General features: G+C 70.3%; 203 protein-coding genes and 4 tRNA genes (1 of these 207 cut by a window edge). 107 read left to right on the forward strand and 100 right to left on the reverse strand.

Features of this window, described 5'->3' with window-relative positions; translation table 11 throughout:
* Nucleotides 1–134 precede the first annotated feature (134 nt).
* Nucleotides 135–1184 (reverse strand): spore photoproduct lyase family protein, encoded by a 1050-nt coding sequence (locus QSK18_RS29780; protein ID WP_352396687.1) that lies wholly within the window; start codon nt 1182–1184, stop codon nt 135–137.
* A gap of 150 nt (nt 1185–1334) precedes the next feature.
* Here QSK18_RS29780 and glgX point away from each other — a divergent pair, with 150 nt between their 5' ends.
* On the forward strand, nt 1335–3542 hold the full coding sequence (glgX, locus tag QSK18_RS29785) for a glycogen debranching protein GlgX (RefSeq protein ID WP_232811480.1): 2208 nt from the start codon (nt 1335–1337) through the stop codon (nt 3540–3542).
* On the opposite strand, the gene QSK18_RS29790 is transcribed toward glgX, so the two are convergent.
* Nucleotides 3490–3726, reverse strand: coding sequence for a hypothetical protein (locus QSK18_RS29790; protein ID WP_232811481.1), 237 nt, complete (start codon nt 3724–3726; stop codon nt 3490–3492). The two genes, glgX and QSK18_RS29790, sit on opposite strands and share 53 nt — an antisense overlap.
* A 196-nt stretch (nt 3727–3922) precedes the next feature.
* On the opposite strand from QSK18_RS29790, the gene QSK18_RS29795 reads away from it, so the two are divergent.
* Entirely contained in the window at nt 3923–4243 is a 321-nt protein-coding gene (locus QSK18_RS29795; RefSeq protein ID WP_232811482.1) for a DMT family transporter, read from the forward strand.
* A 5-nt stretch (nt 4244–4248) separates the two neighbouring features.
* Nucleotides 4249–4809, forward strand: a complete 561-nt coding sequence (locus QSK18_RS29800; RefSeq protein WP_285626014.1) for a TetR/AcrR family transcriptional regulator — start codon at nt 4249–4251, stop codon at nt 4807–4809.
* A 28-nt stretch (nt 4810–4837) separates the two neighbouring features.
* On the opposite strand, the gene QSK18_RS29805 is transcribed toward QSK18_RS29800, so the two are convergent.
* Complete coding sequence (locus QSK18_RS29805) at nt 4838–5287, reverse strand: MarR family winged helix-turn-helix transcriptional regulator (protein WP_285626017.1); 450 nt, start codon at nt 5285–5287, stop codon at nt 4838–4840.
* Nucleotides 5288–5341: 54 nt separating this feature from the next.
* Here QSK18_RS29805 and QSK18_RS29810 point away from each other — a divergent pair, with 54 nt between their 5' ends.
* Together QSK18_RS29810 and QSK18_RS29815 are read left to right on the forward strand one after the other, a co-directional pair.
* Entirely contained in the window at nt 5342–5815 is a 474-nt protein-coding gene (locus QSK18_RS29810) for a hypothetical protein (protein WP_232811485.1), read from the forward strand.
* Between the two features lie 2 nt (nt 5816–5817).
* Entirely contained in the window at nt 5818–6078 is a 261-nt protein-coding gene (locus QSK18_RS29815; RefSeq protein ID WP_232811486.1) for a hypothetical protein, read from the forward strand.
* Between the two features lie 38 nt (nt 6079–6116).
* On the opposite strand, the gene QSK18_RS29820 is transcribed toward QSK18_RS29815, so the two are convergent.
* On the reverse strand, nt 6117–6578 hold the full coding sequence (locus QSK18_RS29820) for a response regulator (RefSeq protein ID WP_232811487.1): 462 nt from the start codon (nt 6576–6578) through the stop codon (nt 6117–6119).
* Between the two features lie 337 nt (nt 6579–6915).
* Between QSK18_RS29820 and QSK18_RS29825 the strand changes: the two genes are divergently transcribed.
* From QSK18_RS29825 to QSK18_RS29855, 7 genes are all read left to right on the forward strand, one after another.
* Nucleotides 6916–7029, forward strand: a complete 114-nt coding sequence (locus QSK18_RS29825; RefSeq protein ID WP_232811488.1) for a DLW-39 family protein — start codon at nt 6916–6918, stop codon at nt 7027–7029.
* A 41-nt stretch (nt 7030–7070) separates the two neighbouring features.
* Nucleotides 7071–7146: transfer RNA gene (locus tag QSK18_RS29830), tRNA-Ala, on the forward strand.
* A 247-nt stretch (nt 7147–7393) separates the two neighbouring features.
* The gene (locus QSK18_RS29835) at nt 7394–9319 is read left to right on the forward strand and encodes a SpoIIE family protein phosphatase (protein ID WP_285626036.1); all 1926 of its coding nucleotides are present in this window, start codon (nt 7394–7396) and stop codon (nt 9317–9319) included.
* A gap of 78 nt (nt 9320–9397) precedes the next feature.
* Nucleotides 9398–9967, forward strand: coding sequence for a SigE family RNA polymerase sigma factor (locus tag QSK18_RS29840; protein WP_232811490.1), 570 nt, complete (start codon nt 9398–9400; stop codon nt 9965–9967).
* Complete coding sequence (locus QSK18_RS29845) at nt 9964–10704, forward strand: hypothetical protein (RefSeq protein WP_285626039.1); 741 nt, start codon at nt 9964–9966, stop codon at nt 10702–10704. Before QSK18_RS29840 ends, QSK18_RS29845 begins: the two co-directional genes overlap by 4 nt.
* 167 nt (nt 10705–10871) lie before the next feature.
* The gene (locus tag QSK18_RS29850; RefSeq protein ID WP_232811492.1) at nt 10872–11966 is read left to right on the forward strand and encodes a calcium-binding protein; all 1095 of its coding nucleotides are present in this window, start codon (nt 10872–10874) and stop codon (nt 11964–11966) included.
* Between the two features lie 128 nt (nt 11967–12094).
* Nucleotides 12095–12844, forward strand: coding sequence for a MerR family transcriptional regulator (locus QSK18_RS29855; RefSeq protein WP_285626043.1), 750 nt, complete (start codon nt 12095–12097; stop codon nt 12842–12844).
* On the opposite strand, the gene QSK18_RS29860 is transcribed toward QSK18_RS29855, so the two are convergent.
* The 5 genes from QSK18_RS29860 to QSK18_RS29880 form a co-directional block, all read right to left on the reverse strand.
* Complete coding sequence (locus tag QSK18_RS29860; protein ID WP_285626045.1) at nt 12841–13683, reverse strand: CPBP family intramembrane glutamic endopeptidase; 843 nt, start codon at nt 13681–13683, stop codon at nt 12841–12843. The genes QSK18_RS29855 and QSK18_RS29860 overlap by 4 nt on opposite strands.
* A gap of 184 nt (nt 13684–13867) precedes the next feature.
* Nucleotides 13868–14533, reverse strand: coding sequence for a response regulator (locus tag QSK18_RS29865; RefSeq protein WP_232811495.1), 666 nt, complete (start codon nt 14531–14533; stop codon nt 13868–13870).
* Nucleotides 14534–14567: 34 nt separating this feature from the next.
* Nucleotides 14568–14714, reverse strand: a complete 147-nt coding sequence (locus QSK18_RS29870; protein WP_232811496.1) for a hypothetical protein — start codon at nt 14712–14714, stop codon at nt 14568–14570.
* 1226 nt (nt 14715–15940) lie between these two features.
* Nucleotides 15941–18118: a glycosyltransferase family 39 protein gene (locus QSK18_RS29875; protein ID WP_285626048.1), complete on the reverse strand. Its 2178-nt coding sequence runs from the start codon at nt 18116–18118 to the stop codon at nt 15941–15943.
* A 106-nt stretch (nt 18119–18224) separates the two neighbouring features.
* Nucleotides 18225–19217 carry an FAD:protein FMN transferase gene (locus QSK18_RS29880; protein WP_285626050.1) on the reverse strand — a complete coding sequence of 331 codons (993 nt, stop codon included), beginning with the start codon at nt 19215–19217 and terminating at the stop codon, nt 18225–18227.
* Nucleotides 19218–19518: 301 nt separating this feature from the next.
* On the opposite strand from QSK18_RS29880, the gene QSK18_RS29885 reads away from it, so the two are divergent.
* From QSK18_RS29885 to QSK18_RS29895, 3 genes are all read left to right on the forward strand, one after another.
* Nucleotides 19519–20133 (forward strand): DMT family transporter, encoded by a 615-nt coding sequence (locus QSK18_RS29885; RefSeq protein ID WP_285626053.1) that lies wholly within the window; start codon nt 19519–19521, stop codon nt 20131–20133.
* Between the two features lie 106 nt (nt 20134–20239).
* Nucleotides 20240–21301: a COX15/CtaA family protein gene (locus QSK18_RS29890; RefSeq protein WP_285626056.1), complete on the forward strand. Its 1062-nt coding sequence runs from the start codon at nt 20240–20242 to the stop codon at nt 21299–21301.
* A 58-nt stretch (nt 21302–21359) separates the two neighbouring features.
* Entirely contained in the window at nt 21360–21818 is a 459-nt protein-coding gene (locus QSK18_RS29895) for a winged helix DNA-binding protein (RefSeq protein ID WP_232811500.1), read from the forward strand.
* On the opposite strand, the gene QSK18_RS29900 is transcribed toward QSK18_RS29895, so the two are convergent.
* Nucleotides 21804–22670, reverse strand: a complete 867-nt coding sequence (locus QSK18_RS29900) for an alpha/beta fold hydrolase (RefSeq protein ID WP_285626060.1) — start codon at nt 22668–22670, stop codon at nt 21804–21806. The genes QSK18_RS29895 and QSK18_RS29900 overlap by 15 nt on opposite strands.
* A 153-nt stretch (nt 22671–22823) precedes the next feature.
* On the opposite strand from QSK18_RS29900, the gene QSK18_RS29905 reads away from it, so the two are divergent.
* Nucleotides 22824–24860, forward strand: a complete 2037-nt coding sequence (locus tag QSK18_RS29905) for an AfsR/SARP family transcriptional regulator (RefSeq protein ID WP_285626063.1) — start codon at nt 22824–22826, stop codon at nt 24858–24860.
* Nucleotides 24861–24882: 22 nt separating this feature from the next.
* On the opposite strand, the gene QSK18_RS29910 is transcribed toward QSK18_RS29905, so the two are convergent.
* Nucleotides 24883–25566: a hypothetical protein gene (locus QSK18_RS29910; protein WP_232811503.1), complete on the reverse strand. Its 684-nt coding sequence runs from the start codon at nt 25564–25566 to the stop codon at nt 24883–24885.
* Nucleotides 25567–25874: 308 nt separating this feature from the next.
* Here QSK18_RS29910 and QSK18_RS29915 point away from each other — a divergent pair, with 308 nt between their 5' ends.
* Nucleotides 25875–26369: a peptidylprolyl isomerase gene (locus tag QSK18_RS29915; protein ID WP_232811648.1), complete on the forward strand. Its 495-nt coding sequence runs from the start codon at nt 25875–25877 to the stop codon at nt 26367–26369.
* Complete coding sequence (locus tag QSK18_RS29920) at nt 26366–27259, forward strand: rhomboid family intramembrane serine protease (protein ID WP_232811504.1); 894 nt, start codon at nt 26366–26368, stop codon at nt 27257–27259. Before QSK18_RS29915 ends, QSK18_RS29920 begins: the two co-directional genes overlap by 4 nt.
* Here the strand turns inward: QSK18_RS29920 and QSK18_RS29925 are convergent.
* Nucleotides 27248–27838, reverse strand: a complete 591-nt coding sequence (locus QSK18_RS29925; protein ID WP_232811505.1) for an HAD family hydrolase — start codon at nt 27836–27838, stop codon at nt 27248–27250. The genes QSK18_RS29920 and QSK18_RS29925 overlap by 12 nt on opposite strands.
* A gap of 177 nt (nt 27839–28015) precedes the next feature.
* Nucleotides 28016–28264, reverse strand: coding sequence for a cell division protein CrgA (locus tag QSK18_RS29930; RefSeq protein WP_232811506.1), 249 nt, complete (start codon nt 28262–28264; stop codon nt 28016–28018).
* A gap of 153 nt (nt 28265–28417) precedes the next feature.
* On the opposite strand from QSK18_RS29930, the gene QSK18_RS29935 reads away from it, so the two are divergent.
* Nucleotides 28418–29263 (forward strand): DUF881 domain-containing protein, encoded by an 846-nt coding sequence (locus QSK18_RS29935; RefSeq protein WP_285626071.1) that lies wholly within the window; start codon nt 28418–28420, stop codon nt 29261–29263.
* Entirely contained in the window at nt 29264–29893 is a 630-nt protein-coding gene (locus QSK18_RS29940) for an aminodeoxychorismate/anthranilate synthase component II (RefSeq protein ID WP_232811508.1), read from the forward strand. It abuts the gene before it with no gap.
* A 71-nt stretch (nt 29894–29964) separates the two neighbouring features.
* On the opposite strand, the gene pknB is transcribed toward QSK18_RS29940, so the two are convergent.
* From pknB to QSK18_RS29975, 7 genes are read right to left on the reverse strand one after another with little or no spacing between them, the layout of a single operon-like run.
* Complete coding sequence (gene pknB / locus QSK18_RS29945; protein ID WP_502894290.1) at nt 29965–31974, reverse strand: Stk1 family PASTA domain-containing Ser/Thr kinase; 2010 nt, start codon at nt 31972–31974, stop codon at nt 29965–29967.
* A 25-nt stretch (nt 31975–31999) separates the two neighbouring features.
* On the reverse strand, nt 32000–33619 hold the full coding sequence (locus QSK18_RS29950; RefSeq protein WP_285626078.1) for a protein kinase domain-containing protein: 1620 nt from the start codon (nt 33617–33619) through the stop codon (nt 32000–32002).
* Nucleotides 33616–35070 (reverse strand): peptidoglycan D,D-transpeptidase FtsI family protein, encoded by a 1455-nt coding sequence (locus QSK18_RS29955; RefSeq protein WP_232811511.1) that lies wholly within the window; start codon nt 35068–35070, stop codon nt 33616–33618. The genes QSK18_RS29950 and QSK18_RS29955 overlap by 4 nt, the downstream gene beginning before the upstream one ends.
* Nucleotides 35067–36530 carry an FtsW/RodA/SpoVE family cell cycle protein gene (locus tag QSK18_RS29960; protein ID WP_232811512.1) on the reverse strand — a complete coding sequence of 488 codons (1464 nt, stop codon included), beginning with the start codon at nt 36528–36530 and terminating at the stop codon, nt 35067–35069. The genes QSK18_RS29955 and QSK18_RS29960 overlap by 4 nt, the downstream gene beginning before the upstream one ends.
* Complete coding sequence (locus tag QSK18_RS29965; RefSeq protein ID WP_285626083.1) at nt 36530–38125, reverse strand: PP2C family protein-serine/threonine phosphatase; 1596 nt, start codon at nt 38123–38125, stop codon at nt 36530–36532. Before QSK18_RS29965 ends, QSK18_RS29960 begins: the two co-directional genes overlap by 1 nt.
* A 3-nt stretch (nt 38126–38128) precedes the next feature.
* Nucleotides 38129–38620, reverse strand: a complete 492-nt coding sequence (locus QSK18_RS29970; protein WP_232811514.1) for an FHA domain-containing protein FhaB/FipA — start codon at nt 38618–38620, stop codon at nt 38129–38131.
* A gap of 10 nt (nt 38621–38630) precedes the next feature.
* Complete coding sequence (locus QSK18_RS29975) at nt 38631–39398, reverse strand: FHA domain-containing protein (protein WP_232811649.1); 768 nt, start codon at nt 39396–39398, stop codon at nt 38631–38633.
* A gap of 331 nt (nt 39399–39729) precedes the next feature.
* On the opposite strand from QSK18_RS29975, the gene QSK18_RS29980 reads away from it, so the two are divergent.
* Nucleotides 39730–39813 (forward strand) — tRNA-Leu (locus tag QSK18_RS29980).
* A gap of 126 nt (nt 39814–39939) precedes the next feature.
* On the opposite strand, the gene QSK18_RS29985 is transcribed toward QSK18_RS29980, so the two are convergent.
* Nucleotides 39940–41304: a UDP-N-acetylmuramoyl-tripeptide--D-alanyl-D-alanine ligase gene (locus QSK18_RS29985; RefSeq protein ID WP_285626089.1), complete on the reverse strand. Its 1365-nt coding sequence runs from the start codon at nt 41302–41304 to the stop codon at nt 39940–39942.
* Nucleotides 41305–41432: 128 nt separating this feature from the next.
* Here QSK18_RS29985 and QSK18_RS29990 point away from each other — a divergent pair, with 128 nt between their 5' ends.
* From QSK18_RS29990 to QSK18_RS30010, 5 genes are read left to right on the forward strand one after another with little or no spacing between them, the layout of a single operon-like run.
* Nucleotides 41433–42056 (forward strand): M15 family metallopeptidase, encoded by a 624-nt coding sequence (locus QSK18_RS29990; protein WP_232811516.1) that lies wholly within the window; start codon nt 41433–41435, stop codon nt 42054–42056.
* On the forward strand, nt 42053–43189 hold the full coding sequence (gene alr, locus QSK18_RS29995) for an alanine racemase (protein WP_285626094.1): 1137 nt from the start codon (nt 42053–42055) through the stop codon (nt 43187–43189). Before QSK18_RS29990 ends, alr begins: the two co-directional genes overlap by 4 nt.
* Nucleotides 43186–44133, forward strand: coding sequence for a D-alanine--D-alanine ligase family protein (locus tag QSK18_RS30000; protein ID WP_232811518.1), 948 nt, complete (start codon nt 43186–43188; stop codon nt 44131–44133). The genes alr and QSK18_RS30000 overlap by 4 nt, the downstream gene beginning before the upstream one ends.
* 28 nt (nt 44134–44161) lie before the next feature.
* Nucleotides 44162–45457, forward strand: coding sequence for a sensor histidine kinase (locus QSK18_RS30005; protein WP_285626099.1), 1296 nt, complete (start codon nt 44162–44164; stop codon nt 45455–45457).
* On the forward strand, nt 45454–46125 hold the full coding sequence (locus tag QSK18_RS30010) for a response regulator (protein ID WP_232811520.1): 672 nt from the start codon (nt 45454–45456) through the stop codon (nt 46123–46125). The genes QSK18_RS30005 and QSK18_RS30010 overlap by 4 nt, the downstream gene beginning before the upstream one ends.
* Before the next feature lie 38 nt (nt 46126–46163).
* On the opposite strand, the gene QSK18_RS30015 is transcribed toward QSK18_RS30010, so the two are convergent.
* From QSK18_RS30015 to QSK18_RS30025, 3 genes are all read right to left on the reverse strand, one after another.
* Complete coding sequence (locus QSK18_RS30015; protein ID WP_232811521.1) at nt 46164–46589, reverse strand: OsmC family peroxiredoxin; 426 nt, start codon at nt 46587–46589, stop codon at nt 46164–46166.
* Between the two features lie 91 nt (nt 46590–46680).
* Nucleotides 46681–48324 carry an Eco57I restriction-modification methylase domain-containing protein gene (locus tag QSK18_RS30020; protein ID WP_285626113.1) on the reverse strand — a complete coding sequence of 548 codons (1644 nt, stop codon included), beginning with the start codon at nt 48322–48324 and terminating at the stop codon, nt 46681–46683.
* The gene (locus QSK18_RS30025; protein WP_232811523.1) at nt 48321–49820 is read right to left on the reverse strand and encodes a sulfatase family protein; all 1500 of its coding nucleotides are present in this window, start codon (nt 49818–49820) and stop codon (nt 48321–48323) included. The genes QSK18_RS30020 and QSK18_RS30025 overlap by 4 nt, the downstream gene beginning before the upstream one ends.
* Before the next feature lie 140 nt (nt 49821–49960).
* On the opposite strand from QSK18_RS30025, the gene QSK18_RS30030 reads away from it, so the two are divergent.
* The 4 genes from QSK18_RS30030 (at nt 49961) to QSK18_RS30045 (ending at nt 52911) form a co-directional block, all read left to right on the forward strand.
* On the forward strand, nt 49961–50194 hold the full coding sequence (locus QSK18_RS30030; RefSeq protein WP_232811524.1) for a Flp family type IVb pilin: 234 nt from the start codon (nt 49961–49963) through the stop codon (nt 50192–50194).
* Nucleotides 50195–50280: 86 nt separating this feature from the next.
* A complete protein-coding gene (locus tag QSK18_RS30035) occupies nt 50281–51027 on the forward strand; it encodes a hypothetical protein (RefSeq protein ID WP_232811525.1) in 747 nt (248 codons plus the stop codon).
* Nucleotides 51028–51127: 100 nt separating this feature from the next.
* Nucleotides 51128–52087 carry an ATP-binding cassette domain-containing protein gene (locus QSK18_RS30040; RefSeq protein WP_232811526.1) on the forward strand — a complete coding sequence of 320 codons (960 nt, stop codon included), beginning with the start codon at nt 51128–51130 and terminating at the stop codon, nt 52085–52087.
* Nucleotides 52084–52911 carry an ABC transporter permease gene (locus QSK18_RS30045; protein WP_232811527.1) on the forward strand — a complete coding sequence of 276 codons (828 nt, stop codon included), beginning with the start codon at nt 52084–52086 and terminating at the stop codon, nt 52909–52911. The genes QSK18_RS30040 and QSK18_RS30045 overlap by 4 nt, the downstream gene beginning before the upstream one ends.
* Nucleotides 52912–52915: 4 nt before the next feature.
* On the opposite strand, the gene QSK18_RS30050 is transcribed toward QSK18_RS30045, so the two are convergent.
* The 3 genes from QSK18_RS30050 to QSK18_RS30060 form a co-directional block, all read right to left on the reverse strand.
* On the reverse strand, nt 52916–56134 hold the full coding sequence (locus tag QSK18_RS30050; RefSeq protein ID WP_285626118.1) for an AfsR/SARP family transcriptional regulator: 3219 nt from the start codon (nt 56132–56134) through the stop codon (nt 52916–52918).
* Between the two features lie 21 nt (nt 56135–56155).
* Nucleotides 56156–56899, reverse strand: coding sequence for an NUDIX hydrolase (locus tag QSK18_RS30055; RefSeq protein ID WP_232811529.1), 744 nt, complete (start codon nt 56897–56899; stop codon nt 56156–56158).
* Between the two features lie 97 nt (nt 56900–56996).
* Nucleotides 56997–57251 (reverse strand): helix-turn-helix domain-containing protein, encoded by a 255-nt coding sequence (locus tag QSK18_RS30060; protein WP_232811530.1) that lies wholly within the window; start codon nt 57249–57251, stop codon nt 56997–56999.
* Between the two features lie 229 nt (nt 57252–57480).
* Between QSK18_RS30060 and ligD the strand changes: the two genes are divergently transcribed.
* Nucleotides 57481–58782, forward strand: coding sequence for a non-homologous end-joining DNA ligase (gene ligD, locus QSK18_RS30065; protein WP_285626126.1), 1302 nt, complete (start codon nt 57481–57483; stop codon nt 58780–58782).
* Here the strand turns inward: ligD and QSK18_RS30070 are convergent.
* Nucleotides 58704–63038: a PDDEXK-like endonuclease domain-containing protein gene (locus QSK18_RS30070; protein ID WP_285626129.1), complete on the reverse strand. Its 4335-nt coding sequence runs from the start codon at nt 63036–63038 to the stop codon at nt 58704–58706. The genes ligD and QSK18_RS30070 overlap by 79 nt on opposite strands.
* A gap of 59 nt (nt 63039–63097) precedes the next feature.
* The gene (locus tag QSK18_RS30075; protein ID WP_285626131.1) at nt 63098–63697 is read right to left on the reverse strand and encodes a TetR/AcrR family transcriptional regulator; all 600 of its coding nucleotides are present in this window, start codon (nt 63695–63697) and stop codon (nt 63098–63100) included.
* A gap of 106 nt (nt 63698–63803) precedes the next feature.
* Between QSK18_RS30075 and QSK18_RS30080 the strand changes: the two genes are divergently transcribed.
* Complete coding sequence (locus QSK18_RS30080; protein ID WP_232811534.1) at nt 63804–64235, forward strand: organic hydroperoxide resistance protein; 432 nt, start codon at nt 63804–63806, stop codon at nt 64233–64235.
* 261 nt (nt 64236–64496) lie between these two features.
* The gene (locus QSK18_RS30085) at nt 64497–65507 is read left to right on the forward strand and encodes a CAP domain-containing protein (protein ID WP_285626135.1); all 1011 of its coding nucleotides are present in this window, start codon (nt 64497–64499) and stop codon (nt 65505–65507) included.
* A 55-nt stretch (nt 65508–65562) separates the two neighbouring features.
* Here the strand turns inward: QSK18_RS30085 and QSK18_RS30090 are convergent, their stop codons facing one another.
* The 8 genes from QSK18_RS30090 to QSK18_RS30125 form a co-directional block, all read right to left on the reverse strand.
* Nucleotides 65563–66786: an EAL and HDOD domain-containing protein gene (locus QSK18_RS30090; RefSeq protein ID WP_232811536.1), complete on the reverse strand. Its 1224-nt coding sequence runs from the start codon at nt 66784–66786 to the stop codon at nt 65563–65565.
* A gap of 246 nt (nt 66787–67032) precedes the next feature.
* Nucleotides 67033–68343 carry a class I SAM-dependent methyltransferase gene (locus QSK18_RS30095; protein WP_352396688.1) on the reverse strand — a complete coding sequence of 437 codons (1311 nt, stop codon included), beginning with the start codon at nt 68341–68343 and terminating at the stop codon, nt 67033–67035.
* 126 nt (nt 68344–68469) lie between these two features.
* Nucleotides 68470–69837 (reverse strand): FAD-binding oxidoreductase, encoded by a 1368-nt coding sequence (locus QSK18_RS30100; RefSeq protein WP_408623360.1) that lies wholly within the window; start codon nt 69835–69837, stop codon nt 68470–68472.
* 93 nt (nt 69838–69930) lie between these two features.
* The gene (gene pgm / locus QSK18_RS30105) at nt 69931–71574 is read right to left on the reverse strand and encodes a phosphoglucomutase (alpha-D-glucose-1,6-bisphosphate-dependent) (RefSeq protein WP_232811539.1); all 1644 of its coding nucleotides are present in this window, start codon (nt 71572–71574) and stop codon (nt 69931–69933) included.
* Between the two features lie 98 nt (nt 71575–71672).
* Complete coding sequence (locus QSK18_RS30110; RefSeq protein ID WP_232811540.1) at nt 71673–72887, reverse strand: phosphotransferase; 1215 nt, start codon at nt 72885–72887, stop codon at nt 71673–71675.
* Nucleotides 72888–72889: 2 nt separating this feature from the next.
* Nucleotides 72890–73558, reverse strand: coding sequence for a response regulator transcription factor (locus QSK18_RS30115; protein WP_232811541.1), 669 nt, complete (start codon nt 73556–73558; stop codon nt 72890–72892).
* Nucleotides 73555–75054, reverse strand: coding sequence for a sensor histidine kinase (locus QSK18_RS30120; protein WP_285626145.1), 1500 nt, complete (start codon nt 75052–75054; stop codon nt 73555–73557). Before QSK18_RS30120 ends, QSK18_RS30115 begins: the two co-directional genes overlap by 4 nt.
* Before the next feature lie 2 nt (nt 75055–75056).
* Nucleotides 75057–75431: a hypothetical protein gene (locus QSK18_RS30125; RefSeq protein ID WP_285626147.1), complete on the reverse strand. Its 375-nt coding sequence runs from the start codon at nt 75429–75431 to the stop codon at nt 75057–75059.
* A gap of 129 nt (nt 75432–75560) precedes the next feature.
* On the opposite strand from QSK18_RS30125, the gene QSK18_RS30130 reads away from it, so the two are divergent.
* Nucleotides 75561–76448, forward strand: a complete 888-nt coding sequence (locus QSK18_RS30130; RefSeq protein WP_285626150.1) for an Fpg/Nei family DNA glycosylase — start codon at nt 75561–75563, stop codon at nt 76446–76448.
* A 53-nt stretch (nt 76449–76501) separates the two neighbouring features.
* Here QSK18_RS30130 and QSK18_RS30135 read toward each other — a convergent pair whose 3' ends face one another.
* The 3 genes from QSK18_RS30135 to QSK18_RS30145 form a co-directional block, all read right to left on the reverse strand.
* A complete protein-coding gene (locus tag QSK18_RS30135; RefSeq protein ID WP_232811545.1) occupies nt 76502–78307 on the reverse strand; it encodes a SpoIVB peptidase S55 domain-containing protein in 1806 nt (601 codons plus the stop codon).
* 248 nt (nt 78308–78555) lie between these two features.
* Entirely contained in the window at nt 78556–80289 is a 1734-nt protein-coding gene (locus QSK18_RS30140) for a SpoIVB peptidase S55 domain-containing protein (protein ID WP_285626153.1), read from the reverse strand.
* Between the two features lie 270 nt (nt 80290–80559).
* Nucleotides 80560–81015 (reverse strand): SSI family serine proteinase inhibitor, encoded by a 456-nt coding sequence (locus QSK18_RS30145; protein ID WP_285626158.1) that lies wholly within the window; start codon nt 81013–81015, stop codon nt 80560–80562.
* A gap of 284 nt (nt 81016–81299) precedes the next feature.
* Between QSK18_RS30145 and QSK18_RS30150 the strand changes: the two genes are divergently transcribed.
* Genes QSK18_RS30150 through QSK18_RS30165 form a run of 4 tightly spaced genes read left to right on the forward strand, consistent with a single transcriptional unit; the run spans nt 81300 to nt 85662 of the window.
* Nucleotides 81300–81638 carry a rhodanese-like domain-containing protein gene (locus QSK18_RS30150; protein WP_232811548.1) on the forward strand — a complete coding sequence of 113 codons (339 nt, stop codon included), beginning with the start codon at nt 81300–81302 and terminating at the stop codon, nt 81636–81638.
* A complete protein-coding gene (locus QSK18_RS30155) occupies nt 81616–83979 on the forward strand; it encodes a transketolase C-terminal domain-containing protein (RefSeq protein ID WP_285626161.1) in 2364 nt (787 codons plus the stop codon). The genes QSK18_RS30150 and QSK18_RS30155 overlap by 23 nt, the downstream gene beginning before the upstream one ends.
* Nucleotides 83972–84382 (forward strand): hypothetical protein, encoded by a 411-nt coding sequence (locus QSK18_RS30160; RefSeq protein ID WP_285626165.1) that lies wholly within the window; start codon nt 83972–83974, stop codon nt 84380–84382. Before QSK18_RS30155 ends, QSK18_RS30160 begins: the two co-directional genes overlap by 8 nt.
* A gap of 53 nt (nt 84383–84435) precedes the next feature.
* A complete protein-coding gene (locus tag QSK18_RS30165; RefSeq protein ID WP_232811551.1) occupies nt 84436–85662 on the forward strand; it encodes an ATP-binding protein in 1227 nt (408 codons plus the stop codon).
* A gap of 57 nt (nt 85663–85719) precedes the next feature.
* Here the strand turns inward: QSK18_RS30165 and QSK18_RS30170 are convergent, their stop codons facing one another.
* Entirely contained in the window at nt 85720–87033 is a 1314-nt protein-coding gene (locus tag QSK18_RS30170; protein ID WP_232811552.1) for a DUF445 domain-containing protein, read from the reverse strand.
* A gap of 166 nt (nt 87034–87199) precedes the next feature.
* On the opposite strand from QSK18_RS30170, the gene QSK18_RS30175 reads away from it, so the two are divergent.
* Both QSK18_RS30175 and QSK18_RS30180 read left to right on the forward strand, forming a co-directional pair.
* Nucleotides 87200–87751 (forward strand): YceI family protein, encoded by a 552-nt coding sequence (locus QSK18_RS30175; protein ID WP_232811553.1) that lies wholly within the window; start codon nt 87200–87202, stop codon nt 87749–87751.
* Nucleotides 87752–87895: 144 nt separating this feature from the next.
* Nucleotides 87896–88735: a glycerophosphodiester phosphodiesterase gene (locus QSK18_RS30180; protein ID WP_269810272.1), complete on the forward strand. Its 840-nt coding sequence runs from the start codon at nt 87896–87898 to the stop codon at nt 88733–88735.
* Between the two features lie 12 nt (nt 88736–88747).
* Here the strand turns inward: QSK18_RS30180 and QSK18_RS30185 are convergent, their stop codons facing one another.
* Nucleotides 88748–89389, reverse strand: a complete 642-nt coding sequence (locus tag QSK18_RS30185; protein ID WP_232811555.1) for a 2'-5' RNA ligase family protein — start codon at nt 89387–89389, stop codon at nt 88748–88750.
* A gap of 169 nt (nt 89390–89558) precedes the next feature.
* Here QSK18_RS30185 and QSK18_RS30190 point away from each other — a divergent pair, with 169 nt between their 5' ends.
* The 4 genes from QSK18_RS30190 to QSK18_RS30205 all read left to right on the forward strand — a co-directional run bounded on the left by QSK18_RS30190 (nt 89559) and on the right by QSK18_RS30205 (nt 94366).
* Entirely contained in the window at nt 89559–90518 is a 960-nt protein-coding gene (locus tag QSK18_RS30190) for a DUF5926 family protein (protein WP_232811556.1), read from the forward strand.
* Nucleotides 90519–90653: 135 nt separating this feature from the next.
* Nucleotides 90654–91439, forward strand: coding sequence for a glycosyltransferase family 2 protein (locus QSK18_RS30195; RefSeq protein WP_232811557.1), 786 nt, complete (start codon nt 90654–90656; stop codon nt 91437–91439).
* 116 nt (nt 91440–91555) lie between these two features.
* Complete coding sequence (locus QSK18_RS30200) at nt 91556–93091, forward strand: MptA/MptB family glycosyltransferase (RefSeq protein WP_285626181.1); 1536 nt, start codon at nt 91556–91558, stop codon at nt 93089–93091.
* Between the two features lie 9 nt (nt 93092–93100).
* Nucleotides 93101–94366 carry a methyltransferase domain-containing protein gene (locus QSK18_RS30205; RefSeq protein ID WP_285626184.1) on the forward strand — a complete coding sequence of 422 codons (1266 nt, stop codon included), beginning with the start codon at nt 93101–93103 and terminating at the stop codon, nt 94364–94366.
* Nucleotides 94367–94950: 584 nt separating this feature from the next.
* Here the strand turns inward: QSK18_RS30205 and QSK18_RS30210 are convergent.
* The gene (locus QSK18_RS30210) at nt 94951–97179 is read right to left on the reverse strand and encodes a hypothetical protein (protein ID WP_232811560.1); all 2229 of its coding nucleotides are present in this window, start codon (nt 97177–97179) and stop codon (nt 94951–94953) included.
* A gap of 107 nt (nt 97180–97286) precedes the next feature.
* Here QSK18_RS30210 and QSK18_RS30215 point away from each other — a divergent pair, with 107 nt between their 5' ends.
* Complete coding sequence (locus tag QSK18_RS30215; RefSeq protein WP_285626218.1) at nt 97287–98561, forward strand: glycosyltransferase 87 family protein; 1275 nt, start codon at nt 97287–97289, stop codon at nt 98559–98561.
* A gap of 1282 nt (nt 98562–99843) precedes the next feature.
* Here QSK18_RS30215 and QSK18_RS30220 read toward each other — a convergent pair.
* Nucleotides 99844–100896 carry a diacylglycerol/lipid kinase family protein gene (locus QSK18_RS30220; RefSeq protein WP_232811562.1) on the reverse strand — a complete coding sequence of 351 codons (1053 nt, stop codon included), beginning with the start codon at nt 100894–100896 and terminating at the stop codon, nt 99844–99846.
* Nucleotides 100897–101051: 155 nt separating this feature from the next.
* On the opposite strand from QSK18_RS30220, the gene QSK18_RS30225 reads away from it, so the two are divergent.
* The 7 genes from QSK18_RS30225 (at nt 101052) to QSK18_RS30255 (ending at nt 105960) form a co-directional block, all read left to right on the forward strand.
* Nucleotides 101052–101909 (forward strand): HAD family hydrolase, encoded by an 858-nt coding sequence (locus tag QSK18_RS30225; RefSeq protein ID WP_232811563.1) that lies wholly within the window; start codon nt 101052–101054, stop codon nt 101907–101909.
* A 40-nt stretch (nt 101910–101949) separates the two neighbouring features.
* Nucleotides 101950–102759 carry an SDR family oxidoreductase gene (locus tag QSK18_RS30230; protein WP_232811564.1) on the forward strand — a complete coding sequence of 270 codons (810 nt, stop codon included), beginning with the start codon at nt 101950–101952 and terminating at the stop codon, nt 102757–102759.
* Nucleotides 102760–102844: 85 nt separating this feature from the next.
* Nucleotides 102845–103006 (forward strand): hypothetical protein, encoded by a 162-nt coding sequence (locus QSK18_RS30235; protein ID WP_285626223.1) that lies wholly within the window; start codon nt 102845–102847, stop codon nt 103004–103006.
* Nucleotides 103003–103584 carry a PRC-barrel domain-containing protein gene (locus tag QSK18_RS30240; RefSeq protein ID WP_232811566.1) on the forward strand — a complete coding sequence of 194 codons (582 nt, stop codon included), beginning with the start codon at nt 103003–103005 and terminating at the stop codon, nt 103582–103584. The genes QSK18_RS30235 and QSK18_RS30240 overlap by 4 nt, the downstream gene beginning before the upstream one ends.
* Nucleotides 103581–104015: a PRC-barrel domain-containing protein gene (locus QSK18_RS30245; protein ID WP_285626228.1), complete on the forward strand. Its 435-nt coding sequence runs from the start codon at nt 103581–103583 to the stop codon at nt 104013–104015. Before QSK18_RS30240 ends, QSK18_RS30245 begins: the two co-directional genes overlap by 4 nt.
* 32 nt (nt 104016–104047) lie before the next feature.
* Nucleotides 104048–105001: a sulfite exporter TauE/SafE family protein gene (locus tag QSK18_RS30250; RefSeq protein ID WP_232811568.1), complete on the forward strand. Its 954-nt coding sequence runs from the start codon at nt 104048–104050 to the stop codon at nt 104999–105001.
* On the forward strand, nt 104992–105960 hold the full coding sequence (locus tag QSK18_RS30255; RefSeq protein WP_285626233.1) for a hypothetical protein: 969 nt from the start codon (nt 104992–104994) through the stop codon (nt 105958–105960). Before QSK18_RS30250 ends, QSK18_RS30255 begins: the two co-directional genes overlap by 10 nt.
* Here the strand turns inward: QSK18_RS30255 and QSK18_RS30260 are convergent, their stop codons facing one another.
* Nucleotides 105961–106737 carry a ferredoxin gene (locus QSK18_RS30260; RefSeq protein ID WP_232811570.1) on the reverse strand — a complete coding sequence of 259 codons (777 nt, stop codon included), beginning with the start codon at nt 106735–106737 and terminating at the stop codon, nt 105961–105963. It abuts the gene before it with no gap.
* 9 nt (nt 106738–106746) lie between these two features.
* Nucleotides 106747–107577: an HAD family hydrolase gene (locus tag QSK18_RS30265; RefSeq protein WP_232811571.1), complete on the reverse strand. Its 831-nt coding sequence runs from the start codon at nt 107575–107577 to the stop codon at nt 106747–106749.
* 54 nt (nt 107578–107631) lie between these two features.
* Between QSK18_RS30265 and QSK18_RS30270 the strand changes: the two genes are divergently transcribed.
* Entirely contained in the window at nt 107632–107958 is a 327-nt protein-coding gene (locus tag QSK18_RS30270; protein ID WP_232811572.1) for a hypothetical protein, read from the forward strand.
* Nucleotides 107959–108153: 195 nt separating this feature from the next.
* Here QSK18_RS30270 and QSK18_RS30275 read toward each other — a convergent pair whose 3' ends face one another.
* The 5 genes from QSK18_RS30275 to QSK18_RS30295 form a co-directional block, all read right to left on the reverse strand.
* Nucleotides 108154–108927 (reverse strand): response regulator transcription factor, encoded by a 774-nt coding sequence (locus QSK18_RS30275; protein WP_232811573.1) that lies wholly within the window; start codon nt 108925–108927, stop codon nt 108154–108156.
* 281 nt (nt 108928–109208) lie between these two features.
* Nucleotides 109209–109535, reverse strand: coding sequence for a DUF779 domain-containing protein (locus tag QSK18_RS30280; RefSeq protein WP_352396689.1), 327 nt, complete (start codon nt 109533–109535; stop codon nt 109209–109211).
* Between the two features lie 276 nt (nt 109536–109811).
* Entirely contained in the window at nt 109812–111335 is a 1524-nt protein-coding gene (adh, locus tag QSK18_RS30285; protein WP_269810236.1) for an aldehyde dehydrogenase, read from the reverse strand.
* Nucleotides 111336–111460: 125 nt separating this feature from the next.
* Nucleotides 111461–112723 (reverse strand): helix-turn-helix domain-containing protein, encoded by a 1263-nt coding sequence (locus tag QSK18_RS30290; protein ID WP_232811575.1) that lies wholly within the window; start codon nt 112721–112723, stop codon nt 111461–111463.
* An 84-nt stretch (nt 112724–112807) separates the two neighbouring features.
* Complete coding sequence (locus QSK18_RS30295) at nt 112808–113395, reverse strand: ATP-dependent Clp protease proteolytic subunit (RefSeq protein ID WP_285626253.1); 588 nt, start codon at nt 113393–113395, stop codon at nt 112808–112810.
* A gap of 225 nt (nt 113396–113620) precedes the next feature.
* Between QSK18_RS30295 and QSK18_RS36325 the strand changes: the two genes are divergently transcribed.
* On the forward strand, nt 113621–113980 hold the full coding sequence (locus tag QSK18_RS36325; protein ID WP_232811577.1) for a helix-turn-helix domain-containing protein: 360 nt from the start codon (nt 113621–113623) through the stop codon (nt 113978–113980).
* A 120-nt stretch (nt 113981–114100) separates the two neighbouring features.
* A complete protein-coding gene (locus QSK18_RS30305) occupies nt 114101–114475 on the forward strand; it encodes a hypothetical protein (protein ID WP_232811578.1) in 375 nt (124 codons plus the stop codon).
* A gap of 572 nt (nt 114476–115047) precedes the next feature.
* On the opposite strand, the gene QSK18_RS30310 is transcribed toward QSK18_RS30305, so the two are convergent.
* Both QSK18_RS30310 and QSK18_RS30315 read right to left on the reverse strand, forming a co-directional pair.
* Nucleotides 115048–115578, reverse strand: a complete 531-nt coding sequence (locus QSK18_RS30310; RefSeq protein ID WP_232811579.1) for a VanZ family protein — start codon at nt 115576–115578, stop codon at nt 115048–115050.
* A 50-nt stretch (nt 115579–115628) separates the two neighbouring features.
* Nucleotides 115629–116063: a hypothetical protein gene (locus QSK18_RS30315; protein WP_232811580.1), complete on the reverse strand. Its 435-nt coding sequence runs from the start codon at nt 116061–116063 to the stop codon at nt 115629–115631.
* A 1134-nt stretch (nt 116064–117197) separates the two neighbouring features.
* Between QSK18_RS30315 and QSK18_RS30320 the strand changes: the two genes are divergently transcribed.
* Nucleotides 117198–117599: a hypothetical protein gene (locus QSK18_RS30320; RefSeq protein WP_285626259.1), complete on the forward strand. Its 402-nt coding sequence runs from the start codon at nt 117198–117200 to the stop codon at nt 117597–117599.
* Between the two features lie 27 nt (nt 117600–117626).
* Nucleotides 117627–118172 (forward strand): tyrosine-type recombinase/integrase, encoded by a 546-nt coding sequence (locus QSK18_RS30325; RefSeq protein ID WP_232811582.1) that lies wholly within the window; start codon nt 117627–117629, stop codon nt 118170–118172.
* Nucleotides 118173–118631: 459 nt separating this feature from the next.
* Here the strand turns inward: QSK18_RS30325 and QSK18_RS30330 are convergent.
* The 13 genes from QSK18_RS30330 to QSK18_RS30390 form a co-directional block, all read right to left on the reverse strand.
* Nucleotides 118632–118718 (reverse strand) — tRNA-Ser (locus QSK18_RS30330).
* Nucleotides 118719–118800: 82 nt separating this feature from the next.
* The gene (locus QSK18_RS30335; RefSeq protein ID WP_232811599.1) at nt 118801–121065 is read right to left on the reverse strand and encodes a putative bifunctional diguanylate cyclase/phosphodiesterase; all 2265 of its coding nucleotides are present in this window, start codon (nt 121063–121065) and stop codon (nt 118801–118803) included.
* Nucleotides 121066–121162: 97 nt separating this feature from the next.
* On the reverse strand, nt 121163–121384 hold the full coding sequence (locus QSK18_RS30340) for a hypothetical protein (RefSeq protein WP_232811600.1): 222 nt from the start codon (nt 121382–121384) through the stop codon (nt 121163–121165).
* A gap of 206 nt (nt 121385–121590) precedes the next feature.
* Entirely contained in the window at nt 121591–122151 is a 561-nt protein-coding gene (gene cysE / locus QSK18_RS30345) for a serine O-acetyltransferase (RefSeq protein ID WP_232811601.1), read from the reverse strand.
* A gap of 26 nt (nt 122152–122177) precedes the next feature.
* Nucleotides 122178–123107 carry a cysteine synthase A gene (cysK, locus tag QSK18_RS30350; RefSeq protein ID WP_232811602.1) on the reverse strand — a complete coding sequence of 310 codons (930 nt, stop codon included), beginning with the start codon at nt 123105–123107 and terminating at the stop codon, nt 122178–122180.
* A gap of 97 nt (nt 123108–123204) precedes the next feature.
* The gene (locus tag QSK18_RS30355; protein WP_232811603.1) at nt 123205–123606 is read right to left on the reverse strand and encodes a YjbQ family protein; all 402 of its coding nucleotides are present in this window, start codon (nt 123604–123606) and stop codon (nt 123205–123207) included.
* Between the two features lie 50 nt (nt 123607–123656).
* Nucleotides 123657–125312, reverse strand: coding sequence for a glycoside hydrolase family 13 protein (locus QSK18_RS30360; RefSeq protein ID WP_285626267.1), 1656 nt, complete (start codon nt 125310–125312; stop codon nt 123657–123659).
* An 81-nt stretch (nt 125313–125393) separates the two neighbouring features.
* Entirely contained in the window at nt 125394–126293 is a 900-nt protein-coding gene (locus tag QSK18_RS30365; protein ID WP_232811605.1) for a carbohydrate ABC transporter permease, read from the reverse strand.
* Nucleotides 126290–127300, reverse strand: a complete 1011-nt coding sequence (locus QSK18_RS30370) for a carbohydrate ABC transporter permease (RefSeq protein WP_232811606.1) — start codon at nt 127298–127300, stop codon at nt 126290–126292. The genes QSK18_RS30365 and QSK18_RS30370 overlap by 4 nt, the downstream gene beginning before the upstream one ends.
* 173 nt (nt 127301–127473) lie before the next feature.
* Nucleotides 127474–128769 (reverse strand): ABC transporter substrate-binding protein, encoded by a 1296-nt coding sequence (locus QSK18_RS30375; protein ID WP_269810237.1) that lies wholly within the window; start codon nt 128767–128769, stop codon nt 127474–127476.
* Nucleotides 128770–128915: 146 nt separating this feature from the next.
* A complete protein-coding gene (locus QSK18_RS30380; RefSeq protein WP_232811650.1) occupies nt 128916–129986 on the reverse strand; it encodes a LacI family DNA-binding transcriptional regulator in 1071 nt (356 codons plus the stop codon).
* Nucleotides 129987–130068: 82 nt separating this feature from the next.
* Nucleotides 130069–130542, reverse strand: a complete 474-nt coding sequence (locus tag QSK18_RS30385) for a PH domain-containing protein (protein WP_232811608.1) — start codon at nt 130540–130542, stop codon at nt 130069–130071.
* A gap of 15 nt (nt 130543–130557) precedes the next feature.
* Entirely contained in the window at nt 130558–133284 is a 2727-nt protein-coding gene (locus tag QSK18_RS30390; RefSeq protein WP_285626275.1) for a sensor histidine kinase, read from the reverse strand.
* A gap of 98 nt (nt 133285–133382) precedes the next feature.
* Here QSK18_RS30390 and QSK18_RS30395 point away from each other — a divergent pair, with 98 nt between their 5' ends.
* The 3 genes from QSK18_RS30395 to QSK18_RS30405 all read left to right on the forward strand — a co-directional run bounded on the left by QSK18_RS30395 (nt 133383) and on the right by QSK18_RS30405 (nt 135671).
* The gene (locus QSK18_RS30395) at nt 133383–134363 is read left to right on the forward strand and encodes an NAD(P)H-quinone oxidoreductase (protein ID WP_232811610.1); all 981 of its coding nucleotides are present in this window, start codon (nt 133383–133385) and stop codon (nt 134361–134363) included.
* A 202-nt stretch (nt 134364–134565) separates the two neighbouring features.
* On the forward strand, nt 134566–135180 hold the full coding sequence (locus QSK18_RS30400; RefSeq protein WP_408623343.1) for a bacterial proteasome activator family protein: 615 nt from the start codon (nt 134566–134568) through the stop codon (nt 135178–135180).
* 41 nt (nt 135181–135221) lie between these two features.
* Nucleotides 135222–135671 (forward strand): hypothetical protein, encoded by a 450-nt coding sequence (locus tag QSK18_RS30405; RefSeq protein WP_232811611.1) that lies wholly within the window; start codon nt 135222–135224, stop codon nt 135669–135671.
* A 375-nt stretch (nt 135672–136046) separates the two neighbouring features.
* Here QSK18_RS30405 and QSK18_RS30410 read toward each other — a convergent pair whose 3' ends face one another.
* Nucleotides 136047–138773, reverse strand: a complete 2727-nt coding sequence (locus QSK18_RS30410) for a putative bifunctional diguanylate cyclase/phosphodiesterase (protein WP_285626280.1) — start codon at nt 138771–138773, stop codon at nt 136047–136049.
* Nucleotides 138774–138892: 119 nt separating this feature from the next.
* On the reverse strand, nt 138893–139672 hold the full coding sequence (locus QSK18_RS30415) for a VOC family protein (RefSeq protein ID WP_285626283.1): 780 nt from the start codon (nt 139670–139672) through the stop codon (nt 138893–138895).
* A 103-nt stretch (nt 139673–139775) separates the two neighbouring features.
* Here QSK18_RS30415 and QSK18_RS30420 point away from each other — a divergent pair, with 103 nt between their 5' ends.
* Nucleotides 139776–140483, forward strand: a complete 708-nt coding sequence (locus QSK18_RS30420; protein WP_232811614.1) for a DUF5710 domain-containing protein — start codon at nt 139776–139778, stop codon at nt 140481–140483.
* On the opposite strand, the gene QSK18_RS30425 is transcribed toward QSK18_RS30420, so the two are convergent.
* Entirely contained in the window at nt 140467–142782 is a 2316-nt protein-coding gene (locus tag QSK18_RS30425) for a putative bifunctional diguanylate cyclase/phosphodiesterase (RefSeq protein ID WP_232811615.1), read from the reverse strand. The two genes, QSK18_RS30420 and QSK18_RS30425, sit on opposite strands and share 17 nt — an antisense overlap.
* 117 nt (nt 142783–142899) lie before the next feature.
* Here QSK18_RS30425 and QSK18_RS30430 point away from each other — a divergent pair, with 117 nt between their 5' ends.
* Entirely contained in the window at nt 142900–143580 is a 681-nt protein-coding gene (locus QSK18_RS30430; protein ID WP_232811616.1) for a glycerophosphodiester phosphodiesterase, read from the forward strand.
* Between the two features lie 3 nt (nt 143581–143583).
* Here the strand turns inward: QSK18_RS30430 and QSK18_RS30435 are convergent, their stop codons facing one another.
* Genes QSK18_RS30435 through QSK18_RS30450 form a run of 4 tightly spaced genes read right to left on the reverse strand, consistent with a single transcriptional unit; the run spans nt 143584 to nt 145866 of the window.
* A complete protein-coding gene (locus QSK18_RS30435; protein WP_232811617.1) occupies nt 143584–143829 on the reverse strand; it encodes a hypothetical protein in 246 nt (81 codons plus the stop codon).
* A gap of 48 nt (nt 143830–143877) precedes the next feature.
* The gene (locus tag QSK18_RS30440; protein WP_232811618.1) at nt 143878–144108 is read right to left on the reverse strand and encodes a hypothetical protein; all 231 of its coding nucleotides are present in this window, start codon (nt 144106–144108) and stop codon (nt 143878–143880) included.
* Nucleotides 144109–144117: 9 nt separating this feature from the next.
* Nucleotides 144118–144849 carry a DUF1275 family protein gene (locus QSK18_RS30445; protein WP_285626300.1) on the reverse strand — a complete coding sequence of 244 codons (732 nt, stop codon included), beginning with the start codon at nt 144847–144849 and terminating at the stop codon, nt 144118–144120.
* A 60-nt stretch (nt 144850–144909) separates the two neighbouring features.
* On the reverse strand, nt 144910–145866 hold the full coding sequence (locus QSK18_RS30450) for a glycoside hydrolase family 5 protein (protein ID WP_285626303.1): 957 nt from the start codon (nt 145864–145866) through the stop codon (nt 144910–144912).
* 65 nt (nt 145867–145931) lie between these two features.
* Between QSK18_RS30450 and QSK18_RS30455 the strand changes: the two genes are divergently transcribed.
* Entirely contained in the window at nt 145932–147350 is a 1419-nt protein-coding gene (locus QSK18_RS30455) for a glucose-6-phosphate dehydrogenase (RefSeq protein ID WP_232811621.1), read from the forward strand.
* Here QSK18_RS30455 and QSK18_RS30460 read toward each other — a convergent pair.
* From QSK18_RS30460 to QSK18_RS30470, 3 genes are all read right to left on the reverse strand, one after another.
* Nucleotides 147327–147899 carry a hypothetical protein gene (locus QSK18_RS30460; protein ID WP_285626308.1) on the reverse strand — a complete coding sequence of 191 codons (573 nt, stop codon included), beginning with the start codon at nt 147897–147899 and terminating at the stop codon, nt 147327–147329. The genes QSK18_RS30455 and QSK18_RS30460 overlap by 24 nt on opposite strands.
* Before the next feature lie 80 nt (nt 147900–147979).
* Nucleotides 147980–148780: a GntR family transcriptional regulator gene (locus QSK18_RS30465; protein WP_232811623.1), complete on the reverse strand. Its 801-nt coding sequence runs from the start codon at nt 148778–148780 to the stop codon at nt 147980–147982.
* A 40-nt stretch (nt 148781–148820) separates the two neighbouring features.
* Nucleotides 148821–149339, reverse strand: a complete 519-nt coding sequence (locus QSK18_RS30470; protein WP_232811624.1) for a DUF6328 family protein — start codon at nt 149337–149339, stop codon at nt 148821–148823.
* A gap of 107 nt (nt 149340–149446) precedes the next feature.
* Between QSK18_RS30470 and QSK18_RS30475 the strand changes: the two genes are divergently transcribed.
* The 3 genes from QSK18_RS30475 (at nt 149447) to QSK18_RS30485 (ending at nt 152600) form a co-directional block, all read left to right on the forward strand.
* Nucleotides 149447–150094 (forward strand): ACT domain-containing protein, encoded by a 648-nt coding sequence (locus QSK18_RS30475; protein ID WP_285626314.1) that lies wholly within the window; start codon nt 149447–149449, stop codon nt 150092–150094.
* Nucleotides 150095–150281: 187 nt separating this feature from the next.
* Complete coding sequence (locus QSK18_RS30480) at nt 150282–150851, forward strand: histidine phosphatase family protein (RefSeq protein WP_232811626.1); 570 nt, start codon at nt 150282–150284, stop codon at nt 150849–150851.
* 84 nt (nt 150852–150935) lie between these two features.
* Nucleotides 150936–152600, forward strand: coding sequence for a long-chain fatty acid--CoA ligase (locus tag QSK18_RS30485; RefSeq protein ID WP_232811627.1), 1665 nt, complete (start codon nt 150936–150938; stop codon nt 152598–152600).
* A 7-nt stretch (nt 152601–152607) separates the two neighbouring features.
* Here the strand turns inward: QSK18_RS30485 and QSK18_RS30490 are convergent, their stop codons facing one another.
* Complete coding sequence (locus QSK18_RS30490) at nt 152608–154173, reverse strand: LCP family protein (protein WP_285626317.1); 1566 nt, start codon at nt 154171–154173, stop codon at nt 152608–152610.
* 212 nt (nt 154174–154385) lie between these two features.
* On the reverse strand, nt 154386–156446 hold the full coding sequence (locus tag QSK18_RS30495; protein WP_285626320.1) for an LCP family glycopolymer transferase: 2061 nt from the start codon (nt 156444–156446) through the stop codon (nt 154386–154388).
* A gap of 376 nt (nt 156447–156822) precedes the next feature.
* On the opposite strand from QSK18_RS30495, the gene QSK18_RS30500 reads away from it, so the two are divergent.
* Nucleotides 156823–156913, forward strand: a tRNA-Ser gene (locus QSK18_RS30500).
* Between the two features lie 311 nt (nt 156914–157224).
* On the opposite strand, the gene QSK18_RS30505 is transcribed toward QSK18_RS30500, so the two are convergent.
* Entirely contained in the window at nt 157225–157365 is a 141-nt protein-coding gene (locus QSK18_RS30505) for a hypothetical protein (protein WP_285626323.1), read from the reverse strand.
* Between QSK18_RS30505 and QSK18_RS30510 the strand changes: the two genes are divergently transcribed.
* Nucleotides 157343–158212: a hypothetical protein gene (locus tag QSK18_RS30510; RefSeq protein WP_285626326.1), complete on the forward strand. Its 870-nt coding sequence runs from the start codon at nt 157343–157345 to the stop codon at nt 158210–158212. The genes QSK18_RS30505 and QSK18_RS30510 overlap by 23 nt on opposite strands.
* 37 nt (nt 158213–158249) lie before the next feature.
* Here the strand turns inward: QSK18_RS30510 and QSK18_RS30515 are convergent, their stop codons facing one another.
* The 5 genes from QSK18_RS30515 to QSK18_RS30535 all read right to left on the reverse strand — a co-directional run bounded on the left by QSK18_RS30515 (nt 158250) and on the right by QSK18_RS30535 (nt 164807).
* Entirely contained in the window at nt 158250–160055 is a 1806-nt protein-coding gene (locus tag QSK18_RS30515; protein ID WP_232811631.1) for a phosphoenolpyruvate carboxykinase (GTP), read from the reverse strand.
* A gap of 353 nt (nt 160056–160408) precedes the next feature.
* A complete protein-coding gene (locus QSK18_RS30520) occupies nt 160409–161698 on the reverse strand; it encodes an ABC transporter permease (protein ID WP_232811632.1) in 1290 nt (429 codons plus the stop codon).
* A complete protein-coding gene (locus QSK18_RS30525; RefSeq protein ID WP_285626330.1) occupies nt 161695–162579 on the reverse strand; it encodes an ABC transporter ATP-binding protein in 885 nt (294 codons plus the stop codon). Before QSK18_RS30525 ends, QSK18_RS30520 begins: the two co-directional genes overlap by 4 nt.
* Before the next feature lie 162 nt (nt 162580–162741).
* On the reverse strand, nt 162742–163443 hold the full coding sequence (locus QSK18_RS30530; RefSeq protein WP_232811634.1) for a response regulator: 702 nt from the start codon (nt 163441–163443) through the stop codon (nt 162742–162744).
* The gene (locus tag QSK18_RS30535; RefSeq protein ID WP_285626334.1) at nt 163440–164807 is read right to left on the reverse strand and encodes a sensor histidine kinase; all 1368 of its coding nucleotides are present in this window, start codon (nt 164805–164807) and stop codon (nt 163440–163442) included. The genes QSK18_RS30530 and QSK18_RS30535 overlap by 4 nt, the downstream gene beginning before the upstream one ends.
* A 37-nt stretch (nt 164808–164844) precedes the next feature.
* Between QSK18_RS30535 and QSK18_RS30540 the strand changes: the two genes are divergently transcribed.
* A complete protein-coding gene (locus QSK18_RS30540) occupies nt 164845–165627 on the forward strand; it encodes an IclR family transcriptional regulator domain-containing protein (RefSeq protein ID WP_285626338.1) in 783 nt (260 codons plus the stop codon).
* Here QSK18_RS30540 and QSK18_RS30545 read toward each other — a convergent pair.
* Nucleotides 165593–166804, reverse strand: a complete 1212-nt coding sequence (locus QSK18_RS30545) for a hypothetical protein (protein ID WP_285626341.1) — start codon at nt 166802–166804, stop codon at nt 165593–165595. The genes QSK18_RS30540 and QSK18_RS30545 overlap by 35 nt on opposite strands.
* A gap of 138 nt (nt 166805–166942) precedes the next feature.
* Between QSK18_RS30545 and QSK18_RS30550 the strand changes: the two genes are divergently transcribed.
* From QSK18_RS30550 to QSK18_RS30560, 3 genes are read left to right on the forward strand one after another with little or no spacing between them, the layout of a single operon-like run.
* Complete coding sequence (locus tag QSK18_RS30550) at nt 166943–168118, forward strand: thiolase family protein (RefSeq protein ID WP_232811638.1); 1176 nt, start codon at nt 166943–166945, stop codon at nt 168116–168118.
* On the forward strand, nt 168115–168774 hold the full coding sequence (locus tag QSK18_RS30555; protein WP_285626344.1) for a 3-oxoacid CoA-transferase subunit A: 660 nt from the start codon (nt 168115–168117) through the stop codon (nt 168772–168774). Before QSK18_RS30550 ends, QSK18_RS30555 begins: the two co-directional genes overlap by 4 nt.
* The gene (locus QSK18_RS30560; protein ID WP_285626347.1) at nt 168774–169415 is read left to right on the forward strand and encodes a 3-oxoacid CoA-transferase subunit B; all 642 of its coding nucleotides are present in this window, start codon (nt 168774–168776) and stop codon (nt 169413–169415) included. Before QSK18_RS30555 ends, QSK18_RS30560 begins: the two co-directional genes overlap by 1 nt.
* On the opposite strand, the gene QSK18_RS30565 is transcribed toward QSK18_RS30560, so the two are convergent.
* Together QSK18_RS30565 and QSK18_RS30570 are read right to left on the reverse strand one after the other, a co-directional pair.
* Nucleotides 169412–170368, reverse strand: a complete 957-nt coding sequence (locus QSK18_RS30565; protein WP_285626350.1) for a DUF2510 domain-containing protein — start codon at nt 170366–170368, stop codon at nt 169412–169414. The two genes, QSK18_RS30560 and QSK18_RS30565, sit on opposite strands and share 4 nt — an antisense overlap.
* Before the next feature lie 137 nt (nt 170369–170505).
* The gene (locus QSK18_RS30570; protein ID WP_285626353.1) at nt 170506–171402 is read right to left on the reverse strand and encodes a LysR family transcriptional regulator; all 897 of its coding nucleotides are present in this window, start codon (nt 171400–171402) and stop codon (nt 170506–170508) included.
* A gap of 83 nt (nt 171403–171485) precedes the next feature.
* On the opposite strand from QSK18_RS30570, the gene QSK18_RS30575 reads away from it, so the two are divergent.
* From QSK18_RS30575 to QSK18_RS30610, 8 genes are all read left to right on the forward strand, one after another.
* On the forward strand, nt 171486–172556 hold the full coding sequence (locus QSK18_RS30575) for an EamA family transporter (RefSeq protein WP_285626356.1): 1071 nt from the start codon (nt 171486–171488) through the stop codon (nt 172554–172556).
* A 784-nt stretch (nt 172557–173340) separates the two neighbouring features.
* Entirely contained in the window at nt 173341–173583 is a 243-nt protein-coding gene (locus tag QSK18_RS30580; protein ID WP_232814676.1) for a hypothetical protein, read from the forward strand.
* Entirely contained in the window at nt 173580–173996 is a 417-nt protein-coding gene (locus tag QSK18_RS30585; protein ID WP_232814675.1) for a PIN domain-containing protein, read from the forward strand. The genes QSK18_RS30580 and QSK18_RS30585 overlap by 4 nt, the downstream gene beginning before the upstream one ends.
* 58 nt (nt 173997–174054) lie before the next feature.
* Nucleotides 174055–174885 carry a patatin-like phospholipase family protein gene (locus tag QSK18_RS30590; protein ID WP_232814674.1) on the forward strand — a complete coding sequence of 277 codons (831 nt, stop codon included), beginning with the start codon at nt 174055–174057 and terminating at the stop codon, nt 174883–174885.
* Between the two features lie 47 nt (nt 174886–174932).
* Nucleotides 174933–175940 carry a 1-acyl-sn-glycerol-3-phosphate acyltransferase gene (locus tag QSK18_RS30595; protein ID WP_269811197.1) on the forward strand — a complete coding sequence of 336 codons (1008 nt, stop codon included), beginning with the start codon at nt 174933–174935 and terminating at the stop codon, nt 175938–175940.
* A 1093-nt stretch (nt 175941–177033) separates the two neighbouring features.
* Nucleotides 177034–179379, forward strand: a complete 2346-nt coding sequence (locus QSK18_RS30600) for a HelD family protein (RefSeq protein ID WP_285626358.1) — start codon at nt 177034–177036, stop codon at nt 179377–179379.
* A 156-nt stretch (nt 179380–179535) separates the two neighbouring features.
* Nucleotides 179536–180621 (forward strand): acyltransferase family protein, encoded by a 1086-nt coding sequence (locus tag QSK18_RS30605; RefSeq protein ID WP_285626360.1) that lies wholly within the window; start codon nt 179536–179538, stop codon nt 180619–180621.
* 58 nt (nt 180622–180679) lie between these two features.
* Nucleotides 180680–181255, forward strand: a complete 576-nt coding sequence (locus QSK18_RS30610; RefSeq protein ID WP_232814670.1) for an NADPH-dependent FMN reductase — start codon at nt 180680–180682, stop codon at nt 181253–181255.
* Here the strand turns inward: QSK18_RS30610 and QSK18_RS30615 are convergent.
* The 4 genes from QSK18_RS30615 to QSK18_RS30630 are packed head-to-tail and all read right to left on the reverse strand — an operon-like array spanning nt 181246 to nt 185251.
* The gene (locus QSK18_RS30615; protein WP_332879951.1) at nt 181246–181893 is read right to left on the reverse strand and encodes a response regulator; all 648 of its coding nucleotides are present in this window, start codon (nt 181891–181893) and stop codon (nt 181246–181248) included. The genes QSK18_RS30610 and QSK18_RS30615 overlap by 10 nt on opposite strands.
* Nucleotides 181881–183131, reverse strand: coding sequence for a sensor histidine kinase (locus tag QSK18_RS30620; RefSeq protein ID WP_285626363.1), 1251 nt, complete (start codon nt 183129–183131; stop codon nt 181881–181883). Before QSK18_RS30620 ends, QSK18_RS30615 begins: the two co-directional genes overlap by 13 nt.
* Before the next feature lie 15 nt (nt 183132–183146).
* Nucleotides 183147–184496, reverse strand: a complete 1350-nt coding sequence (locus tag QSK18_RS30625; RefSeq protein ID WP_285626443.1) for an FtsX-like permease family protein — start codon at nt 184494–184496, stop codon at nt 183147–183149.
* Nucleotides 184496–185251 carry an ABC transporter ATP-binding protein gene (locus QSK18_RS30630; RefSeq protein WP_285626365.1) on the reverse strand — a complete coding sequence of 252 codons (756 nt, stop codon included), beginning with the start codon at nt 185249–185251 and terminating at the stop codon, nt 184496–184498. Before QSK18_RS30630 ends, QSK18_RS30625 begins: the two co-directional genes overlap by 1 nt.
* 178 nt (nt 185252–185429) lie before the next feature.
* Between QSK18_RS30630 and ilvA the strand changes: the two genes are divergently transcribed.
* Complete coding sequence (gene ilvA, locus QSK18_RS30635) at nt 185430–186662, forward strand: threonine ammonia-lyase (RefSeq protein ID WP_232814666.1); 1233 nt, start codon at nt 185430–185432, stop codon at nt 186660–186662.
* On the opposite strand, the gene QSK18_RS30640 is transcribed toward ilvA, so the two are convergent.
* Nucleotides 186659–187420 carry a phosphatase PAP2 family protein gene (locus QSK18_RS30640; RefSeq protein ID WP_285626368.1) on the reverse strand — a complete coding sequence of 254 codons (762 nt, stop codon included), beginning with the start codon at nt 187418–187420 and terminating at the stop codon, nt 186659–186661. The two genes, ilvA and QSK18_RS30640, sit on opposite strands and share 4 nt — an antisense overlap.
* A gap of 206 nt (nt 187421–187626) precedes the next feature.
* On the opposite strand from QSK18_RS30640, the gene QSK18_RS30645 reads away from it, so the two are divergent.
* Together QSK18_RS30645 and QSK18_RS30650 are read left to right on the forward strand one after the other, a co-directional pair.
* On the forward strand, nt 187627–189276 hold the full coding sequence (locus QSK18_RS30645) for a serine/threonine-protein kinase (protein ID WP_285626370.1): 1650 nt from the start codon (nt 187627–187629) through the stop codon (nt 189274–189276).
* A 105-nt stretch (nt 189277–189381) separates the two neighbouring features.
* The gene (locus QSK18_RS30650; protein WP_285626372.1) at nt 189382–192039 is read left to right on the forward strand and encodes a serine/threonine protein kinase; all 2658 of its coding nucleotides are present in this window, start codon (nt 189382–189384) and stop codon (nt 192037–192039) included.
* Nucleotides 192040–192051: 12 nt separating this feature from the next.
* Here QSK18_RS30650 and QSK18_RS30655 read toward each other — a convergent pair whose 3' ends face one another.
* Both QSK18_RS30655 and QSK18_RS30660 read right to left on the reverse strand, forming a co-directional pair.
* Nucleotides 192052–192858 carry a hypothetical protein gene (locus QSK18_RS30655; protein WP_285626375.1) on the reverse strand — a complete coding sequence of 269 codons (807 nt, stop codon included), beginning with the start codon at nt 192856–192858 and terminating at the stop codon, nt 192052–192054.
* Nucleotides 192859–192945: 87 nt separating this feature from the next.
* Complete coding sequence (locus tag QSK18_RS30660; protein WP_285626377.1) at nt 192946–194922, reverse strand: serine/threonine-protein kinase; 1977 nt, start codon at nt 194920–194922, stop codon at nt 192946–192948.
* A 17-nt stretch (nt 194923–194939) separates the two neighbouring features.
* Here QSK18_RS30660 and QSK18_RS30665 point away from each other — a divergent pair, with 17 nt between their 5' ends.
* On the forward strand, nt 194940–195530 hold the full coding sequence (locus tag QSK18_RS30665) for an RNA polymerase sigma factor (protein WP_232814660.1): 591 nt from the start codon (nt 194940–194942) through the stop codon (nt 195528–195530).
* 6 nt (nt 195531–195536) lie between these two features.
* Here the strand turns inward: QSK18_RS30665 and QSK18_RS30670 are convergent, their stop codons facing one another.
* On the reverse strand, nt 195537–195896 hold the full coding sequence (locus QSK18_RS30670) for a hypothetical protein (RefSeq protein WP_285626380.1): 360 nt from the start codon (nt 195894–195896) through the stop codon (nt 195537–195539).
* Between the two features lie 239 nt (nt 195897–196135).
* On the opposite strand from QSK18_RS30670, the gene trpB reads away from it, so the two are divergent.
* From trpB to QSK18_RS30710, 8 genes are all read left to right on the forward strand, one after another.
* Nucleotides 196136–197317, forward strand: a complete 1182-nt coding sequence (gene trpB, locus QSK18_RS30675; protein ID WP_285626382.1) for a tryptophan synthase subunit beta — start codon at nt 196136–196138, stop codon at nt 197315–197317.
* Nucleotides 197314–198114: a tryptophan synthase subunit alpha gene (trpA, locus tag QSK18_RS30680; RefSeq protein ID WP_285626384.1), complete on the forward strand. Its 801-nt coding sequence runs from the start codon at nt 197314–197316 to the stop codon at nt 198112–198114. Before trpB ends, trpA begins: the two co-directional genes overlap by 4 nt.
* 48 nt (nt 198115–198162) lie before the next feature.
* Nucleotides 198163–199389, forward strand: a complete 1227-nt coding sequence (locus QSK18_RS30685) for a sensor histidine kinase (RefSeq protein WP_232814657.1) — start codon at nt 198163–198165, stop codon at nt 199387–199389.
* 10 nt (nt 199390–199399) lie between these two features.
* The gene (locus QSK18_RS30690) at nt 199400–200134 is read left to right on the forward strand and encodes a LytR/AlgR family response regulator transcription factor (protein WP_232814656.1); all 735 of its coding nucleotides are present in this window, start codon (nt 199400–199402) and stop codon (nt 200132–200134) included.
* 20 nt (nt 200135–200154) lie between these two features.
* The gene (locus tag QSK18_RS30695; RefSeq protein WP_232814655.1) at nt 200155–200502 is read left to right on the forward strand and encodes a hypothetical protein; all 348 of its coding nucleotides are present in this window, start codon (nt 200155–200157) and stop codon (nt 200500–200502) included.
* Entirely contained in the window at nt 200499–202001 is a 1503-nt protein-coding gene (locus QSK18_RS30700) for a sodium/solute symporter (protein ID WP_285626388.1), read from the forward strand. The genes QSK18_RS30695 and QSK18_RS30700 overlap by 4 nt, the downstream gene beginning before the upstream one ends.
* Before the next feature lie 184 nt (nt 202002–202185).
* Nucleotides 202186–202518 (forward strand): DUF485 domain-containing protein, encoded by a 333-nt coding sequence (locus QSK18_RS30705; RefSeq protein WP_232814653.1) that lies wholly within the window; start codon nt 202186–202188, stop codon nt 202516–202518.
* Nucleotides 202515–204152, forward strand: a complete 1638-nt coding sequence (locus tag QSK18_RS30710; protein WP_232814652.1) for a monocarboxylic acid transporter — start codon at nt 202515–202517, stop codon at nt 204150–204152. The genes QSK18_RS30705 and QSK18_RS30710 overlap by 4 nt, the downstream gene beginning before the upstream one ends.
* 3 nt (nt 204153–204155) lie before the next feature.
* Here the strand turns inward: QSK18_RS30710 and QSK18_RS30715 are convergent, their stop codons facing one another.
* The gene (locus QSK18_RS30715; protein ID WP_285626391.1) at nt 204156–204899 is read right to left on the reverse strand and encodes a GntR family transcriptional regulator; all 744 of its coding nucleotides are present in this window, start codon (nt 204897–204899) and stop codon (nt 204156–204158) included.
* A gap of 845 nt (nt 204900–205744) precedes the next feature.
* Here QSK18_RS30715 and QSK18_RS30720 point away from each other — a divergent pair.
* Both QSK18_RS30720 and QSK18_RS30725 read left to right on the forward strand, forming a co-directional pair.
* The gene (locus tag QSK18_RS30720) at nt 205745–206569 is read left to right on the forward strand and encodes an isocitrate lyase/PEP mutase family protein (RefSeq protein ID WP_285626393.1); all 825 of its coding nucleotides are present in this window, start codon (nt 205745–205747) and stop codon (nt 206567–206569) included.
* 641 nt (nt 206570–207210) lie between these two features.
* Nucleotides 207211–208815, forward strand: a complete 1605-nt coding sequence (locus QSK18_RS30725; protein ID WP_352396693.1) for a DNA-3-methyladenine glycosylase 2 family protein — start codon at nt 207211–207213, stop codon at nt 208813–208815.
* A 281-nt stretch (nt 208816–209096) separates the two neighbouring features.
* Here the strand turns inward: QSK18_RS30725 and QSK18_RS30730 are convergent, their stop codons facing one another.
* Complete coding sequence (locus tag QSK18_RS30730; RefSeq protein ID WP_232814649.1) at nt 209097–211670, reverse strand: hypothetical protein; 2574 nt, start codon at nt 211668–211670, stop codon at nt 209097–209099.
* Between the two features lie 42 nt (nt 211671–211712).
* On the reverse strand, nt 211713–212375 hold the full coding sequence (locus QSK18_RS30735; RefSeq protein WP_232814648.1) for a ribonuclease H family protein: 663 nt from the start codon (nt 212373–212375) through the stop codon (nt 211713–211715).
* Nucleotides 212376–212664: 289 nt separating this feature from the next.
* On the opposite strand from QSK18_RS30735, the gene QSK18_RS30740 reads away from it, so the two are divergent.
* Both QSK18_RS30740 and QSK18_RS30745 read left to right on the forward strand, forming a co-directional pair.
* On the forward strand, nt 212665–214329 hold the full coding sequence (locus QSK18_RS30740; RefSeq protein WP_232814647.1) for a CYTH and CHAD domain-containing protein: 1665 nt from the start codon (nt 212665–212667) through the stop codon (nt 214327–214329).
* Between the two features lie 161 nt (nt 214330–214490).
* A complete protein-coding gene (locus tag QSK18_RS30745) occupies nt 214491–215768 on the forward strand; it encodes an aspartate aminotransferase type Ic (protein WP_285626397.1) in 1278 nt (425 codons plus the stop codon).
* A gap of 81 nt (nt 215769–215849) precedes the next feature.
* Here the strand turns inward: QSK18_RS30745 and QSK18_RS30750 are convergent, their stop codons facing one another.
* Nucleotides 215850–216689, reverse strand: coding sequence for a DUF4230 domain-containing protein (locus tag QSK18_RS30750; protein WP_285626399.1), 840 nt, complete (start codon nt 216687–216689; stop codon nt 215850–215852).
* A 193-nt stretch (nt 216690–216882) separates the two neighbouring features.
* Between QSK18_RS30750 and QSK18_RS30755 the strand changes: the two genes are divergently transcribed.
* From QSK18_RS30755 to QSK18_RS30805, 11 genes are all read left to right on the forward strand, one after another.
* The gene (locus QSK18_RS30755) at nt 216883–217911 is read left to right on the forward strand and encodes a metal ABC transporter solute-binding protein, Zn/Mn family (RefSeq protein ID WP_285626402.1); all 1029 of its coding nucleotides are present in this window, start codon (nt 216883–216885) and stop codon (nt 217909–217911) included.
* Complete coding sequence (locus tag QSK18_RS30760) at nt 217911–218729, forward strand: metal ABC transporter ATP-binding protein (RefSeq protein ID WP_232814643.1); 819 nt, start codon at nt 217911–217913, stop codon at nt 218727–218729. The genes QSK18_RS30755 and QSK18_RS30760 overlap by 1 nt, the downstream gene beginning before the upstream one ends.
* Nucleotides 218726–219568 carry a metal ABC transporter permease gene (locus QSK18_RS30765; protein ID WP_232814642.1) on the forward strand — a complete coding sequence of 281 codons (843 nt, stop codon included), beginning with the start codon at nt 218726–218728 and terminating at the stop codon, nt 219566–219568. Before QSK18_RS30760 ends, QSK18_RS30765 begins: the two co-directional genes overlap by 4 nt.
* A 508-nt stretch (nt 219569–220076) precedes the next feature.
* Entirely contained in the window at nt 220077–222221 is a 2145-nt protein-coding gene (locus tag QSK18_RS30770) for a putative bifunctional diguanylate cyclase/phosphodiesterase (protein WP_232814641.1), read from the forward strand.
* Entirely contained in the window at nt 222218–222757 is a 540-nt protein-coding gene (locus QSK18_RS30775) for a DUF5317 domain-containing protein (protein ID WP_285626407.1), read from the forward strand. The genes QSK18_RS30770 and QSK18_RS30775 overlap by 4 nt, the downstream gene beginning before the upstream one ends.
* 495 nt (nt 222758–223252) lie before the next feature.
* The gene (locus tag QSK18_RS30780) at nt 223253–224260 is read left to right on the forward strand and encodes a LacI family DNA-binding transcriptional regulator (RefSeq protein ID WP_285626410.1); all 1008 of its coding nucleotides are present in this window, start codon (nt 223253–223255) and stop codon (nt 224258–224260) included.
* Nucleotides 224261–224502: 242 nt separating this feature from the next.
* The gene (locus tag QSK18_RS30785; RefSeq protein ID WP_502894289.1) at nt 224503–226149 is read left to right on the forward strand and encodes a glycoside hydrolase family 13 protein; all 1647 of its coding nucleotides are present in this window, start codon (nt 224503–224505) and stop codon (nt 226147–226149) included.
* Nucleotides 226150–226189: 40 nt separating this feature from the next.
* Complete coding sequence (locus QSK18_RS30790; RefSeq protein ID WP_232814637.1) at nt 226190–227557, forward strand: ABC transporter substrate-binding protein; 1368 nt, start codon at nt 226190–226192, stop codon at nt 227555–227557.
* Nucleotides 227558–227559: 2 nt separating this feature from the next.
* Nucleotides 227560–228525, forward strand: a complete 966-nt coding sequence (locus QSK18_RS30795; RefSeq protein WP_285626417.1) for a carbohydrate ABC transporter permease — start codon at nt 227560–227562, stop codon at nt 228523–228525.
* Nucleotides 228522–229445 carry a carbohydrate ABC transporter permease gene (locus QSK18_RS30800; protein WP_232814635.1) on the forward strand — a complete coding sequence of 308 codons (924 nt, stop codon included), beginning with the start codon at nt 228522–228524 and terminating at the stop codon, nt 229443–229445. The genes QSK18_RS30795 and QSK18_RS30800 overlap by 4 nt, the downstream gene beginning before the upstream one ends.
* A gap of 45 nt (nt 229446–229490) precedes the next feature.
* Complete coding sequence (locus QSK18_RS30805) at nt 229491–230324, forward strand: alpha/beta fold hydrolase (protein ID WP_232814634.1); 834 nt, start codon at nt 229491–229493, stop codon at nt 230322–230324.
* Here QSK18_RS30805 and QSK18_RS30810 read toward each other — a convergent pair.
* A protein-coding gene (locus QSK18_RS30810; protein ID WP_285626422.1) for a putative bifunctional diguanylate cyclase/phosphodiesterase crosses the window boundary here: on the reverse strand, nt 230276–230686 show its 3' end. The gene runs 1938 nt beyond the window's last position; 411 of the gene's 2349 nt are visible here — the last part of the coding sequence; its start codon lies beyond the right edge, outside the window; it ends in the stop codon at nt 230276–230278. The genes QSK18_RS30805 and QSK18_RS30810 overlap by 49 nt on opposite strands.

A 230686-nucleotide genomic window follows, 5' to 3' on the forward strand; every position in this document is an offset into this window, starting at 1 on the left:
CCAAAAGCCAGCGGGCAGCTCCCACTCTCTACGCCATCCTCCGCGAACTCCAGTACCTGATCGCGACCTGGCGCGGGATCTGCCCCCAATGCCACCAACTCGTACCAACCTAACAAAGCACTACTAGAACCTGGTCAGAACGCGTAGCGCACGGTCAGCCAGGGTGTGCGCTCGGCGATCAGGTCGAGCAGGCGCTGCTTCCAGACCGCCTTCCAGGCCGCGCGGTAGCGCACGTTGCGCATCCCGTTCTGCGAGACCTTGAACTCCTGGATGTCGGGACGCCACAACAGGTTCTCGGCCTGCGGGTGCCAGCCCAGGTTCACCTCGTGCAGGCCCTGGTTGTGGGTCAGGAAGATGACCTCGGCGGCCGCCTGCGCCTTGGCCGCCGGGGAGAGCACGTCGTTCAGGTGGTCGAGGAGTTCGGCCCAGTCTTCCAGCCACTCCTCGTGCACCACCACCGGCGACAGGTTCAGGTGCACCTCGTAACCCGCGGCGAGAAAATCGTCCACTGCCGCGATCCGCTCGGTGACCGAGGACGTCCTTATGTCCAGCAGTTTCGCTGTCTTCTCGGGCATCACGGAAAACCGGACGCGGGTGCGCCCCTGAGGTTCGTAGGTGAGCAGATCGCGGTTCACCAGTTTGGTGGCGAACGACGCCTTCGCCGTGGGCAGGTCGCGGAAGGCCGCGACCAGGTCGGCCACGTTGTCGCTGACCATCGCGTCGACCGAGGCGTCGCTGTTCTCCCCCAGGTCGTACACCCAGGCCTCGGGGTCGCACTGGTTCGGCTCGGTCTTCGGCCCCTGCCGCACCACGTGCCGGCGCAGGTAGCCGATCATCTGCTCGATGTTGGCGTAGACGGTGATCGGATTGGCATACCCCTTGTGCCGCGGCACATAGCAGTACGCGCAGGCCATCGCGCAACCGTTCGAGGCGGAGGCGGCGATCCAGTCGGCCGAGCGCCCGTTCACCCGAGCCGTGAGCGTCTTGCGCACCCCCAGCGCCAGCACCTCGGACTTCGTCCGCACCCAGCGCTGCACGTTCTCCTCGGCGTTGTGCACCGCGTCGATCCGGTTCGCCGAGGCCACCTCGATCACCTCGGCCTCGGGCCACCTCGCCACGATCTGCCGGCCCCGCTCGAGCTCGAGCGCGGCCGGTTCGGCGTAGATCGTGCGGACGTCCAGCAGCACCTGCCCATGCTCCCCTACGCAGGCACGACGAGCACCTCGGACATCGCCGTCAAGTTGACTCTTCAAGGTGCAAAGACGCCCTTTCCGGGTCATGATCTTGGCTCAGCACTTCGGCTGAGACCCGCCTTGGCATTTCAGGGAGTCAGTGTGACGGATCCAGCCTCCTCGCCGTCCGCCCTCGGCGTGTGGCCTGGTAAGGCCTACCCGCTCGGGGCCAGTTTCGACGGATACGGAACCAATTTCGCGATCTTCAGCGAGGTCGCCGAGAAGGTCGAGCTGTGTCTCTTCGACGAGGCCGGCAACGAGACCAGAGTCGAACTGCCCGAGGTCGACGCGTTCATCTGGCACGTCTTCCTCCCGGGGATCCAGCCCGGTCAGCGCTACGGCTACCGCGTGTACGGCCCGTGGGACCCGGCGCAGGGGCATCGCTGCAACCCGAACAAGCTGCTGCTCGACCCGTACGCGAAGGCGATCGACGGCAAGTTCGACTGGGACGAGTCGATGTTCGGCTACCCCTTCGGCGACCCGGACGCGCGCAACGACCAGGATTCGGCCGTCCACATGCCGAAGTCCGTGGTGATCAACCCGTACTTCGACTGGGGCGTCGACCGGCCCCCGCGCCACGAGTACGCGGACACGGTAATCTACGAGGCGCACGTCAAGGGCCTGACCCAGACCCACCCGGACGTGCCCGAGGCGATGCGCGGCACCTACTCCGGCATCGCTCACCCGGCGATCATCGAGCACCTGACCGCGCTCGGGGTGACGGCGATCGAGCTGATGCCGGTGCATCACTTCGCCAACGACTCCACGCTGATCGACAAGGGCCTGTCGAACTACTGGGGCTACAACACGATCGGGTTCTTCGCCCCGGACACCAAGTACTCCTCGACCACCACGCCCGGCGGGCAGGTGCAGGAGTTCAAGGCCATGGTGCGGGCGCTGCACGAGGCGGGCATCGAGGTCATCCTCGACGTGGTCTACAACCACACCGCCGAGGGCAACCACCTGGGCCCCACGCTCTCCATGCGGGGGATCGACAACCGGGCCTACTACCGGGTCATGGACGACGACCCGCGCTACTACATGGACTACACGGGCACCGGCAACACCCTGAACGTCCGGCACCCGCACTCGCTCCAGCTGATCATGGACTCGCTGCGCTACTGGGTCACCGAGATGCACGTCGACGGCTTCCGCTTCGACCTGGCCTCCACCCTGGCTCGCGAGTTCTACGACGTGGATCGGCTTTCCAGCTTCTTCGAACTGGTGCAGCAGGACCCGACGGTCAGCCAGGTGAAACTGATTGCCGAGCCTTGGGACGTCGGTCCTGGCGGATACCAGGTCGGTAACTTCCCGCCTCAGTGGACTGAGTGGAACGGCAAGTACCGCGACACCGTGCGGGACTTCTGGCGCGGCGAGCCGGCCACCCTGGGTGAGTTCGCCTCACGCATCACCGGTTCGGCCGACCTCTACGAGCACTCCGCCCGGCGCCCGGTGGCCTCGATCAACTTCGTCACCGCGCACGACGGCTTCACGTTGCGCGACCTGGTCTCGTACAACGAGAAGCACAACGAGGCCAACGGCGAGGACAACAACGACGGCGAGAGCCACAACCGGTCGTGGAACAGCGGGGTCGAGGGCCCGACCGACGATGCGTCGGTGCTGGAGATCCGGGCCCGGCAGCAGCGCAACTTCATCGCGACCATGCTGCTCTCGCAGGGTGTCCCGATGATCGCCCATGGTGACGAGCTGGGTCGCACGCAGAACGGCAACAACAATGTCTACTGCCAGGACAACGAGCTGTCCTGGGTGTCCTGGTCCGACGTGGACCAGGACCTGCTGGAGTTCACCCGGGCTGCAGCGACGCTGCGCCGCCACCACCCGGTCTTCCGCCGCCGGCGCTTCTTCAACGGCCTACCGGTGCGGGCCCAGGGCTCGGAGACCCAGCCGGACATCGCCTGGTTCCGGCCCGACGGTTCTGAGATGACCGACCAGGACTGGGGTTCCGGCTTCGGCCGGGCGGTGCTGGTCTACCTGAACGGGCAGGGCATCGACGACCTGAGCGCCCGCGGCGAGCGTGTCGTCGACGACTCGTTCCTGGTCTGCTACAACGCTCATGACCAGCCGATCGACTTCGTCGTCCCGCCGGAGAACTTCGGCGCCAACTGGGAACTCGTGCTGAGCACCGAGCCCGGCCGTCAGCCGATCCACGCTCCGGCGGTTCCGGTGCAGGGTTCGGCGATGTCGGTGCCCATGGTCACGGTCGAGCCCGGTCCGGTGGTCGAGGCCGGCAAGCCGCTCACTGTGGCTGGTCGGGCTCTGGCGGTTCTTCAGTTGCGTCCGGCTTCCTGAGTTCGGCCTGGCGCTTCTCGTAGCGGGCCTGCCAGAAGCACAGGGCCGAAGCGGCCAGGAACACCACGCCGACGGCGAGCCCCATGGGCTTGCCGTCGACGATGCCGCGCAGAACGAGTTCCGGCAGGGCGATACAGAGCAGCACGATCGCTGCGGCCAGCCAGGCCCGGGAGTTCGCCGCCATGCCTACCTCACGCTAGATCCACAGTTGTCCGGATCGGCTATCCAAGCAGGTGTTGGTCCCCGGCGCGACGGGCGCGTATTTCACGCCTGTCGCCCGGGGCTCCTCTGTATCTGAACCTCTTCTTACCCATCAGGAACAAATTCGCCTGCCACTGAACTTGTACAGACGTACTAGTACAGACGTACAGGAGTTGGCGATGGCGTACATCATGCTGGGCGCGGCGATTGCGCTCGAGGTTCTGGGCACCAGTCTTCTGCCCTCCACACAGGGCTTCTCCCGGCTCGGGCCGACGCTGTTGTGTCTCAGCTCCTACGCGGCCGCGTTCATCCTGCTCTCGCGGATCGTCGAGTACCTGCCCGTGGGGGTCGTCTACGCCACCTGGTCAGGCATGGGTATCGCGGCGATCATGCTGATCGGGGCCACCTTCCTGGGCGAGCCGCTGACCCTGGCCAAGCTGGCCGGAGCAGCGATGATCATCGGTGGAGTGGTGATCCTGAACGTGGCTGGGGTTCACTGAGGCGGGTGACGAACTCCCGGGATCCCGAAGGCCGGCGCCGCGCCCTGCTCGCGGCCACCGTCGAGGTCGTTGCGGAGGTGGGCGTCGCGCGCACTACGCACCGGGCGATCGCGGCCCGGGCCGGGGTGCCGCTCGGGGCGACCACCTACTACTTCCCCACCCTGCAGGACCTCGTCGCGGCTGCTCTGGAACAGGCCGCCGAAGCCTGGGACGCGGATCTGCTGCGGTGGGAACCCCAACTGCTGCGCGCTCAAGGTGAGCCGACTGACGGGAGGCCCGCAAACGTCCTTACGCAGTTGGTGTTGGAGTACTTGGCCGACCAGCCCCGCGCCCGGCTGGAGTGCGAGCTCTATCTCGCGGCGGGGCACACGCCCGAGCTACGGCCGTTGGCCACGCACTGGTTGCTGGGGCTGCGCGACATGTTGACGCGGGTAGCCGGCAGACCTGCCGGCTATGCCCTCGCCACCCTCGTCGACGGGGTGTTCTTGCAGGCCACAGTCACCGGCAAGGCTCCCGCGGCGGCGGATCTCCGGCTCGCGATCGAGCGCCTCTGGGATCTCAACTGAAGACGTTTGCCCGCCTGGTTCGCGGGGTTCACTCCGCCGCCTGAGGCCTCGGCCCGGGTCTTCCCGCCATGACCGGCAGAAGGAGAGCGGTCAGCGCACGCCGCTGTTCCTCGTCCAAAGGCTCGAGGACCTTCTCCTCGACCTGCCGGATGGCCTGGAAACCAGCTGCGATGAGCGCACTTCCGGCCTCGGTGACGATCAGGTCGGCAGTGCGCCCGCGGCCCGGCAACGTGCGGCGCTCGACCGCGCCCAGGTCTTGGAGCTGGTGCAGCGTGGCCTGCATGCTCTGCGCCGTGACCCCGGCCCGACGGCCGAGTTCGCTGTAGGACAGGCCCGGTTCACGCGAAAGGTGCCCCAGGGCCGACAGGTGCCGCAGTGACGTGCCCCGTTCCTTCAGCACGGCCTCCACCTCGGTGCGGATCGTCCGGCCGATGTTCATCAGCAGGAAGCCGGGGCTGGGTTCGGGCGGTCGCGTCACCGGCTCATCCTGGCACTTGCGGAGCAGTTTAAGTCTGACTGTAACCTTGCCTGCATGAAGGCCGTCCTGCTCTCCGTCCACGTCGTGCTGGCGATCATCCTGATCGGGCCGCTCACCGCCGCCGCCAGCCTTTTCCCCCGCTACGCACGCGAGGCCGTCGCGGCTGGTGAGGATCGCGCCGGCCCGTTCTCGGTGCTCAGAGCGCTGCACCGGATCAGCACCGGATACGCGGTCGCCGGCCTGGCGGTGCCGGTGTTCGGCATCGGCACCGCCTCGGCCATGGGCGTGCTGGGCGACTACTGGATCTGGATCTCGATGGCCCTGACGGTGGTTGGCGCGGCCCTGCTGGCCTGGGGCGTCGTGCCTGCTCAGCGCCGGGTCATGGAACTGCTGGGCGCACCCGGCGACCCGTCCCCGGTGTCTTCGCTGCTGCCCCGCCTGGGCATGCTGACCGGGCTGTTCGGCCTGATCTGGGCCACCGTGGTGGTCCTGATGATCGTGCGCCCCGGCTCGTCGACGGGGGTGTGAGCGTGTCTGCTGGTGCTCTGCGCGGTCTGCGGGCCGCAGCTGCGGTGGAAGCCCTGTCGCTGGTGATGCTGCTGCTCAACCTGGCCACGGTGCACGTCGCAGCCCTGGCCTCGGCGCTCGGCCCGATCCACGGCTGCGCCTACCTGATAGCTGTTGTGCTGACCTGGACGATCACGAAAGAAAAGACCACCAGGGCATTCTCGATCGTCCCGGGATTCGGTGCACTGCTCGCCCTACGCCGCCTGGAGGCGGCCGATGCATAATCCCCAGGCTGTGAAAAGCCTTGTGGATAAAGGTGGGTCTATTCCTCGTCGCTGGGCCGGTGACCGGGAAGATGCGCGATCTTCGCGTAGAAATGGTCGATTCGCCGCACCACCTCGGTCAGCCCGTCGAGGTTCATCGGCTTCGTGACGTAGGCGTTGGCGTGCAGCGAGTAGCTGCTCAGGATGTCGGTCGGGGCCTGCGAGGTGGTCAGCACGACGATCGGGATGCTGCGCAGCTCCGGGTCGTTCTTGATCTCCGCCAGCACCTGCCGCCCGTCCATCCTGGGCATGTTCAGGTCGAGCAGGATCACGTCGGGGCGCGGCGCGTCCTCGTACTCGCCGGTGCGCCGCAGGAAGGCGACCGCTTCCTCTCCGTCGTTGGCCACGTAGACGTTGCGCGGGGCGCCGATCGACTCCAGCGCCTCCTCGATCATCAGCACATCGCCCGGATCGTCGTCCACCAACAGGACTGCCATCGCGCGGGTGGCGGCAGCGAGCATGAGAAACCCCTCGAAGTTGCACTGGAGCGGCCGAGGAACTACTTCGCCTGCTGTAAAGCTCGCACCTCGGGGGCTGCACTGGATCAGGTCCGATCCTAGCCGCCACCCGGCGCCGGCGGACAGAGATGAGCAGCCTCGGCGAGCCAATAGTTGTTAACCCCCGACTTCCCGTCCTGACCTGCTGCTTCGCCCCTGTGCGGGACCCGCTCCCGTAGCTGCGCGACCAGCCCTTGCCACCGCACCGGCCGCGCGTCCCGGGCGGTGGGCGGCGGTGATAATCTCGTCCTGCTCGAAGGGCGGCAGAGACGTCGCCCTCAAGGACGGGGAGGAAACCCTCATGAAGAAGCTGCTGATGGTCGCGGTCGCGTCCGCAGCCGGCGTCGCTGTCTGGCGTAAGGTCGGAACCAGCAAGCCCACCCAGCCGTGGGCGACGGCGACCGACAAGGTCTGAACCTCCCGTCCCGCGAGTAGCCCTTCTCGCTCGCGGACCTCGGGGACGTGGCGCAATTGGTAGCGCACCTGCTTTGCAAGCAGGGGGTTGTGGGTTCGAGTCCCATCGTCTCCACCACAGGTCAGGGGCCGTTTCCGAAAATCGGGAGCGGCCCCTTCCGTCTGCTGGGACCCCGGACGGGTACCTGAGCGTCCCCGGGCCGTCCGGTGATTCGGTCCCGGGCCCTGCTCGTTCGCAAGAGATTCCGGGTTCTGCGGTCGGCTACTCAAGCTGACCCCGTGCGTCGCCGCTGCGGTAGTACGGTCGAACCGCGCGATCCAGTGAGGTCCAGGGCCTGGCCCTGTCGAGCAGTGACGGGGGCAGCGTGGACGACGGTGACTTCGGCGGTGACGTCGGTGTGGGCTCCGACGGTGTGCGCGCGGCGGTGTTGCACCAGCTCCGGCAGTACGTGATCGCTGCGGTCGGCCCGACGCACCGGGTAGTGACCGTGAATGCGGCGCTGCTGCGGGTTCTGGGCGGTTTCAACCCGGTGGGGCTGGAGTTGGTCGACTTCCTGGAGGGTGCTCAGGGGCAAGGGCTGATCGACATCTACGACCGGGCCTTCGCCGGGCAGCCGACCGACCTGAAGCGGACGCGGTTCGTGGTGTCCACGCCGCAGGGGTACCAGGAAGAAATCATCATCGATTTCGAGGTGAGCCCGCTGCGGAACCGGCAGGGCGAGATCGTCGGCACCGTCGGCACCGGCCGCGACACCACCGCCACCGTCCTGCGGGAAGAGGCCGAGGCTGCCACAACGGCCGAGCTGACCCGGCGATTTCAGCGCGCCACCGACGTCATTGCCGAAGTTCAGCGGGCGCTGCTGCCTTCCCGACTGCCGGTGCTGCCGGGACTGGAGGTGTCTGCGAGCTATTCGATCGGGGGAGCCGAGCAGGCAGCCGGTGGTGACTGGTTCGATGTGCTGCCCTTGCCCGGGAACGTGGTCGCGGCGGTGGTGGGCGACGTCGTCGGTCACGGTGTCGATGCCTCAGCGGTGATGGCGCAGCTGCGGGCCGTCACTCTGGAACGGTTGCACGCCGGCGCCGATCCGGCCCAGGTGGTCGCCGCGCTGGACCGTTTCGTGGAAGTCATGCCCGGCGCCCGTGGCAGCACCATCTGCGTGGTGTCACTCGACGTGGCCGACGGCCGGTTGCAGTACTGCTCGGCCGGGCACCCGCCGCCGCTGATCACCGGGCCGGCCGGCGCCAGCATGTATCTCGACCCCAGCGGCGCAGGTCCGCTGGGTGAGGGCGGGCCCAGGACGATGCTGACCGGGCAGCTCGAGCGAGAACGGGTGCTCCTGCTCTACACCGACGGCATCATCGAGCGGCCAGGAGTGCCGGTGACCCAGGGCACCGTCGAACTGCGCCAGATCGCCGAGGCTGCGTTGCGGGACGAACTGTTCCCAGTGTTCAGCCTGCCGGCCGCGGTGGACCGCTCGACCACGCAGGTGCTCGAACGACTGACCCGCGAGACCGGGGCCAGTGACGACATCACCCTTCTGGCGTTGCAACGTGCCCCCGCTCTGACCGATCTCAGCCTCGAAACGAAAAGTACCGGGGCCGGCGGTGTGCGCCAGGCCCTGAGGGCCTGTTTCCGCCCCGACCAGGTGGACGGGGCCGCTCTGGCCGAACTGGACCAGATCGTCACGGAGTTGTGCGAGAACGCGGCCGAGCATGCCTACGACGGCGCCGGAGGTCCTGTCGGGGTGGATGCCGGCGTTGATCAGCGCGGAATGCTGGTCCTGCAGGTGACTGACCAAGGGAGCTGGCGACCCCGCACACAGGTCGACGACGGCCGGGGAATCGGGCTGGCTCTGATCCAGCAGCTCTCCGAGTCGGTGTCGATCGAGTACGACCGGGGCCCGGACGACGGCACGCAGGTGCGGGTCGAGTACCGGCCCTGGAAACAGTCGAACCATGCCGACCCGCGTCGCCCGGTGGAGCATGCCCTGGTCGCGGACGTCTTCCTCGAGCCCCAGGCCGATCAGAACGTGCTGCGCGTCAGCGGTCCCATCGACGCGGCGACGACCGGGGAGCTGGAGGCGCAACTGGCTCTGTGCATCACGCCGGGATCGCCCACGCTGGTCCTGGACCTCCAGAAAGCGACGATGCTGTCCAGTACGGCCGTCCGTACGGTGCGCCGAAGCCTGGACCGAGCCGGAAGCGCCGGGGTGCACATGCGGGTCAGCGCTCGTCCCGGCAGCGTCGCCCACCAGATCCTGGCCCTGGTGGCGATTCCTACAGACGGCTGAACCGGCGTCCTCTTCGTTCGGTCCGGAGGCAACCTGGGAGAGCACCGGATCCGTACAGGGAGCGAAGGAGGTACCCACATGCCGCGCTCCAATCGTGACGAAGAGTTCGCCACGTTCGTCCGGACAAACCGGACTTCGCTGTTGAAGTTCGCCTGCCTGCTCACGGCGGGCGACGGGCACCAGGCCGAGGACCTGGTGCAGACGGCGCTGACCAAGGTGTATCTGGCCTGGCCGAGGCTGCGACGCAAGGACGGCGAGCTGGCGTACGCCCGGCGCACCCTGCTGAACAGCCACATCGACGAGACCCGGCGTCCCTGGTGGCGGCGGGAACGGTCCACGCCCGAGCTTCCGGAAGTGCCCGCGTTCGAGGGACCGGAAGGGATCGCGGGCCTGGACGAGGGGCGGTTCGGGTCGGACGGGCAGCGGGTGAGGGACGCCTTGGCCGCCCTGCCCAGCCGGATGCGGGCCGTCGTGATCCTGCGCTACTGGCTAGATCTCAGTGTCGAGGAGAGTGCCCGGATCCTCGGGTGCACCCAGGGCACGGTCAAGTCCCAGGCGGCGAAGGGGACGGCAAAACTGCGGGACCTCCTCACGGTGCCGCCGCAGGCCGTGGCACCCGCGTATCAGATGGGAAGGACCAACCGATGAACGAGCTCAAAGACATCCTGGACAAGGCGGTTTCGGTGCAGGACAGGCCGGTGGACCCGGCTGCGGACATCGCTCGCGGCCGCGGTGAGCTGCGCAGGCGGCGGATGACCCGGTTCGGCGCCGGGGCGGCCGGTATGGCTGTGATCGCCGCAGTGAGCGGAGTGCTGGTCACCGGTGGTTCGGACGGCGGTTCCACCCCGCCGGCCCTGGCCGGTACGACGGCCCCCGCCACCACCGCAGCCAAGGGTTCCTTGCCCGGGATCCAGCTCGTCGCCTACACCGGCGAGCAGCTGCCGGGTTACGACGTCGGGTTCGTGCCCAAGGGCTGGGAGATCCAGGGGGGCGACGACTTCACGCTGACGATCGCGCCCAAGGGGTTCAAGGACCAGGACTACAACAGCTTCGTGGGCAAGATCGCGGTCATGCTCGAGTCCAAGGACGCCGCTGGTGCGGAAGAGGACTACGTGCCCACCGACGAGGAGCTCAAGTCCTGGGGGATGGAGCCCGGCAGCCTCGACAGCACCACCACCGAGATCGAGGTGAGCGGTCAGGAAGGCAAGCTGCGCCGCGACAAGGAGACCAATGACTCGCCCATGGTGAAGGTTTCCTTCACCGACGCGAAGGGACACAACGTCGTGGTGCAGGGCCCGCTGTCGTTGGGCTGGACCGACGCCCAGTGGGTCGAGTTCGCCGAGGGGGTCAAGGTTCTGGGTAACGCGGAGGCCGGCGTCGGCTGATCCGGGGTGACCGGAACGTCGCGCTCGTCAGGTACCGGACGAGCGCCCCGTTCCGGTCACACAGCAGGTCTCAAAAAGCGGTACTCTCTGACCGCATTCGTCCTCGATCGTGCCGGATGCCCCCTGAGCTCGTTGCGTATCCAGCTCCTGATCCTGGAGATCCCCTCATGGCTGAGCGCCGCCGTCCCCGTTCGCTGCTGAGTCTCGCGGCGGTCGCCTCGTTGCTAGGGGTCGGCCTGGCGGCCATCAGCTTCGGGGACCGGGCCGACGCGACCGAGGCCGGGGCGAAGGCCAGCGCGCGCGTCGTCACCTACGAGGACGGGGCCGAGGCGGGGATCCAGTACCTCGAGTACCGGGGTGCCTACGGGCAGCAGAGCGACCTGACCATCACCGTCGAGAAGGTCGGCTCCACCCGTAATTTCACCTACACCCTCGACGACAACGCCAACATCTCGGTGTTCCCGGGCTGTGAGTACCCGGTCGCAGGTGACCTCACCCTCGTGACCTGCACGATCGCCAGCGTCGCCCCGAAGAACAGCGAGGGGCCGAGAGCGCACACGATCATCCGGCTGTACGACCTGGACGACACTGTGCGGTTCGAGAACCTCAGTGGCACCGAACTCCGCAACAACTTCACGCTCGGTGAAGGCAATGACACGTTCACCGGCACCGGCTCGAACGCGCGCACCACGGTCTGGGGCGGCGCCGGCAACGACACCATCACTGGCGTAACCGGAATCACCGTCGAGGCCGGCGAGGGCAACGACACCCTGGCCGCGTCCGGTAACGACACCACGCTCAGCGGAGGCGAGGGCAACGACACCATCACCGGTGGATCGGGTGCTCAGACCATTCGTGGTGACGCTGGTGACGACGTGATCCGTGGTGGTGCCGGCGACGACTTCCTCTACGGAGACGAAGGCAAGAACAAGGTGTACGGCGATGCCGGCAACGACGGCATCAGCGGCGGGAGCGGCAGCCTGCTGTACGGCGGTGCGGGCAACGACATCATCAGCGGCGACGGCAAGGTCAAGGCCTACGGTGGGCCGGGCAACGACCAGCTCACGGGCGGTTCGAAGAACGACCTGCTCTACGGCGAGGCAGGGAAGGACCGGCTCGACGGCCGCGAGGGCAACGACCAGCTCTACGGTGGTTCCGGTGCGGACAAGCTGTTCGGGCGGGCCGGCAACGACCAGCTCTACGGCGGTCCCGGCAAGGACCTGATCAACGGTGGCCCCGGCAAGAACAAGCTGAAGAACTGAGCTGCCCGTTCGAAGGCCGCTTCCGCCAGCGCGGGAGCGGCCTTCGGCGTTTGCGGGACGAACAGTTGACATTGACGCAGCGTCAACTCCTACCGTGGATCCCGTAACCGAGTGCGGGAGTGATGGCGATGGAATGGTCCATCCAGGAGATCGCCCGGCTCACCGGGGCGACGAGTCGCACCCTGCGGCACTACGACGACGTGGGACTGCTGGCGCCGAGCCGGACCGGGCCCAACGGTCAGCGCTACTACGACCAGGCCGGGCTGGTCCGGCTGCAGCGAATCCTGTTGCTGCGTCAGTTCGGACTTGGGCTGCCGGCCGTCGCCGAGGTGCTGGACGGGGAGAAGGACGAGGTCGTGGCGTTGCGCCGGCACCTGGAACTGCTTGAGCGAGAACAGGACCGGATCGAGCGGCAGGCCGAATCGATCCGGACGACCATCCGCAGGATCGAGAGAGGGGAGCCACTGATGGCTGAGGAAGCACTGGACGGGTTCGACCACACGCAGTACGAGAAAGAGGTCACCCAGCGCTGGGGCCGCGACGCGTACGAGAAGGGCGATCGCTGGTGGCGGTCACTCACCCCGGAGCAGAAGAACGAGATCAAGCAGCAAGGGCTGGACGTGGCCCAGGATTTTGCCCGGGCGAAGCAGGCCGGGGAGCCGGCGCACGGTGAGACTGCCCAGGAAATCGCGCGCCGACACGTCCATTGGTTGTCGTTGTCCACCGAAGTGAGCCGGGGCTACGTGATCGGCCTCGGGGAAATGTACGTAGCTGACCCGCGTTTCGGTAGCTACTACACTCCGGACGGTGAGGATCCCACGCCGTACGCCGAGTACGTGCGCGACGCCCTCACGGTCTATGCCGAGAACAATCTCTAGCTGACGGCCTCGGTGCGGGACAGGCGCCGCAGCCGCCGCAGGAAGTAGACGGTCAGCACAGAGCACACGAGCACCGAGAACAGGCTGGCCTCCGGGCCGAACTCACCACCGGAAATCAGCAACGGACCGTCGAGCGTGCTCTCGAGGATGCCACCGCCGCTGGAGTCCGACCCGGAGACCGGAGCCCCGAAAATACCGGCCTGAGCATAGTTCCAGCCGAAGTGCAGTCCGATCGGCAGCCACAGCGAACGGCTCACCGCGTAGCAGGCGCCCAGCATGAGACCGCCCTGGATGGCAATGGCCACCGCTCCCCAGAGGGAACCGTTGGGGTTGATCAGGTGCAGGAAGCCGAACACCAGGGCCGAGCCGACCAATGCGCCGACGGTACCGGTGAGCTGTTCGAGCAGCCGGAACAGAATGCCCCGGAACACGATCTCCTCGATGGTGGCGACCGCCGTCATCATCCCTGCTGTCGCAAGTGCGGCCCAGAGCGAACCTCCGCTCAGGGAGTCATATCCGCCAAAGGTGGCGATCAACAGCACCACGACAACGAACAGTCCGACCCCGGCGAGAGCACCGCGCACCAGGCCGGCCCGGGCTGTACCCGGCTCGACCTCGCTGGCCTGGCGATTCTCCAGCTTGCCAATCACCCAGCGGTACAGCCGGATCGACGCTATGGCCGCCAGCACACCCAGCGCCAGCACGACCAGGGCCATGAACCGCGACGTGGTCTCGACCATCGCCGACAACGGACCGGCCACTGCCGCGTTCAGGGCGAGGAACGCCACCATCAGTACGACCAGGCGTGCCGCGGTGTGGTTCTGCAATCGGGCGAGCATCGCGATCTCCTCGTTCTCGGTAAGGTTTTCGGCCGTTCGGCCACACCCAGAACGCTAGAAAACGGACGCCGGTGGGCGCGTCCCGCACGAGAGCGCACTTCGGGTAGCTCACCTGGGGGATACCAGAGCTCAAAACCCAATTATGGACGTCGGTCAGCCACCTTTGCGCAGTGGTGGGCCGTGCCTAGTCGGCCTCGGTGACCAGTCCGTTCCGATGCGCGAACACCACCGCCTGCACCCGGTCCCGCAGATCCAGCTTGGTCAGGATGCGCGAAACGTGGGTCTTCACCGTCTCCCGGCTCACCACCATCGCGTCGGCGATCTCAGGGTTGGACAGGCCCTCGGCAATCAGGCGCAGCACCTCGACCTCGCGTGGGGTGAGGGCCGCCAGAACATCGCCGGCGGTCGAACGAGGACGCACCCGCTCGCCGAACCGCCCGACCAGACGCCGCGTGACGGCCGGGGCGAGAAGCGCCTCACCAGCTGCGATGACCCGGATGCCGTTCAGCAGTTCGGCCGGCGGGGAGTCCTTCAGCAGAAACCCGCTGGCCCCCGCCCGGAGCGCCTCGTAGACGTACTCGTCCAGTTCGAACGTGGTCACGACCAAGACCTTCACCGGGTTCTCGACCCCCGGCCCGGCGATCTCGCGAGTGGCCGAGATGCCGTCGAGCACCGGCATCCGCACATCCATCACCACGACGTCCGGCCGCAGTTCAAGGGCCAGATCCACCGCCGCCCGGCCGTCCCCGACCTCGCCCACCACGTCCATGTCCGGCTGGGCCGACAGAATCGTGGCGTAACCGGTCCGGATCAGCTCCTGGTCGTCCGCCACCAGCACTCGCAGGGTCACGAGCGCCGAGGCTATCGGCAGTTCGGAAGAGAGATCAGCTCTCGCTACGCAGCTTGGCCGCCAGCCAGTCGCGGGGCTCGACGCCGAGCCGGCCGACCAGCTTGTCCATCCCCAGCCAGGCCATCTGCCCGGCCGCGATCGCCCCGCTGACCAGGATGCCGGTGTAGACGATCTCTCCCACGGTTCTCCCTGTTGTTTCAGAGTGCGCGTTCACTGCCTGCGGTGTAAGCGCAAGCGAGGCTACGCGATGAACAACGTCGGACGCCGCGTCTGAACACTGTGAAAAATGCCCGGACCCATCGGGCAGGCCGTGATGATCTTTGCTGCGCGTGGTCGGAATGATGCCGGTCAAGATCAGCTGAGAGAACCGTCGACGGTAATGGATCGCGCAGGTCAGGACCTGATTTGTTGGTGGCGGGAAGCTGCTGTGCGGGCAAGATCATTCAGGTCTCAGGAGGGCCTTTGAATGGCCTGCCGCGGCCTGCGGATCTGATCATTCTGTGTCGACCAGGATATGAATCACTGATTCGGCCGCTGCCCTTTCGTCCGGGCGTTCGGGGCAAAGATTGGTCATGAACGGTTCAGGACCGATCCAGCTTCTTGAGCGGCTTGGCAGTTCGTGCCTTCCCGAAGCCGGACGCGGAAAGCGCCCGCCGCCCCATCCGCTGACCGTCGGTGGCTCTACGTATGAAGAAACAGCCTCATAGCGACAATTTCTTAATGCGTAGAGGCCGGGCCACCCGCGGGCTGCAGCCGCGAGTCGCCCGGCCTCCTGGCTGAAGGACCTCTGCGGCGGAGGTCTGGTCAAGACGCCGCAGGCCTGACGACACAGCACCGCCCCGCCCGATGTGGGCAGGGCGGAGGCGGCTCGATATTGGGCTGGGGGATGGCTCGGCCTCGGTAGCGGGGTGAGCGGGGCGGCTGGAAGGAAGTAGGTCAGTCGGCTGGCGCTGCGTGGGGGTTGCTCAAGGCGGCGAGGTACGGGGTGGCTCAGTAATGGCCGGGATGTGTGGGGATGGGTAGCCGGGTGCGGGGGCTCGGGTGTGGTCAGTGTGGGCGTGGCCGGTGTGAGTGTGGTGCGGCTGGGCGGGTTTGAGGGTGGCGAGGTGACTGGTGGGTTTGGTTGTGGCCGGGTGGGGTGGCCCAGAGGTGGGGGTGGGTGGCTCGGGCGTGGGTATGTCTGGCAGGTACGGGTAGGGGTGGCCCGGGTGCGGGCCCGGGTGCGGGCCCGGGTGCGGGCCCGGGTGCGGGCCCGGGTGCGGGCCCGGGTGCGGGGCCGGGTGGCCGGGGGTGGGTGTAGCCGGGGTGTGGGTGTGGCCGGGTGTGGGTGTAAGGCGCTGTGGCCTGGGGCAATGCGGCTTTGGGGCGCCGCCCCACCTGGGGGAGTGGGGCGGCGCGGATGGGGGGTTAGCCGGCTGTGGTGGTGGAGGTGGTGGGCTGGGTGAGGTCGTAGACGGTGGTGTCTCCGATCGTGGTGGTGGAGTAGTTGGCCTCTACCCAGGCGGTGATCTCGGCGGCGGCGTCGCTGCCGCCCATGCTGTTCTGGCTGATGCTGCCGGCGGAGATGAAGTAGTGGATCTCGCCGTTGGCCACGTACTCCTGGAACTGGGCCAGCGTGGGGGAGGGGTCGGTGCCGTTGAAGCCGCCGATGGCCATGACGGGTTCTTCGGAGGCCAGCTGGTAGCCGGAGGCGTTGTTGGAGCCGACGGTGGCCGCGGCCCAGGTGTAGGAGTCGGCGTCGGCCTGGAGGGCGGCGACCAGTTCGTCGCTGGGGGTGGTGGCGTTGAGCAGGCCGCCCATGCCACCTCCGCCGCCGCCCATGCCGCCGCCACCGCCGGTGCCCCGGCCGAAGGACTGGCCGCCCTGCGACTGGGACGTGCCGCCCTGGGACTGCGAGGTGCTGCCGTCCTGGGACTGGTTGGGCGTGGTGGTGGAGCCGTTGCCGCCGGTTGACCCGCCGGTGCCACCACCCGTGCCGCCACCGCCACCCATACCGCCTGGGCCGCCGCCGTTTCCGCCGCCGCCCATGCCGCCGAAGCCGCTCTGGCTGACGCTGGGGCCGGCGGAGGGGATGGAGCCGGTGTGGGCGGTGGAGGCGGTGTTGAGGGAGTAGCTGAGGGGGCCGAGCAGGGCGGAGAACACGGCGAGGGCGCCGATGCCGAGCATGATGCGCTGGCGGGCGGGGCCGCGGACCTGGCCGGCGAGCCAGCTGGAGGCGGCCAGGCCGACGGCGGCGAGGAGGCCGCTGACCAGTACGGCGTAGCGGATCCAGGGGTGCCAGTCGGAGCTGCGGGCGAGGAGGGTGTAGCTCCACAGGGCGGTGGCCAGCACGGTGCCGGCCAGGACGAAGGTGGCCACGACCGAGCGGGTGCGCCAGAGGGTGGCCACGCCGATGCCCACCAGTGCGGCGATGGCCGGGGCCAGGGCCACCGTGTAGTAGGCGTGGAAGATGCCCTGCATCAGGCTGAAGGTCACGAAGGTGACCACCAGCCAGCCGCCCCAGATGACGAAGGCGGACCGGGAGGTGCTGGTGCGCGGGAGCTTTCGGGTGACGACCAGACCGGCCACGAGCAGGATCAGGGCGGCCGGCAGCAGCCAGGTGATCTGCCCGCCGAACTCGGACGTGAACAGGCGGGTGATGCCGGTCTCGCCCCAGTTGCCGTTGCTGCCGACGCTTCCGGTCTCGTCACCGGTCAGCCGGCCCAGGCCGTTGTAGCCGAGGGTGAGTTCAAGGATCGAGTTGTTCTGCGAACCGCCGATGTAGGGCCGGGCCGAGGCGGGGACCAGTTCGACGATCGCGATCCACCAGCCGGCCGACACGATCATCGCGGCGAAGGCGGCCAGCAGGTGACCGATGCGCTTGGCGAACGTGGTGGGCGCCGCCCACAGGTAGGCCAGGCCGAAGGCCGGCACCACGAGCAGGGCCTGCAGCTGCTTGGTCAGGAAGCCCAGGCCGACCATGACCCCGGCCAGGATCAGCCAGCGCAGCCGGGCGTGCTCGACGGCCCGCAGCACGAAGTAGGCCCCGGCCGTCATCAGCAGGACCAGCAGGGCGTCGGGGTTGTTGAAGCGGAACATCAGGGCCGCCACCGGCGTGGTGGCCAGCACCGCACCGGCCAGAAGGCCTGCCCCGGCGCCGAAATGACGCCGGACCGTGGTGAAGAGCAGGCCGACCGTGGCCACACCCATCACCGCCTGCGGCAGCAGGATGCTCCACGAGCTGAGGCCGAAGATGCGCACCGACAGGGCCATCGGCCACAGAGCGAGGGGCGGCTTGTCGACCGTGATCGAGTTGGCGGCGTCGGAGGAGCCGAAGAAGAACGCCTTCCAGCTCTCGGAACCGGCCTGGACGGCCGCCGAGTAGAAGGAGTTGGCCCAGCCCGACTCGCCGAGCCCCCACATGTAGAGGAAGGCGGTGGACACCAGCAGGCCGGCCAGCGCCGGGCGCACCCAGGCCGGATCTTCTTCGCGGCCGCGGACCAGCCGGTTCAGCCGGGAGCGGGGCGGTGAGAGATCGGGCGGGGCCGCATGTCTTCCGGACTCCGAGGACCCGGCGCCGGCCGAGGTGTCGAGAGTGGTCGTCATCAGAGGTGGTCCTTGTCGTGGGGATCGGAAACAGCCGGAAGACAGCTGCCTTCATCAGGTAGACGTTCCGCAGGCACCGGAACGTGAGGTGCAGGCGTCATAAATCTCAATGGACGGCGTGGGTGGGCTCGAGAGGACGGGTGTGACCGGCCCAGTTGCCGGACAGCACCTCGTCCTCACCAACTGTGATCAGGCGGGCGGGCACCCAGAGCTGGGTGAGCCAGTCGCGGGCCCGCGCCCCCCGGACCAGTGAGGCCGTGGCGTAGGTGGTGGCCTCCAGGCAGGTGAAGCCGATGGCACTGACCATCCGCCAGACCGGGAGCGGAAGGTCACCGGTGTGCGGATCGATCAGGTAGCTGACCGGGACGTCGCGCCGCCGGGAAGAACGGGTGGGCCGGGCCCCGGCCCGGGAGGTGGCCATCGCGGAGCCCGCAGACAGATAGACCTCGCTGGGCAGCGAACCGTCCCGGTCCAGCACCGGCACGCGCCAGCCCTCGTCCGGTGCCGGTCCGGCCGAGGCGACGTTCCCACCCAGCTGCACCAGCACCCCCGCGTCCACCCGCTCGCGCACCCGGGCGGCCGCCAGGTCGCAGATGGCGGCCTTGGCCGTGGCGCTGAGATCGAGCGTGGTGCCGGGCGGCACCTGCAGACGGCGGCCCTCGAGCCGGACCTGCTCCCAGCCCGGCGCGGGCCGCACGCCGGTGGCCCGCGACCCGCACACCGGCAGACCGGAACGGTCCTGACCTGCGTAATGCAGTGCGGTCAGGGCCGCGCCGACCGTGGGGTCGACATCGCCGGCCGTGCGCTCGGCCACCGCCAGGGCGGCCGCGACCAGCTCGGCCAGCAGTGGGCTGAGGGTCACCGGACGCCCGGCGGCTCCGTAGAGCCGGTGCAGCTCGGCGTCGGGCCGGGACCGCGCCGCGGCCTTCTCGGCGGCGGCGAACTGCCGGGCCACGATCCGGCGGGCCAGGTTCAGCGCGGCCGGGTCGTCGACGGTGACGGACGCGGTGGTGCCCCAGGCGTTCCAGGCTGTGCTGGACCCGGCCGGGGACGGCTGGGGACGGCGCCGCCGGGGTACGACGATGTCGGTGATGGCCACGGCTTCCTCCTGAAGTTCTGAGGTGATCACCTTCTTCCGGGCAGCTGAGCCGTTCGACAGAGCAGTCTGAATGTGAGCTGTGGGAAATTCTTGTGGGACGTCTGTGAATCTGTGGTGACCCTGTGCCGGAAGAGTGGAATTCGAATCGGGTCATCGAATGACCGATTTGCAGGGGGCACCCCCGAAATGAGCCTCGGCTTGGTGGAAATTCGCGCCCTCTGCCCCGTCTACACCTACTCCGCAGTCAGTTTCGGGTTAGGCTTCGACAGAAGTTGATCAGCGTCCGGATCAGGGGGATTTCGTGGCTTGGCTGGCCTTGGCAGGGGCTATCGCACTGGAGGTCATTGCGACGCTCAGTCTCAAGACGGCTGACGGATTCACCCGTTTCTGGCCCAGCGTGATCGTGGTGGTGGGCTACGTCGGGTGTTTCACACTCCTGGGTTTCGCGTTGAAAACCTTCGACGTGGGCCTGGTTTACGCGATCTGGTCGGCGATCGGCACGGCCGCGATCACGATCGCCGGGATCATGCTGTTCGGTGAGTCGCTCACCTTGCCGCGGGTCTCCGGGGTGGTGCTGATCGTGCTGGGGGTCATCGTGCTGAATCTCAGCGGGGGCGAGGCGCACGCGTCCGGCAGCAAGAGCCCGGAGAAGATCACCTACCGCATCGGCCAGGACTCGACGATCTCCTCTTCGGCCTATGACGGGGCGATCTCGCTGGACCGGGTGAAACTGGCCCGGGCGAACGCTTCCGTGCCGGTTCCGCGAAAGGCTGAGCCGGAATCCGGGGAAGTGCCCATGCTCACCCCCCGCACCGGCCTCATTCCGAGGCAGGCGCGGCCCCGGCACGACATGAAGACTTCCCCGGATTCCGACCTGGGACCGATCTTTCCCGACCTGCGCCGCCGGGAAACCTGACCTTCGTCCCGCAAACCAGCGCCCAATCGTCCTCAATTCGACGCAACGGACACCAGAAAGCCCGCCCGGCCACCGATCATCGGTGAGCGCATGACAGACTCGAGGCATGCGTACGCCGTTCGGCCTGCTGGAGCCCTACGTCAGCTTGACCCCCCGAGCGGTGCGGTGGGCCACCACGTTCGCTCTGCTGTGCAGCATCGGCATCATCCTGACCGGCGGGATCGTCCGGCTGACGGGTTCCGGTCTGGGCTGCCCGACCTGGCCCAAGTGCACCGACGACTCGCTGATCGTGCCCGCCGAGATGGGCATCCACGGCACCATCGAGTTCACCAACCGGATGCTGACCTTCGTGATCTCGGTCGCGGTGGGGCTGGCGATCATCACCGCCCGGCTGCAGAAGGTGCCCAACCGCTGGCTGGTGCGCACCACCTGGTCGCAGTTCTTCATCATCGTGCTGAACGCGGTGCTGGGCGGGATCACGGTCTGGACCGGGCTGAACCCGTACATGGTGGCGATCCACTTCTGCGCGGCCACGCTGCTGCTGACCACCACGACGCTGAGCTACGACTACGCGCACAGCCCGGCCTTCGCGGACTGGAGTCGGCACTCCCTGCCCGAGGGCCCGGGTACTCGTTACGCCCGGGCCAAGGCCCTCTTGCGCAGCCAGGCCACCGAGGGTCCGGTCGTCCTCAATCAGGTTCCGGCCGACCCGACGCGCCCGCGGCGCACCCGACTGGCCTGGGTCCTGGTCGCGGTCGCTGCGCTCCTGGTGGTCGCGGGCACCCTGACCACCGGCGCCGGCCCGCACCCGGGCGACTCCAGCGAGGTGCACCGGATCGACCTGGACTGGGCCGGTCTGGCCTGGGTCCACGGCCTGCTCGGCACGCTCGTGCTGGTCCTCGCCGGTGCGGTCACCTGGGCCGCGCACCAGGCCGCCGACCTGAAGACCCGCCGGCGCGGCCTGATCCTTCTCGGCCTGCTGGTCGGGCAGATGACGATCGGCGTCTACCAGAGCCTGGACGGCCTGCCCTGGGTGGTCGTGGCGGCCCACATGGTCGGCGCGGCGCTGGTCTGGGTCGGTGTGCTGCGGGTTCTGCTGGCCACCATCCACCCCGACCCGGTGGTGCTGACGCCTGAGACCGAGGCTCCGGCGCCGGTCAGCGCTTGACCTGAAGCGCGGTTCACTTCCTACCGTGGCCATCCGTCCCTGAGCAGGAGGTAGCGCCGTGGCGATCGCCGAATACCCCGACGAGCAGGTGTCGGCCCAGCCGATCGGCTACTGGAGCCGGGTGGCCTACCAGGCCACGGTGGGCCGGCTGCGGGCCGAGCTGGCAGTTCAGCAGCTCACCCAGCCGCACTGGTGGACGCTGAACCACGTGGCCGGTGATCCGGGGAAATGGACCCGGACGGAGCTGGCCATGAGGCTCCAGCCCTTCGACGACCTGGGTATCGAACTCGAGGACGTGTTCGACGACCTGATCGAGCGCGACTGGCTGGAGGAGTCCGACGGGTTCCGCCTGACCGCGCTCGGCGAGCAGGAACTGGCCAAGGCCCGCGAGCGGATGTCCGGCGCGCAGCAGGACACCCGCTCGGGGATCTCCACCGAGGACTACGTGACCACGATCAACACGCTGCGGCGGATGATCGGCAACCTCGGCGGCGACAGCGACCTACCGGGCCAGTAGCTCGCGCAACGCCTGAACGATCAGCGCCGGGTCCTCCTCGGCCATGAAGTGCCCGCAGTTCACCGTGCGGTGCACCAGGTTCTCCGGCTGCTGCACCCAGGCCTGCCAGCGGGCGACGGCCTGGCCGGTCATCTGCGGTCCCCAGTCCTGCTGCAGCACCGCGACCGGCATCTGCAGCCGGGTGCCTTCGCGGCGGTCGGCCTCGTCGTGCTCCACGTCGATGCCGATCGAGGCCCGGTAGTCGGCGACGATCGAGGTGACGGCGTCGCGGGACTTCTTCAGGTACACCTCGCGCACGTGCGCCGGCAGCGGGGTCCGGGCCCAGATGTCGAGGAAGTGGCCGAAGAACTCGTCCGGCACGGCGTTGATCATGGCTTCGGGCAGGCCCGGGGGCTGCGCCATCAGGTAGAGGTGCCAGCCCACGGCCGCCGACCGGCCGGCCATCACGTCCCACATGTCCAGGGTGGTGAACACGTCGAGCGAGGCCAGGTGAGTGATCACCCCCGGATGGTCGAGGCCGGCCCGGATCGCCACCAGGGCACCGCGGTCGTGGCCGGCCAGGGCGAACTTCTCGAAGCCGAGGTTCTTGGCCACCGCCACCACGTCGGCCGCCATCGTGCGCTTGGAGTAGGTCTCGCCGGTGTCTTCGGGCTTGTCGCTGTCACCGTATCCGCGCAGGTCAGGGCAGATGACGGTGTTGGTCCGGGCGAGTTCGGAGGCCACCTCGCGCCAGCAGACGTGGGTCTGCGGGAAGCCGTGGAGCAGGACGATCGCCGGGCCGGAGCCGCCTACGGCCACGTTGAGGTGGACGCCGTTCGTGCCTTCGATGCGCTGCTGGGTGAAGTTGTTCATGGGTTCTACGGTGGGGTGGGTCAATCAGTGTTCAATCAGTGCCGGGTGCAGTTTGGGTTCTCAACCTTGCTTCGGGCGTGTCGTGTTTCCCAGGGCGGGTGGGGGGCTGGCGGTGGCTCGTCAGCACGCCGAACAGCTTTAAAGTGAGGCCCGATGCTGAACTTTGCCGTGCTTGGCCCCCTGGAGGTCGAAAGCGACGTACAGCCGGTCAAACTGGGCGGCCCCCGGCATCGTGCTGTCCTGGCCAGACTTCTGATTGCCGCACCGCGCGTGGTGCCGGTGCAGTGGCTTATCGATGACCTTTGGGACGAGCCGCCCGAGGGGGCGCTCGGCTCGCTGCAGACGTTCGTCGGGGCGTTGCGGAAGGCTTTGGAGCCCCGGCGGCCGGCTCGGACCGCTTCCCGGTTGCTGGTCACGCAGGCGCCGGGCTATGCGCTGCGCCCGGAAGAGGTGGATGCCTGGCGGTTCGCGGACGGAGTCCGCGAGGGGGAGCGGCTGCTCTCCGTAGGGCAGCCGCTTGCGGCCCATGACCAGCTAGAACGTGCTTTAGGACGATGGCGAGGGCCTGCGTACGCAGAGTTCGCTGATCAGTCGTGGGCTCGCGGGGAGGTGCAGAGGCTGGACGAGCTCCGGTCGCTGGCCGTAGAGCGTCGGGCCGAGGCCGGGCTTGCGCTCGGGCGTTCGGCGGCGGTCGTTCTCGACCTGGAGGCGCAGGTCGACCGGCAGCCGCTGCGGGAAGACGGGTGGCGGCTGCTGGCTCTCGGGCTGTACCGCAGCGGCCGACAGGGGGATGCACTGGCTGCGCTGCGGCGGGCCCGTGAGGTTCTGGCCGAGCAACTGGGGATCGATCCCGGTGAGCCGCTGCGGCAGCTCGAGAGAGACATCCTCGACCAGGCTGCCCATCTCGAAAAACCCCTTGAGAAGCAGGTTTCCGGCGACGGTCTCTGGCGCGCAGCGATCCGGGCACAGGATCCGAACCCGGTCGGGGCGATCGGGCGGCGGCAGCGGCTGGAGGCGCTGATGGGCCTGGTGCGGGCGCTCGCGGTGACCGGCGAGCTGACCCAGGCGCGGCAGTACCGGGCGGAGGCCGTGCGGGCTGCCGCCGATTTCGCCGATCCGCTGCTCTTCGCCCAGGTGGTCGGCGCTTTCGAGGTGCCCGCGATCTGGACCGCGAACGACGACGAGGAACTGTCGACGTTTCTGGTCGAGTCGGCGGAGCGGGCGTTGGTCGGGATCGAGGCGCTGGGGGAGGAACACCCTTCCGAACGCGCCCGCCTACTGATCACGATCGCCCTGGAGCGGCGGGCGGACAGCGGTCCGCGCGGGATGGAAGCGGCTCGGGAGGCGGAGCAGCTGGCCCGGGGGCTGAACGATCCGCACCTGCTCGCGCTGGCCCTGAACGGCCGATTCCTGCAGACCTTCGGCCGCGCCGGCCTGGCCCGCGAGCGCGCTCTCATCGGCCATCAGATTGTCGAGATCGCCGCAGGTCAGCCCGCCGAACAGGCGCTGCCGACGGTGGCCGTGCTGGGTCACCTGATCCTGGTCCAGTCCTACGCCGCGCTGGCCGACCTGTCGGCCGCCGACCGACACGCCCGGGCTGCGGACGAGCTTGCCGAAGCACACGGCATTCCGCTGATCGGGGTGTTCACGGCCTGGTACCGAGCGTTGCGCGCCGCCCTCACCGGTCCGGCCGAGGCCGCGCAGGCCGCGTACGCCCAGGCCGCGGCCAAGTTGCCGGGCACGGGGATGCCCGGGGTCGAGAACGGCATCCTGCCGTTGGCCCTGCTCGGCCTCGACGTGATGCACGGCGGTACCGGAAAGCACCTGGCTGATATGGACTTCGGCCCCTATCGACCCTGGTTCGACGCGCTCACCGGCGTGAGCCCGCCACCGGCGTCCCCTCGTGATCTGCTCTTCGAGGCCCGCACGGTGCTGCACGCCCTGGCCGCGATCCGCTCCGGTGACCAGTCGGCCATGAGAAAGACCTACGCCCAACTACTTCCAGCAGAGGACGAGGTGGCCGGGGCGGGGAGCGGAATGCTGGCTCTGGGGCCGGTCGCCGGGTATCTGGGCCGACTGGCCCGTGCTCAGGGGGAGAACGACCGCGCCGAGCGGCATTTCGCCAAGGAACGCGCGGTGCTCGCCCAACTGCGGCAGCAGACGGAAGGCCCGGCCACCCACGAGGGGTGACCGGGTCGTCCAGCTGCTCGGATCAGCGGTCCGTCTTGGCGTCCCGGCCGATCACGTCGGCCTCGTCCTCCTCGACCGGGACCACGGGGGTGCCGGGCGTGGCGAGCGGGGTGCCGTTGGCGGCGCCGTTGATCGTGGTGACCCCCGGGTCGGGCGTCCACGGGTCCTGGGCGGCGCTGCGCTGCTTCCAGACCACGGCGGCCGCACCGGCCGCCGCAGTGATCACGGTGAAGATCAGGAAGCGGCGACGACGCTGCTGGCGACGCGCCTTCTTCTGGGCCTTCTTGTTGGCCGGCAGGTTCTGCACCGCCACGGCGGCGCGCTCCTGCGCGTGGTCGACGGCGTTGTCCCGGGCCGCGATGGCTGCGGCGGAGGCCGCGGCGATCGCCTCGGCCAGCTTGGGCAGCAGGTCGTCGACGACCTTGTCGCGGCCCTGGGCGACCACCGGGGCGGCCTTCTCCCGAGCCTGCGCGTAGCCCTTCTCCAGGGCCGGACCGGCGTGGTCGGCGGCGTTACGCACGGCCGGGACCACCTTGTCCTTCGTCACGACGGTCACCTTGTCCTTGGTCGCGTGGGCGACCGGGGTGACCCGCTCGACGACCAGGGTGCCACCGGTGCGGGCGTTGACCGCCGCGGTGTCGAGCGCGGACCGCAGCTGAGCCCGGGTCTCCTTCTGTGCCTTGGCCCTCTTGCTTCGCGCCTTCACGGCATCGTCCTCCTTCTCGTGCGGTCACTCGCCGAAGCTCTGGGTGGTGCCGCGTTGGCGTCCATCGTTCCGCGATCTGAGCAATCTGCCACCCGAGCTCTGTCGTCCGATCCACTATGTGATCTTTAGGCGCGACGGCCAAGTCGGGATGCCATCCCCGGGATCATCCCCGGGCGCCGGTGCGTTGTGCGTACGGACCGCAAAGGTCGCGAGGCACCGTCCGTGACAGACTTCCCGGGCACGCAACCGCCACTGAGAAGGGGTACACCCCGTTGACCGAGCAGCTTCCCTCGAACCTGTACGCCGACATGCTGACCAACCACGGTCTCATCCGGATCCAGTTGTTCCCGAACCACGCGCCCAAGACGGTGCGTAACTTCGTCGAGCTGGCCGAGGGCACCCAGGAGGGCGCCAACAACGGCAAGCACTTCTACGACGGCATCATCTTCCACCGGGTCATCGAGGGCTTCATGATCCAGGGTGGCGACCCGACCGGCACCGGTACCGGTGGCCCGGGTTACAACTTCGACGACGAGATCCACCCGGAACTGTCGTTCACCCAGCCCTACCTGCTGGCCATGGCCAACGCCGGGGTCCGGGGCGGCCGGGGCACCAACGGCTCGCAGTTCTTCATCACCGTGAGCACCCCGACCCACCTGCAGGGCAAGCACACGATCTTCGGCCAGGTCGCCGACCAGTCCAGCCGGGACGTGGTGGACAGCATCGCCAAGACCCCGACCGACCGTCGGGACCGTCCGGAGAAGGACGTGGTGATCGAGCGGGTCACCATCGAGCGCGGGTGAGCTCTCAGCCCTCCACGGGTGGCGCGGCGGCCGAACCGGTCTGTCCGCGCCACCCGGACCGCGTCTCCTACGTCCGGTGCCAGCGCTGCGAGCGGCCGGTCTGCCCGGAGTGCCAGCGGGCCGCGGCCGTAGGGGTGCAGTGCGTGGACTGCGTGCGTGAGCAGAACAAGGGCGTACGCACGGCCCGCACCCCGTTCGGGGCAGCGGTGACGCAGGGCGGCCGGCCCGTCGTCACCCTGACGATCATCGGCCTGTGCGCCGTCGCCTGGCTCCTGCAGCAGGTGAACTCGCAGGTCACGGTCGACTTCTCGTTCTACCCGCCGTACGCGCTGTCCGAGCCCTGGCGGCTGCTCACCGCGGCGTTCCTGCACTCGCAGTCCAGCCCGCTGCACATCCTGTTCAACATGTACGCCCTGTGGGTCACCGGGCCGTACCTGGAGCAGTTGTTCGGCCGGGTCCGTTTCGTGGCGCTGTACCTGATCAGTGCACTCGGCGGCTCGATCGGCTACCTGGTGCTGGCCAGCGCCGACCTCGAGAACGGCTCGGGCTGGCTCACCCCCACCGTGGGTGCCTCCGGCGCGGTGTTCGGCCTCTTCGGCGCGTTCTTCGTGGTGCAGCGCCGGCTGAACCGCGACGCCACGCAGGTCCTGGTGCTGATCGCGATCAACTTCGCGTTCGGCTTCGTAGTGCCCAACATCGCCTGGCAGGCCCACCTGGGTGGGCTGGTGACCGGGGTCGTGGCCGCTGCGGCTCTGGCCTACGCCCCCCGGGCCAACCGCACCGCGGTGCAGGCGGTGGGTCTGGCCGGTCTGGTCCTGGTGCTGGCCGCCGCCTACGCGGTCAAGATCAGTACCGTTCCGGAAGGGCTGCTGGTCCCGCTAGGCGGGTAGCAGTCCCAGTTCGACCAGCACTTCGCGGCAGGCCTCCGGTGTCGTCCACCGGTGGGCCTGCCAGCCCCGCTCCCGGGCCGCGGTCACGTTCGGCGGCCGGTCGTCGAAGAAGACCAGTTCCGGGCCGGGGCGCCCCAGCCGCTCCTCCACCGCCCGGTAGATCCGCGGGTCCGGCTTGACCAGGCCGAGGTCGCAGGAGAACACCCGCTGGTCGAACCCGGCCGACCAGTCGCTGTCCTTCACCACCCGGGCCATCGAGGCCGGCGCGTTCGACAGCAGGGCCGTGCTCACCCCGGCGTCCTGCAGGCCGGTGATCAGCTCCAGCCGGCTGGGGGCCAGGTGCAACCAGCGCCGGGCGTCGAAGAGGTCGAAGCGGGCGATGTCCTCGTCCGACCACTCCAGGCCGAGGTCGGCCGCCACCTTGGCCCAGTACTCCCGGGGCGAGGTGCCGCGGTCGTAGTCGGCCCGGTGCGCCCAGTACGGGCCGGCGAACCGCTCACGCTCGACCCCGATCAGGTCGGACAGTTCGGGCACGCCGCCCTCGGACGTGGTGAGCACCCCACCGATGTCGAAAACCACTGCGGGCACTGTCGGTTTCACCGGCATTTCGGGATTTCGTCCGTCTCGCGGGTTGGGTGACGATTCGGCCCGTCATGCAGGGTTTTTCAGCCCTGCCGACGGGCCGGCCTGCGCTTTTCCACACCTGTGGATAAGTCTGGGGAGAACTTTCACAGGTGTAATTCCACAGGGGGAAGATCAGCGCCAGCGGGTGAGCATGCCGAACCCGACCAGGGCGATGCCGATGCCCACGACCAGGTTCCAGTCGCCCAGGCTGGGCACCGGGTAGTCGCCCTGGGTGAGGTAGTAGGCCACGATGTAGGCCAGGCCCAGCAGCAGGAACGTGACCATGATCGGCGCGAAGAACCGGCCGTTGGGCTTGGGGGCAGCAGCCTTGCCGCGGGGGGCCTCGTACCCACCCTTGTTCCGCTGCTTCGACTCGGGCATGGGAATACTCCTCCGGGGACAGGTGCTGCTCTCAAGGGCGACTGCACGCGCCACGGGGGGCCATGGGCGTGCGGCGACTTCCTCTAGCGTAGTGCCGTGGCCCCCGCATCGGACGATTCAGCTGAGGTACACAGTCACGGCCCAGTTCGCCCGGTGCCGGCCAACCCCCGTCTTCCGCTCGGAGGCACCGCCCGGCCGGTGGTCGGGCCGCCCCGCCGCACCCGGGCCGGGGCCTTCGGCGTCGGTGCGGTGCTGGTGGTGGCCGGCCTGCTGTTCAGCACCAGCGCCTACACCTCGCACGGCACCCAGCTGCGGTCGGAGCGGGCCAGCCTGGCCGACCTGCTGGTCGCCGAGAACCATCGCGTGCAGGAGCAGTCGACCCGCGTCGCGGAGCTGCGCGAGCAGGTCCGGACCGACACCGAGGCCGCGGCCCAGACCGATGCCACGATCCGGGGGCTGGAAGAGGGCTCGGCCGACGTGGAGGCGGTGGCCGGTCTGCTGCCGGTGAGCGGGCCCGGGCTGACCATCACCCTGGACGACGCGCCCCGTGACTCCTCGGTGCCCGACCAGGCCCGGCCGGACGACCTGGTGGTGCACCAGCAGGACGTGCAGGCCGTGGTCAACGCGTTGTGGGCGGGCGGGGCCGAGGCGATGATGCTGATGGACCAGCGGGTGATCTCGACCAGTGCGGTGCGGTGCGTGGGCAACACGCTGATCCTGCAGGGGCGGGTCTACTCCCCTCCCTACGTCATCCGGGCCATCGGCGACGTGGACGGCATGCGCTCGGCGGTCGACGCATCCCCCCAGATCAACATCTACCTGCAGTACGTGGCGTCGCTGCGGCTGGGCTGGGACGTGGAGAGCTCACAGGCTCTGGACTTCCCCGCCTACCAGGGGCCGCTGAGCCTCAGCCACGCCCGGGTCGCGGGGACGCCGGGTGCTTCGCCGACCTCCCCGTCCAAGTCCAAGAAGACCACCGAGAGCCCGCAGGAGTCCTGAGTGAAGTCCGTCAGAGTGCTCGTCGTCGACAACTACGACAGCTTCGTCTACACGATCGCCGGCTACCTGACCCAGCTCGGCGCCGAGTGCGTGGTGCGGCGCAACGACGAGGTGGAACTTGAGGACGCCGATGGGTACGACGGGATTCTCCTGTCACCAGGTCCCGGGGCACCTAAGGATGCGGGCATCTGCCCGGAGATGGTGCTGCACTGCGCCGAGCGCCAGCAGCCGATGCTCGGCGTCTGCCTGGGGCACCAGGCGCTCGGAGAGGCCTTCGGCGCCACCGTCACCCACGCCAGTGAGCTGATGCACGGCAAGACCAGCGACGTGCTGCACAACGACACCGGCGTCCTGCACGGCCTGCCCACGCCGTTCACAGCCACCCGCTACCACTCGCTGGCCGTCGTCGCCGACACCGTGCCGGCGGAGCTGGAGGTCACGGGCCGTACTGAGGGCGGGGTCGTCATGGCCCTGCAGCACCGCGAGCTGCCGCTCTTCGGGGTGCAGTTCCACCCCGAGTCGGTGCTTACCCAGGGCGGGCACCGGATTCTCGCGAACTGGCTGGCCGTGTGCGGCGACGAGGGGGCGGTCGAGCGCTCGGCCGGGATGGCACCGCTGGTGCGCCGTTGATCGTCCTTTGTTCCAAAGCAGGTGGGGCCCGGGCTGAGTAGCCCGGGCCCCACCTGCTTTGCCGACGTGGATCAGGGGATGTCGATGATCCCGTCGGCGTTCTCGTCGTCTTCTTCGCCCTCGTCCCCACCGCTGTCGTCGCTGGACGTGACCGACGGAGCGGGGGTCGTGGTGGTGACCGACGGCTCAGGCTCTTCGCTCTCAGTCGGCTCTTCCGTGGGCTCCGTGGTCTCTTCGACTTCCGGAGCCTTGGCCACCCTTAGGCCGACCGTGCTGCCTCGGGGAACCGACTCCCCGGCCGACACCTCGGGCTCGATGACGGTGTTGGCCTGGTACTGAGAAGTGACCTCGTCGTTGCGGGTGACCTTGAGGCCGACCTGCTCGAGCGCCTTCTTGGCGGCGCCGTACTTCAGACCTTCGACATTGGGCATCTCGACGTTCGCCGAGGTGATGGTCAGCGTCACCGAGGAGCCGGGCTTGACCTTCTCGCCCTCACCCGGCTTGCTGCTGATCACGATGCCCGGGGTGGTGGAACTGCTGCGGGTGGCCTCGACGGGAGTACCGGCCTCAAGCCCTTCTTCGGCCAGGGCGGCCTTGGCCTGGTCGAGCGTCAGGTTGTTCACCGTGGGAACGACCGCACTGTTCGCGTCCTTGCCGACGGTCAGGGTGACTGTGTCGGCAGTGGTGATCGTCGAGCCCTCTTCCGGGTCGACCGCCATGACCTTGCCGACCTTGGAACTGTCGTCGGTGGTCTCGGACTTGGTCTTGATGTTCTCTTTCGGAATCCCGACGTCGACCAGGTTCTGCCGGGCCACCTTCACGGCCGTGTCGATGAGGCCTTTCGGGATCGTGACCTCGACCGAGGAGTCACCGCCCCCGCCGCCTCCGGTGCCCTTGTCGTCCCCGCCGAAGAGGCCCGTCTGGCTCAGGATCACCGCGATCACCACGATGAGCGCCAGCACCCCGGCCGCGATCGCCAGCGGCTTGCGGTTGTTCGGCTCGGCCTCGCGTGAGCGGCGGCCGTACTCTTCCGGCTGCTGACCGTACGGGTCGTAGGGGTTGCCGCCGACCGTGGTGGCCTGGTCGCCGTACATCGCAGCGCCCTGCGCGGCCGCGTTCGGCACCGGCGGCATCGCCCGCGTGCCGTCGGCCGCCGGCATGAACTGCGTGGTGGCGTTGGAGCCGGTCATCGCCGGCATCGGCGCGTAGATCTGCCGACCGCCGCGGGCCGCCTCGACGTCGGCGCGGAAGTCCTGAGCGGTCTGGTAGCGCTCGTCCCGGCCCTTGGCCAGGGAGTGCAGCACGATCCGGTCGACCGCCTCGGGAATCCCGCCGACCACGTGGCTGGGCGGGATCGGCTGCTCACGCACGTGCTGGTAGGCCACCGACACCGGCGAGTCGCCCATGAACGGCGGACGGCCGGTGAGCAGTTCGTAGAGCAGGCAGCCGGCCGAGTACAGGTCGCTGCGGGTGTCGACCTGCTCGCCGCGCGCCTGCTCAGGGGACAGGTACTGGGCGGTGCCGATGACGGCCTGCGTCTGCGTCATCGTGGAGGAGGAGTCGGCCATCGCCCGGGCGATACCGAAGTCCATCACCTTCACGTCGCCGACCGGCGTGAGCATCACGTTGGCCGGCTTGATGTCGCGGTGCACGATGCCGATGCGGTGGCTGTACTCCAGCGCGGCGAGCACGCCGGTGGTGATCTCCAGCGCCGCGTCGACGTCGAGGTGGTGGCCCTCGCCGAGGACCTCACGCAGGGTGCGGCCCTCCACGTACTCCATGACGATGTACGGCAGGTTCACCACCCCGCCGCTGGCCTCGACCATCGACTCCTCGCCGGTGTCGTACACGGCGACGATCGAGGGGTGGTTCAGCGCGGCGGCGGACTGGGCCTCGCGCCGGAACCGGGCCTGAAAGGTGGCATCGCGGGCCAGGTCGGTGCGCAGCAGCTTGACCGCGACGGTGCGGCCCAGGCGCAGGTCGCGGCCCTCGTGGACCTCGGCCATGCCACCCCGGCCGAGCAGGCCGCCGATCTCGTAGCGGTTGCCGAGCACCCGCACGTTGTCGTTCACCGGTTCCATCCTCGCGTCGTCCAAGCCGCGTCCATCATCCTCTGATCCCGACGCTCGTGACCATGTCCGTGTTGCGCTCGACGGACACGGAGGAGGTGACGTGACCTGATCGCAACCCGGCCGCCTCCGACAGAGTCGCCGCGCTCGCCTTGCTCACGCCGTAGACGATCGCCACCAGCACCACGAGAGCGATCAGCGCGATCAATGGGATCGACAGCTTCCGCCGGCCGCCCGAGGAGGCCTCGCCGGGGAAACCGCCGGACTGCGAGGACCGCCCGTGGGTGGCCCGGTTCCGGCTGGGACCCCGGTTGGCGCTGCGCGAGGGGTAGTCGCCCCCGGCACCCAGCGACGAGAACGGGTCGTCGTCCTGACGGCCACGCCCGCCCGAGGGGCCGCCGGCGTAGGCCGACCGCTGATCCCTCTGATCGCGCTGGTCGTACCCGGAGTCCAGGTACTGCTGCTGGTCGTAGCCGCCGTTGTTCTGCGGACGGTAGCCGCTGGGCTGCTGCTGACGCGGATCGCGGCGGTAGCTGTGATCCGGGCCGGGGGCGTAGCCGGTGTCGGCCAGGGGCGCCTGACCGCGGGGGTCACGCGTGTCGCGGGGGTCGCGCTGACCCCGCGGATCACGCTGGTCGTACTGCTCCTGCTCGCGCGGGCCCCGGCCCCGGGACTCCCAGGCCGTCGGACGGCCCGGGCCGGGGTTGCGGTCGGGCGCCGGACCACGACGCGCGGCCGGATCGGCCTGCGGCCAGGCCGGCTCGGCGTTGCCCCGCTGCGGGCTGACCGGGGCGGCCATCTCGTCGGAGTCCGGAGCGGACGTCCGCGGGCCGCCCAGGCCGCGCAGCCGGGCATCTTCCATCAGCGAGGCCAGCGCGTCGGCGCCCTGCGGGCGCTTGGCCGGGTTCTTGGCCATCGCCGACATCACGATGCTGCGGATCTGCGCCGGGATGGTCTCCGGCAGCGGCGGCGGCTCGTCCTGCAGGTGGGCAGTGGCGACGGCGACCTGGTTGTCGCCCTCGAACGGCCGCCACCCGGTGAGGCACTCGTAGGCCACCACACCCAGCGCGTACACGTCGGACAGCGGCGAGGCCGTCTCCCCGCGGGCCAGTTCCGGTGCCAGGTAGTGGGCGGTGCCCATCACCTGGCCGGTGGCGGTCAGCGGCTCGTGGTCGCGGGGCCGGGCGATCCCGAAGTCGGTGACCTTGACCCGCAGCTCGGGCGTGACCATCAGGTTCGCCGGCTTGATGTCCCGGTGGATGACGCCGTGTCGGTGGGCAGCGTGCAGTGCGCGTGCAGCCTGACCCACGATCGACAGCGTCCGGTCCGAGCCCAGCGCCCCCTCGTCGGCGATCATCGCCGACAGCGGATCACCCGGCACGAGCTCCATCACCAGGTACGCCGAGCCCAGGGCCTCGCCGTAGTCGTAGACCGCGGCGATACCGCCGTGGCTCAGAGCGGCCGCGGTGCGCGCCTCGGCGCGGAACCGGGCCTGGAAGTTCGCGTCCGGCGCCAGGTCGGTGCGCAGGACCTTGACCGCGACGGGCCGGTTGAGCACCTCGTCGACCGCGGCCCAGACCTCACCCATGCCACCCACGGCCAGGCGCTCGCGCAGGACGTAACGCTCACCAAGTCGTTGACCAACATTGGTGATCATTCGATCACCGCCTCCATCATGGCCTTGGCGATCGGTGCCGCGACCGTACCGCCGTAAGCCTCGCTGCCTGCGTTTCCACCGTTCTCGACCACCACAGCGACCGCCACCTCCGGGTCATCCGCAGGCGCGAAAGAGGTGAACCAGGCATGCGGTGCGGCGCCTTCCGCATTCTGCGCGGTGCCCGTCTTGCCTGCCACCTCGATACCGCTCATCTGTGCGGCGGTACCGGTTCCTTCGCTCACGGTCGCCACCATCATCTCGGTCAGCTGTTCGGCCACGTCGGGGGTGACCGCCTCGGAAAGTTCTTCCGGGCTGCGCTCGGAGACCGTCTTGCCGTCGGCACTGAGCACCCGCTTGACCAGGTTGGGCCGCATCACGACACCGTCGTTGGCGACGCCGGCCGCGATCATGGCCACCTGGAGCGGGGTGGTGCGGACCTCGAACTGGCCGATGCCGGACTGGGCCAGCTGCGGCGCGTTCAGTTCGGTGTCGGCGAAGACGCTGTCGGCCACCTTCTGCGGGATGGTCAGTGTCTGGCCGAAGCCGAACTTGGTGGCCTGTTCCTGCATCACGTCCTGGCCAAGATCCATGGCCAGCTTGGCGAACGTAGTGTTGCACGAGATCTCGAAGGCCTCGAGAAGCGTGGGGGTGCCGTCCGCACAACCGTGGTTGCCGCTGTTGCTGATCGTGGCCGTGGTCTCCGGCAGATCGAGGGTGACCGGGCCGATGATCCCGTTCTCCGAGTTGGCCGAGTAGTCACCGTTCGACATGGCCGCCGCCGAGGTGACGATCTTGAACGTCGAGCCCGGCGGGTAGAGCTGGCCGATGTTGCGGTTGATCAGCGGTTCCAGCTCGTCGGCGTTCAGCTTCTTGTACGCGTCGAGGGCGGCCTTGGTGTCGTGCGTGGCCAGGTCGTTCGGGTTGTACGAGGGCTTGCTGACCATGGCCAGGATGTCGCCGGTCTTCGGGTTCAGGGCGATCGCCGCCCCGCGCTGGTTGCCCAGCGCGTCCCAGGCCGCCTTCTGCGCCTTGGTGTTGATCGTGGTCTCGACCGAGGCGCCCTTCGGCTGTTCACCGGTGAGCAGGTTGGTCAGGCTGCGCAGGAACAGTTCGTCCGAGGAGCCGGACAGGTACTCGTTCTCCGCGCTCTCCAGCCCGTACGGGGTGTTGACCAGGGAGTAGTAGCCGGTGATCGGCGCATACATCTGGGGGGCCGAGTACTCCCGCAGGAACTGGTAGACGTCGTCGCTCGGCGTCGAGGTGGCCAGCACCTTGGTGCCGGCCAGGATCTGGCCTCGTTCGCGGCTGCGTTCCTTGATCAGGGAGCGGGTGTTACGGGGGTGCTCGTCCAGTTCCTTGGCGGAGACCACCTGGATGTAGGTGACGCTGACGAAGAGCGAGGCGAAAAGCAGGGTAATGACGGCTGCCAGCCTGCGGATCGGGCTGTTCACCGGACCACCACCGTTTCCTGATCACTTTCCGGGCCGGCCAGCCTGCGCCTGTCCTCCTGGAACTCCGGGTCGTTCTTCAGCTCTTCGGGCAGCTCGTCGAACGGCAGGTCGAACAGCGGGCCGTCGGCAGCCACCGGGGGGCGGCGGCCGGAGTCGGAAATACGCAGCAGGATCGCCACGATCGTCCAGTTGGCCAGCAGCGAGGAACCACCGGCGGCCATGAACGGCAGGGTCAGACCGGTCAGCGGGATGACCCGGGTGACGCCGCCGACCACGATGAACACCTGCAGGGCCAGCGTGAAGGCAAGACCGGTGGCCAGCAGCTTGCCGAAGCCGTCGCGGGCGGCGATGGCGGTGCGCAGGCCGCGCTCCACGATCAGCGCGTACGCCACCAGGATCGCGAACAGACCGGCCAGACCCAGCTCCTCGCCCAGCGAAGCGAAGATCATGTCGCTCTCGGCGAAGTACATGGTGTTGCCGTAGGGCCGGCCCTCGCCCAGGCCGGTGCCGATGAGGCCGCCGCTGGCCATGCCGAACAGGCCCTGGACGATCTGCACGCTGTAGTCGATCAGGTCCGGGCTGAACGGGTCGAGCCAGTAGTCGACCCGGCGCTGCACGTGCGAGAACAGCCTCCAGGCCACGAGCGCGCCGCCGACGAACAGCAGCACACCGAGCAGGGCCCAGCTGGCCCGTTCGGTGGCCACGTAGAGCAGGCCGACGAACATGCCGAAGAACAGCAGCGAGGTACCGAGGTCACGCTCGAACACCAGCACCGCGAGGGTGACACCCCAGGCGGTGAGCAACGGGCCCAGGTCCTTGGCGCGCGGCAGCTGCACCCCGAGCACCTTGCGCCCGGCCAGCGAGAGTGAGTCTCGTGCGGTGACCAGGTAGCCGGCGAAGAAGATGGTGAGCGAGATCTTGGCGATCTCGGCGGGCTGGAACGAGAACGGGCCGAGCCCGATCCAGATGCGAGCGCCGTTCAGGTTCTTACCCAGGAACGGGGTCAGCGGCAGCAGCAGCAGCACCAGACCGGCGGCCATAGCCACGTAGGTGTAGCGGCTGAGCATGCGGTGATCGCGCAGCCAGACGATGACCACGGTGGCTGCGACCACCGCCAGCGACGTCCACAGCAGCTGCCGGAACGCCTGCGAGTTGGCGAAGTCCAGACCCCGGCCCAGGTCGATGCGATGGATCATGACCAGGCCGAGGCCGTTGAGCAGCATCGCCAGCGGCAACAGGGTCGGGTCGGCGTAGGGCGCGAACCGGCGCACGGCCAGGTGCAGGACCAGGGCCAGGGCACCCAGACCGGCGCCGTAGCCGAGCATGCCCGGCGGCAACGCGTCGTTGATCGCCAGGCCCACCATCGCGTAGGCCCCGATCGCCAGGCCGATGGCCACGACGATCAGCAGGGCCTCGATGTTCCGGCCGGTGCGGGGCGAGGTGGATCTCGCGGCCGCCATCAGTTCGCCTCCGCGCAGTCGGACGCGGTTCCACCACCCGGCGCCGTTGACGTCGTGGTCGGGGCGGGCTCACTGGTGGTGGTGCCCGGACCCGTGGTCGCTGCAGCGCCGTTGTTCTTGCCCGTGGTGGCGCTGGGCGAGCCGGTCGGCTCGACGGTGGGCGTGACCGTGGGCGTGGGGTTCGCGGCCGCCACTCGGCAGTCGGCCTCGGTGCGAAGCTGGCCGACCTTGCTCTGGGCGTCCGCCTTGTCGTCGGCCGCGATGCCGTCTTCGAGGCGGCGCTGGGTGTCTTCGGACAGGTTGGTGACCTGTACCTCGGGCACCCGGGTGTCGATGCTCTTCAGGTTGATCGGGCCGACCGACTGCGGCAGGCCCTTGAAGATCGCCACCGCTCCGGCCTCGGACCCGACGAAGTACTGCCCCTGCGTCCACCGGTAGGCGCCGAAGGCCCCGGCCGCCAGAACCAGCACCAGGAACAGGCCCAGACCCAGGCGCAGACCGCGGCGGCGCTTGCCGCCACCCTCGCTCTCGCCACGGCCACCGGCCCGGCGACGGCCGGGCGGCGGCTCTTCCTGGCGGGAGGAGTCCTGGTAGCGGTCGTCGTACTGGTCGCGGTAACCGTCGCGGTAGTCGTCCTGGTACGGCTGCTGCTGGTACTGGTCCTCGTAACGGTCGGAGTACCCGTCGCCGTACAGCTGCTCGGCCGGGTGGTCACGCTGGTCGTAGTCGCGCACCACCGGGATCGGGGCAGTGGATGTCAGCTCGGCCGCTCGTTCAGCCGCGGACCCGCCGAACCCGATCCGCGGCTGGGGATGAAGAGAGGCGGCTCCCACGACCACCGGCTCGATGCTGACGGGGGAGCTGACCGAGTCGACCACGTCGGCGACGATGCACGTGACGTTGTCCGGGGCGCCGCTGCGCAGGGCCAGCTGGACCAGCTGGTCGCAGGTGCTGGCCGGGTCCTTGCCGAAGGCCAGCGTCTCTTCGATCGTCTCGAAGCTGACCACGCCGGACAGGCCGTCCGAGCACAGCAGGTACCGGTCGCCGATCCGTGCGTCGATCATGGACAGGTCGGGGTCGACGTCGTCCATCACGTCGCTCAGCACCCGCATCAGCACCGAACGCTGGGGGTGCTGCTCGGCCTCGGCCAGCGTGATCCGGCCGTCGTCGACCAGCCGCTGGACGAACGTGTGGTCGCGGGTGATCTGCTCCAGCCGCCCGTTGTGCAGCACGTAGGCCCGCGAGTCGCCGATGTGGGCCAGCGCCAGCCGGCCGTTGCCGACCCGCAGCAGCGCCGTGACCGTGGTGCCCATGCCCGACAGGGCCGGCTCCTCGGCCACCCGCTGCTCCAGCTCACGCTGGACGTGCCGCAACGACTCCAGCAGCTCGCCCTGCGCCGCGTCGGACCCGTGCTCCATGTCGTTCAGCGGGGCCATCTCCCCGATGGCCAGGGAGGACGCGATGTCACCGCCCGCGTGTCCGCCCATGCCGTCTGCGATGATCAGCAGATCGGGGCCGGCGTAGCCGGAGTCCTGGTTGTTGGACCGGACCAGGCCGACATCGGAGCGCGCCGCATACCGCAACGCGATCGCCATGTCTTACCTCCGCAGCTCTAGGACGGTACGCCCGATCCGGACCTGTGCTCCGGGGGCGATCGGTACCGGGTCCTGAACGCGGTTGCGTCCCAAGAAGGTCCCGTTGGTTGACCCGAGATCTTCGACCATCCAGACACCGTGCCGCAACGACAGCCTGGCATGCCGGCCGGAGGCGTAGTCGTCGTCGAGCACGAGCGTGCTCTCCGGGGCCCGTCCGATCAGGATCGGAGCCTGGCCCAGGGGAATCACGGTGCCTTTCAGTGATCCCGCAGTCACGACAAGTTGTGTCGGAAGTGGCGGTTCGGGTTGCTGGGTCTGGGGCCTGCCACCACCGCCCCCCGGCATCGGGGCCGGGGCTCCGGCCATCGCCGGGCGGCGCCCGGCCCGGGCACTGTTGAACAGGTCGCGGCGCAGGACCGCCACGACCGACAGCACCAGCAGCCAGAGCAGTGCGAGGAAACCCAGCCGCAGCAGGGTCAGCGTGAGCTCGCTCATCGCGGTTTCATCACCATGATCCGAAGCGGACGACGAGGGTGCTACGGCCGATCTTGATCTGGCTCCCGTCGACGACCTCGGCGGTACTGATCCGCTCGCCGTCGACGAAGGTGCCGTTGGTCGACCCCAGGTCGGCGGCGACCAGGCGGTCGCCCTCGACCCGGACCTCGGCGTGCCTCCGGGACACACCGATGTCGTCGACGATCACGTCGGCCTCGGTACCGCGGCCGATCACGGTGACCGCCGCGGTGATGGGGTACACCCGGCCGTCCACGACCAGAGACGGATGATCCGGCTGCTGGTGGACCGGGGGCTGGTGACCGTAGCCCTCGTACCCCGGCTGCTCGTAGCCCTGCGGCTGGGGCGCGCGGGAGAGCGCCTGCTGCTGCGGGTGAGCCTGCTGGGGACGGGTGCCACGGGTGGTGGTGCTGCGAACCCGGAACAGGCCGGTGTCGAGGTCTTGCGCCTCCTCGAAGCGGACCGAGATCGGCCCGACGAAGGAGTACTCCTGGGTGCCGGCGTGCTCGGCGACCACGTCGCGGAGCTCGTCGCCGAGCGTGTCCTGCCATTCGCCGAGGCGTGAGTAGTCGCCCTGGCCGAGTTCCACCACGAAGGTGTTCGGCGCGAGCGTGCGGCCACGGGCGACCACGGTGGCGCGGTCGTCGATCTCGCGGCGCAGAGCGCTGGCGATCTCGACCGGCTGCACCTCACTTCTGAAGGCCTTGGCGAAGGCGCCGTTCACGGCGCGTTCGATGCCCTTCTCCATGCGGTCGAACATTCCCACGGCTACCTCCTCCCGGTCCGGTGAGTGACTGGCGGTCGGGGTAGATCCTGCCGCAGTCACTGCGCAGTGCACGACCAGTCCGTATCTCGGCGGCCGCCGCGTCGTTCCCCTACGCCCAACGGGTGAGGGGTGCGCGACGATCCGCGTCATGGAACCGGTCACCTCCAGCGTATCCGCGAGCCGGTCCAACTCGCGGATGCGACGGGGAACCGGAGATCACCACGATTATCCCCAGATGCCCGGCTCCCCCACGACGGCGGGGGCGGCCGGCTCGTGGGCCGTCCTGAGCGCCCTCCGAACCGTGCTAACGTTCTGCATGCAGCAAGCGCGAGTGGCGGAATAGGCAGACGCGCACGGTTCAGGTCCGTGTGCCCGAAAGGGCATGGGGGTTCAACTCCCCCCTCGCGCACCGCACATCAGAAGGCCCCCGGGAAACCGGGGGCCTTCTGAGTTTTGTCCCGTCACGACGAACGCCGGTGTGAGGCGGCACCATCAACGTTACCCACCTCACACCAGGCAAACTCAGCTCACAGCGTCACCGCGCTGCGCCGACCGGTCGGGGCCTCGACGGCACGAACTCCAGCAGCGACTCGACCAGCTCGTCGAGCGCGCCGGCCCGGGCCCCCTTGACCAGCACCACGTCCTCCGGCTCGAGGTTCGAACGCAGCCACTGCAGAGCCGCTTCCGGGTCGGGCAGGTGCTCCCCGCCGGCCTCGCGGGCGGTGGGTCCGGCGCCCGGGCCGATCGCCACCACCCGGTCGATGTCGAAGATCCGGGCCAAAGCACCGATCTGACGGTGGGATTCGGCCGCGTGGGAGCCGAGCTCGTGCATCTCACCGAGCACCGCGACGGTGCGCCCGGACCGGCCCCGGCCGATCCGCTCCAGACAGGACAGCGCGGCCATCACCGCATCCGGGTTGGAGTTGTACGTGTCGTCGAGCACCAGCAGGCCGTCGGCGCGGGTGCGGGGCTGCAGGCGGTGCGCGGTGGGGCCGACCTGGCTGAGCCGCTCCGCGACGTCCTCCAGCGCCTCGCCCACGGCCAGCGCCATCGCCGCGGCTGCGGCCGCGTTCCGGACCTGGTGCTCGCCGCTGCGCAGCAGCCGCACCGGAGCCCACCGCCCCTGGTACCCGAGTTCGAAGGCCGGCCGGCCCAGATCGTCCATTGTTGTGCGCCTCCAGGTCACCTCGCCCCGTCGCCCGAAGGTGGTCACCGGCGCCACGGTCCGGGGAGCCATGCTCATCAGCCGGGGGTCGTCCCCGTTCAGCACGGCCACCCCGTCTGCTCCGAGCGACTCGATCAGCTCCCCCTTGGCCTGCGCGATCAGCTTCGTCGAGCCGAAGCGGCCCACGTGCGCGCTGCCCACGTTCAGCACACTCGCCACGTCGGGCGGGGCGATCGTGGTCAGCCAGGACAGGTGCCCCACCGCGCGGGCGCCCATCTCCAGCACCAGCTGATCCGTGGTCGCACTCACGCCCAGGCAGGTCAGGGGCACTCCGAGCTCGTTGTTCCGATTGCCCGCGGTGGCCACCGCACCCGGCAGGGCGGCGGCCAGGAAGTCCTTCGTCCCGGTCTTTCCGTGCGAACCGGTCAGAGCGAAAACCCGCGGCCGCACCCGCTGCACCACCCGGCGGGCGAGCAGCGCGAGTGCCACCACCGGATCGGGGACCACCACCGTCGGTGCGTCGGTGGGGCGGGATCCGAGCACGGCGTGCGCGCCGGCGGCGTAGTCGTGCCCATCCGACTCGGCTCCCTGCAGAGCCACGAAAAGACCACCGGGAACCGGGTTACGGCTGTCCAGATAGGCGCCGCCGGTCACTTGGACGGTGCGCCGGCCCAGGTTGCCCTGGACCTCACCGCCACAGGTAAGGGCGATCTCGCCGAGAGTCATCGGGATCATTCCTCGACTCTTTCGCGCGAGGGTGGGTCAGCGCGTCATACCTAGGTCTCACTTGCTGTCCCAATGGGCAGCCCTCTAGTACCTGAGGGGGACGCGATCAATCCGTCCGAACGCCGATGTTGTTCATCGTGACAGTTCTTCTCTCCGACCCCCGGGTGTCCGCCGTCCCGGTGCGTGAGTCCGGCGAACCCATGGTGCGCCTGTCTCCCGCCTATGGACCGGCTCAGGCCCCGGTGCGCGCGAGTCTGGCCAGTCGGCTGGCCTCGGCGCAGACCATGCTGCCCCGGGGGCTGCGGCTTCGGGTGGTGGAGGGGCACCGTCCGGTCGGACAGCAGCAGGCCATCATCGACCGCTACAGCGCCGAGGTGCGGGCCGCTCATCCGGATGCTCCCCCTGAGGCGCTGAAGAGCCTGGTGGCCCGGTTCGTGTCACCGATCGATGTGGCTCCGCATGTCGCCGGCGCTGCAGTGGACCTGACCATCGTGGACAGCGACGGGCAAGAGCTCGATCTGGGCACCGAGATCGACGCGACCCCCGAGACCTCGAACGGGGCCTGCTACTTCGACTCTCCCCTGATCGACGCCGCGGCCCGTTACAACCGCCGCCTCCTTGCCGCCGCGCTCCACTCGGTGGGCCTGGTCAACTACCCCACCGAGTGGTGGCACTGGTCGTTCGGCGACCGTTACTGGGCCCTGGGAGTCAGCGCCCGGTACGCCGTCTACGGACCGGTGCGGGAGACGAGTGCGGCATGACTCTTGTTGATCATGCCCGTTCCCTCCCCCTCGGCGGGGCGGAAACGGGCAAGCCCGAGCTGAGCGTGGACCTGACCGCCGTGGCCGCCAACACCCGGCACTTCCGCCAGCTGATCGACGGTGAACTGATGGCGGTGGTGAAGGCCGACGGCTTCGGCCACGGTGCCACCCAGGTCGCCCGTACCGCCCTGGTCAACGGAGCCACCCGGCTGGGCGTGACGAGCCTGGCCGAGGCCCTGGCGTTGCGCGCGGCCGGCATCCGAGCCCCCGTTCTCAGCTGGCTCAACCCGGTCGCCACGGACTGGCGCCAGGCGGTGGCGGCCGAGGTCGAGGTGGCCGTCCCCAGCCTGCAGCACCTGACTGCGCTGCCTGCGGGCACCGCGGTGCACCTGCACCTGGACTGCGGCCTGGCCCGCGACGGCGCCGAACCGGCGGTCTGGCCCGCGCTGTGTGCCGCCGCAGCTCAGGCCCAGCACCTTCGGGTGGTGGGAGTGATGGGCCATCTGAGCAGCGCCGATGTGCCGGCCGACCCGGTGAACGCGGTGCAGCGCGAGCGCTTCGACTGGGGTGTGCGGGTGGCCCGGGCGGCCGGGCTGCAACCCCAGCACCTCCATCTGGCCGCTACCGCCGGCACTCTGAACGACCCGCTGAGCCATCACACGATGAGCCGGATCGGGGCCGGACTGTTCGGTATCGACCCGCTGAACCGGCTGCGCCCGGCGCTGACCCTGACCGCTCCGCTGGTGAGTGTGCGGCAGGTCGGTGCGGGCACCGGGGTGGGTTACGGCCACGGCTGGGTAGCGCCGGAAGCGACCGTGCTGGGGCTGATCGCCCTGGGCTATGCGGACGGGCTGCCCCGCGCAGCTTCCGGTCAGGCGCAGGTGCTGGTCGGGGGAAGGCGGCGGGCGCTGGTCGGCCGGATCTCGATGGACATGGCGGTGATCGACCTCGGCCCAGGCAGTTCGGCGCGGCCGGGAGATCTGGTCACCGTCTTCGGACCGGGCGAGCAGGGCGAGCCGACGGTGGCCGAATGGGCCTCGTGGGCAGGAACTATCGAGCACGAAGTAGTGACCGGTCTGGGTACCCGGCCGGTTCGTAGGGTGCGGTCCGCCGGCCCGGGGAGGCAGAGATGAACGACAGGATCCGGGTGGCCGTGATCGGCGGCGGGCAGAACTGTGAGCACGAGGTCTCGCTGGCCTCCGCCGCTGCGGTCGAGAAAGCCCTGAGCAGTGAGGGTTACGAGGTGGTCCGGCTGAGTGTCGACCGGACCGGGGTGTGGCGTGACGAGGAGTGGCGTCCGATCGGCCTGGCCGGTGCGGTGCGGGTGATCGGGACCTGCGACGTGGTGCTGCCGATGCTGCACGGGGCGCACGGCGAGGACGGGACGCTGGCCGCACTCTGCGAGCTGGCCCAGGTGCCCTACGTCGGTTCAGGCGTACGGACGGGTGCGGTCGCCATGGACAAATGGGTCACCAAGCTGGTGGCCCAGGCGGTCGGGATCGCGGTTGCCCCGGGCCTGCTGCTTACCCGGAACACGGCCGCTTCATACGTTTTCAGCCATCCGGTGGTGGTCAAGCCGGTGTCGGCCGGGTCGAGTCACGGGGTGGCCCTGATCGAGGACGAGGCGGGGCTGGCGAAGGCGCTCGAGGTGGCCTTCGGTCTCGACGACCGGGTGCTGGTGGAGGACCTGATCGCCGGGCGGGAGGTGGACGTGGCCGTGCTCGGCCGCCCGGACGGCTCCCGGCTGATCGCTCCCGCGCTCGAGATCGTCGTCGGGACCGGGATCTTCGATCTGGAGAGCAAGTACGACGGCAGTGCCGACCTGCGGGTGCCGGCCGACCTGACCGGGGCCGAGCGCAAGGCGCTGGAGACGGCCGCGGTGGCGATGTACGACGCGCTCGGCTGTGCCGGGGTGGCCCGGATCGACTTCTTCCTGACCGCCGACGGGCCGGTGCTCAACGAGGTCAACACCGTGCCCGGCTTCACCGAGCAGTCGCAGGTGCCGAAGATGTTCGCGGCCGGCGGCACCGGCTACCCGGCCCTGGTCGACCTGCTGGTGCGGGACGCTCTGTCATGAGCTCCACCGCATCGAGGAGGCGGACCCGGTGAACCAGAGCAACATCTCCCAGGACGACCTGCTGCGGCTGCTGCGCGCCTGGTGGCCGGACCTGCTGGCCGGGCTCGTGGTGTTCTTCGCCGGCTTCGCCGAGACGGTCTTCGTCAGCTACTGGACCAGTGGGCGGCCGCAGGTCGGGGTGCTGGTCCTGGGCATGGCGGTGGCGGTGGCCCTGGCCCGGCACTACTCCCTGGCGGCGCTGGGAGTGGTCTGGGTGGTGGGCCTGATCCAGCTGACCAGCCAGCTGGACATCATGCTGGTGCAGTTCACGATCGCGTACGTCGCCTTCGCCACCGCGCGCTGGGGCAGCACGGTGACGCTGTGGGCGAGCCTGGCGTCGGTGCCGGGCGGGGTCCTCGGCGGCCTGGGCTTCATGAGCGCCATGGGCCGCGACTCGATGTCGTTGTTCGCCGGTGGGGTGCCGGTGGAGCTGGCCGCGGAGGCACTCGGCCTGTCCTGGCCGGTGATGTCGGCCGCGTTCATCCTCACGCTGCTGCTGGTGCCCTGGCTGATCGGGCTGGCGGTGCGGTTCGGGGTGCGGGCCCACGCCTCCGAGGCCTCGCTGGAGGTGGCCGAGGCCGACACCGCCCGCGCCCAGCGCGAGACCGAGCAGGCCCGGGAGATCGCCGCGCTGCGGGAGGAGCAGGCCCGGCTGGCCTCCGACGTGCACGACGTGGTGGGGCACTCGCTGGCGGTGATCCTCGCCCAGGCCGAGTCGGCCCAGTTCCTCGACGACGACCCGGTGGTGCTGAAGCAGACCATGGCCACCATCGCCACCTCGGCCCGTTCGTCCCTGCAGGACATCCGCCAGGTCCTGGCCGGCGCCCAGCAGGCCGCGGCGGCCGCCTCGCCGGGCTCCTACGAGGAACTGATCCAGGGCGTGCGCTCCAGCGGGCACGAGGTGCAGGCCACCGAGATCGGGCAGTCCCGCCCGCTGCCGCCGGAGCTGGAGGTGGTGGCCCACCGGGTGGTGCAGGAGATGCTGACCAACGCGATCCGGCACGGCCGCCGGGACCGCCCGGTCCAGGTCGAACGCCACTGGCCGGAGGGCGCCTGGGGGCAGGACCTGCGGATCGAGGTGCGCAACTGGTCCGGCGGGCCGCTGGGTGACACCGCCGAGATCCCGATCGACCCGGACGGCTCGGGGCCGCGGCGCGGGCAGGGCCTCGAGGGGATGCGTCGCCGGCTGGAGGCGGTGGGTGGCAAGCTCGACGTCCGTAAGCGTTCCGAGCCGGAAGGACAGGTCTTCACCGTGACCGCGTGGGTGCCCGTGAGCGGAAGATGAGCGAGACCGACATCCGTGTGCTGCTGGTCGACGACCAGGAGCTGTTCCGGGCCGGCGTGCAGGTGATCATCAACGCCCAGCCCGGGATGAGCGTGGTCGGCTCGGCCGGCGACGGCCTGGAGGCCGTCCGGCTGGTCGACGAGCTGGAACCGGACGTGGTCCTGATGGACATCCGGATGCCGGAGATGGACGGGGTGGAGGCCACCCGCCAGATCTTCCAGCCCGACCGGATGAGCCGACGGTCCCGGCCGGTGCGGGTAATCGTGCTCACCACGTTCAACCTGGACGACCGCGCGGCCCGGGCGATCCGTTACGGCGCCAGCGGTTTCCTGCTCAAGGACACCACTCCGCTGATGCTGCGCGACGCCATCCGCACGGTGCACACCGGCAACGCCGTGCTGGCCCCCAGCGACCTGTCCACGTTGCTGGACAACCAGTTCCAGGAGGCGGTCCCGGTGCCGCCGGCCTACGTCTCGCTCACCGAGAAGGAACGTGAGGTGTTCGAGGCGGTGGCCCGGGGCCTGTCGAACACCGAGATCGCCGCCCGGGTGTTCGCCAGCGAGTCCACGGTGAAGACCCACGTGGGCTCGATCCTGCGCAAGCTCGCGCTGCGCGACCGGGTGCAGATCGTGGTGTTCGCCCACCAGCACGGTCTGGTCAGTCTGTAGAGGTCCCGGGCCGCCCGGCCCAGGACCTCCACGGATGCTCAGACCAGGGCGGCGTCCAGGCTGATCTCGGCGCTCGCCAGCGCCTTGCCCACCGGGCAGGTGTCCTTGGCCTTGGTGGCCAGGGCGGCGAACCGGTCGGCGTCCACGCCGGCCAGCTTCACCCGCACGGTCAGGGCGATGGTGATGCGGTTGCCGCCGGCCGGGTCGGCGCCCAGCCGGGCGTCGGCCGAGACGTCGATGTGCTCGGCCTCCAGGCCCTCTGCGGCCAGGACACCGGAGAAGTTCATCGCCAGGCAGGACGAGTAGGCCGCGGCAAGCAGTTCCTCGGGGGTGGTGTGCCCCTTCTGAGCCTGCAGCCGGGTCGGCAGCGAGACCTCGAACGTGCCCAGTTCCGAGGAGTCCAGGGCGACCTGGCCCTTGCCCTTCTGCAGATCGCCGGTCCAATGAGTGCTGGCGCTGACCATTGCTTCGAGCTCCCTGTTGCTTCGGGGGTGGGACAGTCCGGGTGGTGCACCCGGGCCGGAGACAGTTTGAGGCCGGCCGGGTCCGACGTCATCAGCCGGAAGACCTATTGAGGGCGAAGCGGGTGCGGGCCCGGTCCTGCCGGCGGGCCTGCAGGTGCGCGTGGGCGGCCCGCAGGTGGTGCACCGTCTCGGCGGGCAGGCCCAGCGTCCGGACCAGCAGGGCCTCGTCCACCAGTTCAACCGCGTCGGCGAGCCGGGCCTGGGCCAGGGCGGCGGCCACCGCCGGGCGGACGGCGAGCAGGGCCGGGGCTGCGTCGCGCAGCAGCTCAGGGGAGGGCAGGGGCAGTTGCTTGGCCTCGCTCGGCTCCAGTTTGAGCAGTCCTCCGCCGTAGGAGCGGCCAATGGTCTCGCAGCCCAGCAGGGTCACCGAGCACAGGCCGGCCATCGGCAGGAGCCCGGCGGCCCAGGCCGCTCCTTGGCTGAGGTGAAGGCCGTGCACGGAGTTCAAGTGATGCGCTCGGGCGGTGTTCTCGACCAACCGCGGAGCATCGGCGTTCATGTAGGTCAGCAGCAGATCGGGCGGGGGTACCAGGCGTACCTGCCACCACGGAGTACGGATGCGGCACTTGTAGGCCTCGTGCACTCCCAGCTCTTCCCCCGCTCGTACATATGCAGTGGCAGCCGGGGTACGCCGGTCCGGCGGGCGGAAGAGCCAGGTGGCGGCACCGGCCCGGCCGAGTTCGGCCAGGTCTTCGGCGGAGAACTCCAGGTTGCGCAGGTGCGAGGAGCCGGGCGGGGAGAGCGGCAGGAGGTCGGCCGGGCCCAGGCCGAGCCCGGCGGCCTGCTCCGGGCTCAGGGCGAAGAAACCGTTGTTGCCGGTGACGATGCCGAGCGAGACCTTGCCCCAGTCGCCCAGCACGCCGAAGCCCGCACTCGGCAGCAGCTTCTCAAATGCCCTCAGCCCTCCGGCCGGGATCAGCGCCGACGTCCACTTCTGCTCGGGGGCCCGCACCGTGAACGAGGCGAACTCGAGCTCGTCCGAAAGGGCCGCCGCATTACGGACCTGCAGCGTCTGCAGCCGGTGCGGGGCGGGCCCGCCCTGACCGAAGCCCTCGGCCAGCAGCAACACGATCTCGGCCACCACGCCCGGGAAGACGCGCTCGGTGAAGGCCACCAGCCGCACCTGGGCGAAGTTCTCCAGCAGGTAGCGACGCACCGGCGCGGCATAGTTCACGCTGAGCAGTTCGGCCGGCAGCACCAGGCCGAGTCTGCCGCCCGGCCGCAGGAAACCGGCCGCGTGCACGGTGAACGCCGCCCAGCTGGAGGCCATGCCGCTGAGCTTCACCCCGGCCCGCCGGGCCGCCTCCTGGGCCCGCACCCGGTCGCCGCCGGTGAAGTCGTGATAGCGCACGTAGGGCGGGTTCCCGATCACCGCGTCGTAGTCGCCGGTCGGGGTCAGCGTGAAGAAGTCGGCGGTGGTGACGCTGGCCTGCACCCCCGTCGCCTCCAGGACCGAACGCGCAGCCGCCGCTGACGCTGGGTGGAGCTCAATGCCGTCCAAAAGCCATTCGGAACCACCCGACTCGGCGGCCGCGAGCAGAAAGGCGGCCTCCCCCGAAGCCGGCTCCAGCACTCGGCCCCCCGGGCCGCGCAGGGCCCAGCGGGTGACGTGGCGGGCGATCGGTGCCGGCGTGAAGAAAGCCCCCCGCGCCTTGACCGGATCGAGCGTGGTCACCCGCCCGCACCCTGCGCCTTCGTGCAGGCGGCGGTGCCGGCACAGGCCTCTGCCCGGCGCACCGCGGTCTGGAGTTCCTTGAGCCGCTTGGCCGGCATCTTGGCGGCGATGTTGTTCAGCTGGAACGGGTCCTTGGACATGTCGTAGTACTCCTGCTCGCCGCTCTCGTACAGAACGTAGAGCCAGTCCGCGCCCCGGATCGCCTCGTAGTCCGGCGGATTACCGCCTTCCGGCAGCGGGTAGTCCGGATCCTTCTTGTCGGTCACCGGACCGTGGTGCTCGACCAGCACGAAGTCGCGGCCCTCGCCCTGGCCGCCCTCCCGCCAGAGCGGGGCCAGACTGGTGCCGTCCACCGTGTCCGGCACCTCCGCCCCGGCCAGATCGCCGAAGGTGGAACGGATGTCGATGTTGGAGGCCAGTGCGTCGACCGACTTCCCGGCGGGCACGTCCGGCCCGACCACCACGAAGGGCACGTTGATGTCGGTGTCGAAGGCGGTGGTCTTGCCGTTGGTCAGCGAGTGCTCACCCATGTGGTAACCGTTGTCGGAACTGAACACCAGGTAGGTGTTGTCGGCGATGCCCAGCTCGACGAACTGCTTGCGCAGCGCGGTGATCATCTCGTCGATGCTCAGCATGGTCTGGGCCCGCAGCCGGTGGTCGCGGTCCATGTTCTTCTGGTCGGCCTTGGTCAGCTTGTAGCGCTTGAGCCAGGAGGGCGCGTTCTTCGGCCGGGCCCCGTAGGCCTTGGTGCGCGGGGCCTTCACGTCCGGCAGGGCATCGGCGTGGCGCGGCGCCGGGATGTAGGGGGCGTGCGGCATGAACGGTGCGACCTCGAGCATGAACGGCTGGTGCTGCTCGCCGGCGCGCTTGACGAAGTCCTGGGCGCGGCCGGAGAGGACGTCGGTGATGTAGTCCTCCGGGGCGCTGCCGTACTTCACCACCGCACCGTTCTGGTTCAGGCTGTAGTTGAAACCGTTGTAGCCGTACCCGGCCACCGCCCACTCGCTCCAGCCGGCCGGGACCTTGCGCGGCTTGTCCGGGAACCCGGGCTGGTACTGGTTGAGGTACTTGCCCATCATCGCCGTGCGGTAACCGGCCTTCTGCAGGTCCACCGCCATGGTGTCCGACTCCAGGCCGAGCGCCTTGAACGTGACGTACCCGCCGTCGTCGCCGACGTTGCGGTAGATCCCGGTGTTGTGCGGGTAGCGGCCGGTGAAGATGGACGCGCGGGAGGGGCAGCAGAGCGAGTCGGTGACGAAGTAGTTGCTGAAGGTGGTGCCCTCCTGCTGCATCGTGGTCAGCGAAGGCATGTACTGCATCAGGTTCATGGACATGTCGTCGACCAGCACCAGCACCAGGTTGGGCTTGTCGGGGTCCTGCGCCGTGCGGGTCGGAGAAGCCTGCTTGCCACCGTCCGGGCCTCCGGTGCAGGCGGCCAGCAGAGCCACCAGCAGAACCGTCACCAGGCCGGGCCGTACCCGCTTCTTCCCCACCACTGCCCTTCCGTCCGCGGCCCGGCGATCGGACCGTCGCAGTAGTTTCCCGGTTCTTCCTGAGCGCACGCACCCAGGTGCCCGGCCCGGGCGCGCCGTCGATGTCGGACCACGCGTTTGACCGGGCGCGTAGGGTCGGACCCGTGACCGCTCGCCCACTCTCCGACCGCGGATCGTCGGCGGTCGAGTACGGGCTGATCGCCGGGGGCGTGGTGGTGACGTTCCTGGTCGCCTTCATCGGGCTGCAGGCGGCGGTGGGCACCGTGTTCGGGCGTGGGGTGGACTCGGTGGAGCAGGTCGGGCCGGGCGGTCAGAGCCGGGACGCGACCCTGCTGCGCAGCCGGCCGATCACCCCGGCCCCCTCGGGCACCCCATAGGAACCGCTGCTGTCGCGGACTCGTTCTTCGGAGTGCAGTGTCTCGGTGCAAGGCCGTGACACCTATTCGGAGGAGTGTGACCCGTCGTGGGCTTCTTGGACAGGCTGCTGGGACGGGACAAGCACCAGCAGAACCAGGGCTACCAGCAGCAGGGCTACCAGCAGTACGGCGCGGGACAGCAGCCGCCGTCCTGGGGTTCGCCGGCGCCGCAGCAGGGTGGCTACCCTCCGCCGCAGCCGGCCCGCCCGGGTGCCGAGCCGGGCAGTGACGCCAAGGCCGACCAGGCCGCGATCGCCCGCTACCGCTACATGCTGAAGACCGCGCCGCCCGAGCGGATCGAGGAGGCGCACGCCGAGGCGTTCGCCAAGCTCTCGCCCGACCAGCGGCGGATGGTCCTCGCCGGGCTGTCCGAAGAGGTACCGCCGCACGAGCGCGCCACCTCCGACGACCCGCGGTCGCTGGCCCGGATGGCCACCCGCGCCGAGATGCGCCGCCCCGGCACCCTGGAGCGCAGCTTCGGCCGCCCCAGCTACGGCGGAGGCATGGGCGGGATGGGCATGGGCGGCGGCATGGGCATGGGCGGCATGGTCGCCGGTGGTCTGCTGGCCGGGGTGGCCGGTGCCTTCGTCGGCACCGCCATCGCCGACGCCATGTTCGACGGCTTCGACGAGAGCGAGTTTCAGGAGGGCTACGAGGCCGCTGCGGACGACTTCACCCAGCAGGCCGACGCGGGCCAGCAGGAGTTCGAGGACGCCGGGGGCAGTGACTTCGGGGACTTCGGCGGCGGTGATTTCGGGGGCGGCGACTTCGGCGGGGGCGACTTCGACGTGTGAGCTGACAGCGGCTGACAGCCGGGCGTGCGCGGCCTGACAGCGCGCCCGGCCACCTTGGACGAGTCAGAGCACCACCTGAACTCATCCGAGGGAGCCACCCATGGCATTCGCCTTCGAGGCCGAGGGCCTGGTCAAGCGCTTCGGCGCGACCACCGCCCTCGCCGGGGTCGACCTGGCGGCCACCGAGGGCACCGTTCTCGGGGTCCTCGGGCCGAACGGCGCGGGCAAGACCACGGCGGTCCGGATCCTGGCCACGCTGCTGCGGCCCGACGAGGGCCGGGCCCGCGTGGCCGGTCTGGACGTCGTCTCCCAGGCCCCGCAGGTCCGCCGTCAGATCGGGCTCACCGGCCAGTACGCCTCGGTCGACGAGGACCTGACCGGCACCGAGAACCTGGTCCTGATCGGCCGTCTGCTCGATCTCAGCCGTCGCGACGCCCGGGCCCGGGCCCGGCACCTGCTGGGTCAGTTCGACCTGGCCGAGGCCGCCGACCGGCCCGCCAAGAACTACTCCGGCGGTATGCGCCGCCGGCTCGACCTGGCCGCCAGCCTGGTCGGGCGGCCCAGCGTGATCTATCTCGACGAACCCACCACCGGCCTCGACCCAGCCAAGCGCGACGACGTGTGGCGGCTGGTGCGCGGTCTGGTCGCCGACGGCACCACCGTGCTGCTGACCACGCAGTACCTGGAAGAGGCGGACGCGCTCGCCGACGACATCACGGTGATCGACCACGGCCGGGTGATCGCCCACGGCACCCCGGCCGAACTGAAGCACGTGGTCGGTGGGCAGACCCTGCAGGTGCGGCCCACCGACCCGGCCCACCTGGAGAGCGTGCGCACCCTGCTGGGCCAGGTCTCCGGCAAGGCGGTCGACTCACCGGCCCGCGGGGTCCTGAGCACCCCGGTCGACGGGGACGGCGCGCTGACCGCGGTGGTCGCCCGCCTGGCCGAGGCGCAGATCGCGGTCACCGAACTCTCGCTGCACCTGCCCAGCCTGGACGAGGTCTTCTACAGCCTGACCGGCGTCCGTGACCGCGACCGTGAAGAGGAGCGTGCGGCATGACCAGCACCCTGATGACCGAGGCGCCGGACGTACCCACCGCGCCGACCTCCGAGACCCCCGCCAAACCCTTTGCCCTGGTGCGGCATTCGCTGGTCCTGGCGGGCCGCTCGATCACCAAGATCAAGCGCACCCCGGAACAGCTGATCGACGTGACCATCCAGCCGATCATCTTCACCGTGCTGTTCGTGTACCTGTTCGGCGGCGCGATCTCCGGCTCGCAGCAGGCCTACCTGCAGTTCGTGCTGCCGGCCATCCTGGTGCAGTCGATCCTGTTCGCCACCCTGGCGATCGGGGTGAACCTGAACACCGACATGAGCAAGGGCGTGTTCGACCGGTTCCGCAGCCTGCCCATCCCGCGCTCGGCGCCGTTGGTCGGCGCGGTGCTGGGCGACCTGGTCCGCTTCGTCACCACCATCGTGGTGCTCTTCGCGTTCGGCTACGCGATCGGCTTCCGGGTGGAGACCAACCTGCTCCAGGCCCTGGCCGCCTGTCTGCTGGTGCTCTTCTTCGCCTTCTCGCTGACCTGGGTGGCGGTGTTCCTGGGCACCGCGGTGCGCAACTCCGGCACCGTGCAGGGCATCGGCTTCCTGGTGATGTTCCCGCTGACCTTCGGCTCGAACATGTTCGTGCCGGTGGACACCATGCCGGGCTGGCTGCAGGCCTGGGTGAAGATCAACCCGGTCACCCACCTCACCGAGGCCTGCCGGGGCCTGCTCACCGGCGGCGCGATCGCCACCCCGGTGCTGCAGACCCTGGTCGCGGCCGTGGTGATCATGGGGATCTTCGCGCCCCTGGCCGTCCGGACCTACCGCTCCCGCACCTGAGAAGCTACGACGACGCCGCCGGGTCCGAGGGCCCGGCGGCGCTCTGCTGCGCGATCCGGGTGGCCAGTTCCAGCGCCTCCGGCCGCTCCAGCGAGCGGCCCTTCTCGTAGGCCGCGGTGAACACTCCTTCGTCCAGGCCGAGCATGGCGGCCCGGCGGGCAACCGAGACGTCCGGATCGCGCAGACCCTCGTAACCGCGCAGAACGGCTGAGGCGCCGAGCACTTCGGCAGCCAGGGGCCGCTGATCGGTAGCTGCCAGATAGTGGACGAGGGTCAGCGTCACCCGGGCGGCAACGGGCATGTCCCGGCTGCCGATGGCCTGCTCCATCACCTGGGGCAGCCGGTTGCGGGCGGTGCTGAGGTCGCCGGCCTGGATCTCGAAGAGCGTGAGTTCGCTCAGCATCAGCGCGCGCAGCTGCGGCACCCCGCGCGGGGCGTTCAGGCTCAGCTCCAGGCCCTGCTCGGTCAGCCGCCGGGCGGTGGCCAGGTCGCCCTCGGCCGCGGCCACCGAGGCCAGACCGGAGAGGGTGAAGGCCCGGGTCATCCACGAACCGGCCTCGGTCGCGAGGTGCTGGGCGGCCTCGAGGTCGCGCCGGGCCCCGGCCAGGTCGCCCTGGTCCTTGCGCAGCCGGGCGATCCGGATCCGCGCGTAGCCCTCGTCGTCGGCCACCCGCAGCTCGGTCATCATCCGCGCGGCCTGGCTGAGCAGGGTGATCGCCTCGTCGAGTTCGCCCTGGGTGCGCCGGATCTCGCCGAGCTGACTGCTGGCGGTGGCGATGCCCCAGCGGTCGCCCAGCTGCCGGAACATCTCCAGCGCCTGGGGTATCTGCTGCGCCGTGACCTCGAAGTCGCCCTCGTTCTCGGCCAGCACCGACGACATAAGCCTGAGCATCGCCCGGGCCCACGGATCCGGGTGGTCAAGGCTCTGCTGCAGGGCCTTACGGCCTTCGGACATGCCCTCGCGGAAGGCCTTCACGGCCGGTGCGACGACGGCCAGCAGGGGATGCGCGGAGGGCAGGTCGACCTGGGCCGCGAGCTCCTCGATCGCGTCGAGGGCGTCGTCGGAAGGCAGGGAGTCCTGGGTCAGGGAGGAGCTGATCGTGCTCATGATCAGCGCGAAGAGCCTCGGCCCGGGCGGACTCTCACCTGGAACCCGGATCGCCTGGTCGGCCCAGCTGCCGGCCTCCTCGTGCCGGCTGGTCATGGTCCAGTACCAGCCCAGCGCCCCGGCCAGTCGCACGGCCAGGTCGGCGTCCTGGTTCTCCACCGCGAAACGCAGTGTGGCCAGGAGGTTCTCGCGTTCGGTGGTCAGCCGGTCGAGCCAGGTGAGCTGGTCGGGGCCGCGCAGGTACGGATCTGCGGTCTCGGCCAGGGCCAGGAAGTAGCTCGCGTGGGCCCGGCGCACCGTCGCCATCTCGCCCCGGGCCGAGAGCTGCTCCAGGGCGAACTCGCGGATCGTCTCCAGCATGCGGTAGCGCGGCTGGGCCTGATCCACCCCGGTCACCACCAGCAGCGACTTGTCCGCCAGGGACAGCAGCAGGTCGGCGACCACGTCCTGGTCCAGCTCGCCGCCCGAGCACACGGCCGCCGCGGTGTCGGCGGTGACCCCGCCCGGGAACACCGAGATCTGCTCGGCCAGGGCCCGCTCGTCGTCGGTGAGCAGTTCCCAGCTCCAGGCCACCACCGCACGCAACGTCTGGTGCCGCGGCATGGCCGTACGGTTTCCGCCGGTCAGCACCCGGAAGCGATTGTCCAGACGCCCGGCCAGGGCCTCCGGGCCGAGCGTCCGCATCCGGGCGGCGGCCAGCTCGATGGCCAGCGGCAGGCCGTCGAGGCGGCGGCAGATCTCTGAGACTGTGGCGCTGTTGTCGGGGGTAAGCGTGAAGCCGGGCCGCACGAGGGCAGCCCGATCGGTGAACAGCCGCACGGCGGGGGAGTCGAGCGAGTCGGACGCCTGGGTGGACAGCGGGCGCACCGGCCAGATCGACTCTCCGACGATGCCCAGCGGCTCACGACTGGTCGCCAGCACCGTCAGGTCGGGGCACCGCGCCAGCAGGAAACCGGCCAGCTCGGCGCAGGACTCGATCAGGTGCTCGCAGTTGTCCAGCACGACCACCGCGTCCTGGCCGGCCAGGGCCTCGACCAGGCGGGCCCGGGCGTCGCGCAGCGGGGGTTTCTGCTGTACCCAGGTCTCCACCTGGGAGCGCTCGATCGAGCCGATGCTGTCCAGCACCGTGGAGGGCACGTCGTCCGGGTCCATCACCGGGGCGAGCTCGACCATCCAGACGCCGTCGCGGGTGTTCAGGCGCCCGGCCACCTCACCGGCCAGCCGGGTCTTGCCGGCGCCGCCGGTGCCGACCAGGGTGACCAGCCGCGCGCGTCCGAGCTGCTCGGTGATGCCTTCCACCTCGGCCTGCCGCCCCACGAACGAGGTCAGCGGCACCCGCAGATTGGTGCGGCGAGGGCCCAGGTCCTCGGCCACGGACGGGGCGCGCAGCGCAGCATCGTCCCGCAGGACCTGCGCCTGCAGTTGCTGAAGCGCTGCCGGTGGGTCGAGCCCCAGCTCGTCGGCCAGCGCCCGACGCAGCCGCTCGTACACCGCCAGAGCCTCGCCCTGACGCCCATCGGCGGCCAGCGCCCGGATCAGCAGCTCGTGGGTGCGCTCACGCAGCGGGTGCTGGGCCGCCACCTCTTCCAGGTCGGCGATCGGTTCGGTGGTGCGGCCCAGAGTGAGCAGGGCGTCGGCCCGTTCGTCGATCGCGGTCAGCCGCAGCCGTTCCAGCCGCTCCACCCAGGCTTCGGCGTAGGGCGCGTCGGTCACCTCGGCCAGCGGGCTGCCCCGCCACAGCCGCAGCGCCTGGCTCAGCAGTTCGACGGCCTCGGCCGGGGTGGTGGCCCGCCGGCCCTGGCCGACCAGACTCTCGAAGGCCAGGGCGTCCACGTCGTCCCGGTCCACGACCAGGCGGTAGCCGGCCGGGCCGGACTCGATCAGGTCGGGCCGGGGCAGCGCCCGGCGCAACCGGGAGACCAGCGACTGCAGGGCGTTGACCTCGTCGGCGGGCGGGGTGTCGAGCCACAGCGACCCCACCAGCCGGCTCACCGGAACCCACGACCCGGCATCGGCGGCCAGCCTGACCAGCAGGGATCGCAACCGCGCCCCGCCGATGTCGACCGGCGCGCCGTCGGCCTCGAGTGAGAGCGGCCCCAGAACCCTTACCTGCACCGAATCAGTCTCGCAGGGAGTTCAGACCACGGTCGGCGTCGGCCTGAGGATCGGTGGGTTCAGGCTCTGCGTCGGCCCCTGCCGGAACAGCTGGGCCGGCCGCCCGCCACCGCGCGTGGTCATCTCGCCGGTCGGCTCCAGGAACCCGAGGGTGCCGGTGACCTTGCGGTGGAAGTTCCGGGCGTCCAGGTCCACCCCCCAGACGATCTCGTAGACCCGGCGCAGCTCGCCCACGGTGAACTCCTCCGGGCAGAAGGCCGTGGCCAGGCCGGTGTACTCGAGCTTGCCGCGGGCCCGCTCGACCCCGTCCCGCAGGATCCGGCTGTGGTCGAAGGCCAGCAGGGAGGGGGAGTCCGGCAGCGTGCTGTCCAGGAACGTGGCCACCGGCGACCACTCGGCCGAGGCGGCGTCGCTGCCGCCGGCGACCGCCGGCGGGTTCGGGATCAGCGCCAGGTAGGCCACGCTCACCACCCGCATCCGCGGATCACGACCGGGATCGCCGTAGGTGCCGAGCTGCTCCAGGTGCATGCCCTCGGCGCCGGTTTCCTCCTTGAGCTCCCGGGCCGCCGCCGTCGCCAGCGTCTCGTCGGGCTGCACGAAACCGCCGGGCAGCGCGTAGGTGCCCTTGAACGGCTCGGCCCCCCGGCGCACCAGGAGCGCGGCCAGGCTGTCCTCGATGATCGTCAGCAGCACCACGTCCACGGTCACCGCGACCGGCGGATAGCTGGACGGGTCGTAGCGCTCGGTTCTCTCGTTGCCGGACACGGCTCTGGGTCCCTTCGAGTGACGCTCTTTCGTCCGGCTGACGATAACAGCGGGCGTGGAGGACGTCACCCCGAGATCAACAACTCGCGACCAGGGATCAGTGCGGCGGCGTGAGGCCGAGCGCCTCGAGCTCCTCGGGGTCGGTTCCCTCGGCCAGCTTCCACAGCGGCACCCCGAGGGCCCGGCACAGCGGGCCGAGCTCGTCGACCTGCACCCGGCGGGCGCCCGTCTCCAGTTCCGACACCTTGGTGCCGCCCCAGCCGAGCTGCTTGGCCAGATCCTTCTGCAGCCACCCGCGACGAGCGCGCTCGGCCGCCACGTTGCGCGGCAGCACATCCAGAAGAGTGGGCATGTCCGGACGGTAGGAGCTTTCGCCGGTCAGATGCATGGGCCGCCGGAGTGAAAGCGGCATCACCGTGCTCCACTCGGCTTAATCCGGCCTGGTTCGGCTAATCCGAACTCGGATGCCGACAAAACCACAGATAGAGGACGTCGGTGAGCCTCTCGGTCTCTCGGTAGCAGCTACGGGGTCGCGGCCGAATAACCGGGCCGATCCGGCCGCTGCGGCATAGCCTGACCGGGTGGCGAAGGAGAAGGGCACGGTCCTGGAGGTCGCCGGGCGCGAGGTGACGGTGACGCACCCCGACAAGATGGTGTTTCCCGAGGCCGAACGTCCCGGCGGTGGGGGCACCGGCGTGACCAAGCTGGATCTGGTGCAGTACTACCTGGCCGTGGCCGAGGGGGCGCTGCGCGGGGTCTCCGGCCGCCCGATGGTGCTCAAACGCTTCGTCAAGGGCATCGACGAGGAGGCGTTCTTCCAGAAACGGGCGCCTTCCAACCGTCCTTCGTTCGTGGAGGTCGCCGAGCTGAAATACGCCTCGGGCCGCTCCGCCGAGGAGGCGGTGATCCGCGACGCCGCCGGGCTGGCCTGGGTGGTGAACCTGGGCTGCATCGACCTGAACCCGCACCCGGTGCTGGCCGAGGACCTCGACCGGCCCGACGAACTGCGCATCGACCTGGACCCGATGCCCGGGGTGGAGTGGGGGCAGGTGGTGGAGGTGGCCTTCGTCGCCCGCCAGGTGCTCGCCGACCACGGGCTGACCAGTTGGCCCAAGACCTCCGGCTCGCGGGGCTTCCACATCTACGCACGAGTCGAGCCGACCCGTCCGTACAAGGATCTTCGCCTGGCCGCCGAGACGGTGGCCCGGGAGGTGGAGAACCGGGTGCCCGAGCTGGCCACCGCCCGGTGGTGGAAGGAGGAGCGCGGGTCGCAGGTGTTCGTCGACTTCAACCAGAACGCCAAGGACCGGACGATCGCCTCGGCCTGGTCGGTGCGGGCGGTCGCGGATGCCCGGGTGTCCACACCGCTCAGGTGGGACGAGGTCGAGCACTGCCGGATGGAGGAGCTGACCATCGCCACGGTGCTGCCGCGGTACGCCGAGCAGGGTGATCCCTGGGCCGGGATCGAGAACGAGCGCGGCACCCTGGACGCCCTGCTCGCCCTGGCCAAGCAGCTCGGGCCGGCCGAGAAGCCGCCGAAGGGGGTGGGCCGGCGGCAGTCGACCATGCCGCTGATCGAGATCGCCCGGACCAGAACGAAACCCGAGGCGCTGGAGTGGCTCGAGGTCTGGAAGGCGAAGTACCCCGAGGTGGCGGCCCAGCTGGAACCGGTCGACGTGCTGGTCGACGGCATGCGCGGGCGCAGCTCGCTCTGGTACCGAATCCGGATCAACCTGCAGCACGTGCCCGAGGCCCAGAGGCCGCCCCAGGAGGAGCTTCTGGCCGACTACAACCCGTGGGCCGGTCAGGAATGGTCGAGCAGGGGGTCCGGCAACTCCAGCACCACTTCCCCGGATTCGCCGGACTCCTTGGACTCCGAATAGGGCCGTACGCCGTGCTTCTCGAGCCGCTCGAACAGGGTGGCCACCGTCTCGGCCCGCTCGCGGTAGAACTCCGAGGCCCGGATTCGCCAGAACGTCCAGCCCAGCCGCTCCAGCTGCCGCTGGCGGCGCAGGCCGTGCTCCCAGCCCTCGTCGCCGGGGTGCTGCTCGCCGTCGCACTCGATCGCCAGCCGCCGCCCGGACCGCCCGACCACCACCAGGTCGATCCGGTAGCGGCCGACCGCGTGCTGCACCTGCACCTGGTAGCCGGCCTGCTGTAGTTCGCGCAGCACCGCGAGCTCGAACTCCGACTCGCAGCGTTCCTCCAGCCCTTCGGCCGGCGGCACCCGACGGCCCGCGTCCCGCACGTACTCCAGCAGCGCCCGGCGCTGGTCGTCGGCGTGCAGGCGGCCCGGCTCCACGGTGTGGAACACCCACACCTGGTCCTGCGCCCGGGAGGCGGCCACGTTGATCCGCTGCTTGTCCGCGTTCTTGGTGGCGGCCCAGGTGGCGTCGTCGGCCACCACGCTGATGAACACCACGTTGCGCTCGTCGCCCTGGAAGGCCGGCGGACTGCCCACCCGCAGACGACGCTCGGCGAACGCCTCCGGGCCGAGCCGCTCGCGCAGCAGATTCTCGATCAGCGGAGCCTGGGCCGCGCCCTGCAGCGTGACCACACCGAAAGTCATTCCGGCATAGGCGCTGTCGTGATGGCAGGCCAGGACCTGCTCGACCAGGGCCGCCGCCTCGGCCGGGTTGACCTTGTCGCCGCCCGCCGAGCCGGTGGTGGCGCCCTCGGGTACCCGCACCAGCTGCAGGGGAGCGCCGATCGCGGCGCTGGACGGTTCGCGCAGCGGCAGGATGTCGCCGTCGTAGTAGCGGTTGGAGAACTCGATGATCTCCGGCACGCAGCGGAAGTGCTCCCGCAGCAGGATCGTGCTGGAGAAGATCAGCTCGGCCAGCGCGTACAGGCTCTGGTCGGCGGTGAGCAGGCTGCGCACCCCGATCCCGGCCAGGTGCGCGTTCTGCAGCTGGATGATCCGCTCCACGTTCACCCCCACCGCGGCCGGGCTGGTCTGCTGGTCGTCGCCGACCACCACGGCCTTCGCACCCAGCGCCAGCACCCCGACCGAGAGCAGGTCGCACTGGCTCGACTCGTCCACGATCACCACGTCGAACGGCTGGGTGACGAGCGGGTCGAAGTTCTCGATCACCCGGTGCACGGGCATGATCCAGACCGGCACCGCGCCCATCGCGCTGGGCATGAACCGGCGGGCCTCGCTCTCCCAGTGCGGGGCGTACTTGCCGGTGCCCTTGCCGCGCTTGCCCAGCGCCCGCAGCCAGGCGGCCAGCGCCCGGCGGTTCACCTCGCGCAGGTTGTGCTTCAGCCCCAGGGCCGCCCCGCGCCGGGCCCGCTGCCGCACCAGCGCCTGCTCCCGCTGCTGCAGGGTGATCACCTGAGCCTGCCGATGAGCCAGGTCACCGGCTCGGAGCAGGGCGTCCAGCCAGGTCGCGGTGATCCGCCAGTGCCAGGTCAGGGCCGCCCGCGCGGCCGTGCCCACCACCTCCGGATCGGCGCTGCTGCTCACGATCGCGGCCGCCCAGCCCGGGGTCACCGTGGCCAGCCGGGCGGCGAGTCCGGCCTGCTCGGCAGCCACCGGTTCGAGTCCGGCCAGCCGGGCCACCTCGTCGAGGGTCACGCCCCAGGCCACCCAGTCGCGCTCGTCGAGGGCCGTGCGCAGGGCGTTGAACAGCGGCGATGCCGCGGGCTGGTCGGCCCCTCGGCGCAGTTCGTCGCTCAGGGCGGTGAGTTCGGCGGTGGCCGCCCGCTCCTGCGTCCGGGCTCCGGCGGCGGCCAGAAGGCGGGTCAGGGTGGTCAGGTCGGCGGCGGTGAGTTCGGGGCCCAGTTGCGGTACCAATGGACGCAGTCGGGCCAGGAGGGCGGGTCGGCGTTCGGTTTCCCACGAAAGGGCCTGGGTGAGCTGTTCGGCGAAAACCGTCGTTGCGTGGATGGAATCGTCTGCTGGGGATTCGTCGATCGGGAGCCCGGCCAGCATGCGCCGGGTGGCGGCGCGCTCTTCTTCCAACTGCAGCCAGGTGCCGGCCAGATCGGTGTCCTCGGCCGTGCGCAGGGCCCGCCCGTCGATCCGGGCCTGCCCGTGCAGCTGCTTCAGGTCGCTCCCGCCGAAACGTGGAAGTCCCTTGCCCGCAGCGAATCTCTGCCCGAGTTCGGTGAGCAGGCGGCGCTGCTCGTGCGGATCGCCGGGCGGGAGCTGGATCTCGTGCCCGAACAGGTCGGCCTGCAGATCGGCGGCGGCGCTGCTGCGGCGGTGCAGTTGCTCGGCCTGGTGCGCCCAGGAACGGGCACTGGCCTCGGAGTCACGCACCTCGGTACGGATCCGCACCAGCCCGGGCGACTCCAGCCCGGCCAGATGCCCGGCCGCCTCGGCGACCTCGGCCCGCAGTTCGGTCAGCCGCCCGGCGGTCAGTTCGTCGAGCGCCCCCACGTCCACCCCGGAGCGTTCCAGGACGGCCACGTCCTGAAGCAGCTGGTCGAGTCGGCTGACCAGCTCGAACAGCTGTGTGGGAGTGGGTAGATCACCTCGCGGGCGGATGGTCCGCAGGGCGTGGGCGTCGCCCGGGGCGAGCCGCTCGCTCAGCTCGAACAGCCGGGTCAGCTCGTCCGCAGCCAGCGGCGGCACCGCGTCGACCGGCAGCTCGTCCGGGATCCGGCCCAGTTCCGGCTCGTTCTCGCTGAGCCAGCGGGCCACCTGCGGGGCCCGGTGCGGCGTGCGTTCCCGGCCGTTGGGCCCGCTGGGCAGGTCCCACTCGGCGTCCTCGGTGCGCAGCGCCTCGAGCACCGCCCGCTCCACCTCGGCCAGCTGCGCGCGCACCTGGTCGAGCTCGGCCTCCAGCCCGGCCACCGCCCGGGTCTCGGCCTCCACGTCGATCTGGGCGGCGATGTCCTGCACCGCCTGGGCCGAACCGCGCAGCTGCTCGATCGACTCGGCCGACGAACCCAGCACCGCGATCGACAGGTCGCGCAGCTCTTCGGGGATCTTGTCGCGCAGCACGGTCAGCGCCTGCTCGTTCTGCGCGGTGACGAGCACCCGTTTGCCGTGCGCGAGCAGATGACTCACCAGGTTGGCGATGGTGTGGCTCTTGCCGGTGCCGGGCGGGCCCTGCACCGTGACCCCGCGCTCGCGGGCCAGTTGCCGGGCGATCCGCTCCTGCTCGGCATTGGCCGGCAGCGGCATCAGCAGGCGCTCACCGATCGCCTTCCAGGTGGCGTCGTCGGGCCGCTGGCCCAGCTCGTCCTGGGCCACCCGGAGCTCGTCCTCGTCGGCCACCACCGCGGCCATCGCCTGCGGCAGCACCGAGTCCTCCTTGAGGCGCTCGGCCAGCTGCAGGTAGAAGCGCTCGTGCCGGGTGGGCCGACGGCGCAGGAACAGCACCCAGGTGTCGGTGATCACCGGGACCGGGCCGGGGGTGGCGATGTGGGGGCCGGCGACGACGGCGGCGTCCAGGTGCAGAGGAGCCAGCAGACGGTCGTGCAGAGCCCGGCGCGCCGCGTCGTCCCACACGTCGAGGTCGTCGAGATCGGTGAGCCGGTTCAGCTCGCCCAGCACCGGAAGGTCCAGACCCTCGAGCGCAGCCAGTTCCAGCTCGGCCGGCCCGTCCGGCACCACCCGCAGGGCGCCGGTGGCCGCATCCAGCTCGACCCGCACCCCGGTGAGCACCAGGGGATGCCGGATCTGCTCCAGGGCGACGTCCCACGAGAGCACCGAGTTGCCCCAGACCAGTTCGTGCGTGCTCTGCTTGCGCTCGGCCTCCAAATGCAGGGCGAAGAGACGCTCATACAGGTCACGAGCCTGCTGGCCGTTGGCCGCGCTTTCGGCCCAGGGACGCCAGGTCTCCTGCAGCCAGGTCCGGAAGGGCAGTTCCAGTTCGGGCGGTGCCCCCGGGGAGAGAGCCGGTTCACGGACGTGTGTGGCGACGTAGGCGGCCAGGTCACCGGGGACGCGGGGCGGCTCGGGCGGCAGGGGTACCTTGCGCACCTCGAGCCAGTCGGCCGGGGTGCCCAGCCGGACCTTCGGGTGCTTGGGGACGTCGGTGGGCAGCAGAGCGGCCGGCCCACCGGAAAGATCGGGTCTGAGGACGTCGCGGACCGGCCGGACGGTCAGCTCACGGGCGGTGGCGGCCAGGAAGGTGAGCAGACGACGGGTGCGGTCGAGGACCTCCTCGCTCCGCTCGCCCACGGTTCTCCTCAGGTCGCCCTACGGGTGTCTGCACTGGATTGTGGCAAAACCGAGGGACATCACGAACTCGACCGGCCGTCGGTGAGCAGATCGTCCACGCCCTCGCGCAGTGTGGCCCGGGCGGTTTCCGGATCGTTCAGGTAGCCCGAGATCATCGCGCCGTCGCGCAGCAGCATGAACCGGCGCCCGGCCCGGTCGGGCGCGGAGTGCCCGATCCGGCGGAACGCCTCGACCGCGACGCCCAGCATCCAGGTCCGGTGCTCCTCGATCGCCTGGCGCACCGGGCTGCCCTGGTCCGGGTACTCGGCCGCGGCGTTGATGAACGCGCAGCCGCGGAAGCCCGGCTCGCAGATCCGCTCGCTGTGCTCACCGATCAGGGCCTCCAGCAGCGCCCGGGGGTCCGGGTCGAACACCGCCGGCTCCACGTTGGCCCTCACGGTGGAGTCGAGCGAGCGCAGGTAGCTGAGCACCAGATCCTCCTTACCGGGGAAATGCCGGTAGAAGGTCGAGCGGGTGACCTCAGCCTCACCGAGGATGCGGTCGACACCTACCTCGTGGATGCCTTCGGTGTAGAAGAGCGCCGTCGCGGTCCTCAGCAGGCGCTCGCGTGCCTTCGAGGGGCGGGTGGAACCGGTGCTGACGGCCTCGCGCGTTGCCATGACCCCAGTCTATCGGACCGATCGTTCCGTCTTGACAGATCCCGGAGCGGCACGCGAGAGTTGCCCACGACAGAACGATCGGTCCGATTCCTTGGAGGAAGTTGTCATGGCCGCTGTTTACACCGCTGTTGCTACCGCTACCGGTGACGGCCGGGGTGGTCACGCCCAGTCCAGCGACGGCGTCATCGACATCGACCTGGCGGTGCCGAAGGAGATGGGCGGCCCGGGCGGCGAGAAGACCAACCCCGAGCAGCTCTTCGCGGCCGGCTACGCGGCCTGCTTCCACGGTGCCGCCCGTCTGGTGGCCGGCAAGCAGAAGGCCGACGCCACCGGTTCGTCGGTGACGGCCGAGGTCGGCATCGGCTCCAACGGCCAGGGCGGCTTCGCCCTCGAGGTCGTGCTCAAGGTCAACTTCCCGGCGATGGACCAGGCCACGGCCGAGTCCGTGGTCGAGACCGCGCACCAGGTGTGCCCCTACTCCAACGCCACCCGCAACAACATCCCGGTCGAGCTGGTCGTCACCACGAACCCGGCCTGATCGGTACGCCTGGCTGCGGCTCCTCCGCGGCGGGTGATCGATCACGGTCGAACACGTCCGGCCCACCGGTTCACTGCACCGGTGGGCCGGACGTGTTTTGGCGAGACCTTTCGGGGCGCAGTTAACGGGCCACTGGCCCAGGCTTGACCAATCCTCATCGGTGGCCTGCGAAAAGGCGCTCGCCGACCGGGGTTTAGGGGCGATTCGACAGGTAACGATATGACAACGCCTTAACCGGCATTCGTGCTAAACCTGCTGGCCATGTCCCTGACACGTCACCAGAAGTTCCGTCCGCTGCTGATCGGCGCTGTCACCGCAGTCGTCGTCGGAGGCAGCGGCGCCGCCTGGGCCTGCAACGGCCTGCTGAGCAACGACACCGAGGCTCCCCGGGCCCAACTCGCCACTCACGCCATCGAACTCGGCGCCGCCGCCACCGACTCCCGGCCGAAGTCCGAGGCCAAGGCCGAGCGCAAGAAGGCCCAGGAGGAGCGGAAGAAGGAGCGCCGCAAGAAGCACCGCAACCACGGTCACCACCGGCCCGGCCACGGTCACGGTCACGGTCCGATCGCCACCACCGAGCCGGGTGAGACCCCTGAGCCGGGTGAGACCACCGATCCGGGCGAGACGACCAGCCCGGAAGAGCCGACCACCGAGCCGACCACCGAGCCGACCGGCCCGACCGAGACCACCGAGCCGGACGAGACCCAGACCACCGAGCCGACGGAACCGGACGAGACCGCCACCACCGAGCCGTCCGACCCGGGCCCGACCACGCCGGAAGAGCCGACCACCGAGCCGACCACCGACGTCCCCACCACCGAGCCCACCACCGAAGCGCCGACCACCACGCCGGACGAGACCACCACGTCCCCCAGCGGCGACAGCACGCTGGCCACCGCGGTGATCAAGATCGTGAACACCGAGCGGGCGGCGGCGGGCTGCGAGCCGGTCACCCAGGACCAGGCGCTCACCCAGGCGGCGCTGACCCACTCCGAGAAGATGGAGGCGGCCAACCAGATGTCCCACCAGTTGCCTGGTGAGGCCGACCTGGGCACCCGCTTCACCGCGGCCGGCTACACCGGCTGGCGCTCGATCGGCGAGAACGTGGCCTACGGCTACACCTCGGCCGCCAGTGTCATGGACGGCTGGATGAACAGCGCCGGGCACAAGGCGAACATCCTCAACTGCTCCTTCGACGACATCGGGGTCGCCGCGGTGACCGGTGACAACGGCACCATCTGGTGGACGCAGACGTTCGGCACCCAGGGCTGAACCAGCTGACCCACCTGAACCGGCCGCTCGTCCCGGGCCTGCCTGAACTCGGAAGTCAGGCAGGCCGGGTCGAGCGGTTGCTCCGGGCCGTGGCCCGGGTCGTCTCCGTGGTCCAGGCCAGGGCCTGCAGGTAGGCCTCGGCCATGGCCGGCAGCGGCACCGGGCCGCGGCCGGCTTCCTCCAGGTCCTCGTGCTGGTAGGCCCGCACTGCGGTCAGCAACCGGCGCAACGGATGGCTGGGGTCGCCGGTCAGGGCGGCCGAGAGCTCGGGCGTCAGCGTCGGCATCCGGTCCAGAAGCGCCGAGGCGGGCAGGCCGAGACCCTCGGCGATGCCGTCGAGCAGACCAGCCGTGAACGCCGTGTCCGGAGTGACCACCCGGCCCAGCTCGGCCACCCGCTCGCAGGTCCGGGCCCGGGTCAGCGCGCCCACCATCTGGCTCTCGCTGCGTCCGTCGGAGTTCAGCGACAGCAGGATCAGCCAGGCCCGCAGCCGGCTCAGCCCGACCATCACCAGGGCGTCGCGGATCGAGGCGACCTGCCGGCTGGAACCGGTCGAGGCCGAGTTGGCGATCCGCAGCAGCCGGTAGACCATGGCCGGGTCCAGGCGCACCGCCCGCTCGATCTCCTCGGTGGTGGCGTCCGGGTCGCCGAGCCGCCCGATCAGGTGCAGGGCCAGTTGCTGGCCGGGGGAGAGCGTCTCGATCGACATGGTCTCGGGCCGGCCCAGGTAGTACCCCTGGAACAGCTCGAACCCGGCGGCGATGCAGCGCTCGTAGACCTCCTGGGTCTCCACCTTCTCGGCCAGCAGCCGGACCGGGTGCGGCCGGCACTTCTCCACCGTGAACAGGACCTCGTCCCAGGTCATGGCCAACACGTCGATCTTGACGATGTCGGCCACCGCGAGCAGCGGCTCCGACTCGGGGGTCCAGGTGAAGTCGTCCAGGGCCAGGCGGTAGCCCTCGGCGGCCAGCCGCAGCGCCCCGAGGACGACCTCGGGGTCCAGGTCGATGGTCTCGACGATCTCCAGCACCGCCGCGTCCGGGGAGAACGGCAGGGGCAGGTCGCCGACCAGGAACTTGCGGGTCAGGTTGATGAAACCGGGCTTTCCGCCGAGCAGTTCGGCCGCGCCGAACTCGGCGAAGGCGGCCAGGATGGTCTGCGTGGTGGCGCCGTCGGTGTCCAGGTCCGCGCGGGTCGCTCCGGCCGTTCCGCGGAAGAGCAGTTCGTAGCCGTAGAGGTGGCCGTTGGCGTCGTTGATCGCCTGGCGGGCCACATGCACGATCGCTCCGTTTCCGGGGGCCGGACTGCGACGGCCGTCCAGTTGCTCGGTGACCGCGGACTCAGCGGTTCCGTGTTTCGTATCGGCCGCGCCGGGGCAGCAGTTGAGACACCCGTACTCCTTCCGGGCTACCCGCCGGATCACGGAGAGTCTGGCGTTCACCCGGACGGCCGTGGGCGCGACCCGACCGGAGCACCGGGCGGAACAGGGCGTGGTGCCACGCGTTCCGCTCCGCCCGGGACCACCTCAGACCCCGAAGGTGTGCCGCAGCGGGTAGTCGGAACATCCCCGCTCGTCCGGCCGCACCGCCAGCACCTGGTGCAGTTCGATCTGCCGCTTGTCGAAGCCCAGGCTGCTGCCGGCCAGGTACATCCCCCAGATCCGGGCCGTCGCCTCGCCCACCTCGGCGACCGCGGCGTCCCAGTTCGCGGTGAGGTTGGCTCCCCAGGCCGCGCAGGTGCGGGCGTAGTGCTCGCGCAGGTTCTCCTCGTGCCGCATCTCCAGCCCGGCGTTCTGCAGCGCCACGATCATTCCCCCGGCGCCGGTCAGCTCGCCGTCCGGGAAGATGTAGCGGTCGATGAAACCGCCTCGCACCCGCGGCTCGTGGATGTTGTCGGGCCGGGTGATGGAGTGGTTCAGCAGCCGGCCGCCGGGGCGCAGCCGGTCCCGCAGGAACGAGAAGTAGGCCGGGTAGTTGCCCACCCCGATGTGCTCGGTCAGGCCGATCGAGCTGACCGCGTCGAAGTCGCCCTCGGTCACGTCCCGGTAGTCGCCGTGGCGCACCTCGGCCAGGTGCTCCAGGCCCTGGCGCTTGATCTCCTGCTGGGCCCACTCGGCCTGCTCGGCCGAGAGGGTCACGCCCAGGGCCTTCACGCCGTAGTGCTCGGCGGCGTGGCGGACCATCCCGCCCCAGCCGCACCCGACGTCCAGCAACCGCATCCCCGGCTTCAGGCCGAGCTTGCGGGCCACCAGGTCGTACTTGTTGAACTGGGCCTCTTCGAGGGTGGCGCCCTCGTGCGGGTACAGGGCGCAGGTGTAGGTCATCGAGGGGCCGAGCAGCATCTCGTAGAACTCGTTCGAGACGTCGTAGTGGTGATGGATCGCCTCGGCGTCGCGGTGCCGGGAGTGCCGCAGCCCCTCCAGCGTGCGCCGCCAGTCCGGCAGCGCCTCCTGCGGCGGAGGCGGCGGCGGGACGAGTCGCTGCAGGCCGAGGCTGCGGGCGATCCGGACGGTGGTCCGGACGTCGGGTCGCCGCCACTTCAGCTGGTCCATCGCGGCCAGCAGGGCGTAGGGGTTGCCGGGGTGCACACCGGAGACCTGGATGTCCCCGCTCACGTAGGCGCGGGCCAGTCCCAGCGACCCGGGGGCGGTGGCCACGTAGGCCGCGGCCCGCGGGTTGTTCAGGCTGACCGTGATCTCGGCGTCGGCCGGTCCGGTCGAACTGCCGTCGTACGCGGTGAAGCGCACGGGGGAGGGCTCCGCGAGGAGCACGTCGAAGATTTCGGCCAGCAGCAAGGGCCGGAAAGGCTGGGGTCCGGCGTCCGTCCGGCCCAGGATCGCGGTGAGGCTCAACTCGTCTCCTCGAGACAAAATTTTCAGTTGCCTCAGGCACAAGTTGAAAATGTGACGATCAATGCCCGACGTCCACCGAGTGAGATCGGGATTCGCCCGGACGGCCGTACCTCAGTGACGGCCCACGACCTTGGAGTAAAGATCCAGCAGGCGGCCGTCGCCGTCGTACCGGGCCTTCAGAGCGGGGTAGTTCTCGCCGCCGTAGGCGGCCCAGAACGTCTCCTCGTCGTAGTAGGCGTCCGAGTACAGCGACTTGTGCCCGCCGAACTCGGCCACCGCCTGCTCGATCTCGCGGTTCTTGGCGCCGTCGGCCTGGCCCGGCCCGATCGCCACGGTGCCCCAGAACCCGGCGTTGACATACGTCTCGCCGGGCCGCAGCGGGTACAGCGACCAGGTGCCGGAGCCTTCCCTCAGACGCAGCGGGCACAGCCAGACCGGGGTCATCGGCACGTTCTGCAGGTACCAGCCGAGGAACTCGGCGGTGCGGCCGACCGGCAGCTCCACGTCCTGGATCACCCGCTCGCGGGCGGGCCGGCCCCGCCAGGCGTCCAGCCGGGAGACCAGCCCGTACCGGGTCTCCAGGCCGACCAGACGGTGGAAGACGTCGCTGCGCCGCAGCCGGGCCGGCCAGTAGCGGCGCACCGTGGGGTTCTGCGCGCCGAACGCGGCCGAGCACCAGAACCAGTCGGTGTCCCAGCGCCACAGGTAGTCGTGGATCGACAGCCGGTCGGTGGAACGGCGCTGGATCGACCGGTAGTACGGCTCCGCGCCGGTGTAGTCGCTCAGGCCGCCCACCTCGTCGGTCCACGACCCCAGGGTCAGGTACCCCTCGGTCGCCGAGAACACGACCCCGTCGAGGAAGCCGACCTCGGTGCCCTCCCAGCGGTGGTCGGTGCTGATCGTCTCGATCGCCCGGGCCAGGCTGTCCAGGTCGTCGAAGCGCACGTGCCGCAGGTCTACGGCCGCGTGCACCGGCTCCAGTTCGATCCGCAGGCGGGTGGCGTAGCCGAGGGTGCCGTAGGAGTTGGGGAAACCGTGGAACAGGTCGGCGTGCTCACCCTCGGGGTGGGCGGTGACCAGGTCGCCGTCGCCGGTGAGGATGTCCATCTCCAGCACCGACTCGTGCGGAAGGCCGTTGCGGAACGAGGTGGACTCGATGCCGAGCCCGGTCACCGCCCCGCCCAGCGTGATGGTCTTCAGCTGGGGCACGACCAGGGGCATCAGGCCGTACGGCAGCGTGGTCGCGACCAGCGTCTCGTAGGTGCACATCGCCTGGACGTCGGCGGTGCGGGCCTGGACGTCGATCGAGATCACGCCGTCCAGCCCGCTCACGTCCAGCCCGGTGGTGGTGCCCTGGCTGCGGGTGCGGAACAGGTTCGAGGTGCGCTTGGCCAGGCGCACCCGTTGCCCGGCCGGGATCGCCCGGTAGGAGGCGAGCAGCCGGTCCACCGCGGCCCGGTGGCTCTGGGCCCCGCGCACCAGCGCGGTCAGTGGCGGCACGGCCGAGGTGGACAGGACCGGGGTGACGGTGGTGGTGGTCGGCGTCATTTCTCGGTCCTGTCCTTCTCAGCTCTACAGCACGGCGTTCACCAGGTCCTTCGCGGCCTGCTGCACCTGAGCCAGGTGCTCGGGCCCGCGGTAGGACTCGGCGTAGATCTTGTACACGTCCTCCGTCCCGGACGGGCGGGCGGCGAACCAGGCGCTCTCGGTGGTGACCTTGAGCCCGCCGATCGCGGCCGAGTTGCCCGGGGCCTCGGTCAGGGTGGCGGTGATCGGTTCGCCGGCCAGTTCGGTGGCGGTGACCTGCTCGGGCGACAACTTGGCCAGAACCGCCTTCTGTTCCCGGGTGGCCGGGGCATCGATGCGCGCGTACACCGGATCGCCGTGCCGGTTCACCAGATCGGCGTAGTGCTGGCTGGGCGTCTTACCGGTGTTCACGGTGATCTCACTGGCCAGCAGGGCCAGCAGCAGGCCGTCCTTGTCGGTGGTCCAGACCGTCCCGTCCTTGCGCAGGAACGAGGCCCCGGCCGACTCCTCGCCGCCGAAACCGACCGATCCGTCCAGCAGGCCGGGGACGAACCACTTGAACCCGACCGGCACCTCGACGAGCTTGCGGCCCAGGTCGGCGGCCACCCGGTCGATCATCGAGGAGGAGACCAGGGTCTTGCCGATCCCGGCGTCGGGCGACCAGCCGGTCCGCGAGGCGAACAGGTAGCTGATCGCCACCGCGAGGTAGTGGTTGGGGTTCATCAGGCCGCCGTCCGGCGTGACGATGCCGTGCCGGTCGGAGTCGGCGTCGTTACCGGTGGCGATCGCGTACTGGTCCTTCGCCCCGATCAGCGAGGCCATCGCCGAGGGCGAGGAGCAGTCCATCCGGATCTTGCCGTCCCAGTCCAGCGTCATGAACCGGAAGGTGGCGTCGACCAGCGGGTTGACCACCTCGAGGTTGAGCCGGTGGCGCTCGGCGATCTCGCCCCAGTAGGCCACCGCCGCCCCGCCCAGCGGGTCGGCCCCGATCCGCAGCCCGTTCTCGCGGATCGCGTCCAGGTCGAGGATGCTCGGCAGGTCGTCGACGTAGGTGCCGAGGAAGTCGTAGCCCGCGGTGGTCTCCGCAGTGCGGGCCCGGGCGAACGGGATGCGCTGCACCCCGGCCAGTTTCGCGGCCAGCAGCTCGTTCGCCCGGTTGGCGATCCAGCCGGTGGCGTCGGTGTCGGCGGGCCCGCCGTGCGGCGGGTTGTACTTGAAACCGCCGTCGGCGGGCGGGTTGTGGGAGGGGGTGACGACGATGCCGTCGGCCCGGCCGGAGTCGTCACCGGCCCGGCCCCGGTTGTACCGCAGGATGGCGTGCGACACGGCCGGGGTGGGGGTGTAGCCGTCCCGGTCGTCGACCAGGGTGCGCACGCCGTTGGCGGCCAGCACCTCCAGGGCGCTGGCCCAGGCCGGTTCCGACAGGGCGTGGGTGTCCCGGCCGATGAAGAGCGGCCCGGCGATGCCCTGGCCCGCGCGGTAGTCGCAGATCGCCTGGGTGGTGGCGACGATGTGGGCCTCGTTGAACGAGCCGTTGAGACTGCTGCCGCGGTGGCCGGAGGTGCCGAACGAGACCTTCTGGGCGGCCTCGGACGGATCCGGCTGGACGGTGTAGTAGCTGGTCACGACGTGAGCGACGTCGATCAGGTCTTCCGGCTGCGCCGGCTGACCGGCCCGGTCGTGTGGCATGAATCCTCCTGACGGCACGGACAGCGTTCGGTCAGGAGGTTATCCAATGGGTAGGCACCTCTCCGGTGGCCCTACGGCCCGCGGCGCCCACCGGCCGCTCACTCCGGCGCCGGGCGGCCCTGGAGCACTTCCTCGATCCGGTCGAGCATCCGGCTGGTGGCCGCCTCCCAGTCCGGCCGCTGCACCCGGTGCGGGCCGGTGGCCAGGCTCATCAGCACCCCCGCCGTGCGCAACCGCAGCCCGAGAGCGTCCACTTGTTGCTCGAAAACCGGCCGCCAGAGCCGGGACAGGGCGTACGAGCGGGCCGCGTGCCGCTCGGAGCTGAGCGCCAGGGCCTCGCAGTGCGCGAGCGCGCAGGCCAGGTCGTCGGCCCGGGAGCCGGGTCCGACCGTGTCCACGTCCAGCAGACCGACCACCCGGCCCGAGGCGTCCACCGTCAGCTGCGCCTCGTAGAAGTCACCGTGGGTCGGGTCGCTGCCCAGCGGAACCCCTTTCAGCCCGGCCGCGACCACGTCGGCGAGCTGCCGGGCCCGGGCCGCCTCGGTGGGCAGCGAACGGCCGATCATCTCGGCGTACTGCGGGGCACGGCGGCTCCACGGACGGCGGCGGTTCAGTCCCAGCACCCCGGGCGGGAACTTGTCGAGCACCGAGATCAGCTCTTCCGGACGGGGCAGCCCGGCCTCCCCGGAGCCCGCGGCGTTCGAGGACAGCAGCCGCCGGCGCAGCGGGGTGCCGGGCAGGTTCTCCAGCACCAGCAGCCCATCGTCGGTCCAGCCCAGGCTGTGCGGCACCGGAACGCCTGCCTCGTAGAGCATCTCGTGCCGTCGGTGCAGCGCCTCCACGTCTGCGGGCGGCAGCACCTTGGCGTACAGCACGCCCCCGGCCGAGCTGACCCGGATCACCGCCCGGCGCTTGGGCCGGTACGAGACCACCTCGGTGCGCAGCCCCTGCGGGTCCAGGCCGAACGAGCGCAGCAGCCCGGGCAGCGCCTCGGTGCTCAGTGCCGTGCTCAGCCCGGGCAGCCCGGGATCGTCCGGCAGCCGCCAGACACACACCCGGTTCTGCCCGTCCGACAACGTCAGCGTGCCCGGGACCTGGGGCGGTTCGTCGCCCGCGGCCAGCGAGGTGGCTCCCAGCACGTCGTCGGTACGCCCGGTCGGCCACTGCACGGTGGCCTGGTAGGCGACCGTGGTGACCTCCCCGCGATGGTCGACCTGGGTCACCCGCCAGTCCTCCAGGTGCCCACCGGCGGTCGAGACCGCGGCCTCCAGCAGGTCGCCGGCGTCGGGGCCGGTGAGCATCTCCAACGCCATCCTCAGGCCACCTCGACCAGCCGGTAGCCCATCCCGCGCACCGTCTCGAACCACTGCACGCCGAGCTTCTTGCGCAGGTAGCGCACGTACACGTCGACCACGTTGGAGCCGGGGTCGAAGTCGTAGCCCCAGACGTGGCTGAGCAGCTGCTCCCGGCTGAGCACCTGCCCCGGATGCCGGATGAAGGTCTCGGCCAGCGCGAACTCCCGCGCCGACAGCTCCACCGTGCGGCCCTCCACCGCGGCCCGGCGGCTGCGCAGGTCGAGCGCCAGGGCGCCGTGCGTGAGCACCGTCGCCTCCGGCTCCCGCGGATCCTCCCGCAGCCGCAGCCGGATCCGGGCCAGCAGCTCCTCGAACCGGAACGGCTTGGACATGTAGTCGTCCGCCCCGCCCTCCAGCCCGGCCACCGTGTCGGTGATCGACTGCCGGGCGGTCAGGATGATCACCGGCAGCGAACTCCGGCCCGACCGCAGCCGCTTCAGCACCTCGAAGCCGTCCATCCCGGGCAGCCCGATGTCCAGCACCAGCAGGTCGAACTCGCCGGTCGTGGCGTAGTCCAGGGCGCTCACCCCGTCACCCACCACGGTGGGGGTGAAACCGGCGGCCCGCAGGCCCTTCGAGACGAACGAGGCGATCCGGTCCTCGTCCTCGGCCACCAGGATCCGGTTCACGGCACCTCCTGCACCATCGGGACGGTCGTTGCTGAGGCGGGCACGGGGGCCCGCGGAATGGTCAGGGTGAAGATCGCGCCGGACTCGCCCGGCGCCGACGAGAGGGACACCGAGCCCTCGTGCGCGGCGGCGATCGCCCCCACGATCGACAGCCCCAGCCCGGAGCCCTCCACCCGGCGGGCGTCGGCGCCACGTCCGAACCGCTCGAAGATGCGCTCGGCGTCCTCGGCCGAGACCCCCGGACCGGTGTCGCGCACCGACAGGTGCACCACCCCGGCCTCGGCCCGGCTGCCGAAGGCGATCACCTGGCCCGCGGCGGTGTACTTCACCGCGTTGTGGGCCAGCTGGAGCAGGCCCTGGGTGATCCGCTGCGGGTCGGCGTTGATCCAGACCGGCGTCTGCTCGTCCAGCCGCCAGTCCCGGTCGGCCAGGCCGACCGCCTTGTCCAGCACCAGGGCCATCAGGTCGCGCACCGCCACCGGCTCGCGGCGGACGAAGTCCGGGCGCCGGGTCTGGGCCAGCAGGATCAGGTCCTGCACCAGCCGGGCCATCCGGTCCAGCTCGTCCATCACCAGCACCCGGGTCTCCTCCACGTCGGCCTCGTCGCCCGCGGCCATCAGTTCCAGGTGACCACGGATGATCGTGATCGGCGTCTTCAGCTCGTGCCCGGCGTCGTCGAGGAACTCCTGCTGGGCCCGGAAGGCGCTCTCCAGCCGGTCGAGCATCCGGTTGAAGGTGGCGGCCATCTCGCTGACGTCGTCGGAGCCGGAGACCTCGAGCCGTTCGGTCAGGTCGGTGTGGGAGATCCGCTCGGCGGTGGTGCGCAGCTGGCGCAGCGGCGCCAGCAGCCGGCCGGCCACCAGCCAGCCGACCACCCCCACCACGATCAGCGAGACCAGCGACACCAGGGTGAACCGGGTGGCGATCTCACTGATCTGCTTGGCGTTGCGGTCCAGGCTCTGGGCGACGACGTAGCTGCCCACCCCCGGGTCGCCGGGCACCGTGACCTTGATCGCGGCGTAGCGGATCCGCTGGCCGGAGGTGGTGGTGACCTCGCGCAGGCGGGTCGGGGCGTCGGCGCCCAGGGCGGTCACCGCGCCGACCACCGCCTGCTCGTTGTTCAGGTTGATGAACTGCTCGAAGCTGGGCTCCCAGCGCTCGCTGCCGAGCATCGCCAGGAACGCTTCGTCGCGGTCCGGGGCCTGTTTGGCGATGGCCGCCTCGAGCAGGCTGCTCACCGAGGTGAACCGGGTGGCCGGGGTGTCCTTGGGCGGGCTGGCGATCGCCGTGAACTCCTCGACCTCGCCGCGCAGCGAGGTGTTGACCCGTTCGTCCAGGGCGTTGCGCTGCATGATCACGATGCTGCTGCCGGCCAGGAGCATGCCCAGGGCGCTGAGCAGCAGCACCGTGGCCAGGATCCGGGTGCGGACGCCGAACGTGATGCGCCGCATCAGCCCGCTACGGCGTTCGGGCAGGACCGCGGTGTGTCCGGTCATCGTCACTCATCATCATCGTCGTCATCGTCTTCGTCATCCTCATCGTCCCCGTCGTCCCCGTCGTCGTCATCGTCGTCGCCCACCTTCTTGGGCTTGGGCGGGGCCACCTTCTTGACCTCGGACCCGGCCGAGGCGGTGACCGTGGGGGTGGCCGTGGCGGTGGGGGTTGCCGCCGGGGAGGTGGCGGAGGGCTCGGCGGCGTCCTGAGCGGAGGGGGAGGCCGTGCTCCCGGCGGCCTCGGTGCCGGCGACCACGGCCGGGCCGAGATCGGCGTCCAGGTCGCTCGCATCGCCCGAGGCCGCGCTGGCGAACACGAACACGGCAAGCCCGCCGACGCCCAGCAGCGCGGCGGTGATCAGCACGTTCCTTCGTCCCATGGGCATCACCCTGACGGAGGCGGGGACGCTGCTCGATGAGAGTCGGATGAGAGCCCTCTCATCTGAGGTTCCGGAACGAGCCCTCGCGCCCGACTGACAGACCGGGGGGTGCCGGGGCATGCTGGGGGCGTGCCTGAGTTGCCGGAGGTCGAGGCCCTGGCCGGTTTCCTGCGGGAACGGCTGGTCGGCCGGGTGGTGGACAGCGTGGAGATCGGCGCGATCAGCGCGCTGAAGACGTACGACCCGCAGCCCGGGGCCCTGCGCGGGCTGAGCGTGACCGCGCTGCACCGGCACGGCAAGTTCATCGACCTGGACGCCGACGGCCTGCACCTGATCTTCCACCTGGCCCGGGGCGGCTGGCTGCGGTGGAACGACACGGCGGTCAAGACGATGCTCAAGCCGGGCAAGAGCCCGCTGGCCCTGCGGGTGCGGTTCACCCCGCGGCTCGACGACGAGGACGACGAGTCGACGCCCGGGTTCGACCTCACCGAGGCCGGGACCAAGAAGCGGCTGGCGATCTACGTGGTGAAGGCCCCCGGACAGGTGCCCGGCATCGCCACCCTGGGGCCCGACCCGCTGGCCGAGAGCTTCACCCAGGAGGTCTTCGCGGGCATCCTGCGCGGGCAGCGGCAGCAGATCAAGGGTCTGCTGCGCGACCAGAGCGTGATCGCCGGGGTGGGCAACGCCTACAGCGACGAGGTGCTGCACGTGGCCCGCATGTCGCCGTTCGCGATCGCCGCCAAGCTCGACGACGAGCAGGTGGGCACCCTGTACGAGGCGCTGCAGAACACGCTGCGCAGCGCGGTCTCGGCGGCCTCGGGCAAACCGGCCAAGGAGCTGAAGGACGCGAAACGGGCCGGGCTGGCGGTGCACGCGCGCACCGGCCAGGAGTGCCCGGTCTGCGGTGACGTGGTGCGCGAGGTCTCGTTCGCCGACTCGTCCCTGCAGTACTGCGCCACCTGCCAGACCGGCGGCAAGGTGCTGGCCGACCGCCGGATGTCCCGGCTGCTGAAGTAACGGCCGAGGCCCCCGCTCACGATCGAACGAGGGCCCCGGCCGGAGAACGACGACTACTTCACGGTCACCGAGACCGAGTCGTAGTACGAGGCGATCGCACCTTCCACGTCGGCCTCACGGGTGCTGCTGAGCACGTCCGAACCGTCGCCCGGGTCGATGTCGACGCGGCTGACGAGGGTGTTGCTGGACGGCTGGTTGTTCAGTTCCTTGATGAGCTCCTCGAACGAGTCGGCGGGCTCCTCCTCCGGCTCCTCCTCGTCCCACACCAGACCCCCACCGGCGTCGATGCTCAGGCTGCCGGTCGAGCCGCTGGGGCTTTCGTCAGGAACCGAAACCGTGAGGGGGACGGTGATGGTGTCGGTGCTGCGGTAGGCCTTCAGGGTGGCCCGCAGCGGGATGCTGGCCCCCGGCGCGACCTCCACGTCCTTCAGGGCCACCCACTTGTTCTGGTCCTTCAGCTGCACCTTGCTGACCGAGTACTGGCGCACCTGGGTCGAGACCTCACCGGTGATCTCCACCCCGGTGACCTGGATCTCCTCGTACTCCTGCTCGATCAGCGGCCACATCAGCGAGTAGAGCCGGTCGGCGGTGGCGTAGCTGATGTCGTAGGTGTCGGCCACGTAGTCCTTGTGGGTGATCTTGAAGTTCTTGCCGTCGGCGCGGCTGCCCTTGATCACGATCTTGATCTCGGACGAACCGGCCGGCTGGGCCCCGAGAGCCTTCACCACCGCGGCCTGGAGGTGGGTGGCGGCGATGTCGGCGGCCCAGGGCTGGTACACCGCCACCGTCTTACCGGTGGACTTCTTGCCGTGGTCGTTGGTCAGCGACGTGGTCACCGGGATCTGGTGCTCCGGGTTCTGGCCCAGGGTGCTGCGCAGGCCGACCGTGCCGTCCCAGGTGATCGTGCCCACCACGCCACCGGGGTTGCCGACCTTGAACGGGCTGAAGAGGGGGTCGCGCTGCACGAACAGGGCCTGGGCCGGGTGGGCGCTGTAGCTGACCGGGCCGGCCGACAGGAGCGGGTGGCCCCAGGCGACCGCCGTCTTGTCACAGACGTAGGTGGTGGTGCCCAGACCGTAGAACGAGACGTCCCCGTACGAGAGGGCGGCCGCGTAGTTGGAGCCGGCGAAGATCTCGCTGGGCGAGGACTTGACGGTGGCACTGGCCCCCGACCCGGTGCCGACCCGAACGGTGGTGCCGCTGGAGGCCTCGATGTTCTTCAGGAACTTGGCCGTGTTCTTCTTGGCCAGGCCGGTGGCGGTGAGCGGGGTGGAGACCGCCCGGAAACCCTTGGCGGCCAGGGCGGTGCTGACCTCGCCGGTCCGGGCGATCCGGGCGGCCTTGTCGCTGCTGACCGCCACCTTCTGGTTCGCTTCGGTGGTGGCGGCGCGGCCCCGGGCGTTCGACGGATCGTTGCGCAGGGCGAGCATGTCGGCGGCCGGGGTGAGACCCGCGATGCTGGTGTTGCCGCCGGTCAGGGTGTACGAGACCGCCCCGATCAGCTTGCCGTCGGCGGTGTAGACCGGCGAGCCGGACATCCCGCTCCACACCCCGCCGGCCCGGTCCAGGGCGGCCGAGTCGACGTCGGCCATGATCATGTCGATCCCGGGCCCGATGCCGTCGGTGATCCGGCCCAGCACGGTGGCGCTGAACGGGTCGGCCTGGTTGCCCTTCTCGACCGTGTAGCCGGTGCCTTTCAGCCCGTCCACCGCCTTGTCGGTGGGCAGTGCCTCGGGGCACGCGGCCGCCGCCTTGGTGGCCGGGTTCGCGGCCGACGAGTTCATCGCCGGCACCGCCACGAGCAGGCCGCAGACGACTGCTCCGGCGGCGAACCCGGTGGTTGTACGACTTCTGGACATGGAGCCCCCACTTGTCCGGGACACCCGGCACCGCTGTGCCGGGCAGCCTCTGGGCCGGTCCCGCAGGAGCGCGGACACCGGTTCCCCAGGTGGCGAGCATCACCATAGGGCCTCGGAAAGTGTTAGCGGTGAGTAGCTTTCGATGTCGTGCCGGGTGTTTTTGCTGAGCGTGCCGGGTTTTTCGGGTGCCCCGGGAACGACAAGGGCTCCCGTTCCGGACGGAACGGGAGCCCTTGAGGTGGGGGACGCTACTTGACCGTGATGGACACCAGCTTCTGGTAGGGGCTCACGGCCGCGTCGAGGCGGGTCTCGCGGACGCTGCTGCGCACCCCGCCCCGTGGGGCGTCGAGGTCGATCCGGCTGACCACCGAATCGCTCGAGGGGGTGTTGCGGATCTGGGCGAGCAGGCCGTTCAGCGAGTTCGGTTCCTTACCGGTGGTGGCCGCGCCCAGGCCGTCCGAGATGGTCAGCACGCCGGTGTAGCCGCTGCTCCGCTTCGGCACCGCGACCGAGATCGGGACCGTGACCTTCCGGTTGCTGCGGTAGGCGCTCAGCGTGGCGCGCAGCGGGACGGTGGAGCCGGAGGTCACGCTCTGGGTGCTCCTGACCGGCACCCACTTGCCCTTCTTCTTGGTCTGGACCCCGGTGACCCGGTACTGCTCCACGTCGGTGGTGACCTTGCCGGTGACCTTCACACCGGTGATGTTCACCTTCTCGTACGGCTGGTCGATCAGCGGCAGCAGCATGAAGTAGAGACTGTCGGCGGTGGCGTAGCTGATGTCGTACGTGTCGGCGAAGTGGTCGGTGTGGGTCAGCCGGAACTTCTTGCCCTTGGCCCGGGTGCCGGTGACGGTGATCCTGACCTCGGACGATCCGGCGCCCTGGGCGCCGTTGGCCTTGACCACCGCGCTCTGCAGGTGCAGGGCGGCGATGTCGGCGGCGTAGGGCTGGTAGACCCCCACGGTGCGGCCCTTGACCGCCTTGCCGTCCTCGTTCACCAGCGAGGTGGTCACCGGGAACCGGTGTTTCGGGGCGCTGCCCAGGGTGCTGCGCAGGCCGGCCGTGTTGTCGCGGGTGACCGTGCCCACCACACCGCCGGCGTTCCCCACCTTGAACGGCCCGAACACCGGGTCTTCCTGCACGTAGACGGCCGAGGCCGGGTGCACGCCGAACTCGGCCCGCCCGGCCGACAGGAAGGGGTGGCCGAAGGCGACCGCGGTGCCGTCGCAGACATAGGTGGTGGTGCCCAGGCCGACCAGCGAGATGTCGCCGTAGGACAGGGACGCCGCGTAGTTGGAACCGGCGAAGATCTCGCTGGGTGAGGACTCGGCCCCGACGCCGATCGCGGATCCGCCCCGGCGGACCGCCAGACCGCTGCTCTTCTCCAGGCCGGCCAGGTAGCGCCCGGTGTTCTTCTTGGCGATGCCGGAGGCGCTGACCGGCACCGGCAGACGCTCGAACCCCTTGGCCGCCAGCGCTTTCGAGGCCTCGCCGGTCTTGGCGATCCGGGCGGCCTGGGACTTCGGCACCGAGATCTTCCGGGCCCCGGTGGCGCTGCCGCGCAGGGCCAGCAGGTCTTCGGCGGGCGTGATCCCGGCGATCTTCGAGGAGGCCGCCAGACCGTACGACACCGACCCGATCAGCTTGCCGTCGCCGGTGTACACCGGCGAGCCGGACATCCCCGCCCACACCCCGCCCGCCCGTTCCAGGGCGGGGGAGTCCACCTCGGCCATGATCATGTCGATGCCCGGGGCGATCCCGTCGGTGATCCGGCCCAGGACGGTGGCGCTGAACGGCTCGGCGGTGGTGCCGCGCTCGACCGTGTAACCGGTGCCGCCCACCCCGTCGACCGCGTCGGCGGTGGGCAGCGCCGCCGGGCAGTCGGTCGCCGCCGCGGACGCGGTGGCGGCCGGAAGAGCGACGAGCAGACCGGAGACCGCCGCCGTCGCAATGAAACCGCCGGCCGCACGAGATCTGATCATTTCAGCCCCCACTGAATAGAGATCCGGCCGGGCACGAGCGTGCCGGACCGACACCGGACGAGCTGCCCGCTCTGGCACGCTCCGAACAACCCCCGGCTGTGATCGTCACCATAAGCCCTGGGAAGCCGCTGGAAAACACCCCTTTCGGACGGCTTGTGCCCGGTTCCGTCCGATGCGGGGGGTTTTCGTGATCTTCCTCCTGGGACGCCGGAGGTGAGCAGGGGATTCTGGGGCGGGCGGGAGGTCCGGCGCCGGTCGCCGAATCCGGCCTTATTGCGCGCTTGGCTCAGCGATTTTCGGCAGAAGGGGGGTGAGTGCGTCCCAGCGCGAGATCTCGCAGCCGTCCTGCCGGCTGAAGGTCGCGTTCACGGCCTTACCTTGCCACGTGCCGGTGACAACGGCGGTCTGCTCGCCGCCGAAGATCTGGGTGCAGACGCTGTCGGTGGGAGTGGTCGGGACGGCCTTGTCGCCGTTGCTCTCCAGGGCGGCGCAGGCGGCCTCGGCGTCCGGGTGGTCACCGCCGGCCGGGTCGCAGGTGAGCTGCCAGGTGGTCGTCCGCCCGTCGGTGACCTCGATGGACAGGTCGGTCGCCGGACTCTCGGCCGTCGGGGCGTCCTGCGGGGTGACGGAGCCGTCCGAGGAGTCGGAGCCGCAGGCACTCAGGGCGACGACCGCGCAGAGCGAGAGGGGGGCGAGCCAGGGGCGACGTGAAGATCGGTGGTCCACAGGTCTCATCCTTTCGTGCGGGTGCCGGTGCAGGGTTGTTGTCGGGGGTCGTGGAGTGTCGTTGTCCGGGCCATCCGAAGTTGGACGCAGTGGGTGACCGACCGGTTCCCCCGGCCGACCTGCAGGCCGACATCCGGCGGATTTGCCCGGGGCGGCCGGATTTGCCGACCGTTCTGCCGAGACCGGGCTCCTACGCTCCGACGACAGGCCGCCTCCGACGGCCCGGCGGGTGTCCGGGCCTGAGAGGATGACCGGACCCCGACAGCAAGCCCCCGGAGGTTGTCATGTTCCCGCCGCAGGTTCCCTCGGTGGACCCCAGCCAGGTACCCGCCGACGCCGCGATCCTGGATGTTCGTGAGCCCGACGAATGGGAGGCCGGCCACGTCCGCGGCGCCGTCCACATCCCGTTGATGGAGCTCCCCGCCCGTACCGCCGACCTGCCCGAGGGCCCCGACGGACAGGTCTACGTGATCTGCCGGTCCGGAGGCCGTTCCGCCCGCGCGGCGGCCTGGCTCGGGCAGAACGGTTTCGAGGCGATCAACATCGACGGCGGTATGGGTGCCTGGCAGGCGGCCGGCCGCGAGATGGTGAGCGACACCGGTGAAGCACCCACGGTCCGCTGAGAGCGTCGCGGCGCTGACCGTGGCCGACCTCGGCGAGCCCGGCCCCGGCGCCGAGCTCGTCGACCACCTCGGTCCGGTGCTCGAGCGGCTGGCCCGCGGAGAGGTGGCCGAGGTGGCCGCCGCTCCGCCGGCCGCCGCGGCCGACGAGGGCCAGTCGCCCGACGTGGTGGTGCCGGTCGACGGCACCGACGAGGAGGCCCCGCTCGAGGCGCTGCGGGCCGACCTGCTCGACCTGTTCGAGGCCCAGGCGGCCAGCCGCTGGCTGGACGTGGCGGCCCGGCGGATGGCCGCCGCCGGGCTGGGCAGTCACACCGTGGCCTCGGCCGGGCACGAGGGCAACGCCGCCGTGGCGATGGCCCTGCGCAGCAACGACCCGGCGCTCCTGCACCACCGCTCCACCGCGTTCTACCTGGCCCGGCTGGCCTCGGCCGGGCTGGAAGAGGGCATCGCGGCAGTCGCCCGCGGTCTGGCCGGCAGCTCCGACCAGCCGGCCGGCGGCGGTCGTCGGCCCACCCCGGCGCACCCCGAGGTCGCGGTGCTGCCGCCGGCCGGCACGGTCGCCGGTCACCTGCCCCGGGCCCTGGGCCTGGCCTGGGCGATCGGCCGTCAGCCGCGCAACCGCGCCCGCCTGGTCGGCGGCCGGCTGAACTGGCCCTCCGACGCCGTTGCGGTGGCCAGCTTCGGCGACGGCACGGCCGGCACCGGCGCCGCTCTGGGCGCGATCAACGCTGCCCTGTGGGCCTCCCGCCAGGGTGTGCCGCTGCCCCTGCTGCTGGTCTGTGAAGACAACGCGCTGGGCTTCTCCACCTCCAGCCCGCCCGGCTGGATCCGCTCGGTGTTCGGCTCGCGCGAGGGGCTGCGCTACTTCCCGGCCGACTCCGCCGGCGACTCCGCCGCCCTCTTCGCCACCGCCCGACGCGCAGTCGAGACCGCCCGTGCCCACCGACGTCCTGTGTTACTGCACCTCAGCTGTGTCCGCATCGGTGGGCACAGCGGGGCCGACCACGAGCTGAGCTACCGCAAGCCCGGCCGGATCAGCGCCGAACTGGCCCGCGACCCGCTCGTGGCCACGATGAACGCCCTGGTCCGGCACGGCGCGATGGCCGGCGACGAGGTCGGCCGCCGGCTGCTGCACCTGCGCGACCAGGTGGCCTCGGCCCTGGAGGACGCCACCCACCGCCCCCGCCCGCAGAGCTCCGCCGAGGTGATGGCCCCGCTCTCGCCGCGCCGCCCGGCCGTGGTCGGGATGGCCGCGTCCCGCGAGCCCGCGCCCGAGCGTCGCCAGGCGCTGTTCGGCACCCGGCTGCCGGAGAAGGAGGGCCCGCTCACCCTCGCCGAGTCGATCAACCGCACCCTGCTCGACGCCGCCCTCGCCCATCCCGGGGTGGTGGTGATGGGCCGTGACGTGGCCCGCGCCGGGGGTCTGCACGGAGTCACCCGCGACCTGCACAAGAAGCTCGGCCCGGCCCAGGTCACCGACACCACGCCGGACGCCCAGTCGATCCTCGGCCTGGCCATGGGCGGGGCGGTCAGCGGGCTGCTGCCGATCGCCGAGCTGAGCCTGGACGACCTGCACGCGGCCGGTGAGCTGCTGCGTTCCGAAGTGGCCACGCTGGCCTTCAGCTCCGACGGGGCCTACCGCAACCCGATGGTGCTGCGCGTGCCCGGGCTGGGCTACCAGGACGGTTTCGGCGGCGCGGTCGCGGTGGACAACGCGCTCGGTGGCCTGCGCGAGATCCCCGGCCTGGTGATCGCCTGCCCGGCGCATCCGGCCCAGGCCCCGGCCCTGCTGCGTACCTGCCTGGCCGCGGCCGAGGCCGACGGCACGGTGAGCGTGATGCTCGAGCCGGTGGCGCTCTACCACCAGCGTGATCTCGGGGCCGAGGGGGACGACGGCTGGCTCGCGCCCTACGCCCCGCCCGCGGAGTGGGGTTCGCAGCACGCGGCGATCGGCCGGGCCGCGGTGCACGGCAACGGCGAGGATCTGGCGATTGCGGCGTACGGCAACGGGTTACGGATGGCCCTGCGGGCCGCAGCCCGGCTGGAGCACGAGGGCATCGGCTGCCGGGTGGTCGACCTGCGCTGGCTCGCCCCGCTGCCGGTGGAAGACGTGATGAGCGCCGCCATGGCCACCGGGAACCTGTTGATCGTCGACGAGACCCGCCGTACCGGAGGGATTTCCGAGAGCCTGGTCACGGCGGTGCTGGAAGAGGGCTACGACGGCCGGCTGGCCCGGGTCACGGCGAAGGACAGTCCGCTGCCGGCCGGTCCGGCGGCCGCGTTCGTGCAGCTCACCGAGGCGCGGGTGATGTCCACGGCCCGGGCCCTCTGCAATGAGTGAGAACGATTACGGCGTAGTGCTTCTGGTTGATGTCGCGAACGTGATGGGCAGCCGGCCGGACGGCTGGTGGCGTGATCGGCTGGGGGCGGCCACCCGGCTGCTCGGTGGCCTCGCGACGGTCACCAAGATCTCGCTGAGCGGTGAGACCTTTTCTGTGGCAAGGATTCTCGCGGTGGTCGAGGGCAAGGCCAAGGGAGCGGCCGGGCCGGAGGGGGTGGAGGTCATCCGGGCCACCGCCGACGGGGACAGCACGATCGTCGCGGTGGCTCACGAGGTGGTCGCCGCGGGCGGGGTCCCGCTGGTGGTCACGGCCGATCGAGGGCTGCGGGCCCGGCTCCCGGCGGCCGCCCTGGTGGCCGGGCCCCGGGCCCTGCTCGACGTGCTCGGACCGAACCGCCCATAAAACGCTATTCGAGGCTCTAGTACTGGGCGTAGACACGCGGATACGCTCTGATCGTGGACCCGGTGCGCAATCCCTACGCCCCCGGCGCGGGCCAGCGCCCGCCCGAGCTGGCCGGCCGCAACACCGAGCTGGACAGCTTCGACGTGGTGCTGGAACGGATCAGCCGGGGCCGCCCCGAGCGCAGTCTGGTCCTCATCGGCCTGCGCGGTGTGGGCAAGACCGTGCTGCTCAACGCCCTGCGCTCGGCCGCGGTCCGGCGGCACTGGGGCACCGGCAAGCTGGAGGCCCGGCCCGACACGCCGCTGCGCCGTCCGCTGGCGGCCGCCCTGCACCAGGCCGTGCGCGAGCTCGGCCCGGCCAACAAGGACGATGCGAACCACGTCCTCGGCATTCTGAAGTCGTTCGCGATGAAAGAGCCGCCTGCGCCGGTCACCCGGGGTCGCACGGCGCTGCGGGACCGCTGGCAACCGGGCATCGACGTGCCCGCGGTACCCGGCCGGGCCGACTCCGGCGACATCGAGATCGACCTGGTCGAGCTGTTCACCGACATCGCCGGGGTGGCGGGCGGGGCGGGGCGCGGCATCGCCGTGTTCATCGACGAGATGCAGGACCTGCTGCCGGAAGACGTCTCGGCGCTGTGTGCCGCCTGCCACGAGCTCGGCCAGCAGGGTCTGCCCCTGGTGGTGGTCGGGGCCGGCCTGCCGCACCTGCCCGCCGTGCTCTCGGCCAGCAAGTCCTACTCCGAGCGGCTCTTCCGCTACGCCCGCATCGACCGCCTCGATCCGGAGGCGGCCGCCCAGGCCCTGCGCAGCCCCGCCCAGGAAGAGGGGGCCGACTTCACCGAAGAGGCCCTCGACGCCATGTACGAGGTCACGGCCGGCTACCCGTACTTCATCCAGGCCTACGGCAAGGTCGCCTGGGACGTGGCCCCGCGCACGCCGATCACCGCCGACGACGTGCGGGTGGCGGCGCCCGAGGCCGAGGCCGAGCTCGCGGTCGGGTTCTTCGGTTCGCGCTACGAGCGGGCCACGCCGTCCGAGCGGGAGTACCTGCGGGCGATGGCCGAGGTGTCGGCCGATCTGCCGCCCGGGCTGTCGATGGGCGACGCGGGGGTGGCCACCTCCGAGATCGCCGTGCTGCTGGGCCGCAAACCGCAGTCGCTGTCGCCGGCCCGCGACTCGCTGATCAAGAAGGGCCTGATCTACTCCGGGGAACGCGGCCGGATCGCCTTCACCGTTCCGCACTTCGGTCGTTACCTGCGGCGTCAGGCCGGCGACTAGATCCGATTGAAGACGCTAGTTGCGTCTAGTTCTCGGGGTAGACGGCTTTAGAACGCCCTAGCCCACCAGCACGGCCACGGAGTGGATCACCAGCCCGGCCAGGGCACCGACCACCGTGCCGTTGATCCGGATGAACTGCAGGTCGCGCCCGACGTGCAGTTCGATCCGCCGGGAGGCGTCCTCGGCGTCCCAGCGCTGCACCGTCTCGCTGATCACCATGGCCAGCTCACCGGCGTAGTTGCGCACCACGTAACCGATGACGTCCTCGGCGTAGCTGTCCAGCCGGGCCTGCAGGGTCTTGTCCCGGCCGAGCCGGTTGCCCAGGTCGACCAGGGCGGTGACCATCCGCCGGCGCAGCTCGCCCTCCGGGTCGGCCAGGGCCTCGATCAGCATCCGGCGCACCGTCGACCACAGGGCGATCGAGGCCTTGCGCAGTTCCGGGTGCTCGAGCAGCCGGATCTTGATCGCCTCGACCTTGGCCTGGGTCTCCGGGTCGGTGCGCAGGTCGCGGGCCAGCCTGCGGAGCAGGTCGTCCAGGGCCTGACGGGCCGGGTGCTGCTGGTCGCCGGCGATCTCGGTGAGCCAGCGCTGCATCTCGTCGTACACCCGGCGGGCGATCCGGTTGTCCACCCACTGCGGGGTCCACCCCGGGGCCTGCTCGGTGACCAGCAGCATGATCCGGTCCTGATTGATCTCGAGCCACGAACTGCCCTCGTCGATCAGGAGGTCCACCAGCCGTCGGTGCGCACCATCGTCCAAAATCCCGTCCAGCAGCCCACCGGCCAGCGGGCTCACCGGGATGTCGGCCGCCCGGGGCACGACGACCTGCTCGAGCATCGCGGCCACGTCGTCGTCGCGCAGCACGCTCAGGACGCCGTGCCCGGCCGTGGCCAGTTCGGCCCCCACCCGCTCGGCGTGGTCGGCCTCGGCCAGCCAGTTGCCCACCCGCCGGGTGACCTCGGCCTGCCGGATCTTCTCCCGCACGATGTCCTCGGAGAGGAAGTTGTCGGCGACGAACTCCTGCAGGCTCTCGCCGATCTGGTTCTTCCGGGTCGGGATCAGGGCGGTGTGCGGGATCGGCAGGCCCAGCGGGCGGCGGAACAGCGCGGTCACCGCGAACCAGTCGGCCAGCGCGCCCACCATGGCGGCCTCCGCGGCCGCGTTCACGAAGCCGAGCGGCCCCTCCTGGTTGAGCGTGACCAGGTAGATCACCGCGGCCACCACCAGCAGGGCGGTCGCCACCGCCTTCATCCGCCGCAGCCGCACCCGGCGCAGCTCGTCGGCCTCGGCCGATCCGGCCAGACGGGGTGACGCCGGCGCGGTTGAGGACGCCGGTTCTGGTGCCGAGGTACGCGTGGGGGCGACGGACATGGGTAGATCTTCTCCCGTGATCGCCGACTCCGCCCGATCCGGGTGACGTTCACATTGCCGTTCGGCCAAGTGCGGGAATTTCTCCGGCCAGAGGTAGTTAGGTGAACGTTGAATCATCTAGGGTTCAACCAGCACCGCGATCCACCGACGACTAGGGAGCACCGAAATGAGCAACTTCCCCGCCGAACTCACCGGCACCTGGGTGATCGACGCCGGCCACAGCACCGTGGGCTTCGCCGTGAAGCACGCGATGGTCAGCACCACCCGCGGCAAGTTCAACTCCTTCAGCGGCGAGGCCACGATCGACGCCGCCAACCCGGAGGCCTCCTCCGCGTTCATCGAGATCGACGCCACCAGCGTCGACACCGGCAGCGAGCAGCGGGACGGCCACCTGCGCTCCCCCGACTTCTGGGACGCCGAGAACAACCCGAAGATCACCTTCCGCAGCACCTCCGCCAAGCTGGACGGCGACGACCTGATCCTGACCGGTGACCTGACGATCAAGGGCATCACCAAGCCGGTCGACATCAAGTGGGAGTTCACCGGCGTCGGCTCCGACCCGTGGGGCACCACCAAGGCCGGCTTCGAGGGCACCGCGACGATCAACCGCGGCGACTGGGGCGTGTCCTGGAACGCGGCCCTGGAGACCGGTGGCTTCCTGGTCTCCGACAAGGTCAAGTTGGTCCTCGAGATCGAGGCCGACAAGAAGCAGGCCTGAACCTTCCGGTAACACCCCGTCGGTGGTTCCCGGCCGGTCCCCGTGCACTGCGCGCGACCGGCCGGGAACGCCGGTGTTAACGGCCGGCGAGCATTCGCCGGCCTTTCGCATACCGTCTCCCACCTGCGGCGATCATGTGTCACGCTGTTCCGTGTGACTTCGCCACGGCCTCAGGTCGTCGCCCATCGGGGAGCCAGCGACCGCGAACCCGAGCACACCCTCGCGGCCTATCTGCGGGCCGTCGAGACCGGTGCCGACGCACTGGAGTGTGACGTCCGGCTGACCGCCGACGGCCACCTGGTCTGTGTGCACGACCGCACGGTGAACCGCACCTCGAACGGCACCGGCATCGTCTCCACGCTGGAGCTGGCCCAGCTCGAGGGGCTCGACTGGGGTTCCTGGAAGCAGCTGTCCCGGCAGCAGGGCGACCTCGGCACCGAGACGCCCGACACGGTCGACGCCTCCGACCGCTCGCACCTGCTCACCGCGCGCAAGCTGTTCAGCGTGGTCGCCGACCTGAACCGTCCGGTGCAGATCGCGGTCGAGACCAAGCACCCCACCCGCTACGGCGGCCTGGTCGAGCGCAAGCTGCTGCAGTTGCTGCAGGAGTTCGGCTGGGACAAGCACACCCCCGACCGGCCCTCGCCGGTGCGGATGATGAGCTTCTCCGCCCTGGCCGTGCGCCGGATGCGTGCCCTGGCCCCCGAGCTGCCCCTGGTCTACCTGGTGGAACGCCGGATGCCGGTGGCGATGATCGACCAGCAGGTGCCGGCCGGGGTGGCGATCGGGCCGGACGTCGAGCTGCTGGCGCAGAACCCACGGCTGGGCGAGCGCATCCGGGCCCGCGGCCGGGACCTGCACGTCTGGACGGTGGACACTCCCGAGCACGTCCGGGTGTGCCTGGACTCCGGGGCCTCGGTGATCATCACCAACCGGCCCGCGGAGACCCGCCGGACGCTCGAGAACCTGCTGGTCCCGGCCTAGGACTTCAGAACCTCAGGACAGGACCGCGGGTTCGGCGAACGGCAACTGCACTTCGTGTTCCCACGACCAGCTCTTGTCGGCGCGGCGTAGGGCCACCAGCGACAGGTGCCGCACGTCGATCGGCGTCAGGTCCTGCGAGGTCGTCGCCAGACCGGCGGTCAGTTCTTCACCGCTGATCGCACGGTCGGCGTAGGCGATGCTCACGTGGGGCACGAAACCGCCTGCCGAGGGCGGGAACTGGTAGACCTGCTCCGGGCCGAGCAGTTCGGCCGCGGCCAGCTGGATCAGGTCGCGCAGGGCCACGAGCTCCTCGGCCGGATACACCGGCAGCACCACTGCATCGATGTCGTCGGTGGCCGGGCCGGCGTACAGCCGGGGCAGGTTCCGCCGGGCCACCACGGCGCCCACGGCCTCGGCCAGGTGCTCGATCTGAGCGTCCGGCACCAGGTCGCGGAACGTGACGCCCTGAACGGTCAGGTGCAGTCCCGAGCGGGGGATCGGGCCGAGGCCGGGGATGCCGCTCAGCGCGGCCTGGTCGTGCTCGATCCGGGAGTGCAGTGCGCTCGCGTCGGCGAAGGTCAGGTAGAACGCCCAGAGCTCGCGCCCCGGCTGCCATTCCGGCAGGTCTACCCAGTGGTCCAGCAACCCGTTCATCGAAGTCCCGTTGATCGTCGGTGGTCGTCGCGGAGCATCCTTGCGGGCGCCCATGCTCGGGTGACAACCGGGTGTACAGCTGAATTGCCTTGTCTAGACATGTCTAGCTCAATCGCTAGACTTTGTTAGACGTCCTGATCCTCATCGGGGATCGCTAGGCTCGCGGCCCATGGGAAAGAAGCAGCGCCGAACCGGATCCGCCCCCGTCGCCGTCGCCGACGGTGACATCCCGGTCGTCGGTGGACGTGAAGCCTGCCCCTGCGGGTCGGGCAAGCGGTACAAGGCGTGTCACGGGCGGGCGGCCCGGATCGAGGCGATGAAGATGGTCGTGCGCCCCTTCGAGGGCCTGACCGGCGAGTGCGACCTGGTCGCGATGCGCGAGATCGTCCCCGCGGCGACCGCGGTCGTGCCGGTCAAGGAGGAGTTCGGCGGGGGCGAGGTCACGATCGCCACGATCCTGCCGATGGCCTGGTCGGCGCTGCACCGCGCGGACGGCACGGTGCTGGTCGGTCTGCAGACCAACGGCGGTTCCGGCGACGCCAGCCGCGACATCGCCGCCGCCCTGCTGAGCGCGCGTGAGCTGGAGGCCGGCAACCCGGTGGCCGAGGGGGACCTGCCCGGTCCGGGGCCGCGCCTGCAGGACGTGCTCGACCTCTCCGGCGGGTTCGACGTCGCCGTGCACGAGGGCTTCGACTTCTGGTTCGCGCAGGACAACGAGCTCACCCCCGAGGTGCGTGAGTCCCTGGAGCAGGCCAACGGTGCGGCAGTGCCGACCAAGCGCCTGAACTCGGTGGACGCGGCCTACTGGGTGCAGATGGGCGCCCGCCGTCACCTGCGCTGGGTGCTGCCGGACGACGAGACCAAGGTGCTCGACGGCATCGCCCGGCTGCACGCCGCCGGAGAGTCCGCCCTGCTGCCGGAGACCAAGTACGTGGGCTCGTTCCGGGCCTGCGGTCTGATCGTGCCGGTCTGGGACCTGGCCGACGACACCGAGCCCGAAGAGCTGGAGAAGCCCATCGTGGCGTTCGCCGAGCGGCTGCGCGAGGCAATGGGCCGGACCGAGCCGCTTACCCCCGACGAGCGTCGCGCCCGGGCGGGTGTGGTCTCCCGCCAGGTCACCTTGCGCTGACCCCAAGGCAACCAGAACAAACTATGGACGTTTGTGAGCGCCTGGCTCACAGACGTCCATAGTTCGTTCGGGCACCGGTTGGTTCGGAACACCCGCACTACCCCGTGGTCCGCGCTACCCCCTAGCCTCTGTGGCGTGGCAGACGAGACACATCCGGGTTTGCCTGGCGGGCTCGCCGTCGTCATCCCGGCCAAGGACGAGGCCGAGCGGATCGCCGCAACCGTCACCGCGGCGCTGGCTCTGCCCGGCGCCGACCTGGTGATCGTGGTGGACGACGGCTCCGGCGACGACACCGCCGAGATCGCCCGCAAGGCCGGTGCCCAGGTGGTGAGCCACGAGGTGAACCGGGGCAAGGCGGCCGCGATGGAGACCGGGGCGGCCCGCGCAGCTGTGCTCGACGGCACCTCCGCCCCCCGGGCCCTGCTCTTCATCGACGCCGATCTCGAGGCCAGCGCGGCGGCCACGGCCACCATCGTGGAACCGGTGCTCGCCGGCGAGGCCGACATGACCATCGCGCTGATCCCGCCCCAGGCCACCGCGGGCGGGGGCAGCGGCCGGGTGGTGCGGCTGTCACGCAAGGGCATTCGCCAGGCCAGTGGCTGGACGGCGACGCAGCCGTTGTCCGGAACGCGGTGCATCAGCCGCCCGGCCTTCGACGCCGCCCTGCCCCTGGCCATCGGCTGGGGCGTGGAGACCGGGCTGACCATCGACGTGCTGGGCGCCGGGTACCGGGTGATCGAGGTGCCGTGCGAGCTGCACCACCGGGTCACCGGCTCGGACCTGCGAGGTCAGCTGCACCGCGCCGGCCAGTACCGGGACGTGTGGCTGGCGCTGCTGGAACGCCGCACCCGCACCGTCCCGGTGGCCAACCGGGTGTTCCGGCCCGCCTCCAAGGTGGTTCGCAAGGTTCTCGGCGGGTAACAGTGGCCGTGGTCTGGGCCACACCGACCTGAACTTCCGGGCAAATCGGCGTGCTGTTTCCAAGCCGAGTCCGGCCGGCGGCCCTTTGGGGCCGGCGATGCTGGTTCGATGGGCTCGTGTCGTCCGCGCGGGTCTTCAGCTGGTCGGGTGCGATTTCCGTCCTGCTGCTGGCCGGGGTGGCACTCGCCGGTGACTCGGCCGCCGTACCCGGCCTCGGCCCGGCCACCTGGTACCCGTCGTGGGACCTCGGTCTCGGGCTGAACTCCGGCACGGTCAGTGCCGTCCTGGCCGTGGCGGCCGTCCTCGGAGCGGTTGCCGTGGTGGCGGGGCTGCGCGCCGTCGGCGGTTCCTTCCTGGCGCCCCGGCAGGTGCTGATCGCAGTGGTGGCCGCGGTTGCCGTGCTCACCCTGCTACCGCCGCTGGGCTCGGCCGACCACCTCTCCTACCTGGCCTACGGCCGGATCGCCGCGGCCGGCGACGACCCCTACGTGGAAGACCCGGCCGCCTGGCGCGACGGCACCGACCCGGTGGCCGGCGCCGTGCAGCCGCCCTGGCAGCACACCACCAGCGTGTACGGCCCGGTGGCGACCGCGGCCCAGGCGCTCGCGGCCTGGGCCGGAGACGGATCGCTGCGGCTCACGGTCTGGATCTGGCAGATCTTCTGCGGCCTCGCCTTCCTCGCGGTGGCCCTCACCCTCGACCGCCTGACCCGCGGGGATCCGGCGGCCCGGGCGCGCACCTGGGTGCTGTGGACGCTGAACCCGCTGCTGCTGGGGCAGATCGTGCTCGGCGGCCACCTGGACGTGATCTCGGTGGCCTTCGCGATCGGGGCGATCGCGCTCGCATCGCGGCGTCCGGCACTGGCCGGTGTGCTGATCGGTGCTGCGGTGGGCAGCAAGATCACCTTCGGCCTCTTCGCCCTGGCCATCCTCTGGGGCCTGCGGCACCGGCCGTGGCCCGAACTGGCCCGGCACCTGGGCGTGATGGCGTCGGCCGGACTGGCCGTGCTGGTCCCGGTGCATCTGTGGACGGGGTGGCACACCTACGACCGCCTCAGTGCCGCCAGCAGTCAGGTCTCGCTGGCCACCCCCTGGCGGCTGGTCACCAACCAGCTCGACCCCGTCTTCGGCAGCGTGGTGCGCGACGTCGTCGGCCCGCTCTCGATGGCCCTGGGCGCGGTTCTGGTGGTTCTGCTGCTGCGCCGGCTGCGTGCGCACCCCACCGGGATCTCCGGCGACACCGAGACCGCCGCAATGGCCCGGGCGGCGTTCGCGCTGGCTGCGGGCTGGTTGCTGATGACGCCGTACTCGCTTCCGTGGTACGACAGCATGGTGTGGGCACCACTGGCGCTGCTCGCCCCGACACTGCTGGACGGGGCTCTGCTGGCCCGGTTGTTCGTGCTCGTGCTGGCCTACGTCCCCGGCCGGGTTGTCGGGATGTCCGTACAGGTCGAGGAAATCACGCTGGGTTTCCGTAAATCCGTAGCGCCCTGGCTGGAACTCGCCGTGATCGTCACGGTCGTGGTCTGGACCTGTCTGCGCTGGAAGGATTTTCGGGCCTCAGCAACACCGGACGACGAAGAGCAGCGCCGCTCCTCGGCCTCCCTGGCCCCGGGATCGACTGATTCGACGCCGGCCAGGCCGACTGAATAGGTTGCGGGAATGACCGTGTGGCAATGGGATCCGTCGCTCTACTCGGGTAGCGCCGACTACTACGCAACCGGGCGCATGCCCTATCCGCCGAGCGCGGTGCAGGCGATCGTGCACACGCTCGGGCTGGACGGCACCGGCCGGCTGCTCGACGTCGGCTCCGGGCCCGGTTCGCTGACCCTGCCGCTGGCCGCGCACTTCGCCGAAACCGTGGCGGTGGACGCGGATCCGGAGATGGTCGAGGTCGGGCGGGCCGAGGCGGAGGCCCGGGGGGTGCGGTCGATCTCCTGGCAGGCGGTGCGGGCTGAGGACCTGGACGCCGGGCTGGGCCGGTTCCGGCTGATCGCCTTCGCCCAGTCCTTCCACTGGATGGAGCAGGCCAAGGTGGCCGGGATCGCGGCCGGGCTGCTGGGAGAGGGCGGCTCGGTGGTGCACGTGGCGGCGACCACCGACAAGGGCACCGGCGAGACCCCGCGCACGCCACTGGCTTTCCCGCAGCCACCGTGGGAGGAGATCCGCGACCTGGTGGCCCGCTACCTGGGTGAGGAGCGGCGCGCCGGGCGAGGTGTGCGCCCGAGTGAGATGTTCGGCACCGAGCGTGAGGCCTTCGCCGCGGCCGGTTTCGGTGAGCCGCAGACCGTCGAGGTGCCGCACAACGTGGCCCGGGTGCGCACGGTCAAAGAGGTCGTGGCCGCGGTGTACTCGCTGTCGTACTCCGCGCCGCACCTGTTCGGTGAGCGCAAAGACGAGTTCGAGGCCGAGCTGATCGAGCTGCTCACGGCGCGGGCGGCCTCGGGCGTGCTGTTCGCCGAGCAGGTCGGCTCGGTCCGGCTCACGTTCTGGGCCGCTCCGAAGGTTTCTTCTGACGAGGCGGCGCCTGCGCCTTCGACGCCCAAGGCCTCAGCCCGTAAGGCCTCGGCCCGTAAGGCCTCGGCGGGGCGTAAGGCGTCCGCGCCCGCTCCGCGTAAGGCCGCCGCGAACACGGCCTCGGCCTCGGCCGGTAAGTCGGCTGCCCGGAAGTCAACAGCTCCCGCCACGGTCGGGCGTAAGACGGTCAAGGCGGAAATCACGGCTCCGAAGACGGCGACTCCGAAGGCGACGGCTCCAAAGACTGCGACTCCAAAGACTGCGACTCCGAAGACGGCGACTTCGAAGACTGCGGGCCGGAAGCCGGCTTCGCGGAAGTCCGGATCCGAGGTGGCGCCGGTTTCTACTGAGGTGGCGGTTCCCGCGCCTCGCCCGAAGGTGCGGCGCGCCGTCAAGAAGGCCAGTTCCTAGGTCTGGTAGCATCTGAGGTTGCGCCGGTTCCTGCCGAGGTGGCGGTTCCCGCGCCTCGCCCGAAGGTGCGGCGCGCCGTCAAGAAGGCCAGTTCCTGGGTCTGGTCGCATCTGAGGTGGCGCCGGTTTCTACTGAGGTGGCGGTTCCTGGGCCTCGTCCGAAGGTGCGGCGCGTCGCTAAGAAGGCCAGTTCCTGGGCCTGGTCGCATCTGAGGTGGCGCCGGTTTCTGCCGAGGTGGCGGTTCCTGCGCCCCGTCCGAAGGTGCGGCGCGCCGTCAAGAAGGCCAGTTCCTAGGCCTGGCTGCCTACTGCTGGCGCCTGCATCGAGTCCCTACGAGGGGTGTCCGCCGGGCCCGGCCAGTGCGTCATGGGTGCGCCTGCCTCCTGCACCCCGCACCCCCGAGGCAGAGCTGGGCTGAACCGGGCGCATCCTCGTCACGATGCGTATCCGCGGCCTAGCCCCCAGGTGCCGTCGTGTACATCGAGTACCAGGTGTACACGATGTACACCGCCGCGACGGGCGCGTCGGCGGCTACCGACTCGCACGATGGCGAGCCGGTAGCCGAGGTAGACCGGAGGTCGTGCCTAGCCCTCGGCGGCCGCGGCCTCTTCCGTTTCCGTGGCCGCCGGCGGGTCGGTGTCGCTCAGCTCCAGGGCCCGCACGCTGACCGCGATCAGCAGCGGTACCGCCACGGTGGCGGCCACCGCCGGGATGGCGATGCCGGAGTCGTTCATCACGAACCCGATCAGCATCAGCACGCCGAACGCGATCATGCCCGACTTCAGCACCGGCGAGCGGTTGTAGGCCAGCTGCAGGGGCCGGACCCCCCAGGAGACCGGGCGGGCCAGCACCAGCACCACGAAGGCGATCCCGACCGGCACCAGGATGCTGAGGTTGGTCGTGAACAGGATGCCGAGGTTGGCCAGGGCCTTGCGCTGGATCACGGTGAAGGCGCCGCCGTCGATCACCGTCTGCACGAACCGGCCGAGGTGGGTCCGGTCGTCCGCGCCCCGGGCCCAGTCCAGCACGCTGATCAGGACGATCACGGCCACGGTGACGGCGGTGATCAGGGCCGCCCGACGCAGCGTGATCCTGACCCCCAGGGCCAGCAGGGCGAGCACGGCGAAGGCCGGAATGATCGCCGGGGGGCCGCCGAAGTCGCTGCCCCAGCCGGGGGTGCCGTCGATCACCGTGGCGAAGATGCCGACCGCGACCACAGCGGCTGCGGCGAGCATCCGGCGGTTGCTCCGCACGAACGTGTCGGCCAGCGCGACGCCCAGCAGGATCGCCCCGGTGACGAACACCGAGAACGCCACGTTCCCGAAGCCGTAGAAGCGGCCCGCCACCACCGCGCGCAGACCCATCATGCTCGACATCTGCAGGTGCGAACCGGTGACCACGTCGGCGGCCAGGACCAGCACCGTCATTCCGCCGACCGCCCCCATCGGGCCGAGCAGGCCGTGTTTCCAGGGCCCCAGGTTGGCGATCAGGGCCATCGGCACCACGAAGAGAATGACCGCTCCGGTCACCGCCAGGGCCGGGTTCTCGTACCGCCACCAGGGCAGCAGGTTGGCCAGGAAGGTGGCTGCCGGGACGCAGGAGAACAGCACGGCCACGCGGCGCAGCCAGCGCAGCAGCGTGAGCCGCCGCTCGGGCAGCGAACGACGGCGCAGGATCAGGGTGGCGGCCAGGTAGAGCAGGACCTGGGCCACGATCAGGCCGGCGAAGAACACCGGCACGATCGGGTTCACCGCGATCTCGGCCTCGTCCAGGTCGAGCAGCTTGCGCTTGCGGTCCGCGTCGGCCATGTCGGTCGCCACCGGCTGCACCACCGAGCCCACCGCAGCGGCCGGCCGGTCCACGCCGATGGCGGCCAGGACCGTCGGGAACAGGTCGGTGGTCTGGACCAGGCCGTCCTGCCGGGTGGAGGAACTGCCCAGCAGGGAGTTGCCGTAGGAGCCGCCGTCCGGTGCCGGGCCGGTGGCCGCCAGGAGCCGCAGTTGCGACTTCGACCCGGAGTCGGCCAGCGAGGCCAGGTAGACCGTGGCGTCGTTGGGGATCTCGGCCAGCACTGCTTCGAGGCGCTGCTCGAGCGCGGTGACCTGCTCGGCCCGGGGCTGGGCGTAGGAGCCGGTCAGCGGCGGGATGTTTTTGGGAACCTTGTACTTCTGCTCGGCCGGATCGATGACCGCGCCCAGATCGACGGCGAGAACCTGCGGTCCAGTGGCCAGAGCCGCGTCCACGTCGGCCGCCAGATCCTGCGGATCAGCGCTGCCGGCCCAGACGTTAGGCGCCTGGCCGTCCTTGTCGGCCAGGGCGATCGCGCCGCCCGCACCGACCGCCGCACTGCTCACGTTGTTGGCGGCCAGTGTGGTGCCGAGCAGACCCGGCTGGGCATCGAAGTCCGCGTCCGAGGCCGAGGCCAGGTAGCGGTCCCACCCGCCCACGGTGCCGCTCTGCCCCGGATCGGTCACGGTGACCTGCGGGTCTTGGCAGACCGCGGCGCCGTTCGCGGGCTTGATGTCGCCGGCGCGAGCCCCGGCCGAGACCCCCAGCCAGCCGTCGGCCGGGCAGGTGGTCTGGCGGATGCTGCGCACCGACAGCCAGCCGGAGGAGGCGTCCTCCTGCAGGCTGGTCAGGGCCGGGTGCTCCTCGGTCACATCCGTCCAGCGCAGCCCTCCGGTGCCGAGCAGGATCACCGGGCCGGGCACCGACGAGTCGGTGGCCGCGCCTGCCGCCGGGACCGTGGCACCGGTGATCAGCGTGGTCAGGACGCCGAGCGCAGCCAGGCGGGGGCGCAGTCCAAGTCTCACCCGGGCCACTGTATTGGGCCTCGCCGACCGGCCCGTCCGTCAGTCGGTTCCGCCCGTCTGACCAGGCACTTGCGGAGATTGTCGGTGGGACACGCAAGAATCTGTCCGTGGACAACCCGGCAACGCTCAGGCAGCGCGCCCCCTGGCTGGTGCTGGGGGTACTGGTGCTGGCCGCGTCCGCGTTCCCGCTGGCCTGGCACTACCTGGTCACCTACCCGCGCGAGAACTGGCAGGTCGACCTCGAGGTCTACCGCGAGGGCGCCCGGGCCGTGGTCACCGGTTTCCCGCTCTACGAGTTGCGCACCGTCCAGCCCCAGTTCCTCCCGTTCACCTACCCGCCGTTCGCCGCCTTCACCGCGTTCCCCCTGCTCATCGCCCCCTTCTCGGTCATTGGCTGGGTGTGGACGGTGCTGCAGTGCGCGCTGCTGTGGTGGATGGTGGGCGTCGCCTTCCGCCCGCGGCTGCGCCGCTTCGGTCACCGGGCCGGCCTGGCCCAGGGCGTGCTCGCCGCCGGTGGCGTCTGGCTGCTGCCGGTCTCCGACGGCATCCGCTTCGGCCAGGTCAACGCGGTCATCGTGGCCCTCTGCCTGTGGGACGTGACCCGCCGCTCCCGAGACACCGGCACGTGGGCCGGCGGCAGCGGGGTGGGCGTCGCCCTGGCCACCGCGGTCAAGCTCACCCCCGGCGTCTTCTGGCTGCACTGGGCCTTCACCCGGCGCTGGAAGGTGCTCGCCACCTCGATCGGCACCGCTGCCCTGGTCACCGTGGTGGCCTGGTTCCTGCTGCCCTCCGCCTCAGCCACCTACTGGACAGACGCCCTGCTCGACCCCGGGCGCCTCGGCCCCAACGGCGGCACCTCCAACCAGTCCCTGCGCGGCGTGCTCCTGCGCCTGGGCCCCGGAGAAGGCAGCCTGGCCTTCACCGCAGTCAACGGCCTCATGGTCATCGCTGTACTCGCCGCCGCCCTCCCCCTCGCCCGCCGCTTCGACCGCCTGGGCGAGCCGGTAGCCGTGGTCGCCGTACTCGGCATGACCGCCTACCTCATCTCCCCGGTCTCCTGGGTGCACCACATGCACTGGGGCGTCGTGGTGATCGGTGCCGTCCTGGGCGACGGCCGAGACCGCCGCCGCGTCGCCGTGGCCCTGGCCGGCGCCGTGCTGCTCTGGATCCGAATGCCCTGGTGGGGCGCCAACCTCCTGGCCGGCAACGACGTGCCCAACCTCGTGGCCCGCGTCGTCCAGAACTCGTACAGCTGGTGGGCCGCCCTGGCCCTGCTCGCCCTCTGGCTCTTGGTCGCCCGAAAACAGCAGGCGCCCCCAGCACCCGACCAGAACGACCCCGACAACCCCGCCCAGGACGACCTCACCCCCGCCCGAGCCTGACACCTTCCTAGTCCTCGGGCCCTGGGCTCAGACCCCCTGCCCGGGCCGCAACCTTCTGCCTGGGGCGGTGACCTTCTGCCCGGGGCCGCAACCCTCAGTCGGTCGTGGCCCTGGCCGGGCTGTGAGTCTCGCCGGGCCGAGAGCCTGGTTGAGAGTGGGCCTTGGCTTGGCGAGGCGGGTGGGCCTTGGCCTGGCGGTGGTCTTCGTCGGGCCGTGACCTTGTCGGGCCGTGACCTTGTCGGGCCGTGACCTTGTCGGGCGGTGGGCTCGTTGGGCGGTGGCCTTCGTTGGGCGGTGGCCTTGTCAGGTCGTGGACTCGCCGGGCCGAGAGAGCCTGGTTGAGAGTGAGCCTTGGCTTGGCGAGGCGGGTGGGCCTTGTCGGGCGGTGGTCTTCGTCGCGCCGGGAGCTTGTCGGGTGTTGGCCTTATCGGGTCGTGGCCTTGTTGGGCTGTGACTCGCCAGGCGGTGACCTTGTCTGGCCGCGGACTCGCCGGGCGGTGCCTAGTCGGGCGGTGGCCTTGTCGGGGCGTGGCCTTGTTGGGCGGTGGTCTTGTCGGGTCGTGGACTCGCCAGGCCGTGACCTTGTTAGGCCACGGACTCGCAGGGGGTGGCCTTGTTGGGCCACGGACTCGCCAGGCGGTGGCCTTGTCGGGCGGTGCCTAGTCGGGTGGTGGTCTCGTTGGGTGGTGGTCTTGTCGGGTCGTGGTCTTGTCGGGCTGTGGACTCGCCAGGCGGTGGCCTTGTCGGGACGTGGCCTGGTCAGGGACGTGGCCTTGTCGGGCCGCGAGCTTGTTGGGCGTAAGCCTGGGCACGTGTGAGCTCGGCCGGGCCGTGAGCGGTGTCGGCTGGGCTCTGTGCTCGGCACGCGCCTTGGCCGGCGTGTTCTTGACCGGGCATGAGACCAGCCCGGGGTCTTGGCCTGCCCAGCGATGGTTCGCTCGGCCGGAATCTCTTGCAAGCCAAGAACGGATGCCAAAAGTGGGCTATACGGCCCAAAAAGACATCCGATCTCGGGTTGGCGCGAAAAAGACATCCGATCTGGCGGCCAAGGCAGCACCTGGGACCGTCAGACGGTGGTGATCACCCACCTGGCCATCGGCGGTGGCGGGCGGGTGGCTCCCATTCGTCCCAGGAGCTGTCGGAGTTCGGGGCGGGCCGGGGGCTGTGAAGGGCCGGGCCGAACGTTGACCATGGCGCTGGTCCGGCCCGGCGTGTGACGAGGTGGTGAGTTCGAGGTGTTGTGGTGAGCCCGGGCGCTGAAGACAACTCCCAGCGTCATGGGTCAGCCGGGCACCCGGACTATCAGCGCTAGCGGGTCGACGCTGGCCTTGAGTGTCTGGGCCTTTCCGGCCGGGTCGCCGTCCAGCTGGGCGAACATCGGGCGGTCGGCCTGGATCTCCACCGTCTGGCAGCGGAAGTGCTCGACCGTGGCGTGGTTGCGTCGCGTCAGCACCGCCCCGACCACCGGCAGCCAGCCCGTCATGCCCCTGGGGGAGACCACCACCACGTCGAGCCAGCCGTCGTCCGGCAGCGCTCCCGGCATCAGCTGGATTCCGCCCTGCAGCATGCCCACGTTGCCCACCACCACGGCCCGGATCTTGCGCTGTTGCACCGGTCCGTCGTCCACCCGCATGGTCACCGGCGTCCGTCGGCCCCGCAGGCGGCTCGCGCCGGCCACCACGTAGGCCACCCAGCCGATCTTCTTCTTCAGCTCCGGTGCCGTCGTCGCCATCACCTCGGCGTCGAAGCCCAGGCCGGACATCACCAGGAAGGTCTCCCGGCGGGGCGGGCTGCCCAGGGTGTCCGACATCTCCACGTGTCCCACGTCGATGGTGCGATTGCGCCCGGTCAGGGCGATGTGCAGCGAGGACTCCAGGCGGTTGGGCGGGATGCCCAGGTTGCGGGCCAGGAGGTTGCCGGTGCCGGCCGGCAGCAGGCCCATCGGTACACCCGTCTGGGCCAGTGACCCGGCCACGGCCCGGGTGGTTCCGTCACCCCCGAAGGCGACCACCACCGACGCCCCGTCCTGGACCGCCTTCTTCGTCTGTCCGCGTCCCGGATCCTCGGCCGTCGTCTCCAGCCACACCGGGGCGCGCCAGCCCAGGCGCCCGGACAGCACCTCGATCTGGCGGCGCCGGGCGTCGTGGTCGTCCACCTTCTTGCTGTGCACGACCACCGCGGCCTGCGGGGCCCCCGCCCCGTCCAGCGAGTCCTCGCGGCGGCGGGCGAAGAGCAGGCGGCGGCGGGTGAGCACGAGCGAGACCAGGACGGCCACGGCCAGCAGGAGAACGACGACCAGAACGACGTCCCTGACGACATCGCTACTGATCGACATGAAGTGCACGTTAGCCCGGGTTCGGGGCCCGGCCCTCCCAGACGCGGGGTGACGAGACTTGCGGTTTGAGATCCGCAGGCCCTGTCACCTCGACTTGGCCTTCGTCGTCATCAAACGACCCCGTTCCGTAACCTCCGGCCGATTAAACTCGGCGAATGACAGACCACGTGATCGAGAACCGTCCCCGTACCGACCCCGCCGCCGACCACTGGGCCCCCAAACTCGTCGCCCTGGACATCGACGGCACGATCCTCGACCACGACCAGCGGCTGACCGACCGGGTGCGCGAGGCGGTGCGGTCGGTGGCCGACCTCGGCGTGCACGTGGTGATCGCCACCGGCCGCTCGCTGAACGAGACGCTGCCCGTGCTGGACCGGCTCGGCCTGGTCAGCGGCTGGGCGGTGTGCAGCAACGGCTCGGTCACCCTGCGCCTGGACCCGCTGGCCCCGAAGGGCTACGAGGTGGCCGAGACGGTCACGTTCGACCCGGCCGACGTGCTCACCGTGCTGCGCGAGCACCTGCCCACCGCGCTCTACGCGCTGGAGACCGGGGCAGGCAACTTCCTGCTCACCGCGCCCTTCCCGGCCGGCGAACTGGAGGGCCCGCACGTGCGGGTGGTGGACACCTTCGAGGAACTCATCGTCGAGCAGGCCTGCCGGGTGGTGGTGCGCAGCCCCGATCACACCTCGGACGACTTCATGGCGCTGACCCGGTCGCTGGGCATGCACGGGGTCAACTACTCGGTCGGCTGGACGGCCTGGCTCGACCTGGCCCCGGAGGGGATCAGCAAGGCCAGCGCGCTCGAGGTGATCCGGGGCCGCCTGGCCGTGGACGCGGGGGCCACGCTGGCGGTCGGCGACGGCCGCAACGACATCGAGATGTTCGGCTGGGCCGGCCGGTCGGTCGCGATGGGCAACGCCACCGAGGACGTGAAGGTGCACGCCGACCTGGTCACCGGCCCGGTGGCGGAGGACGGCCTGGCCGAGGTGCTGGAAGGTCTGCTGGGGCGGTAAATCACTTCCGGTCCCCGGCCCGGCTCGGCATGATCGCCGGATGGGGACGACAGACAACGCTGGTGCAGGGACGAGCGCGGCCGGGAACCGGCCCGTCGTCCTGGTCACCGGCGCCGGAAGGCTCGTGGGGATCGCGGCCGGCATCGCGACCAGGCTGGCTCAGGACGGCTGGGACGTCGCGACCACGCACTGGACGCCCTACGACTCGCGGATGCCCTGGGGCGAGCAACCCGAGGACGTCGCCGAGCTGGGTTCTCGCCTGAAGGCGACCGGAGCGAGAACGGTTGCGGTGAACGCCGACCTCACCGACGTCCGTACGCCCGAGACCGTCTTCGACGCCGTGAACGAACAGCTCGGGCCGGTGAGCGCCCTGGTGATGAGCCACGCCGAGTCGGTGGACTCGGATCTGCTGAGCACCACGGTGGAGAGCTTCGACCGGCACTTCGCGGTGAACGCCCGGGCCACCTGGCTGCTGGTGCGCGAGTTCGCCCGCCGGCTGGCCGAGCCCGGCGACCGGGCCGTCGACCCCGCCCGGATCGTGGCCCTGACCAGCGACCACACCACCTTCAACCTGCCCTATGGGGCGAGCAAGGGTGCCCTGGACCGGATCGTGCTGGCCGCCGCCCGGGAGCTCGCCCACCTGAGGGTGACCGCGAACGTGATCAATCCCGGCCCGGTCGACACCGGCTGGATGGACACCGAGTTGCGCGAAGAGCTCCGACTGAAGACGCCTTTGGGCCGCCTTGGGAGCCCGAAGGACACGGCCGCGCTGGTCTCTTTCCTGCTGTCGCCGGACGGCGGCTGGATCAACGGCCAGCACCTCTTCTCCGACGGCGGCATCCAGAGCTGATCCGCCGTCCTCGGGATGCCGCGAAGATCGGAACGCGCCACGATGGTCAGGGCGCGCCTTTGCGCCGGTCAGAGGGGAGTTCGCCGTGGATCTGTGGCAGTGGGTCGTACTGGTCGTGGGGGTGCTGATCCTGTTGACTGCGGTGGTCTACGGCATCCAGGCCCGGCGGCGTAGAGGCAGCGTGGTGGCGCAGCGCTCGCGTGGCGGCAACGTTCCGCCCGGCGGGGTTCCGGGAGGCCGGTCGTGAGCGTCCTGCTGCGGGCCGCCGAGCTTCTCAAGCGGCCGGTGGTCACCCTCGCCGGCGAGGACGTCGCGCAGATCAAGGACGTGATCTACTCCTCCGGCTCCGGGGAGCTGGCCGGTTTCACCCTGAACGGCCGGGGCATCTTCGCCGGGCCGCTGAAGCAGACGCTGCCCTGGGCGAACGTGCACGGCCTGGGCCCGGCCGCGGTGATGATCCGCAGCGCCGAGAGCCTGGCCGACCGGCACGCCTTCGACGGTGAGCTGGAGGGCGCCGGCGGTGTGGTGATCGGCTCGATCGTGCTCACCGAGGGCGGCCGTAACCTCGGCGTGGTCACCGACGTGATCCTTTCGGTGCACGAGAAGAGCACCGACGCGGTCGGTTACGAGATCGAGCCGACCGACAAGTCGGCCCCCCGGCGGCAGTTCGTGCCGCTGCCCGACACGCTCTCGGTCTCCGGCGAGGCGCTGATCCTGCCCGAGTCCGCTCTCGACTTCATCCGTGACGACCTGGCCGGCTTCGGCGCCGCGGTCGAGGAGTTCCGCGCCCGCCTGGGCCGCAGCGCCGGGGAGGCACCGCAGTGATCAGGTTCAGCGACATCTCCGGCAACCCGGTGATGGACACCTCGACCGCCACCACGGTGGGACGGGTGGAGGCCCCGATCATCGATCCGGCCACCCAGCGGGTGGTCGGGTTCCGGGTGAAGAAGAGCAAGGGCCCGGGCGACGTGCTGCTCTGGAGCGCGCTGGCCGGTCTCGGCCCGGACGCGATCACGGTGGCCTCGACCGACAAGGTCGCCGAGCCGCCCCAGGAGCTGAAGGAGCGCTCGGGCCGCAAGCTCGACGTGCTCAAGCGGCCGGTGCTCACCGAGCACGGGCACCCCCTGGGCAAGATCCGGGACGTGGAGTTCGACCCGGCCGACGGCCGGGTGACCAGCCTGCTGCTGAAGGACACGTTCGTCGACGGTGGCCGGCTTCTGGGAATCGGCCGGTACGCCGTGGTCGTCGCTGGCTGACTTTGCCCCGCGCTGTGGTTACCGTCGGTGTCATGGGGGTTGACCCGGAGGAACAGGTCGCGATTCTGCAGGCGCGCATCCACGAGCGCCTGGCTGAGTTGCGGGCGGTTGCCCGGGGTGTGCCCGGCCAGGCTGCCGGGCGCGAAAGCCTCGATCCGGACAGTGATCTGGAAGCCGGGTCCGAGGTCCGCGAGATCGACCTCACCGACGGCATCGACCTGAGGGACGCACGGCCGGGCTGGGACGAGGACGGCGACGTGCTCGACCTGGACGACAGCGACGAACCCGAGCGCGACGAGTTGGACGACGACCAGAACGAGGACGACTGGGGCGGCGACCAGATCGACCGGACCGAGCGGGCGGACCGGATCGACCGGAACGACCGGGCCGGGCGGAGCGCCTGGGGGGAGCGGGCCGAGTGGGGTGAGACCGACGAACCCGGCCCGAAACTGCTGGGTGATCTGAGCCTGTCCACCGACCTCGACGAGCCGCGCCACCCAGCCCGCCGCGAACGTCCTTCATTGCAGGAGGCCACCGACGCGGTCATCGCCGCAACCCGCGAACTGATCAACTACGAACGCCGGCTGCCGATGCTGATGGACGCGCAACCGCGCCGGCTGAGCCTGCTCATCGTGCGCTGGTCCGGAGTGCTGACCGCCGCAGTGGCTGGATCGGTGCTGCTCGCGGCCCTGGCCGGCTGGCTGCCCCGGTGGTGGGCGCTGCCCGCCCTGATCTGCGGCGGCGCGGCCTACCTGCTGCTGCGGCTGCCGGTGCACCCACCCGGAGACCGGCACGAGTCGCTGCGGCCGGGCTCGGTCGTGGTGGCGTTCGGCGCACTGGTCACGGCGATCTGCGCGGCCTCGGGCCTGCCGGCCACGGTGCTGCTGCTGGGCGTGGTGGCGATCGGCGCGGGGATCTGGCACGTGCAGCAGACCCCGCTGCGGATCGCGGCGCTGCCGAGAAGGGTGCGCGACTCATGGCACTGATCAGACCGCGCCCGGCCCCGGACACCGAGCTGCACCACGCCGTCCTGCAGCTGCGCAACGACGTCGAGGACCTGGGCGGGGCGATCGCCGACCTGCCCGACCGCTTCGACACCCTGAACTCCTCGCTGGCCGACGTGCGCAACGCCCTGCACCTGGTCGAAAGACGTTCCGAGGAGGCCGAGCTCACCGCCCAGGACCTGGCCGCGCTGGTGAAGCGGCTGAACGCCCGGGTGGAGTGGCTGGAGCGCAACATCCGGCTGCAGTCCGACGTCCCCGAGGCCGAGCTGGACGCCCTGGACCGCCGCGAGCTGGAACTGGCGCAGGTGGCCGAGGAAGGGCACCTGGCCAAGGCCGGTCTGCTGCAGGCGGCCAACCGTTCGTCGCTGGAGGCGGCGGTGTCGGCCCACGCGGCGGCGGTGCGCCAGCACTCGCATCATCGGGAAGCCGCGATCGGCGCCAGCGAGGTGCTCGCCGACACCCATCGTGACGATCCGCGTCACTCCGCCGCGGTGGAGGAGTTCGAGCTGGCGGTGAGCGGGCTCGACGAGACCCGTAAGCGCCTGCGCGGGCTGGCCGCGCCGGCCCTGGAGGCCGCCGAGCTGCTCGCTGCCGACGAGGAGAACCAGGTGGCGGTGGCCGACGTGATCGCCGAGGGGGAGCGGGCCTGGGCCGCGCTGCAGGTGCGCCTGCGAGCGCGGGTGGCGGACGCGGTGGGCGGCGGGGCGCTGCTGCCGAGCTGGTTCACCTCGGTGCTCGGCCCGATGCCGGCCGCGCAGGACACCCGGGCCTGGATGGACGTGGCCACCAGCCTGCTCGCCTACCGCGCGACCTACGCGGTGACCGACCCGGTGATCGCTCTGGGCCTGCCTCCGGTCGACGGGGAGAACCCGCGCCGCCGGGCCTGGTACCACCAGCTGCGCCGCCAGTTCGACGACCTCGACCGGGCTGCGCTCAGCTAGCTACTTGCGCCGGGCCCGGGCCTCACGCCGGGTGCGGGGCTGGTCGGGGGCGTAGGGCCGGCGCGGCTCGTAGCCCTCGAAGAAGCTGTCTCCCGGCTCGTACGGCTCGGCCTCGGGCACCAGGGCGGGCTGGCCGTAGGCCGGGGTGGCGTGGCGGGCCATCCCGGTCGGCGGGGTACGGCGCTGGGTGGCGTTGGGCCCGGTGACGGCCTGGATCGCGCCGGTGATCGGATCGTCGGCGGGAACCGGGCGACGACGGGGTTGCGCCTGACGCGGCGGCTCAGCAGCGGCGGCCGCGGCCGAACGGCGAGGGGATTCCGAAGCAGCCGCTGCGGCCCGGGCCCGCCGCCGGGGGGAGTCGGCGGCCGCAGGCCGACGCGGTGCTGCCTCGCCTGCCTGGGCTGCTGGCTGGGCCGCGACCGGAACCGGCGGCGAGGCGACCGGAATCACCGGCGACGTGACCGGGGTGACGGGGGGAGTCCGGCGCTGGACCGGATGAGACCCGGTGACCGCCTTGATCGCGCCGGTGATCGGATCGTCGGCGCCGTTGCCCGACGGCGCGTTCTTGATCGTCTTCTCGACCAGCAGCAGGGCGAGCGTCGGGCAGGAGGCGACCGCGCGCTGGGCATGCGCCTGCACGCCCCGGGTGACCGCCCGGTCGGCCAGGATCGGATAACCCCACTCGTCCAGCGTGATCAGCTCGGGAACGAGCTCGGCGCACAGCCCGTGCCCCTTGCAGGCCGGCCAGTCCACACTCAGCCGTCGCTCCGCCGCCATGAGCGGAATCTACCTTCCGACCCTGGGTCCGCGTTCACTGAGCAGGGCCTCGATCACCTGAGCGACCCCGTCCTGGTCACAGGGCGGAGCCTGACGACTCGCCGCCGCAATCGCGTCGGGGTGCCCGCCGGACATCGCATAGCCGGTTCCGGCCCAGGTCAGCATGGGGATGTCGTTGGGCATGTCGCCGAACGCGATCACGTCGCCGGCCTCCACCCCGAGCTCGCCGGCCAGCCAGGCCAGGGCCGTTGCCTTGGTCACGCCCGAGGCCGAGATCTCCAGCATGTGGCCGTTCGGGTCGGAGTGGACGGCCTCGGCCAGATCTCCCAGCGCCTCCCGGGCCAGCACCAGCAACTCGTCCGAGCTCAGCTCGCCGTAGTGGTCGGCGGACTGCTTGCACAGCACCTTCACCACCGTCGGGGCATCGTGCAGCAGTTTCGGGACCGGGCCGGTCAGGGCCTCCGGGTCGGCGGTGTGCACCGGCATGTAGTCGGCCTCCCGCCGGTAGCCGTCCAGCGTCTCCAGCGCGAAGGCGGCGCCGGGGATGCGCTCCCGCAGCCGCTCGGTGACCGCCAGCACCGCGGCGGCGGACAGCGCCCGGCTGCTCACCACGTCGCCGGTGGCCAGATTCAGCACCACCGCGCCGTTGCCGCACAGGGCCAGCCCTTGGTGACCGGTCATCTCCACGATCGGGTTCATCCAGCGCGGCGGCCGGCCGGTGACGAACACGACGTGGATGCCCAGCCGCTCGCAGGCGGTCAGCGCGGCCAGGGTGCGCGGTGAGATCCGGCCGTCCGTGCGCACGATCGTTCCGTCCAGGTCGCACGCAACCATTCGCATCCGTACATCCTGCCCTGCCAGGGGCATTCCCGCTCACGCCCTAGAGTGACCAGCATGGACGAGGAGGACGACCGCGGGGTCCGGCTCTGGTCGGGCAACGGCCTGACCGTGTGGGCGGCCCTCGACGACGGCGAGCTGACCATCACCGGCGAGGACCTGAACGCGCAGGAACTGTTCGGCGAAGAGGTCTCGGAGTACGCCTACGGCCTGACCGTGGCCCCCGAGGACGTGCCCCGGGTGCTGGACGCCCTCGACGTGGCCGAGGGCGTGGGCATCATCGACGCGCTCGTGCTGCGGGGGGCCGACCTGGTGAAGATCGGCGAGGCCGCCTGGCTGGAGAGCATCGGGGTGGAGGCCGAGTTCTGGTCGCGGATCAGCTGATCGGAACATCGGAAGAAGACGCCGGGCGGGCGCGACATCCTTCGCGGCGCCGCCCGGCGCCGAGGCGATGAGATCGAGCCGGATCCGCAGGGCCCGGTCCTCGCCTCGCCGGACACCCCCCGCGGCGTCCCGGCCACTCATCACGCTAGGGGCCTACCCCCGAGTGGGCATGCCCCGATTTCGGGGGACCGCTGGTCAGTCGTCGTGCCTGCTCTGGGCCTCGTGCAGCAGCCCGTCCTCGACCGCGCGCCGGTGCAGGGCGATCTTGGTGCGCGCCTCGCGGCCGGCGTGCGCGTACTTCTCCCGAACCCGGGTGAGATACGTCTTGGCCGTCTCTACCGAGATGTCCAGCTGCCGGGCAACGGTTTTCAGGGGCAGCCCGGAGGCGTAGAGCACCAGGGCCCGGCGTTCCTGCGGGCTCAGGGCGGGCCCTGGCTCGCCGTGCTCGTCGGCCACCAGCATCGCCGCCAGCGCCGGCGTCACGTGCCCCTCGCCACGGGCTGCGGCCCTTACGGCCTGGGCCATTTCGTCGGCATTCTCGCTCTTCGGCACGTAGCCCAGAGCACCGGCCGAGACGCACTCGCGCACCCGGCGGGGGTCGGAGAACGTGCTGACCACCACCACCGCCACCCCGGCGGCCGACAGCTCAACGATCTTCGCACCCGCCGGGACGTCGTCGCCCAGGTCGATGTCGAGCAGCACCACGTCCGGTGGGAACTCGCTGTGCCGCACCAGCTCCCGGAACTCAGTGACCGCGATGACCACGTCCAGGTCGTCGGCCCGGGTGGTCAGCCAGGTGCTCAGCCCGTCGAGCATCAGCCGGTGGTCGTCCACGATGCCGACCCGGACTCGGGAGACAGGATGCTGCCGGGGGATGAGCTCGAGCCGGTCCTGGTGCTGCAGGTGCACTTCGCCGGGCTTTCTGGAGTGGGTCTCCCTCAGCCGGCTCACCTTGTCGCGCTCGTCCACCCCGCCCTCACATCCTCCCCTTGACTCGGCCCGGCGAACTTCGCGCGGACCGTCCCGCCCGCTCGCCATCATGCCCAGTCGACAGCACTGTTCCCGCAGGTCAGATCGGGAGAGTCTGTGCAGGTCGTGAGCGCGCCCGAACCGTTACCGGAGCGGATCGGGACTCCCCGGACGATTGGGCCCACCCTCGTCCGCAGGTTCTGACCAGAACCCGACCAGACCAAATGGGGGACGTCCGTGGGCACCAGGCCCACGGACGTCCCCAATTCGGTGGTGTCGGTTCAGTTCAGGGCGCTCTGCTCCTCGTCGGTCAGCAACCGCGAACGGATCAGGAACCGCACCCCGTGCGGGGCCTCGAGTGAAAAGCCCGCTCCCCGGCCGGGAACCACGTCGATCGTCAGGTGGGTGTGCTTCCAGTACTCGAACTGGTTGCGGGACATCCACACCGGCACCCGCTCCTGGTCGAGGGGCAACTCGGCCAGCAGTACGTCGGCGTCTCCGGTCAGGAAGTCGCCCAAGGGGTAACACATCGGCGAACTGCCGTCGCAGCAGCCGCCGGACTGGTGGAACATCAGCGGGCCGTGCTGCTCGCGCAGTGTGCGCAGCATCTCGACCGCGGCCGGGGTGAAGGCCACCCGGGTGTAGGGGTCGTCCTTCACCACGTCGGCCAGTTCGGCCGCCACGACTGTGTTCTCGGCGTTCTCGGGCATCCTCGACCACCTCCTTCACTGAGTCTCACCGAGGAAGGGGCCACCGGCCATCCCATCTGCCCGTGCTCGTTACCGAACGGGATGGCCGGCGGTCCTTTCCCGCGTCGGACGTGACCTGGAGAAGGGCCACGCCCAGCACCCCCGCCCAGCCGGGAGTGCGCGTCAGGGGTCGGATCAGAAGAATCCGAGCTTGTTCGGCGAATAGCTGACCAGCATGTTCTTGGTCTGCTGGTAGTGGTCGAGCATCATCTTGTGGTTCTCCCGGCCGATGCCCGAGCCCTTGTAGCCACCGAACGCCGCCGCCGCCGGGTAGGCGTGGTAGTTGTTCGTCCACACCCGGCCGGCCTGGATGCCCCGGCCGAACCGGTAGGCGGTGTTGATGTCCCGCGACCAGACCCCGGCGCCGAGGCCGTACAGCGTGTCGTTGGCGATCTTCATCGCCTCGTCCTGGCTGTCGAACCGGGTCACCGAGACCACCGGGCCGAAGATCTCCTCCTGGAAGATCCGCATCGCGTTGTCGCCCTCGAAGATCGTCGGCTTCACGTAGTAGCCCTCGGCCAGGTCGCCGCCCAGGTCGGCGCGCTCGCCGCCGGTGACCAGACGCGCGCCCTCGGCCTTGCCGATGTCGAAGTAGGACAGGATCTTCTCGAGCTGGTCGTTGCTGGCCTGGGCGCCGATCATGGTGTCGGTGTCCAGCGGGTTGCCGGCCACGATCGCCTCGGTACGGGCCACCGCGTCGGACAGGAACGAGTCGTAGATCGACGACTGGATCAGCCCGCGCGAGGGGCAGGTGCAGACCTCGCCGTTGTTCAGGGCGAACATGGTGAAGCCCTCGAGCGCCTTGTCGTAGAAGGCGTCCTTCTGGGCGGCCACGTCCTCGAAGAAGATGTTCGGGCTCTTGCCGCCCAGCTCCAGCGTCACCGGGATGATGTTCTGGCTGGCGTACTGCATGATCAGCCGGCCGGTGGTGGTCTCCCCGGTGAAGGCGATCTTGCTGATCCGCGGGCTGCTCGCCAGCGGCTTGCCGGCCTCCACGCCGAAGCCGTTGACGATGTTGACCACACCGTCCGGCAGCAGGTCACCGACCAGGTCGATCCAGTGCATGATCGAGGCCGGGGTCTGCTCGGCCGGCTTGAGCACCACGGCGTTGCCGGCGGCCAGCGCCGGGGCGAGCTTCCACACGCCCATCAGCAGCGGGAAGTTCCAGGGGATGATCTGGCCGACCACGCCCAGCGGCTCGTGGAAGTGGTAGGCCACGGTGTCGTCGTCGAGCTGGCTGATCGAGCCCTCCTGGGCCCGGATCGCACCGGCGAAGTAGCGGAAGTGGTCGATCGCCAGGGGCAGGTCGGCGGCCAGCGACTCGCGCACCGGCTTGCCGTTGTCCCAGGACTCGGCGACGGCGAGCGACTCGAGGTTCTGCTCCATCCGGTCGGCGATCTTGTTCAGGATCACGGCGCGCTCCGCCGGGGAGGTCTTTCCCCAGGCAGGCGCGGCGGCGTGGGCGGCGTCGAGGGCGAGCTCGATGTCCTCGGCGGTGCCCCGGGCGACCTCGCAGAACGGCTTGCCGGTGACCGGGCTGGGGTTTTCGAAGTACTGACCCTTGACCGGGGCGACCCGGCGGCCACCGATCCAGTGGTCGTAACGAGAGGCGAAAGTGGTGGGGCTGCCCGGCTGGCCGGGCGCTGGGAAGACAGCCATGGAAAACCTCCGACTCCCTCCGGCCCGACGGTGGACCGGAGCTGACCCGACGCTAGGACGGTGAAGGTTGCAGCTACGTTGCGGCCCGACGTTGTCACCGACCGTTCGGCGTACTTGCGGGCATATCAGTGCCCTAGGCGGGCCAGACGGGCGCGGGCCAGGGCCTGCCGGGGCGAGCCGTCGGGCAGGGCCTCGACCAGGGCCTGCCAGGCCGCCGCATCCTCACTGCCCTCGGCCAGGCCGACCCAGCGTTCGAGCACCGCCACATCGCCCGAGCCGAGCACCGCCTCGCGAACCTCGCAGACGAACTCGTCGGTGAGGGAACGGATTCCGGGGGCGTCGGAGCCCGGTAGCGGGCTCCCGGTGAACTGGTCCATCGCCTGCAGCAGCCGCCCCTCGGCGAGGTGGCGGCGCACCTGGGAGACGTCGGTGCGCACCGGCAGGTTCAGCCGGTACGGCCGGGAGGAGAGCAGGGTGGGACCGAGAACCCGGCGCAGCCGGTTGATCTCGGCCCGCACGGTGATCAGGTGCTCGCCCTCGTCGTGCAGGGCCACGTCCAGGGCCTGGGCCGAGAGCCCGTTCGGGGCGCTGGCCAGCAGCCAGACCAGCTCGGTGTGCCGCCGCGACAGGCTGACCGTGCGGCCTTCCAGCTCCAGGCTGCCCGCCTCGGCGCCGAGCAGCCGCAACCGGGCGCCCGGAGGCGTGCGCGGTGCCGGCATCGGGCTCGGGGCCCCGAACTGCTTGCTGGGCCAGCTCTGCAGCTGCAGGCCGGACTCCACCGCGGCCGCGCAGGCCCGCACCAGGGCCAGGGTGCGCGGCCCGGCCACGTCCGGCCCGCCGGTCAGGTCGATGACGCCGAGCAGGTCACCGGTCAGCGGGTGGTGCACCGGGGCCGCCACACAGCTCCAGGTGCGCGCCCCCAGGCCGAAGTGCTCGCCCGCGCTGATCTGGACCGCCTTGCCCAGGGCGAGCGCGGTGCCGGGGGCGTTGGTGCCGGTGGCCCGCTCGCTCCACAGCGAGCCCTCGACGAACTGCATCTGCTCGGCCCGGCTGCGCAGCCGGTGGTGCCCCTCCACCCAGAGCAGCCGGCCGAGCGCGTCGCCCACCGCCACGATGTGCCCGGCCTCGTCCGCGTCCTCGGTGAGCAGCCGGCGGATCAGCGGCATCATCGCGGCCAGCGGATGGTTGGCCCGGTAGTCGGCCAGCTGCCCCTCGCTCATGTCCAGCGGGGCGGCCTCGGCCTGCGGGTCCACGCCGAGCGCCAGCGAACGCTTCCAGCTCTCGGCCACCACCGGGCGGACGATGTCGTCCGGCAGCGGCGTGCCGGGAGCGGCCAGGAAATGCTCCTGAACGGCCGCCAGCGCTCCGATCCGCTTCAGCGAGGACATGCCGCCGATAGTAAGTGAGGCAGGTCACCGACGCACCGGGCCACCGGGGACTATTTGCGCCCCCGGCGCTGGCCGGTGCCTGCCTCAGGCCGGAACCACGCCGAGCGGGGCCGGCGGGCGGGTCAGCACCGCATCGACGAGGCCGTACTCGGCGGCCTCGGTGGCGGTGAACCAGCGGTCCCGGTCGGCGTCCGCCTCGATCCTCTCGAGCGGCTGGCCGGAGTGCTCGGCGGTGAGCCGGGCCAGTTGCTGCTTCATCCGCAGCATCTGCTCGGCCTGGATCCGGATGTCGGTCTCCGAGCCCCCGATGCCGCCGTGCGGCTGGTGCATCATGACCCGGGCCCGGGGCAGGGCGAACCGCTTGCCCTTGGCTCCCGCGGTGAGCAGGAACTGCCCCATCGAGGCGGCCATGCCCATCACCACGGTGGAGACGTCGCAGCTGATGTACTGCATGGTGTCGTAGATGGCCATGCCGGCGTCGACGGATCCGCCGGGCGAGTTGATGTAGAGCGAGATGTCCTTGTCCGGATCCTGCGCCGCGAGCAGCAGCAGGGCCGAGCAGAGCTGGTTGGCGTTGTCGTCGCGCACCTCGGAGCCGAGCAGCAGGATGCGCTCGCCGAGCAGCCGGGTGAGGACCTGGTCGGAACCGGGCACGTGCAGGGTTTCGGTCATGCCTCAACCCTCGGCCGCGCACCGGGCCCGGTTCCAGCGATTCGCCTGTGCGGAGATCTGCTGCGGGCAGACGATTTTCGATTGAGGACGAGTTTCCGCCGGCTTCCCGGGGTGGCTGCGGTCCGATCTGCTGTGAGCAGAGCTGCTGCTTTCGGGTTGCCCGCGGCCCGATCCTGACGGTGGTGCGCCGTAGGCTTGGGGACATTCGCCGAGGGAGGGGTTGCCATGCTGCTGCGAGGCCTGATCGGGACCGTTCTGCGCCGGATCCGCCTCGGCCAGGGACGCACCCTGAAAGACGTGGCCGAGACCGCCCGGGTCTCGGTGCCCTACCTCTCCGAGGTGGAGCGCGGCCGCAAGGAGGCCTCGTCCGAGCTGCTGGCCTCGATCTGCGAGGCCCTCGGGCTGGACATGATGGACCTGCTGTCCGAGGTCCGCTTCGAGCTGGAGACCGAGCGCCTGGCCGAGCTGGCCACCCAGCCCCGCACCATCGGCTTCACCGCCCTCGCCCAGACCGAGCTGGCCCCACGCCCGTCCCTGTCCTCCAACGCCGTGGGGCTGCACTCGGTGTCCATGGCCGCCGCCTGAGCCCTCGCCGTCGGCGACAGGGAGGCCTGCCACACTTACCCCCTTATGCGTATCCGGGTCGCGGTCGTCAGCAGCGTCGTGCTTCTTTCGAGCGGATGCACCCACGCCACCTCCGGCCAGGTGCTCGACGCCTCGGCCGGCCCTGCCACACCGCAGACCTCGAGCAGCCCTTCGCCTTCGGCACGCGCTGAACCGGTCGAACTGCCAGCGAGGGAGCCGGACACGCAGACGCTTCTGCAAGCTTCGGGTGCAGGCAGTTCCGCGCAGACGTGGCCGATCGAAGTGCAGGCAGGCGCGGTCTGGGTGGCGGTCAACTGCCTGGGCAAGGGGCAGGTCCAGGTATCCGCACAGCCTGCCGTCGACATCACGATCCCCTGCGACGCAGCTTCGATCACCCCGTCGCTGAACGAGATCAACGTGGGCAAGGCCCAGAGCTGGACCGTGAAGTTCACCGCCTCAGCCCCGGTCGTCTGGGCCGCCCGGGTCTCTCAATAGGGCCTCTGAACCCACGAACAACTTGCTGCTGCAAGCCAGGCCGCAATGACGAACGGCCCGTGACCAGCGGTGCTGGTCCCAGGCCGTTCGCACTGCTCACCAGGCGGAGAGCGAGGGATTCGAACCCCCGGAGGCTTTGACACCTCAGTGGTTTTCAAGAGGACCGTTTATTCGCTCTTGACCAGGGCAATCACCTTCGTGAGCAGCAGTCCTGCCTCGGCCCTGCCCCGGAGCAGCGTTACGCGGACTGTCAGCTTGGGAACTGTCGCCCGCTCGGATTGACCAGCAGCCACCTGCTCGGACGAGTGGCCGCGAGCGGCCTCACCTGCCCCCCGCGTGTCCCGGGCTATTAGCCCGTAGATGGCCCAGAAATGTGCTGCGTCGTCGTTACTTAGTCGCGCTCAATTCATTGGTACGAGGTGGCTAGCCGGACTGTTCGCTCCGCCTGAGGGACGGAGCTTCATAGATATCTGTTTACGCTGACGCTCCAGTGGTCTCATTGGCCGGCGTATCGCCTCACTGCCAAAATGCGAAAGCGCGCGTAGCCGACGCTACGCGCGCTTTCGTTCAGCCTAGTTGGCGCGCTTACCGCGAGAGGACGAACCGAAGTCCTCACTCTCCCCTTGGCTGTGCGAGTATTCTTCGCCAGACCAACGCCTCACCCAAGCTGCGCACAGGAGATATCCAAGCGCTACACCGGCGCTATTTAGGATGACATCGGTGATGTCAGCCGCGCGACCGGACATTGCAAGACATTGGTAAACCTCGATGGCGAGCGAGAGAACCGCACCCATGGCAACCGCAATCCGCCAGTTCATCAGCCACCCCCACCCCAGCGAAAGCACTGCCCCTCCGGGGATGAACATCAGGAAGTTTCCGACGGTTTCCGTATAGGTGCGATATCCTCCACCGAATGGGATGACATTGAACCTGCGGGTCGCTCCCACTACCTCAATACCAGGCAGCGTGAGAAAAAACACTCCCAGCAACCAAGCCACCAACAGGCCTGCGCAGAGTCGTCGTGCAAGGAGGTCGTTACCCTGCAACCAGACCCGCCGGATAGCCCTCATGATCAGCACGAAGCCGACGAGTCCAATGGCCATGAAGGTGGGAGCGTCCGCTAGCGTGGGTCTCATGGCGAAACACTAGCCTGTCACGTATAGGTGACCTTGCCGTCTCCCGCGAGCAACTGATTTTGCACGTGCACGGTCTTTGTTATGTGGAGGTACACCTTTTTATTCTTGGGGACGCCGGTGTAGCACTGTTTCCCCGCTGAACCAACCGTGAAGTTGAATGTGCCGACTCGGGAGTCACTGCCGGTCTTGTTTTGCCAAAGCTGAATTTTATACCTAAAGTCACCCCCGCCCTCCTCGAACGCCGGACGCGACTGGAAAAGATCAGGCCTGACGCAAATCTTTCCGCTTGCATTGCTGGAGAAGTTTGGCGTCTTAACGCCATTATCAGCACCGGAAATGAAATCGATCTTGAAGGTGTAAGGAAGTCCGACGTCAGCCAGAGCGGGCTGGGCCAGCAGGCCCACGCTCATTACAGCCGCGCCGAGGGCGATACCAAAGGATCTTTTTCGCACTGCGTCTCCTTGTGTCGGTTGTGCCCTTTGAACCTATTAACTTGGGCTTCCAGCCGTCAAGTGACGAAGAGCACCCCCCGGAAGCGCGACATTAGGCTGTCGGTTGGACGCTGCATCTGTTAAGCGCACGCGATTCGATATTGGGTAAGTGGCCCAAGCAACGTCGGCTGCTGTACTCGAAAGGGTTAGAACTGTGATAGTCCACGCAATGTTAAGTAGTTTCTCAGATCAGCGCCGAGGCAGAATTGTTAAGAGAGTCTCCGGCTCAGCCGTTGAAGGAGGGCCATTCAGAACGGCCTGACCGGCACGTTCGTTGGATCCAGGGACGGGCCGTGCCCTAGCCCTGGTCTCCGGGACCCGGAACTCAAACCCATCGGGCGTAGCTCGGCCGGCGAATGGTTCCGTGATTGTTCTGCTCGATGCTTCCAAAGTGCGGGATGCCGAAAAACCCCTGTTCGCAAGGCAATTCCCAAGGCGAACAAGCAGGTCAGAAGCAAGTTTTGCCGTGAGGGCGAGTCCAGGACAGTCCTGAGTAGTCGCCGCCGTCCCGGAGCGTTGTCACTCAGCCCAAGTGTAGGCGATTGCCGCTGCAGGGCTCCCGAGCCGTGTTCTGCAACTGCACAGCGGCCACTGCGGACTGCTTGAATTACTCAGCGAGAATAGTCGCGACAAGATATCGGCCAGAAGTCTCCGGTTCGCTTTATGATCTAATGACGTTTTTTGCGCTTCCGCTCAATGTGTCGTCACGGAGGGTCATCCGTTGTGTTTAATTCTCGCTCGCTGGTGCCTAAAGGTTAGGCATCCACTCCCCCTGGCTGTACTTGTGGTAGACGATTCTAGTCCGGGGGGGGGGGGGATCCTTGTCGACGCTTTTAAACAGCCGCTCCTGGCTAGCCCACGCCATGGACTTCGCGGACATGAAATGGCCGCACGCGGCGGCGAAACACTGTGCCAGCATTGCCGATGCACTGGCCTCTCTCACACCTGCTCTGGTGACCACCGATCGAGGACGCCCTTCTCCGAAGGAACTGCGGTCCGCCCTCTATGGATGGGCTTTCAATAAAGGTCGTCGAGAATCCCAAGCTATGCCGGACGACATTGCGCGAATCATTAGGTGGGGCGAACGAGAATACGGTGCACGTCACCGCTTTGTCGGATGGCGCCTTGGTTCGGAAGGCTCTGGACCAGGCTGCCGTCAAGCTCGAGGGTACGGGTGCGGTGGCCGCAAACACGATCAACCGGCGCCGCGGAATCTTCTATGGGGCAATGAAGTACGCGGTCGAGTTTAACCTTCTCACCGCACACCCGTTCGATCGTATTTCCTGGAAGGCGCCCAAGTCAGACGGCGCGATCGACACGCGAACCGTTGTCGGCCCGGCCGCAGCGGCCATGCTCATCGACGCGGCAGGAGAGATGGCACCCCATCTCAAAGCGTTCTACGCCGTGATGTACTACTCGGCGCTTCGGCCTGAAGAAGCCCTGCATCTCAGGCCGGAGAACTACATCCGACCCAACGACGAAACAGGTTGGGGTTGACCAAACCTCACCGGATCTACGGTCGGCATGAATGCTGCTTGGAACGATGGCAAGGACTACTACGAGGATCGGACGCTCAAGCACCGCGGCAAGCAGACCGCCCGCCGCGTGCCTGCGCCGCCAGAACTGGTGGCCCTGCTGGACGAGCACATCACGACCTACAAGGTGCCGCAGGCCGGCCGATTGTTCATCACCCGGACTGGACACAGTCCAGGGCGGCCGGTCTCAACCACCACTTACACCCGGATTTGGCGTCAGGCGCGCGAGAAGGTCCTGACAGAGGCTCAGCAATCTTCACCGTTGGCCCGGGTGCCGTACCAACTCAGGCACGCCTGTGTGAGCCTCTGGCTCAACGCTGGAGTACCCCCGACCCAGGTAGCCGAATGGGCAGGCCACAGCTTGCATGTGTTACTGAAGGTTTATGCCAAGTGCATCGACGGCGAGGAGGAGCAGGCTCGCCGCCGAGTTGCCGACGCTCTGAGGGGCAGGGTCGAGGCACGGCCGAATGCTGCGTCCCCGTCCACTAAGCAGGATGCCGCGCTACTGACTCAGGACGGCGATCACGATGATTAAGAGAAACAGACCGATGACCGCGAACGAGACGTAGGGGTGAATCATCGTTGGCCCTCGTTCCCGGTTCCCGGAGAGAGCGTTCGAAGCGGCGGTCTGCGGCTGGCCGCACTTTGGGCAGGCTGGAGCGGCCTTGGCGACCGTGTGGCCGCATGCAATACATGTGCTGAGGAACTGATTATTCGTGGTCTCAGACATGGGGCTCCTCATTCCGGGCCGGGATCACCTCATGTGCTGCATCGGCAGCACTTCGCCCCCCTGTAGAGGGGGGTCCTTCTCCTGGCGTAGTCAGGGTGGGACCTCTTGTGGCCTGCGGAACTGCGAGATCTTGCCCCACCCTTGCCCCAACCAGTGAGATTCAGCGGCTCCAACTGAGACCGGGCGAGACTCGGACCACTCACACAAGAACGGCCCCTGACCCAGATAGTGCCAGGTCAGGGGCCGTTTTCACTGCTCACCGTGCGGAGAGCGAGGGATTCGAACCCCCGGAGGCTTTGACACCTCAGTGGTTTTCAAGACCACCGCCATCGGCCACTCGGCCAGCTCTCCTCCACAGCCCCAGGGCCCGTCAGCCCCAAGGATGCGCACACCAGTCTGGCACAACGATCGGCGCCTTCCCCTATGAAAGGGCTCAACTCACCGCGCGTACCTGGCGGGGGGTCAGGAGGGCGGTCATCGCCGGGGGTTCGACCGGGCGGGAGAAGTACCAGCCCTGGGCGGCGGGGCAGCCGGCCTTGTCCAAGGCCTCGGCGTCTTCCAGCTCTTCCACGCCCTCGGCGATCACCGTCATGCTCATCGCCCGGGCCAGCCAGAGCACCGCGGTGATGATCGCGGTCTTGTCCTGGTCGTGGGACAGGCCCACGACGAAGCTGCGGTCGAGCTTGACGATGTCGGCGGGCACGCTCTGCAGCCAGGTCAGGGACGAGTAGCCGGTGCCGAAGTCGTCCAGGGCCAGCCGTACGCCCAGGGCCTTGATCGCGGCCAGGCGCTCGCTCAGGTCGATGCCGCGTTCCAGCATCGAGGTCTCGGTGATCTCCAGGACCAGGCGGGAGGGGTCCTGCAGGCCGGAGCGGGTGAGCTCGTCGGTGAGCATGGGCACGAAGCCGGGCTCGGCCAGTTGCTTGGGGCTGACGTTGACCGAGACGTAGGGCATCGCCTCGCCCCATGCGTCCAGCTGCTCCAGGGCCGTGCGGAGCACGTGCTCGCCGAGCGGGACCACCAGCCCGGTCTCCTCGGCCAGGGGGATGAAGAGGCCCGGGGGGATCAGTTCGCCCTCGGGGGTGCGCAGCCGGACCAGGGCCTCGGCGCCGACCACCGTGCGGGTCTGCAGCGAGTAGATCGGCTGGAACCAGACCGGCAGGGAGGACTTCAGGTCGCCCTCCAGGGCCGCGCGCAGGGTGCGCTCGGCCCAGACCCGCTGCTGGGTGGCCTCGCGCATGCTGTCGTCGAACAGCTGCACCCGGGCCCGGCCGCCCTGCTTGGCCGCGTACATGGCCAGGTCGGCGTTCTCCAGGGTGGCCTCCGGCCCGGTCGCTCCGGCCAGGCTGAGCCCGACGCTGGCGGTCACCGTCAGCTTCCGGCCGGTGGGCAGCGGGAAGGGCGCCTCGAAGCAGCCGGCCACGCTGATCGCCAGGTTCTCCACCGCAGTGGTCGGGCCGACCAGGGCCACGGCGAACTCGTCACCGCCCAGCCGGGCCAGCACCGCAGTGTCCGGGACGACCGCGCGTAACCGGGCCCCGATCGTCCTTAAGACCTCGTCTCCGGCGCTGTGGCCGTAGCTGTCGTTCACGCTCTTGAAGCGGTCCACGTCGATGTAGATCACCGACACCTCGCCGGCGTACTCCGAGACCAGCATGTTCAGGTCGGCCTCAAAAGCGCGGCGGCCCAGCAGCCCGGTGAGGGCGTCCTCCCGGGCCTGCTTGCGCAGCGCCTCCTGGTGCTGGTGCTTCTCGGTCACGTCCAGGTAGTGCGAGACGATCACCTGCAGCCGGCCGGCGCTGTCGCGCAGGGCACTGGCGTGCATCTCCACCTGGTGCACGCGGCCGTCCACGTTGTGGAAGGTGCGCTCCTCACGCAGCACGTCGGCCTCACCCTGCAGGATCCGCCGGTGCAGCCGGGTGTCGCGGGCTCCCTCGATCTGGATCGGCAGGTCGCTGAGCTGGGCGCGCGGGGGCAGCGGGCCGGCCATCCCGGTCCAGCTCTTGAAGGCCGGGTTGACCCGCAGCACGGTGCCGTCGGCCGCGAGCATGGTCATCGCGATCGGGGCCTCCTCGAAGGCCGCGGTGAACTGGGCCTCGGCCTGGCTCAGGTCTTCCAGGGCCCGGCGTTCCTCGGCCTCGGTGAGCCGCCAGGCGGTGACCTGGGTGGCGGCCGCGAGCAGCACCGCGACGCCGTGGATGGCAGCCCAGAACCAGGGGTGCCCGATGCCGGAGTCGTGCTGGAAGGTCATGTGCGGCATCCACGACCCGAACAGGGCGTGGTGCAGCGTGGTGGCGACCAGGAAGGTCAGGAACGGCACCCAGTCGCGGTAGAGGGCCAGGGCGCCGACCGCGACGAAGAACGAGAAGTGCGCCTCGGTGCGGCCGTCGAACAGCATGACCAGTTCGGCGCAGACGACGGTGAGCCCGACGGCCACGGCGGACGCGGCCAGGCGCTGCGAGCGCAGTTCCACCGCGCCGGCGATCATCGCGGCGATGAGCAGGGAGGCGACGCCCCATTCGACGTCGAGCCGGTCGCGCAGGGCGGCCACCGGCGCCAGGGCCAGGCCGCAGACGATGGTGAGCCAGGTCAGCAGCCGGTGCCGGTTCTGCCAGTCGGCGTGACTGAGTCCCGTCCCGGCCGGGAGAACGGCCCGTAGCCGGTGCACGTACTGGGTCAGTCGCAGCTTTACCGGCACCGATCCCCCCTCCGCCTCGGCTCAGAATGCCTCGCGGACTATCTTCGACCGTCAGGGGGCCCGGCTGAGGTGGATTCACCCGGACAGGCTCGGTGGATCAGTCCTCGTAGCGCCACCAGAACCAGCGCGAGGGTCTGCCCTCGGTCAGCAGCGGCCGCCCGAGAGCGGCCGAGGCCAGGACGTCGGAGCAGCGGGGGCACAGCGGGGCCCCGTCGTCGTGCCGGGGCAGGGTGTCGCGCGCGCAGCCGACGCAGCGGATCGGGCGGACCCCCTTCCCCGGTGTGACCAGGTGGGCGTCGTTCGCGAACATCTGGCTCATGACAGTTTGTCTCCGTCACACGTCCCCTGAGAGCCCGCAGACCGGAGAGAGGGCGCGGGCCGACGAACCAATGCGCTGAGTAATCGTATCGCTACAATAAGCGAGGCCGATACATAGCGCACCGGAGTGAGCTCTGTATCGGCCGACCGCCTGAACGGCTTGACCCGTTAGATCATCCGGATCATCGGATGGGTTGTTCGGGGGACTCAGATGTAGATCGCCGGGTCTTCCGCCCACTGGTTGTTCACGTCGACCTGCGGGTGCCGGATCACACCCGGCACGCCGACCACCACGGCACCGTCGGGCACGTCGCGCACCACCACGGCGTTGGCCCCGACCTGCACGTCCCGGCCCAGGGTGATCGGCCCCAGCACGCGCGCGCCGGCCCCGACCACCACCCCGTCGAGCAGGGTGGGGTGCCGCTTGCCGGTGTTCAGGCTGCGCCCACCCAGCGTGACGTCCTGGTAGAGCATCACGTCGTTGCCGATCTCGGCGGTCTCCCCGATCACCACACCGGTGGCGTGGTCGATGAAGAAGCGCCGCCCGATGGTGGCCCCGGGGTGGATCTCCACCCCGGTGACCACCCGCGTCCACAGCGAGATCAGTCGCGCCGGGACGCGCCATCCACGCAGCCACATCCGGTGGGTGATGCGGTGGCTCCAGATCGCCTGCAGCCCGGGGTAGCCCAGGATCAGCTCGGTGTTGCTCCCGGCCGCGGGGTCGCGCAGCTTCGCCGCCTGCAGGTCTTCCCGGAGTACCGACAGCATCGACTTGAGGATGATGGCCAACGTGATCAGTCCAGGAGGTCCTTGAAGAGGATCGTGGACAGGTAGCGCTCACCGAACGACGGGATGATCACGACCACGATCTTGCCCGCGAACTCGGGCCGGCGGGCGACCTCGTTGGCCGCCCACAGTGCGGCCCCGGAGGAGATGCCGACCAGCAGGCCCTCTTCCTTGGCGGCCCGGCGGGCCCACTCCACGGCGTCGTCGACCTCGGCGTCGAGCACCTCGTCGTAGACCTTGGTGTCGAGGATCTCCGGCACGAAGTTGGCGCCGATGCCCTGGATCGGGTGCGGGCCGGGGGCGCCGCCGTTCAGGATCGGCGAGGCCTTCGGCTCCACCGCGAAGATCTTGATGTCCGGGTTCTTCTCCTTGAGCACCTGGCCCACGCCGGTGATGGTGCCACCGGTGCCGATGCCGGCCACCACCGCGGCGACCTGGCCGTCGGTGTCGGCCCAGATCTCCTCGGCCGTGGTCTTGCGGTGGATCTCCGGGTTGGCCTCGTTGGCGAACTGCTTGACCTGCACGGCGCCCTGCTCCTGGCCGATCTGCTCGGCCTTGGCCACGGCACCCTTCATGCCCTCGCTGCCCGGCGTGAGCACCAGCTCGGCGCCGTAGGCGCGCAGCAGCGCCCGGCGCTCCTTGCTCATCGTCTCGGGCATGGTGAGGATGACCTTGTAGCCGCGGGCGGCACCCACGAACGCCAGCGCGATGCCGGTGTTGCCGCTGGTCGCCTCGACGATCGTGCCGCCCGGCTTGAGCTGGCCGGAGGCCTCGGCGGCGTCGATCATCGCCACCCCGATCCGGTCCTTGACGCTGTTGGCCGGGTTGTAGAACTCGAGCTTGGCCGCGACGGTGGCGCCGGCGCCCTCGGTGAGTCGGTTGATCCGGACGAGCGGAGTACGCCCGACGAGCTGGGTCGCGTCATCGTAGATCGGCATTGCTGCAGGTCACCCCTCTGAGAGACATTCCTTGGCGATATGGTCGAGAAACAGATTGTTCACGGCCGGGTACCCGCGGGACAACCCTTCGGAGTGCTTATCCCTCCAGGAAGGACAGCCGCACCCTCCGGTTCGGGTTGTCCCCGTTGCTGTCCACCAGGACAACGCTCTGCCAGGTGCCCAGGGTCGGCTCCCCGGCCAGGACGGGGATGCTCACCGACGGGCTGACGAACGCGGGCAGGACGTGGTCGCGGCCGTGACCGAGGCTGCCGTGCCGGTGCCGGTAGATGTCCTCGGCCGGCAGCAACCGGTCGATCGCTCCGGCCAGGTCGGGCTCGCTGCCCGACCCGGTCTCCATCAGGGCCACCCCGGCGGTGGCGTGCGGGACGAACACGTTGACCAGGCCGTCGCCCCGGCCGGCGCAGAATCGCGCCAGTTCCCCGGTGAGGTCGGTGACCAGACGGTCCCCGGAGCGAACGGTGATCTCGGTGCTTTCCATAGGGTGAACCCTAAGCCCGTCTTGCAGGCCCCCCAAGGGGGGCCTTCATCTCACTCCCGGATCCAGGCCGTGGTCTCCCCGGGCAACTGGCCGTCGGCCAGCGGTCCGCTGGCCACCAGAACTTCGCCGGAAGGCAGGGGAACGGGGGTGGTGCCGAAGTTGGTGATCACCAGCCAGCCACCCGGTCGCCGGAAACTGAGGACGTCGGTGGGCACGGACGTCTCAAATTCGAGCGTTTCGGTGGTTTGCAGTTCCCGGCGCAGACGCAGCGCCGTGCGATAGAGCGCCAGCACGGAGTCGGGGTCGACCTCCTCGGCCTCGACCGAGAACTGACCGAACCAGTCGGGCTGGGGCAGATGCGCCCCACCGCTGCCGAAACCGAACGAGCTACCGCCGGCCGCGTCGCGGGCAACGGTCCAGGGCAGGGGGACCCGGCAGCCGTCGCGGCCTTTCAGTTGGTGGCCGGTGCGCAGCCAGATCGGGTCGGCGAGCTGGTCGCGGGGGATGTCCGGCACCTCGCGCAGGCCCAGTTCCTCACCCTGGTAGAGGTACATCGAGCCGGGAAGAGCCAGAAGCAGAAGTGTGGACGCGGTTGCGCGCCTGAGTCCGGCCGCGTGGTCGGGCAGTGGGTCGAGTCCGTCGGACAGCAGCCATTCGTCCAGCCCCTCACGGCCGAGGCCGGTGGGCAGGGCGTAGCGGCTGGGGTGGCGGATGACGTCGTGGTTGGACAGCACCCAGGTGGAGGACGCACCGCTGGCCGCCGACTCGGCCAGGTTCTCGGTGATGCTCTTGCGGAAGCCCTCGGCGTCCCAGTCCTCGCGCAGCAGGTCGAAGTTGAACGCCTGCCCGAGCTCGGTGGGGCGGGCGTAGAGGGCGCGGCGGGTGGTGGGCACCCAGGCCTCGGCCACCGCCGCGCGCGGCGGGCTGTACTCGTTGAAGACCTCGCGCCACTCCTCGAAGATGGTGTGCACGTCGTCCCGGTCGAACAGCGGGTTGGTGCCGTCCACCTGGATGTCCAGCTCCGGGATCACCGGCATGCTGCGCAGCGGCTCGGCCAGGTCCTTGGCCAGGCCGTGGGCCACGTCCACGCGGAAGCCGTCCACCCCGCGGTCGGACCAGAAGCGCAGGGTCTTGCGGAAGTCGTCGCGGACCTCGGGATTGCTCCAGTCGAAGTCGGGCTGCTCGGGGGCGAACAGGTGCAGGTACCACTGCCCGTCCGGCACCCGCGTCCAGGCGCTGCCGCCGAAGTGCGAGACCCAGTCCGACGGCGGCTGGTCGCCGTTCGGCCCGAGGCCGTTGCGGAAGATGTAGCGGTCGCGCGCCGGGGAGCCCGGGGCGGCGGCCAGCGCCTCCTGGAACCAGACGTGCCGGTCGGAGGAGTGGTTGGGCACGATGTCGACGATCAGCCGGATCCCGGCCTCGTGCAGCTTCGCGCTCATCTCGTCGAAATCGGCCAGGGTGCCCAGTTTCGGGTCCACGTCGCGGTAGTCGTCCACGTCGTAGCCGCCGTCGGCCAGGGCCGAGGGGTAGAACGGGCTCAGCCACACCGCGTCCACGCCGAGCGCCTTCAGGTAGGGCACCTTCGCGGTCACCCCGGCGATGTTCCCGATGCCGTCGCCGTCACTGTCGGCGAAGCTGCGCGGGTAGATCTGATAGACGACGGCCTGACGCCACCAGTCGGCTTCCGGGTGCGGGGTCTGAGCCACGGCATTGATCCTTTCGGCGCTGTCCTTGCCTCACCCTCGCACGCTGGGCCGGGCGCTGCTCACCCGGCCCAGCGTGCGAGTTCAGCCCTTCACACCGCCGGCGGTGAGACCGCTGACGATGCGGCGCTGGAAGAGCAGCACCACGATCACCAGCGGCACGGTGACCACCACGCCGGCGGCCATCGTCTGGGTGTAGGGAACGATGTGCGGCCCGGCGGTGAAGTTGGCGATCGCCACGGTGGACGGCTCGACACTCTTCACCCCGTTCGAGAGCACGCTGGAGAGCAGGAACTCGTTCCAGGAGGCCAGGAACACCAGGATCGCGGTGGTGAACATGGCCGGGGCGGCCAGCGGGATGATGACCTTACGGAACGCCTGCAGCGGGGTGCAGCCGTCGACCCGGGCGGCCTCCTCCAGTTCCCACGGCATGTCCGCGAAGAAGCTGGTGAGGGTGTACACCGCCAGAGGCACCGAGAACGAGACCTGCGGCAGGATCAGCGCCTGGTAGGTGCCGAGCCAGCCCCAGTCGCTGAACAGCTGGAACAGCGGCGTCAGGATGGCCACGCCGGGGAACATCGAGGCACCCAGGATGCAGGCCAGCACGATCGACTTGCCCCGGAAGACCAGACGGGACAACGCGTACCCGGCGAACACCCCGACGATCATCGCCAGCGCGGTCACCGCGAAACCGATGATCAGGCTGTTGACCAGCGACCGCCCGAAGGTGTTGATCCCGGTGTCGAACGCGTACCGGAAGTTCTCCAGGGTGAAGTCGGTGAACCACGGGGTGTTGTCGAAGGTGTTCTGGTTGTCCCGCACCGACAGCACGAGCATCCAGTAGAACGGCGCCAGGCACCAGAACACGATCAGCGTGATCGCCGCGGCCGTGCCCAGCTGGTTCCAGTTGAACCCCGGCTTGTAGGCGGTGACCGGCCGGTCCGCCGCCTGGCCGACCGGGGCACCGACAGAGGTCGTGGTCATCGCGTTCCCCTCTCCACGATGTTGGCGTTGAAGAGGCGGACCAGGAGCAGGGCTATCGCGAAGATCAGGATGAAGGTGATCGTGGACAGGGCCGAGGCCGAGTTGATCCCGCTTCTCAGTTCCTGCACCACCAGGATCGAGATGGTCTGGGTACCGTTGGCCCCGCCGGTGAGGATGTACGGCAGGTCGTACATCCGCAGCACGTCGAGGGCCCGGAAGATGACGGCCACCGCCAGCGCCGGCTTCACCAGCGGCAGGGTGATCCGCCAGAACCGTTGCCAGGCACTGGCTCCGTCGACCTTGGCCGACTCGTAGATCTCGTTGCTGATGCCCTGCAGCCCGGCCAGGATCAGCAGGGCGATGAACGGCGTGGTCTTCCAGACGTCGGCGATGACGATGGCCATCCGCGCCGCGCCGACCTCGGAGGTCCAGGCGAAATTGGTTCCCAGCACGTTGTTCAGCACGCCCTGGGGGTCGAAGATGACCACCCACAGCTTGGCGATGACGGCCGTGGGGATCGCCCACGGGATCAGCACGGCCACCCGGACCAGCGAACGGCCCCGGAAGGCGCGGTGCATCATCAGCGCGAAGCACATGCCGATGATGACCTCGAGAATCACCGTCACCACGGTGAATCCGAGGGTGATGCCGACCGAACTCCAGAACTGCGCCCCGGTGGTGCCCTCGGGACAGGAGGTGGTGCCGCCGGCCGCGGTCGGGCACTGCTGCAGGAGCCAGTGCTTGTAGTGGTCGATACCGTTCCAGGCGCCACCTTCGTCGAACAGGCCGGTGGTGGCGTTGAGTCCCTGGTCGGTCTGGAACGAGGACCAGATGGCGCTGAGGATCGGGTACCCGACGATCAGCGCCAGCATGATCATGGTGGGGGCGAGAAGAATCAGGGCGAGCTTGCTGTCGCCGGAGCGAAGGCCCCGGTTCCGCCCGCCGCGACGCCGTTTTCCGCTTGTGTCGGCCGCATTTTCCGCGATCGGCTCGGAGGTGATGCTCATGGCTGCTCCTGAGCTACTGGTGTCCTAGGGCTGGTGCGGGCGGACCGGGCGACCTGGTCGAGGTCGCCCGGTCCACTGGGGATCACCGCTTTCGGTGGGCGTCACGAGCCCCGGAGCGTGGGCACCCGCCGGTCTCCGCCGGAGACCACGCGACGATCCTCCCGAACACGCACTCAGCCGCCGGCGGCCGCCGAGTCGATCGCTTCAGCCATGTTCTTCAGCGCATCGGCGGTGGACGTCTCACCCTGCAACGCCGCGTAGGCGTTGGTCTGGATGGCCTGGGTGACCGCGGGGTAGAACGGCGTCACCGGGCGCGGGACCGCCGACTCGATGCTCTTGAGCAGGTCCGGGAGGTAGGTGAACTCCTTCACCAGCTCCGGGTCGGTGTACAGCTCGGCCAGCACCGGCGCCAGCGTGCCGACCGTGAGGTCGTTGCGCTGAACCTCTTCGGACTGCATGAACTTGATGAAGTCGAGGGCGCTGGCCTGGGTGTCGGAGTAGGTGCTGATCGCCACGCTGTGCCCGCCCAGGCTGGAGGCGCCGTGGCCGTCCGGGCCGGGAAGCGGTGCGATGCCGTACTTGTCGGCCACCTTCGAGCTGTCACCGCTCAGGATGGCCGCGGCGTAGGGCCAGTTACGCAGGTACATCAGCTGGCCGGCGGAGAAGGCGTTCAGGCTCTCGGTCTCCTTGAAACCCAGGGCCTCCTTCGGGATGTAGCCCTCCTTGAAGCCGTTGACCAGGAAGTCGAGACCGGTGGTGGCCTCGGGCGAGTTCACCGTCGCGCTCTTGCCGTCCTCGCTGACCACGGTGCCGCCGGTGGCGTTGATCGCCTCGGCCGCGTTCACCGTCAGGCCCTCGTACTTGGCCAGCTGACCGGCGTAGCACGCGGGCTTGTCGCCCTTGATCGTGCCGCTGGTGGTCTTGCCCTCGCAGGAGGAGATCAGCTCTTCCCAGGTGGTGGGCGCCTTTTCGACCAGATCCTTGCGGTAGTAGAGCAGACCACCGTCGGAGGCGTAGGGCGCTGCGTACTGGGTGCCGTTGTAGGTGGCCGCCTCGACCGTGGCCGGGAGCAGTGCGGCCTGGTCGAGTGCGAAGTCGTCCTTCAGGGGGACGAGCCAGCCCTTGGCCGCGAACTCGGCCGTCCACACCACGTCGACCGTGACGACGTCGTAGTTCGCGTCTTTCGACTGGAAGTGCTGCTGAAGATCGGCGAGCTGCTGGTCGGCCGAGTCCGACTGCTGCTTGATGGTGACCTTCTCGTCGGGGTGGAGCTTGTTCCACTCCTCCTCGATGTACGGCATGGTGCCGCTGTTGTCCTTACCGGTGACGAATGTGAAAGGGCCCCGGGCCTCCCGGGCGGCAGAATCAGAACCGCTTCCCCCGTCGTCGTCACCGCCCCCACATGCGGTGGTCAACACCAGAACCGTGCCTAAAAGACCTGCTAGGGCCGCGGCGCCTTTGCCTCGCATGACCTGTGTCCTTTCCGTTGGGACCGGACTCGTCGATTCGTTTCGACTATTTCAGGGAAGCTAGGTCTTCCCTGACCGGCTGTCAACGGCGGTAAACCTACTGCGATCGACCTGTTATTGATGAGAGTTCAGATAACTTGTGGTGATCACCGCAGGTACCGACGTTGTCGAGACCCGGATCGGGCCTCGGAATTACCCATGAGTTGATCGGCGACCGGGGCTGGTGCACATGAGCCCCGAAGATTCAGTTCCCCCCTGAAGAGCAATTGCCGGGCAGGCCCCTTCTCACCGTCCAGACGCCGCAGCAACAAGTCCACGGCCGCCTGACCGATCTGCGCGGCGAACGGTCCGACCGTGCTCATCGGTGGCGTTGTCAGTTCTGCGACCGGGGGCGCCATGTCGATGCACATCATGGACAGATCATCGGGAATTCGCCTCCCGAAATCCGCGGCGGCCCGCATCAGGCCGGGCACGGCGTGCTCACCGGAAACAATGACGGCAGAGACCCGGGCCTCGGTACCGACGAGTTCCTCGAATGCGGCCCGGCCTTCGGCCTCCGACCGCCCGGCGCGCACCGAGACCAGTTCCACCCCCGCCCGCCGGGCCGCCGCAGCGAGCGCCCGGCCCAGTTCCGGCACCTCGTCGCCGGGCGGATGGTCGACGAATCCCAGGATGTGGTGCCCCAGTTCGGCCAGGTGCCCGACGGCCAGCTGGGCCGAGGAGTCGAAATCCGTTGTGATCCGGTCAGGGCCGTCCGAACCGTCGGAGCCGTCCGGGCCGGCGTGGTGACCGATCGTCGTGAACGGCACCCCCGCGTCGGCGAGCACCGGGATCCGCGGGTCCTGGGCCCGCACGTCCATCACCAGCACCCCGTCGACCAGCCCCTGGCCGGCGAAGTTGGCCAGGTCGTCGACGGCCTCGATGCCGGTGGTCCAGAGCATCAGGTGATAACCGCGCTCCTGGGCGTGATCCGAGGCGCCCAGGACGTATTCGAGGGTGCTGAGGCGCAGGTTGCCGGTGTGGGCCGGGAGCAGGAACGCGATGATGCGGCTGCGTTTGCTCTTCAGCCCGCGGGCGAACGCGTTGGGGGTGTAGCCCAGGTCGAGCATGGCCTGCTCGATGCGCTCGCGGGTGGAGACGGAGATCGGGCGGGTACCCGAAAGGGCGTACGAAACGGTGCTGACCGACACACCGGCCAGCCGCGCGACGTCCGCCATCGTAGCCACAGCGCACCTCATCCTCCGAAAGGCGTCGACACTGACAGGACCTCTCGTCTGGCCAGATGTTACGGCGATCGGCTCACCGCCGGAAGGCGTCGGGCCGTCTCGCCTCGATCTCGCGCAGCGTGCCGCGCAGCCGGGCCAGCGCCCGAGGGCGGCTGGTCGGGGCCGTGGGCTGCACCAGGGGCGGCGGCACGTTGATCAGCGAGCCGTCTTTCAGGGTCACCCGGACGGACTCGGAACCCTTGATGCCGGAGGCGATCTCGATCCGCTCGATCTGCTCCCAGGTGGCCCAGCGCTCCCGCAGGAGGTACCGCACGGCCACGCCCTCCTCGTCCGCCTCCAGGTACATCCGCAGGCAGCCCAGGGCGACGGCGAAGAGCCCGGCGGCGATCACGCCGAGGATGCCGCGCGCGGTGGGCGGGACGTCGAGGTAGATGGCCACGAACGAGCAGGCGCAGACCGCGAGCATCACCAGGGCCACCACCGGCACCGGGATCCGCAGGATCAGCGGCGGCAGGGGCGAGTGACGGTCATCGGCAGCGTCGACCACGCCCTCACCATACGTTCAGCGCTCGGGGTTGTCTCCCGGCCGCGGCTGCGGCACCCCCGGCTCGCCCGTGGACTCCCGGCCCTTCTCCGACCCCGAACGCAGCCCGGCGAGCATCGCCCGGACGTGGGCGGCCCGCTGACGGGTGGCCTCCGCAGGAGCAGCGGCCTGGCCGGCCAGGGACGACCGGCTGGCGCTGACCATCGGCACCGGGCCGGTGGCTGCGTGCCGAGGGGCGGGGCGGGCCGGCTCCTCGTCCATCGGCTCGCGCGGTCCGGGCGGCTCCGGCGACGTGAGGGCCGTCGGCTGGGCGGTCGCCTCTTCGAAGCCGGGCTCGTCCTCGGCCGCGGCCGCCTGGGCCGGGATCGGGGGAGCCTCGGTGGGCTCGGCGGGCTGCCGGTCCTCCGGGCTCTCCGGCCAGTCCGCGACCGGCGGCTGGCTGAACTGTTCCGGCGGGGTGAGGTCGTCGTCGGCCGGGACCTGGAAGTTCGGGTCGTCGAGCGGGGTGACCTGGGCCGGGACCGCCTCCGCCGCCGCTGTCTCTGCCTCCGCCTCTGCCGCGGCCTCGCGAGCCTGCCGGTTCAGCACCTCTTCGAGCAGCGACACGGAGTCCTGGGACACCGGCTGTACCGGCTGTACCGGCTGTACCGGCTGCAGGGGCTGCATCGGCTGCATCGGCACGGCGCGAAGGGGCTCGGCGGTGGCCCGGGGCAGGCCGGGCTGAGTCGGCAGCGGACCCCGGACGGTCAGTCCGGCGGCCTGCGCGGCCTGGGCGGCTGCCTGCGCGCCGGCCTGCATTGCGGCCTCGGCCCCCTCCTCGAGCTCACGACGCTGACGGCGCAGCTCGGCCCGGCTGGGGTAGCGCCGAGGGGCCACCGGCTCGGGCTGGGCCGCAGGCTCGGCCTCGTGGGGGTGGGACACGTGCGGCGGGTGGCTCAGCGGGTCGGCCGGCGAATCGGGCTCGGACACCGTGAAGGTGGCCGGGGGTTCCGTCGTCACTGGTTCGATGGGGGCGAAGAACGTCTGGGGGACGGCGGCCCGCCGGCCATGTCGGCGGGGCACTGTCTCGTCGACTGCGGGCGACTCGTCCAGGTTGTGAACATCGTCCGGCGACCCGAGATCGTCCGCAATCGGGTTCGGTTCAGCGGTCAGGGGTTCGTCGTACACCTCGGTCGGCTCGAAAGACTCCTGTTCAAGGGGGTCATGAAGCTCGGACGAGGTCTGCGGCTGCTCGTACGAGACCTCCGGCTCGCTGAACGCCGGGTCCTCGTCCGTTGCCGAAATAGCTGCCAGAGCGGGTGTCTCGGCAAAGGTTGGCGCCTCGCCCGGGGTTGTCGCCTCGTCGAAGGGCTGCGTCTCTTCCGGCAGCAGCGGAGCATTCGCCCCGAACGGCTGGTCGAGCGAGAGCGGCCCGGCCACGGCCACCGGATCGGCCAGAACGGCCGGTGGTTCCGGCATTCCCGGGTATTCGGGCCGGGGCCCGGTGGAACCGAAATCGTCTGCGGCGGGCATGACCTCGGGCTCGGGCACCGGAAGGTCGGTGTAACCCTGCATCTCGGCGTACTCGGAAAGGTCGGTGTGATCGTCGTAGTGCGTGTAGTCGGCCACCGGCGCCTCCGCAAAGGTGGGCTGAGCGCCGTCCTTGAGTTCGATCTTCTCGGCGGGCCGGGCCCCGGCTCCGGTGACGAAGGTGCCCCCGGGCAGGTCCACGCTCACGCACACCCCGCCCGACTCGGCCCGGGACATCTCCACCGTGCACGGCACCTGCCGGGCGAGCCGGCTGACCACGAACAGCCCCAGGTCGAGCGCGCCGATCTCCTCGGTGATCACGGCTTCCGGGTTGCGCAGGCGCTGGTTGGCCCGTTCCAGATCGGCGTCGGAGAAGCCCGGACCGGAGTCCTCGATCCGCACCCGCACCGCGTTCGTCCCCCGCACCGGATCCGCCTGGACCCGGACCCCGCCGGCCGGAAAGGCGTAACCGACCGCGTTCTCGAGCAGTTCGGCCAGCAGGTGCCCGAGCGGGACCACGTGCTCGGCCCGCACCGCCCGGTCGAGCGAGTTCGTGGTGACCACGCGGGAGCCGTTCTCGATCTCGGCGGTGGCGGCCGAGATCACCTCGGACAGCGGCATCGGCTCACTCGCCCGGCGTTCGGTCTCGGCACCGGCGACCACCAGCAGCGATTCGCCGTTGCGGCGCAGCCGGGTGGCCAGCTCCCCCACCCGCCACAGCCCCGACTGAGTCTCCAGCGAGCCGTTGCCGTCCGCCGACAGCTGGTCCAGGCAGGACAGCTGACGGGACACCAGTACCTCGTTGCGCCGCGCCGCCACCACCACCAGTTCGGCCGGATACTGCCGGTGTTCCCGCGGTTCCCGCTGGGCCGGACGGTCCGGTTCGGCCGGTGGCTGGATCACGATCGGCAGCGGGCCTCGCTGCACCGGGACCGCGGGCATCATGGACGAGTGGTGGCGGGTGGCCGCGGCGGTACGGGTCTGTTCGTCGTGCCCCAGGCCGTTGCGCAGCAGGCTCGGCCCGATCGCCAGGGTGAACAGGGTCAGGAGCAGACAGAGGCCGAGCAGCGCGAGCAGGACCGTGCGTGCACCGCCCTCGTTGGCCGCGGCCACGCCGACGGCGCAGACCACGTCGAGCACGAGGGCCGGTACGACGAGCAGGCCGAGCAGCCGGCGTTCACCTGAGGGGGGCACCGTGAGGGTCTCGGCGGCCTGACGGCGCAGATTGAGTGACATCCGATCACGGATTGCAGCCGCCCGGTCACCGCCACGCCGGTGACGTCGAAGCCTCGGCTCCCCGATCCCGGGGCTTCTCGGCCGTATCGTCCTGTTCCATGAAGGCCGTGGTCATCAGTGAGTTCGGCGACCCCGACGTGCTCCGGACGCAGGACGTGCCGGATCCCACCGTCCGCGCCGGCGAGGTCCTCATCGACGTCGCCGCCGCCGGGGTGAACCGCGCCGACCTGCTGCAGCGCGCCGGCCACTACCCGCCCCCGCCCGGCGCCCCGGAATGGCCCGGCATGGAGGTCAGCGGCACGGTCAGCGCGGTCGGCGCCGAGGTCGACCACTGGACCCCGGGCGATCAGGTCTGCGCCCTGCTGACCGGTGGCGGTTATGCCGAGCGGGTAGCCGTGCCCCAGGGCCAGGTGCTGCCCGTGCCCAAGGGGATCGACCTGGTCGACGCGGCGGCCCTGCCCGAGGTCACGGCCACGGTGTGGAGCAACGTCTTCATGGCGGCGGGCCTGCGGCCCAACGAGGTGCTGCTGGTGCACGGCGGTTCCAGCGGTATCGGCACGATGGCGATCCAGCTGGCCCGGCAGGTCGGCGCCCGGGTCGCGGTGACCTGCGGATCGGCCGACAAGCTGGAGCGGTGCCGCGAGCTGGGGGCCGAGATCCTGGTCAACTACCGGGAGCAGGACTTCGTCGAGGTGCTGCAGGAAGCCACCGACGGCCACGGCGCCGACGTGGTGCTGGACAACATGGGCGCCTCCTACCTGGCCCGGAACCTGGCCAGCCTGGCCTACGGCGGCCGGATCGTGATGATCGGCATGCAGGGCGGGGCGAAGACCGAGATCAACCTGAACCACCTGATGCGCCGCCGCGCCGCCCTGATCGCCACCACGCTGCGGGCCCGGCCGGCGGCGGAGAAGGAGGCGATCGTCTCCAGCGTGGGGCAGCACGTCTGGCCGCTGCTCAGCTCGGGCCTGGTGAAGCCGGTGATCCACGCCCGGATGCCGCTGTCGGAGGCGGCCGAGGCGCACCGGGTGATGGCCGCGTCGCAGCACATCGGCAAGATCCTGCTGACGACCCACTGACCACACCAAGCACAGCCAGAATCACGTTCCGTAGTTCAAGTTGAGTCTTGAAGCACCGGCTCTTGCGGGCGTGATGCAGAACACTTCACTCCCAGTCATGTTTCTTCATCGGCTGACCGGCTGATCCGGAGCATCGCCGAGCGGCGGAGATCCGTCTACGCGGAGGGCGAACGCCTCGCGCGGCGCCGAACGGCAGGGCACGATGGGAGCCATGACCAGCCAGCCGCACCCGTCTGCCACCACGGGGGACGTAACCGACATTTCCGATTCCAGCCAGGAGGCCGGCGCCGACGGTGTGGCGGAACGAGTGGTCGTGGTCACCCCCGAGGGCATGGCGGTCACCGGCCCGTCCGACAGCGAGACCAACCCGGCCAACCAGATCGAGCAGCCGGCCAAGGTGATGCGGATCGGCAGCATGATCAAGCAGCTGCTGGAAGAGGTGCGCAACGCCCCGCTCGACGAGGCCGGCCGGGCCCGCCTGGCGGCGATCCACGAGCGCTCGCTGAAGGAACTGGAAGACGGCCTGGCCCCCGAGCTGGTCGAGGAACTGCACTCGATCGTCCTGCCGTTCAGCAGCGACACCGTGCCCACCGACGCCGAGCTGCGGATCGCCCAGGCCCAGCTCGTCGGCTGGCTGGAGGGCCTGTTCCACGGCATCCAGACCGTGCTGTTCGCCCAGCAGATGGCGGCCCGCACCCAGCTCGAGCAGATGCGCCGCGCCCTGCCCGGCAGCCCCGGCGGCGGCCTGCCCCAGGGTGCCGAGGGGCTCGCGGGTCAGCCGCAGGCCCGCCCGGGCGGCACCGGCCAGTACCTGTAGGTCAAGGGCGTCAGGCAGAGAGACGAAGGTCAACCGTGGGGATGCTCGACTGGATCCGGACGCCGGTCATCGGCCCGGGCCCCCTCGGTAACGGCGTGTGGCGCCGCGTGCACGATCGGTTCGCGCGGTCCGTCCGTCGCTACCGGACGGTCATCGAGGTCGTGCCCTCCCGGCCGGTCCGGGCCGAGCTGGCCGAGATCGCCGAGGACCTCGACGAGATCCTCGAACTGGTGCGCGAGGCCTGTGAACACGCCCAGGCGGTGGCCCCCAGCGAGGGCCCGGACGTACCGATCGGCCCCGGCGACGTGTACCTGGACGTGCACCGCCGCCTGGCCCGCGCCGCCACCCTCTGCAGCCGCGCTTCGGAGTCGGCGATGATGACGCGGGTAGCTGTGCGGATGAAGGATGCGGACGGGGTACGCGACCACATCGACGCGGCCCGGCGCACGGTGAAGCAGGTGCGGGAAATGGTCGAGGGCGCCGTCATCTGAGGCGACCGGGTTCACCGGCCTTGGTCGCGAAAGGTGCCACGCAGAAGTTGAATCCGCGCGGTTATCAAGCCTTTGCCCGTGCCTTGAGTCAGCCTCATGCCGTGATGGTCGGTGCCCGGACATGACCTCAAGGGGGAGTTTGTCGAGAGAACACTTGGACGTCCAAGCGTTCTCTCGGGAAACTCCCTCCCCTCCCTGAGGGTGCTCAGCGTGAACACTGGGACCGGAAGCGGATGTCATCATCGCCGCATGGCCAAGACCTTCTGCCGCCGTTGCGGGGTCGAGCTGCGCCGGCGGTTCGGGCGCTGGGTTCATGTGGCGCAGATAGGGCCGGTCGCCTGCCCACAGCCGGAGCCGGAGCCGGAGCGGTAGCGGTCAGGAGCGGGGGGTGCTGGGCAGGGCGAGGGGCTCGGTCGAGGCGGCGACCAGCTTGGACACCACCTCGGCGGGGCCGGGGCGGCCGAAGTGGTAGCCCTGGGCCATGGTGCAGCCGAGTCGGCGCAGGGCCATCAGCTGGCCGTGCTCCTCGATGCCCTCGGCGATCGTCTCCAGTTTCAGGGTGTGGCCCAGCTGCACGATGCTCTGCACCAGGTTGTCCTCGGCGTCCGCCCCGGACAGGCGCTCCACGAACGAGCGGTCGATCTTCAGGATGTCGACCGGGAAGCGGTGCAGGTAGCTCAGTGACGAGTAGCCGGTGCCGAAGTCGTCGATGGCGATCCGGACGCCCAGGTCCTTCAGGGCCTGGAGGGTGCGCACCGTGCTCTCGGTGTCGTTCATCAGCACGCTCTCGGTCATCTCGAGCACCAGGTGCTCGGCCGCCAGCCCGCTCTCGAGCAGCGCCCGATTCACCTCGTCGGCGAAGTCGCGGCGCTGCAGCTGCTTGCCCGACACGTTCACACCGATGCTCAGCGGCATCGACGGTGACAGCTGGGACCACTCCTGGCCCTGGAAACAGGCCTGGCGCAGCACGAACCGGCCCAGGTCGTGGATCAGGCCGGTCTGCTCGGCCAGCGGGATGAAGACGTCGGGCGGGACCATGCCGCGCTCGGGGTGCGGCCAGCGCACCAGGGCCTCCACCCCGACCAGGTCGCCGGAGTCGAGGATGTAGGTGGGCTGGTAGTGCACCTGCAGCTGCTCGTCGGCGATGGCCTTGCGCAGCTCGGCCTCCAGGGCCAGCCGCTCGACCAGGGTGCTGTGCATGCTCGGGTCGTACAGGGCCGGCTCGCCGTCCTGGCGCTCCTTGGCCCGGTACATCGCCAGGTCGGCGTTGCGGATCAGCTGGTCGGCGCCGACCGTGCCGACCGGGGCGCTGGCGATCCCGATGCTGGCCCGGATGAACAGGTCCCGGCCGTCGATCACGATCGCCGCCTCCATCGCCTCGCGGATCCGGCTCGCCACCGTCACGAACTCGTCGCCGGAGGTGGCGCCCTCGACCAGGATGGCGAACTCGTCGCCGCCGAGCCGGGCGATCGTGTCGCCGGGGCGCAGGCAGCCGGTGAGCCGGCGGGCCACGTCGACCAGCAGGGCGTCGCCGGTGGCGTGGCCCAGGCTGTCGTTGACCTCCTTGAACCCGTCCAGGTCGAGGAACAGGACGCCGACGCTCTCGGTGCCGTTGGTGCGCCGGCGCATCGCGTGCCGCACCCGGTCCAGGAACAGCGAGCGGTTGGCCAGGCCGGTCAGGGAGTCGTGGAAGGCCTGGTGGACCAGTTCGTCCTCGAGCTGGCGGCGCTCGCTGATGTCCCGGGAGTTCAGCACGATGGCCTGCACCGACGGGTCGTCGAGGAGGTTGGTCATGGTGTTCTCGATGGTCACCCGGCGCCCGTCGGGGAAGATCGCCCCGATCTCCAACGTGGCGGTGGCCAGCGGCTCGGCGGCGATGCCGGTGAGGGTCTCGGTCATGCTGCGCCGGGACGGCTCGTCCAGGTACTCCTGGATGTCCCGGCCGATCATGATCTGGGGCGGGACGCCGAAGACCCGGGCCACCGAGTCGCTCAGGTAGATGATCCGACCGTGGCGGTCGACCATCGAGACCACGTCGGAGCTGTTCTCGACCAGTGCCTGGAACCGCTTGTGAGAGGTGTTCAGTTCCTGGGTACGGGTGCTCACCCGCTGTTCGAGTTCGCGAGTCAGGGCCGCGTTCTCCTGCAGGCTGAGTAGCTGCCGCACCACCATCAGCAGGATCAGGGCCGAGCGGATCCAGCGGGTGGTGTCGTCGTCGACGCCGGTGATCTCGGGGATCACCAGAGAGGCCGCGGTGGCCGCCACGATGAAGAAGTAGGGCAGCAGCTGGCCGATCTGGCGGGGAATCCGCTCGTTCTCGGTCTCGCTGGGACGCTGCGGCATCAGGGCGGCGACGAACAGCAGGGTGAGCCCGGCCAGCCAGCCGGCGTCGCTCGGGTGGCCGTTGTAGTACTCGCCGGACAGCGAGAGGTAGGTGTAGGCGCTGTCTCCGAGGCAGAACGCGATCACGGCGGCGGAGATCTGCTCCACCGGCAGGGTGGTGCGCACGCCGTCGCCCCGCACGCGCAGCACCAGGTAGGTGGCCAGGGTGATCAGGGCGACGTCGCTCACCGGGTAGTAGAACAGGACGACCTTGCCGAGCACCCCGGTCGAACTGGCCTGGACCACCGGGCCGATCACGCTGACCCAGCCCACCAGCAGCACGGCGGCGCCGATCAGCAGGCCGTCGAGCAGGGCCCGCAGCCGGGCGGCCAGGTTGGGTTCCGGCACCGCCATCTGCAGCAGGCCGACCGCGAACAGCGGGGCGATCAACAGGAAGGGCAGGTCCGCGAGGGACGGGGTGGGCGGTACCCGGTCGAGCAGGACGTAGACCGTCTGGATCGAGGTCCCCAATGCCCAGAACAGGGCCGAGGCGCCGAACATCCGCCAGGTGGTCCGGACCCGGCCCGGAGCACTGCGCTGGGCCCGGACCAGGCAGGCGACCCCGGCCAGCGGGCCCGCCACGAGCAGCGAGAACTGGGAGATCAGGGCGGCGGTGGACCGGGACCCCGGCTGGAGGACCAGGAGCACCGTCACGGTGAACCACCCGGTCACGGCCAGGGCGATCAGCACGGAGCGCAGTCCGGGACGGGTGGTCGTCATGGTGCATCCGTCGTCCGGTGACTATCCGTTAATGATGGTCCGTTGGAGTGCCTCTTTCCCTACTCCCGATCACGATGCCTCTCTCACCGACCCGCCCAGAGGCCCACGAACGTCTTCAATCAGGCGTTCTTCCAGTCGGACAGCGAACTGAGCATGAACCCGGCGCCACCCGGGTCGGCCACTCCGGCCAGCCGCCCGAACGGCGTGTCCTCGGGGCTCATGTTCACGCTGCCCCCGTGCTCCACGATCTTGGCCACGGTGGCGTCCACGTCGTCGCAGCCCAGGTAGAAGTGCCAGTTGGCAGGTACCCCGGGCGGCAGGAACTCGGCGTCCATGATGCCCGCGACCTGCACGCCGTCGGCGATCTGGACGGTGTAGCGGAAGTCGTCGCTGTCGCCGGTGATCTCGGTGTCCCAGGCGAAGGCCGACTTGTAGAACTCGACCGCGGCCGGGTAGTCGGTGGCGTGCATCTCCACCCAGAACGGGGCCCCGTCCTCGTTCCAGATCTGCGTGCCCTGGTGCTGCCGGGGCTGCCAGGCGGCCACCAGGGCGCCCGAGGTGTCGGCCGCGATCAGGAACCGGCCCAGGTCGGCGATGTCCATCGGGTCCATCACGACCGTGCCGCCGGCCTCGCGGACCTTGACCGCGGTGGCGTCGGCGTCGTCGGTCTGCAGGTAGATCATCCAGGCGTCGGGCTGGTCGGGCTGCTGCTTGGCGCCCAGTCCGGCCACGTCCCGGCCGTTGTGCCGGAACATCACGTAGTTGCCGAACTCGTCGCCGCTGACCTCGTAGGTCCAGCCGAAGACGCCGGCGTAGAAGTCGCGCATCCGCTCCGGGTCGGAACTGCTCAGGTCGAACCAGATCGGGGCACCGGAGGGGGCGGTCTCGCGGAAGGGCATGACAGGTCTCCTTGAATGATCTTCGTCTGCGCGGCTCACAGCGTAGTGTGATCAAGCGCTCACAGTGCGGCTTGTCGGATGCTGGACGTGATTCGATGGGGGCGTGGAGCGCATCTGGCTGGACGTGCCGTTCGACGAGAAGGACCAGGCCAAGGCGGCGGGAGCGCGCTGGGACACGGGCCGCCGGTCCTGGTACGCGCCGCGGCCCGGGATGGGCGAGCTGGAACGCTGGACAGCGGCCGAACCGCTGCCCGACCTGCTGCCCGGCGAGGACCGCTCGCTGGGGGCCGGGCTGTTCGTCGACATGGTGCCCTCGACCTGCTGGTTCACCAATGTGCGCTCGTGCGTGAGCCCGCGCGACTGGGAGCGGATCCGCCGCATGGTCACGGCCCGCGCCGGTCAGCGCTGCGAGACCTGCGGTGCCCCGGAGGACCGGAGCCGGCGACGCTGGCTCGAGGTGCACGAGCGCTGGACGTACGACGAGCCCACCCGGGTGCAGCGCCTCGGCCGGCTGATCTGCCTGTGCAGCGACTGCCACACGACCACCCACTACGGCCTGGCCGGGATCCGGGGCCGGGCCTCCGAGGCCCGTGCGCACCTGCAGAAGGTGATGGGGCTGAGCGCCAGTGACGTGGGCATCCTGATCGAGGTGGCCACCGAGCAGTACTACCGGCGCTCCAGTCACCCCTGGGAGCTGGACCTTTCGATCCTGACCGACACCGGCGTCACGGTGACGCCGCCGCCCAGCGCCGAAGATCGGCCGGCCGCGGCCCGGGAAGGGCTGTACCGGTCCTTCAGGGGGCCGAGATGAGTTCCAGCCCGCGCCATTCCGCGCGCCAGCGGTCGAGGTCCTCGGCCGGCATCGGCCGGGCCAGCAGATAGCCCTGGGCCGTGTCGCAGCCGAAACTCACCAGCTTGACCAGGGTCTCAGGGTTCTCCACGCCCTCGGCGACGGTGGTCAGGCCCAGGTTGCGGCCGAGTTCGACCACGCTGCGCACGATCAGCTCCTCGCCCTCGTCCTGTTCCATCGCCTGGACGAACGAGCGGTCCACCTTGAGCTCGCTGATCGGCAGGCTGCGCAGCTGCTTGATGCTGGTGTAGCCGGCCCCGAAGTCGTCGATCGAGATGGTGATGCCCTGCGCGGCCAGGCGCTGCAGCAGCTGCTTGGCCCGGACCGGGTCGGCCATCAGGGCGCTCTCGGTCACCTCGAGCAGCAGCAGGGAGGCGTCCACCCCGTGCTTGGCCAGCAGGCTGCGCACGGTCCGGTCGAACTCGTCGTCGTGCAGGTTGCGGGCCGAGGTGTTCACCGCGATCCGCAGCGGGACCCCGGCGTCCATCCAGACCCGGGCCTGGGTGAGCGCCAGGTCCAGCACGTGCCGGGTGAGAGCCCCGATCAGGCCGGTGTTCTCGGCCAGTGGGATGAAGGCGTCCGGCGGCACCAGACCCCGTTCCGGGTGGCTCCAGCGCAGCAGGGCCTCGACCGAGTGCACCTCGCCGTCGGTGAGCGAGACCTTGGGCTGGTAGACCAGGTACAGCTCGCCGTTGCTGAGGGCCCGGCGCAGGTCGCCGAGCAGGGCCAGGCGCTGGGGGGTGTTCACGTCGTCGCGCGGGTCGTAGCCGGCCACCCCGGTGCTGCGGCCCTTGGCCACGTACATCGCCACGTCGGCGCGCTGCAGCAGGCCCGCGGCCGAGTCCTCGCCGGCCGGGTCGGACACGGCCACACCGATGCTGGCCTCGACGTCCAGCTCGACGCCCTCCACCACGAACGGCTCCTCCAGCGCGTCGTGCAGCTTCCAGGCCACCGCGCAGGCCCCGTTCAGATCGCTGACCTGGGGCAGGAGCACGGCGAACTCGTCACCGCCGAGGCGGGCGACGGTGTCCACCCCGCGCAGCGCCCGCTCCAGGCTCCGGCCGACCTGGATCAGCAGCTCGTCGCCGTAGTGGTGGCCGAGGGTGTCGTTGATCTCCTTGAACCGGTCGAGGTCGAAGATCAGCAGGCCGACCCGGATCCCGTGCCGGGCGCCGTCGCGCAGCGCCTGCTGGGTGCGGTCGGTCAGCAGGGCCCGGTTCGGCAGGCCGGTGAGGTCGTCGTGCAGGGCGCGGCGGCGGATCTCGTTCTGCAGCTCCCGCTGCTGGGTGATGTCGTTGGCGGTCAGCAGTACCCCGGCCAGGTCGGGGACGGCGGTGTGGTCGCGCAGCGAGACCTCGTAGGTGCGCCACAGGCCCTCGTCGTCCTTCTCCCCGCTCTGGTGGGCGGCCGCCTGGATGCGTAGTTCGGTGCGCAGCACCCCGTCGCCCGGCCGCACGCTGACCAGGCTGGTCAGCAGCGTGCTGCGGTCGGCCGGATGGACCCGGCGCAGGACGCTGTCACCGGTTTCCGGATCGTCCGGCCGGACCTCCAGGACACGCGCGGCCGTGGGGGTCAGGAACGTGGTCGTGCCGTCCCGGCGGACCACGGCGATCAGGTTCGAGGACTCCTGGGCGATCAGCCGGTTGCGTTCGGCGATCCGCTCCTGCTGCTCCTGGAGCACCCGGCCCAGCCGGCGGCCGCTGCCGAGCAGCCCGATCATCACGGCGGCCGCCGCGAACGCCACCACCAGAGCACCGTCGCTCAGCCACCGGGCCCGAGTGGCGGCCGACCCGACCGAGTCGGTGAGCTCCTGAAGCCGGGTCAGCATGGTGTCCAGCATCGGGTCGGCCCCGGCCGAGTCGGTCTCGCCCAGTTCCCGCTCCACCACCCGGGCGTAGTCGTGGTGGGCGTACAGCAGTTCGTTCACCCGGTCCTGGTCCAGCCCCGGCCCGGACAGCTGCGAGATCTGCTGGGCAACGTCCTCCTGACTGTCCCGGGTCCAGGTCCGGGCGGCCTCCTCGGTCATCTGCCCGGCCCCGGTGCGCCAGCGGATCGCGTCCTGGGCGTGCACCGCGCTGGTGATCAGGGCCAGTTCCCGTTCGGCCGTGGCCCCCCGTTCGGCCGTGTACCCCAGCCAGAGCGTCGCGGCGGCCGTCACCAGCAGGACCAGCAGGGCGACCCGCACGGCTCGGCTGTACCTGCGCACCTGCTCCGGCCGGGGCGGCCCTGGGGGCCGGGCGCGACGCAGGGACAAGGGCATGTCGTGGGTTTCGGCGGACGCGGCGCACCAGTCAAGCTCTGATACCGACAAGCTTTGGGTACTGGTAACCCCCGGGCGTCTGACGGCCTCCGTGGGATGTCACCGATAATCGGGTTTGTGGCGTCCCCCTTGATGATCGCGCACCGCACCCCGGCCGACCGGACGAGCTGCGAGGCCCTGGTGGCATCCGGCGCGAACGTGTTCGAAGTGGACCTGATGCTGGCCGCCGACGACGAGATCGTGCTCTCGCACGACATCCCGTTCCTGACCAGCGTGCCCTGGTTGCGGCACGACGGACTGCGGTTCATGTTCGGCCGGCACCCGGTGGGCCCGCCGCTGGCGGCGGTCGCCGAGCTGCTCCCGTCCGGGGTGGAGATGCTGCTGGACCTGAAGTGCGACCGCGGCACCGAGGCGTTCCGGCTGGTGCGCAAGCTGCTGACGCTCGGCCTGGACCCGGCCCGGTGCTACGTGAGCAGCAAGAACTGGCGTTCGATGGAGGAGCTGGAGCGTGAGGGCTTCCGTACCTGGCGCAGCGTGGCGCACCCGTGGGCTCTGAAGGGACTGCTTGAGGACGACGCGGCGCCCGGTTACGCGGTCACGGTCCGGCACCCGCTGCTCACCTCGGGACCGAACGGCACGATCGAGCGTCTGCAGCGCCTGGGCAAGGTGATGGCCTGGACGGTGAACGACCCGCAGCGGGCGGGCGAGCTGGTCGCGGCCGGGGTCGACGGGGTGACCTCCGACCTGCCGGCCGTGTTCAGCTCGATGAGCGCCGAGGTGACGCGCCGGGCCGGCTGAGGGTCACTTACGCCGGGCCTTGGTCTTGGCCGGCCGGTCCGGCTGCTTGCGCATCCGGACCTGCCCGAGGTTCTGCTCGTCGATCTTCTTGGCCTCGGACCAGGCCTTCCAGCCGCAGACCCCGAGCCAGAGCAGGCCGATCACGAAACCCAGCAGGTTGCCGTGCATCGCGCCGAGGACGGCCCGGACGAAGCCAAGGAAACCCAGGACGGACCAGAAGATGATCCTCAGACGCTGTTCCTTGGTCATGCCGTCAATCTACCTGCTGGTCACCGGCCGGTGGCAGTCACGATCCGGTCACCGCCGGCCGTAGCGCTCCCGGTCGAGCTTGCTCGGGGCCGCCTTCTTGGCCCGTTCGCGCATCACCATGACCACGGCGATCGCACCGCCGCACCAGGCTCCCAGCAGGCCGCCGGAGACCGTGCTGTTGATTTCGGTCAGCACCGTGACCACGACCAGAACCGCCAGAACGGCCAGCCAGACCGCGATCGCGATCCGCACCCGCGGGGTCAGCTTGAACTCGCCCATGAGATCAATCTAGCGGGGCGCCTGACCGTGCCGGCGGGTCGTCCACACGCCCAGGCCCAGAGCCAGGGCCACCCCGCCCAGTTGCAGCGCCGGCACGAGCCCCTCGGCCCACTCCAGCAGGGCGGCGGCCACGGCGGCGCCGACCACCAGGGCGATGAGCAGGGTGCCGCTGTGCGAGACATCCTTCAGAGGACGTCCGGAGGCCAGTCGGACGACCAGAGTCGTCAGGGTGCCGGTCATGTAGGTCGTGGACAGGCCGGACACCCCGAAGCGCGTGATCGCACTGCTCTGCAGGCCCAGGGCGAACGAGTTCAGCGCCAGCAGGGCGGCCATCAGCAGACCCTCCGGGTGGTTGCCGCTGCCCCAGTAGAAGCCGGCGTAGACCGCGAAGATCACGAGTTCCACCAGCAGGGCCCGGTTCACCGCCGCCGGCCAGACCGGGTCGGCCGCCGAGGAGGTGCCGGCCACCCGCGTGCCGATCGCCGCACCGGCCACGAAGGCGGCGATGGCGGCCAGGGCGTGGGCCCAGACGTCCGCTTCACCGTGGGCCAGACCGGTGCCGAAGAGCACCAAATTGCCGGTCATCACGCTGGTGAAGGTGCCGCCCAGGGCGAGGAAGCCGATCGCGTCGGTAGCGCCGCTCACGAAGGCGAGCACCACCGCAGCCCGGTCGCGGGCCCGCCCGGCCGCCACCCGTCCATCGTTCTGCTCCGCGGCCTGCTCGTCCTGCTGCGCAACCATGCCGACGCCTCCTTGGGATCCAATCAATGTCTGATTGTGCACGATCCTGAGGAGTGGCAGTCAGGCGCCTCGCAGGGCCTTCAGCAGGTCTGCACGCCAGATCTGGGCGGCGGGATCGAACACGCCGAAGTCGGTGGCGAAGTCCCAGTGCACCCAGCCCAGGCCGAGCCGCTCACACTCCGAGCGCACCCAGCCGGTCCAGGCCATGCGGTCGGCCCAAGGAGCCTTCTCGTAGGCGCCGAACTCGCCGATCACCACCGGCAGGCCACGGTCGGCGGCCCAGGCGGCGGCCCGGGACAGATCGTTGGTGACGGCCCGCCGGTCGCGCTCGGCATCGGCCCAGTGCGGCCCGCCCGGCCAGCCGTTGCCGCGCGCGTTCGACTCCCCGCCCAGCCAGCGGGTACCGGCCCAGGCGTCGGCGCCCTCTTCCCAGTGGGCCGACTGGTGGGTGAAGGCGAACGGCTCGTAGTAGTGCAGGGTGGCGACCAGGTGCTCGTCGCGCGGCACGTCCAGCTCCAGCAGGCCGGCCAGCGCGCCGGCCCGGGCACCCGAGACGATGACCGGCCGCGACCCGTCCTCGGTTCGAACTGCCTCCAGAACCTTTGGCAGCAGGGAGTTCCAGCCGCTCGGCGTGAGCGCGTCGCGGGGTTCGTTCAGCAGGTCGAAGGCCAAGCGGGCGTCGGGCTGGTCCGCGAACCCACGGGCCAGGTGCGCCCACAGCCCCACCAGCTTCTGGGCCGCGCCCGGCTCGCCCTGCATCAGCCCGTCGGCATGGTGCATCGAGAGCACCACGGCCAGATTGCGGGCCAGCGCCTGCTCGGTGATCGAGCGCACCACCTCGTCGAGGCTGCCCAGGGGTTCGTCCCACCACCGCACCGGTAGGCGCACGCAGTCGAAACCCGCCGCCGCTATGGCGTCGAGGTGTTCCGGCCGCAGCTCCCAGCCCGGCCGGACCCCTTGCCTCAGGTCCAGCAGACCGCCCAGATTGACTCCACGAACCTGCCCCCATGCATGCACAACCGCGACAATACGGTCGGCACACACGGATGGCGAGGTTCCGGATCTGGGGTGAGGATCGGCGGGTGACCGAATCCCCGCAGTCACCGACCATTTTTGTCCTGTTCGGTGCCACCGGCGACCTTGCCGCCCGGATGGTGCTGCCCGCCTTCTACACCCTCGCGCAGAAGAATCTGCTGCCGCCGCAGTGGCGCCTGATCGGCAACGGCCGGGGCGACGTGGCACACGAGGACTTCCGCAAGGACGTGCGCGCCGCCCTCGACGAGTACGGCCCGGAGGTGGACGAGGCCTCCTGGGACGAGTTCGCCGGGCGCCTGCTGTTCGCCGGGGGCGGGTTCGACGAGACCGGCCCGGGCAGCCTGCTCGACGTGATCCGCGACGTCGAGGACGAGCTGGACGACACCGCCGAGCCGGACTTCGTGCACTACCTGGCCATCCCGCCCAAGGCCTTCGAGTCCACCGCCCGGGCGCTGAAGAAGCACGGGCTCAGCGACCGGGCCCGGGTGGTGTTCGAGAAGCCCTACGGCACCTCGCCCGACGACTTCCGGCAGCTCGACTCGGTGGTCCACGAGATCCTCGACGAGGAGCAGGTCTTCCGGATCGACCACTTCCTGGGCAAGGAGGCCACCCAGAACCTGCACGTGCTGCGGTTCGCCAACCAGACCATGGCCGGGATCTGGCACCGCGAGCACGTGGCCGCGGTGCAGATCGACGTGCCGGAGACGCTGGACGTGGCCAACCGGGCGGAGTTCTACGACGCCACCGGCGCCCTGATGGACATGGTGGTCACCCACCTGATCCAGGTCGCCGCCGAGGTGGCGATGGAACCGCCGCTCAGCCTGGGGGCCGACGACCTGCAGCAGGCCCGCGAGTCGGTGATCGCGGCGTTCCGGCCGCTGAAGCCCGAAGAGGTGGTGCTCGGCCAGTTCGAGGGCTACCGCGAGATCGAGGGGGTGGCCGACGACTCGCAGACCGACACGTTCTGCGCGGTCCGCCTCTGGGTCGACACCGACCGCTGGCACGGCGTGCCGTTCCTGCTGCGCACCGGCAAGAAGCTGGGGATCAGCGAGCAGCGGGTGAGCCTGGTCCTGCGGCCGGTCGAGGGCCCGCTGCCGGCTCCGGAGCAGCCCAGCACGATCGACCTGTCCCTGGCCGGGGCCGGTTCGCTCGAGGCCGGTTTCGTGCTGAAGCGCCCGGGCGAGGGGCTGAAGCTGGCCCAGGTGCGGCAGCGGCTGGAACTGCAGGACGTGCAGGACGCGGATCCGTTGCCGCCCTACGTGGCGCTGCTGTACGACGTGCTCACCGGCGACCGTTCGCTCTTCACCGGCAGCACCGGGCTGGAGCACGCCTGGCGGGTGGTCGACCCGATCCTGCGGGACCGGCCGCAGCCGCAGCCCTACGCCCCCGGCAGCATGGGGCCGGAGGCCGCGGACGAGCTGGCCGCACCCTACGGCTGGCGGTCAGGCGAGCACCGAGACGACTGACACGGCGAGCGAGGTGTCCGGCTCCAGACCGGCGACGGTGACCGGAGCCGGACCCTCAAGCCGGAACTCTGGCGCCGGGCCGAGCACGAGCTGGCGCTGCCAGACCGCGGTGAGCGAGCCCGTATCCACCCGGGCCTCCAGGTCGGAGAACAGCTCCGCGTAGCTCACTCCGGCGCGTTTGCGCCCCCAGCCCACCCAGGCACCTTCCACCGGGGGAGCGGTGCCGGCGCGCAGCCCGTAGAGCCCGCCGGTGCCGTCGAGCACCGCGCCGGCCAGGGCGTCGTGCCGTTCGAGGCGCGTCTCGTCCACCGCGGCCTCGGCGAGCACGCCCAGCGAGGCGTAGCCGTCGATCAGGTACCAGTCTTCGTAACCCGGGGTGCTCTGCCAGGGCAGGGGCGGCACCCGCAGGGTGTACGAGGCCAGGTAGCCCGGGACCTGCCCGGCGCCCAGCATGGCCAGGCGCTCGTGGAAGAGCGCCAGGTCACGCTCGTAACCCTCGGGCGAGATGCCGTTCTGCGGGCGGTGCCAGAAGGTGTACGACAGCGTCACTCGCGGTCTCCCCAAGGTCTCACCGAACAATTGGGGACGATTGTCGCGGACCCGGGACGGACGTCCATAGTTTGTTTTTCTCAGGACTCCGAGGAGGCCTTGGGCGGCCCGTCGAGCGGCTCCGCCGCCACCGTGTACCCCTGCGGCGACCACTCCGCGAGCACCGAGTAACGGTCGGCGCGGACCACGGTGTGCCGGTACTCCATGCGCCGCTGCTGCACCGTGCTGACCCGCTCGATCTGGAAACAGGCCACGTCCGGCGGCACCGCCAGCAGTTCCCGGTCGCGCTGGGTGGGCATGATCGCGCCGATCCGCTCGCGCCCGCCGGCCATCGAGACCCCGCAGCGGGCGGCCAGCTCGTCGTACAGGCCGGAGACGGTGAAGTCGACCTCGAGCAGCGGGCTGGCCACCTCGGCCGGGATCCAGACCCGGTCGTGGGCCATCGGCAGCTCGTCGGCCAGGCGCATCCGCTCCAGGTGGAACAGCGGCACGTCGGGCTCCAGGCCGAGCTCCTCGGCGGCCGCCGCCCAGGTGACGATCTCCTGGGCGATCACGATGCTGCGCTGCAGGATGCCCTGCGCGTCGACCTCCCGGAACAGCGAGTACAGACTGCCCAGCGGCGGGTTGGAGTCACCGCCGCGACGCACCCACGAGCCCCGGCCCTTGGCCGAGTCGATCAGCCGCGACTCGCGCAGCCGGCGCAGCGCCTCGCGCACCGTGTACCGCGAGACCGCATAGGCCTCGACGAGCTCGAGCTCGCCCGGGAACTCCTGATCGAACGCACCAGCCTGCAGCCGGCGGGTGAGCTCCTGCTGGAGCTGCGCCCAGAGCGGCATGGGACTCGAGCGATCAAGGGCATGAACCTCGTCCGGCCCCGTCACGGTGACCACCTCCGGGCCGACGCGTATCTACGGCAGTAGCTTAGTGGTCCTGGTGGGGCGACTCGCCCTCGCCTTCCCCCGCCTGCGCCCCGGGCGCACTGCCGGAGCGCGCCAGGAGCGGGAAGAGCGCCCAGGCCGCGAGCAGGATCACTCCCAGACCACCGGTGATCACGAGCGCCGTCGACCGCCCCAGGACCAGGTCGAGGACCAAGTCCACCGCACAGCAGATGGCCAGCGCCAGGAAGAACAGGCCACCGATGGCGAAACGGGAGGCGACCAGGACCACCTGAGCCTTCTGCCGGCGGCCGAAGAGGGCGCGGTGGTAGGCCACCGGTGCGATCAGGCAGACGGTGGCCCCGGCCGCCAGCAGCAGCGCTGCCACCCAGACGTTGCGCTCCCAGCGGTCCAGGTCCTCGAACCGGCTCTGCAGCGGCAGGGTGAGCAGGAACGCGAACAGGATCTGCACCCCGGTCTGGGTGACCCGCAGCTCCTGCAGCAGGTCGACGAAGTTGCGGTCGGCCCGTTCGGCCGGGGTCTCACCAGGGCGATGCGCGTTCATCCGCCGCATTCTCCGGGGTGCGTGATCTGCGCTGCATCGGGGTCTGCGGCCGGTCGCCGTGTGGAATTCTGTCCGTCTCATTCCACCTGGCCGTCAGGAGGCCCGGCTTGCTCGCTCGGATTCGGTTCGGCGTCCCGGACAGGCCCGGCAGTCTGGGGCGGGTCACCTCGGCGATCGGCTCGGTGGGGGCCGACATCGTCAAGATCGACGTGCTCGAGAGCGAGTCCGGCCGGGCCCTGGACGACGTGTTCGTGCAGGTCCGCGACGCCGCCCACCTGGAGCGGGTGGCGACTGCGCTGGACGCCCTGGCCGGGGTGGCGGTGACCGGCGTGCAGCATCCGGCGCCCCCGGTCACCGGTCACGCCGACCTCGGCCTGATCGACCAGGTGCTCTCCCGGCCCGAGCGCGGGCTGCAGACCCTGGTCGACGGTGCACCCCACTGCTTCGGGGCGGAGTGGGCCGCCCTGGTGGAGTACGGCTCCGACCTGGCCGCCGTGAGTTCCGTGCTCACCGTCAGCGTGGCCAGCCCGGGTCCGGAACACGTCGCCCTCACCTCACCGCTGCGTCTGGCCACGGTGCGGATGACTGCGCCCGGGGCGGCCGAGCCCTACAGCGGTACCGCGCTGGTCCCGATCGGCCCCGGTCCGCTGGCTCTGGTCCTGGTGCGTTCCCGCGGTCTGGACTTTCACCGTTCGGAGCTGTGGCGGGTGGGCCAGGTCGGCCAGATCGTCGGGACCGTCCTCGCGCCGGTGTAAGAGCCCGTGCTGCGGACCATGACCTACTGCGGGGCGCCCGGTGGCCGCCTGGACGCGTCCGGCGTGGCCCCACGTAGAAACACCGCTACGAGGGGCCCCACCGGCCACGCCCAGACAGCCACCGGACGTCTCCTCGCTACGGCCCTGATCCGCAGCACGGGCTCCCGCTCGTGTGAGGATCACGCCTGTGACCTTGCATGAACCTGAACTCTGGCTGATCCGGCACGGGCTGACCGAGTGGGCCCGCGACCGCCGGCACACCGGCCGCAGCGACATCCCGCTGCTGCCCGAGGGCGAGGCGGCGGCCGCCAAGCTCGCTCCTCGCCTGGCCGACGTCCACTTCGACCTCCAGCTGTCCAGCCCGCTGCAGCGGGCCTGGCGCACCGCCGAACTGGCCGGACTCGACCCCAAGGCCGAGCCCGACGCCCAGGAATGGGACTACGGGCAGTACGAGGGCATCACCACCGCCCAGATCCAGGAGCAGGTGGCCGGCTGGTCGATCTGGACCTCCCCGGTGCCCGGTGGGGAGACCCTGGAACAGGTCTCGGCCCGGGCCGACCTCGTGATCGAGCGGGTGCGGCGCGAGGCGCAGACCCGCGCCGTGGTCGTGGCCCACGCCCACTACCTGCGCATCCTGGCCGCCCGCTGGATCGGGCAGGACGCCTCGCTGGCCGCTCACCTGGCGCTGCACACCTCGACACTCAGCGTGCTGGGCTGGGATCGTGGGACCCCGGTCATCGATCAGTGGAACGGCTGATCTCCGCATTTGGGGAAACCCCCACCTGGTCGTGACCGTTGGGCAACACACCGATGTGTCCCACGTCACGACGAGGTGATTTGTGTGCGCAGCACCATGCAGAACGTTCCCCTGATGACCTCCCGCATCATCGACTACGCGGGCACCGTCTACCCCGCGTCGGAAGTGGTCACCTGGGGCGCGGAAGGCCCTCGGAGGCAGTCGTTCCCCGAGGTGGCGAAAGACTGCCGCAGGCTGGCGCACGCGCTGCGGGCACTCGGGGTCGAGGGCGACCAGCGGGTCGGCTCGTTCATGTGGAACAACGTCGAGCACCTGGTGCTCTACCTGGGTGTTCCGGCGGCCGGGGCGGTGCTGCACACGATCAACATCCGGCTCTTCCCGCAGCAGATGGTCTACGTGGTCAACCACGCCGAGGACAAGGTCGTCTTCGTCGACAACTCCCTGGCCCAGCCGTTCTCGGCGCTGCTGGAGCACACCCCGCTGGTCGAGCACGTGGTGGTCAACGGCCCGGTGCCGGACGAGGTGAAACAGGCGCTCGCCGGCGGCGGTAAACGCCAGGTGCACGACTACCGGGCACTGCTGGACGCCCAGCCCGACACCTTCCAGTGGCCGGAGCTGGACGAGAACGACGGCACGCTGATGTGTTACACCTCCGGCACCACCGGGCACCCCAAGGGCGTCGTCTACTCGCACCGCTCGAACCTGCTGCACGCCACCTTCTGCGCCGGCGCCAACGGCCTGGGGCTCACCCACTCCTCCCGGGCGCTGGCGATCGTGCCGCTCTTCCACGCCAACGCCTGGGGCCTGGCCTACGCCGCGATGATGGCCGGCTCCAGCCTGATCATGCCCGACCGCTTCCTGCAGCCCGAGCCCCTGGCCCGGATGATCGAGGGCGAGAAGGTCACCTGCGGCGGGGCGGTCCCCACCCTGCTGACCGGGCTCCTGGAGTTCCTCGACGGGCATCCCGAGGTCGACGTCAGCAGCCTGGACCGGATGATCGTGGGCGGCTCGGCCTGCCCGCCCGCGCTGATGCACGCCTTCCATGAGCGCTACGACGTCACCCTGCTGCACGGCTGGGGCATGACCGAGACCTCGCCGCTGGGCACCGTGGCGATTGCCCCGGAAGGCGTGGAGGGCGAGGAGTACTGGAACTACCGGCACTCCCAGGGCCGGCTCGCCCTGCACGTCGACGCCCGCCTGATCGGCCCGGACGGCAGTCCGCAGCCCTGGGACGGCAAGGCGGTGGGCGAGATCGAGGTGCGCGGGCCCTGGATCACCGGCTCCTACTTCCGCGACGACGACCCGGCCTCGGCCGACAAGTTCGACGACGGCTGGCTGCGTACCGGTGACATCGGCAGTCTCACCCCGGACGGCTACCTGACCATCAGCGACCGGGCGAAAGACGTGATCAAGTCCGGCGGCGAGTGGATCAGCTCGATCGACCTGGAGAACGAGCTGATGGCGCATCCGGCGGTGCGCGAGGCCAGCGTGGTCGGGGTGCCGGACGACAAGTGGGGCGAGCGCCCGCTGGCCATCGTGGTGCCGGCCGAGGGGCAGACGCCCGCGGTCGAGGAGCTGCGCGACTTCCTGCAGGCCCGGGTCGCCCGCTGGCAGGTGCCGGAGCGCTGGGCCTTCGTCGAGGAGGTGCCCAAGACCAGCGTGGGCAAGTTCGACAAGAAGGTGCTGCGGGCCCGGTACGCCGAGGGGGCGCTGGACGTGGTCCAGGTGCAGAAGGCGGCCTCGGCCTGAGCCCGGCTCAGCAGACCGCGTCCACGTCCTGAGCCCGGTTCGGGTTGGCCGCCTTCGGCTGCCCCGAGGGGTTCTTCGGCCGGGACGGCCCGGGTGACGCGCTCGGAGTGGGCTCCTGCGGGGCCCGCTCCGAGCTCGCGATCGCCCGCTTCACCAGCTTGTGCACCTTGTCGAAGTCCGGGGCGGTCACGTCGACCACGGCCTTGGTGAACGGCAGGCTGGTCACCTTCGCGCCCTGGACGCGCCGGCTCAGCTCGACCCAGGCGTCCAGGTCGCGACGCGGGATGCCGGTGGTGATGTTCCGCTTGGCCGCCCGGGCCAGCCGGGGGAACTGCAGGGCCACGGTCACCGGGTCGACCTGGTCGACGAAGGCGGCGATCACGCACCGCTGGCGCTGCATCCGGCTGTAGTCGTCGCTGGCCCAGCGCGAGCGGGCGAACCAGAGGGCGTGGTAGCCGTCCAGGTGCTGGTTCTCGCCGATCTCGATCCAGCCGCCGGTGGCCTTGTGGTAGATCGGCGACTCGGGATTGCCGTCGCCCCCGATCGGCAGCCGCTCCCGCACGTTCACCTCGAGCCCGCCGATCGCGTTGACGAACTCGGCGAAGCCCTTGAGGTTGAGCATCGCGTAGGTGTCGATCTTCAGGCCGGTCACGCCCTCGATCGCGTCCTGAGTGGCCGCCAGCCCCGGATTGCGGAACCGGTCGTAGCCCGAGCCCGCACCCTCGGCCCAGGTCCAGACCGCGTTCAGCATGCACGGGTCGCCGTAGCAGTTGAACCCGTCCGGCCAGGCGCTGTTGCCCGGGGTGCCGAACGGGAAGGGGGCGTTCTTCAGGTTGCGGGGCAGGCTGAACAGCACGGTGTTGCCCGACCGGGTGTCGATGCTGGCCACGATCATCGTGTCCGGGCGCACCCCGATCCGGGAGTCACCGGCGTCCGAGCCGAGCAGCAGCACGTTGATCCGCGGGGTACCGGCCCAGGGGTCGGCCTCGGTGGTCTCGGTCAGCGCCGTGCTGGTCTCGGTGTCGACCGTCTGCCGGAACATCGTGTCCACCAGGTCGCGGCCGATCAGCGCGTAGCGGCCGGCCTCGTAGGCGGGCATCGCCACCGCGGTGACCAGGGCCACCACCACGAGCGAGGCGAACAGCCGCTGGCCGCCGCCCAGGCTGGCGTAACGGCGCAGCTGGACGTGGGTGAGCAGGATGGCCAGCACCCAGAGCGTCGCGATCACGGCGATCGACACGGTGGCCACGACCAGGCGCCCGGGTGCGATCACCAGGGTCTGGACGCGTTCCAGCGGGTCGTCGCCGAGCGCCAGCCAGCCCAGGGCCAGGCCGCCGGCCGCGGTCAGCCCGAGCAGGAAGCCGCCCGCCCGGCGCCGCCCGGCGGCCAGGAGCCCGCTGCCGGGCAGCAGCGAACCGAGGATCGTCCAGCTGATCACCCAGGCGAAGCCCTGGCCGTGCGCGGTGGCGTGGCTGCCGCGACGGCCGGTGGAGACGACCGGGGCGCCGGGTGCGTCCTCACGTGACCGCCCCGGGCGTCCGGGGGCGGGGTGGCGTTGACGGACGTCGGACATTCCACCCCACAAGGTCGCGTTCCCCGGAACCCGCCTAGAGGTGGCCCGGGCAGCCGCGGATCGCGCACTGAGCCGCGAGTATGCCTGCGCAGCAGCCCGTCTCGACGGCATTGGGCGCGGCAAAGACGGACAAGGCGGCTACTTGTGTGCGAGTGGGGGACACCAGAACGCCGGTCGGCCGATGTGGAGGTCGGCCGACCGGCGGAGGTGGATCAGCAGACGGCCGCGACGTCCTGTGCCTCGGTGGCGTCGCCGGTGGCCTTCGGCTTCTTCGGCTTCTTGGTGGTGGTCGTGCCCTCGGTGGCGCTCACGCTCGGGCTCGGGGTGGACGCCTGGGTGCTCTGGGCCTTCTTGGCGGCCTTCTCGGACTTGGCGATCGCCTTGTCGACCTGCTCGTGGATCAGGTCGTAGTCCGGGTTGGCCCGGTCCGGGATCACCTTGTCGGTGAACGCCAGGCTGGTCTGCTTGCCGCCCTGGACCCGGGTGGCCAGCTCGACCCACGCCTGCAGCTCGTCCTGCTTGATGCTGGTCGACATGTTGCTCTTCAGCGCCTTGGCGATCTTCGGGAAGTTCGTGGCCAGGGTGACCGGGTCGGCCTGCGAGGAGACCGCGGCGATCAGGCAGCGCTGACGTTCCATCCGGCTGTAGTCGGAGGTGCTCCAGCGCGACCGGGCGAACCAGAGGGCGTGGTAGCCGTCCATGTCCTGGTTCTTGCCCGGCTCGATGTATCCCTTGGTCTTCTCCGGGTTGGTCGAGCTGCCGCCGATCGGCAGACGCTCGTAGACGTCGAGCTCCACCCCGCCGATGGCGTCGATGAACTCCTCGAAGCCCTTGAGGTTGAGCATCGCGTAGGAGTCGATCTCCAGGCCGAGCACGCCGGTGATCGCGTCCTCGGTGGCCTTCAGACCGGGGTTCTTGAACTTGGCGTAGCCGGAGTTCGGGGTGTCTTCCGCCCAGCGCCAGATGCCGTTGATCATGCACTGGTTGGCCTCGCACCAGTAACCGTCCGGCCAGTACTTGTCGCCGGGGCTGCCCTCCTTGAAGGGCACCCGCTCCAGGTTGCGGGGCAGGCTGAACAGCACGGTGTTGCCGCTCGAGGGCTGGATGCTGGCCAGGATCATCGTGTCCGGGCGGATACCGGTACGGGTCTCGCCGGCGTCGGAGCCGATCAGCAGCACGTTGACCCGCTTCGTGTCGGCCCACGGGTCGGCCGCCTCGGTGTTCGGCTTCTGGTCGTCCGAGTCCTCGTCACCGTCGCCGCCGAAGACGGTGTTGACCAGGTCGCGCTGTACCAGGGCGTAGTTGCCGACGGTGTAGGTGGGCACGCCCACGCCGACCACCAGGGCGGCGACGACCACCCAGCTGAACGCCTTCTGGGCGCCGTCGAGGGTGGCGTAGCGGCGCAGCTGGCTGTTGGTGAGCAGGACGACCAGGGCCCACAGCACGCCGATCACCACGGCCGCGATGGCCAGCATGAGCAGCTTCTGCGGCTCGAGGGCCACGGACAGGCCGCGCTGCAGGATGTTGCCGGTCAGGGCCCAGACCGCGAAGCCGGCGAACGACACCGCGATCACCCCGAGGACGGCTGCGCCGAGCCGGCGCCAGCCGGCTGCGATCAGGCCGAGGCCGGGCACCAGGGCGCCGATGATGGTCCAGGCCACGACCCAGGAGAAACCCTGGCCGTAGGTGGTGGCGTGGCTGCCGCGGCGGTCGTTCTCGTCGCCTGGCGGGGGCGCGGCCAGACGGCTCTTCGGCTCCCGGGCCTGGGCGCGGCCACCGGGCTCGCGGTCGTCGGCGGCGCGAGGCCGCTCAGGCGCCGCTGCGGCGCTGCGGGCGCCCGGCCGGGGGTCGTAACCGCCGTTGCTGCTGCGGTCGCTGGGGCGGGGGTCGTAGCCACCGTTGCCGCTGCGGTCGCTGGGCCGGGGGTCGTATCCGCCGTTGCTGCTACGGCTGCTGGGCCGGGGGTCGTAACCGCCGCTGCGGTCGCTCGGCCGCGGGTCGTAACCACCGTTGCCACTGCGGTTACCGGGCCTCGGGTCGTAACCGCCGTTGCTGCTGCGGTTACCGGGCCGGGGGTCGTAACCGCCGTTGTCGCTGTCGGAACGACCGGAGCGGCTCTCGGCGTACTCGTCATAACGCCCGCCGCGATCGGAGCCGCGGCCCCGATCGGCATAGCGGTCACCCGCCGCGGAGCCCTGACCGGACGACTGCTCGCCGTAGTGCTCGGCGTCGGCTCGTCGTGGGCGCCGCGAGAAGGGCTCGACCTGCGTCACCCACGCCTCCTGCCGTGTGAAGTGGTGCCTGCTGAATGAGCTACCGGTAGTAGATGCACCACTGGTTCCAACCCTCTGCCTCGCTGCAGACGGCAAAATCGTTACCGCATCCGGGTCGTGCCGTGAGTCACATGGGCAAATCGTTACTCACGTGACATGGGCCGATTCGCACCGTATGCAAGTGATATGCGCGGATCCGCCCTCGGCGCTAACAATAAAGCTCTTGGCTGTGTTGGCTACCCACACGCCAGGATCTTGACCCCTTCGGAACGCTTCGACTGCCCGGGGGAACGCTGTGAATCCGGACGGACACGACGCGCCGGAGCATCTGCTTTGCCGCGGACCGGGCTCGACCGGTAGCCTTGCCGCATCACGGGGAGGCGTCGCCTAGTCCGGTCTATGGCGCCCGCCTGCTAAGCGGGTTTGGGGGTTATTCCCCATCGCGAGTTCAAATCTCGCCGCCTCCGCGGTCCGAAAGGGCCCTGCGGTCAGCCACACGGCTGGTCACAGGGCCCTTTCTGGTTTTGCGTGGCGGCCCGGACGCGCTGGGTGATGCACTCGTTCGGCGCAGCGTTTGCAGCCGGGATGCGCGCTTCGCCGGGGTCGTGGTCGGATGGGTCGACTGCCCGCATGTCACAAGCGACCCACAGCCCCCGGAGGTGCTCCTCGTGCGTCCCGCTCGCCCCCTGCAGAACCGGAAACTGCTGATGGGGGTGGGAGCGGCGGCTCTGGTCCCGCTCGTGCTGGCGGGCTGTCAGTCGGATTCGGCCCAGACGGCTCAGACGGCCGAGACCGCCGGGCCGCCGGCGGCGAGCCCGGCCCCCTCCGACCCGAACTCGACCCCGGCGTCACCGGGCCCGACCGCATCGACGAGTCCGTCGTCCTCAAGTTCCCCGGTGAGCCCAAGCGCGACCAGCACTGCCCCGGGCACGACGACCGCCACCGCTACCCCTTCGGGCAGTCCCAGCGTTCAGGAACTGCCCCGTGGCGGCACCGAACTGTTCCCGCGCTACCGGCTCGTCGGCTACTCGGGCGGGGCGGCCGAGGCTTTCGGTCGGCTCGGCATCGGCAGTCTCCAGAAGCGCACCGAGGAGATCGAGAAGCTGGGCCCGAAGTACGACGGGGACGGCCGGGAGCCGCTGCCGGTGCTCGAGCTGATCGCCACCGTCGTGCAGGCCTCTCCGGGCAAGGACGGTCTGCACCGCAGCCGCACCAGCGACGCCGAGATCGAGCGCTACCTGAAGGTGGCCCGGGCCAACAAGGCGTTGCTGCTGCTGAACATCCAGCCCGGCCGGGCCGACTTCCTCACCGAGGTCAAGGCGATGAGCCGCTGGCTGGCCGAGCCCGACGTGGGCGTGGCGCTCGACCCGGAGTGGGCGGTCGGCGCGAAGGAGCGGCCCGGGCGGGTGTACGGGCGCACCAGCGCGGCCGAGCTGAACGAGGTCTCGCTGTGGCTGTCGGAGTTCGTGGCCGAGAAGCAGCTGCCGCAGAAGCCCTTCGTGGTGCACCAGCTGGCCTCACGGATCATCAGTGACGTGCCCGGTCTGCGGGCCCGCCGCAACCTGGGCTTCGTGATCAGCGTGGACGGCATCGGCTCGCGCGAGGCCAAGGAGGAGACCTGGCGCAAGCTGGTCAAGCCGCTGCCCGAGGGCATCCACACCGGCTTCAAGCTGTTCTTCGAGGAGGACCGCGAGCACGGCCGGCTGATGACGCCCGCGCAGGTGCTCAAGCTCAAGCCGCGCCCGGAGTACGTGCTGTACGAGTGAGGGCCCGGCCCACGCCGTCGGTGAGCCGGGCGCCGCGTCAGCTGCCCAACCGGGCCTTCAGAGCGTCCAGCTCGGTCAGCAGGGTCACCGGGGTCTTCTCGCCGATCTTGTCGAACCACTCCTGGATCAGCGGGATCTCGGCCTTCCACTCCTGCGCGTCCACGTGCAGCGCCTGGGCCAGCTGCTCCTCGGACACGGCCAGGCCGTCGAGGTCGAGCGAGCCGGGCGCGGGCACGTGCCCGATCGGCGTCTCGACCGCGGCCGCCGCACCCTCCAGCCGGTCGACCACCCACTTCAGCACCCGGCTGTTCTCGCCGAAACCGGGCCAGAGGAAGCCGCCGTCGGCGTCGCGCCGGAACCAGTTGACGTAGAAGATCTTCGGCAGCTTGTCGGCGTCGGCGCCCTTGCCCACGTCGAGCCAGTGCTGGAAGTAGTCACCGGCGTGGTAGCCGATGAACGGCAGCATGGCCATCGGGTCGCGGCGCACCACCCCGACCGCACCGGTCGCCGCCGCGGTGGTCTCCGAGCTCAGGGTGGCGCCCATGAACGTGCCGTGGTTCCAGTCCCGGGCCTGGGTGACCAGCGGGATCGTGGTCTTGCGGCGCCCGCCGAACAGGATCGCCGAGATCGGCACCCCGGCCGGGTCGTCGTACTCCGGGGCCAGGATCGGGCAGTTACGGATCGGCGTGCAGAACCGCGAGTTGGGGTGCGAAGAAGGGTTTTCCGAGTCCGGCGTCCAGTCGTTGCCGTGCCAGTCGGTGAGGTGCGCCGGGGGCTGCGGCGTCATCCCCTCCCACCACACGTCGCCGTCGTCGGTCAGCGCCACGTTGGTGAACACCGAACCGCCCACCTCGATCGCCCGCATGGCGTTGGGGTTGGTGTCCCAGCCGGTGCCGGGAGCCACCCCGAACAGGCCGTTCTCGGGGTTGGTGGCGTACAGCCGGCCGTCCCGGCCGAACCGCATCCAGGCGATGTCGTCGCCCAGCGTCTCCACCTTCCAGCCCGGGATCGTCGGCTCCAGCATGGCCAGGTTGGTCTTGCCGCAGGCGCTGGGGAAGGCGGCCGCGATGTACTTCACCGTGCCGGTGGGTGAGGTCAGCTTCAGGATCAGCATGTGCTCGGCCAGCCAGCCCTCGTCGCGGGCCATCACCGAGGCGATCCGCAGCGAGTAGCACTTCTTGCCCAGCAGCGCGTTGCCGCCGTAACCCGAGCCGTACGACTGGATCTCGCGGCTCTCCGGGAACTGCACGATGTACTTGGTGTCGTTGCAGGGCCAGGCCACGTCCTGCTGGCCGGGCTCGAGCGGAGCGCCGATCGAATGCATGGCCGGTACGTACTCGGCGCTGTCACCCATCGCCGCGAGCACCCGGGTGCCGGTCTTGGCCATCACGTTCATCGAGACCACCACGTAGGGCGAGTCGGTGATCTCGACCCCGAACATCGGCTTCTCCGCGTCCAGATGGCCCATCACGAACGGGATCACGTACATCGTGCGGCCTTTCATGCAGCCGCGGTACAGATCCCGCATGATTGAGCGCATCTCGGCCGGGTCCATCCAGTTGTTCGTCGGGCCGCAGTCGGCCTCGTCGAGCGAGCAGATGAACGTGCGGTCCTCGACCCGGGCCACGTCGGTCGGGTCGGACGCGCACCAGTAGGAGTTCGGCTTCTTGTCCAGCTTCACGAAAGTGCCTGCGGCGACCAGCTCGTCGATCAGGGCCTGGTGCTGCTCGGCCGAGCCGTCGATCCAGACCACCCGGTCGGGGGTGGTCAGCTCGGCCGCCTGCGAGACCCAGTCCAGCAGGTTCGCGTGCCGGGTGGGGGCGTCGTTCTCGATCGTGGTCACAGATGCTGCCCTTTCCTCGTGGATGGGGGGCCGGGTTGCACGGCTCTGCACTGCTGTTCCGGTCTCCGCCAGAATCCGGGCGCGACGAGATAGAGCGCCGTTCTGGTACTACGAACGGTGACGCCCGCGGCGGTCTCCTTCACGTTACCTGTCCGGACAGGTGTTGTGAACCTGTCCGGACATGCCAATCGGTGACCCTCTTCACACTCCTCTGACGTGCTCAGATCCCTACGCAAGGTCTTTCCGGGGGCTTGCACGAACTTGCGGGCCTGGTGACGGACCCGGACAAGCAGAAGGGCCCGCCACCGACCGATGACACGGTCGGTGACGGGCCCCGGGGGCCGGCGGTGGACTCAGACGGACTGCTTCTCCCGCTTCCAGGCGGTCGCCAGCGAGGTCTTCGTGCTGGTCCGCAGCAGCGAACCCTCGTACAGCCGGGCGGCGAAGGCGATCAGCAGAAGGCCGGTGACCGCGATGATCCCCAGCGAGATCAGCGCCTCCCACCACGCCGCGTCGTCGATCAGCAGCCGGCGGGGCATGCTGAGCGGAGACGTGAACGGCACGTAGGAGAGAACTTTCAGGGCCGTGCCCGGGTCGGTGATGTACACGCCGGCCAGGAACGGGGCGATCAGCACGATCTGCAGCGGCATGGTGGTGGCCTGCAGGTCCTCCTGCCGGGCGGCCAGCGCGCCGGCCGCGGCCCAGACACAGCTGAGCATGATGAACCCGAGAGCGAAGAACAGCAGGAACCAGCCCCCGGAGTCGAGCAGCAGGGTGGTGGCCACGCTCTGCCCGGTGGCGCTGGCCGCGGCCAGGCCGATAGCCAGCAGCAGGGCCACCTGCCCCAGGGCCAGGGCGGCGTTGCCCAGCACCTTGCCGGCCAGCAGCACCCGCACCGGGGTGGCCGCCACCAGGATCTCGATCACCCGGCTCTGCTTCTCCTCCACCACGCTCTGCGAGATCGTGATCCCGAAGGTGAGGGCGGTGAAGTAGAACAGGAAGGCGAAGGCCAGGGCCAGCACCATGGCCACGCCCTCGTTCTCGGCGCCGCCCTCGAGCAGTCGCTCCGAAGGTGTGCCCACGTCCTGCAGCTCGGCGATCTGGTCCGGGGTCATCCCGCCCAGCTCCAGCATGCCCTGGGTCTGGTAGGTCTGGAAGGCGGCGGCCACCAAGCGGCTCAGGTCGCCCTCGATGTCGTTGTTGCCGACGATCTCGACCATGCCGTCGGACTTCTCGACCAGGGCCGCGTCGGCGTCGTCGGAGCGCACCAGGGCGATCGCGGCGTCGGCCGAGTCGGCCTCGACCAGCGTCACGTCGGCCGCGGGCACCCCGGTCCCGACGGACCGGGTGAGCAGCGGCACGTCCTGCTCGTCGGCCTCGTCGTCGGCCTTCTCGCGCTCCTCCTCCAGGCGGATCGCGGCCTCGCCACCGCTCTTGGCCACCTCGCCGACCTGGCTCGCCGTCTGCCCGGCAACGGCCAGCCGGTACTTCGGGTGGTCGTCGTCGTTCAGGAACAGCGCCGGCAGGATGATGCCCAGCGCCACCAGCACCAGCATCACCACGCTGGAGATGATGAAGCCGCGGTCGCGCAGTTTGGTGCTCATCTCCCGGGCGGCGATCACCCGGACCATCTCGAAGTTCACTTGGAGACCTCCCGGTAGATGTCGCCCAGGGCCGGGACGACCCGGCTGAACTCGTGCACCGGCCCACGCTGGACGGCGGCGGACAGAAGCATCTGGTCGTGCGTCACGTCAGGCAGTTCGACCAGGGCCCGGGGACCGTCCACGTCGAGGACGTCGATGCCGGGCACGTCGCGCAGCCAGCCCGCGTCCTCGCCCAGCACCAGCCGGAACCGCGCACCGGCCCGTTCCTGCCGCAGCGACTCCACCGTGCCCTGGGCCACCACGCCGCCCCCGGCGATGATCACCAGGTCGTCGCAGATCCGCTCGACCAGGTCGAGCTGGTGGCTGGAGAACAGCACCGGCACGCCCCCGGCCGCGCTGGTGCGCAGGATCGAGGTCATCGTGTCCACGGTGATCGGGTCCAGACCGCTGAACGGCTCGTCCAGCACCAGCAGGACCGGATCGTGCAGCAGCGCCGCGGCCACCTGCACCCGCTGCTGGTTACCCAGCGACAGCGACTCCAGCTTGTCCTTCATCCGCTCGCCGAGGCCCAGCTGCTCGAGCAGCCCGGTGGCCTTGCGGCGGGCCTCGGCAGCGCTCAGCCCGTGCAGCCGGCCCAGGAAGACCAGCTGGTCGACGGGGTTCATCTTGGGGTAGAGACCGCGCTCCTCGGGCATGTACCCGAACTGCTGGCGGGCCGGCCGGTCCAGGGCCTGCCCCTTCCAGCGCACGGTCCCGGCGTCCGGGGCGAGGATGCCCAGGACGATCCGCATGGTGGTGGTCTTACCGGCGCCGTTCGACCCGACGAAACCGGTGAGCCGGCCGGGCTCGACGCTGAACGAGATGCCGTCCAGTACCCGGCGACCGTCGAACGAACGACTGATGCCGTCCAGCTCAAGCATGATCCGCGCTCCTGATGGTGAGGATTTCTCCTGACCCTCAGAAAGCTATGCCTGCGAACGGGCACCGGTCGTCCGGCGCGCGACGGAACCACCGCATCCCCCTCGCGACGGACGTCGGTGCCCACCGGCGTCCTCAACCAGAAAAGAGCATCGAGGACGAGATCAGCCCGGCTTCTGCCCCGGAGTCACCACACCCGTCTCGTAGGCGAACACCACCGCCTGGATCCGGTCGCGCAGACCGAGCTTCTGCAGGATCCGCGAGACGTGCGTCTTGACCGTGGCCTCGCCGACGAACAGCTGCTGGGCCATCTCGGCGTTGCTCGAACCGGTGGCCAGCAGGCGCAGGATGTCCCACTCCCGCTCGGTGAGCTGGTCGAGCAGGTCGGGGCGCTGCACCACCCCGGAGCGCACGGCGAACCGGTCGAGCAGCCGCCGGGTCAGCTCGGGGGCGAGCATCGCGTCGCCCCGGGCGACGATCCGGATCGCCTGGATCAGCTCCTCCGGGCTGGCGTTCTTCAGCAGGAACCCGGCCGCGCCCGCCTGCAGCGCCTCGAACAGGTAGTCCTCCCGGTCGAAGGTGGTCAGGATGACCACCTTGGCCGTGGAGTCGCGGGTGATCTCGCGGGTCGCGGTCAGCCCGTCGGTGCCCGGCATCTGCACGTCCATCAGGATCACGTCCGGGGTGAACCGGGCCGCCCGGGCGATCGCCTCCGCCCCGTTCGAGGCCTCGGCCACCACCTCCAGACCCGGCTCGCTGGACAGGATCATCCGGAAACCGGCCCGCATCAGCTCCTGGTCGTCGGCCAGCAGCACCCGGATCGGGGGCTGTTCCTGGTCCTCTTCGTACTGCTCGGAGCCGCTCACCGGGGCACCGCCGTCCTCTCGTTCTCCGTGTTGCCCGTAACTGCCGCCCGCACCAGGGGAATCCGCGCCCTCACCCGGTAGCCGCCCTCGGGCCGGCGGCCGATCTCCAGGGTGCCGCCGTGCATCTCGACCCGTTCCCGCATCCCCACCTGGCCGAGCCCGGAACCCTTGCCTCCCAGAGGTGCCTGGCCGCGGCCGTTGTCCACCACCTCGACCTCGACCGCCTCGGCCAGATAGCGCAGACGACAGTCGATCCGGGACGCTCCTGCGTGCTTGAGCGCGTTGGTCACCGCTTCCTGGGCGATCCGGAACACCGAGACGCTCACCGCCGCGGTCAACGTCGCCGGAGTGCCGACGACCGTGAATTCGGTGGCCAGGCCGGGAGTTGCGGCGTTGCGCAGGAGTTGTTCAAGAGCATCGACACCAGAGGACGGGGGACTCGCCGTGGTCTCTTCGCCGTCCTCTTGGTCGTCGGAGTCACGCAGAACCACGAGCAGGCGACGCATCTCCTCCACCGCGGACCGGCCGGATTCCTCGATCACGCCCAGGGTTTGACGGGTCAGCTCGGGGTCGCGGTCGAGCACGCGGCGGGCGGCCCCGGCCTGTACTCCCATCAGGCTCACGTGATGGGCGACCACGTCGTGCAGTTCGCGGGCGATCCGGACGCGTTCGGCCAGCACTGCCCGCCGGGCGCTCTCGTCCCGCTCGCGCGCCAGCTCCAGCGTGCGGCGGCGCAACTGCTCCTCCTGTGCGGCCCGGTTCCAGGCGGCGTTGCCGAAGTACCAGGCCCCGGCGAAGAACAGGATGTTGATCAGGGTGGAGTAGATGACACTGGCCAGGTGGGCAGGGATCGGGCCCTCGTCGGGCTCGGCGTCCGGCCCGGTCTCGGCCCAGGCGGTGGCGCTGATCAGGTAGGCCAGCCAGCAGAACATGATCACCACGACGAGCAGCCGGACGATGTTCGCCACGCGCCGGTCCTGGGTCCACGCGCCGGTCGTGTACAGGGCGCTGAACAGGGCGATCGAGCTCATCGTGCCCTCGATGACGGCGCGCGACTGCATCCCGATGAACATCGCCGAGACCACCAGGAGCACCGGCACGGGGTGGCGCCGGCGCACGCACAGGGGCAGGGCGACGGCCAGCGACCAGAGCACCGACTCCAGGATCGAGATCTGCAGCACGTCGTTGTCCCGGCCGACGAAGCTGCGGTACAGCAGGGTGCTGGTCAGGGTGCCGGCCGCGAGGAGCAGGCCGGTGACCACGTCCCAGCGCTGCTGCCGCGGGGTTGGGGTCGGCCGGGCGTAGTCGGGATCCTCGTCCGTTTCCCGGGCAAGCTGCGTGAACTGCTGGATCCCACCCTTCATACCGGCAGCGTACGACCTGGCCCTAGGGTGGGCGGTCATGAGCTCGGAGCCCGCGGCACGCGCCGAGAGCCTGCAGTCGCTCACCCGCGGGCTGGCGGTGATCCGGTGCTTCGACGCCGAGAACCCGGAGCTGAGCCTGTCCGACGTGGCCCGCCGTTCGGGCACGTCGCGGGCCACTGCCCGGCGCATCCTGCACACCCTGGAAGACCTGAAGTACGTGCGGCTGCGTGACGGCCGGTTCTCCCTGACGCCCCGGGTGCTCGAGCTGGGCGGTGCCTACCTGGCCTCGTCGCCGCTGCCCACCCTGGCCCGCCCGCACCTGGCCGACCTCACCGCGGCCACCGACGAGTCGAGTTCACTGTCCGAGCTGGACGGCGACGAGATCGTCTACGTGGCGCGGGTGGAGCGCCGCCGGATCATGACGGTGGCGATCGGTCTGGGGACGCGTTTCCCCGCCTACGCGACGTCGATGGGACGGGTGTTGCTGGCCGGGAAGCCGCCTGAGTGGGTGGAGGGCTACTTCTCGCGGGTCGATTTGGTGGGGCTCACCGAGAACACGATTGTGGACGTAGAAGAGCTCCGGGCCGAGCTGGAGCAGATCCGCCTCCAGGGGTGGTGCCTGGTCGACGAAGAGCTCGAGCCCGGCCTGCGCTCGGTGGCGGCGCCGGTCCGGGACGCGGCCGGGCTGGTGGTCGCCGCGGTGAACGTGTCGACCACCACCCGGCACAGCGTGGCCCGGATCCGCGAGCAGCTGCTCGGGCCGCTCCTGGTCTGCGCCGCCGAGATCAGTACAGATCTGGCGTCACAGGGTGGTCGTTGAGCGTGAGCGAACCGGCCTCCCGTTCGGCCCGCACCCGGACGTCGTGGCGGATCTGCCGGTCGAGGGCCTCGAGCCGGGGCTGCTCCTCGGCGGTGGGCTCGTAGGGCGTGAGCTGCTCCGGCGGGAACAGCGCAGGACCCTGCCCAACCCGCACCACGGCCACGAAACCTGCCGTCATGAGGTGATCCACCCGTCCAAAATCTGTGGTTCCTGACTCGCTCGCCGGGGTACGCACGATCTGGCCCGGAAGCAGCGGACGGAGGTCGGCCACCTCGTCGCTGGTCAGGCCCTGCTGCTTGAGCTGCTCCTCGAGCACCCGGTCCTCGTCCGAACGCAGACGCCAGGCGGGCAGGGCCGTCTCCGGGTCGCCGAACGCGTCCAGCAGCAGGGCGGTGGCGCGGGCGTGCACCTGGCCGGTGCCGCCGAACGTGCCGGTGTGCAGTTCTCCGCCGTCTACCTGCAGGGTCAGCCGGTGCTGGTCAGGCAGGTCGTCGCGGTACTCGCCCGCCCCCTGACCGGCCCACAGGTCGATGTCGACGATGCGCGGATCGCTCAGGTCGCCGCGAGGTACCAGGGTCGAGGCCAGGGCCTCGGCCTCCTCCTCCAGCCGGTACACCCGGATCCCGCTGGAACGCTGCCGCAGGCCGCGCCAGGTCTGCATGCGCAGCGCCCTCTTCTCGCTCTCGATCCAGTCCTGGACCTCGGGCGAGGGGTCGGGGACGTGGGTGAGCGAGTCGGGATGGTGCAGGCCCAGGCCGCTGTCCTGCTGGAAGACCATCACCTCGACGGCCGGCTCCCCGGTGTCGGTGCCGCTTTCCGTTCCGTTGGCCAGGAAGCCCTTGATCCAGCCGTGTCCGGCCGGGACCTGCACGACCGTGTCCTCGCGCATCCAGGTGGGCAGATGGGTCCGCGACGGGGCGGGCTGCGAGGGCTTGGCGGCGTCCAGGGCCCGCTCGTACCGCGTGCGGGTGTCGTACTCGAACTCCGGGCTGTCCGGAGTGGGGCGGGCGGCCAGGATCAGCGCCGCCTCGTGGGCCAGCAGCTGGGCGTAGTCGAACCGCAGGCCGCTGCTCAGCAGGGCGAACCGGTCGGTGAGGTAGGTGACGCCGGCGATCCGGGCGGTCAGCCGGTACCGGCCGTCCGGTTCCTCGATCAGGTCGATCTTCACATCGGTCACGTAGTAGCTCATCCGGGTCGATCGCGCGGGACGGGGGGGCGCCCATGATGGCCGACCCCTGGCTCGTCGGGAAGGCCCGGGTTACCCTGTTCTCAGAACGCACAAGCGTTCGCTCAGCGAACAGCCGGAGGTTCTCCGATGCCCGCCGCGTACGTCTACCGGGCCCTGCGCACGCCGTTCGGGCGCTTCAACGGCGCCCTGGCCGGCACCCGCCCCGACGATCTGGCCGCCCACGTGGTCCGGGAGCTGGTGGCCACCGCACCCGGTCTGGACCCGGCCCGGATCGACGAGATCGTGTTCGGCAACGCCAACGGTGCCGGGGAGGACAACCGCAACGTGGCGCGGATGGCCGGCCTGCTCGCCGGCCTGCCGGTCTCGGTGCCGGGCACCACGGTGAACCGGTTGTGCGGGTCCGGGCTCGACGCGGTGATGCAGGCCTCGCGGTCGGTCGAGACCGGCGACGCCGACCTGGTTCTCGCGGGTGGGGTGGAGTCGATGACCCGGGCGCCCTGGGTGATGATGAAGCCGGACCGGCCCTTTCCCGCAGGCGACGCCTCGCTGGTCTCCACCACGCTGGGCTGGCGGCTGGTGAACCGGAACATGCCGGCCGAGTGGACGGTCTCGCTCGGTGAGGCGAACGAGCAGCTGCAGGAACGGTTCTCGATCAGCCGTCCGGAGCAGGACGAGTTCGCCCTGCGCTCGCACCGGCTGGCCCAGCAGGCCTGGGACGAGGGCTTCTACGAGCAGTTGGTGACGCCGGTGGGCGAACTGTCCCGCGACGAGGGGGTACGGGCCTCGTCCACGATCGAGAAGCTGGCCTCGCTCAAGCCGGTCTTCCGGCCCGACGGCACGATCACCGCGGCCAACGCCTCACCGCTGAACGACGGCGCCTCGGCCGTGCTGGTCGGCTCCGGGGCGGCCGAGGATCTGCTCGGGCTGACGCCCCAGGCCCGGATCGCCGGGCGGGCGGCGCACGCGTGCGAGCCGCAGGCGTTCGGCTATGCGCCGGTGGCCGCCGCTGAAAAGGCGCTGAAAAAGGCCGGGATCGGCTGGGGTGATGTCGGTGCGGTCGAGCTGAACGAGGCGTTCGCCGTGCAGTCGCTGGCCTGCATCCGGGCCTGGGACGTGGATCCGGAGATCGTGAACGTGCGCGGCGGGGCGATCGCCATCGGTCATCCGCTGGGCGCGTCCGGCGGGCGGCTGGTGGGCACGCTGGCCGCGGTGATGGCCGAGCGCGGCGAGCGCTGGGGAGTTGCCGCCATCTGCATCGGGGTGGGCCAGGCCCTTGCCGTGGTTCTGGAGAACGCCCGATGACCGCCACCGAATACCCCGACGCCGATGCGGCAGTGGCCGGGATCACCGACGGGGCAACCGTTCTCGTCGGCGGATTCGGGTCGGCCGGGCAGCCGGTCGAGCTGATCGACGCGTTGCGCCGCAGCGGCCCGCGCGACCTCACCGTGGTCAGCAACAATGCCGGCAACGGCGACTACGGCCTGGCCGCGCTGCTGGCCGCCGGGCAGGTGCGCAAGATGGTCTGCTCGTTCCCCCGGCAGAGCGACTCGTACGTCTTCGACGAGCTCTACCGGGCCGGCAAGATCGAGCTCGAGGTGGTGCCGCAGGGCAACCTGGCCGAGCGGATGCGGGCGGCCGGGGCCGGGATCGGCGCGTTCTTCTGCCCCACCGGGGTGGGCACCGCGCTCACCGAGGGCAAGGAGCGGCGCACCATCGACGGCCGGGAGTACGTGCTGGAGTACCCGATCCGGGGCGATGTGGCGCTGATCAAGGCGCACCGGGCCGACCGGGCCGGGAACCTGGTCTACCGCAAGACCGCGCGTAACTTCGGCCCGGTGATGGCCACCGCCGCGACCACCACGGTGGTGCAGGTCGGCGAGATCGTCGAGGCCGGCCGGATCGACCCGGAGACCGTGGTCACGCCGGGCATCTTCGTCGACCGGATGGTGAGGATCTGATGAACACCGCCGAAGGCCCGCTGAGCAAGGCCGAACTGGCCGCCCTGGTCGCCCGGGACATCCCGGCCGGCGCCTACGTGAACCTGGGCATCGGGCAGCCCACGATGGTCGCCGACCACCTGGCCCCCGACAGCGGGGTGGTGCTGCACACCGAGAACGGCATGCTCGGGATGGGGCGGGCCGCGGTCGGTGACGAGGTCGACCCCGACCTGATCAACGCGGGCAAGGTCCCGGTCACCGAACCACCGGGCGCCGCCTACTTCCACCACGCCGACAGCTTCGCCATGATGCGCGGCGGTCACCTCGACGTGTGTGTGCTCGGTGCCTTCCAGGTGTCGGCCCGGGGCGACCTGGCCAACTGGCACACCGGCGAACCGGGGGCGATCCCGGCCGTCGGCGGTGCGATGGACCTGGCGATCGGCGCCAAGCAGGTTTTCGTGATGATGACCCTGTTCACCCGGGACGGGCAGCCCAAGATCGTCCCCGAGTGCACCTACCCGCTCACCGGCCTGGGCTGTGTCAGCCGGGTGTACACCGAGAGCGGGGTGTTCGACATCGAGCCGGGCGGGGTCCGGGCGCGCGAGACCTACGGCATCACGCCGGCCGAACTGCAGGCCCGTCTCGACGTCGAACTGCTCTAGGACCGCTGGTTCTCGGCCGAGGTCTGTTCCTCGGCCGAGGGCCGGTTCTCGACGCCGGGCGGGGCGGGTGGCAGGGCGTAGACGTGGTCGGTCCAGACCTCGCCGTCCCACCAGCGCAGCCGGCCGCTGAACTCGCCCTGCTCGCGGTACCAGCCGGGCTTGCCCGGCGGCTCGGGCTCGACGTCGTCGCGCAGCGCGATCCGGATCTCCCGGCGGGCCGGGCCGCGGGGGGCCGGCACCTCGGCCACCGGATCGCGAACGTTGTCCACGGCCTCGAGCTCGTCCAGCCCCTCGATGTCGCCCAGCTCGTCGAGGACCTGGAGCTCGCTGAGCCGGGGCAGTTTCGTGGTCGGGGCGTCGTCGGCGATCTCGAACAGCAGGGCTCCCGAACGTGGGTGCTCGAGATAGTGGATCAGCTCGCCGAGGACCCAGACCGCCGCCGGTTCCCCGGCCGCGCCCTCTTCCCGCTCCACCACCGCCTCGGCCACGATCTTGCTCCACGGGTAGTGCAGCAGCGCCACCTGCCCGAGCTTCTCCTTGGCCACCGAGGTGGGGTGCTGCCCGGCCACCGGCGGGATCTCGTTGCTGATCGTCAGCAGGGCGTCGATGCCCTGTTCGGTGGCCAGGTCGAGGTAGGCCTCCAGCCGGGCCCGGCGCAGCGGGCGAGGACCGGTGCTGACCTCGACCAGCGCCGTCCACTGCCGGCCGCCCTCGCGCACCCGGACCACCCCGTGCGGCAGGCACTGCGTGGGCCCGCTGGAGAACGGCACCTCGACAAAGGTCTCGATCACGCCTTCGGGCGCCCCGAGCGGCCCGGTCAGGGCCCGCCCGAAACGCGGATGTGCGCTCATGGTGGCCAGCAGCGCGGCGCTCGCCCGGCGCTCCTGCTCCACCTGCGAGGCGATACCCGTGGTCGGGATCAGCCTCGCCTCGTGCCACCCTTTGCTCTTCATTCCGGCCCCCTCCAAGAACGGATCAGGCTAGTGGCCGTCAACCGGTCAGTTGCGGCAGTCTGCCCGATCCGGCGGATACTGGCCAGGGCTGGTCACTTTGGCCACACCAGTAACAGAATCGGTGCCCACAAGCGTCCTCAATGAGTGGTTTGACCGGAAACGAGCAGGCTGAGAAGCAGCGCCAGGGGCGGCCATTCGGAACGGCCTGCGCGGGTCACCGCATAGGCCCGCAGGATCACCCCGGGGTCGCGCAGCGGCAGCAGCCGGACCCCGGCACGCACCGGATGGTCGACCGGGAGCAGTCCGATGCCCTGCCCGGCCAGCAGGAGTTCCTGCACCAGCCCGAGACTGTCCACCTGATGGCTGATCCGCGGCTCGAAACCGGCCATCGAGGCCAGGGTCCGCACCGCGTCCTCGTCGGCGGTGTTGCGCGAGTTCACGATCCACGGCTGGTCGGCCAGGGCCTTGAGGGTGGCCGGGGCGCTCGTCCGGGCGGCGCCGGCGAGAGCCTCCGGGACGGCGACCGCCCAGGGGGTCGTCCACAAAGGAATCCACTGCGATGCTGGATCTTTCGGGCGGGGAGCGAGGTTGTAGTCGTAGACCAGGGCCAGGTCGATCTCGTCCGCGGTGACCATGCCCAGCGCCTCGAGCGGTTCGTACTCGTGAATCAGCACCCGCACCCGGGGGTGGTCCTGGCCGAGCTGCCGCACGATCGGCAGCAGGACCCGGCGGATCGCGCTGGCGAAACCGCCCACCCGCAGCGTGCCCGCGGGTTCCGCCGACGGGTCCAGATCGCCCTGGGCGGCCTCCACCGCGGCCAGGATCGTGACCGCGTGCTCGGCCAGGCGCCGACCGGCCGGAGTCAGCCGCACCCGCCGCCCGTCCGGCTCGACCAGGGCCGCGCCCACCTCCTTGGCCAGAACGGCGATCTGCTGGGAAACCGTGGACGTGGTGGTGCCCAGTTCGTCGGCCACCTCACGCATCGAGCCGAGCCGGGAGAGCTCGAGCAGGAAGGCCAGGCGCCGGGTGTCCATCGCTGGATTGTCCATGAATCCCGAACGGTGTGTCCATGATTGGCACGTGGACGCGGACGATCCATCTGAGGTGACATGCGGGTGTGACAACGTCCTCCTCCGCCCGTAGCGGTTCGCTCCTCGCCGTCGGTGCCATCCTCAGCGTCCAGCTCGGCCTCGCCGTCGCGGTGCCCCTGGTCGACGAGATCGGCCCGGTGGCCACCGCCTGGCTGCGCCTGGCCTGGGCGGGCCTGTTCTTCGCGATCCTGCTGCGGCCCCGCCGGGGTGAGGTGAGCCGGGCCGGTCTGGTCAGCGGCCTGCTGCTGGGCGCCGTGATGGCCGGCATGACCATGCTGTTCATGGCCTCTCTGGTCTACCTGCCCCTGGGCACCGCCAGCGCGCTGGAGTTCCTCGGTCCGCTGGGCGTGGCGCTGTTCCGGGGCCGCGGCCGGGCCCGCCTGCTGGCCCTGCCCGCCCTGGCCGGGGTGCTCCTGCTCACCGAACCGTGGACCGGCGACGTGCACCCGGCCGGCATCGCCCTGGCCCTGGCCGCCGCCCTCTGCTGGGCGGCCTACATCCTGCTCACCCAGCGGATCGGCGACGAGGTCTCGGGCCTGCGCGGGCTGGGCATCTCGATGCCGGTGGCCGCCCTGGTGGGTACCGCGGTCGCGCTGCCCGGCCTGGCCGGCGGCGAGATCCGCCCCGGCCCCGACGTCGTGCTCTTCGGGCTGCTGCTGGCCGCGCTGGTGCCGGTGGTGCCGTTCACCCTGGAACTGCTCGCCCTGCGCCGCCTCACCGCTGCGGCCTTCGGCACGCTGATGAGCCTAGAGCCGGCCGTGGCCACGGTGATCGGTCTGGTGCTGCTGGGGCAGGTGCCGGGAGCCGGGGCGGTCTTCGGGGTGGGGCTGGTGGTGCTGGCCGGGATCGGTGCCGAGCGCACCGGGGCTCGTTCTGAGGAGCCCTCGGCTGCTGAGTCTTTCGGGCGGTGTGAGGGTGATGCCGATGTCATCACGTCCCTAGCTTTCGCCAGTTCCGGAGCTACCGGTTCTTCTGCTCCTGCCGGTTCTGCTACCCCCGCCAAGCCTGCTACCCCCGCCAAGCCTGCTACCCCCGCCAAGCCTGCTACCCCCGCCAAGCCTGCTACTCCCGCCGGTTCTGCTGCTCCCGCCAGTTGAGCTTCCCCGGCGCCTTTGCTGGCCCTGACGCCCCCTTCCGGTTCTGCTGTCCCCGCCGGTTCTGCTGCCCCCGCCGGTTCTGCTGCCCCCGCCAGTTGAGCTTCCCCCTGCGCCTTTGCTTACCCCGGCGCCCCTTCCGCTTCGGCTGTCCCCGCCGAGCCCGCTACCCCGCCGAGCCCGCTACCCCGCCGAGCCCGCAATTCCCGCGCTGCCTGCTGTCCCCGCCAAATCTGCTACCCCTGCCAATTGGACTTCCCCGCGCCTTTTCTGACATCACCGCCCCTCCGCTTCGCTATCCACGCCCTGTCTGCCACCTCCAGCACCTCCACCCAACCGGTCCGCTGAATCAGCCGGACCCGTCCAGTTCGCTGCCCGAGATTCCATGCCCATGTGAACTTTTAGCGACAAGTCCACGAGACCATGGCCGCCTCCGCGGCCCGGCTGTGCCCCTGCCGCGATGAAACGGGTTTCGCGATGGATCGATGGCCGGCGCCGGCTCGACCGTCACCACCGTCGGGGTCACCTAGCGGGTTCGCCGTCCGTCTGCCAGCTCCCGATGCAGCCTTGGGGCGCCGGAAGGCTGCCACCGCTGAGCGATAAGAACCCCTGCGGAGCAGCCGGTTACGGCGTGAGGGAGCGGGCGGGTGTGGGCGGGGTTAGGCGGGGGTGGGCTGGACATGGGGCTGACCTGCGGGGACGGCGGGGCGGTGGGGGCGCGGGGCAAATTGTCGGTGGGGGAATGCAAGATGGGGGTATGGGCAGAGAGAGGGAGGGGGACCCGTCGATGTTCTCTGAGGATGTACGGCTGGCAACGAGAGTCACGGTTGAGGGGGTCGATCTGGCCCTGCTCCGGCAGGCTTCGCGGCTCCTGGGTGCAGAAGATGCGGCGGCGGTCGATCAGGCCCTCGCCGAGCTCATTCGCGATCGTAATCGGCGGCGCGCAGTCACGGCCGAGCTGCATCGCTACGAGAGCGGGCAGTTCGCGGTGCTGTCCGGTCAGGGTACGGGGAACAGGGGGCAACGATGAACGTCGGCTGGCTTCTCGACAGCAGTGCGCTCGGCCTCGCGCACCAGAAGGAGGTGGCGTCCAGGCTGCTGCCGATGCTCAGCGCCGGGCTGCTCTACACCTGCCCGCTGCTCGACCTGGAGGCGCTGGCCACCGCCGCCACGGCGCAGGCCTACCGCAAGATGCGGGCCGACCGTCGGCAGGCCTACAGTTCCGTGCCGTTCGAGACGGCGGTGGGCGAGCGGGCCCTGCGCCTGCAGGCCCGGGTCGGGCGCCTGGCCGGGTCCGGGGTACGGCCGCGTGACCTGCTGGTGGCCGCCACCGCGCTGGAGCACCAGCTCGCGGTGCTCCACCACCATCCGGCCTTCACCCTGCTCGGCGAGATCTGTGAGCTCGAGCAGCACCCGGTCTCTGCCCTGGGGGCGCTGGAATAGTCCGGATGGCGTACGGTCGCGGCGTTCGGAGTGCCCCCGAGGGGAGTAGCAGGCAGCGATGGGCAAGACCGCATTCGTGTTCGGCGGCGGGGGCATGCTGGGGGCCAGTGAGGTAGGCATGCTCCGCGCCGTGATGGAGGCCGGGCACCGTCCCGACCTCGTCCTCGGCACCAGCGTCGGCGCGATCAACGGCGCCGTGCTGGCGGCCGATCCGACCCTCGACTGCGTGGGTGAGCTGGTGGCCACCTGGGAGTCGCTGGGCGGGCGGGAGCTGTTCTCCGGCCCGCTGCAGCGGCTGCGGGTGGCGGCCAGCACCGGCACCCACCTGCACTCGATCGAGCCCCTACGGGCGCTGATCGAGCGGCGGCTGGGCCCGGTCGACATCGAGCAGCTGGCCGTGCCGTTCCAGTGCTGCGCGGCCAGCATCGAGCGGGCCGCGGAGACCTGGTTCACCAGTGGGCCGGTGGCCACCGCGGTGGCCGCCTCCTGCGCCGTTCCCGGCATGTTCGGGCCTGTGCAGGTCAACGGCGAGCACTACCTCGACGGCGGCCTGGTCAACAGCCTGCCGGTGGGCCGCGCGGTCGAACTCGGGGCCACCGAGATCTTCGTGCTGCACGTCGGGCGGATCGAGCAGCCCCTGCGGGTGCCCTCCCGTCCCTGGGAGGTCGCCACGGTGGCGTTCGAGATCGCCCGCCGGCACCGGTTCGCCGCAGACATGGCCGCCGTGCCCGAGGGGGTGGCGGTGCGGGTCATGCCCGCCGGATCGGTCCAGGCGCCCAGCGCCAACCTGCGCTACCGCAACACGCAGAAGGTGCGTATGCGCATCGAAGAGGCCTACCAGGCCTCCCGTGCCTACCTGGAATCGCTTCCGGCCGGAGGGCGGGCCTGACCATGCTTCCCCCCTACTGGGTACGGCGTCTCGTCCTGCTCCCGCTCATGCTGGTGATCAGCGTATTCGCGGTCGTCACCGCTCCGGCCACGCTGCTGCTCGCCGCGCTGATCGGCTTGCTGATCCCCGGCCAGCGAGGCCGTCCCTACCGGCTCACCGTTCTGGTCACCGGCTATCTCGCGGCCGAGGGCGTAGCCCTGGTGGTGCTCGGTTACCTGTGGGTGGCCTGCGGTTTCGGCCGGCGGGTGCGGGAGCCGAAGCACGAGCGGCGGCACTACGTCTGCGTCCGTGCCTTCCTGCGCTGGATCTTCTGGCTGGTCAATCACGCGCTGCACGTGCAGGTCCGGGTCGACGGCCCGGAACTGGAGGCCTACCGCGACAAACCGCTGATCGTGTTCTGCCGGCACGCCGGCCCGGGCGACTCGTTCCTCCTGGTCCACGCTCTGATGAACTGGTACGACCGGGAGCCGCGGATCGTTCTGAAAGACACCATGCAGTGGGATCCGGCGATCGACATCGTGCTCAACCGGCTGCCCACCCGCTTCATCCGCTCCGGCGCCCCGGGCAAGGCCACGGTCGACCCGGAGAAGGGTCCCGACGCGGAGCAGCTGATCGGAGAGCTGGCCCGCAAGCTCGACGGCAACGACGCGCTGGTCCTCTTCCCTGAGGGCGGCAACTTCACGGCCCGCCGCCGCGCCCGGGCCATCGCCAAATTGCGCCGCCGGGGGCTGATGGCCGAGGCGGCCAAGGCCGAGGCGATGCGCTACGTGCTGCCCCCACGGCCGGCCGGTGTGCTGGCCGTGCTCGACAACGCGCCCGAGGCAGACGTGGTCTGGGTAGCTCACACCGGTACCGACCACCTGCTCACGGTCACCGACATCTGGGGTGCACTGCCGGTGGCGGTGGACCTGAAGATGCGGTGGTGGCAGGTGCCTGCCGGGAGCGTGCCGGGCGGCCGGGAGCAGCGGATCGCCTGGTTGTACGAGTGGTGGCGGCAGATCGACGACTGGATCACGGTCAACCGGGTCGCGGAGGGTCAGCGAGAGGCCGCCTGAGGAGACATACTGGTAAGTCCTTTGCGCCGGGCCGGGCTGTTCGGCGGTGCGGTGGCCCGGGTCGTGATCCGGTCCTCGCGGGGCAGAGGTGGCTGGTGTTCGGCGGGCAGGACGTGGTGCGGTAGCAGGTGCGCTCGGCCGGGACAGGCGTGGTCGAGCGTGGTCGAGCGCGGTACGTGCGTGATCGGGTGTGAGCGGGAACCGGCCGGGTCGGTCTGGAGTCGGTCTCAGGTCGTGTAGATCATCGATACCGGCAAGAGGACGGGTCGGCTCGGCCAAGCGGCCGGGTCGGGTTTCGGTCTCGGGTCGGGTTCGAACGGAGGACGGGTCACCCTGGCGAAGGTGCTCGGGTCGGGGCCGGTCTCGGGTCGGGTTCGAACAGAGGACGGGTCACCCTGCGAAGGTGCTCGGGTCGGGTTGGTCTCGGTCGGGGTTCGGACGGAACAAGGGACGGGTCGCCCAGGCGAAGGTGCTCAGGTCGGGTCGGTCTCGGTCGGGTCCGAACAGAACAGGGGACGGGTCGGCTTGGCGAAGGTGCTCGGGTCGGGTTCGGTCGGGGTTCGGACGGAACAGAGGATGTGTCGGCCCGGCGAAGCGGCCCGGGCTCAGATCGGGTCGGGTCCGAACGAGGACGGGTCGGCCCGGCGAAGCTTTCGAGGTCGGGTTCGGTCTCGGGTCCGAACCGAGAACGGGTCGCCTGACGAAGCCGCCTGGGCCGGATCGGTCTCGGGCCGGGGTGAGTCGAGCAGCGGGTACGAGGCAGAACAGAGAGCTGGGCCGGGCCGAGTTGGTCGGCGGCAGAATGGATCGGTGGCCGGCGAGCACGGGTGGGCCGTAGGGGCCCGGGGGCCGGACACCGGATCGGTTCTCCTGGACGTGATGGGATCGGTGCCGGTGTCTGAACCGAACCGGGCCCGGTCGGACACACGCGATGAACCAAGCACTGCAGCACCGGCCATATGTACCGGTTATATGTACGGCACCACCGAACCTTCGGCGGTGGGCAAGTGAGCAGCGACAGGTAAGTAGAAGTGGTGCCGCGGCAGGCGACGCGCGGCCGAGCAGGTGGGTGACGAGCATGGGAGGCCATGGCGTGAGCGATGGCACGGTCGATGGCCTGACCGGGAGCACGGACGAGCACACCGGCAGCACTGGTGGCAGCGCCGGTGATGGCCGCAACGGCACCGGTGGGCCGCAGAACGCCACCGAGCGCGAGGTGGCCCTGGAACAGACCTACCTCGACCTGCTCTACGGCCGGCTCGACGACATCCGCTCCCGGGCCCGCACGACCCTGGACGACCTGCGCCGGTCGTCCTCCTCCAACACCCCGGCCGGCCGGGCCGAGAAGGACGCCTTCGACGCCCTGCACACCGAGCGGCTGGCCCAGCTCGACGCCGTCGAGGACCGGCTCGCCTTCGGCCGGCTGGACATGAACGGCGGCGAGCGGCGCTACGTCGGCCGGATCGGCCTCGCCGACGAGGGGCAGCAGCAGCTCCTGGTCGACTGGCGGGCCCCCGCCGCGGCCGCCTTCTACCAGGCCACCGCGGCCGCCCCGGCGGGCGTGGCCCGGCGGCGGCACCTGGCCACCCGGGGCCGCACGGTCACCGGCATCGACGACGAACTGCTCGACGTCAGCGGCCTGAACGCGGCCGACCTGACCACCGTGACCGGTGACGGCGCCCTGATGACGGCGCTCACCGAGCACCGCACCGGCAAGATGCGCGACATCGTGGCCACCCTGCAGTCCGAGCAGGACGAGATCGTCCGGGCCCCGCTCACCGGCGTCCTGGTGGTCCAGGGCGGACCGGGCACCGGCAAGACCGCGGTCGCCCTGCACCGCGCCGCCTACCTGCTGTACACCCACCGCGAGCGGATCGCCAAGAGCGGCGTGCTAGTGGTCGGGCCCTCACCGGTCTTCCTGCGCTACATCGAGCGGGTGCTGCCCTCGCTCGGTGAGACCGGTGTGGTGCTGTCCACCCCCGGGCAGATCTTCCCCGGTGTCGAGGCCACCCGCACCGACCGGCCCGAGGTCGCTCTGCTCAAGGGCGATCTGCGGATGGCCCGGGTGATCCGCGAGGCGGTGCGCCAGCGCCAGCTGACCCTGCCCCGGCCGGTCCCGATCACCCTCGACGGCGACCAGATCGCCCTGCGCCCGGCCGCGGTGGTCGAGGCCCGCTCCCGGGCCCGCCAGACCGGGCGCCCGCACAACGAGGCCCGCACCACGTTCGTCAAGCACCTCCTCGACGACCTGGCCGGGCAGCTGGCCCGGGCCCGGCGCCTGGAGAACGACCCGGAGACCCGGCTCGACCTGGCCGCCGAACTGCGCGACAACATCGACGTGCGGCGCGAGATCAACCTGCGCTGGATGCCGCTGTCGGCCGAGGCGTTCCTCGACAAACTGCTCTCCGACCCGGACCGGCTGCGGGCCGCCACCGAGGGCAAGCTGGCCAAGGCCGAGGCCCGGCTGCTGCTGCGCGAGCCCGGCAGCCCCTGGACCCAGTCCGACGTGCCGCTCCTGGACGAGGTCGCCGAGCTGATCGGGGCCGACGTGACGGCCAGCGCCGCGGCCGCGCGGGAGCGGGCCCGGGCCGCGGCCGAACGGGCCGAGGCGGTCCGCTACGCCCAGGGCGTGCTCCAGATGTCCGGTGAGGCCGCGGCCATGATGACCGCGGACATGCTGGCCGACCGGTTCGAGGGTCCGGGGGGCAGCCTGACCGTGGCCGAGCGGGCCCGCGACGACCGCACCTGGACGTACGGGCACGTGGTGGTGGACGAGGCCCAGGAGGTCTCGCCGATGCAGTGGCGCACCCTGGCCCGACGGGTGCCCTCGCGCTCCATGACGGTGGTCGGTGACCTGGCCCAGACCAGTTCCGCAGCCGGGGCCAGCACCTGGGCCGGTGCGCTGGACACGATCGCCAAGGACCGCTGGCGGGTGGCCGAGCTGACTGTCAACTACCGCACCCCGGCGAAGATCATGCGCCCGGCCGCGGCCATGCTCACCGCCTCGGGCATCAGCGTGAGGCTGCCCGAGTCGGCCCGCGAAGGTGACTGGGACCCGTCCCTGATTCAGGCTCCCGAAGACGCCGGGGCAGTGGCCGAGGCCGTGCTGCGCGCGGTCACGGCCGACGAGAAGGCGCTCGGCGGCGGGCAGTTCGCGGTGATTCTCTCGCGGGCCGAGGTGGTGGGCGAGGTCTCCGAGCGGGTGCGCAAGTCGCTGCTGAGCCCGGAGTACGCCGGGCTGGGCGAGCGGGTCTCGGTGCTCAGCGTCGACGACGTGAAGGGCCTGGAGTACGACGCGGTCACCGTGGTCGACCCGGCCGGGATCGTCGCCGCCTCCCGCCGGGGCGCCAGCGACCTCTACGTCGCGCTGACCCGCCCCACCCAGCGGCTCACCGTGATCCACCACGGCGACCTGCCCGAGGGCCTGCGCATCCCCTGACACACACCGTGACGAGTGGTGACGGATCCTTGCCACTCGTCACGCCGTGCCGGTGAACTCACCTCGGAAATCTCTTGGTGTCCCTCCAGAAACCCTGTACATAGAGGTGGAGGCCAGAAGGTTCCCGTCCGCCGAGTGATTTCAGGGACAGATCAGATGTCGCGTCGCCCCGCGCTGGACGGCCTACGGGCCATCGCCGTGCTCGCCGTCATGGCGTTCCACACCTCGCCCGCCGCCCACGGCGGTTTCCTGGGCGTGGACGTGTTCTTCGTGATCAGCGGATACCTGATCACCGCCCTGCTGCTGCGGGAGTGGGACCGCACCGGCCGGATCGACCTGAGGTCGTTCTACCTGCGCCGGGCCCTGCGCCTGCTGCCGCCCCTGCTGTTCATGCTCGTGGTCAGCCTGCCGGTCGTGCTGACCCTGGCCCGCGACCAGTTCACCCTGAACCCGGTGGTGGCCCTCGCCAGTGTTCTCTTCTACGTGGCGAACTGGGCCAACGTCTGGGTGAACGGCGGCACCGGGATCTGGACCCACACGTGGTCGCTGTCGATCGAGGAGCAGTTCTACCTGATCTGGCCGGTCCTGCTGATCGCGGTGCTGGCCCGCCGCCGGAAGGCCCCCGCGGCCGCCCTGGCCGTGCTGGTCGGGGTGGTCGTGGTGGCCCGCTGGATCAGCGCCGGCAACTCCGAGAGCACGCTGTGGCTCTACTACGCGACCACCTCGCACTGCGACGGACTGCTGCTCGGGGCCCTGCTCGCCGTTCTGCTGCAGCGGCGCGAGGGCCTGGCCGGTACCCGAGTCCGGTCCGAGGTCGTGGCCTGGGCCGGGGTGCTCGGTCTGGCCGCGCTGTTCGCCACCTCCCGCATCGAGCCCAGCGTCACCTACCAGTGGCGGCTGCCACTCGCCGCACTGTTCTCGGCGCTGGTGGTGCACCACCTGGTCACCCAGAAGGACGGCCCGATGGTGAGCCTGCTCTCGGTGCGGCCGCTGGTGGTGATCGGGACGCTCTCCTACGGTTTGTACCTCTACCACTTCCCGGTCTTCATGACCGTGCAGAACCGGGGCTTCTCACACCTGGTGCAGCACCTGCTGGAGCTCTCGCTGACCGTTGCGCTGACCGTCTTCTCCTGGTTCCTGGTGGAGAAGCCGGCCCTGCGGCTGAAGGACCGGCTCCCGGCCCCCGCACCCGCCCTGGTGGTTCCTGCGCCGGCCGGGGGAGTCGCCGGGCCGGTCACCTGAGGCCAGGCATACGGTGGGCCGGTACCTCGCACGGCCCCTCCGCAGTAAGGATCCCCCCATGTCCAGACCAGTCGTTCAGATCATCGTCGCCAGCACCCGCCCCGGGCGGGTCGGTCTTCCGGTCGCCCAGTGGATCCAGGCGGTGGCCGAGAAGCACGCCGGTTTCACCGTCGAGCTGGTCGACCTGGCCGAGCTGAACCTGCCGCTGATGGACGAGCCGAACCACCCCCGGCTGCGGCAGTACGTGCATGAGCACACCAAGCGCTGGAGCGCCACGGTGGAGCGGGCCGACGCGTTCGTCTTCGTGATGCCCGAGTACAACGCCGGGTACACCGCCCCGCTGAAGAACGCGCTCGACTACCTGGTGCACGAGTGGGCGAACAAGCCGGCCGGCGTGGTCAGCTACGGCGGGGTCTCGGCCGGCGTGCGCGCCGTGACCACCCTGCGGCCGGTGATGGCCATGCTCAAGCTCTTCCCGACCGGCGGCAACGTGCACATCCCGTTCGTCACCCAGTTCCTCACCGAGGAACGCACGATCAACCCGAACGAGATGATGAGCGCCGGCGCCGAGGCGATGCTGGTCGAGCTCGAGGTCCTGGCCCGCACCCTGAAGCCGCTGCGCGCTCAGTCCTGATGTAGGTAGGCCAGAACCGCCAGCACCCGGCGGTTGTCGTCGGCCGCCTGGGGCAGGTCCAGCTTGGTGAAGATGCTGTTGGTGTGCTTGCCCACGGCCTTCTCGGAGACGAACAGACGCGCTGCGATCGCGGCGTTGGACCGGCCCTGGGCCATCAGGCCCAGCACCTCGCGCTCGCGTTCGGTCAGCCGTTCCATCGGGGCCTCGCGCTGGGCCCGGGTGAGGATGCTGGAGACCACCTGCGGGTCCAGGACCGTGCCCCCGGCGGCCACCTGCTGAACTGCCTCGACGAACGAACGGACGTCGGTGATCCGGTCTTTCAGCAGGTAGCCGATCGAGCCCTGGCCGGAGGCCAGCAGTTCTTTGGCGTAGAGCTGCTCCACGTACTGGCTGAGCACCAGCACCGGGAAAGCGGGCCGTCGGCGCCGGATCTCGACCGCCGCCATCAGACCCTCGTTGGAGAAGCTCGGCGGCAGCCGCACATCCAGGACGGCGATGTCCGCCTCCTTCTCGTCCAGCGCCTGCAGCAGTGACGTGGCATTGTCCACGGCCGCCACCACCTCGAAGTCGTGCGCCTCGAACAACCGGATCAGCCCGTCCCGCAACAGGGCCAGATCCTCGGCGATCACGACGCGCACGGTACCTCCACCACGACCAGGGTCGGCCCCCCAGCGGGGCTGTCGATGCTCAGTGTGCCGTCGAAGGCACGCAGCCGTTGCGCCACCCCAGCCAGCCCGGTGCCGCCGCTCACCGCGGCCCCGCCCTCACCGTCGTCCCCGATTTCTGCTCTCAACTGGCTGCCCGAGAACCCCAGCCGCACCCAGGCGCGTTGCGCCTGAGCATGTTTCACCACATTGGCCAGCGCCTCGGCCACCGCGAAGTAGACCGCGGTCTCGACCGGCGCGGGAATCTTGCGGGGCAGGTCGACCGACGTGGTCACCGGCAGCGAGAGCTGAACGGCCAACGCCTCGACGGCGCCGCCCAGCCCCCGGTCGGCCAGCACCGGCGGATGGATGCTGCGGACCACGCCGCGCAGGTCCTCCAGGGCCTCGGTGGTCGCCTTCCGGGCCTCGGCCAGCAGCGCGGCGGCTGCCTCCGGGTCGCGCTTGAGCAGTTCCTCGGCCAGCCCGATGTTCATGCCCAGCGAGACGATCCGGGCCTGCGCCCCGTCGTGCAGATCCCGCTCGATGCGCCGGATCTCGGCCGCTGAGTGGTCGATCGACTCGGCCCGGGACTCCGACACCGCCGCCACCCGGCGTTCCAGCTGGGCGGCGAGCGAGTTGCCGTACATGGCCAGGGTGGTGACCGCCCGGACCATCGACAGCAACGGGGTGAGCAGCCACCACAGCACCAGGTCGAGCGAGATCGGCAGCAGCCACCAGAAGGTCTGGAACACCAGCGCCAGCACCAGGTGGGTGATCGCCAGGGCCGGCAGGCAGACCACGGCCGCCGACAGGGCCAGGCCGCCGGTGCTGGCGAACGCGGTGAAGGCCAGGTCCAGCCAGCGCCGCGGGTCCTGCAGCCAGGTCCACGGCCGGGCCCAGACCGCGGCCAGGCCGGTGCTGCCGCTGCTCTTGTACCCCGGCACCTCCACCGGCTGCCGCAGGGCCGTACCGGCCAGGTAGCGGTGCGCCCGGCCGAGCTGGGCGGCGGCCGGCACGGCCAGGTGGAGCAGGAGCAGCCCGACCAGGACGGTGGTGGTCGGCCAGCCGGTCACGATCAGCACGAAGAGCACGAGGCAGGGGACGGCGAGCAGGACGTGGGCGAGTTCGAGCAGCCAGATCCGGGCCCGGTCGCGCAGACCGGCCTCGTCGAACCGCAGCAGCGGGATCCGCCGCAGTCCTCTTTCTCCCCACATGGTGCCCAAGTCTGTCATCGCCGTCCCCTGCCCTCAGGCAGCCAGGGTCAGGGCCGGGCGGCGCAGCATCCGGCCGGTCAGCACCGCGGTGGCCGAGATCGTCACCGTGGCGGCGACCGCGGCGACCCCGAGCAGGTACCAGGGCCCCAGACCGGGCAGCACGCTGTCCAGCTTCACCCAGCTGAACGGGCACATCATGGCCAGCGAGGCGATCGCCCCGAGCACGATGCCGGTGCCCGACAGGAAGGCCGCCTCCAGCAGCATCACCTGCCGGATCTGGGCCTTGGTGGCCCCGGCCAGCTGCTGGCGGCCGAACTCCTGGCGCCGGGCGGCGACCGCCGCGGCCAGGGTGTTGACCACCATGATGGCCGCGAACAGCGCGATCATCCCGACCACCACGTAGTTCAGCAGCTCCACGTCCTCCGCCTCGGGCGTCTTCACCAGGCCCGCGTCGGCCTTGTTCTGGATCGCCACCAGGTAGGCGGTGCCGGCCGCGATCCCGGTGAAGATCGTGATCGGCGCCAGGGTCGCGCCCAGGGCCTGGGCCCGGGCCCGCAGGTCGTGCCGGGCCAGGTGCCCGGCCACCCCGAACGGCTTCAGCACGAAACCGAAGACGCTGGTGGCCAGCCGCAGCAGGACCGGCGACAGGGTGGCGATGCCGATCGTGGTGAACACCCCGGCCGGGCCGGCGGTGCTCATCGGGGCCATCGGGTCCGGGTCGTCGGCCATCACCGTGACGGTCACCACCAGCAGCTGCAGACCGATCAGGATCAGTCCCAGGCCGGCCGCGATCTGCCAGCGGCTGGTGCGCCGGGGGCCGGTCGCGGCCTCCCGCTGCGATGCCCGCACCGATGCCCGGGTGGCCCGGCGGGTGGCGATCCGCGCCGCGAAGTAGGCCACCAGGGTGATTCCGAGGCCGGTGATGGTCAGGGCGACCGGCTGACCGTGGCCGCCCACGCCGTCCGAGAGCATCCCGGTCTCGCGCATCGCGCCCAGCACCAGATCGCCGACCAGCCAGGCCGGTCCGGCCGCGATCACCACCGCCGCCAGCGTGACCAGCGTCGACTCGGTGATCACGAGCCGGCGCACCTGTTTCGGGGTGGCCCCGACCGCCCGCAGCAGGGCGGTCTCGGCGGTGCGCTGACCCACCACCAGGGTCAGCGTGGAGGCCAGGGAGAAGAGCACGATCAGGGCGCCCCAGCTGCCTACCACGATGCCCATGGTCGAGAGCCGGTCGGCGTCGGCGGTGGACACGTCGCCCGTGCCGGCGCTGCTCAGAGTGGCGAACGAGCCGATCAGCACGGTGCCGAAGAACACCGACAGGAAGTACGCACCGAACGAGGTGGCCCGCGTGCGCAGCGAGCTCCAGGCGATGAGTCGCATCACGCACCGGTCCCGGAGAGAGCCGGAACCAGCTGGTCCAGGTGGGTCATCTGGGCGGCCACGGCCTCGGCGGTCGGGTTGGCCATCTGCCCGGCGATCCGGCCGTCGGCCAGGAACACGACCTGGTCGGCATAGGCCGCGGCCACCGGGTCGTGGGTGACCATCACGATGGTCTGGCCCAGACGATCGGCCGAACCCCGCAGGATCCCCAGCACGTTCCGGGCCGTCCGGCTGTCCAGGGCGCCGGTCGGTTCGTCCGCGAAGAGCACGTCCGGCTTGGTCACCAGTCCGCGGGCGATGGCCACGCGCTGCTGCTGGCCACCGGAGAGCTCGGCCGGCAGCGAGTGCACCCGGTCACCGAGACCGACCTGGTCGAGCAGTTCCCGGGCGATGCCGCGGGGCACGCGGCGCCCGGCCAGGCGCAGCGGCAGCTCCACGTTCTGCCCGGCGCTCAGGTAGGAAAGCAGGTTCAGGTTCTGGAAGACGATGCCGATCCGCTCGCGCCGGAACAGGGTGGCCGCCGCCTCGTCGTTCGGCAGGGCGCGACCCCCGATGGTGATCGTGCCGGCGGCCGGTCGCTCCAGACCGGCCACGCAGTTGAGGAACGTGCTCTTGCCGGACCCCGAGGGGCCCATCAGAGCGGTGAAGGTACCCCGCTCCAGCCGCAGGCCCACCTCCCGCAGTGCTTCGACAGCCCCCGGTCCGCTGCCGTACGTCATGCTCAGCCCACTGACGTCCAAAGCCGGTGTTTCCATAATCTTTCCCCCTCAGATGAATGTGGTGCGGTGTGACTTCGAACTTACGGACGTCGGTGAGCCCGTTCGAGGGGTCTGAGCAGCCAGCGGGGGTAGGGGAAACCTGGCCCGCCGGGGGTAGGGAAAACCCCACCCCCGGGAGCCGGGGGTGTGTGGGCGGGCGTGCGAGGATTCCGTCATGTCCGCTCCCGCCCGCGTCCTGCCCGTCTCCGACGCCGATGTTCTGGCGGCCGCCGAGCTGCTGGAACCGGTGATCCGGCGCACCCCTGTGGTCCGCAGCCGGGCCCTGTCCGACCTACGGGGCGGCGACGTTTACCTGAAGTGCGAGAACCAGCAGCGGGCCGGTTCGTTCAAGATTCGCGGCGCCTATACCCGGATGGCCCGGCTGTCCGAGGCCGAGAAGGCCCGGGGGGTGGTGGCGGCCAGCGCCGGCAACCACGCGCAGGGGGTGGCCCTGGCGGCCCGGCTGCTCGGGGTGCCGGCCCGGGTCTACATGCCGGTCGGGGCGCCGCTGCCCAAGCTCGACGCCACCCGCGGTTACGGCGCCGAGGTGGTGCTCACCGGCAGCACGGTGGACGAGTGCCTGGCCAGCGCCCTGGAGCACGCCGAGACCAGCGGTGCGGTGATGATCCACCCGTTCGACCACGCCGACGTGGTGGCCGGTCAGGGCACGATCGCCCTGGAGTTCCTCGAGCAGCGGCCGGACGTGAAGACGGTGCTGGTCAGCACCGGGGGCGGTGGCCTGCTGGCCGGTGTGGCCACGGTGCTCAAGGCGCGGCGCCCCGACATCCGGGTGATCGGCGTGCAGGCCGAGAGCGCGGCCGCCTACCCTCCCTCGCTGGCCGCGGGCCGACCCGAGTCGCTGCCCTCGATGAGCACGATGGCCGACGGTATCGCCGTGGGCCGGCCCGGTGACGTGCCCTTCGCGATCGTCGACAGCCTGGTCGACGAGGTGGTCACGGTCGACGAGGAGACCATCTCCCGGGCCCTGCTGCTGATGCTGGAACGCCAGAAGCTGCTGATCGAGCCGGCCGGCGCGGTCGCCGTGGCGGCCCTGCTCAAGGACGGGCTGGAGATCGAGACCCCGGCCCTGGCCGTGCTTTCCGGCGGAAATGTCGACCCGCTGCTGCTGATGCGCCTGATCCGGCACGGCCTGGCCTCGGCCGGGCGCTACCTGCGGCTGCGCGTGCGGGTGCCGGACACGCCCGGCTCGCTCGCCCAGCTGCTGATGCGTCTGGCCACCACCGACGCGAACGTGATGGAGGTGGAGCACGTGCGCACCGGCGCCCGCACCGCGGTGAACGAGGTGGAGGTGGCCCTGTGGGTGGAGACCCGCGGCCCGGCGCACTGCGACCAGGTGGTGGCCGACCTCACCGCTGCGGGCTACCAGCCCCGGCACGAGAGCGACTAGCGGGCAACGCTCTTGGCCGCCACGTCGGCCGTGCGGCGGGTGCTGGTGGCCGGTTCGGTCGCGGGGTTCACGTGCACCGCCAGCGCCCAGGCGGCACCGACCACGGCCCAGCCGGCCAGCACGTCGAGCGTCCAGTGATTGCCGGTGCCGATCACGATCAGCGCGGTGAGCACGGCGTGCCACCAGCCCAGGCTGCGCAGCAGCCGGTTCCGGGTGGTCAGTGAGACGGCCAGGGCCACCCACAACGCCCAGCCCGCGTGCATCGACGGCATGGCCGCCAGCTCGTTGGTCAGCCGGCCCATCTCGCCCGGCAGCGAGTGCCCCGCCCCCCACCAGCCCAGATCGGCGTTCTCGGCCAGCACGTCGATGTAGCCGGGCACGAACCGCGGCGGGGCCGTGGGCATGGTGATGTAGGCGGCCAGGGCCATCACCGTGGCCAGGACCAGGGCGTTGCGGCCCTGCTGGTAGACCTGCCGGCCGCGGGTGTAGAGCAGGATCAGCACCGCCGCGGTGACCACGTAGTGGGCGGCCGCGTAGTAGTAGCTGAAGGCGACCGCCAGCCATTCGTGGGCAGCGGTGAAGTGGTTGAAGCTGAGCTCGTGGTGCAGCCCGAAGAACCGCTCCACGTCCAGGACCGAGTTCGCCCGGGACAGCGCGGGCTTCAGATCGGTCGAGGCGAGCAGCCGGGAGAGCGAGTACACCCCCCAGAGGGCGCCCAGAAGAACGAGTTCCCGAACGCCGCGCCAGATCTCGGACATGACCGCAACCGCCCCCTCCGCAGGATCCGGGCCGGCGGCCTTCCCCAACCGCTCAGCCCTCGGCCAGCGTAGTCGGCGCGTCGCCGACCGGCATCAGGGCTCACCCTGAGAAGCACCGTACGTGACCCTGACTGACGGTGAGTGACGAAAGCGTCACTGTCGGGCGGATTTCCCTGCCTCACAAGCCGGGCTGGCACTATGTGCCGATGCCTGACGCCAGTCGACTGCGAGCCGGAGACCCGACGGAGGTCGCCGGGTACCGCATCGTGAGCCGGCTCGGCCAGGGTGGTCAGGGGGTTGTCTTCCTCGGTGCCGGGCCGGACGGCAGTCGGGTGGCGGTCAAGCAACTGCGGCTAGAGGATGAGCGGTCCCGGCAGCAGTTCGCCAAGGAGGTCTCGGCGGCCCGCCGGGTGGCGGCGTTCTGTACCGCCCGCGTCATCGACTTCGATCTCGAGGCCGAATCGCCCTACGTGGTGAGCGAGTTCATCGAAGGCCCGTCGCTGCAGCGGCTGGTACGCGACTCCGGGCCGATCACCGGAAGTCGGCTGCAGCGGCTGGCGATCGGCACCGCCACCGCATTGGCCGCCATTCATCAGGCAGGCGTGGTGCACCGCGACTTCAAGCCGGCCAACGTGATGATCTCGCCGGAGGGACCGCGGGTCATCGACTTCGGCATCGCTCGCGACCTGTCCCACGAAACCACGGTGACGAGCCGGATTTTCGGAACGCCGGCCTACATGGCGCCGGAGCAGATCCGGGCCGAGCGGGTGAGTCCGCAGACCGACATGTTCGCCTGGGCCTCGGTGGTCGCGTTCGCCGCCACCGGCCGGGCCCCGTTCGAGGCCGAGCACATGATGGCCGTGGTGCACCGGATCACCACGATGGAGCCGCGCCTCGACGGGGTGCCGGCCGGGCTGGCCGAGGTGCTGCGCCGCTGCCTGGCCAAGGAGCCGGACCAGCGCCCCACCGCGCAGCAGGCCCTGGCCCTGCTGCTGGGCCGGCCCGAGCACGACCAGGCCGATCCGACGGTGGTGCTCGCCGAGGGGAGTCGGCTGGCGCAGAACAGTGGGGGCGCCGGTGGGGAGTCCGCGGCCGAGCAGGCCGAGCAGGCCCTCCGAACGCCGACCACCAGGCGGGTTTCCCCGGCTCCGGTGCGAACCGGCGAGAGCCGGTCCGGCCTGACTGCCTGGTCCTCACCCGAGCACTCGCCCGAGTACGGCACGCCCGAGACCCCGCCCTCCGGTCTGCCCGATACCCGCACCCGACCCAGCGGCGTCCTGTCCTCGATCGGGGCCGTTCTGGCCGTGCTCGTGATCGGGGGCGGCATGGTCGGCGGGGGCGCCCTGCTGCTGCGCACCCTGCTCGACAACGACGAGCCCCGCACCAACTCCAGTTCGCCCACCGACCCGAACACCGGTACCGATCCCGGAACCGACGAAGCCGACCCCGAGCCGACCGGTGCCGACGAGACCATCGGCGCGACCGACGTCCCTTTGCCGCAGACCAGCACGGACACCCCCGCCGCCCTGCCGGACTGGACCGCCGGCTCCTGGCGCGGCGAGGTCTACCAGCCGCTGGGTGAGGTCTCCCGCTACGAGGTGGTGCTGACCTTGGAGGCCGGTCGGTCCCAGGGACGGATCGACATCCGCTCGCTCGGCTGCGGTGGAGTGCTGAGCTTCGAGTCCGGCACCGACTCGGTGGTGATGGCGACACAGCTGGAGGACGACCTGTGGGACACCTGTGCCGACGACAGCACGGTGCGCCTGACCCGCAGCGGCGACGGCGAGATGCTCTTCTCCTGGCAGGACGCGGCCGAGGAGAGCAATTCCGGGGGCGGAACGCTGCGACTTGAGTGACTCTGCGCAAGTCGTGGTTGCCTGAGAGTCACAAAATCCGGTCTAAGCGGGCACGTTTACCCCGAGTGCTACAGATCGCCGCGCTTCGGGTGGCAGACTGAATCAGTGCCTGACGTTGCCCCCCTGCAGTCCGCGGACCCGACGCAGGTGGCCGGCTACCGGCTCACCGGCCGTATCGGCGCCGGTGGGCAGGGAGTGGTCTACCTGGGCGTTTCCCCCGACAACGAGCTGGTCGCGGTCAAGATGCTGCGGGTGGAGGACGAGCGCTCGCGCGAGCAGTTCGCCAAGGAGGTGGCCTCCGCCCGGCGGGTGGCCCCGTTCTGCACCGCCCAGATCCTCGACTTCGACATGCAGTCGCAGCCGCCCTACGTGATCAGTGAGTTCATCGAGGGCCCCTCGCTGCAGCAGTACGTGAGCGAGCACGGCCCGATGTCCGGCACCCGCCTGCAGCGCCTGGCCATCGGCACGGCCACCGCCCTGGCGGCGATCCACCAGGCCGGGGTGGTGCACCGCGACCTGAAGCCGGCCAACGTGATGATGTCGCCGGAGGGCCCCCGGGTCATCGACTTCGGCATCGCCCGCGACCTGTCGAACGACACCACCAAGGTCAGCAAGCTCTTCGGTACGCCCGCCTACATGTCGCCCGAGCAGTTGCGCGGTGAGCGGGTCGGCCCGGCCACCGACCTGTTCGCCTGGGGGTCGGTGATGGCCTTCGCCGCCACCGGCCGCGCCCCGTTCGAGGCCGAGCACATGATGGCGGCGATCACCAAGATCGCCCACGAAGAGCCCGACCTGACCGGTGTGCCGCCCGAACTGCTGGCCGTGCTGCGCCGGTGCTTCAGCAAGGACGCGGCCTACCGGCCCACGGCCCAGCAGGCACTGTCGATGCTGCTCGGGCGGCCCGACCAGACCGACGCCCCCGACCCGACCGTCGTCCTGGCCCAGGCCACCCAGCTGGTGGAGGCGTCCACGACCGGCCCCACCATGGGGTACGCCGAGGGGCGCACGGCGGTTGCCGATGCCGGGGCGATGGGCCATCCGGTTGCGGGCAGGCGTCCTACTGGCACCTCAGGTCCGGTGAGTCCGGGGGTTCCATCTGCAGACGTCCCACCCTGGGGAACGCCCGCCGGTTCCGGCGGGCGGGCCACGGGAACTGCTCAGGGGCATGCGCCTTCGGCATTTCAGCAGGGTGGTCAGTACTCGCCGCCCAGCACTCCGCAGCCGCAGCAGTACCAGCCGCCCGCTCCTTCGCCGCAGCCGCAGTGGGGCGCGCCGGGACGGGGTGCTGGTGGCGCGGGTTCCGGATTCCCGAGCGCTGGGGTGTCAGGCAGCGGAGTTCCGGGCGCTGGGGTGCCGGGCAGTGGGGCGCCGGGTGCTGGGTCGAACGTTCCCGGGTCGCAGCACAGCTTGGGGCAGCACGGTTCTGGGACGCATGGTTCCGGGGCGCAGAACGGCACTGGGTCTCAGTCTGGTTCCGGTGCGCAGATTTTCGGCGGGTCGCCGGATATCCAGCGGCCTGCCCCGCAGAACTGGCAGCCCAGTCCCCGGCCCGGCAGCTATCCGCCGCCGCAACCGCAGCAGCCCCAGCCGCAGCAGTGGGGCCCTCCAGGTCAGCAGCCGGCCTGGAACCCGAAAAACCAGCAGGGGCAGCAAAGTCAGCAGGGACTGCACGGTGCGCCTAATCGGCACAGCGCACCTAGCCAGTACGGCGCGCCCGGGCAGTCCGGCGCACCCGGCGCACCCGGCGCACCCGGGCAGTCTGACGGGCGCGGCCAGTCCGGCACGCGTGGGCAGTCCGGCGCGCCAGGGTTGCCCGGCGTGCATGGCCAGTCCGGCATGCATGGCCAGTCCGGCACGCATGGGCAGTCCGACATGCGCGGCCAGTCCGGCACACACGGCCAGTCCAGCTCGCACGGCCAGCGGGGTCCGCTCGGCGGCCCGCAGCCGCCGATGCCTGGCCCGGCCCAGCGCGCCGGCAACGGTGGCCCGGCTCTGCCTCCTCCCGGCGGGAACGGCGGCTGGAACCAGCCTCCTCAAGCCTGGGGCGGGTCGAACGGTGGCCGCCCGGGTGGGGTTCCGGGTCAGCGGCCGGGCACTCCAGCGCCCAACCGCGGCCGTTTTGCCGTGCTCACTGCCGTCGTCGTGCTCACCCTCCTGGTGGGAGTCGGCCTCTACAACCTCGGCAACCAGGGCACCGAAAGCCTGAACGACACCAAGGGTTCGACCTCCAGCGAGTCCGGCGGGTCGAAAGACGCAGCCGATCCGGAGGCGTGCGGCGGCCGGATCAACGTCGGTGCCGACCAGGGTGACGACTCCGCCTGCGACACCGCCGGTTCCGGTGCGGTCGAAGACGCCGAAGACACCGAGGACGCGGCCGTCGAGGACGGGGACAAGCAGGCAGCGGCGGGAACGCTGCCCTACGAGCTGGCGGGTTCCTGGGAGGGCGAGGTCACGCAGTACAGCGGCACCGTGACCACCTGGACGGTACGGCTGGACCTGAAGGGCGGCAAGAAGAAGCCCGGCACGATGGAGGCCGTCGATCTGGGCTGCCGTTCCAAGGTCTCGGTGACCAGCGTCGCTCTCACCACCGTCATTCTCCGGGCTCCGGTGAAGGAGTCGGACAACAAGAACGGCACCTGCGCGCCGCTCGGCGAGGTCATCCTGCTGCTCGACCCCACCGACCCGGACAAGGCCACCTTCACCTGGCAGGACAAGAACAACGCGGCCAACGTGGGGTACGCCGAGCTCGAGCGGGTGGACTGACCGTCAGGCCGGTCAGCTGACCGGTTCCTCGGCCGTCCCGGAGTCGCCGCAGCTGACCCCGTGCGCGATCTTGGCGCTGGCCGAGTCGTTCCCGTGCTCGCCCAGTTCGGCCACCGTGCCGTTGTCGGCCCGGGCGCCCTCTTCGCTCAGGTCGATCCGGGTCCGGGTGATGTTCTCGTAGCCCTCGCGCTCGGCGGCCGTGGCCAGATAGCCGGCCAGGTACAGCTTGTCGTTGGCCATCGGGCAGGCCACCCCGGTGCCGTACGAGCCGAAGCCCAGGTCGAACGTGTACTGCCCACCGGTCTTGTCCTTGGTGGCCACGATCTCGCAGTCGATCACCGCGTAGAGCGCGGCGGTGCGGCCGGTGCTCAGCAGGATGATCGCCGAGCCGTCCCCCAGCCGGTTCGCCACGGCGACGGCCGACTGCGGGCTGCCGCTCTGGAACACGGTGGACATCACCCGGCCGCTGGCCGTGCGCACCCCGAGGCGCCGCTTGTTGCCGGTGTCGGCCAGCCAGAGCTCGTCCTTGGCCCCGTCACCGTCGAGATCGCCCACCTGTGCGCCCGCGGCCTTGGCGGGGACCTTCCCACCGCCCTCGGGGCAGCCGCCGTCGGCCGGCATCGGAGAGTCGTCGGTGGCCGATTCGGCCGGCGACGTGGTGCTGGTCTCGCTGTCGTCCGCGGACGCCGAGGGGTCCGCCACCCCGGCCGGCCCGGCCGTGGCGCCGGTCACGTTCTGCGGGGTGCTTTCGGCGCCGCAGGCGGTGAGAGCGAGCAGGAGAGCGGGGGCGAGGGCCGCAGCGACGCGTGCGGTTTTCATGGTGCGTCCTTCCGAAGAACCCGGACTGTGCAACGGGGGTCAGAGCTTGGATGCAGCGACCGGGCGAAAAGTTCGCTGGTAGCCGGGCTACTGCAGTTCCAGACCCTCGATCACCGTCTGGGCGGACCAGGTGTCCGAGCTCTGCCGGATCTGCATGTACACCCACTGGTCGCCGTCGACCGCCTTCAGGTGCACCTCCTGGAGCACCCGCTCGCCGCCGGAGCAGCCGTTCCAGGTGCGGTAGGAGCCTTCCCAGCGCTCGCCCGAGTACGCCACCGGCTCACTGCCCTCGCAGTCCTGGTGCTTGATCGCCTCGACCTTGCCGGGCAGGTCCTTGCTGGTGCTGAGCCCGACGAACACCCCGTTCACGTCCTGCGTCAGGTCCGACCAGAGCTTCACGTCCTCGGCCAGCAGCAGGCCGGAGGGCTCCTGCTTGCCCTTCAGACCGATCGAGGCGGGCGACCAGCCGGTGTCGACCGACTCGTCACCGAACCTGGACGGCACGGTCAGGCGGAGCACCCCGTCGGCGCTCTCGGCCGTGATGTCCTTCTCTCCGCGCGTCTGCCAGTACCTGACCGCGCCCACACCGGTCGCCGCGGCCAGCGCCACCACGAGCACCATGGTCGCGATCCAGCGCGCCCGCCCCGGCCCGTTGGACCGGCCGGAGGACGACGACGCCGGCCTGGCGCCCTGACCTGGGTGACCCGGCTGACCTGCTTGACCATGGTGACTAGGGGCGTAGCCCTGGTTCCCCTGGTTTCCGGGCGCATAGCCCTGGTGGCCGGAGGCGTGGGCCTGCGGGCCGGACCCGTACCCCTGGCCATACCCCGGGGAGAAGGCCTGTGCGGCGTTCTGCGGGCCGTTGGAGTCGTAACGGGACCGGGACTGGGCCATGGCCTGGTTGGGCGGCCCCAGCGGCTGGGTGACGTCCTGGCCCGCGGGCCGGGCCGACGGCATCGGCGTGGACCGGTGGGCGGCCGGCGCTGCGGCCCGGGTGGGCCCGGCCTGGGTCGGATCGGCCGTTCCGAAGGCCCCCACCTGCTGAGCGCTCGCCGGCTGACCCCAGTTCGACCCGGAGCGGGCCGGATCGGACCAGCCCGGATCGGACCAGCCCGCAGCCCCACCACCGTTCGGACCCGAACCGGTCGCCTCCCGCCCCTCGTACGTCCAGCCCGGGGTGGGGCTGTCCGGGGTGTTGTTGCCAGCCGGGGAGCTGGGGGTGGGGGTCGGCGACTCGGCCGGCGGCCGGACCGCGGCCACCGAGAAGTCTTCCGGCAGCTGGGCCGCGAGCTGGTCGAACCGCTCGGCCAGGCTGCCCGCGTCGGGCCAGCGGTTCTCCCGGTCGCGCTCGAGCGCCGACAGCATGGTCTGCAGCACCGGCAGGGGCAGGGCGGCCGGCATCTTCTCGGCCATCACCAGCGGCAGGTAGGGCTTCTGCGCCGTCATCAGGTAGAAGGCGAACGCGCCCAGGCTGTACACGTCGGCCCGGACGTCCACCCCGATCTGGGGCTCCATCTGCTCCGGGGCCATGTAACCGGCCGAGCCCACCGACATCGTCACGCCCGAACCGTGGGCCAGGCTCTTGGCCACCCCCAGGTCGGCCACCAGCAGCCGCTCGCCACCGCCCCGCCGCGACTTGATCAGCACGTTCGAGGGCTTCAGGTCGCGGTGCACCACCCCCGCGTCGTGCAGTTCGGCCACCCCCCGGGCCACCTCGGCGGTGATCCGCAACGCCTCGGCCAGCGGGTACGCCCCGTTCGCCTTGACCCGGTCGGCCAGGGTGCCGGCGTCCGCGTACTCCATCACCAGGTAGGGCCGGCCGTCCTCCAGCTCACCGATGTCGAACACCTGGACGATCCGCTGGGACGCCGCCTGACGCAGCATCCGGGCTTCCCCCAGGAAGCGTTCACGCAGGTCCAGGCGGTCGGCCCAGTTGTCGGCCATGACCTTGACGGCGACTTCGGCATCCAGTGACTCGTCGTGGGCGAGCCACACCACGGCGAAGCCACCGGAGCCGAGACGACGGACAGGCCGGTATCGACCGATCAGCTCGGGCAGAGGCATGGCAGCATCATGCCGCTATGACCGACGTACCCGAAGAGCCCGCCGCCCCTGAGGGCGCCGCTGCGCCCGGTAGTGACCGGATCGATACATTGGCCCGGGCCGCCGCGACCGGTGACGACGCAGCTCTGAACGAGTTGCTGGCCCTGATCCAGCCCGAGGTCCTGCGCCGGGCCGGAAAAATGCTGCCCCATCGGGAAGACGCCGAAGAGGCCGCCCAGGACGCCCTTCTGCAGGTCGCCCGCCGGATCGGCAGCTTCGAGGGCCGCAGTTCGTTCCGCACCTGGCTCTACGTGGTGGTGACGAACGCCTCCCGGCAGACCTACCGGGACCTGAAACGCAGAGCAGGCGAACGGCCACTCACGGTGGAGGAACAGGTCCGCCCTGACCCTCGGCGCACGAGCGTCATCGCAGGGTCACGGATCGACCTGCTGGAGGCGCTGGAGTCCCTGGAGGGCTCGCACCCCCAGCTCGTGCTGCCCTTCGTCTACCGGGACCTGGCCGACCTGGAGTACGAGGAGATCGCCCGGCGCCTGGACCTGCCGCTGGGTACGGTCAAGTCCAGGCTGAACCAGGCGCGGCAGGAAGTGCGCCGCCGCCTGACCCGCTGAGGCCTTCTAGAGGAACACGTCCAGCGTCGCGCCCAGGGGCAGTTCCTGACGGGCCTGCTCCGGCGCGCCGCCGGCCGAACCGGTGTCGGGCTCGGCCGTGCCGGAGCCCCCGGCCCCGCCCGCACCCATCGCGAACGAACTGCCCTTGGCCGCGTGCTTGTCGAACCCGTGCGTCCGGTTCTCGGTGCTGGTGGCGCCCACCGAGTGAGCCTGGTGCACCGAGTCCTTGGCAGCCATCGAGGCTGCGGCCTGCTCGGCCGCCGAGCTCAGCTCCGAGGAGTGCAGCACGCTCGACGGGATCAGCTGGCGCTGCATGTGCACGGCGCCGTAGCTGCTGAACACGTTGTGCTGATTGGCAATCGGCATGACGCTCAAGGGGATCACCGCCGTTCTGGTAGAGGTCGCTCTCGTCGTACCTTTCGGATTCCCCGGCCCCAGGCTTGAGCCGGCACCGGGCGCTTCATCCGGTCGGCCCCGTGAGGCTCTGGAAATGCTGTGCCCCAAGCCTGCCTCCCCGCGTCCCGGCCGACCAGCCGCCGTACGGGTTCACCCGTGTAGTTCTATAACTCTTGACTCATTGTTCTAGAACTCTTACGGTGAACCGCATGACCTCCCAGCCCGTCACCATGACCGAACCCGCCGCCGACGGCCGGTTCGGGGCCTTCGGCGGCCGATTCGTGCCCGAGGCCCTGATCCCGGCCTGTCGCACTCTGGATCGCGAATTCCGCCAGGCCTGGGCCGATCCGGCGTTCCGCGGCGAGCTCACCCGCACGCTCGGCCTCTACGCCGGCCGCCCCACCCCGGTCACTCCGGCCACTCGGCTGTCGGCCGAGCTGGGGGTGAACCTGCTGCTCAAGCGGGAAGACCTGGCCCACACCGGATCGCACAAGATCAATAATGTTCTGGGGCAGGGGCTCCTGGCCCGGCGGATGGGCCGCACCACCCTGCTGGCCGAGACCGGGGCGGGCCAGCACGGCGTGGCCACGGCCACCGTGGGTGCTCTGCTCGGGCTGGACGTCACCGTGTTCATGGGCGCGAAAGACGTCGAGCGTCAAGAGCTGAACGTGTTCCGGATGGAACTTCTCGGCGCCGAGGTGGTTCCGGTCACCTCGGGAGGCCAGACCCTTGCCGACGCCACCAGCGAAGCGTTCCGGCACTGGGTCGGACAGTCCGAGACCGCGCACTACTGCATCGGTTCCACGATGGGGCCGCATCCCTACCCGTGGATGGTGCGCGAGTTCCAGCGGGTCATCGGCGAAGAGGCGCGCGGCCAGTGTGCTGCTCTGCTGCCCTCGGCGGTGCCGGACGTGGTGGTCGCCTGTGTGGGTGGCGGATCGAACGCGGCGGGCACCTTCGCAGGTTTCGTGAACACCTCCGCCCAGCTCGTCGGGGTCGAGGCCGCCGGGGGTGCCGCGATCGGGCAGGGAAGCCCGGGGATCCTCCACGGTTTCGAGTCCTACCTGCTGCAGGACGACGACGGTCAGGTTCTGGAGGCCCACTCCGTCTCGGCCGGGCTGGACTACCCCGGCGTCGGCCCGGAGCATGCGTACCTGGCCGACTCGGGCCGGGCCCGGTACGTGTCCGCGACCGATGACGAGGTGCTTGCCGCTCTGCGGAAACTGGCTCGCATCGAAGGAATTCTGGCTGCGTTGGAGAGTTGCCACGCTCTGGCCTGGGTGCTGCGGGCCGCCGGCACCGCTGAACTCCCCACCGGGTCGAGCGTGCTGCTCACCCTCTCCGGTCGCGGCGACAAGGACGCCGCTCAGGTCAGGGAGCTGCTCAAGTGACCAGAACCGAGGCTGACAAACGTCCATTGTTGGAAACCCGTCTGCGCACCCGCCGAGCCGGGAATCGCAAACTGCTCGTGCCCTACGTCACCGCGGGCGTCGTGGGGGACTGGGTGTCGCTGGTGGCCGAAATGGCCGCGGTGGGAGCCGATGCGATCGAGATCGGGCTGCCGTTCTCCGATCCGATGCTCGAAGGGGTCACCATCCAGGAGGCCTCCCAACGCGCGCTGGATCAGGGGATGACCACCGACCGTGCCCTGGACGCGATCGCCGAGCTCGATCTCGATGTCCCCTTGGTGGTGATGACGTACAGCAATCTCATCCGTCGTCGCGGTCCGGCCGAGTTCTGTCGTCGTCTGGCCGAATCCGGCGTCTCCGGAGTCATTCCCGTGGACACGCCGGTCGACGAGGCTCAGCCCTTGGTCGATGCGGCTCGCTCGGCGGAGATCGAGACCGTCCTGATCGCGGCACCTTCCACCTCGTCGGAACGTATTGCGCAGATTGCCGAACTGGGAAGCGGTTTCGTCTACGCGTCAACGGTGATGGGAACCACCGGGGAACGGGCGGAGCTGGGAGAGCAGGCGGCGGCGCTGGCCCGGCGGGTGCGGGAGAGCACCGACCGGCCGGTGTTGCTCGGGTTCGGCATCTCCGGTCCCCGCACGGCGCTCGAGGCGGCGCGGCACGCCGACGGGGTCGTGATGGGTGCCGCGCTCATGCGGCGGGTGCTCGAAGGGCAAACGATGGACGAGGTCGCCGGGTTGGTCGGTCAGGTCAGGTCGGCGCTCGACGCAGGTTGAGCGGCCGGGCCACTCACGATTGTCGGTGCCGGGGGCTACCTTCGTGCCGTGGCTCAGGACGGGTGGATCCGCGCGGTCGAGATCGTCGCGGTCGTGGTGGTGCTCGTGGTCGGGGTGCTCGCCATCCGGCGGCTGCGGCGCAGTCCCGACCTGGGCACCGCGGCCGAGCGGGCCACCTTCGACACACTGCACACCGCCTCGCTGGCCGCGCCGCCCTTGCGCGACGGCCTCACTCCCGAGGGTGCGCAACGGGCCATCCGGCATTTGAGGACGCTTCTGGGCACCCCGGCGGTTGCGCTCGCCGACAGCTCGCGGTTGCTTGCCTGGGACGGCGAGGGTGCCCACCATCAGCACCAGGCGCTCCGGCATGCGGCCGGAGCGATCGCCAGCGGGCGTACCAGCGTGCTCAGCCCCGCGCAGATCGACGGGGAAGAGGCCTGCGGGGTGCTCGACTGCCCCCTGCGCAGCGCCGTGGTCGCCCCGTTGACCAGCGGTGACACCGTGGTGGGGGCGCTGATCGCCTACGGCGGGCAGGTCAGTGCCGCGCTGGTGCGGGCCACCGGAGAGGTGGCCACCTGGGTCTCCGCCCAGATCGAGCTGGCCGAGCTCGACCGCTCCCGCACCCGCGCGATCGAGGCCGAGGTGCGGGCGCTGCGGGCGCAGATCAGCCCGCACTTCGTGTACAACTCGCTGGCCGCGATCGCCTCGTTCGTGCGCACCGATCCGGAGCGGGCCCGCGAGCTGCTGCTGGAGTTCGCCGACTTCACCCGCTACGCCTTCCGCCGCGGCGGGGAGTTCACCACACTGGCCGACGAGCTGCGCAACATCGAGCGCTACCTGGTGCTCGAGCAGGCCCGCTTCGGCGACCGGCTGCGGGTGCGGCTGCGGGTGGCCCCGGAGGTGCTGCCGGTGGCGGTGCCCTACCTGTCGGTGCAGCCGCTGGTCGAGAACGCCGTCCGGCACGGGCTCCAGGCCAAGGAGGGCGGCGGCCAGATCACCCTGGGGGCGGCCGATTCCGGGGCCGAGGCGCTGATCTGGGTGGAGGACGACGGGGTGGGGGCCGATCCGGAGCTGATCGAGCGGGTGCTGGCCGGGGCGGCCCGGGGCAGCGAGTCCGAGTCGGTCGGCCTGGGCAATGTGGACGCCCGGCTGCGCCAGGTGTTCGGCGACCGGTTCGGGCTGGTGGTGGAGACCGCTCCGGGGGCGGGGACAAAGGTGAGCTTCCGGGTGCCCAAGTACGCTCCCGGAGTTCACGCCGGGCCGCCCGCACCCTAGGCTTCCAGGCATGGCGATGACGCCCCTGCGCGCCCTGGTCGTGGACGACGAGCCCCCGGCCCTGTCCGAGCTGGCCTGGTTGCTCGACTCCGACGAGCGCATCGGCCGGGTCCTGACCGCGGACAGCGGTGCCCAGGCCCTCCGCGTGCTCGAGAACGAGCAGGTCGACGTCGTCTTCTGCGACATCTCGATGCCCGGGCTGGACGGGCTGGACCTGGCCCGGGTGCTGGCCCGCTTCGCCACCCGCCCGCACCTGGTCTTCGTCACCGCCTACGAGCAGCACGCGGTGGAGGCGTTCGACGTGCAGGCGGTCGACTACGTGCTCAAGCCGGTCCGGGCCCAGCGGCTGGCCGAGGCGGTGCGCCGGGCGGTCCAGGCGCACTCCGGCCCGGCCAAGGTCAGCACCGAGGTGGACGAGGACATCGCGGTCGAGCTGGGTGGGGTCACCCGCTTCGTGCGCCGTTCCAACGTGCTCTTCGTCGAGGCCGCGGGCGACTACGCCCGGCTGCACACGGCCACCGGCAGCCACCTGATCCGGGTCCCGCTGAGCACCCTCGAGGAACGCTGGGCCTCGGCCGGTTTCGTCCGGATCCACCGCAGCACCCTGATCAACGTGCGGCACGTGAACGAACTGCTGATGGACGCCGGTCGCTTCCACGTCCGGCTCGGCGGGCACACCCTCACCGTCAGCCGGCGGCACACCCGGCAGGTGAAGGACCTGCTGATCCACCGGGACCTGAGATGACCGGGCCACCGAGGATCCGGGTGACCAGCCCGCGGATGTCGGCCCGGCAGCGTCCGGAGGCGCGCCCGGCCACCCGCGAGATCGACGAGCAGACCGAGGTCGGCGAGGTCTACCTGAACGCCCTGCTGCGCTCCCAGTTGCGTCCCGCGCTGGCGGTACTGGCCGCCGTCCTGCTCGGCCTGGGCAGCCTGCCGCTGCTCTTCCTGCTGCTGCCGGGGGTGGCCGGGCACCGGGTCGGCCCGGTCACGGTGGCCTGGCTGGTCCTCGGGGTGGCGGTGTTCCCGCTGCTGTTCGCGGCGGCCTGGTGGCACGTGCGCGCGGTGGAGCGCGCCGAGCGGGACTTCACCGAGATCATGCACCGTAAGTGAGCACCTGGATCGCGGTGCTGGTGGTCTGTGCCACCACGCTCGGAGTCGGCGCGCTGGGGCTGCGGCTCTCCCGCACCACCAGCGACTTCTACGTGGCCTCGCGGATGGTCAGCCCGCGTTGGAACGCCTCCGCGATCGGTGGCGAGTACATCTCCGGGGCAAGCTTTCTCGGGGTTGCCGGGCTGATCTTCGCCACCGGCAGCGACATGCTCTGGTACTCGATCGGCTACACGGCCGGCTACGTGGTCCTGCTGACCCTGGTGGCCGCGCCGCTGCGCCGCAGTGGCGCCTACACGCTGCCCGACTTCGCCGAGATCCGGCTGCGTTCGGCCGCGGTCCGCCGGGCCACGGCCGTTCTCGTGGTCGGCATCGGCTGGCTCTACCTGCTGCCCCAGTTCCTCGGCGCCGGGCTCGCCCTGCGCACGGCCACCGGGGCCCCCGGATGGGTCGGCACCGCGATCGCGGTGCTCGTGGTGGTGGCCAACGTGACCGCCGGCGGGATGCGCTCGGTCACCTTCGTTCAAGCCTTCCAGTACTGGCTGAAGCTGACCGCGATAGCCCTCCCGGTCGTCCTTCTGTTGTTCGTCTGGCACTCCGACGGCGCCATCAGCCCGGCCGACGTGGCGGGCGAGGCCTGGGTGTCGCCGTTCGGCGGAGACGGCGACGACCACCCCGTCTACCGCACGTACTCGCTGCTCCTGGCTCTGCTGTTCGGCACCATGGGCCTGCCGCACGTGCTGGTCCGGCTCTACACCAACCCCGACGGCCCGGCCGCCCGCCGCACCGTGCTCACCGTGATCGCCCTGCTGGGCACGTTCTACCTGTTCCCCCCGCTGTACGCCGCGCTCGGCCGGATCTACGCGGGCGACCTGCTGACGTCGGCCAACTCCAACGACGCGATGATGCTCCTGCTGCCCGGCCGGATGCTCGGCGACCCGTGGGGCGACCTGGCCGCGGCCCTGCTCACCGCGGGTGCGTTCGCCGCCTTCCTGTCCACCTCCAGCGGGCTCACCGTCTCGGTCGCCGGGGTGCTCAGCCAGGACCTGCTGCGCGGCCGCTGGCGGGCCAGTGTGAGCGGCTTCCGGGTCGGCGCCGCGCTGGCCGTGCTGGTCCCGGCCACGCTCTCCCTGCTCGGCGTGCGCACCGGCCTGGCCGACACCGTCACCCTGGCCTTCGCGGTGGCCGCGTCCACCTTCTGCCCGCTGCTGGTGCTGGGCATCTGGTGGCGGGGGCTCACCCAGGCCGGGGCGCTGGCCGGTCTGGTCACCGGCGGGCTGCTGGCCAGCGCGGCGGTGCTGCTCACCGTCTCCGGGGCCGTGGCAGGCGGCTGGCCGGCCGCCCTGCTCGGTCAGCCGGCGGCCTGGACGGTACCTACCGCGTTCGCCGTGATGGTGGGGGTGTCGCTGCTGACCAGGACCACGCGCATCGCCGGGGTAAACACGATCATGGTGCGGCTGCACGCACCGGAGTCGCTGGAGCTGGACCGGGGCGAGAGCTAGGCGCCGTTCGTCCCGATATTTCCGCCGTTCGTCGTGAACCGGATGGCCGCACGTCGACCGGCCCCTGCCACCCGCCGAGGTGACCGCGGTCACCCCTACAGCTTTGCAGTGACCCGCCTCACAGTGGGCGCGTCCGTCCTGCGGGTGTGCGACGGCGCACACCCGGGTCAGCGAAGGAGCTGTGATGTCAGACGCCCCGCCCCCACTCAGCGGTTACGAGGAGGTGCAGGCCAGCGAGGAGTTCCAGGCCCTGCGCACCCGGTTCCGCCGGTTCGTCTTCCCGCTCACCGGCCTCTTCCTGGCCTGGTACTTCCTCTACGTGGCGCTCAGCGCCTACGCGCCCGACTTCATGAGCACGGAGGTGATCGGCCGGGTCAACATCGGCCTGATCATCGGCCTGCTGCAGTTCGTCTCGACCTTCGCGATCACGATGGCGTACGCCCGGTGGGCCGACAAGAACTTCGACCCGACCGCCGACCGGCTGCGCGAGCACATGGAACGGGGTGAGGTGAAGTGATCATCCGCAGCGCAGCCACCGAGACCGATGTCGGCAGCCCGGCCGTCAACATCACCATCTTCCTGATTTTCGTCGCGGTCACCCTCGCGGTGGTGCTGCGGGCCTCCCGGAACAACCGCACCGCGGCCGACTACTACGCCGGCGGGCGGGCTTTCACCGGCCGGCAGAACGGCATCGCGATCGCCGGCGACTACCTGTCGGCGGCCAGCTTCCTGGGTATCGCCGGAGCCATCGCGACGGTCGGCTACGACGGCTTCATGTACTCGATCGGCTTCCTGGTGGCCTGGCTGGTCGCCCTGCTGCTGGTGGCCGAACTCCTGCGCAACACCGGGCGTTTCACCATGGCCGACGTGCTCAGCTTCCGGCTGCAGCAGGGGCCGGTGCGCACCGCGGCGGCGATCTCGACCCTGGTCGTCTCGTTCTTCTACCTGCTCGCCCAGATGGCCGGCGCGGGCGGCCTGGTGAACCTGCTTCTGGGTGTGCAGGGTTCGGGCGTGCAGAACCTGGTCATCGCCGTCGTCGGCATCCTGATGATCGTCTACGTGCTGATCGGCGGCATGAAGGGCACCACCTGGGTGCAGATCATCAAGGCGGTGCTGCTGATCCTGGGCGCCGGCCTGATGACGATCTGGGTGCTGAGCCGGGCCGGGCTGAACTTCTCCGAGCTGCTCGGTGACGCGGCCGCGGCCTCCCCGGCCGGGCAGACCCTGCTGGAGCCCGGCCTGCGCTACGGCCTGACCGACACCACCAAGCTGGACTTCATCTCGCTCGGCCTGGCCCTGGTGCTCGGCACCGCCGGCCTGCCGCACGTGCTGATGCGCTTCTACACCGTGCCCTCGGCCAAGGAGGCCCGGCGCAGCGTGGTCTGGGCGATCTGGCTGATCGGCATCTTCTACCTGTTCACCCTGGTGCTCGGCTTCGGCGCGGCCTGGCTGGTCGGGGCCGAGAAGATCATGGCGGCGCCCGGCAAGGCGAACTCGGCGGCCCCGCTGCTGGCCTTCGAACTGGGTGGGGAGCTGCTGCTCGGAGTGATCGCGGCGGTCGCCTTCGCCACCATCCTGGCGGTGGTGGCCGGTCTGACCATCACCGCGAGTGCCTCGTTCGCCCACGACGTCTACGCGAACGTGATCAAGAAGGGCTCGGTGCGGGCGGACGACGAGGTCCGGGTCGCCCGGATCACCGCGGTGGTGATCGGCCTGGTGGCGATCGTCGGCGGCATCTTCGCCAAGGACCAGAACGTGGCCTTCCTGGTGGCTCTGGCCTTCGCGGTGGCGGCGTCGGCGAACCTGCCGACCATCCTGTACTCGCTGTTCTGGAAGCGGTTCAACACCCGCGGCGCGCTGTGGAGCATGTACGGCGGTCTGCTCTCGGCGATCGTGCTGATCATCTTCTCCCCGGTGGTGTCGGGGAAGGTCGGCCCGGACGGGGCGTCGCTGTCGATGATCACCGACACCGGCATCGACTTCCACTGGTTCCCGCTGGACAACCCGGGCATCGTGTCGATCCCGATCGGCTTCTTCCTGGGCTGGCTGGGCACGATCACCAGCAAGGAGGTCGGCTCGGCGGCCAAGTACGCCGAGATGGAGGTGCGCTCGCTCACCGGGGCCGGGGCCGAGAAGGCCGTGGAGCACTGAGAGTCAGCCGAAACGCCAGGTGTGCGTGACCTCTGAGGTGCGGCGGTCGGTGACGATCCGCAGCCGCTCGTCGAGGATGGTGGCGGTGTCCACCACGTAGGCCCGGCCCGTTCCGTCGAAGGTCGTCCGGCGCATCACCAGCGCCGGGCGGCCTTCGGTGGTTCCGTTCAGATCGGCCAGCCGGGAGCTGAGAGCCTCTGCGGTGAGCGCCTCTTCGGCCCGCTCCGGCCGGGTGCCCCCGGCCGCGGCGATGGCCGAGTACAGCGGGGTCAGCTCGAAGTCGACGTCTTTCAGGGCCTCGGCCCAGGGCTGCGGCACCCAGGAAACCTGGTGCAGCAGAGGGATTCCGCGCACCGAGCGCAGCCGCTCCAGCCGCAGCGCGGGATCCTCGGCCTCCAGCCCGAGCTCGGCGGCGACCGGGCGGGGCAGCCGCCGCACCTGCCGGGCCAGCACCTCGGTGCGCAGCGGCACCCCCTGGGCGTTCAGCTCGTCGGCCAGGCTGCGCAGGTTGGCCTGGTCGTGCGCCACCTCGGGCGGGACCACGTAGGTGCCCCGGCCCGGTCGCTGCTCGATCAGGCCCTCGTCCTGCAGCACCTGAAGGGCCTGGCGCAGCGTCATCAGCGTGACGCCGTACTGCTCGCTGAGGGTGCGCTGGGGAGGAAGGGCGCCGTCCGCGCCGAAGTCACCGGCGCGGACCCGCTCGGCCAGGTCCGCCGCGATCCGGCGGTACTTCGGTTCGGCGGCCACGCCCCCAGATTAGGCCCAGCCGCCCCGCCCGCCGAGCGCGCACCCGGCTCCCCCCGGGGCAGACCCTGGCGCGGTGACCGACCCCACCACCCGCCGAATCCTGTCCTGCTGGTCAGTCGCCGGTTGCGGGGCGCTCCGCGGGCGACCGCCGACGCACCTGATGGCACTCGCGGAAAACCACTACGCCGCCCGGACCCGGACCCGGCCCTTGCCCGCCCTGCTGGGCCCGGCCCAGACCCGCCCTGGATCCGCCCGGCCCAGACCCGCCCTGCTGGACCCCCTGCTAGCCCCCCTGCTGGACCCCCTGCTAGCCCCCCTGCTGGACCCGCCCTGCTGGACCCAGACCCGCGCCTACTGCACCCGGCACTTGCCGGGCCCAGACTCGTTCCTACTGGACCCGGTCCTTGCCGGGGCCCAGACTCGCCCCCTACCGGCCCCGGCCCTCGCCGGGGCCCAGACTTGGCCCTACTAGTCGCGGCTCTCTACTGGACCCGGCTCTCTACTGGACCCGGCTCTCTACTGGACCCGGCTCTCTACTGGACCCGGCTCTCTACTGGACCCGGCTCTCTACTGGACCCGGCCCTCTACTGGACCTGGCCCTCGCTGGGCTCAGACTCGCCTCTACCGGACCCCAGCCATTACCCGGCCCCTACCAGGCTGGCCATTACCGGGCCTTGCCAAGGCCGGCACTGGGCACCCTCGCGCCAGTTCTGCTCACCTGCGCAGGCCCGGGTCGACGACGTGTACACCTGGCACACCTGGTACCTCGTGTACACCTGGCAGGAAAGCGACCACACCCTGCGCCTGGCTGCCAAACTGTCGTACCCGGGTGCGATGCTCGAAACATGACGTCGCAGAACACTGCCCACCAGTTCGCCGAGCTGCACCGTGCCGGTGCCCCGGTCCTGCTCCCCAACGCCTGGGATGCGGCCAGCGCGGTGCTGATCGCCGCCGCCGGCGCCCCGGCCGTGGCCACGTCCAGCGCCGCCGTCGCCTGGGCCCTGGGCAAGCCCGACGGTGAGCACCTGAGCCGGGCCGAGGTCGCCGCCGTGGTGGCCCGCATCGTGGCCGCGGTGTCGGTCCCGGTCAGCGCCGACATCGAGGCGGGCTACGGCGCCGCGCCCGAAGAGGTGGCGTCCACCGTCCAGGCGGTGATCGAGGCCGGTGCGGTCGGCATCAATCTCGAAGACTCCAAGGCCGACGGCACGCTCTACCCTGCCGACGAGCAGGCCGCCCGGGTGGCGGCGGCCCGGGCAGCGGCTGCGGCGGCCGGTCTGGAGAGCTTCGTCATCAACGCCCGCACCGACGTCTACCTGCGCGGCATCGGTGCGGCCGAGGGCCGGCCGGCTGAGGTCCTGCGTCGTGGTCAGGCCTACGCCGAGGCCGGGGCCACCTGCCTGTTCGTGCCCGGCCTGGTCCACCTGCCCACCCTCACCGACCTGGTCCCTCGGGCGGCGCTGCCGATCAGCGTGCTGGCCGACCCGGCCGGGCCCACCGTGGCCGAGCTGGCCGCCACCGGCGTGGTGCGGATCAGCCTGGGCACGGCCCTGGCCGAGGCCGCCTACGGTCTGGCCCAGGCCGCCACCCGCGAACTGCTGGAGAGCGGCACTATGAAGACCCTTGTCGGCTACCCCGGATTCGGCGAGGTCAACAGCAGGTTCCGGGCGTGACCAGGGGTGGGCTCAGGGCCGGCGCCGCGGCTCTGACCAGGTCCGGCACCACAGCTCGCACCACAGGTGGGACCGCGCCCGGGGCTCCGCCGGCGACGCGGGCTGCGTCTGCGGGCTCGGCTGTACCTACGGGTGAGGCTGTGCCTGCAACTGAGGCTGTGACTTCGAGTGGGGTCGCGGCGTCGACGCGGGATGGCTCGGCGGGCGGGGCTGCGCCTGCGATTGAGGCTGTGCCTGCAAGCGGGGATGTGGCGGCGGGCGGGGCTGAGCCTGTGAATCGGGTTGTGCCTGCGACCAAAGCTGTGGCTTCGAGCAGGGCTGTGTCTGCGAGCGGGGTTGCGGCGGCGACGCGGGATATGGCGGCGACGCGGGATATGGCGGCGGCCGGGGCTGGGCGTGCGCGTCAGGTTGTGCCTGCGACCCAAGCTGTGGCTGCTGGCGGAGCTGTGGCTGCGAGCGGGGCTGTGCCTGCAAGCGGGGATGTGGCGGCGGGCGGGGCTGGGCGTGCGCGTGGGGTTGTGCCTGCGCCCCAAGCTGTGGCTGCTGGCGGAGCTGTGGCGGCGAAGCGGGCTGGGTCTGTGAGCGGGGCTGGGTCTGCGGGCGAGACCGCGGGGCGGGCCGTGGGCGGTGGGGGCCGGGCGTTGCACGAGGACTCCGAGCGGTGCGTGCGCATCGTTCAGGCCAAGGACGAGCGCTTCGACGGCTTCTTCTGGACCGCAGTGGTCACTACCGGTATCTACTGCCGTCCCAGCTGTCCTGTGGTCCCACCCCGACCGAAGAACATGCGCTTCTACCCCAGCGCGGCCGCCGCCGCGGGGGCGGGGTTCCGCGCGTGCAAGCGGTGCCGCCCCAACGCTGCCCCCGGTTCGCCCGAGTGGAACGTGCGGGCCGATCTGGTGTCTCGGGCCATGCGTCTCATCGCCGACGGCGTGGTCGATCGGGATGGGGTGCCCGGCCTGGCTGCCCGCCTGGGCTACAGCGTGCGTCAGGTCGAGAGACACCTGATGGCCGAGGTCGGGGCCGGGCCTGTGGCCCTGGCCCGGGTGCAGCGGGCGCAGTCCGCCCGTCTGCTGATCGAGGGCACCGGCCTGCCCTTCACCGAGATCGCCCTGGCGGCCGGGTTCAACAGCATCCGCTCGTTCAACGAGACGGTGCGCGAGGTCTACGCGATGACCCCGGGTGAACTGCGCTCAGCTCCCCGGCCGAAGGCGGGCATCCGCGGCGCCGCCTTCCGGGCGGCCCCGGCTGAGGCTGTGGTCGCGAGCAAGGCCGGCGTGGAAAAGGCCGGGGTTCCTGAGACTGGGGCAGAGGTGGCCGGGGTGGACGTGACCACTGGCGGGGTGACCGGAGCCGGAGCCGCCGGCACCATCGTCCTCAAACTGCCCTTTCGCCAGCCCCTCTGCCCCGACAACCTGTTCGGCCACCTCGCGGCCACCGCGGTCCCGGGCGTGGAGGAGTGGCGCGACGGCGCCTACCGCTGCGCCTTCCACCTGCCCGGTGGGCACGGGATCGCCGCCCTCAGTCCCCGGCCTGACCACATCGTGTGCCAGCTCTGGCTCACCGACCTGCGCGACCTGACCGCCGCGATCAGCCGGTGCCGGTGGCTGCTCGACCTCGACGCCGACCCGGTGGCGATCGACGAGCAGCTCTCGGAAGACGAGGTGCTGGCCCCGCTGGTGGCCAAGAACCCGGGGCGCCGGGTGCCTCGCGTCACCGAGCCGGAGCAGTTCGCCGTGCGGGCGGTGCTCGGCCAGCAGGTCTCCACCGCGGCCGCCCGCACCCATGCCGCCCGGCTGGTCCAGGCCCACGGCCGGCGCATCGACGATCCGGCGGGCGGCCTCACCCACCTGTTCCCGACGAGTCAGGATCTGGCCACCCTCGACCCGGAGACCCTGGCCCTGCCCCGCACCCGTCGTCAGACCCTGCTCAACCTGATCGAGGCGCTCAACACCGGTGCGCTCGACCTGCGCATCGGCGGCGACTGGGACACCGCCCGCGAGCAGCTCTACGCCCTGCCCGGATTCGGCCCTTGGACGGTTGAATCGATTGCGATGCGGGCCCTGGGCGACCCGGACGCGTTCATTCCCGGAGACCTGGGCATCCGGCAGGCCGCACAAAAGCTCGGTCTGCCGGAGAAACCCGGTCCCCTCACCACCCGGTCCCAGGCCTGGCAACCCTGGCGGGCCTATGCGGTGCAACACCTTTGGGGGACGAGCGATCATGCGGTCAACCGGATGCCGACCTGAATTCTCGCTCTGAGTGACGACATAATCACGGGAAGCTATTACTGACCGAATATTTCTCCGCCCGTCCAGGAAATCCCGTCGGAATACGGAGGTCGGCACGGGGTCAGGTAAACACCTGATTCGGCATTCTTTTCTTCGTCAATCGCTGCAGCACAGGGAAAACTGTTGTCACGGACCTGATCGCGGGAGCGTGATAGGAGGGACGCCGGTTCTGCCCGTACCGGTGGGGCGCTCTTGCGGTCAGGTCTTGCAGGACTCAGTTCCTGCGGGATGGGGCCGGCTCAGCGGTCGGTCAGCTCCCGGGCGTGCAGAATCACCACCGGGTCCTGCCAGAACGACGAGTGGAAGTGCGTCGGCGCCAGCACTCGGCCGTGTTCCGGTTCCAGCGAGGGCGGGTCCAGGCTGATCACGTCCACCTGGCCGCAGTCCGACGGGCGCAGACCGGGTTCCGGCAGGCCGAACACCCAGCCACCGATGTAGTCGCTGCGCCGCACCACATTGCGCCAGCGCGGCCGGGGCGGTTCCGGGGCGCGTACGTTCTCCGGGGCGGGTTCCACCTGGGAAGGCGGCGGAGGGTCGCTGCGCGCCTGGTCGGGCTCCGGCCCGCTGAGCAACTCGCGCAGGGCGACGGCGGCCTGGTACCCGAAATAGGCCGGGAAGGCCCGTCCGTAGAGCCTTCTCACCGGCGCGGCCAAGGTCAGCAGTGAGACCCGGCCCAGTACGTCCTCCGGAAGTTGGGCGATCACAGCCGCGCAGATCACCGTGCCCTGGCTGTACCCGGTGAGCAGGACGTGCCGGGGCATCACCTCGATCGCGCCGGGCGACTCGCCGGGCACCGGGGTGATGTGCCGTTCGGCCCGGCGGGCGCCGGTGAGCACCCAGATCCGGTCGACCACCTCCGGTACCGCCTGCTCGGCGTAGCAGGGCGGAGCCAGCGGATGGACGGCGCGGGGCCAGAAAGTGCCTACGTCCCAGATGATCCCGATGGTCTTGCGGGCGTTGGGGGAGCGGATCTGCGCGCGCAGCAGCCACACCCCCGAGGCGGCCAGCAGACCGCCGATGAAGACGCCGATCGTGGGCACCACCCCGGCGATACCCAGGAACGCCTGCGACGTACCGGTGATCGCCAGTCCTTCGAAGATCCAGAAGAAGATCGCCCAGAACACCGTGATCCCGGCAATCACCCCGGCCACGTGGTCGGTCAGCGAGGCCAGCGCCCAGTTCCGTGCCACCTTGGCCACCGCCTCACGCGGGGCGTCGCGCTCGTCGGGCGGGTACCAGTCCACGACTCGGTCCGGCCCGCCGTCCAACTCCGGGCCGGCACCTCCCGCACCCATGAACCGGTTCGTCAGCCGGCGGTAGCGCACGTACAGCAGCACCCCGATGACGGTGGCCGGGATCAGGTTGAACGCCGCTCCGGCGGAGTAGGCGATCATCGAGTCCGGCACCAGGATCGAGTCTTCCGGGCGGAAGTCGACCTTGTGCAGGATCTGCCCGCGCGGCTCTCCGAACAGCCGGGCCACGGCCAGGTTCAGCGCTGCCGTCAGGACCCCGCCCAGAAGCACGCCGAGCAGAGCGATGAACGGTGCGGCGTAGCCCCGCAAGAACGGTTCCCAGCCGGCCGGGCTCGCCTCGTGCGAGCGCCGCACCAGCACGGCGACCAGTCCCAGCAGCGCCAGGACCAGGCCGAACTGGGTCACGGTGAGCACGTTCAGGGCACCGGGCAGGCCGTACGGGGCCTGCGTGGGGCTCCGCGGCGCGTCGTCGATCACCCAGGGCGAAGCCACCACCCCGGCCAGCAGCACCAGGGCCGAGACCCAGGCCAGAGCCTGGAAAGCGGTGGCGAAGCGGGCCGTGTCGTCGCTGCCGCCGACCGTGTCCCGGTCGGCCACGAACCCGGCCAGCAGGGCCGCCCCGGTCAGGATCACCGCGGAGACGGCCAGCTGGATCTGCTGCCACAGGCCGAAGGTCTGGGTGCAACTGGCCAGGGCCAGCGAGACCGTGGCGAAGGCGACCGCGATGTGGGTGTTGCGCAGCCGTTTGGCGGCCGCCGCACCTCGCCAGAAGCCGCGGTCGCGCAACGTGAGCCGGCCCGGCGGCAACCGGTCGCGGCGCTTCTCACCGTCCACCTGGATCCCCGGCGCGTAGCTCCCGCGCTCCGGGCAGAACGCCTCGTAGTGCCCGGCGGTGGAGGCTCCCGCGTACCAGAGACCGCAGACGATGGCGGCCACCGCCACCGTGGCCACCGACATCCGGGTGGCCGTGGAGGCCTCGGTGTACCAGCTCAGCCACCACCAGGAGATGCCCAGCCGGGCGATGCCGTTCTGCCAGGCGACGGTGGAGTGGAAGAGCGTGACCAGGCTGCCCACGAACTGTGCAGTGGCGGCCAGGGCGAGCAGCCGGATCACCACCCGGGCCAGGGCGTGGGCACTGCACAGCCGACGGCCGCGGCCCTTCGCGTGCCCCGGCGGCAGCATGTAGTACGAGACGTTGTAGAGCATGAACGGCAGGAGGAGCAGCCAGGAGGCCGAGGCCAAGGCCCGTCGCGTCAGTCCGCCCCAGACGTAGGCCTCCAGCGGCCAGGGCACCGAGGCCCGGGCCACCCCGTCCGGGCTCCATCGCCGGTAGAAGGCAGTGGGATCGGTGCCGCCCACCTTGACCACGTTGGGGTGTTCCAGCACCACGGGGCCGGTGCTGCCGGCCACCCCGTGGATCCGCAGCTCCAGGGGCAGGCCCGGTTCGTCTTCCCACTGCTGGTCGACCAGGGCCCCGGCCCGTGCGGCCTGCGCCGGGCTGGTCAGATCGTCGCCGTCGTACCCGTAAGGACTTTGCAGGCCGAGCGAGATCCCTGCCATTGCGCCGGCGCCTCCCCGTTCCTCGTCCGACCGTCCGGCCGGTTACACCTGGGCCTTGCCGGCCTCCACGGCCAACTGGTCGACCAGGTCGTTCATCTCGTCGCCGGAGTGCCCCTTGACCCAGCGGAAGGAGATGTCGCCGCGCTCGCGGAACGCCTCGATCAGCGGTTCCCACAGGTCCCGGTTGGCCACCGGCTTCTTCTGGCTGTTCACCCAGCCCCGGGCCAGCCAGCCGCGCCACCACTCGTCCCGGAAGCAGTTCACGACGTACGTGGAGTCGCTGACCACGACCAGCGGGCCCTCCAGCGCCTCGATCGCCTTCAGCGCGGCGCTGACCTCCATCCGCTGGTTGGTGGTCTTCGCCTCACCCCCGCTGCCCTGACGGCCGTCCTTCGTGGCCCAGGCCCAGCCGCCCGGCCCGGGGTTGCCCGAGCAGGCGCCGTCGGTCCAGACCTCGAGTGCCCCGTCGATCGCGGCCATGTCAGGTTTGCGCACCTTGGTGCCGGACGACTTGGCCACGGTCCGGCCCAGAGGCCGCGCGCCGGCGGCGGCCTCCAGCCCGGGCAGCAGGGCCTCGTTCTCGCTCGCCGCAGTGGCACAGCCGGTGTGCACCCATCGCTGCGCAGCCTTGGAGATCTCTTCCCCGGGCATGATCCGGCCCGAGCACTGGGCGCAGGTCGTGGGGAAACGGGCGGTCATCGGCATCGCGCCAGTCTAGGGACTGCGCAGTGGATCACCGGGAGCACCGGGCCCGGCCGCATGTGCGGTTTCGTCCCCTCCGGACCCGTGATTGGCTCGACGGACGGAAACAGGTTCGGTCTCGAGTTCGTTAACACCGTCTGAACAAGATTCGTCCGGTTCGTGAAGCGCAGTTGTTCACCTTGGTTGTTTATGGTGGCGGCTCGGGGTACCGACCTAGGTGGGTACCAGCTGCCGGACACGCTGCTGAACCTGTGGCGACCAGCGCAGACGATTCCAAGGAAAGGACAGGTCAGTGGCAGCGGGAACGCATCACGAGATCGAGATCAAACTGGACGCCGATCCTGACTTCGCGCTCCCCGACCTGGCCGGTCTGCCCGGTGTGGCCGCCGTGAGCGAGGAGCAGGAGCACCTCCTCGAGGCCACCTACCTGGACAGTGAGGACTTCCGGCTGATCCGCGGCGGCACCACCTTGCGCCGCCGGACCGGGGGTGCCGACGCCGGCTGGCACCTGAAGCTCAAGCAGCCGATCAAGGGCGACGAGGCGGACAGCCGGCTGGAGATCCGCAAGCCGCTGGGCCGCAGCGTCCGCACCGTTCCGGCCGCCCTGCTCGGCCTGGTCCGGGTGCAGCTGCGCGGTGCCCCGGTGGCCCCGGTCGCCCTGATCTCCACCCGCCGGGTCGTGCGCGAGCTGCTGGCCGAGGACGGGACGGTGCTCGCCGAGGTGGCTGACGACCTGGTCAGCGCCCACTCGCTGGGTGAGGAGACCGAGGCCACGGCCTGGCGCGAGATCGAGGTCGAGCTGGTCGAGGGCGACCTGGAACTGCTCGCCGCGGCGCGCGAACTGCTGCTCGGCAGCGGTGCCCGGGCCTCGGACGTGCACTCCAAGATCAGCCGGGCGCTCGGCCGCCGGCTGGGCACCCCCGACCCGGCCGAGCTCGAGGCCGAGGACCTGGACCAGATCGTCCCCTCCGTGGAGGACCTGCTGATCGAGCCGGTTTCCCGCAAGAAGAAGGGGAAGAAGGACAAGCGCGTCAAGGTCGTGCAGCCGGTCCAGACCGTGGTGGTCGCCCCGGTCGCCGCCGGGGACGTGGCCCACGACTACCTCACCGGCCAGTTCGCCCAGCTGACGGCCATGGACCCGCGGGTCCGGCTGAACCAGGAGGACGCGGTGCACCAGATGCGGGTGGCCACCCGCCGCCTGCGCACCGCCCTGGCCACCTTCAAGCCGCTCTTCGCCGAGGACTCGGTCACCGAGCTGCGCGAGGAGCTGAAGTGGCTGGGCTCGGACGTGCTCGGCCCGGTCCGCGACGCCGAGGTGATCCGCGAGAAGCTGCTGGCCGACGTGGCCGCCCTGCCCGCCGAGCTGGTGCTCGGCCCGGTCGCCCGGCGCATCCGGCTGGAGATGAACGCCGAGTACAAGTCCGCCCACAAGGAGGCGATCGCCGAGCTCGACGGTGACCGCTACCTCGCGCTGGTCGACGCGCTGGAGGCGTTCCTGGCCGACCCGCCCTACACCGAGCGGGCCAGCAACCCGGCCTCCGACGAACTGCGCAAGATGGTCCGCAAGGCCGCCCGCCGGGTCCGTGACCACGTCGACGTGCTGGCCGGCGAGACGGTCGGCAGCCCGGAGCACGACTTCCACCTGCACGAGGTCCGGATCAAGGCCAAGCGGGCCCGCTACGCGGCCGAGGCGGCCCGGCCGGCGATCGGCAAGCAGGCCAAGAGCGTGGGCAAGGCGATGGAGGGCATCACCGAGACGCTCGGCAACCATCAGGACGGGGTGGTCCAGCGGCAGTGGCTGCGCGATCTCGCGGTGCGGGCCTTCGGGGCGGGCGAGAACGGATTCACGTTCGGTCTGCTGCACGGCCGGATCGCCGGGGCGGCCGAGCACGACGAGAAGTTGTTCGCCGCCGCCTGGGAAGAGGCCCGCGCTGCTCTCGCGGTCTGGCCGGGCTGACGTAAATCTTGCGAAATCGCCGGTCAGCGGCGGGAAATCGCTGACCGGCGAAAAGCCTGGGGCAGGGGTGCAGGGTGGTCGCCGATTGGTCAGGGCACCCGTCCACGCCGGTAAAGTCGCTGTCGGCACATGCCACTCAGCAGCTCCCCGGGAGAGAGACGATGACCACCGACTTGGGCGCGCAGGACCTCACCGCGCTCCTCGACAGCGCTCGGCAGGACTACTCGGAGCTGGCCGGCCGCGGCCTGAAGCTCGATCTCACCCGGGGTAAGCCGTCGCCCGACCAGCTCGACCTCGCCGACGACCTGCTCACGCTGCCCGGCAGCAAGCAGTTCAAGGCCGCCGACGGCACCGACACCCGTAACTACGGTGGCCTCAACGGCCTGCTGGAGCTGCGGGAGATCTTCGCCGGCCTGCTCCAGGTGCCGGTGGCCCAGCTGGTCGCGGCGGGCAACTCCAGCCTCGAGCTGATGCACGACGCCTTCGTCCAGGCGCTGCTCAGCAAGCTGCCGGGAGCCGAGTCCCGCTGGGTCGACGCGGGCCCGATCAAGTTCCTGGCGCCGGTGCCCGGTTACGACCGGCACTTCTCGATCTGCGAGCGGTTCGGCATCGAGATGATCCCGGTGCCGATGGACGAGAACGGTCCCGACATGGACCTGGTCACCCGCCTGGTCGCGGACGACGCCTCGATCAAGGGCATCTGGGCGATCCCGAAGTACAGCAACCCCACCGGCGTCACCTACTCCGACGAGGTCGTCCGGCGGCTGGCCGAGATGCCCACCGCCGCACCGGACTTCCGGATCTTCTGGGACAACGCCTACTCGGTGCACCACCTCACCGACGAGCGGGTCGAGATCGCCGACATCCTCGGCCTGGCCACCGCCGCCGGCCACGCCGACCGGGTGTTCGTCTTCGGGTCCACCTCCAAGATCACCCTGGCCGGGGCCGGCGTGGGCTTCTTCGGCGCCTCCGAGGCCAACGTCAAGTGGTGGCTGAGCAACCTCAGCAAGCGCTCGATCGGCCCGGACAAGGTCAACCAGCTGCGGCACGCCGCCTTCCTGGGCAGCGCCGAGGGCGTGCTGGCGCACATGGACAAGCACCGCGCGGTGATCGGCCCCAAGTTCGAGGCCACCCTGCGCATCCTCGGTGAGCAGCTGGGCGGCACCGGGCTGGCCACCTGGACCGAGCCCAAGGGCGGCTACTTCGTCACCCTCGAGGTGCCGGAGGGCTGCGCGTCGGCGGTGGTGGCCCGCGCCGCCGAGATCGGTGTGGTGCTGACCCCGGCCGGTGCCACTCACCCGCTGGGCCAGGACCCGAAGGACTCGGTGATCCGGATCGCCCCGACCTTCCCGGGTCTGGCCGACCTCGAGGCGGCCGTGCAGGCGCTGGCCACCTGCGTGAAGCTGGTCGGTTACGAGCAGCGGCTCAAGCAGCAGTAGAACCCCGCACAAACCGAATGGGGGACGTTCGTGCGCGACTCGCGCACGAACGTCCCCCATTCGGTTGTGGTCGCGGTTCGCTCAGCCCACGAAGTTCACCGTGACCTGGGTGAACCCGAGCGGCTGGAGCAGCCCCTCGAGCGTGGCCCGGGTGTTCTTCTCGGCCCGGTCGCGCAGGTCGTCGGTCTCGGCGGCGGCCTCGGCCAGGCGCTGCGAGGCCAGCGAGTACAGCTGCCGCGTCTCGTCGGAGTTGTCGCTGAAGGCGTCCTGCACCCGGTCGAACAGACCCCGGTCCTGGCTGTACACGTAGCTGCGGTCGTAGTCGATGGTGGGCGCGCTCAGCGTGGGGGCGGGCAGGTCGATGGTGGCGTGGGTGCGGTCCCCGTTCACCTTCACCGCCCCCTCGCCCAGGTTGCTGAGGTTGACGCCGATGTCCACCGAGCCGGCCGCGATGAACAGCGTGCGCTGCCCGGCCAGGAACGAGGGCACCGGCTTGACGTCCTTCTCCACGTCGACCACCAGCTCGTAGTAGCCGCTGGCGGCCTCGAACTGGCCCAGGTCCTGGATCGACTTCAGCACCGCCGGACCGGACCGGTCGACCGAGGTGGTGCCGAACATGCCCTTGAAGGGGTTCAGCCGGTCGAGCGCACCGGTGGTGAGGTTGAGCGCCAGCGCCCCGGAGACCAGCAGCACCGCGATCACCAGGGCGAGGGTGAGCAGGCGGGAGCGCGGCCGGCGGGCCTCGCGGTTGACCACGGTGCTGCCGCCAGTGTTCCCGGAGCCGCCCTCACCAGGCTCTTCCTTGCCCCGGCGGCTCAGGACACCGCGCCGCACACTGTCGCGGGCCCGCTCCAGGCCGTTGTTCGAGCTGGCCGAGAGCGGCTGGGTCTGCTTCTCGGACGTGGTCTCGGTCTTCCCCATGACGCCCTCCCGGCTGGACTGTCCGTTATGCCTTGAATGATCGAGTTCCCGGACCTTGATGATCGTCTCACCTCAGACGCGGCTGCGCCCGTTCGGGTTGCAGACGACCTCCGTGGTAGCGTGAAAACGCTTATGAGGATCATTCTCAAGTAACTACTTCGGGTTCGGGTACTTCGGAAGGGCGGGCGTCGTCATGGCGTGGAACGTTGGGCGGGGCCGGAAGGGGCGTGCGTTCGTCCTGGGCACGGCATCGGTGGCGGTGCTCGGGCTGGCGGCCTGCGGCAGCTCCGAAGAGGGGTCGGGCGAGTCCGGCGCCGCGGTGTCGGGCGTGCTCAACGTGGTGGCCGTGACCAACGTCTACGGCGACATCGCCGCCCAGGTCGGTGGCGACGCGGTCGAGGTCACCTCGATCATCGACAGCGCCAGCCAGGACCCGCACTCGTTCGAGGCCGACACCCGTACCCAGCTGGCGGTCTCCAAGGCCGACCTGGTGATCCAGAACGGCGGGCACTACGACGAGTTCATGGATCAGCTGCTGCAGACCTCGGGCGAGTCGGCCACGGTGATCAACGCCGTCGAGGTCTCCGGCCTCGAGGAGCACGCCGAGGACGAGGAGCACGCCGAGGAGGAGTCCGCGGCGGCGGAGTCCCACGCCGAAGAGGAAGAGCACGCCGAGGAAGAGCACGCCCACGAGCACGGCGAGTTCAACGAGCACGTCTGGTACGACCTGGAGAGCATGCAGAAGGTCGCCGACCAGATCGCGGCCGACCTGGGCCGGGCCCGGCCGGAGAAGGCGGCCGAGTTCACCGCCAACGCCAAGGCCTTCAGCACCGAGCTCGACGGGGTGATCGAGCTGCAGGAGGCCGCGGCCGCCGAGCACCAGGGTGAGGGCGCGGCGATCACCGAGCCGGTGCCGCTCTACCTGCTCGACCACATGGGCCTGGTCAACAAGACCCCCGAGGGCTTCAGCGAGGCCATCGAAGAGGGCAGCGACCTGTCCGTCGCGGTGCTCGACCAGACGCTCAAGATCTTCTCCAGCGGCGACGTCAAGGTGCTCGTCTACAACGAGCAGACCACCAGCCCGGAGACCGAGAAGGTGCTCGCCCAGGCCGAGAAGGACGGGGTGCCCACGGTCGCGGTCACCGAGACGCTCCCGGAGGGGCAGAACTACGTGGGCTGGATGAAGGCCAACGTGGAGGCGGTAACCTCGGCGCTCGGATGATGAGCGAAAACGACGCTGAACTGGTGCGCCTGAGCGGTGCCGCACTGGGGTTCGAGGCCGGTGAGCCGCTCTGGAAAGACCTGGACCTGACCGTCCGTCCGGGTGAGTTCGTGGCTGTGCTCGGCGCCAACGGCTCGGGCAAGACCACGCTGCTGCGCTGCCTGCTCGGCCTGCAGCCGCTGTCGGCGGGCACGATCAGCGTGCTCGGCCGCTCGCCCCAGGCGGCCCGCCGGGACGTGGGATACGTCCCGCAGCAGCGGCGCTTCGACCCGCTCACCCCGGTGCGGGCCCGTGACCTGGTGGGCTTCGGCCTGGACGGGCACGAGTGGGGTCCGCCGATCTTCAACCGGCGGCAGCGTCGCGAGCGCATCGACGCGGCCCTGGCCGAGGTCGGGGCCACCCGGTTCGCCGACGCCCCGGCCTCCCGGCTCTCCGGCGGCCAGCAGCAGCTGCTGCGCATCGCCCAGGCCCTGGTCTGCGACCCGCGGCTGCTGCTGTGCGACGAACCGCTGCTCTCGCTCGACCTGAACCACCAGCGTGAGGTGTCCGCGGTGGTCGACCGGCGCCGCCGCGACCACGGCACCGGCGTGGTCTTCGTGACCCACGAGATCAACCCGGTCCTGCCCTACGTCGACCGGGTGCTCTACCTGGCCGGCCAACGCTTCACCATCGGGCCGGTCGACGAGGTGATGACGTCGGAGACGCTGACCCGGCTGTACTCGTCCCCGGTCGACGTCCTGCGGGTGCGTGACCAGCTGGTCGTGGTCGGCATCCCCGACCGGCCGGTCCACGACCCGGAACCGGCGGCGCAGCCGTGAGCTGGGACAAGATCTTCAACTTCACCGACTACAGCGAGCTGCTGCCGCTGGTGCACAACTCCCTGCTGGCCGGCCTGATCCTGGGCATCGTCGGCGGCCTGATCAGCACCTTCGTGGTGATGCGGGACCTGCCCTTCGCCGTGCACGGGATCAGCGAGCTCTCGTTCGCCGGCGCCTCCGGCTTCCTCCTGCTCGGCCTGAACGTGGTGGCCGGGTCGCTGGTCGGCTCGGTGCTGGCCGCCCTGCTGATCGGCCTGCTGGGCGTGCGGGCCCGTGACCGCAACTCCTGGATCGGCGTGCTGATGCCGTTCGGCCTCGGCCTCGGCGTGCTGTTCCTGGCCCTCTACGAGGGCCGCGCCGCCAACAAGTTCGGCCTGCTCACCGGGCAGATCGTGGCCATCGACACGCCCGCCCTGTCCTGGCTGGCAGTGATCTCGGTGGTGGTCGCGCTGGTGATGCTGGTGATCTGGCGCCCGCTCTCGTTCGCCAGCACCGACCCGGAGGTGGCGCAGGCCCGGGGCATCCCGCTGGGGGCGCTCTCTCTGCTGTTCATGCTCCTGCTGGGCCTGGTCGTGGCGATGGCCGTGCAGGTGGTCGGGGCTCTGCTGGTGCTGAGCATCGTGGTCACCCCGGGGGCCGCGGCCGTCCGCCTGGCCTCCACCACGGTCGGCGCGACAGTGCTGAGCATCCTGTTCGCCACCGTCTCGATGATCGGCGGCATCCTGCTCGCCCTCGGCAGCAGTGTGCCGATCAGCCCCTACGTCACCACCATCTCGTTCGCCATCTACCTGGTGTGCCGGTTGATCGCGCTCGGGCAGGGACGCAGTCGCGCGATCTGATCCGGGCATACCCGGCGAAGCGGTGTGACCCAGGTCGCATCGCCGAGGTGGTGTCTGCGTCGCGGGATGTCCGATAGGAAGGTGTGACGGATCTTTCGTCGCTCTTCCGGCTTTACGGCGGATCTGCGCAGATTCCTGTCCATAACGGACGAATATGGCGATAATGGGCGGGTCGAAGTGGACTGCCGTGTGGGCAGTTGCTGGAACAGCCGTCGGGACCGGTCCGCCGACTCCCGTGCCTTCGACCCGCGGGCCAGCGCGGACGGGCTTTCGTCTGGTCGGGTACGAGGAGGGTCCGATGAACGAGTTCAAGGCAACGGCCTACGTCAAGGCCGCCGGAGTCGTGGCTTCTGTCGTCACTCTCGCCACGCTGGTGGGTGCGTCCTACAAGTGGTGACGGCCCGCACGGCGGTTCTCCGCCAGGCGCCCGCCTGATCCATCCGTCGATCGGTCTCGGCCGGTCCGAGAGCCGGCCCGGAACCGGGTGGGCCCGGCGAGGAAGGGTGGCATGGCCGGCAGCGGATCCGTGGTCGCGCTTCGGCGTCGGGTCCCTTCGGCCACGCCGCTCGGCCTGTTCGTCGCCGGTGTCACCCTGCTCGCGTTCCCGCTGCTGAGCTGGTCGCTGGGGGCCCTGTTCGTCGAGCCGACGGCGTTCGGGGTCGACCGGGCGGTCGTCCTCCTGCTCCTGGCCGGCATCGTCGTCGGCGAGTTCGTGCAGGTGGAGGTCGCTCTGCGGGAGGGCGGCTCGTGCGCCCTGACGCTGTCGACCACGTTCGCGGTGGCCGCGATCTTCGTCGCGCCGCTCGGTCTGGTGATCCTGGCCCAGATCATCCCGCTGGTGGTCGACGACCTGAAGCGCGGCAAACACTGGCTCAAACCGGTGTTCAACCTGGCGCAGTACGTGTTGTCCGCGGCGGCCGCCCGCTGGGTCTTCTGCCTGATCGACGGTCAGGCCTTCCTGACCCCCAGAGACTTCCGCGGTGCCGATGTGGCGGCCGCGATGGCGGCTGCGGTGATCTATCTGCTGATCAACATGGGCCTGGTGATCACGGTGATCACCCTGGCCGGCCGGCAGTGGGTGCTCGGCCGGTTCTGGGTCGACCTGCGCCAGCAGCTCACCACGGCGGGCTCGACAGTGGCGATGGCCCCGATCTTCCTGGCCGTGGCCGACTTCTCGCTCTGGCTGCTGCCGCTGCTGCTGGTGCCGATCGGCGCGGTGCAGGTGGTCTCCCGGCTGGCCCTGGAGCACCGCGACAGCGCTCGCCACGACCCCCTCACCGGTCTGCCCAACCGCTCGTACTTCCTGCTCCAGCTCGACCAGACGCTGGCCGGCCGGCAGTCGGGTGAGAACGCGGTCGGGGTCATGTTCATCGACCTGGACCACTTCAAGGAGATCAACGACACCCTGGGCCACGAGGCCGGCGACGCCCTGATCCGCGACATCGGCAACCGGCTGCGCTCGGCGGTTCCCGGCGAGGTCACCGTCGCCCGGCTCGGCGGTGACGAGTTCGCCGTGCTCACCGAGCTCCCGGCCGCCGATGCGCCGCCGCTGGTCCAGGCCCGGGCCCTGGCCGACCGGCTCACCGCCACCCTGGACGAGCCGGTCAGCGTGGCCGGCGTCCGCCTGGAGGTGCGGGCCAGCATCGGCATCGCGCTGGCTCCCCAGCACGCCCACGGCAGTGCCGACCTGCTGGCCAAGGCCGACATCGCGATGTACCTGGCCAAGGGCGACGGTGGCGGGGTCGCGGTCTACGACCCGAGCAAGGACCAGAACACCACAGAGCGACTGCTCATGCTGACCCAGCTGCACGACGCCCTGGCCGCCGGCCAGCTCACCGTCTACTACCAGCCCAAGTGCGACACCCACACCGGGCAGGTGGTGGGGGCGGAGGCCCTGGTGCGCTGGCACCACCCCGAACGGGGCCTGCTCGGCGCCGAGGAGTTCATCCCGGTGGCCGAGACCACCGAGCTGATCACCCAGCTCACCCTGGTGGTGCTGGACGAGGCGATCCGGCAGGTGCGGGCCTGGCTCGACCAGGGCCGCTGGCTCGGCGTGGCGGTGAACCTCTCGGTCCGGCACCTGTCCGACGTGCGCCTGCCCGAACAGGTCGAGGCCCTGCTCACCCGCCACCGGGTGCCCCCGGCGCTGCTCACCCTCGAGGTCACCGAGAACACGGTGATGACCGACCCGCACCGCGCGGTCGCGGTGCTGGCCATGCTCCGGGCCGGCGGGATCAGGATCGCCATCGACGACTACGGCACCGGCTACTCCTCGCTCGCCTACCTCAAGCGCCTGTCGGTCGACGAACTGAAGATCGACCGCAGCTTCATCATCGGGATGACCAGCGACGAGAACAACCAGATCATCGTGCGCTCGACCGTCGAGCTGGGCCACAACCTGGGGCTGCGGGTGGTCGCCGAGGGGGTGGAGGACAGCGAGACCTGGCGCCGTCTGCAGCTTCTGGGCTGCGACGTGATCCAGGGCTTCACCGTCCAGCCGCCGCTTCCGGCAGCCGGTTTCGACGAATGGCTGCGCCGCTGGGACCCGGAGGGCTGTGCGAACGCGCTGAGCGAGCTGCGCCGGCCGCACGCCGTGCAGACAGGGCGGTCCCCGGTGGCGCTCAGGGCTCGTCAGGTGGAGAAACCGGCATGATCGTGGCAGTCCTGGCCCTGCTCGCAGTGCTTGCGGTCCCGCTCACCGGAGGCAGTTTCCAGCGACTGGGGCAAGTGCCGATCCGGGCCTGGTGGCTGCTCCCGCTGGCCTTGATCCTGCAGGTTCTGGTGATCACCGTGCTCACCGACCTGCCCGAGAGGCTGGCTGCGGGGATTCACCTGGCCACCTACGGCCTGGCCGGCCTCTTCCTCTGGCTGAACCGGGCCATCCGCGGCGTGCCCCTGCTGGCTGCCGGGGCGGTGCTGAACGGCGTCACCATCGCGGTCAACGGGGGCACACTGCCGGCCTCGGAGTGGGCGGTGAGAACGGCCGGCCTGGAGGGGAAAGAAGGCTTCACCAACTCCGGGGTGCTGGAGAATCCGCGCCTGCTCTGGCTGGGAGACGTGTTCGCGATTCCGGAGGGCCTGCCGCTGGCCAACGTGTTCAGTATCGGCGACGTGCTGATCGTGGCCGGTGTGGCGGTTCTCGTGGTGGTCAACAGTCGAGAGCGGAAACCGGTCGAAACCCATTTCTGAATAAGGTTTCTCGGGCGACTTGCAACCACTGGCTCAGCGAGATGCGGCCCGCCCCCACTTCTCAACGCTCACCTCGCCCGACACCTAACCCGGGCGCCTAACCCCGGGCAGCTAACCCTCTCCCGGCCTCAACCCCCTAGGCACCTAACCCCCGCATCTCGTTCCACATCCCACCTCCTGACTCACCCTGTCCTCCCTCGCCCGCCGCACCCGCCTCTGATCTCCCAATCCACTCGACCCCAGCCCTTCACCTCCACCCGCCTCTTAGGTCACTCTCACCCGCCGACCACCCACCCCCCGCCCGCCACTCAACTCACCCCCACTCGGCGACCACCTCGCCCTCGCCCGCCACTCAACTCACCCCCACTCGGCGACCACCTCGCCCTCGCCCGCCGACCAGTCCACCCCCTCTTTTTTCGACCCCCAACCAGCCTTCTCACCCTTCCTCTTGCGCAACAGATGCAAACGGCTTGCGCAACGGCGTAGTCTTCTTCCATGACGCGACGACTAGCTGAGGTGGCCAAGAAGGTCGGCGTCAGCGAGGCCACCGTCAGTCGCGTGCTCAACGGCCGGCCCGGCGTCAGTGAGGCCACCCGGCGCTCCGTGCTCGCCGCCCTCGACGTGCTGGGCTACGAGCGGCCGACCCAGCTCAGGGGAGACCGGGCCCGTCTGGTCGGGCTCATCCTGCCCGAGCTGCAGAACCCGATTTTCCCGGCCTTCGCCGAGGTCCTGGCCGGGGGTATCGTGCATCGCGGGCTCACGCCGGTGTTGTGCACCAGCTCGGCCGGGGGCATGAGTGAGCCCGCTTATGTCGAGATGCTGCTGGAGAAGCAGGTTTCCGGCGTGGTCTTCTTCGGTGGGGCGTCCAGCGAGGCCGACGCCACCCACGACCACTTCGTCCAGCTCGAGAATCGCGGCATTCCCGTGGTTCTGCTCAACGCGGCAGTGAAAGAGCTCAGATTCCCCACGGTCTCGACCGACGATTCGGCCGCCGTCGAGCTCGCCTTCGCGCACCTGAGATCGCTTGGGCACGAACGTATTGGGCTGGTCCTCGGCCCGCCCGACCATGTGCCGTCCCGCCGCAAGAGCGAGGCGTTCGGCAAGTTGGTGGCGGGGGCCGGCCTGCAGTGCGCCGACCTGGTCGAGCACACCATGTTCACCGTCGAGGGCGGCCAGCTGGCGGCTTCCCTGCTCATCGAACGCAAGTCCACAGCGGCTATTTTCGCCAGCGACATCCTGGCCCTGGGGGGCGTCAAGGCGGTCCGTCGGGCCGGCCTGAGCGTGCCCGGAGATTTCTCGGTCGTGGGCTTCGACGACTCGTTCCTGATGAACTGCACCGACCCGCCGCTGAGCACCGTGCGGCAGCCGATCGAGGCCATGGGCCGGGCTGCACTGACCCTGCTGCTGAACCAGATCGACGGCGGCATGACGATGGATCGCGAGCTGCTCTTCGAGCCCGAGCTCGTGGTGCGTTCCTCCACCGGGGCTGTCCCGCGTAGCTGACGCGTAGCCGCAGCAACCTTCTACCCGGGGTCATGCCCGCGGGTCGCTCACGCATGTCGGCCGGACAACGTTGCCGAGGTTCTTCGACGACTTGTTGATTGATTGCGCAAAACCATCCGACTCTTGCAAAAGCGGATGCGCAATCTTACGGTGATCGCACTCAAGGCTTCGCTGCGTGGCGAAGCCCGAAGCATTCCGGTCACAGCGTCGTCGCCCGGTGCCCCGACGTCTGTTTCCACCTGATGCGCCCCGGCGCAGGAGGTAGGCGAAACGTGACGAACCCGCCCTGGTGGCGCAACGCCGTGATCTACCAGGTCTACGTGCGCAGCTTCGCCGACTCCGACGGCGACGGGGTGGGCGATCTGGAGGGGGTGCGGGCCCGGCTGGGCTACCTGGCCGACCTCGGCGCAGACGCGATCTGGTTCACGCCCTGGTATCCGTCCCCGATGGCCGACGGCGGTTACGACGTGGCCGACTACCGTTCCATAGAGCCCGCTTTCGGCACTCTGGAACAGGCCGAACGTCTGATCGCCGAGGCCTCCGCGCTAGGGCTTCGAACAATTGTCGACGTCGTACCCAACCACGTCTCCAGCGCTCACCCCTGGTTCGTGGAGGCTTTGGCAGCCGGGCCCGGATCGCCTGCCCGTCAGAAGTTCTGGTTCCACTCGGGCAAGGGTCCTGACGGTGGCCAGATGCCGACCCGCTGGGTGTCCAGTTTCTCCGGCGACACGTGGACCCGAACGATGAACCCGGACGGCCGCCCGGGGGAGTGGTACCTGCACCTGTTCACCCCTCAGCAGCCCGATCTGAACTGGTCGAACCCGCAGGTCAAGGCGGAACACGAGGAGATCCTGCGGTTCTGGTTCGACCGCGGGGTGGCCGGGGTGCGGATCGACTCGGCGGCGATGCCGGTGAAGGATCCGGCGCTGCCCGAGGTGCCGGCCCAGCCGGAACCGGGAGCGCACCCGTTCATCGACCGGGACGAACTGCACGACATCTACCGGGCGTGGCGGGCAGTGGCCGATTCCTACCCGGACGAGCGCATCCTGGTAGGAGAGCTGTGGCTCGAAGACGTGGAGCGCTTCGCCCGCTACCTGCGCCCCGACGAGATGCACACCGCCTTCAACTTCGACTTCATGGCCCGGCCGTGGGAGGCCAAGGAGCTCAGGGCCTCGATCGAGGCGACGCTGGCTGCGCACGCGCCCACCGGTGCCCCCGCCACCTGGGTTCTTTCCAACCACGACGTGACCCGGCCGGTCACCCGCTACGGGCGCGCGGATTCGTCGTTCTCGTTCGCCGCCAAGCGTTTCGGTGTTCCGTCCGACCTTGAACGGGGCACTCGAAGGGCACGGGCAGCGGCGCTGCTGGTGGCTGCTCTGCCGGGCTCTCTCTACATCTACCAGGGCGACGAACTGGGACTGCCGGAGGTCGAGGACATTCCGGCTGAGCGGCGGCAGGATCCGATGCACTACCGCAGCGGCGGACGGGATCCGGGTCGCGACGGGTGCCGGGTGCCGCTGCCCTGGTCCGCCTCGAACCCGACTGCCGGTTTCAGCCCAGACGCAGCGATCGCTGAACCGTGGCTGCCGCAGCCGGCCGACTGGGCGGCACGCAGCGTGGAACAGCAGGAGAACGAGCCCGATTCGATGTTGGCTCTCTACCGCGCCGCTCTGCGGACCAGAAGAACAGAACTGCCTACGGACGACTTCAGCTGGCTTACGTCGTCCGCAGACGTCCTTGCTTTCCGCCGTTCGGCGAACTTCGTCTGCATGGTCAATCTGGGCACCGAACCGGTGCCCCTGCCCGAACCGGCCGAGCTCCTTCTGGCCAGTGGCCCACTGGCCGAAGGGTTCCTGCCTCCGGACACCGCCGCCTGGCTGCGGCACTGAATCACACCGGTCCCTAACGCAAAACCTAGGAGCGACAATGATGTCCATCCGCTCAACCGCCGCCCTGGCCTTCGCCGGTATCGCCGGCCTCGGCCTGTTGTCCGCGTGCGGCAGCGATTCGGAAGGTGAAGAGGGCGCCGGTGGGAAGGTCTCGATCACGGTGGCCAGCGACGCCGGCCTGACCCCCGAAGCGATCCGCTCGTTCGACCAGCAGATCGCCTCGTTCGAGAAGAAGTACCCGAACGTCGACGTGAAGCGCGAGGAATACACCTGGACCGGGCCGACTTTCGCCACCAAGCTGGCCGGCGGCACGCTCCCCGACGTGTTCACCATCCCGTTCACCGACGGCCGTACCCTGATCGCCCGCCGGCAGGTCGCCGACATCAGCGAACAAGTGGCCGAGCTGCCCTACGCCACCAAGTTCAATCCGAACGTGGTGAGCGCCGGGCAGAGCGAGGACGGGAAGACCCAGATGCTGCCGACCGCCGCCTATGGGCAGGCCCTGCACTACAACCGGGCACTGTTCGAGGAAGCCGGGCTCGATCCCGACCAGCCGCCCACGTCCTGGGCCGAGATTCGTTCCGCTGCCAAACAGATCGCCGACCGGACCGGTCAGGCCGGGTACGCGGTGATGACCAAGGGCAACACCGGGGGCTGGATCCTCTCCACCGAGGCCTACGCGATGGGTGGCCGGATGAGCCAGGCCGACGGCGACAAGCAGCAGGCCACGGTGGACAACCCCGGCGCGGTACAGGCCCTGGAGCTGATCCGGGCGATGCGCTGGGAGGACAACTCGATGGGCTCGAACTTCGGCTACGACTGGAACGCGATCAACCAGGCCTTCGCGGCGGGCAAGATCGGCATGTACATCACCGGCGGCGCCACCTACGACAACCTGGTCGCGCAGAACGCGATCAAGCCGGCCGACTACGGCCTGACCGTGCTGCCGCTGGAAGGCACCGACGCCGGGGTGCTGGGCGGCGGCACGCTGGCCGCGGTGAGTGTGAAGGCCGACGAGGCGCAGAAGAAGGCCGCCGTCCAGTGGATCGACTTCTTCTACATGCAGAAGCTGATCACCGAGGAGGGCGCCCAGCGCGACGCCGAGAACCGCCAGGCCGAGAAGCAGCCAGTGGGCACTCCCCAGTTGCCGGTCTTCGACCAGGCCACCGAGCAGGAACGTCAGGGCTGGATCGCCGACTACGTGGACGTGCCGCTCGAGCAGATGAAGCACTACACCGACGCGGCGTTCAGCCAGCCCCTGGTCCCCGAGCCGCCGGTGGCCACCCAGGATCTCTACGCGGCCCTCGACCCGGTGGTGCAGAAGATCCTCACCGACCAGGACGCGAACGCCGGCGAACTGCTGAACCAGGCCGACGCCAAGGTCCAGACCATCCTCGACCGGAGCTGAGGATGAGCGTGATCGAACGCCCGGCAGCGGGTGCCCCCGACGTCCACCGGCGTGATCCGGCCGGTGGGCGCGGGGGCGCGCTGCGGCGGTGGGTGCGGGGCAACGGCCTGGCCGCGGTGATCTTCCTGCTGCCCATGCTGATCGCGTTCGGAGTGTTCTCCTGGTACCCGATCGCCCGGGCGCTGCTGATGAGCCTGCAGCAGACCAACCTGGTCGACCCGGCCGAGTTCGTCGGGCTCGACAACTACGCCTACGTGCTGCAGGACCCGCAACTGTGGACGGCGGTGAAGAACACCGGCTACTTCGCCGCCCTGGCCCTGGTGTTCGGCTATCCGGTGCCCCTGGTGCTGGCCGTGCTGATGAGCGAGGTCCGGCGCTGGCGAGGGCTCTACACCGCCCTGGCCTACCTGCCGGTGGTGGTGCCCCCGGTGGTCGCCGTCCTGCTCTGGAAGTTCTTCTACGACGGCGGCCCCGACGGGGTGTTCAACACGCTGCTCGGCTGGGTCGGGCTGGGCCCCTACGCCTGGCTGAACTCTTCGTCCCTGGCCATGCCCTCGCTGGTGCTGGAGGCCACCTGGGCCGCGGCCGGCGGCACGGTGATCATCTATCTGGCCGCCCTCACCGCGGTGCCTCCGGAGCTCTACGACGCGGCCGAGGTCGACGGGGCCTCGCTCTGGCAGAAGGTCTGGCACGTCACCCTTCCCCAGCTGCGCGGGATTCTCCTGATCACGCTGATCCTGCAGCTGATCGGCACCGCACAGGTCTTCCTCGAGCCGTACCTGTTCACCGGGGGCGGCCCGGCCGACGCCACCCTGACCGTCCTCCTGCTGATCTACAACTACGCGTTCGGCAGCAGCCTGAGCGGTGACTTCGGGGCCGCCACGGCCGCCAGCGTGATGCTCGCCGGTGTCCTGGCCCTGCTGTCTGCCCTGTACTTCCGTCTCACCCGCTCCTGGAGCCAGTCGTGAGCGCAACCCGGCCCCGATCGTCCATTGTTGTTTCGCCCGACCAACCCGATCGCGGCATCGTCTCGAGTCACGAGCGCCGGCAGAGCAGTGTCAGAAGGACGATCAGGGTCACCGAGGTGGGTCTGCTCGGCTTTCTGCTGGTGGTCGGTCTGGGACCACTGCTGTGGCTGGCCAAGGCTGCGATCACTCCCACCCGTGACACCCTGCGTCAGCCGATGGCGTTGTGGCCGAACGGTTTCGACTTCGCCAACCTGTCCACCGCCTGGAACCAGGAGAATCTCGACCACTACTTCCTGAACACGGTGTTCGTGGCCGGTGGCTCGTGGGCCGGTCAGATGCTGGTCGCCACCACCGCCGGCTATGCCCTCTCGGTGCTCCGGCCGCGCTACGGGAAGCTGCTCACCGCACTGGTTCTGGGCACGATGCTGGTGCCCTCCGTGGTGTTGCTGGTGCCGCTCTACCTGACCGTGCTCGACGTCCCCGGCCTGGACGTCTCGCTGATCAACTCGTTCTGGGCGGTCTGGCTGCCGGCCGCCGCCAGTCCGTTCAACGTCATCCTGGTCAAGCGGTTCTTCGACAACCTGCCGCGCGAGGTGTTCGAGGCGGCGATGGTCGACGGGGCCGGCCCGTTCCGGCTGTTCTGGTCGATCGTCCTGCCGATGTCCCGGCCGATCCTCGGGGTGGTCTCGGTCTTCGCCGTCGTCGCGGCCTGGAAGGACTTCCTGTGGCCCCTCCTGGTGCTGCCCGATCCGGCGAAACAGCCGCTCTCGGTGCGGTTGCCCGTCCTGGCCGATCTGATCCAGCTCGACGTGCTTCTGGCCGCCTTGTTCCTCTCCACCCTGATTCCGGTGGTTCTGTTCCTCGTGTTCCAGCGATTCTTCCTGCGCGGCGCCGGGTTGAGTGGCGCCGTGAAAGGGTGACCCTAAGCTCACGGGCAGTCATCTTCCGTCATCACTGGAGGTCCCGTGCCCAAGGTCATCGTCAGCAGCCCGGTCGAGGACGTCGAACTGCACTACACCGACCAGGGATCCGGACCGGTGGTGGTGCTGATCCACGGCTGGCCGCTGTCCGGCCGGTCGTGGGAGAACCAGGTGCCCGCCCTGATCGCCGCCGGGCACCGGGTGATCACCTACGACCGGCGCGGGTTCGGCGACTCCTCACAACCCTGGAACAGCTACAACTACGACACCTTCGCGGCCGACCTGGACACCCTGCTCACCCAGCTCGACCTGAACCAGGTGACCCTGGTGGGGTTCTCGATGGGCGGGGGCGAGGTGGCCCGCTACATCGGTACGTACGGCACCGAGCGGGTGGCCCGGGCGGTCTTCGCCGGTGCGGTGCCGCCGTACCTGTACAAGGCCCCCGACAACCCCGAGGGCGGCCTGGACGACGAGACGATCAAGGCGTTCCAGGACGGGGTCGCTCTCGACCGCCCGGCGTTCCTGAAGAACTTCATCGACAACTTCTTCGCCGCCGGCGACCGGCACGACCTGGTCAGTGAGCCGCTGAAGGAGTACTGCCGGCAGATCGCCGCCTTCGCCTCGCCGAAGGGCACGCTGGAGTGCATCGCCGCGTTCGGGACCACCGACTTCCGGCCCGACGTCGCCAAGATCGACATCCCCACGCTGGTCATCCACGGCGACAGCGACGCGATCGTGCCGTTCGAGGTCAGCGGCAAGCGGGTGGCCGAGACCGTGCCCGGGGCCGAGGTTCACGTGATCAAGGGCGGTCCGCACGGGATGAACGTCACTCACGCGACCGAGTTCAACGAGGCGCTGCTGGCCTTCCTGGCCAAGTAGCTGTCGGCCGGCCGTGACTCGTAGCGGTCCAGCCAGGTGACGAAGGCGTCGGCGGGTAGCGGGGGTGCCCACAGGTACCCCTGCGCCTCGTCGCAGCCCAGGTCGCCGAGCACGGCCAGAGTGGCCTCGTCCTCCACCCCCTCGACCAGCAGCCGCAGGTCCAGCCGGTGGGCGATCTGGGCCGTGCCCGCCACGATCGCGGCGGTGCGCTCGTCGGCCAGGATGCGCCGGGTGAACGCCTGGTCGATCTTCAGTTCGGCCGCCGGGATGTCGTTCAGGTAGCTCAGCGACGAGTACCCGGTGCCGTAGTCGTCGATGCTGATCCCGAAACCCCGCATCGCCATGGCCCGGATCGTGTTGCC

This window comes from Kineosporia sp. NBRC 101677, from assembly GCF_030269265.1.
GTDB classification, from domain to species: domain Bacteria; phylum Actinomycetota; class Actinomycetes; order Actinomycetales; family Kineosporiaceae; genus Kineosporia; species Kineosporia rhizophila.

Coding starts and splice junctions, on each gene's coding strand:
- QSK18_RS30265 (WP_232811571.1), bottom strand. CDS start 107,577: ATGCGAATGGTTGCGTGCGACCTGGACGGAACGATCGTGCGCACGGAC.
- QSK18_RS30655 (WP_285626375.1), bottom strand. CDS start 192,858: ATGAAAACCGCACGCGTCGCTGCGGCCCTCGCCCCCGCTCTCCTGCTC.
- QSK18_RS30590 (WP_232814674.1), top strand. CDS start 174,055: ATGGGCAAGACCGCATTCGTGTTCGGCGGCGGGGGCATGCTGGGGGCC.
- QSK18_RS30410 (WP_285626280.1), bottom strand. CDS start 138,773: ATGACGACCACCCGTCCCGGACTGCGCTCCGTGCTGATCGCCCTGGCC.
- alr (WP_285626094.1), top strand. CDS start 42,053: ATGACTCTTGTTGATCATGCCCGTTCCCTCCCCCTCGGCGGGGCGGAA.
- QSK18_RS30160 (WP_285626165.1), top strand. CDS start 83,972: ATGAGTGAGAACGATTACGGCGTAGTGCTTCTGGTTGATGTCGCGAAC.
- QSK18_RS30760 (WP_232814643.1), top strand. CDS start 217,911: ATGAGCGAAAACGACGCTGAACTGGTGCGCCTGAGCGGTGCCGCACTG.
- QSK18_RS30400 (WP_408623343.1), top strand. CDS start 134,566: ATGGGAGCCATGACCAGCCAGCCGCACCCGTCTGCCACCACGGGGGAC.
- QSK18_RS30555 (WP_285626344.1), top strand. CDS start 168,115: ATGACCGCCACCGAATACCCCGACGCCGATGCGGCAGTGGCCGGGATC.
- QSK18_RS30630 (WP_285626365.1), bottom strand. CDS start 185,251: ATGGAAACACCGGCTTTGGACGTCAGTGGGCTGAGCATGACGTACGGC.
- QSK18_RS30370 (WP_232811606.1), bottom strand. CDS start 127,300: ATGAGCATCACCTCCGAGCCGATCGCGGAAAATGCGGCCGACACAAGC.
- QSK18_RS30190 (WP_232811556.1), top strand. CDS start 89,559: ATGGGAAAGAAGCAGCGCCGAACCGGATCCGCCCCCGTCGCCGTCGCC.
- QSK18_RS30125 (WP_285626147.1), bottom strand. CDS start 75,431: ATGGGACGAAGGAACGTGCTGATCACCGCCGCGCTGCTGGGCGTCGGC.
- QSK18_RS30435 (WP_232811617.1), bottom strand. CDS start 143,829: ATGACCAAGGAACAGCGTCTGAGGATCATCTTCTGGTCCGTCCTGGGT.
- QSK18_RS30730 (WP_232814649.1), bottom strand. CDS start 211,670: ATGGCAGGGATCTCGCTCGGCCTGCAAAGTCCTTACGGGTACGACGGC.
- QSK18_RS30395 (WP_232811610.1), top strand. CDS start 133,383: ATGAAGGCCGTGGTCATCAGTGAGTTCGGCGACCCCGACGTGCTCCGG.
- QSK18_RS30775 (WP_285626407.1), top strand. CDS start 222,218: ATGATCGTGGCAGTCCTGGCCCTGCTCGCAGTGCTTGCGGTCCCGCTC.
- QSK18_RS29850 (WP_232811492.1), top strand. CDS start 10,872: ATGGCTGAGCGCCGCCGTCCCCGTTCGCTGCTGAGTCTCGCGGCGGTC.
- QSK18_RS29970 (WP_232811514.1), bottom strand. CDS start 38,620: ATGAGCGAGCTCACGCTGACCCTGCTGCGGCTGGGTTTCCTCGCACTG.
- QSK18_RS30770 (WP_232814641.1), top strand. CDS start 220,077: ATGGCCGGCAGCGGATCCGTGGTCGCGCTTCGGCGTCGGGTCCCTTCG.
- QSK18_RS30325 (WP_232811582.1), top strand. CDS start 117,627: ATGAATGCTGCTTGGAACGATGGCAAGGACTACTACGAGGATCGGACG.
- QSK18_RS30375 (WP_269810237.1), bottom strand. CDS start 128,769: ATGCGAGGCAAAGGCGCCGCGGCCCTAGCAGGTCTTTTAGGCACGGTT.
- QSK18_RS29825 (WP_232811488.1), top strand. CDS start 6,916: ATGAAGAAGCTGCTGATGGTCGCGGTCGCGTCCGCAGCCGGCGTCGCT.
- QSK18_RS29875 (WP_285626048.1), bottom strand. CDS start 18,118: ATGACGACCACTCTCGACACCTCGGCCGGCGCCGGGTCCTCGGAGTCC.
- trpB (WP_285626382.1), top strand. CDS start 196,136: ATGACCTCCCAGCCCGTCACCATGACCGAACCCGCCGCCGACGGCCGG.
- QSK18_RS29930 (WP_232811506.1), bottom strand. CDS start 28,264: ATGCCCGAGTCGAAGCAGCGGAACAAGGGTGGGTACGAGGCCCCCCGC.
- QSK18_RS30380 (WP_232811650.1), bottom strand. CDS start 129,986: ATGGCGGACGTCGCGCGGCTGGCCGGTGTGTCGGTCAGCACCGTTTCG.
- QSK18_RS30000 (WP_232811518.1), top strand. CDS start 43,186: ATGAACGACAGGATCCGGGTGGCCGTGATCGGCGGCGGGCAGAACTGT.
- QSK18_RS30175 (WP_232811553.1), top strand. CDS start 87,200: ATGAGCAACTTCCCCGCCGAACTCACCGGCACCTGGGTGATCGACGCC.
- QSK18_RS30295 (WP_285626253.1), bottom strand. CDS start 113,395: ATGACCGAAACCCTGCACGTGCCCGGTTCCGACCAGGTCCTCACCCGG.
- QSK18_RS29950 (WP_285626078.1), bottom strand. CDS start 33,619: ATGATCACCAATGTTGGTCAACGACTTGGTGAGCGTTACGTCCTGCGC.
- QSK18_RS30580 (WP_232814676.1), top strand. CDS start 173,341: ATGTTCTCTGAGGATGTACGGCTGGCAACGAGAGTCACGGTTGAGGGG.
- QSK18_RS30535 (WP_285626334.1), bottom strand. CDS start 164,807: ATGAAGGGTGGGATCCAGCAGTTCACGCAGCTTGCCCGGGAAACGGAC.
- QSK18_RS30690 (WP_232814656.1), top strand. CDS start 199,400: ATGGCGATGACGCCCCTGCGCGCCCTGGTCGTGGACGACGAGCCCCCG.
- QSK18_RS29840 (WP_232811490.1), top strand. CDS start 9,398: ATGCCGCGCTCCAATCGTGACGAAGAGTTCGCCACGTTCGTCCGGACA.
- QSK18_RS30310 (WP_232811579.1), bottom strand. CDS start 115,578: ATGGCCATTGGACTCGTCGGCTTCGTGCTGATCATGAGGGCTATCCGG.
- QSK18_RS29845 (WP_285626039.1), top strand. CDS start 9,964: ATGAACGAGCTCAAAGACATCCTGGACAAGGCGGTTTCGGTGCAGGAC.
- QSK18_RS29905 (WP_285626063.1), top strand. CDS start 22,824: ATGCTGAACTTTGCCGTGCTTGGCCCCCTGGAGGTCGAAAGCGACGTA.
- QSK18_RS30550 (WP_232811638.1), top strand. CDS start 166,943: ATGCCCGCCGCGTACGTCTACCGGGCCCTGCGCACGCCGTTCGGGCGC.
- QSK18_RS30170 (WP_232811552.1), bottom strand. CDS start 87,033: ATGTCCGTCGCCCCCACGCGTACCTCGGCACCAGAACCGGCGTCCTCA.
- pknB (WP_502894290.1), bottom strand. CDS start 31,974: ATGGAACCGGTGAACGACAACGTGCGGGTGCTCGGCAACCGCTACGAG.
- QSK18_RS30640 (WP_285626368.1), bottom strand. CDS start 187,420: ATGTCCGAGATCTGGCGCGGCGTTCGGGAACTCGTTCTTCTGGGCGCC.
- QSK18_RS29795 (WP_232811482.1), top strand. CDS start 3,923: ATGGCGTACATCATGCTGGGCGCGGCGATTGCGCTCGAGGTTCTGGGC.
- QSK18_RS30560 (WP_285626347.1), top strand. CDS start 168,774: ATGAACACCGCCGAAGGCCCGCTGAGCAAGGCCGAACTGGCCGCCCTG.
- QSK18_RS30015 (WP_232811521.1), bottom strand. CDS start 46,589: ATGGTCAGCGCCAGCACTCATTGGACCGGCGATCTGCAGAAGGGCAAG.
- QSK18_RS29985 (WP_285626089.1), bottom strand. CDS start 41,304: ATGATCCCGATGACTCTCGGCGAGATCGCCCTTACCTGTGGCGGTGAG.
- QSK18_RS30010 (WP_232811520.1), top strand. CDS start 45,454: ATGAGCGAGACCGACATCCGTGTGCTGCTGGTCGACGACCAGGAGCTG.
- QSK18_RS29915 (WP_232811648.1), top strand. CDS start 25,875: ATGCTGACCAACCACGGTCTCATCCGGATCCAGTTGTTCCCGAACCAC.
- QSK18_RS30415 (WP_285626283.1), bottom strand. CDS start 139,672: ATGCCCTTCCGCGAGACCGCCCCCTCCGGTGCCCCGATCTGGTTCGAC.
- QSK18_RS30225 (WP_232811563.1), top strand. CDS start 101,052: ATGACAGACCACGTGATCGAGAACCGTCCCCGTACCGACCCCGCCGCC.
- QSK18_RS30625 (WP_285626443.1), bottom strand. CDS start 184,496: ATGCGACTCATCGCCTGGAGCTCGCTGCGCACGCGGGCCACCTCGTTC.
- QSK18_RS30585 (WP_232814675.1), top strand. CDS start 173,580: ATGAACGTCGGCTGGCTTCTCGACAGCAGTGCGCTCGGCCTCGCGCAC.
- QSK18_RS30470 (WP_232811624.1), bottom strand. CDS start 149,339: ATGAACGCGCATCGCCCTGGTGAGACCCCGGCCGAACGGGCCGACCGC.
- QSK18_RS30205 (WP_285626184.1), top strand. CDS start 93,101: ATGACCGTGTGGCAATGGGATCCGTCGCTCTACTCGGGTAGCGCCGAC.
- cysK (WP_232811602.1), bottom strand. CDS start 123,107: ATGCCGATCTACGATGACGCGACCCAGCTCGTCGGGCGTACTCCGCTC.
- QSK18_RS30140 (WP_285626153.1), bottom strand. CDS start 80,289: ATGATCAGATCTCGTGCGGCCGGCGGTTTCATTGCGACGGCGGCGGTC.
- QSK18_RS30270 (WP_232811572.1), top strand. CDS start 107,632: ATGGACGAGGAGGACGACCGCGGGGTCCGGCTCTGGTCGGGCAACGGC.
- QSK18_RS30750 (WP_285626399.1), bottom strand. CDS start 216,689: ATGGGGAAGACCGAGACCACGTCCGAGAAGCAGACCCAGCCGCTCTCG.
- QSK18_RS29965 (WP_285626083.1), bottom strand. CDS start 38,125: ATGGCGATCGCGTTGCGGTATGCGGCGCGCTCCGATGTCGGCCTGGTC.
- QSK18_RS30110 (WP_232811540.1), bottom strand. CDS start 72,887: ATGGCGTTGGAGATGCTCACCGGCCCCGACGCCGGCGACCTGCTGGAG.
- QSK18_RS30080 (WP_232811534.1), top strand. CDS start 63,804: ATGGCCGCTGTTTACACCGCTGTTGCTACCGCTACCGGTGACGGCCGG.
- adh (WP_269810236.1), bottom strand. CDS start 111,335: ATGGCTGTCTTCCCAGCGCCCGGCCAGCCGGGCAGCCCCACCACTTTC.
- QSK18_RS30220 (WP_232811562.1), bottom strand. CDS start 100,896: ATGTCGATCAGTAGCGATGTCGTCAGGGACGTCGTTCTGGTCGTCGTT.
- QSK18_RS29975 (WP_232811649.1), bottom strand. CDS start 39,398: ATGTTCGACCGCATGGAGAAGGGCATCGAACGCGCCGTGAACGGCGCC.
- QSK18_RS30440 (WP_232811618.1), bottom strand. CDS start 144,108: ATGGGCGAGTTCAAGCTGACCCCGCGGGTGCGGATCGCGATCGCGGTC.
- QSK18_RS30060 (WP_232811530.1), bottom strand. CDS start 57,251: ATGCCCACTCTTCTGGATGTGCTGCCGCGCAACGTGGCGGCCGAGCGC.
- QSK18_RS30735 (WP_232814648.1), bottom strand. CDS start 212,375: ATGCCGATGACCGCCCGTTTCCCCACGACCTGCGCCCAGTGCTCGGGC.
- QSK18_RS29890 (WP_285626056.1), top strand. CDS start 20,240: ATGCGTACGCCGTTCGGCCTGCTGGAGCCCTACGTCAGCTTGACCCCC.
- QSK18_RS30565 (WP_285626350.1), bottom strand. CDS start 170,368: ATGAAGAGCAAAGGGTGGCACGAGGCGAGGCTGATCCCGACCACGGGT.
- QSK18_RS30645 (WP_285626370.1), top strand. CDS start 187,627: ATGCCTGACGCCAGTCGACTGCGAGCCGGAGACCCGACGGAGGTCGCC.
- QSK18_RS30785 (WP_502894289.1), top strand. CDS start 224,503: ATGCGCCCCGGCGCAGGAGGTAGGCGAAACGTGACGAACCCGCCCTGG.
- QSK18_RS30355 (WP_232811603.1), bottom strand. CDS start 123,606: ATGGAAAGCACCGAGATCACCGTTCGCTCCGGGGACCGTCTGGTCACC.
- QSK18_RS30280 (WP_352396689.1), bottom strand. CDS start 109,535: ATGCTGCGCACACTGCGCGAGCAGCACGGCCCGCTGATGTTCCACCAG.
- QSK18_RS30795 (WP_285626417.1), top strand. CDS start 227,560: ATGAGCGTGATCGAACGCCCGGCAGCGGGTGCCCCCGACGTCCACCGG.
- QSK18_RS30230 (WP_232811564.1), top strand. CDS start 101,950: ATGGGGACGACAGACAACGCTGGTGCAGGGACGAGCGCGGCCGGGAAC.
- QSK18_RS30705 (WP_232814653.1), top strand. CDS start 202,186: ATGTCAGACGCCCCGCCCCCACTCAGCGGTTACGAGGAGGTGCAGGCC.
- QSK18_RS30340 (WP_232811600.1), bottom strand. CDS start 121,384: ATGAGCCAGATGTTCGCGAACGACGCCCACCTGGTCACACCGGGGAAG.
- QSK18_RS30135 (WP_232811545.1), bottom strand. CDS start 78,307: ATGTCCAGAAGTCGTACAACCACCGGGTTCGCCGCCGGAGCAGTCGTC.
- QSK18_RS30365 (WP_232811605.1), bottom strand. CDS start 126,293: ATGACCACGACCTCTGTCGGTGCCCCGGTCGGCCAGGCGGCGGACCGG.
- QSK18_RS30790 (WP_232814637.1), top strand. CDS start 226,190: ATGTCCATCCGCTCAACCGCCGCCCTGGCCTTCGCCGGTATCGCCGGC.
- QSK18_RS30525 (WP_285626330.1), bottom strand. CDS start 162,579: ATGCTTGAGCTGGACGGCATCAGTCGTTCGTTCGACGGTCGCCGGGTA.
- QSK18_RS36325 (WP_232811577.1), top strand. CDS start 113,621: ATGCTGCTGCGAGGCCTGATCGGGACCGTTCTGCGCCGGATCCGCCTC.
- QSK18_RS30780 (WP_285626410.1), top strand. CDS start 223,253: ATGACGCGACGACTAGCTGAGGTGGCCAAGAAGGTCGGCGTCAGCGAG.
- QSK18_RS30620 (WP_285626363.1), bottom strand. CDS start 183,131: ATGACAGACTTGGGCACCATGTGGGGAGAAAGAGGACTGCGGCGGATC.
- QSK18_RS30085 (WP_285626135.1), top strand. CDS start 64,497: ATGTCCCTGACACGTCACCAGAAGTTCCGTCCGCTGCTGATCGGCGCT.
- QSK18_RS30610 (WP_232814670.1), top strand. CDS start 180,680: ATGTCCAGACCAGTCGTTCAGATCATCGTCGCCAGCACCCGCCCCGGG.
- QSK18_RS30425 (WP_232811615.1), bottom strand. CDS start 142,782: ATGCCCTTGTCCCTGCGTCGCGCCCGGCCCCCAGGGCCGCCCCGGCCG.
- pgm (WP_232811539.1), bottom strand. CDS start 71,574: ATGCCACACGACCGGGCCGGTCAGCCGGCGCAGCCGGAAGACCTGATC.
- QSK18_RS30670 (WP_285626380.1), bottom strand. CDS start 195,896: ATGCCGATTGCCAATCAGCACAACGTGTTCAGCAGCTACGGCGCCGTG.
- QSK18_RS30045 (WP_232811527.1), top strand. CDS start 52,084: ATGACCAGCACCCTGATGACCGAGGCGCCGGACGTACCCACCGCGCCG.
- QSK18_RS30720 (WP_285626393.1), top strand. CDS start 205,745: ATGACGTCGCAGAACACTGCCCACCAGTTCGCCGAGCTGCACCGTGCC.
- QSK18_RS30260 (WP_232811570.1), bottom strand. CDS start 106,737: ATGGCGGCGGAGCGACGGCTGAGTGTGGACTGGCCGGCCTGCAAGGGG.
- QSK18_RS29860 (WP_285626045.1), bottom strand. CDS start 13,683: ATGCTCGCCCGATTGCAGAACCACACCGCGGCACGCCTGGTCGTACTG.
- QSK18_RS30755 (WP_285626402.1), top strand. CDS start 216,883: ATGGCGTGGAACGTTGGGCGGGGCCGGAAGGGGCGTGCGTTCGTCCTG.
- QSK18_RS29900 (WP_285626060.1), bottom strand. CDS start 22,670: ATGAACAACTTCACCCAGCAGCGCATCGAAGGCACGAACGGCGTCCAC.
- QSK18_RS30120 (WP_285626145.1), bottom strand. CDS start 75,054: ATGACCGGACACACCGCGGTCCTGCCCGAACGCCGTAGCGGGCTGATG.
- QSK18_RS30745 (WP_285626397.1), top strand. CDS start 214,491: ATGACCACCGACTTGGGCGCGCAGGACCTCACCGCGCTCCTCGACAGC.
- QSK18_RS30665 (WP_232814660.1), top strand. CDS start 194,940: ATGACCGACGTACCCGAAGAGCCCGCCGCCCCTGAGGGCGCCGCTGCG.
- ilvA (WP_232814666.1), top strand. CDS start 185,430: ATGTCCGCTCCCGCCCGCGTCCTGCCCGTCTCCGACGCCGATGTTCTG.
- QSK18_RS30405 (WP_232811611.1), top strand. CDS start 135,222: ATGCTCGACTGGATCCGGACGCCGGTCATCGGCCCGGGCCCCCTCGGT.
- QSK18_RS30150 (WP_232811548.1), top strand. CDS start 81,300: ATGTTCCCGCCGCAGGTTCCCTCGGTGGACCCCAGCCAGGTACCCGCC.
- QSK18_RS30255 (WP_285626233.1), top strand. CDS start 104,992: ATGGCACTGATCAGACCGCGCCCGGCCCCGGACACCGAGCTGCACCAC.
- cysE (WP_232811601.1), bottom strand. CDS start 122,151: ATGCTGTCGGTACTCCGGGAAGACCTGCAGGCGGCGAAGCTGCGCGAC.
- QSK18_RS29810 (WP_232811485.1), top strand. CDS start 5,342: ATGAAGGCCGTCCTGCTCTCCGTCCACGTCGTGCTGGCGATCATCCTG.
- QSK18_RS30185 (WP_232811555.1), bottom strand. CDS start 89,389: ATGAACGGGTTGCTGGACCACTGGGTAGACCTGCCGGAATGGCAGCCG.
- QSK18_RS30570 (WP_285626353.1), bottom strand. CDS start 171,402: ATGGACACCCGGCGCCTGGCCTTCCTGCTCGAGCTCTCCCGGCTCGGC.
- QSK18_RS30660 (WP_285626377.1), bottom strand. CDS start 194,922: ATGCCTCTGCCCGAGCTGATCGGTCGATACCGGCCTGTCCGTCGTCTC.
- QSK18_RS30490 (WP_285626317.1), bottom strand. CDS start 154,173: ATGTCCGACGTCCGTCAACGCCACCCCGCCCCCGGACGCCCGGGGCGG.
- QSK18_RS30290 (WP_232811575.1), bottom strand. CDS start 112,723: ATGTCCTCGCTGAAGCGGATCGGAGCGCTGGCGGCCGTTCAGGAGCAT.
- QSK18_RS30075 (WP_285626131.1), bottom strand. CDS start 63,697: ATGGCAACGCGCGAGGCCGTCAGCACCGGTTCCACCCGCCCCTCGAAG.
- QSK18_RS30390 (WP_285626275.1), bottom strand. CDS start 133,284: ATGTCACTCAATCTGCGCCGTCAGGCCGCCGAGACCCTCACGGTGCCC.
- QSK18_RS30605 (WP_285626360.1), top strand. CDS start 179,536: ATGTCGCGTCGCCCCGCGCTGGACGGCCTACGGGCCATCGCCGTGCTC.
- QSK18_RS30250 (WP_232811568.1), top strand. CDS start 104,048: ATGGGGGTTGACCCGGAGGAACAGGTCGCGATTCTGCAGGCGCGCATC.
- QSK18_RS29820 (WP_232811487.1), bottom strand. CDS start 6,578: ATGCTCGCTGCCGCCACCCGCGCGATGGCAGTCCTGTTGGTGGACGAC.
- QSK18_RS29855 (WP_285626043.1), top strand. CDS start 12,095: ATGGAATGGTCCATCCAGGAGATCGCCCGGCTCACCGGGGCGACGAGT.
- QSK18_RS30595 (WP_269811197.1), top strand. CDS start 174,933: ATGCTGGTGATCAGCGTATTCGCGGTCGTCACCGCTCCGGCCACGCTG.
- QSK18_RS29790 (WP_232811481.1), bottom strand. CDS start 3,726: ATGGCGGCGAACTCCCGGGCCTGGCTGGCCGCAGCGATCGTGCTGCTC.
- QSK18_RS30445 (WP_285626300.1), bottom strand. CDS start 144,849: ATGGTTGCGCAGCAGGACGAGCAGGCCGCGGAGCAGAACGATGGACGG.
- QSK18_RS30540 (WP_285626338.1), top strand. CDS start 164,845: ATGAGCTCGGAGCCCGCGGCACGCGCCGAGAGCCTGCAGTCGCTCACC.
- QSK18_RS29960 (WP_232811512.1), bottom strand. CDS start 36,530: ATGGCGGCCGCGAGATCCACCTCGCCCCGCACCGGCCGGAACATCGAG.
- QSK18_RS30040 (WP_232811526.1), top strand. CDS start 51,128: ATGGCATTCGCCTTCGAGGCCGAGGGCCTGGTCAAGCGCTTCGGCGCG.